This window comes from Rhizomicrobium sp., assembly GCA_037200385.1.
Lineage (GTDB): Bacteria > Pseudomonadota > Alphaproteobacteria > Micropepsales > Micropepsaceae > Rhizomicrobium.
Genome location: JBBCGL010000001.1, coordinates 4,694,871 through 4,925,556, shown reverse-complemented (window position 1 = coordinate 4,925,556; position 230,686 = coordinate 4,694,871). Strand labels below are relative to the sequence as shown.

Sequence of the window (230,686 nt, the reverse complement as noted above, 5' to 3'; positions counted from 1 at the left end):
TGCTGCGCGCGCAAGGCGACGATGCGTTCCGCCAGCAAGGGCTTGATGGCCAGCCATTTCTCGGCGAGTTCCCGGCCCAGCAGGATCTCGACGGGCGGCGCCGCGACGCTGCCGGACTTTTGCTCCGCGCCGGCGGCCGGCTTGTCGAACAGGCTCTGCGCCTCGGCGGCGGCCTTCTTGCGCCGCGCCGCGAAGAAGGCGGCGACCGCGATCAGCACCACAATCGCCATGGGCCATTTCGGCATGCCCGGCAGGGCGAGCAACAGCAGCAGCGTCGCCAGCACGACGAGCGGGACCTTGGGGACCGAGGACAGCTGGCTGAACACCTCGGTGCTCAATTGCCGATCGGCCGAGGACCGCGTGACGATGATGCCGGTCGCGACCGAGATGATCAGGGCGGGAACCTGCGTCACGATGCCGTCGCCGATGGTGAGCAGCGTGAAGGTCGAGAGCGCGTCGCTCCACTCCATGTTCATCTGCACCACGCCGACGATCCAGCCCGCGATGATGTCGATCAGCAGGATGATGATGCCGGCGATCGCGTCGCCCTTCACGAACTTGCTGGCGCCGTCCATCGCGCCGTAGAACGCCGCCTCCTTCTCGAGATCCTTGCGGCGGCGCTTGGCCTCGTTCTGGTCGATCAGGCCCATATTGAGGTCGGCGTCGATGCTCATCTGCTGGCCGGGCACCGAATCGAGGACGAAGCGCGCCGCGACCTCGGAAACGCGCTGGGCGCCCGCGGTGACGACCACGTATTGCACCACGATCAGGATGAAGAACACGACGAGGCCGATGACGAAGTTCCCCTGCACCGCGAAAGTCCCGACCGATCCGATCACCTCGCCGGCGTTGGCGGCGGTGAGGATCAGGCGCGTCGCCGAGACGTTCAGCGCCAGGCGGAACAGGGTCGCGATGAGCAGGAGCGACGGGAAGGTCGAGAACTCGACCGGCCGCGCGACATAGAAGGTCAGCAGCAGGATCGTGAGGCCGAACGCGAAATTGATGACGATCAGAAGATCGATCAGCATCGGCGGTATCGGCGCAAAGAGGATCAGGAGGATCGCGATCACGCCCACCACGAGCGCGAGATCGCGGTTTTTGCCCAGAAGATTACCCAACATGGTGATGCTCGGCGCTCCCCTCGTCCGCCTTCTGCCGCAGGCCGTTATAGACATCCGCCACGGCGCGGAAGCAATGTTCGGGAATTGCGGCGTTCAGTCTCGCGCTGCGGAACAGTTCGCGGGCCAGCGCCCGGTCGGGAACCACCGGGACATTATAGATGAACGCCAGCCGCTTCAGGCGCTGGGCGAACTGGTTGGTTCCGATCGAGACGACGATCGGCGCCGCCATGAGCCGCCGGTCGTAGCGCAGGGCCAGCGCGATATGTTCCGGATTGGTGATCAGGACGTCCGCCCCCCGGACGGCGCGCACGCTTTGGCTCTGCCGCGCGAATTCCGCATGCAACTGCTTGCGCTTCTGCTTCAGCCGCGGATCGCCTTCCCGCTCGCGCGCTTCGCGGCGTATGTCGCGCCGGCTCATGCGCATGCGCTTGAGAAAGTCGCGGCGCACGATGAGCTGGTCGATCGTGGCGAAGAACAGCGCGACCAGGAGGAAGGAACCGAGCAACCGGGTTCCCGTACTTGCCAGCGTCCACAGCAAGGTCCGGCCGTCGGTGATCGCCCCGACATCGGTGCGCAATGCGCCGCGGATCACGAGGTAGCCGACCGTGGTGTATGTGCAGAGTTTCGCGATGTTCTTCGCCGTTTCGATCAGGAGACGGACGGAGAAGAGGCGCTTCAGGCCCTTGGCGGGATTGAGCCGGCTGAAGTCCGGCCGCATCGGCTCGGCGGAGAAGACGGGCCCCGTCTGGATGACCTCGAACACCGCCACGACGGCGAAGATCACGGCCGCCATGAAGGCCAGCGGCTTCGCGACGGCGGAGAACAGCAGATCGATCGCGAAGAAAATCGCCGATGGTCCGTCGGCCAGCGCGCCCATGCCCACCCAGGCGCCGCGCACCGCGCTCGCGATGTCGGAACCGAGTTGCTGGCCGGCGATCCAGAAGAATCCGAGAAAGGCCGCGAGCCCCGTCAAAAAGCCGAGATCGGCGCCGCGCGCGACCGTGCCCTTCTCGCGGGCGCGCGCGAGCTTGAACGTCGTGGGCAGTTCCGAGCGGTCCTGCTCGCCCTCCTCCATCAGACGAGCCTGGGCAGGCTGTCGAGCAGCACCGCGGTGAGCCGCAGGAACAGCGCGCCGGCGACGCCGAACGAGGCCGGCAGCGCGAGAAACAGGACGATCGTCTTGACCTGGAATCCCAGGATCAGCACGTTCATCTGCGGGATCGTGCGCGACATCAGCGCGATCGCGAGATCGACAAGGAACAGCACGAGGATCGCGCCGCCCGCAACGCCGAAGGCAATGAGCATCACCATGGAGATGAAGGCGGCCAGCCGATCGAGCGAGCCCGGCAGCGTCCAGCCGCCCAGCGGGACCGCGCGCAACGATGCGGCAAGCACGCGCAACAGGCCGATATGCCCGCCGGCGGCAAAAAAGACGCCCCCCATCGCATAGGCGAACAGGCTGCCGACCAGCGGCGTCTGCTGCTGGGAGGTGGGATCGACGAGCACGGCGAAGCCATACCCCGATTGGATGTCGATCGTGCGGCCGGCGAGATAGAGCGCGCCGAACACCAGATGGAAGGCCAGCAGGAAGAGCGAGCCGAGCAGAAGTTCCCGCACCGCTGCGACAACGATGCCATGGAGGCTCATATCGGCGAGCGCCGTCTCGGCCGGATAGGCCGAAACCAGGCAGATCGAAAGCCCGAGCCCCAGCAGCATCAGGAACAGCCGTGGCATGCGAACCAGCGAAAACGGCGGCGCCAGCGCGAAAACCGGCGCGATCCGCAGACCCAGGAGAAGGCAGGACACGATCCAATCGGTCAGCACGGTCACGCGCGGGTTCTCAGTTCAGGTCGGGAATGATGGCGATCATCTGCAGCGCGAACAGCGTTATGCGATGGATCATCCACGGCCCCAGCAGGATGAGCACGATGGCGGAAACGAGGAGCTTGGGAACATAGCTCAACGTCATTTCCTGAAGCTGCGTCGCGACCTGCAGCACGCTGATCAACAGGCCCGTCGCCAGCGCCGCGATCAGCACCGGACCTGCCACGACCATGCTGTTCCACAAAAGCTCATTCATGAGCCCCAGTGCCCAATCCCCTTCCAACGCAGCCCCCGCGGTCCGGACATGTCGAGTTCGAAGAGCATTAGACACGGTGTGGTGGCAACGGCAATGACGCTAAACCCAAGGCCTGTGGAAAATATCCCCCCACCGGTCGCGACGGGCGATCTTCGCGACAATCCGGAATCGCTTTCCAATAGCCCGATCCGATGCCACCATCACGTCATGAAGATCGCAATTCTCGACGACTATGCTCGAGCGGCGTTGCGGCTTGCGGACTGGTCCGAAGCCGCCGCGCAGGCCGAGATCGTGGCTTTCGATCGCCATCTGACGCCCGAGGAGATGCCGGATGCTCTGGCGAGCTTCGAGGTGATCTGCACGGTGCGCGAGCGCAGCACGATCCCGGCCGGCACGCTGTCGCGGCTGCCGAAGCTTCGGCTGATCACGGTCACGGACAGCCGGGTCCGATCCGTCGATTTCGCGGCGGCCGCGGCACGCGGCGTCGTGGTGAGCGAGGCCCGACCGCCGGGCGAGACGCCGCCCCCCAGTCACGCCGCGGCGGAATTCACCTGGGGATTGCTGCTGGCGCTGGTGCGGCATATCCCGGCCGAGGCGGCAAGCCTTCGCGCCGGCCACTGGCAATCGTCGCTGGGCCTGTCGCTCGCCGGCCGGACGCTCGGCTTGGTGGGGTTCGGCCGCATCGGGCGGCGGATGGCCCGCTATGCGGCAGCCTTCGGCATGGATGTCCTGGCCTGGAGCCAGAATCTCAGCGCGGCGGATGCGGAGGCCGGCGGCGCCAGGTTGGTCGAGAAACGCGAGCTGTTCGGCGCCAGCGACATCGTCAGCGTCCATTATCTGCTGAGCGCGCGGAGCCGGGGCATTGTCGGACGGAGCGACATCGCGGCAATGAAGCCCTCCGCCTATCTGATCAACACCTCCCGCGGCCCCCTGGTCGACGAAGACGCGCTTGTCGCGGCGCTGCGCGAGAAGGCGATCGCCGGCGCGGCGCTGGACGTGTTCAACCAGGAGCCCCTGCCGAAGGATCACCCCCTGCTCGCGCTCGACAATGTCGTGCTGACGCCGCATCTGGGCTTCGTCACCGAGGACGCGATGCGGCGCTTCTATCAGGGCATGGCGTTCGCGGTGGCAGCCTATCTGCGCGGCGAGCCGGTCAACCTGTTGCCGGCGACCTAGCAGGCTGTTGAAGAAGTCTTTTGCCGACGGGCGATGAAGGGGATGTCGTCGCCGTTTTGGAGGGAGATTTCGCCTTCGAGGGAGTCGTCGGTTTTGATCTCGGCCCATCCCTCGCCGGAAGCTTCGTCCATTTCGTCGTTTCCTGACCATTCGAACTCGATGGCATCGCTTGCGCAGGCGCCCTGGAAGGAACCGGTGAGGCAATCCAGGGCGAACTCGCCCCCATCCTTATCGAACAGGATGTAGGAGCCCGGCCCGGCCATGTCATATCCCGGCGTCTCGACGACGCGCCATTTGCCCTTCAGCGTCATGCCGGCACCGCCAGGAGTTTGGGCAGGCGGATGAGGTTGTAGGCGGACAAGGCCATGACGAAGGTGGCATTGACACGCGCCAGCCCACGGACCTTGACCTTGGCCAAGCCGGCCGATGCCTTGATCCAACCGAACACCTCTTCGATGCGCTTGCGGCAGACTTGGCTCACGGCATAACCGCAATGGCGCAGCGTCCGGTTGTCGATGGCCGTCTTGCGCGGCTTGCCGGTCTTGCTCAAATGCCCATCGATGGCGACGTGCGGCGTGATCGCGCGCGCCCTAAGCGCCTCGACGAAGGCCTCCACGTCATAGGCCTTGTCGGCGCCTAGCGTGATCCGCCGTCGTCGCCGGGGACGATGGCGATCCACCAGCGTCAGCGCTTGGTCCCGTTCGGCCATGCCGTTGGCTTGGCTCGCCTGGCCTAAGACCGCCAGGCCGTGGCGGTTCTCCATCAGCGCATGCCCCATGTAGCAGAGCTTGGCCGGCTGGCCATCGCCCTTCTTGTAGAGCTTGGCCTCAGGATCGGTCGTGCTCTCATGGGTCTCGTTGGAGCGTTTCTCCTTGTGGAAGCTGCGCTCGGCGTTGCGGCCCGGACCATCCTGGTCGTTGTCGGCGCCGTCCTTCCTGCGGAAGCTCTTGAGCGAAGCCCACGCCTCGATCAGCGTCCCATCCACCGAGAAGTGCTCGCTCGACAGAAGCCGCTTCACTCGAGGCTGAGCCAGGATCGCGTTCAGGAACTTGGCCGCGATGTCACCTTGAAGCAGCCGATCCCGGTTCTTCGAGAACACCGAGTGGTCCCATGCCGGATCATCCACCCCAAGCCCGACGAACCAGCGGAACAGAAGGTCAAACTCTATCCGTTCCATCAGCAGCCGCTCCGAGCACACACCGTAGAACGCCTGCAACAGCGTCGCCCGCAACAGCTTCTCCGGCGCGATCGAGGGACGGCCAAAGTCCGTGTAGAGCTCGTCGAAGTCCTTCGACAGATCCATCAACGCCGCGTTCGCAATTTCCCGGATCACCCGCAGAGGATGGTCATGGCGAACCCGGGACTCCAAATCCACGTAACTGAACAGCGCCCCGGACCGCTCGTCGCTTCCACGCATCGTCCATCCCTCGGCCGACCCGCCCAAAGGGAATCACGATCCCAAACGCGCCGCCAGAGACTTCTTCAACAGCCTGATAGGCCTGTACGCAATAAAAATAGGTGTCATGGCCGTGCCGGCGGTCGCACCGCAGATCAGAGACCGCGCGAGCGCAGGATGTTCAGCAGATTTTCCGCGATGATGCCGCGATCGGTGTTGAACACGTCCAGCAGCTTCTCCCGATCCCGGCGGCGCAAGGCCTCGAGCAGATGCCGGTCCGTCGAGCCGCCCTTCGGCCGCGTGCTGGGATGCTGCGTCGCGGCCAGCAGGGACCGATAGCGGTCCGCCAGCGACCAGAGCCGGAGCGCCTCGCTCACGAGGAATTTCTCCTTGGACAGGTCGAAGACCGCCTGGCGGAAGCGGCGATGGTGGATCGCCCATTCCGCGCGCTGCCCCGTCGCCTGCAGCCGCTCGATCTCGTCGACGGCCTTTTCGAACGCCGCGAGCGCGGCCTTGTCCGGCCATTCGATGGTGGAGAGGACTTCGCCCTCGACCAGGCGGCGGATGTGATAGAGCTGACGTGCTTCGTCGCTGGAGACCGAGGCGACGAAGAAGCCCCGGTTCTGGTCGTGCATCACCAGGCTTTCCGCGGCCAGCAGCTTGAGCGCCTCGCGCACCGGGACGCGGCTGACGCCGAACTGCTCCGCGAGCTCCGCCTGCCGCAGATGCACCCCCGGCGCGAGCGCGCCCTTGGTGATCATCTCGCGGATCTTCTCGACGATCTCCGAGGGGATGTTCTCTCTGGGACCGCCAACGCTATCTACGGCCGGGCTCGCCATGGCTGCCTGTGCGCTCCGTTTGGCATCATACATAGCGCTTAGATAAGATGCGTATAAACAATTAGCTAGCGATATGCTGTCAAAGACAACTTGCCGGCCCGTATTTGCTGGAAAATCGCGGCGATTTCAACGGAAAATCTCGCCGGCCGCCAAGACAAGCCGCAGCGCGGCCGGCGCGTCGCCGCCGCCCGCACCGCGCGCGTGCCTGTCTGCAGCCTAGCCGAGCCGGCTGAACACCCGGCGCGCATTGCCGCCGAACACGTCGGCGCGCGCCGCCGGCGTCAGCCAGTCCATGCCGTCGATCAAAGGCTTCAGGTCGTCGAACGGACGGCCGGTCGACGGATCGACGGCCGAGCCGACACCGGGAACCTCGGTGCCGAACATGACGCGGTCCGACCCGACGGTGCGGATCAGGTATTCCAGCGCCTCGCGGGAGTAGAGCACGCTGTCATAGTACATGTGGCGCATGCTCTCGTCGAAGGTCTCGACCACCGGCTTGGACTGGACCAGTCCGAGATGCGGCGGATGCAGCAGCCGCCCCGCGCGCCAGCGGCCGATCTGGTACGGCACCGAACCGCCGCCATGGCTCACCACGATCTTCAGCTTGGGGAAATCGTTGAAGACCCGCGAATTGGCCAATGCCCAGCATGCGATCGAATGCTCGGTGATCATATGATGGCTGTAGGATTCCTTCTCCGTGCAGCGGCAGCTGGCGGCATGGATGAGCGCCGGACAATCCAAAGCCACCAGCTTCTCGTAGAGCGGATACCAGTATTCGTTCCCCAGATTGGGAGTCGGTTCGCCGGCACCTTCACCCGGATCCGGGTTCAGGACGCAGCCGACGAACCCCAGATCGTTGATGCAACGATCCAGTTCTTCGAACGTGTTGGTGGGGCTCACGCCGTAATTCTGCGGAATGCCCGCGACGCCGCGGAAGACGCCGGGAAACAGCCGGCAGAGCTGCGCGATGATGTCGTTGTTGGCCCTTATCCAGGCATGGACGATCTTCTCCGGCTTCTCGGAATGCATCTGATGGAACGGGCGCGGCGAGATCAATTGCATGGTCGTGCCGACGCGCTTGAGCGTGTCGACGTGCTTCTGCGAGGCCTTGAGCACGATCTCGTCGGGCAGCTGCAGTCCGCCCAGGCCGTGCGCCCCGCGCCCCGCATGCAACAGCGATTTGTACTGATAGAATTCCGGTGGGGCCGAGGCGTGCCCATGAATGTCGATAATGTCCATGATCCGTCCGATGGTACGTATAGTTGCTATAAAAAAGTGAATACTATATTGGATGCGTTGTCAAACTTCGGGTGCCGAATTGTGCGCCTCGGGCTGCATTTTCGCGGTGCGGAGCGCGCCCGGGTTGACCAGCCGGTCAGGCGGATGCATCCCGGACCGCATCGCCCAGCACGCGCTTCAGGCCGGCGGACAACGGTCCGTTTCCGGCATAGGTCACGATCTCATCGAGCTGGGCGAGATTGGAAATGCCGACCAACGCCGTGGAAACGTTCTTGTCGAACAGGGCGAACCGCGTGGCGGCTTCCTTGAGGCTGAGGCCGGCGGCCTGCAATTCGGTGCGCAGCGATTGATTCCGAAGGAAGCGCGAAAGCAGAACCGGGTCGCGATACGACGTCGTTTCGCCGCCATCCACGAGCGCGCCGCCCTCCAAAATCCGCAAGGCCACGATCCCCATGTTCCGGTCTGCCGCCGCCAAGCCGATCTGCGCATAATCCGGCGCCACCGCGGCCGGCACGTTCGCGAAGGCGGATGGGTTCAGCGCGCTGTAGTTGACGAGCACGCCGTCGAAAAGCCCGCTCTCGACGACGTCTTTGGCAGCCGGCATTTCGCCGCCGAAGGCACAGCAGCCGATGGCGGCGATCGTTCCCGAGCGCTTCAGCGATTGCAGCGCCTCGGCGACGGGGCCGAGCACGTCGTCCACACGCAGCAAGGCGCCGACACCGATATTGGGCCGCGCCGCGCGCTCCCGTCCGACCCGATTGTGCAGGTGCACGATGGCGACGCGATCCCGCCGCAGCCGTTTCAGGCTTTCTTCGACGGAGCGCAATACGGCGCCGTGGAGATCGCCGAAATCGTCTTCCGACAGCACGACCTTGGTGGCGATATCGACCGGCGCGTCCAACGCCGCGAGCGTCTCGCCGAGATTGGTTTCGGAAAGGCCATGGCCGTAGACGGGAGCGGTGTCGAAAAGCGTGATGCCGTGCCGCACCGCCCGCGCGACGACCTCGCAACGCTCCTTGAAGCTTCCATCGACCATCAAGCCGCCCGTCGGACCGCAGCCGAACCCGACTTCGGAAATCCGCAGCCCGCTGATGCCGAACGGCCGCAATGTCAGCTTGTTTTGCATCGCAGTGTCACCTGGCGCCGCCTGAAGAACGTGCGAGCCCGGGCCGCCTTTGCGCAGCCCGGACTCGGCCGTCGACCCTTCTACAGATTTGCCTCGACCGAGACACCGAACGTGGCAGGCGCGCCGGGCGTCCCCAGATCGCCCGAGGACGATGCGAGGTAGGAATAATATTGGGTGCCGGTGATGTTCTTGCCCCAGACCCGGACATCGTATTTTTCGCCGGGCAGCGTCCACGTCAACGACGCGTTCAGAAGGCCGTAAGGCTGTTGAGTCAGGCGATCGTCGGGCTGAAAGTAGAACGCACTGGTGTAGTTGTATCCCACATCGGCGGTGAGTGTTCCCATCTGCAGCTGCCATGTGTAGTTCGCGCCGACATCGAACGCCACGTCGGGCGAACGGACCATCGTGTTGCCGCTCGCGTCGATGGTGCAGGTGGTGTTGGCGCCGGTGGGCGTGCCGGTGGTATGCGGGAACGGCGTGCAGGAGGCCGGCGACGGAATCTGCGCCGGCGCGTTGGGGAAGCTGTCGTACTTCGCATGCAGCAGTTCGATGTTGCCGCGCAGCATCAAGCCGTCGAGGGGTTCGTACAACACCTGTCCGTCCATGCCGTACATCGTCGCTTTCGCGGCGTTGAACAGGATCGAACCGCCGCCGCCGAGACGCGTCACCAACTGGATGTTGTTGTAGTTGTAGTAGAAGCCCGAGAGGTTGAGCTGCAGATGGTTGTCGAGCAGGTTCGACTTGACGCCCGCTTCGTAGGAATCGAGTACCTCCGGCCTGGCCGGCGGATTGGTCGGCGCCGTCAGGTTGAAGCGGCCGCTCTTGAACCCTTCATTGGCGGAGACGAACAGCATGATATTGTCGGTAAGCTGATGATCGAGGGACGCGCGCCAGGTCCAATGCGCCCAGCCCTTGTCGAGCTTGGTCACGTTGAACGTACCGCCGTTCGGCGTGATCTGATCGCCGAAGAACTCGCGGTTGTCTTCGGTGTAGCGGATGCCGCCGGTCAGGTTCGTGTCCTTGAGGATCGTATAGGTCGCCTGTGCGTAGGCGGCATAGGACTGCGTCGTCTGCAGGCCGTTGATGAAATTGGTGCCGCCGACGCTGTTGAAGTTGCTGCCGTACTGCCGGATGGTCGAGGAGTCGTGCAGGTTCTGGTAGAAGACGCCGGCGATCCAGCTCAGGTCGCCGCCCTCGAGCGACTGCAGCTGCAGCTCTTCGCTGTATTGCTGGTTCCGGTAGCCCTGGAAGGTATGGAAGACGTCGCTGGCGCCGGAATCGAGATCCTCGTGGATCACGGTGTGGTTGTTGCGCACGGCCGACAGGCTGACGAGCCTCGCCCAGGAAAAATCGTGCTCGACCTTGCCGCTCCAGCCGCCGCCGACATAGGTGTTGAACGGCTGGAAGTTCGCGTCGATGTTGTAGAAATTTCCGGTGTTCGGCGTGAGGCCGTTGGTGAACGCGCCGGGAATGGGCTGGCGGCCCGCGCTCAGCGACGTCCAGATCGAGCTGTAATCCTCCGAGAGCGTGATGGTGGTGCTTGAATCGAGCGTGAGGACCTGCTTGGAGCGCACCGCGGTGTTGGAGCTGCGGTAGATATCCTGGCCGTTGAAGATGTTGCGGCCCCAACCGTCGGCCTGGTCGTGATAGGTGACGGCGATGTCCGCCACCAGATTGTCGGTGATGGCGCCGGTGAGGTAGCCCTGCGCGTCCTGGGTGCTGAAATTGCCATAGCCGACGCTGCCCTCGAAATGCGTATCGGCGGTCGGCGTCTTCGTGATGATCTGGATGAGGCCGCCCGTCGCGTTGCGACCGAACAGCGTGCCTTGCGGTCCCTTCAGCACTTCGATGTGGTCCACATTGTTGAAGGCGAACAGCGTCGCGGGCAGATCGGCGATGTAAATCCCGTCGACATAGGTGGCGACGCTGGATTCGGTGCTCGAACTCACATCGTCGGTGCCGACGCCGCGCAGATAGAAGACCGGATTACCGAACTGCGGGGTTATGACCAGGCCGGGCGCGATGGCCGGAAGATCCATCGTCGACGTCACGCCCTGTATCTTGGCGTCGTCCGCGCTGATCGCGTTGATCGTGATCGGCACCTTCTGGCTGTCTTCGGAGCGCCGCTGCGCCGAAACGACGATGGTCTCGATGCCGCCGGCCGCATCCTGGGCCCAGGCCGCGGCGGGCGTTGCGGCGGCGACGGCCAATGGCAGCAGCGCCAGGCGATGGGCGTATCTCGGACGCTTTGCGGGCGTGTGGTCGATGCGGCGTTTCATGCGTTTCCCCTGTATTTTTTTAACCGCCGAGCGCCTTTGTGACGCCCGGATTGCATTTCCATGTCGTATACTAAAAGTGAATACTATTTTTTTGTTCCCTGTCAAGCAAGCTGCCGCTCCGGCATGCGAATGCCGGCATGCGTTGCATATCGGCATCGAAGGACGCCGGTGGCGCAGCCTGTCGGGTCCGCTGGAGCGGGAAGGATGCGTCGGAGAAGAGGGAGTCGCCATCGCGCGGCCACGACACGTTCATACGCACTCCGAACATCGCAACGCGACCGGCACATGCCGCCGGTCAGGCCATGCGAACCCGGCAATCGCTACGCACCGGGCCTTACCTTGGAGCGACCGCTACCGCGCGGCCGCCGTCATGTCGGTGTATTTCCGGGTTCCCTCGACGCCGTCGACATCGCGCGGCAGCGTGACCTCGGCGGAACGCACGCGATACGACGCCGGCCGCTGTGCTTCCGGCGGCTCGCTTCCGTGCGCCAGCGCCTTGGCGGCCTCGAGCAGCTTCTTGCGCATCATCACGATCGCGGTGTCGGACGACGTCAGACGCTCCTTGGTGCGGTCCGCGATGGGCCCGCCGCCCTGGTCGGAGGTCACGGCATAGTCCTGCACGGGGACCGACTTGATGCCGGAGAAATTGCCGTACTTCTGGAGTTGCCGGTCGATCAGGTAGTTGTTCGAGCGGTTGGCGACGGTCTGGAACGTGCCCGGGATCATCTCCGGAAACAGCAGTCCGTCCCGGACGGTCTTCATGTCGTCTTCGGTCAGCGGCTTGTCGTAGCGCGCATAGATGCGGAAATGAATGGAGGTCTCGTCGTCCATCGGAACGCGGATGTTGGTGATGAAGGGGCGTTCGGCGGCATGCGCGACCAGCGTGGTGTAAGGCATCAGCCACTGGTTGACCCGCCACGAATAGTTCTCGGGCCCGGCCTCGCGGCGCGCCGCCAGCACGATGCCGTAATCGGTGTTCTTCACCGTCCAGCGCGGCGCCTTGTCCGCGAAGACGTTCGCGCTCTGCCCTTTGAACAGCGGCTTCTCGTCGAGCCGCTTGTGGAGGAATCCGACATGGCTGGAATCGATGTCGCCCTCCATCGACTGGATCCAATTGGTCGGGATCACGATCTTCTCGACATAGCGGTGGCTCTCCGGCAGGTCGAACAGCTCGGCCTCGGGCAGCTTGGGGCACAGCTCCGGCGGGCCCATGTAACACCAGACCACGCCGCTGCGCTCGACCGCGGCATAGGCCGTCGTCTTGATGTTGTCCTTGATCATCTCGCCGTTCGAGACGTTCGGAAGGTCGACGCAGTTGCCGTTGCGGTCGAATTTCCAGCCGTGATAGGCGCAGCGCAGGCCGCACGCCTCGTTCCGGCCCCAGAACAGATGGGCGCGGCGATGGGGGCAATAGGCGTCGAGGATGCCGATCCGGCCTTCGCTGTCGCGGAACGCGACGAGCTGCTCGCCGAGCAGGGTCAGCCGCACCGGCGCGCAATCGGGCTCCGGCAGTTCCGACGAAAGCATCGCCGGCGTCCAGAAGCGGCGCAGCAGCTTGCCCATGCCCGTCTCGGGGCCGGACCGGACGATGAGTTCGTTGTCTTCTCTGTTCAACATCTATCACCTCGCTTGGGGCTCCGGCGCGAAGCCGGTCTGCGCGGCTAACCGCGGTTCAACGATACTTTGCGCGTCTCTTCCGCAAGAAGGACTGCACCGATTCCGATGAGGCAGAACACGGTGAGCGGCAGCAGCACGCTCACCAGAATGCCTTGCTTCGCGTTGAGCAGGCTTGCCGCGAGGAAGGGCAACAGCCCGCCGATCGCCGAGCCCGCCTGCTTGCCCAGCGCCGAACCGCTGAAGCGCAGCCGCGTGTCCTTGAACAGTTCCGAATAGAAGCTGACCTCCATCGCGCCGATGCCGCCGGTCAGCACACCGCTTGCGAGCGCGAAGCCCATGGCCGAGACGAAGAGATTCCCCGAGGGCAGCAGAATGAAGTATTCGACGGGGCCGTAGAAGATCGCGATCACGAAGCAGCCCGCCAGCACGGTTCGGCGGCCGATGCGGTCGCCGAGATAGCCGGCCAGCGGCGTCGTGAACTGGTGCATGATCCCGCCGGCCAGCACGCCGAGCAGCATCGCGGAGCGGTCGAGGTGCAGCGTCGCGACGGTGTAGGAAAAGCCGAAGGTGCTGAGCAGGTAGATGCAGGCGAGCGCCGCCGCGGCACAGACCACGACGATGAACAGCGCCCTGCTCTCATGGCGGAAGACTTCGGCGATCGGCAGCCTGGCCGGCGGCGCCTTGGCGATCGCGGCGAGATAGATCGGCGATTCGTCCACGCTGCGCCGCATATAGAGTGCGACGCCGATGACCACCGCGCTGGCCAGATAGGGGATGCGCCAGCCCCAGCTCAGCATGTCCGCCACGGGCAGCCTGCTGACCAGCAGGCTGGAGGAGGACGAGAGGATCACCGCGGAAGCGGCACCGCTCCACACCAGGGCGGCGAAGAATCCCCTTCGCTCGGCCGGCGAGCTTTCCAGCGCGAGCAACGGTCCGCCGCTCGACTCGCCGCCGACCGCGACGCCTTGCGCGAAGCGCAGCACCATCATCAGGACCGGCGCCGCAAGCCCGATCTGCGCATAAGTCGGACACAGCCCCATGAGGATCGCCGATACGCCCATCAGCATGAGCGCCATGATCATCATGGGCTTGCGGCCGATGCGGTCGCCGAAATAGCCGAACAGGAGGGCGCCGATGGGGCGCGCGACGAAGCCCACGGCGAAGAGCCCCATCACGGCGACGAGGCCCGCCTCGGACGACATCTTGGGGAAGAAGATTTTGTCGAAGACCGCCGTTCCGAGATAGGTGTAGATCCCGAAATCGTACCACTCGATCATATTGCCGAGATAGCAAGACCAGATCAGGCGCCGTCGCTTCGCAAGATCCTCTGCCGAGATCGCTTCAGCCATTTCCTCTCGTTCCCGCCCGCCGCTCTTTTTGATTCGAGGCTGGGCTACTTTTCGGTCGCCGATTGCGCAGCGTACCGACATCCAGAATACGCCCGGCGCCTTGGCGTTCGTCCACTCCTCCGTCGAGGCGGGCGAACCGGCCCAGCCGTCCGGGACGGCGGCGCCAAACCGGCAACGGCTTACTTTCTGCTATACCAAATTGAATACTATCTGAGATGAACTGTCAACGCGTCCGGTTCTCACGCGATCAGGAGCGCGGCTTCCTCGGGTAGCGCGCTCCAGCTCGTGCAATCGCTGTCGCGACCGACATAGAACTGGATCTTCTGGCCCGCGGGATCGCCGAGATAAAGACAGCGGCGCGTGGGATGATCGATCTCGAACAACGGCTGCAGGCCCCGCGCCGCCAGCGCCGCCTTGCCGCGTTCGAGATCCTGATCGTCCCGCAGCTCGACGCCGAAATGATGCAGGCCGGGCGCCCGGCCTTCGCGTTCGCGAAAAAGAGCCAGCGTCTCTTCGCCCAGCGATCCGCCGAGAACGACGAAGCTGCCGTCGGGATCGCCCGCCAGCACGCGCAGTCCTGCCAGCCTTGTATAGTGCTCGATCATCGCGGCGTGATTGCGGGTCACCAGCACGGCGTGGCTGACACGCTTGGGCTGGAAAGCCGCCCCGGTCAGCCGGGTGATCGGCGGGTCCACCGGATAGTACGATTCCGTGATCGGCTCGGTGGCACCGGGTATCCAGGGCCGCCCGCCGGTTGTGACGGCGCCGGAGCGCGCGGCGCGCCAGTCTTCGACGACGTCGGCATAGACCTCGAACCGGTTGCCGTCGGGATCGGTGCCATAGGCGCTGTTCGTGACGTCGGCGGAGATCGTGTAGTCGAACGCGAACCCGGCCTCCTTGCTCGCGTTGATGCCGTCCACCAGCGCTTTCTCGCTCTCCAGCTCCAGCGAGAAATGATGCAATCCGGGAACATGTCCCGCGCCCCGCGGTCCCGACAGGTCCATGAACGCCACGTCGTGATAGGTGTTTCCGTTGGTCATGAAGATCGCGCGGATGGATTCGCGGCGATAGGCTTCGTCGAAGCCGACGACGTCGCGATAGAAGGCGGCGACGTCCGCCACGCCATTGACCCAGAAATTGACGTGCCCGATCCGGCGCGGCGCGAAAATTCCGCCCTGCCCCTTGCGCGCTTCGGCTTTCGGCATCGGTCGTCTCCCTGTCCGCCGGGTTTGCGACCCGTTTCTCGAAAAATCATATACACTTTTGTAGGCAATCCTGTAAAGAGTTTAGGCCGCACGCCGGCCGGCATGCGTGATCGCCGCGCCAAAAGGGCCAGAAGGATATGTCCGCGGAATTCGTCTCACGGCTGCGCCGGTTCGACGCCTGCACGATCTCCGACGCGATGGACCGGCTGGGGATAGCCGGCGTCGCGAGCGGCCTTCCCCGCGCATCGGGCGACGGCCGCATTGCCGGGCGCGCCGTCACGCTGAAAGTCGGCGTCGGTGCGCCGCAGCCGGGGGCGCCGCGCCATCTGGGCACCGCCGCCATCGAGAGCGCCGGCCCCGACGACGTGATCGTCGTCGAGCAGCACTCCGGGATCGAGGCGGGATGCTGGGGCGGCCTGCTGACGCTGGGCGCCAGCGTGCGCGGCATCGCCGGCGTCGTCGCGGACGGGCCGGTGCGCGACATCGACGAAGCGCGCGGCCTCGGCTTCGCCATCTACGCTGCGCGCTTCACTGCCCGCACGGCCCGCGGCCGCGTGGTCGAGCTCGGCACCAATGTCCCGATCACCTGCCGCGGCGTGCGCGTCGAGGCCGGGGACTATGTCGTGGCCGACGACAGCGCCGTCGTGTTCATCCCGGCGGCGCAGATCGCGGCGACGCTCGATGCCGCCGACGCCATCGCGGCGCGCGAAGCGGCGATGGCGCGCGCCATTGCGGCGGGCACGCCGATCTCCGCCGTGATGGACGGCAGCTATGAACAGATGTTGAAAAAGGACTGAGCGTGACCGACCTTGCGCTGGCGCGTGCGCGCGCCCTCGACACCGCCACATTGTCCGATGCGCTCGACAAGCTCGGCATCGTCGGCCAATGCCACCGCATCGCGCCGCGCAGCACCGCCTTCAAGGCGGCGGGGCGCGCCTTCACCGTCCTTTACGGACCCGCGGCCAAGCCGGCGGGCACGGTCGGCGACTTCATCGACGACGTTCCGGACGGCGCGATGATCGTGCTCGACAATGGCGGGCGCGAAGACGTGACGGTCTGGGGCGACATCATGACCGAGGTCGCGCGCCGCCGCGGCATCGCCGGCACCGTCATCGACGGCATCAACCGCGACGTGCATCTGTGCCTGGAGCTCGGCTATCCGGTGTTCAGCCGCGCCAACTGGATGCGCACCGGCAAGGATCGCGTCCAGGTCGAGGGCGTCAACGTTCCCGTCACCATCGGCGGCGCCCGCGTTGCGCCGGGCGACATCGTCAAGGGCGACGCCGACGGCGTGGTCGTCCTGCCGCGCGCGCATGAAGAAGCCATCCTGGCCGCCGCCGAGGAGATCGCCCGGTCCGAGGAAGCGATCCGCGCGCTCTGCCGCGCCGGCAAAAGCCTGGCCGAGGCGCGCCGCGAACACGGCTATCACCGCCTGCAGAGCCGGAGCGAACCGTGAGCGGCCGCTTCGATCCGAGCCGGACCACGCGCACCGACTTTCCGCGCGTGGCATCTCACCTCGTACAAAAAGCCCTTGGTCTGCCCACCGCCACGCTGCACGAAGCGGGCGGCCGCATCGGCGCCCTGCCCTGCGCCATCAAGCCGATCGCCGCCGGCATGCGCCTCGCCGGGCCTGCCTTCACCGTGCACTCGCCGGGCGGCGACAATCTGTGGCTCCATCGCGCCATCGTCGCAGCGCAGGCGGGCGACGTGCTGGTGGTGCATGCCGACGATGCCTACGAATACGGCTACTGGGGCGAGATCATGGCCACGGCGGCGCAGGCGCGCGGCATCGCGGGCCTGGTCATCGACGGCGGCGTGCGCGACGCGGCCTTGCTGGAAGAGATGAACTTTCCGGCGTTTTCCCGCACGGTTTGCATCCGCGGCACGGCGAAGGATTTCACCGCACGCGGCTTCCTCGGCCATCCGCTGCGCCTCGGCGACGCCGACATCCAGCCGGGCGACCTGATCGTCGGCGACCGCGACGGCGTCGTCGCGATCCCGCGCGCGCGAGCCGACGAGATCATCCTCGCCGCGCAGAACCGCGAAGCGAAGGAAGCCGAGATCCTGCAAAGGCTGCTGGCCGGCGAGACGACGATGGGCATCTACGATCTCGGCGTCTGACGACAAGAAAAACTGGAGGAAAGCCATGGCCACCGACGCACCCAAGCCGAAGGATCTGTTCCTGATCGAGTTCCTGGCGCGCGATCCCGCGGCACCGGACCTCGCCAAGGCGCTCGCAGCGTTGCGCCGCGATCCGGCGCTCGCCATCGCGGGTTTCAAGGCTGTTCAGTCCCTATCGGAGCCACGCGTGACCCTTTATCTGGACGGCGTGCCGTTTGTCGCCCGCACCCGGGTCGTCGCCCGCGCGCGGGAGCATCTCTCGCAGCTGGCGGACGGCGATATCGAAGTCAGCCGGCTCTCGGCGCAGAACATGCTGGCCGGCGCATCTTACGGCGCGGCGGCAAGCCACCATCTCGTCGTGCGCACGAACGTCCCCGACGGCGCGGGCCACGAGCTCGAACGCTGGTATGATGAGGAGCATCTGATCGGCCTGGCGGCGGTGCCCGGCTGCACCCTCGCCCAGCGGCTTATCAGCCTCGACGCCCTGCCGCGCTACTATGCCTGCTACGATATCGTCTCGCCCGACGTCATCGCGACCCCGACATGGCTCAAGGTGCGCGAGACCGAGTGGAGCAGCCATGTGCGCCCGACCTTCCGCGACACCCGCCGCATCGTGTCGCGCCGCATCGACCAGGAGACCGCGTCTTGAGCGGCGCCCTGCCGCAAGGCGCCTGCGACACGCATTGCCATGTCTTCGGGCCGCAGTCGCGCTTCTCCTACGCGCCGAACCGCACCTACACCCCGGACGAGGCGCCGCGCGAAGCACTCTTCGCGTTGCACCGCGCCCATGGCTTCGATCGCGCGGTCATCGTCCAGCCGGCGGTCCACGGCTTCGACAACCGCGTCACGCTCGACGCGATCGCGGCCTCCGGGAACGCCTATCGCGGCGTGGCACTGGTGCCCGAGGACGTCACGCCCGCCGCACTCGAAGCGCTGCATGCCGGCGGCATGCGCGGCGTGCGCTTCAACTTTCTCAGCCATATCGCGCTGCCGCCGCCGGAGCGCACCGTGCGGCGCGTTGCCGAGCTGGTCGCGCCGCTCGGCTGGCACATCGTGCTGCATCTCACGCCGCCGGACCTGGCCACCGCCTGGAATTATCTGAAACCGCTTGCGCTTCCCTTCATCGTCGATCACATGGCGCGGATCAGCACCGCCGACGGCCTCGACCAGCCCGGCTTCCGCCTGCTGCTCGACATGGCGACCGATGCGCGCTGCTGGGTGAAGATCTCCGGCGCCGACCGCGCCTCGGCCGCCGGCGCGCCGTTCGACGACGCATTGCCGTTCTGCCGCGCCCTGCTCGAAGCCGCGCCGGAGCGGATCCTGTGGGGCACCGATTGGCCGCATCCCAACATCAAGGGATCCGTGCCGCGGGAATCCGACCTGCTGTCGCTGCTGCGCAAGGCGGCGCCGGAGCCGGCGCTGCTGCGCCGCGTGCTGGTCGACAATCCGAACCGTCTCTATCGCTTCGACGTCGCGCTTTAGCGCGTGCGATCGCTCTGTTTTGTATTGCAATATAGAATACAATCCTGATAAGCGACTAGCCCTACCAGGATGAGGAATTTGCCATGACCCGTTTTCCCGTGATCGCGCCCGAGACCTACACCGACGAGCAGAGGCGCGTCGTCGGGAATCTCGTCTCCAGCCCGCGCGCCGCGGTCCGCGGCCCGTTCCCGGCCCTGCTCCATCTGCCGGTGCTTGCCGACGCGGTGCAGAACCTCGGCACCTATCTGCGCTTCGAGGTCTCGCTGCCGCCCGCGCTCAAGGAGTTCACGATCCTGATCACCGGCCGCTTCTGGGGCGCGCAATACGAGTGGTATGCGCACCGCGCCCTGGCCCTCGAAGCCGGCCTCGATCCCGCCATCGCCGACCAGCTCGCACAGGGCAAGCATCCCAAGGGCCTATCCGAAGACCAGGAGGCGGTCTACGCGTTCTGCAGCGAGCTCCATCTCAAGCATGAGGTCAGCGACGCGACCTTCGCCCGCGCGGAAGCCAGGTTCGGCCGGCGCGGCGTGCTCGAGCTGATCGGGATCTCCGGCTACTACACGCTGGTCTCGATGGTGCTCAACACCGCCCGCGTCGCGCTGCCGCCCGATGGCGTGCCGCTGCAGCCGATCGAAAAGCTCGAGTCCTGATCCGCGGCGGCGAAGCCGCCATGGATAGAACGGACGTCATCGTCGTCGGTGCCGGGGTCATAGGCTTGGCCGTGGCGCGCGCCCTCGCCCTGGCGGGGCGCGAGGTCGTGATCCTGGAACGCGAGCGCCGGTTCGGAACCGGCGTCAGCTCCCGGAACAGTGAAGTCATCCATGCCGGCATCTATTACCCGCGCGGCTCGCTCAAGGCCGCGTTCTGCCGGGATGGCCGTTCGCGGCTCTACAGCTACTGCGATAGCCACAAGGTCCCTTATGACCGGTGCGGCAAGCTCATTGTCGCCGAAGCCGGTTCTCCCGCCGGCGCACTCGATGCGCTTCACGCACTCGCAGCGGCCAACGGCGTCGAAGATATCGCACGATTGTCGGCGCGGGAGGCAACCAGGCTCGAGCCGGAGCTGGTATGCGGCAGCGCCCTGCTGTCGCCATCGACCGGCATCATCGACAGCCACGCCTATATGCTGTCCCTGCTCGGCGACGCGCAAGAGCATGGCGCGGTCATCGCCTATGACAGCAAGATCGTGCGCCTCGTGCCCGAAACGGACGGCGTGACGGCACAAATCGCGGGCTCGGCGCTCAAGGCTCGTGTCGTGATCAATGCGGCAGGTCTCGACGCGACGGCCGTCGCGCGCACCATCGACGGTTTGGATTCCGCCGCGATCCCGGAAACCTTTTTCGCCAAGGGCTGCTATTTCACGCTGTCCGGGCGCTGCCCCTTTCGCCGCCTGATCTATCCGTTGCCGGACGAAGCGGGACTTGGGGTCCATCTCACGCTCGATCTGGCGGGCCGGGCGAAATTCGGGCCCGACGTCGAATGGATCGACAGCATCGACTACGACGTGCCGCCGGCCCGCGCCAGCTCGTTCTACGCGGCCGTCCGGCGCTATTGGCCGGGGCTGCCCGACGGCGCACTCGTCCCGGGCTATGCCGGCATCCGTCCCAAGATCGCCGGTCCCGGCGCCGCGGCGGCGGATTTCCGGATCGCGGACGGACGCGCGCATGGCGCGCCGGGCGTCATCAACCTTTTCGGCATCGAGTCGCCGGGCCTGACCGCGTCGCTCGCGATCGCCGACCATGTCGAGCGCCTTACACGGACGATCTTCGATGCGTGACCTCGGGACGTACGATTACATCGTGGTGGGCGCGGGCTCGGCCGGCTGCGTCCTCGCCAACCGGCTCAGCGCCGACGGCCGGCACAGCGTGCTGCTCGTCGAGGCCGGCGGCTCGGACAACAGGCTCTGGATCCGCATTCCGCTGGGCTATGGCAAGCTCTTCGCGGATCCGGCCGTGAACTGGCTCTACCAGACCGTTCCGCAGCGCGCGTTGAACGGCCGCCGGATCGCCCAGCCGCGCGGCAAGGTGCTGGGCGGGAGCAGTTCGATCAACGGCCTGCTCTATATCCGCGGCCAGCGGCAGGATTTCGACGCCTGGCGCGACGGCGGCGCGACCGGCTGGGGATTCGACGACGTCCTGCCCTATTTCCGGAAGGCGGAAGACCAGCAGCGCGGCGCCGACGCGTTTCACGCGACGGGCGGCCCGTTGCCCGTATCGGACCAGACCGAACCGCATCCGCTTTGCGACGCCTTCATCGCGGCCGCGGCGGCAGCCGGACACCCCGTCAACCGCGACTTCAACGGCGCGGCACAGGAAGGGGCCGGATATTACCAGACGACGTCGCGCCGCGGCCTTCGCGTCAGCGCCGCGACTGCTTATCTGCGGCAGGCGCGACGGCGGTCCAATCTGCGCATCCTCACGCACGCGAACGCCACGCGCCTCGTCATCGAGAACAACAAGGCCCGCGCCGTCGAACTGAACGTCAGGGGCGAACGCGCGCGGGCCGATGTGCGCGGCGAGGTCGTGGTCGCGGCCGGGGCGATCGGCACGCCGCACTTGCTGCAGCTCTCCGGCATCGGGCCGGCCTCCCTGCTGCGCTCGCACGGGGTCGATGTCATCCGGGACCTGCCGGTCGGCGAAGGCTGCCAGGATCATCTGCAGATGCGCGCGGTGTATCGCAGCACCAAAGCGTTCACCCTCAACGACGACATGCTGCGCCTGCACCGCCGGCTGTGGATCGCGGCCCGCTTCGCCTTCCTGCGCAAGGGGCCGCTGACCGTCAGCGCGGGATATGCCGGCGGCTTCTTCCGCTCGCGCACCGATCTCGACCGGCCCGACATGCAGGTCCACTTCATCAATTTCTCCACCGACAAGATGGGCACGAGCCTGCACCCCTATTCGGGCTTCACCGCGTCGTCGTGCCAGCTGCGGCCGACCAGCCGGGGGACCGTGCGGATAACCTCGCCCGATCCCAAGGCGGCACCCGCCATCGATCCGAACTATCTCGGTACGGAGGACGATCGCGTCGCCACCGTCGAGGGATTCAAGGCTCTCCGCGCGATCATGGCCTGCGAGCCGGTCCGCGCCTTCGTGGCGGCGGAGATGGAGCCTGGCCCGCACATCGCCACCGATGCGGAGCTGCTCGCCTATTGCCGCGAGCGCAGCAGCTCGCTGTATCATCCGAGCTGCACGGCCCAGATGGGCACGGGCGCGAACGCCGTCGTCGATCCACGGCTGCGCGTCCGCGGCATCGAAGGCCTCCGGATTGCCGATGCATCGGTCATGCCGGCGCTGGTCTCCGGCAATTGCCATGCCGCCATCGTGATGATCGGCGAAAAGGCCTCGGATATGATACGCGCCGACGCCGGAATACAGTCGCCGGGCCGCTGAACGCGTCGGCACGACCCATCCAGAAAGGGGATCGAACATGACCACCCAGGCCGAAGGCCGCGATCCGCGTCTTCTCTTCGATCTTACGAGCAAGGTGGCGCTGATCACCGGCGGCAATCGCGGACTTGGCTTGGCGATTGCCGAGGGGCTTGCCGGCTTCGGGGCCAAGATCGTCATTGCCGCGCGAGACCAGGCGGCCGCCGAAGACAGCCTGGCGACGCTGCGGACGAGCGGAGCCGATTGCATCTTCGTCAAGACCGAGGTCGAGGGCGCGGACTCGCGGCAGCACTGTATCGAAGCGGCTGTGGACCGGTTCGGGCGGCTGGACATTCTCGTGAACAATGCGGGGATCAGCATCCGCAAACCGCCCGAAGAACTGTCGCTCGACGAATGGCACAAGGTGATCGAGGTGAACCTGACGGCGCCGTTTGCGCTCGCGACCGCGGCCTATCCGGCGCTCAAGAAATCCGGCGGCGGAAAGATCATCAATATCGGCTCGCTGTACTCGACATTCGGCGCCCCGCTTGTCGCGCCCTATGCCGCGAGCAAGGGCGGCATCGTGCAGCTGACCCGCTCCCTCGCCACCGCCTGGGCCAAGGACAACATCCAGGTGAACGCGCTTCTCCCCGGATGGCACGACACCGAATTGACCGCCCGCGCCCGCACCGACGTGGCGGGCCTCAACGAGAAGGTCCTGAGCCGGACGCCGGCGGGACGATGGGGAACGCCCGCGGATATCCGCGGCGCCGCGATCTTCCTTGCCAGCCCGGCGTCGGACTTCGTGACCGGCGCCTCGCTGGTGGTCGATGGCGGGTTTTCCGTGCAGGGCTGAGAAAGATCGGCCTTTCTCTCCCGGAGATTGCGCCGTCGGAGCATGGCGCGACGAAGCCGCCGGCGCGCCCTGCGCGCCGGGAGGCTCCCCATTGAACGCTAGTTGTGCTCCCAGCCGTCGCCGCCATCGCGATCATGATGCCAATCGTGATACGCCGCGCCGTGGTCGTCGCGATAGCCGCGCATGTCCGCGTCGCTGTTCCAAGCGTGCCACTGGTGGCCATTGTCCCAGTAGCCGTCGCTGTAGCCGAAGCGCACCACGCTATAGTCCATCGAGCTGCGATCGCTCATATGGCGATCCATGTCGCGGTCGTGGTCACGGTCCATCATGCAGCCTCCAGCGATCGTCGTGCCGGCCAGCGCGACCAGCAGCACTGCGTTCTTGAACAAACTTTTCATATGCCGTTCCTCCTTGCGCCGCGCTCTTTCGCAAGCGGCGCGGCTTGGTTGAGATCCCGTTCGGGTGGGCGTGACGCCACGGACCGCGGCGTCGTATGGCTAACGCGCGGCGGACGAATGTGACCACGCAGCGCATGCGGTTATCGCTCGCGCCCTCGCGAAGCCGGGAGACAACGCCAAGCGAGACGAATTGGCCTCCATCGCAGTTTGGTCATCACAACCGATGACAAGGGCGAAAAATGACCGGAAAGACATCAGAACGCGATTTCGCGGCGGCGGATGGGATGCCGCTGCCCACGCATGTGGAAGAGGCGATCCAGGCAATCGCCGCGATGCACGCCGCCCATCGGGAGGAAGCATCGTGGCTTGATCGATCGATCGACAGGGTCACCGCGGCCGTCGCAAAGGCGAATTTCCTGTTCGGCGTCGCCGCGGTGCTCGTATTGTGGGTGCTCGCCAACGCCCTGTCGCAGCGGGCCGGCTTCGGGGCTTTCGACGCATGGCCGTTTCCGCTGCTTGCGCTCTGCGTCTCCTGCGCCGCGCTTTTCATCGCGATTCTCATTCTGGCCAGTCAAAGGCGGGCCGATCGTCTGGCAAACCTTCGCGAACAGATGACGCTCGAAACCGTGCTGCTGAACACGCAGAAGGCGTCGAAGCTCATCGACCTGATGGAGGAATTCCGGCGCGACAGCCCCAACGTCAAAGACCGGGTGGACCTGGAAGCCATGGAAATGGCCGGCATGCCCGACCATGAGACCGTGCTGAATGCCATCCAGGAAATAAACGACAATCTGCCTGCGGAAAGGTGACTTGGCGGAAATTGAGGCTTACCGGGGCAGATCGAAGACCCGGAATCGCGAATTGTGCCGCAGAGGCACTGCACCCAAAGCGTGCGCCGCGCGTTCAATACCCATGGAACATTCCCTCTCGGCGATCGCGCCGCAGCCCAAGCGCGGACGCTACGGCAAGTCGGCCGCCGACGGTGTGGTCGTCCTGATCGTCGAAAACGAAGTGCTTATCCGCCTGAACGCCGTCCAAATGGTGGAGGACGCCGGATACATCGCATTGGAGGCCTCCAACGCCGACGACGCGATCGCGATCCTGAAGCAACGCCGGGATATCGGCGCCGTGTTCACGGACGTCTCCATGTCCGGCTGCAAGAGCGGATTGCAGCTGGCGCACGCCGTACGCCGGCGCTGGCCGCCCATCCACCTGATCGTCACGTCGGGGCTTCCTGCCGAGGATGAGGTGCCGCCCGGCTCTCATTTCATCCGCAAGCCGTACGAAAATGCGCGCGTCGTTGCACTCTTGCACAAACTTTTCGGTGGCACCTGACATGCCCTGAATGTCGAAAAGGCGGCAAGCACACCGCAGCAGACGCCAACAGGACGCAGTACCTTTCGTACCAACCGCTACCGGGAATGGCTTTCGCTCCGCGAGTCTCCGGTTCCAAAAAGGGGTAGCCATGGCTCCCCATACGCCGCCGCATTCCGATATCGCGCTCGATCTTGCGCTAGCGGTCATTGCGTCTTCCGACGCGCCGCTGCTGCTCTTGAACAGCGCGCTCACCGTCGTCGCCGCGAGCAGGTCGTTCTGCCGCGTGTTCCAGATCGATCCCGCCGCGGTGCAGGGCCGTGCGCTCGCGGAGCTCGGCGCGGGCGAATGGAACATATTGCAACTCTCGGCGCTGCTTCGCGCGACCGCTTCGGGTTACGCCGAGGTGCAGGACTATGAAATGGATCTCAAGCGCGAAGGCCGCGACGATCGCAGCCTGATCATCAATGCCCACAAGCTCGACTACACCGGCGGCACCGATGCACGGTTGATCCTGGCCGTCTCGGACGTCACCGACGCGCGGACGGCCGAAAAACTCCGGAACGACCTGCTGCGGGACAAGGACGCCCTGCTGAAGGACAAAGCGGTTCTGCTCCAGGAATTGCAGCATCGCGTCGCCAATTCCCTCCAGATCATCGCGAGCGTCCTGATGCAAAGCGCGCGCAAGGTGCAGTCGGAGGAAACCCGGACGCATCTGTTCGATGCGCACCAGCGCGTCATGTCGGTCGCCGCGCTGCAACAGCATCTAGCCGCCTCGACCGCCGGCGACGTCACCCTGCGTCCCTATCTCACCGTTCTTTGCGAGAGCATCGGCGCATCGATGATCCGCGATCACAGCAAGCTGTCGCTCGAGGTGGATGTCGACGACAGCACCACCAGTGCCGACGTCTCCGTAAGCCTGGGACTGATCGTGACGGAGCTGGTGATCAATGCTCTCAAGCATGCCTTCCCGAACGACAGCAGCGGCAGGATCAAGGTCGACTATAATTCCCATGGGCCTAATTGGACTCTGTCGGTCAGCGACACCGGCGTCGGCATGCCCAAGAATGCTGTGAACCCGAAACCCGGCCTGGGCACGAATATCGTCCAGGCGCTTGCGGGCCAGTTGCAGGCCACGATCAAGGTAGCGGAAGCGCATCCCGGCACGATGGTCTCCATCGTCCACAGCCAGATAGCGGCCGTCCAGAGCGCCGCCGCTATGCCCGGAGGACACGCGATCTAGAGTCCGTTGCTTTCAAGTTGGTGCAAGGTCATGTGGGCAAGCTCCCAGTGAAACTCGAAAACGGGCCGCGGCGGATGCCGTCATGAAGATGACCGGCGGCCGGGGCGTCGATACCGCCATCGAAGCCGTAGGCATCCCCGCCACGTTCGAGCTGTGCGAAAAGATCGTCGCGCCGGGCGGCACCATCGCCAATATCGGCGTGCACGGGAAGAAAGTCGATCTTCACCTGGAAAGCCTGTGGGATCGCAACATCGCGATCACGACGCGGCTGGTTGGCACCGTCTCCATACCGATGCCGTTCAAGGCCGTCCTGTCCGACAAGATCGATCCCAAGCGCCCGATCACGCACCGCTTCGCGCTCGACCATATCCTCGATGCCTACGATACTTTCGAGCGCGCCGCCGAAACCAAGGCCCTCAAGGTGATCATTGAGGCATAGCAATGGCGGACGCTTCGGTGCCTGCTAAGCTGGCGGTCGCGCTGGCCAAAAAAGGAACGAAAATGCCGCACCATCATCCGAAACCATGTACCGGCACTCGCCCGCGCCTCATGGGCGTGGAGACGGTCGATCACCCCGCGAAGGGCGAAATCCCCGACTTTGCGCGAAAGTTTTTCATGGCCAAGGGCCGCACCGCGCCGCAATACAACAGGTCTGCTTGAGATGACGACGCCTGGCCCGCTGTCTGCCGATCTCATCGGGAAAATGCACGCCTACTGGCGCGCGGCAAACTATCTGTCCGTCGGTCAGGTTTACCTGAAGGACAATCCCCTTCTCGAGGTCCCCCTCACGCTCGAGCATATCAAGCCGCGTTTGCTGGGGCATTGGGGAACGACGCCGGGATTGAATTTCCTGTATGTCCACCTGAACCGGCTGATCCAGCAGAACAACCTGAACATGATGTATGTCATCGGACCCGGCCATGGCGGGCCCGGCATCGTGGCGAACACCTATCTGGAAGGCTCCTATACCGAGCGCTATCCCGCCATCGAGCGCAGCCGCAACGGATTGCACCGCCTGTTTCGCCAGTTCTCCTGGCCCTACGGCATTCCCAGCCATGTCTCGCCGGAGACGCCCGGATCGATCCATGAAGGCGGCGAGCTGGGCTATTCGCTCACGCACGCCTATGGCGCGGCCTTCGACAATCCCGATCTGATCGTCGCCTGCGTCGTCGGCGACGGCGAAGCCGAAACGGGCGCGCTGGCCGCGAGCTGGCATTCCAACAAATTCCTGAATCCGGCGCGCGACGGCGCCGTGCTGCCGATCCTCCACCTCAACGGCTTCAAGATCGCCAACCCGACCGTGCTCGCGCGGATCAGCCGCGAAGAATTGACCCAGTTGTTCCAAGGTTACGGTTACGAGCCCCATTTCGTCGAAGGCAGCGATCCTGCCGTGATGCACCAGGCGCTTGCCGGCGTGCTGGATCAGGTGCTGCGCCGGATCCGCGAGATTCAGAAAGCCGCGCGGGCGGCCGGCAGGGACAAGGCGCCGGAGCGCCCGCGCTGGCCCATGATCGTCCTTCGCACGCCCAAAGGCTGGACAGGCCCCAAATTCGTCGACGGCAAACCGGTGGAAGGCACATGGCGCGCGCATCAGGTGCCGATCGCGAACTTCGAAAATCCCGAACATCTCAAGCAGCTCGAAGACTGGATGCTGAGCTACAAGCCGCGCGAGCTGTTCGACAAAAACGGCAAATTCCGCGAGGAGTTGGCCGCCCTCGCGCCGACCGGGCATCGCCGCATGGGCTCCAACCCGCACGCCAATGGCGGCGAACTCCTGACCCCCTTGTCGATGCCGCATTTCCACGACTATGCGGTAACGGTGTCCGAGCCCGGCACTGTCCACGCAGAAGCGACGCGCGTGCTCGGGACGTTCCTGCGCGATGTCATGAAGCTCAATCTCGGATCGCAGAATTTCCGCCTGTTCGGACCGGACGAGACGGCATCGAACAGGCTGGAAGCGGTCTACCAGGTGTCCGGCAAGGAATGGATGGCGGCGGTCGAAGACGTCGATATCGACCTAAGCACCGATGGCCGCGTCATGGAGGTTCTGAGCGAACATCTGTGCGAAGGCTGGCTCGAAGGCTATCTGCTCACGGGCCGCCACGGCCTCTTCTCCTGCTACGAAGCCTTCATCCACGTCGTCGATTCGATGTTCAACCAGCACGCCAAATGGCTGAAGGTCAGCCGGACCATCCCCTGGCGCAAGCCGATCGCGTCCCTGAACTATCTGCTCACCTCGCATGTCTGGCGGCAGGATCACAACGGCTTCTCCCACCAGGACCCCGGCTTCATCGACCATGTCGCCAACAAGAAATCCGACGTCGTGCGCATCTACCTGCCGCCCGACGCGAACTGCCTTCTCTCCGTCGCCGATCACTGCCTGCGCAGCCGCAACTACATCAACTTGATCGTTGCCGGCAAACAGCCCGAATGGCAGTGGCTCGACATCGAGGCGGCGACCCGCCATTGCGCCGCCGGTGCCGGCATCTGGCATTGGGCGGGCAATGACGGCGGCGACCCCGACGTGGTCATGGCTTGCGCCGGCGACATCCCGACCCTGGAGACCCTCGCCGCCGTCACGCTGCTGCGGACCCATTATCCCGATATCCGGATCCGCGTCGTCAATATCGTGGACCTGATGGTCCTGCAGCCACAGTCGGAGCATCCGCACGGGATGCAAGACCAGGATTTCGACGAGCTGTTCACGCGCGACAAGCCGGTGATCTTCGCGTTTCACGGCTATCCGGCGGTGATCCACAAGCTCACCTATCGGCGGCACAACCACCACAACATCCATGTCCGCGGCTACCGGGAAGAAGGCACGACCACGACGCCGTTCGACATGGTCGTGCTGAACAACCTGGACCGCTTCCAGCTCGCGCTCGATGCGACCAGCCGCATCCCGCGATTCGGCCATCGGGTCGCGAAGGCGACGGAATTCTATTGGGCCGCGATGGAGCGTCACAAGCTCTACATCAGCGAACATGGCGACGACATGCCGGAGGTTCGCGACTGGCGATGGAAGGTCTAGCGCGATGACGGAGTCCCGCGGCGAGACGATCGTCCTCACGCTGAACAGCGGTTCGTCCTCGCTCAAATTCGGCCTTTATCGCGCCGCCGCTTCACACACCGAAGTCCTTTTGACGGGAGAAGCCGATTTCGCCGGTGAAACCACCGGACGATTCCACGCGCAGGACGTGCGCGGCAACCCGCTATCCGCAGGCGGGACGTTCGTCCGCGACTTGCGCGACGCGGTCAGCCAAATCGAGCGGCTCCTAGCCGGCTCCGACCTGCCGCCTCCCGCGACTATCGGGCATCGGATCGTGCATGGTGGACCGAGGCTTCGCCGCCATCGCATCGTCGACAACGACGTATTGCGGCAGCTCGAAGCGGCCATTCCGTTCGCGCCGCTTCATCTTCCGTCCGCGCTGACGATCCTGCGATCGGCGCGCGAGCATTTTGCGGGCATCCCCCAAGTGGCGTGCTTCGACACGACCTTTCATGCCGATATGCCGGATGTCGCACGCATCCTTCCGCTCCCCAGGTCATTGCACGCGGAAGGCATCCAGCGCTACGGCTTCCACGGCCTTTCCTGCGAATCCATTCTGCATCAGCTTGGTGCCCCTCTGCCGGATCGCATCGTGATCGCCCATCTCGGCAACGGCGCCAGCGTGACGGCGGTCAAAGGCGGCAAGTCCATCGACACCAGCATGGGATTGACCCCGACCGGCGGCGTGATCATGGGAACGCGCAGCGGCGATCTCGATCCCGGCGTGCTGGTCTACCTGGCGCGGGAGAAGACGATGGATGCCGCAATGCTGGAGGATCTGGTCGACCGCCGCTCCGGGCTTCTCGGCATATCCGGAGTCGGCAGCGACATGCGCCGGCTGCGCCAAAGCGCGCCGTCGAACCCGGACGCGCAGCTCGCGATCGACATGTTCTGCCGTTCCGTGCGCAAGCAGATTGCGGCGATGCTCGCCGTGCTGGAAGGCGTCGACCTGATCGTATTCACCGGGGGCATCGGCGAAAACGACGAACAGGTCCGTGCCTCGATCTGCAGCGGCCTTGCCTGGGCCGGCATCGGTCTCGACGACGCACGAAACCGCGCCGCCGACAATCCCATCGGCGATCCCAAATCGCCCTGCAAAGTGCTTGTTCTACCGTCCCGCGAGGACGAGCAGATCGTCCGCCATAGCTGGACTCTGCTTTCACAGGCCAAATCCTGATGGCAGAAGCACCCCTTGGCCTGACCACCGACGCGGCGCACCGGCGCCTCGCGAAGGACGGTCCGAACGCGATCGTCGACGTGACGCAGCATCCAGTGCTGCGGGCCGTGCAAAAGCTTTGGGCGCCCGTGCCCTGGATGCTCGAAGCCGCGATCCTGCTGCAGCTCGTGCTCGGAGACTACGTCGAGGCCGGCGTGGTCGCGCTCCTGCTCGTGTTCAACGCCGGCCTGGGATTCTTCCAGGAAGGCCGCGCGCAAGCGACCCTGGATGCGCTCAAGTCGCGTCTGGCGCTCATCGCGTCGGTCCGGCGGGATGGCCATTGGACGACCGTGCCGGCCGCCGATCTGGTGGCGGGTGACGTCGTGAAGCTTTCCTTGGGCACAGTGGTGGTCGCGGACGTCCAGCTTGTCGACGGATCGATCCTGCTCGACCAATCCATGCTCACCGGCGAATCCATACCGGCGGAAGTCGGAGCAGGCGCCCTGGCCTATGCCGGCGCGCTCGTGCGGCGCGGCGAGGCCGTCGGGCAAGTGACTGCGACAGGCGAGCGCACCAAATTCGGCCGCACGGCGGAGCTCGTCCGCACGGCAAAGGTCGAAAGCTCGCAGCAGAAGATCGTCATGGGCGTGGTCCGCAACCTTGCCCTGTTCAACGGCGCCGCCACGGTCCTGCTTGCCGTCTATGCGTATTTTCTGTCGCTGCCGGACGCGGAGATCATCGCGCTCGTCCTGGTGGGGCTTCTTTCGTCGATCCCCGTTGCGCTGCCGTCCATGTTCACGCTGGCGGCGGCAGTGGGCGCGCGCTCGCTGGCGGCGCAAGGCGTGCTGCCCACGAGCCTTTCGGCGGTCGACGAAGCCGCCGGCGTCGACATCCTGTGCTCGGACAAGACAGGCACGCTGACGCGCAACGAACTCGCCGTGATGTCCATCCGCCCGATGCCGGGCTTCGACGAGGCGCATGTGCTGGCCCTCGCGGCTTTGGCGAGTTCGGATGGCGGGCAGGACCCGGTCGATGCCGCCATCCGCGGCGCGGCTGCGCACAAACCCGTCGGCGATGCACCCAAGCTGGTGACGTTCGTGCCGTTCGATCCCTCGCTGAAGCGCTCCGAAGCGACCGTGCTCCAGGCGGACGGCGGCACGACGAAAATCGCCAAAGGCGCATTCGCGGTCATCTCGGACCTGGCGCATTCCCCAGCCGGTGCAGCACCGATCGCCGCCGAACTGGAGGCAAAAGGTTTCCGGGTTCTGGCCGTCGCCGCCGGGCCGCCGGACAAATCGGCGCTGGTGGGCTTCATCGCACTCAGCGATCCGCCGCGCGAAGACTCCGCGGCGCTCGTCTCGGAGTTGTCCGGCCTGGGCGTTCGGACCGTCATGGTGACGGGGGATTCCGGAACAACGGCGCAGGTCGTGGCCGGAATGGTCGGGATCGCCGGACAGGTTTGGGCGACGACACCCTTGCCGAAAGATCTCAAGGCCGAAACCTATGCGATTTTCGCGAGCGTGCTGCCGGAGGACAAGTACAGTCTCGTCAAGGCCTTGCAGAAGGACGGGCACATCGTCGGCATGTGCGGCGACGGCGCGAACGACGCGCCCGCGCTGCGCCAGGCGCAGATGGGGATCGCAGTCTCCACCGCAACCGACGTCGCGAAATCCGCCGCCGGGATCGTGCTCACAAAGCCCGGACTTGCCGGCATCGTCGCCGCGATCAAGGAAGGGCGCACGACCTTCCAGCGCATCCTCACCTACACGCTGCGATCGGTTACGCACAAGGTCGTGCAGGTGCTGTTCCTGGGCGCCGGCCTCATCATCACGGGCCACGCCATCCTGACGCCGATGCTCATGGTGCTGATGATGATCACCGGCGACTTTCTGTCGATGACCTCGTCGACCGATAATGTGCGACCGTCTCCGAAACCCAATATCTGGCATATCCGCAACCTGACGGTCGTCGGCATCGTCCTGGGGCTCGCCGATCTGATGTTCTGCGTCGCCTGTCTGGCAGCCGGGAAATTCGCGATCGGCCTCGATACCGAAACGTTGCGCACGATGGCCGTGGTCACGCTGGTGTTCAGCGGCCAGGCCGTGTTCTACGTGTCGCGCGAGAGGCAGCACATCTGGAGTTCGCGCCCGGGACGATGGCTCATTGTTTCGTCGATCGTTGATCTGTCGATCTTCAGTGTCCTGTCCTCAAACGGTATCCTGATGGCAACGCTGCCGGTCGCCATCGTGGCAGCCCTGTTCGCTGCCGCCGCCGCGTTTGCCTTTGTCCTGGATGCCGCGAAGCTCGCCTTGTTCCGACGATTGGCGGTCTCGTGACCCGATGCCGACGGGCCTGGCCGGGAAAGGACCCGCGGTCCCGGTCAAATCCCTTGCGGGAAGCTTGCGCAGGACCGGGCCATGCCGGATGTTCGGGCAGGTCAATCAGGGCCATTGGCGCAAGGGACTGGACAGTCGGATGGGCGATCCCGGGCGGATGAACCAAGGCCCCGCGTTCGACGCGGGGTTCCGGGCGCAATTGCTGGAATTGTTCCTGTGGCGCCGGGATGTGCGCCACTTCAAGTGCGATCCGCTGGAACAGCATGTCCTCGACCGTCTCGTCGAGACGGCATGCCGCGCACCTTCTGTGGGCCTTAGCGAGCCTTGGCGGTTCGTCATGGTGGCCGATGCCGCGCGCCGGCGCGCCATCCGGGACTGCTTCGCGGAATGCAACGCCGAGGCGCTGAGCGCGCAATCGGCCGACAGGGCCGGCGACTATGCACGGCTGAAGCTGGCGGGACTGGACGACGCGCCGGGCCATATCGCGGTCTTCGCCGATCGGTCCACCGTACAGGGCCATGGTCTCGGACGATACACGATGCCCGAAACGATCGAATATTCCGTGGTCTTGGCGATCCACACCCTTTGGCTTGCAGCGCGCGCCGAAGGCGTCGGTGTCGGCTGGGTATCGATCCTCGAGCCGTCGCGCGTGGCGGCGATCCTGGATGTGCCCATACAATGGATTTTTGTCGGCTATCTCTGTGTCGGGTATCCGCAGGAAGAACACGATAGGCCGGCGTTGGAGCGCGAAGGGTGGGAACGGCGCGGCCTGCCAAGCGCGGCAATCGTAAGGCGATAGCCGGAGCGCTTGACCTTCCGAGCCGGAGTCGAAATAACAGGGGCCTTGAGTTCCGGTTCTCTGGCGCGATCCAGAGCTAAGAGGGAATTCGGTATGCCGGCCTGGTCGCCGGCTATTCCGAGGCTGCCCCCGCAACTGTGAGCGGCGAGTTCTTTGCGAAAACGTCACTGATGCCCTGCATCGGGAAGACGGCAACGGACAGCGACCCGCGAGCCAGGAGACCTGCCGGTCCTTTGAACAGACGTTCGGGCGGGGTGTCCCGGGAGTTGGTTGTGGTCCGCTTCGTCGAAGCCCGCCCAATCCGCATCCGCACTCCGGCCCGCGAGAGCGCGGTATGGCAGGCGGACACACGATCAACTGGATTTGGATCCGGCACGCGCCCGCGACGCTGCATGGCCGTTTCTGCGGCCATAGCGATCCCGCGCTCGACGATGGCAATGTGCGCGGATATCGCGCTGTCGCGCGCACGCTGCCAAAGGATTGCCTGACGTTCAGCAGCCCGCTCCTCCGAGCACGGCAAACGCTCGAACGGCTTGTTGGCGCCGGGTTCTCGCCCGGCAGCATCGTGTCGTCGGCCGAGATCACCGAGCAGAATTTCGGCTCCCTGGACGGCAAGCCCTACGCCGACGTCGAGCTGCCGCAAGACGCAAACGCGCTTGCCGCATGGCGCCCGGAGCACGGCGAGAGCTTCACGGACGTTTGCGCGCGCGTAAGCCGATTTGTCGCCGAGATCCGGCTTGGTCGGCCGGAGAACGTCTGTCTTGTGTCGCATGCGGGCGCCATTCGCGCCGCGCTCACCCTCGCGCACGGGCTTTCGCCGGCGGAGGGTCTCGCCCTCCCCGTAGCGCCGCTGTCTTTGACGCATCTGTCGCTGTCGCAAGACGGCGATTGGGACATCCTCACCTCCAACCGAATCCTTGAAGGGGCCTAGCGCCATGACACAGACAGGCAAGCTTTCGGCACGCAAGATCCCGGCCACCGTCATCACCGGGTTTCTGGGCGCAGGAAAGACGACGCTGATCCGCAATCTGCTCGAGAACAGTTCGGGGCGGCGCTACGCGCTCATCATCAACGAATTCGGCGACGTCGGCGTCGATGGGAAGATATTGAAGGAGTGCGGCGTCGAAAGCTGCGGCGAGGACGACATCGTCGAACTCGCCAATGGCTGCATCTGCTGCACGGTCGCCGACGACTTCCTGCCGACGATGGCCAAGCTGCTCGATCGCGACGTGCCGCCCGATCACATCATCATCGAGACCTCGGGCCTCGCGCTGCCCAAACCGCTGGTGAAGGCGTTCAACTGGCCCGAGGTTCGCACGCGAGTCACGGTCGACGGCGTGGTGACGCTGATCGACGTCGATGCGGTGAGCCAGGGGCGGTTCGCGATGGACGAAGACGCCGTGGCGCAGCAGCGGGCCGACGACGCATCGGTCGACCACGACAACCCACTCGAAGAACTGTTCGAAGACCAGTTGCAATGCGCCGATCTGGTGCTGCTCACCAAGACCGATCTCGTGACGGGGGCCAGGCTCGACGAGATCGAGGTGGACCTCAAGGGCCGGGTGCGCGACGGCGTGCGCTTCGTCCGCATCGCGCATGGCGCCGTCGATACCGGGGTCCTGCTTGGCGTGAATGCGGGCGCCGAGGACAGCATCGACGCGCGCTGGTCGCATCACGACACCGAGGCCGATCACGACCACGACGATTTCGAGAGCTTCGTCTTCAAGGGGCCGGAGCTGCGCAACGTCGATGCCCTGATCGCCGGCATCAAGCAGACCATGAAACTGCACGACATCCTGCGCCTGAAGGGCTTCGCGGCCGTCGCCGGCAAGCCCATGCGCCTGGTGATCCAGGCCGTCGGCCCGCGGATCGAGCACTATTTCGACCGCGCCTGGACCGCGGGCGAGACCCGCTACACCCAGCTGGTCGTGATCGGCGAAAAAGGCCTGGCGCAAACGGCCATCGCCGACGAGCTTACCGCCGCGATCGGCTGATGCATCTTCTGGCAACACAGGCCGGGACGATCGACGACGGCTCGGAAGCCGTCGACCTCGGCCAAGCGCCCGGCGACATCGTGTTGCTGACCGCTGCGGATACGGAGCTGTCGTGCCTGGCACAGGCGCGCGCCTCGCTACCCCCGGAAGCGCCGAGCCTGAGGCTGGCCAATTTCCTGCGGCTGCAGCATCCGCTTTCGGTCGATCTGTATGTCGAGCAGGTGGTCGCCAATGCGAAACTGGTGGTGATCCGGCTGCTGGGCGGCTCGGGCTATTGGCGCTATGGGCTCGCCGAAGTCGAGGCCGCCTGCCGCGCGAACGCGATTCCCTTTATCATCGTGCCGGGCGACGACAAGCCAGATCCCGAACTGCGGCGCGCCTCGACGGTGACGGACGAGCAATTCCAAACGATCTGGTCCTATCTCGCCTTTGGCGGCATCGGGAACGCCGGACAATTCCTGCGATATGCGGCGGAGCTGATTGGACGCGAGCCCGATCCCGACATTCGCGCGCCGCGTCTCGTGCCCAATGCCGGCCTCTATTGGCCCGGGCTTTCGGATCCGACCCTCGAAGAGATCCAGGCGCATTGGCCCGAACACGGCCCCGTCGCGCCGATCCTGTTCTATCGCGCCTTGCAGCAGTCCGGCGCGCTGGCGCCGGTCGACGCCCTGATCGCGGCGCTTGCCGCCAAGGGTATGTCGCCGCTGCCGATCTACGTGCAGAGCCTGAAGGATCCCCTATCCGTTTCGGTCGTGCACGAGCTTCTGGCACGGACCGCGCCCGACGTGATCCTGAACTGCACGTCCTTCGCGACATCCATTCCCGGTGAAGACCGGACGCCCTCGGTCCTGGAGGCGGCCGACTGCCCCGTCCTTCAGGTGGTGTTCGCCAGCACGAGCGCGGAACGGTGGCATGAGTCTGCGAGAGGTCTGCCGGCGCGCGACGTGGCGATGAACGTCGCGCTGCCCGAGGTTGACGGGCGGATCTTAAGCCGTGCCGTCGCGTTCAAGGCGGAAGCCTCATTCGACGCGCTCACCCAATGCCCTATCGTGACGCACGACCCGGTTCCCGACAGGATCGCCTTCGTCGCCGCGCAGGCCGAGGCGTGGTGCCGGTTGCGCAAAGCGAGGCCGGAAGACCGGCGCGTGGCCATCGTGCTTGCCAATTATCCCAACCGCGACGGACGCCTGGGCAACGGCGTCGGCCTCGACACGCCGGCGAGTGCGATCGGGGTGCTGAAGAGCTTGCGCGCGGCGGGCTATGCCGTCGGCGCGTTGCCGGCCGATGCGCAGGCTTTGATGAACCTGGTTGCCCAGGGACCCACCAATGCACTGCAAGGCCGCGAAAGGCGCGCAGGCGGCGTCGCCTATCCGCTGGCCGACTACGAACGGTTTTTCGCGACACTGCCGCAGTCCGTCCGGGACGCGGTCACGACACGCTGGGGAGCGCCGCAAGACGATCCCTTCATTGCCGCGGCAGACGGCGACCTGGATTTCCGACTGTCGATCATGCTGTTCGGGTCCGTCGCGCTCGCCGTGCAGCCGGCGCGCGGCTACAACATCGATCCGTTGGGCTCCTATCACGATCCCGCGCTCGTCCCGCCGCACAACTACCTCGCCTTCTATGCGTGGCTGCGGCGCGATTTCGACGCGCATGCCGTCGTGCACATGGGCAAGCATGGCAATCTGGAATGGTTGCCCGGAAAGTCCGTTGCGCTTTCGCGGGATTGCTTTCCGGAAGTCGCGCTGGGGCCTCTGCCCCATCTCTATCCCTTCATCGTCAACGACCCGGGCGAGGGAACGCAGGCCAAGCGCCGCGCCAGCGCGGTGATTATCGATCACCTGACGCCACCGCTCACGCGAGCGGAGAGCTACGGACCGCTGCGAGATCTCGAAGTGCTCGTCGACGAGTATTACGAAGCAGCCAGCCTCGACGCGCGGCGGCTGCCGAATCTCAAGCGCCGCATTCTCGATCTGGCCGTGACATCGGGGCTCGACAAGGATTGCGGCATCACCGACCCCACCGACGAAGACCTGTCCATCGCGGCGCTCGACAATTATCTGTGCGAACTGAAGGAGCTGCAAATCCGCGATGGCTTGCACATCTTCGGCGAAGCACCGCGCGACCGGCAATTGACCGATCTGCTGGTCGCCCTGGTCCGCGTTCGCCGCGGTTCGGAAAAAGGGCGCGACGCCTCGATCCTGCAAGCGCTCGCCAGCGATCTCGCTCTTGGTGCCTTCGATCCCCTGGCTTGCAAGATGGGCGAGCCGTGGACGGGAGCGAAACCGACGGCCCTGACGACGGTATCCGACGATACGTGGCGCACCAACGGCGATACCGTCGAGCGGCTCGAGCGCATGGCGCAGCAATTCGTCGGAGGCCTCGAACCGCCCAAGAGCTGGGCCGCAACGCGCGCGGTTCTCGCCTATGTCGAAGCCGAGCTCAGACCCGACCTTCTGAGCTGTGGCGCCAACGAGTTGCGCGCGCTCGAACGCGGGCTGGGTGGACGGTTTGTCGCGCCCGGCCCATCGGGTGCGCCGACGCGGGGACGGCCGGACGTCCTTCCGACAGGGCGGAATTTCTATTCGCTCGATCCGCGCGCCGTGCCGACACAGACCGCTTGGCAGCTCGGCTGGCAGTCTGCGCAGTTGCTGGTCGAGGACTACCGGCAGCGCCACGGCGAGTTTCCGCTCGCAATGGCGATCTCCGCCTGGGGGACTTCGAACATGCGCACCGGCGGCGACGACATCGCGCAAGCACTGGCATTGATCGGCGTCCGGCCGAGCTGGGATTCGACGGCCGGGCGCGTAACGGGCTTCGAGGTGTTGCCGCCGGCCAAGCTGGGACGGCCGCGCGTGGACGTCACGTTCCGCATATCGGGCTTTTTCCGCGACGCCTTTCCCAGCCAGATCGATCTGTTCGACTCTGCGGTGCGCGCCGTCATGGCGCTCGACGAGTCCGATGAGGACAATCCGCTCGCCCTGCGCTTCCGCGAGGACGCGGCGCGGCTGCGTGCGGCCGGCCTGGCCGAGTCGGACGCCGCACGGCGCGCGGGCGCGCGCATCTTCGGCTCGAAGCCCGGCGCTTACGGCGCGGGCCTCCAAGCCATGATCGACGAGCGGCTCTGGAAAACGAAGGGCGACCTGGCCGAAGCCTATCTGAGCTGGGGCGGGTACAGCTACGGCTCGGCCAGCGACGGTGAAGCCGATCACACGCTGCTGCGCGAGCGGCTGACGCGGATCGATGCCGTGGTCCAGAACCAGGATAACCGCGAGCACGACCTGCTGGACTCGGACGACTACTATCAATTCGAAGGCGGCATCGCGAACGCCGTAGCCCATCTCAAGGGTCATGAGCCGACGATCTACCATAACGATCATTCGCGGCCCGACACCCCGCGCGTGCGCACGCTGGAGGACGAGCTGGCGCGCATCGTCCGGGGCCGCGCGGCCAATCCCAAATGGATCGCGGGCGTCATGCGGCACGGTTACAAGGGTGCATTCGAGATCGCCGCCACTGTCGATTATCTGTTCGCGTTCTCGGCGACGACGAATGCGGTGCGGGACCACCACTTCGACCTGCTGTTCGCGGCCTATGTCGACGACACTTCCGTCGAGGCCTTCATGCGCGAGAACAATCCCGCGGCGCTTCGCGAATTGGCCGAACGGTTCCTGGAAGCGCTGGATCGCGGCCTGTGGAAGCCAAGGCGCAACACCATTCGCGAGCACCTCGAACGCCTCATTGCCGGAGCTAGATCATGACCGAAGATACCCGCGACGCGGACGTGGAACGCCACAACGAGAAGATGCGCAAGCACAAGGCGGCGCGCGACAAGATCATGGCGACCAAGACGGTCGAAAAAGGCCTGGTGATCGTCCACACCGGCAAGGGCAAGGGCAAGACGACGGCCGCGATGGGCATGGTCTGCCGCGCCATCGGGCACGGGCAGCGCATCGCGATCATCCAGTTCATCAAGGGCGCCTGGGCCACCGGCGAGAAGGTCGTGTTCGACGCCTTCCCGGACCAGGTGACGATGCGCGCCATGGGCGAAGGCTTCACCTGGGATACGCAGGACAAGGCACGTGACATCGAGATGGCGCGCCTCGCCTGGGACATGGCGAAATCCTATATCGCCGACCCGGCCTACAAGATGGTCCTATGCGACGAACTCAATATCGCGCTCCGCTACGACTACGTGCCGTTGGACGATGTGGTTGCGACGCTGAAAAACAAGCCCATCGACAAGCATGTCATCATTACCGGCCGGAACGCGAAGGACGAGCTCATCGAGATCGCCGATCTCGTGACCGAGATGACTCTGCTCAAGCACCCGTTCAAGAGCGGCGTGAAGGCGCAGGAAGGCATAGAGTTCTAGCGCAAGAGCATCAATCTCCGAGGCCATCATCCTTCCCGATCAAGGCAGAGGGCCAGCCGATGCGAACCAGGAGACCGTCCGGGCCTGCGATCCCGCATTCGTAGATGCCCCACTCGCGGTGACGCAGTATTCCGCCGGGGCGGATGATCAGGTCGTCGACCCGTGCAGCGATGGCGTCCACGTCGGGCGTGCGGATGAAAACGCCGAACGGGTTGGTCTCAGGGACGCTCCAGGGGCCGGTTCCCGCTTGCGTAAGATGCACTTCGCAATCCCAGCCGGTCAAAATATAGTAGTTGCCATCGCCGCCCGTGCGGGCGAACCCCAGGCGCTCCCAGAACGGGAGGGCACCGGGCAGATCGTTGCACGGTACGATGGCAAAGGCGCCGACGGTGGCAGGTATGGGCATCGTTTGCTCCAACAGTTATTGCCCGCTGCGGGCTTCCGCATCTCCGCCAGGGACTCTTTGCCACAACGACGCAGACGGAATCAGAGCCTTCCGATCCGCCGCCCGGCCTGCTGCTCGGTCAGCCAGCCGAAGCCCAGGCCGATCGACAGCCAGATCACGGCCTGCAAGCCGAGAGCCGCGACCCGGAAGCGCCATAACGTGGCCGCCGGAAAGCCGGTCGGCACTTCGTTGACGTCCGGAAGAAGGATCATCGCGAGAGCGAGCGCTGCCACCAGCACCGCACCGCCGGCGATGCCGCCGTTCCATGCGCCAAGCGTCCGCGACAGCTTGCGCGCGACGAAGACGGAAAAAGACGTCGCGGCTATCGATATCACGAGAAAGCCGAAATAGAGCGCCGTCCTGTGGCCGATCGTGTCGGGATTGCCGATGGCGGGAGGATTGGCCGGATATTTGAGATCGGGAAACACGACCAGCGCCAGGAACGCCGCCAAGGCGAGCAACGCCGCCAAGGTGCGCGGACCGAAAGCGCCCATACGGCCGAGGAGAAATGCGAAGACCAATGCGAACAAGCCACCCAAGGCTGTACCGAAGACGATCACGCCGGCGAAGAGGCCCCAAGTGCTTTGGACCTCGCGGGTGATGAGAACCGGTTCCGGCGCTTCGCCGCGCGTCTGGGCCATGTGTGATTCGAAGCCGATGGCGACATCGACTTGCGGTTCACCGAATGCCTTCGCGAACCCGAACGCCAGGAGGCCTGCGAACAGACCGACCAGCATGCCCCGCAGCAGGAGCGCGCCAACCATGGTTCGACCTGTCTAGTGGCAGGGGAAGCCGAGCAAATGCCGGGCGTCATGCACGAATTCGTGCACATACATGCCGCCGACGAGCGAGGTCGCGCCTTCTTCGGCGCCGACGAAATAGATCGCCAGCAGCAGCAGCAAGCCGACCAGGATCGCCCAAGGGACGATCTCGCCGACCGGAATGGCCGGGATCGAAACCGGTTCCGCCGCAGGATAAAAAGCCGTGTCGGACATGTCGCCTCCTGGGATTTCGCGTCCCGATCGATTGCGCATCGAAGAGAGGTCTGGCTCTCGGCTCGAACTTGCCGATTACAGCGGCGCGACCGCGCCGGATTTGCACCGGCTTCCCACTTCGTTGCAGTGCGGCCACCTTGAATGGACCCGCTCTACCTGTCAACGCGCCGAGCCATCAGCCGCCCGATATGGCGCAATCCCAGATAGACGCCTGTCGCAGCGACCGATGAAGCGCCGGTCAGCAGCACGAGCATCATGACGTCCCATCCAGGACGCGTGCGCATCGCGGCCGTGAAATCGAGCCTGTGCAGGCCTTGAAACAGCCAGCGATAGCCGCGATCCGCTGCGCCGAACGCCGCGACCGGTTCGCCGGACACCGGGTCGATGTAGAAGCGATCGCCGTTCGCGGCGATCAGCCGCAACACCGGCAAGCTTGGTCCCGTGCCGTCCTGGGCAAAGTGATAGTCGTCGCCGTCCGGCACAAGGCTCGGCCGCGCGGCGGGCGCATGCAAGATGGCGTGCGCGATGAATGCGATATCCGCTTGCGTAAGTGGCGCGCGTTGCCCTGCCGCGTCCAGCCGCCGGCGACGTCCGTCACGGCCCGTTGCGATCAGATAGAGCTTTCCGTTCAGCGGCGCCGACGCCAGCGAAACGATATCCGCGGCGCGCTCCGTGTTCGAAGCCGCGCGGAGCGCCGCTCCGATCCGGGCAAATGTCGCCGGCGGACCGCGCAGCGCACCGGTGTCGGGGCGGTTGTCACCTTCGAGAAGGCCCCAGGGATTCATGGAAAGAAGACCGCTTACGATCCAGCTCAGGAGGAACACGCCGAAGAGCAATCCGGGCAGGTGATGCCACAACGCGAATCCGCGATAGGGCGACCAACGCCCGACCCCACGCGCGACCCACCATTGCCGGATGCCGATATAGAGGCCCGTCGCGACCAGGAAGCTGCCAAGCAGGGACGTCCAGATAACCACCTGACCCCACAGCAGAGGATCGGCACGCAGCCGCGTGAAGTAGAGCCAATGCGGCACGGCGCCCAGATAGTTCCAGAAGCGCTGCGAGGCGGTGACGCGCTGCACGACCTTGCCGGTCGCACTGGAGACGTAGAGGCGGGTGCCGGCCTTGTCGTTCAGGCTGAACTTGTACAGCGGCCGGTCGTGGCGAAACCCGCCCGAGACGGTCCACTGGTCGCTGCCGATCGTTTCCAGCGTCATCCGGGTCGCCGCAAGCGAATTGCCCCGGGCGAAGCGCTCGGCGCTCGCGCGCGCGTCGGCCGGCGTGATGCCGCCGGCCTCGTGACCGGTGCGCAGATCGACCAGCGTCTTGCCGCCATAGAGCAACAGGCGGCCGTGGATCATCTCCACCGAGAAGGACGGCGGGCCGCCGCCGGACGGCACGATACAGCACTGGCCGAGGTCCAGCCGCTGGAGACCTGCCTGGCGCGCCGCCCCGGACAGCGAGGGGTACGGCACATACATCATCACGATGCCGGAAAGGCACCACATCAGCATCAGCAGACCGAGCCCGATGCCGATGTAGCGGTGGATGGCGAAAATCCACCGCAGAGCGATGCGCATGGCCGTACCGTCTCCCGCCGCCGCCTATTGAAGCGAGAATGTGTAGTTGAAATAGAGCGTGCGCGGCATGCCCCGATCGTGAACGACATACGAGTCGCCCGTCACATCGTCGGTACCGCGACCCAGATGTGCTGCGTAGGCTTCATCGAACGCGTTGTCGAGGTTGAGCCCGATCCGGTGCCGGTGCTCGTCGTCCAGGAACACCCGCGTGCCGATATCGAGCACCGTGTAGTCGCCGTATCCGATGCGCCCGACACCGCCGCCAATCGTGTCTTGCAGGTCGCCGACATGCTGCAGCGTCAGGCTGGCGCCGAACGGCAGGTCCTGCGGATGATAGTCGAGGCCGAGCTTGAACACGGTTTCCGGAATCCGATTGAACTGTGCCGAAGAGCCGGTCTCGCGCGCCGCGGCATAGGTGAAGTCGGCGGTGCCCGACAGGTCATCGCGGATCGGCGCGGAGGCATAGGCCTCGAATCCGCGCGTGATCACCTTGCCGTCGACATTGCCGAACACATCCTGGTCCGTCGCCGGATCGAAGGTGGCGTAGTCGATGAGATCCTTGATCTCGCGATAGAAGCCCGTGACGTGCCAGTCCACGGGCACACCCAGGTCGAAATGGCCGCCAACCGATCCGTTGAAGCCGATGCTGCGCTCGGGCCGCAGACCGGGGTTGCCCCTCTCGTCGTCGGGATCGTTGGCAAACAGCTCCTCCGCGGTCGGAAGCCGGAAGCTGGTGCCGGCCATGCCCTTCACATAGAGCATGTCCGAGACGTCGTATTGACCGCTGACATTCCAGACAAAAGCGGATTCGCCCACGCTGGGCATGTTGTAGCGGACGCCCACCGCCAGATGCGCGTTCGGGATCAGGTCGGCCGCCTCGATCTGCCCGAACACCGCGTGCGCCTCTTCCGATTGCGGGGCGATCACCAGCACCGCGTCGTTGCCGTTGTAGTTCTGATAGTCATATCCGACGACCGAGCTGAGCCCGGGCAGCAGGCCGATTTTCGCCATCGCGTTGACGCCGCGGTCGACATAGCCCCAGTGGTCATGATCGTCCTCGATGTCGAGACCGCCGGCCGGATCGTTGTCGAACTCGGTGTAGTGCGAAATCCACCAGTGATAGTAACCCTTGACGAACAGCTGCACATCGTCGCTGGGCGCGTAGTCGATCTTGGCCGTGACCAGATCCTCGCTGCGCTGGTTGAACGCCGTGTTGACGTCCTGTGGCGACGGATATTCGAGATGCGCGATGTTCTTCTCGTAGGACGCGGTGAACGTGAGATCGTCCGTCGCGGCAAACTGGTATTTGCCGCCGCCGCTGAACACGTGATAGCCCCGCATGCGCAACGTCTCGCTCGGCTGAAATTCGCCCTCGGGAATGGGACGGAAGCCGGGCGATATGTCCGCCGAGCCGTAGACCACGAACTTGCTGCGGCCGAAGCCGTCGCGGAAATAGCCATCGGCATGCGCGCCATAATTGGTGTCGCCGCCGATCGTGACGGCGCCGTCCGGCGTGCTGCTGAAGGACTTGGTGATGATGTTCACCGCGCCCGCCACCGCCTGGGTGCCGTAGAACAGGGACTCGCCGCCCTGGATGACCTCGATGCGCTCCACCATGCTGGCGGGGATGGAATCCAGCGGCGTCGTGCCGGCGTAAAGCCGGTTGTCGATGCGCACGCCGTCGACCAGCCACAGCACGTCCGCGGTGCGCGAGCCCAGCAGCGAGACGTCGACATAGTCGAAAGGACCGTGCTGGGACGAGATATAGAGGCCTGGCGCCTCGGCAGCCAGCGTCTGCGAGATATCGACATAGCTGCCGTTCTTGATGGCTTTCGCGGCGATCACGTCGACCTGCGTACCATTCCGCGAAAGGAGCTGGGGAATCTCGTTCTCCAGGCTGCCCGTCACCACGACGGTTTCGACCGCGTTCGCATCCGCCCCTAAAGCAGCGGTCAGAGGTAGGGCGGTCAGCCCGGCAAGCAAAGGCAAGAACAATTTGCGCATGACATTCTCCTGGTCGGGATCCAGGAGCCGGCACGCGGAAGCGTACGGTCTTCAAATGATGCAGAACTCAACCGAGGCCCCGCGACGACGACTCCAATATGTCGTCGCGACGGTTTCCCCCGCAGCCCCCAGCGCACCCCGGCCGGAAACAGGACGACGGCGCGAGGCAGGTCTCCTGGCTCCCGGGTCTTTGCGATCGCCCGCCTTCCCGAGACCCGTGTCCCAGTGGCATGTCGGACGATCGCTCGCCGGTTACAGTTGCGGGGGCAGCCGCGGTTTCGAACCGCGTTCCCTTTTGATCTCTTGCGAGAACCTTGCGCGTATTCCAGAACATATCGAAGATGCCGCCGCGGTCAATGCGGCGCGAACGATTGTCGAACGCCGACCTTGCATCGGTTGATCATGACCAGCCACCTCACTCTCATCTGTCACGCGGCGACTGCAGCCCAACGCCTTGGTGCCTTTCCGCGCGATGATGGGATCGAGCCCGGTCCGGCGAAGAATCTCGATGCGCTGCGATCAATCGCTACGACGGCCGGCACCGTGCTCTGCGCACCGGAGCGGCGAGCGCTGGAGACGGCCGGGCTGCTCGGTTTGCAGGTCGCCACCACGGATACGCTTCGCGACTGCGACCTGGGCAACTGGCGCGGGCGCCATTTGAAGGACATCCAGAGGGACGACCCCAATGGCACAGTGCTGTGGCTGTCGGAGCCCGGCGCCAAGCCGCACGGCGGCGAATCCTTGACGGAGCTTTTCGAACGTGTCGATGCCTGGCTGGAGACATTGCCCGCCGCGGGACACATAGTCGCTGTCACGCACGCGTCCGTCATGCGTGCCGCCGTCCTTCACGCTCTTCGCGCGCCCGCCGACGCCTTCTGGCGGCTGGACGTCGAGCCGCTTTCGACGATCGACATGCGCCACAACGGCCGCTTTTGGTCGTTGCGGTCGTTCGGCCGGTAGATCGCGGCAGCGGACCTCAGTGCGCGTTGTGCAGTTCGGCCGAGAGGCGCTCGACGGCAGCGGGATAGGAGGGGCCGCCGCAGACCGTCAGTGTGTCGGGAATGTAGAGACGACGCGGCTTGCCCTGGATTGCCGCAAGAGCCGGGTTGCTCAGCAACATCGCACCCCAGTCGCGGATATGGCTTTGATCGTTGGTGAAGATGATGTAGTTCGGCCGCGCCGCCACGATCGCTTCGAGATCGACATGCGCCAACTGCGCATCGTGGAGACGCCCCGCCAGGTTTTGCAGCCCGACTCTGCGCATCATCTCGTCCATCAGCGTATCGGTGCCGGTGACGTAACCCTGGCGCTGATAATACACGGCGACCGGCGGCGGATTGGACGGCAGCGGCCGCACTTTGGCCAGCCGCGCCCGCGTCGATGCGATCAGGGCCTCGCCGCGCGCGGGATAGCCCACCGCCCCGGCGATCAGCCGCGTCTGCTTCACGATATCGTCGAAGTTGCGCGCCACCGTCACATCCAGCGTCCTGAAGCCGAAGCGCTTCAACAACGCGCGCGTCTGAAGCCGGCGTGACGGGCTGCCCAGGATGAGATCGGGCTGCAGCGGCATGATGGCCTCGGCAGTGCTTTTCACGACGGGATAGCTCTGCGCCCGCGCGGCATAGAACGAGAGGGTTTTGTCGCGCGCGTAGTCGGACAGCCCCGCGATCTGCTCCTTATCGGCCAAGACCATCAGATATTGGTCCGCGCACATGTTGATCGAGACGATTCGGTGCGGACGGGCCAGCGCATTGCCGTCAAAGGCAATCGCCATGGCCATCAAGACGCCGGCAAAGCGCACGAATGCAGCGATTGAGATGGCCCGATCCTCGCGTTCTGCGCCGATCTTGCCTCCGGCTCCCGTTGACAGCAAGGTGGCGCCCGCATGCCCGACCCATCCAAATCCGCTCGCGATCACGGCGCCGTGCTGATCGGCGTGCTCGCCGTCCTGGCCTGCGCCGCCGGACTCGCATCCATTTCGTTCGGCAGCGCGCATATTCCGATCGCACATGTGGTCGGAGGTTTTTTCGGCCTGGCCGATCCGGTCACCAACGCCATCATCGGCGACATAAGGCTCCCGCGCGCGCTGCTCGGCCTCCTGGTCGGCGGGATTCTCGGCATGTCCGGCGCGGCGCTTCAGGGCTATCTGCGCAATCCGCTGGCGGAGCCGTCGACGCTGGGGCTCTCGAACAGCGCCGCACTTGGCGCCGCGATCGCGCTCTATTTCGGCTTTGCGGCGGACTATGAGTGGTCGCTGCCGCTGTTCGCCATTGTCGGAACGCTCATCGCGATGTTCGTCCTGATCGCCCTGTCGCGCGTGGCGGAAGGCGCGCTGGCCCTCATCCTCGGCGGCATCGCGGTCGGCACGCTGGCGGGCGCCGCGATCTCCCTGGCGTTGAATCTTTCCACCAATCCCTTCGCCGCCATGGAGCTGACCTTCTGGCTGCTCGGATCGGTCGAAGACCGCAGCATGCAGCATGTGCTCCTCGTGCTGCCGTTCGCGGCCTTGAGCGTCGCGTTGCTGATGTGGGACCGCAAGGCGCTGGACGCACTGACCCTCGGCGAGGAAGCGGCCCAGTCGCTCGGTTTCGATCTGCGGTTTGTCCAGCTGCGCCTGATGGTCGCCATTGCGCTCGGCGTCGGTGCGGCGGTCGCCGTCTGCGGCTCGATCGCCTTCGTCGGCCTTGTCGTTCCGCATGCGATGCGAACCTGGACGGGATCGCAGCCTTCGAAGCTCCTGCTGCCGTCGGCGCTCGCGGGCGCCATCCTCCTGACGGCGGCAGATATCCTGGTTCGGCTCATTCCGACGACAAACGAGCTGAAACTTGGCGTCGTCACCGCATTCCTGGGTGCGCCCTTCTTCCTGCACCTGCTGTTCAAGGCGCGCCGGACCTGGTGAGCGCGCTTGCGCGGCCGAGCGCGCTTGGCTAGCGTCCGTCCCGATGGTCCCCGCAAGGGGTCAAATGGGAATGCAGTGCGCGCCCACCTCGCGAGAGTTAAGCGCAAATCTGCGGCTGTACCCGCAACTGTCATTGGGGAGCCCCGTCGCCATAGCCACTGAAGCGCAAGCTTTGGGAAGGCGCGACACGGGCCGCGATCCAAGAGCCAGGAGACCTGCCATCGAAGTCGCCCGTCCTTCGGCCGGTGTTTTGCCGAAAGAGCGGTCCTCCGTAGAGGCGACATGTTGAGCGGACGGGGGCTTCGTCGTCTCCACCGCCGGTGTTGGTCCGGGCGTTCGTGCCCACGGTTGGAGACGTTTCATGAACTTGCGCAGCTTTGGCGCACGGGCAGCATTTCTGGCTGCTGCCGTGCTTTGCATGACGATGCCGGCATTCGCCGACAGCGAATTGCCGGAAACCGTCGTGGTCAGCGCCACGCGCACGCCGACCGATCTGTCGAAGATCGGCTCGTCGATCTCCGTGATCACCGCGAAGGACATACAGGATCAGCAGACCGTCTTCGTGACGGACGTCCTGCAAACCATACCCGGCGTCGTGGTCACCCAAGCCGGTCCGCGCGGCGAGGACTCGAACGTCCAATTGCGCGGCGCGCCGAACGAAGGCACGTTCGTCCTGATCGACGGCGTTGAAGTCTCTGATCCGAGCCGAACCCAGACGGCGTTCGATTTCTCGCAGCTAACGACACAGGGCATCGACCGCATCGAGATTTTGCGTGGCTCGCAGAGCGTTCTGTACGGCGGCGATGCCGTCGGCGGCGTTATCAGCATCACGACGAAGCGGGGATCGGGCGATCTCGACGGCCTCGTCTATGGCGAGGGTGGCAGCTACGGCACCTACCTGTTCGGCGGCAGCGCACGCGGCGGGCTGGACGGCGACCGCATCGGCTACAACGTCAATGTTCAATATCTCGGGACTGACGGTTTCTCGGCCGCGGACAGCAACCAGCCGGGCAACACCGAAGCCGATCGCTATCACAACATTTCGACCAATGGGCGATTCGACTATGCGGTGAGCGACGACGTCGATCTCAAGGCGGTCTATCGCTATGCGGGCGGGTTGGTGAACTACGATGCCTGCGGCGGCCCGTTCTGCGACCAGAGCAATATCGGAGATCATTTCCATCAATACTCCGGTCGCGTGTCTTCGGAATTCCGGCTGTTCGACGGCAGGTTCACCGGCGAAGTCGGCGCCGCCTTCGCGCGCGACGACCGCACCAATTTCGACAATGGCGGCTCGGACTACTTCGATATCGGCGAGCGCGAACAGTTCGACTTCAAGGGCGCCGTGAACTTCGACCCGGACAACATCCTGGTCTTCGGCGCGGAGACCAAGCGCGACTTCTCGCACACCGACTCCGACCCGAAAACCGAATCGAACCGCAACACCGGTTACTACGCCGAGTATCAGACCGGCTTGTTCGACGCGTTGTACGCGACCCTGGGCGTCCGTCTGGACGACAATGAGCGCTTCGGCGCCTTCACGACCTATCGTGGAACGTTGGCCTACGACATTGCTTCCACACACACCAAGCTCAAGGGCAGCTATTCGACCGGCTTCCGCGCCCCCAGCCTGTTCGAGCTTTTCGGCGTCTGCTGCGGCGATCCGATGCTGGGAAATCCCGCGCTCAAGCCGCAGACCAGCCGAAGCTGGGATGTCGGCGTGGAGCAACAACTGCTCGATGACGAGCTCAAGCTCGGCGTGACCTATTTCCGGCTCGATGCCAGCAACATCATCCAGTTCGGCGGCGCGTTCGGCACGTCGGAGCCCAACTACTTCAATGTCCCCGGCACGAGCATATCGGACGGCATCGAAACGTCCCTCGACTGGCGTCCGTCGGCGCAGCTCTCGTTCGACGTCGCCTACACCTACAACAATGCGGAAGACGCCACCGGAACGAGGCTGACCGAAAGGCCGCGCCACCTGCTCAACCTGAACGCCAACTACGCATTCCTGGACGACCGCGCGAACGCCAATCTCGATCTGCGCTATGTGAGCGACACGGCAGACAGCGATTTCAGCGCGTTCCCATCGACGACGGTCAATCTCGGAAGCTATGTCGTGGTCAATCTTGGCCTCAGCTATCGCCTGTTCGAGCAGACCGAGATATACGGCCGTGTCGAAAACCTCTTTGACCAGAAGTACGAAACGGAGTTCGGCTATGGCACGGCCGGCCAGAGCTTCTATTTCGGCGTCCGGCAGAAAGTCTGAGGCGGAAGGCCATGACCGACCTGAAGGTCGACGATCTCAAGGTTTGCCTGGGCGGGAAGACGATCCTGGACGGCATCAAACTCGACCTGTCGTCGGGTGGGCTGGTCGGCTTGATCGGGCCCAACGGCGCGGGAAAATCGACGTTGGTGCGGACGCTGGCTTGCCTGATAGCGCCGGAGCGAGGAACCATTGCGTTGGACGGCGTCGACATCGCGACGATCGACCGGCGCACGCTCGCGCGAAAGGTGGCCTATCTTCCACAAGGGCACACACTGCACTGGCCGCTGCGTGCCGATCACGTGGTGGCGCTGGGCCGGTTGCCGCACCTCTCCAGATTTGCGTCCGCGTCGGAAGATGACGCGCGCGCCGTCGCGAGCGCCATGCGCCGTGCCGACGTCGCGCCCTTTGCCGACCGCATCGTCACCACCTTGTCCGGGGGGGAACGAGCGCGGATCATGATCGCGCGGGCATTGGCAGTGGAGGCCCCCGTGCTGCTCGCCGACGAACCCGTGGCGTCGCTCGATCCCTATCACCAATTGCATGTCATGGAGCTGCTGCGCGATCTCGCGCGGGATGGGAAGCTGGTCATTGCCGTGCTTCACGACCTGCTTCTGGCGGCGCGTTTCTGCGACATGCTCGTCATGCTGAACGGTGGGCGGCTGGTCGCGGAGGGCGATGCGGCGACGGTGCTGTCTCCGGCGAACCTGGATCGGACCTACGGCGTCGAGGGTGTATACGGCCGCGAGCAGGACGAACAATTCGTTCTGGCCTGGCGCCGGCTTCTGCGAGCGGAAGCCACGGAGCGCCACGCCCATGCTTAGGAAGACCGAAGCCCGAGCCAGCATCGTCGTCTGCAGCACCTGCCGGTTCTCGCAAGACGCGCGCGAAGACGCGGACGGCCGTCGTGGCGGTGCTCTGCTCGTGCAAGAGCTGAAACGCGTAGCCGGCGACGTCGTGATCGAGGAAATGGCCTGCCTGTTCGGCTGCTCGCGTCATTGCACGATTCACCTAAGGGCGCCCGGCAAGATCGGCTATGTCCTCGGCGATTTCCGGCCGCGTGCGAGCGACGCAGAGGCCATCCTCGCCTTCTTCCGTCTCTACCGGGAGAGCGAATTCGGCGTGGTGCCATACGCGCAATGGCCCGAAGGCGTGAAGGGGCATTTCCTCGTTCGCTTTCCGCCGCAAGGCTACACGGCGCAACCCGATGACTGAGACCCGCCCCGCTCCGCCCGTCCTGCCGCACGGGGGATCCGGCTGCGATTTCCTCGACGCCTACTATCCCAACGCGCCTCAGCCCTGGCTCGATCTCTCCACGGGCATCAATCCATGGCCGTACCCGCACCAGCCGGTCAGCGATGCCGCTTGGCACAGGCTCCCATCGCCCAGCCTCAATCGCGAATGCGCGGAGGCGACGGCAAGCTATCTCGGCGTCGCGCCGCAGAACATCGCGCTTCTTCCGGGATCGCAGTCGGCCATCTCGCTTCTGCCGACGCTCTTCAAGCCCACATCGGTCTCCATCCTGGATCCGACATACGGCGAGCACCGGCCCTCCTGGGAGCTCGCTGGACATAAGGTGCGCGATGTAGACGCCGACTTGATTGCGGCAGAGGACACGGACATCCTCCTGCTCACAAATCCAAACAACCCGAATGGCCGTTTCTGGACAGGGGACGAAATCCAACGCCTCGCGGCGGCGCGATCGCGCAAAGGCCAATGGCTGATCGTCGACGAAGCTTTCGCCGACGTGATGCCGTCGACGAGTGCGGCGGCGCTCTGTGCCCGGAATCGAACGATCGTGCTGCGATCCTTCGGCAAGTTCTTCGGCCTGGCTGGATTGCGGCTTGGTGTGGTTGTCGCCCAAGAGACATTCGCGCGGCGCCTGGAGGCGCTCATCGGTCCATGGGCGGTCTCAGGTCCGGCACTCGAGGTCGGCGCACGGGCCTATCGCGATGTCGCTTGGCACACCGATACGCGCGAGCGGCTCGCGAGCGCCGCATCCCGCCTGAAAGGCCTTTTGACACGGCACGGCCTGACCTATGTCGGCGGCACGGACCTCTTTCTCCTATTCGGGCATCCGCGCGCGGCAGAACTTTTTCACGCGCTCTGCACGCACGGCCTCTATGTTCGGCGGTTCGCGGCCCATCCGAACTGGCTGCGCTTCGGCCTGCTGCCCGACGATGCCGCGCATGCCAGACTGGATGCCGCATTGTTGGCTTGGACGGCCCCGGCATGACCGCGCGCGTCCTCATGTGCCAGGGTACAGGATCCGACGTGGGCAAATCGGTCCTCGTCGCCGGGCTTTGCCGCCTGTTCCGCAATCGCGGGTTCAAGGTGGCGCCGTTCAAGCCGCAGAACATGTCCAACAATTCCGCGGTGACCGAGGACGGCGGCGAGATCGGGCGCGCGCAAGCCTTGCAGTCGCGTGCGGCGGGGCTGAACCCCAGCATCCACATGAACCCGGTCCTGCTGAAGCCGGAGGCCGATCACACATCGCAACTCGTCCTGCAGGGCCGCGTCGCCGGGCGCTTGAACGCCCGCAACTGGCACGACAAGCGCGAGCGGCTGCTGCCCGCCATCGGCGAGAGCTTCACGCATATGGCGGAGAGCTGCGATCTGCTGATCGTGGAGGGCGCCGGCAGCGCGGCGGAAACCAACCTGCGCGCCAGCGACGTGGCCAATATGGGCTTTGCCGAGGCCTTCGGCGTCCCCGTCGTCCTGATCGGCGATATCGACCGCGGTGGCGTCATCGCAAGCCTCGTGGGCACGCATCAGGTATTGGCCCCGCCGGATCGCGCGCGCATCCGCGGCTTCCTGGTCAACAAGTTTCGCGGCGATATCTCGCTCTTCGCGCCGGGAATGCAGGATGTTACCCGTCATACCGGCTGGACTTCGCTGGGCATCGTCCCCTGGCTGACGGCCGCCGCGCGGCTTCCGGCGGAAGATGCCGTGCCGCTGCAAGGCGGCTCGCGTAGCCACGCGGACGCCAAAATCCGCATCGCGGTGCCGATGCTGGCGCACATCGCCAATTTCGACGATCTCGATCCCTTGCGGGCCGAACCCGGCGTCTCCGTCGCGTTCGTCCCGCCGGGTCAGCCCATTCCCATGGGCGTCGATGCCATCATCCTGCCCGGCACGAAGTCGACGCTGAGCGATCTGGCGATGCTGCGCGAACAGGGCTGGGACATCGACATCCGCGCCAACGCAAGGGCCGGCGCGCGCATCCTGGGCTTGTGCGGCGGGTATCAGATGCTGGGCCGGGCCGTGCGCGATCCCGGTGGGTCGGATGGCGCCGTCGCGGAAGCACCCGGTCTCGCGTTGCTCGACGCTGAAACGGAGATGGCGGCAGAGAAAGCCGTGCGCCGGTGCACGGGACGAGCACCAGGCTATGATGCAGACGTGGAGGGCTACGAAATCCACATGGGCCGGACCACGGGCGCCGATTGCGCCCGACCCATGGTGCAAATCGAAGGCCGCGACGACGGCGCCGTATCGGCCGACGGCCGCATCGAAGGCACCTATCTTCATGGGCTGTTCGGTTCAGATGCGTTTCGGCGGGCCTGGCTCACATCCATCGACCCGCGACTGTCAAAACCCTTTGCCTTCGATGCGTCCGTCGATGCCGCGCTGGACGAGATCGCGGCCGTCCTGGCTGATACGTTGGATATCGAGACCTTGTTGTCGTTTGCCGAGCACCCCGGATGGTCGCCCACAACCTGATCGTCATGTCCGCCGCGCTGGCGCTGGACGCCTGCATCGGCGATCCGGCATGGCTTTACAAGCGCATACCCCATCCCGTGGCGTGGATGGGGAACCTGCTGGTGCTGCTGGACCGTGCCCTCAACCGGCGGCCGGCGTCACCGGGCTTCGGCATCGTGGCCGGCGCGCTCACCCTCATGGTTCTGTTGGCGCTGTCTGGAGCCGTGGCTTGGGCACTCGATCATGTCTTGTCACGCTCCTGGACAGGCATGGCCGTCTTGGCGCTGCTCGCCAGCACACTTCTGGCGCAGCGAAGCCTCTACGACCACGCCCATGCCGTAGCCATGCCGTTACGGGCCGACGATATCGAGGGCGCGCGGACCGCGCTCGGCCAGATCGTCGGGCGCGACGTCCGAAGCCTCGATCACAGCGCGATCTGCCGCGCCGCCATCGAAAGCCTTTTCGAGAATCTCTCCGATGGCGTGGTGGCGCCACTGTTCTGGGGTTGCCTCTTGGGCTTTCCGGGACTGGTTCTCTACAAGGCCATCAACACGGCCGACTCGATGATAGGACACAGAACGCCGAAGCATCTCTATTTCGGCCGCGTCTCCGCGCGTATCGATGACCTGGTCAATCTGGTACCGGCGCGCCTCACCGGACTGCTCGTCGCGCTCGCCGGGATGTCGGCAAGGGCCTTGCGCGTGATGGCCACCGAAGCGCGCCATCACAGGTCCCCGAATGCGGGCTGGCCGGAAGCCGCGATCGCCGGCGTTCTCGATATCCGCCTGTCGGGACCGCGTGCCTATCACGGCGAGATAACGAACGAACCGTGGATCCACGGCGAAGGCAGCCTGCCCCTTGTCGCGGACCTGGACCGGGGCTTGCAGATCATGCTGCGCGCCTGTGCCATCCTGTTCGTTCTCGTGCTGGCCGCGGCGCTTTATTTCAGTTTCAACGGAAGGCCGGCGACCATCAGCTCGACATGGCTGACCGCCGTCGCCATCGATTGATTGAGGCGGCCCTGGGCATCGCGAAAGGACCGCGCGAGCGCATTGTCCGGCACGATGCCAAGTCCGACTTCGTTCGAGATGAATACCGTCGTCGCGGCCAGCCCGAAGACCGTCTCGATCAGGCATCGAGTCTCGTCTTCGACGGACCGGCCCGCCTCGAGCAGGTTGGAAAGCCACAGCGTCAGGCAGTCGACCATGATGCCGCGCGCGGGGCCGTCGGCAGCTCGCAGCGTTGCGGCCAAGTCCAGCGGCGCCTCCACCGTCGACCATGACGGTCCGCGTTCGGCGCGATGCAGCGCGATGCGCCGGCGCATCTCGTCATCGCGCGCTTCCGCAGTCGCGATATAGGTGCTGCGCGCAAACGCACCCGCGATGCCAAGCCCCCGACGGGTTTTGCCCGACCGCGCGCCGCCGAAAATGAGCCAGCTCGTGCCCATCACATCCATCCCGCACTTGCCGCAACGAGCGCGGCCGCTTCCCCGATCAGCGCACAGGCGCCCAGGACGTCGCCGGTGAATCCTCCGAGCTGCCGATGAGCCACACCGGTAACAAGCAACGACGCCAACAGTACGCCGAGGATCACGGGCGCGGCTTGCCAGCGAAGAACTGGCACAGCAATCGCCAGAGCGCCCAAGGCGGCAACCAGCGCGGCGATGGCGGGTGGCGACGCCGCTTGGACCCCCAATCCGTCTGGACGCGCCGGCGCCAGCAGGCGCAACGGAACGACAATGCCAGCCCGCGACAGCGCCCCTGCGGCGATCCAGACCGTCATGACGGTCGCCGGCGCCGCGAGGGTCGCGAGCGCCGCCCAGCGCACAAGAAACGACAGAATGAGTGCCGTGGCGCCGTAGGTGCCTATGCGGCTGTCGCGCATGACTTCGAGCTTGTGGGCGCGGTCACGGCCGCCGCCTATTCCGTCAAAGAAGTCTGCCAAGCCGTCTTCGTGAAAACTGCCCGTAACCAGGACATTGACGACCAGAGCGAGGGCCGCACAAAGCAGCGGTGATAGCCGAGCCAGCGCCGCGACCTGGAAGGCCAGGCCGGAAACCGCACCTACGACTGCCCCCGCGAGCGGATATGTCCAGACGGAGCGGCGCAGCGTCGCGCCGGACCGCAACGGCCACCGGCCCATCGGCAATCGCGTCAGCGTCGTCATGCCCAACCGGATGTCGTCCAGGCGCGCGGGAAGAAAGGCGGTCATAAGGCTTACCGGGCGTCCTTGTTCGACACGCCGGCCTGGGCGAACGTCGCCATGCCATTGTGCGTCGCGACGGCGGCCCGGACAACCGCGGTGGCGAGCGCCGCGCCGCTGCCTTCACCCAGCCGCATGCCGAGATCGAGCAAGGGCGTGAGGCCGAATATCTCCAACAACCGCGTATGCCCCCGCTCGGCGGAGCGATGGCCGGCCAGGCAGTGCTCCAAGATCTTCGGATTCGCGGCGAAGAGCGGCGCGACGGCGGCGCAGGCGACAAATCCGTCCAGGACCACCGGGATGCGATGACGCCGGGCGGCACAAACCGCGCCGGCGATGGCGCAGAGCTCGCGGCCGCCGACATGCCGGAAGATGTCCATTGCCGAACGAGACTCGGCATCCAACCGGGCAATGGCGCGATCGATGATTTGCGCCTTGCGCGCGACGCCGGCCGCGTCCAGTCCCGTTCCGGCACCCGCCCAATCCGCGCCGGAACCGCCAAGCGCGGCAGCACAAAGCGCTGCGGCGACGGTCGTATTGCCGATTCCCATCTCGCCGACCACGACGATGTCCGCGTTCTTGTCGACCGCGCTCGCGCCGGCGTTCAAGGCGGCCAGGACGTCCTCCCCGGTCATCGCCTCTTCGACACTGAGATCGCCCGTGAGCCGCTCCAATTCGAGGGGATGGACCGAAAGCCGTAGGCCGAATTCCCTGGCGAGCGTGCTGATGGCGGCGCCGCCATTGCGAAAATTCTCAACCATCTGCGCGGTGACATCCGATGGGTAGGGAGAAATGCCCTGCCGCGTTACGCCGTGGTTTCCAGCAAACAGGACGACTTGAATATTTTCGGCCTTGATGGACGGCTTCTGCCAGCCGGACAGGAATATCGCGATGTCTTCCAGGCGACCCAGCGAACCGGGCGGTTTGGTGAGCTGTTGCTGCCGCGCCGATGCTTCCGCTCGGGCGCCGCCATCGGCCTCGGACAGCCTATCGAGGAATGCTGCCAATGAACTCGAAGTGTCGAACATCATTTACTATCCTTCTCCGGCACCGAACCGGCTCCAATCGTGGCGGCGGCGCGCCATTGCGCCATGCTATCAGGCGTCGCAGCGAGTTTGGCGATCGTCGACGATCGCACCGATCATCATTGCGGATATATCTTTGATCTCATAAACTTACCTTCGGGCGACTCGGCAACTCCCAGCGCCGCAGGCCTCGTCGAAGGTTCCGGAGACCGAATGCCTAGGCGCGCCGCCGAGATCAAGCTTGCAACGCTTGAACATGACACCTTGCAAGGCCGCGCTTATGACGAGCTGCGCAATGCCCTGATGACGGGCACGATGCTGCCCGGGCATGTGCTGTCCTACCGCAGCCTGGCGAAGGCCTTGGGCACCAGTCCCATGCCGGTGCGGGACGCCGTGAGGCGCCTGATCACCGAACGCGCGCTCGAGGCCCGGCCCAATCGAACCATCGCCGTCCCGAAGCTGACCCGCGAACAGGTCGAGGAGATCTACAAGATCCGCATCACGCTCGAGGGGCTCGCCGCGGAGGAAGCTGCGAAGGCCATCACCGATGGCGACATCGCGGAATTGCGGGCATTCGAAGAGGCCATGGAAGCCGCGCAGCGCACCGGCAATGTGCGCAAATATGTCGACCAGAACTGGCGGTTCCACTTCAAGATCTACGGGCTGGCACGGATGCCGCAGCTCACGGAGCTGATCGAGTCGCTGTGGCTCCAGATCGGGCCGATGATCAACAGGCAGCTTGCCGCGTTCGACCATCACCAGGCCGCGATCAAGGCGCTGGTGCGCCGCGACGGCGCGGCGACCCGCGCCGCCGTCGTCATGGACCTCACCGAAGCGCGCAACAACCTGCTGCGCCGGATGGAGGCGGAAGCGACCGAGCCGGCCGCGCCCCGCCGCGCTGCGACCCGCCGCGCCTGAACCTGCTTCTTTCCGGCGCATGCCGTCCGCGTTGAACGGCACTTGCCGACGTGATATGTGAGATCACAGATCACATATCTATACAGGCGGGACGTGGTTTCAGCCAGACGCAGGCGCGTGGGGATCATCGGCTATGGCGGCGTCGGCCGGCTCCACTGCGAAGCCTATGCGAAATCCGTCCTGACGGAGATCGTCGCCATCGCGGAGCCCGATCCGGAGCGGCGCGCCCTCGCGGCGGCGGCCCTCCCCGTTCCCGTCTATGCCGATGCCGAAGAGATGCTGCGCCAAACGCGGCTGGATATCGCCTGCGTCCTCGCGCCCGCCGCATTGCATCTCGCGCTCGTGAGGTTGTGCGCCAGGGCCGGCGTCCATGTGCTGTGCGAGAAGCCGCTCGCGACCACGGTGGAGGACGCCGCCGAGATCAGCCGGGTCTGTGCCGCCGCCGGCGTCGCGCTGTTCTACGGCTCGTCCTATCGCTTCCTCGCACCGGTGCGCGAAGCGCGCGCACGCATCGCGGCCGGTGCGATCGGCGACGTCACCATGATCCGCGAGCAGGAGATCGGCGGTGCGGGCATCGAGGCCCGCGTGACGCTGCCGCCGGCGCACTATCCCGCCGGCACGCCGGGCGGCAGTCCGATGGGCCTGGTCGATCACGGCATCCATCTGCTCGATGTGCTGCCCTGGCTGCTGCAAAGCCCGATCGCCAGCGTGTTCGGTCGGGGAAACCTCTCCGGCGCTGCGCTGCGGCCGGAATATGCGGTACTCACCTTCGCCAATGGCTGCACGGCATCGCTGCTCTACGACGAGGCGACATTCCACACCGACCTGCCGGCGGAAGGCGCGTTCAGCTGGGGATCGTCGTGGGATGCGAGCGGCTATCGACCCGGCGGCGGCTGGGTGCCGCATCCGGGCGCCATCCACCTCCACGGCACCAGAGGCGCCTTGCGGGTCTTTCACTACGCCAACACGCTGATCCAGTTCGATGCTGACGGACCGCGCCAGATCGCGCTCAGCGGCCCGGCGGCGCCGTACCATTTCGCCGCGCAGATCGACGCTTTCGCGCAAGACCTCAATGACGGCGCTCCGGCGCGTGTCTCGGCGGGCGACGCGATGCGTGCCTTGCAGGTGCTTGCCGCCATCTACCGCAGCGCCCGCGAACGCCGCGTGATCGATCTCTGAGAAGACGAAGGGCGGCACGGACCTTCCCGCGCCGCCCTTTCGGTTCAGTAGCTGGCCGACAGCGTCAGGCCGAAGGTCCGCGGCTGGATCGGGATGGCCTCGAACGGCACGTTCTGTCCGGCGACCGCCCGGAGCGCACCGCCGCTGTAATAGGCGCGGGTGTCGGAGACGTTTCGTATGTAGGCGTTCAGCGAATATTTGTCCCACACCAAGCCGGCGCGCAGATCGGCGGTGGTGTAGTCGGGCAGCGTGCGCAACGGATTGAGCGCATTCTGCGACTGACCGACGTCCCGGTCGCTGGAATATTTCAGGCTGATGCCGAGATCTGCACCGAGCGAGTCGGAGATCGTCCAGCCGTAGTCGATATCGCCCGCGAGGTCCCAGACCGGCACCGCCGGCAGCCTGTCGCCCTTGGCGTAGCCCGCGACGAGGGCATCGGTCGTCAGATGCGCGTCGGTATAGGAGCCCCGCGCGCCGAAGCGCCAGTGCTCGTCGGGGGTATAGCCGATATTGAGCTCCGCGCCGCGGCTCACCGCGCCGCCGCCGTTGGATTCGACGTTGAAGCCGGCGATCAGCGTGGGAAGCTGGATGTCCTTCCAGTCGACATAGAACAGGTCGGCATCGATCGAGAGCGTGTTGTCGAGCCACAGGCCCTTTGTGCCGACCTCGTAGTTCGTGACCGTGTCGGAGTCGTAGCTCGACGGCACGCTGGCGGCGAGCGCGCTCGGCGTCAGGTTGGTGGGGCCGCCCGGACGGTAGCCGCTCGCGACGCGGGCATAGACCATCTTGTTCTCGCCATAGGTCCACTTGCCCGAGACGCTGTAGGTCAGCACGCTCTCGCTCGAATTGCGCGCCGGTCCCGGCGGCGGATAGGTCTCAGGCGTCGTCGGATGGGCCGGATCGATCAGCAGGCCCGTCGCCGTCGTAACGGAATACTGGTCGTTCTGCGCCCAGCGCAGGCCGCCGGAGAGCTCGACATCGTCCAATATGGAATAGCGCACGTCGCCGAACACGGCCTTCTCCTCATACGTCGCGTGCGAGAACGCCGTCGAGAGGGGACCGAACACCGACGGCATCAGCACGAAGGTCGCTGGATTGTAGGCGTCGACTCCGGTCGCGATGTCGAGTGTCTCGCTGGTGTAGAAGCCGCCGATCCGCCAGTTGAACCGCCCGCTGCCGTCCGATTCCAGGCGAAGCTCCTGGCTGAACTTGTTCGAGCGGAAATCCTGCGGCGCCAGCACATCCGCGGCGGGCAGCGCACCGCCGGAATAGAGCGCGGTGATAAAGCCGTAGGCCGGCGTGACGTCGAACGAGAAGGCCGACCGGATCATGCCGTAGCCGGTCGCCGAGACCAGCGACACACCGCCCAGATCCCACTTCGCCGTACCGGAGAACAGCTGGTATTTGTTGTGGAAGAAGTCCGGCGCGACCCGGCCGTTGGTGAGATCGCCGTGGATCGGCTGCAGCGTGTTGGGATCGAGATCGACCTCGCCGGTCGCTTCCGCCGTCGTGTCCTGGAAGAAGGCGTTGACGCGGATCTCGACATTGCTCGCCGGATAGAAGCCGAGCGAGATGCGGCCGCCCGCCGAATGGTCCGTGTTGACGTTGCTGCGATGATCGACCGGATCGTCGATGTAGCCCGGATCGTCGCGATAGAAGCCCGAGGCGCGGACCGCGAGCACGTCGTCGATCAGCGGGATGTTGACCGCGCCGCGCACGTCGCCGCCGCCGGCGCCGTCGTCGACGTCCTTGAAGCCGGCGCTCAGCGAGGCGCTGAAGGCGTTCGGATCCGGCGCGTTGGTCACGTATTTGATCAGGCCGCCCAGCGTGCTGGCGCCGTAGAGCGTGCCCTGGGGACCCTTCAGGATTTCGATGCGCGAAATGTCGGCAGGGTCGAGGTCCGGCTGCAGGCTGCTCGAGCCCGACGGGCTGGAGGTGCCGAAGGGCACGTCGTCGACCACGATGCCGACGGTGGGACTGGTCTGCTGCGAGCCGGACGTGATGCCGCGCAGGATGATCTGGTTGAAGCCCGTCGCGCCGCGCGACGCGACCGACAAGCCGGGCACGGTGCTGGTGAGATCGACCAGCGAGGAGAAGTCGCGCTCTTTGAGCTGGTCGGCACTGACGACGGCGATGGCGCTCGGCACGTTCAGAACGGTGTCGGGGCGCTTCTCGGCGGTCACCACGACCGTCTCGATGCCGCCCGGCGCCGCCGCCGCATCGGCCGCCCAGGCCTGCCCGAGGCCGCAGGCAACCAGCGCGGTGGATGCCAGCGCCAAGGCTCTCAAATCCGGCTTACGCCCGGTACGCAGTGTGGTCATTGGAATTCGCCCCTCTCCGATTATGTGATCTGATATCACAGTGTAACAAGCGGCGCAACATTCCATGTCGGATCGGTTAAGGCGTCGGATTGCCGGGGGATCGGCTAGGTGGCCGGCCAGGCACGCCGCAATGAGGCCTGTGGGTCGAACGCGATTTCGTCGTTCTCGCCATAGAGCTTGGTGGCGCGATTCCGCGTGCCGTAGCCAGCCCAATCGCAACGCCCGGTGCGCGCGAAACCCGCCAGGTCCCGCCGCATACGGCGCGACAGCGCGAGCTCGGCCCGCGAGGGATCGCGGCCGAACAGGAAGGGCTGCAGCGGGGATGCCGCCATGGTGCCGAACCAGAACGGCAGATCGGTCGCGTGGGTGCTCACCCCGCCCGCCGCCTGCGAGGGCGCGGGCAGCGTGAACTGGTACATCCAGGTGGGCGCGCGCTGTGCCTCGGCGACGCGGATCGCGGGCAAGCGGTAGTAGCGGTCGCTGCGGATATGACCGGCGATCTGGGCATCGTCGTGTCCGGGAAAGTAATGCGTATAGGCCTGCCAGATTCGTTGCGCCCTATCCTCACCATAAGCCGCGGCGAGCGACCGGAGCGCAGCCTCGCGCGCGTGCATCGCGTCGAGCCATCCGATCGCGGCGCGGAACGGCGTGTAACCGAGCTCGTCCGCCGTCGTGCCGATCAGCATGGGCAGCGGCGCGATGCGCCCCGCCAGCGCCATCCGGAACGGATCCTCCGCCAACACGACGCCGTCGAGGCGCGGGCCGAAAACGATCCCCTCTTCGATCTGCCGGCCCGCAGCGTTCTGCCGGCTTTCGAGCAGCGCCTGTTGGGCGGCGAGAAGCCGGTCCAGCGGCAGGGCCTGCAGCGCCGCCACATCGGTTTCGGCCACGCCGGCGAAGGCGCAGAACGCCCGCGCCAGCGCCGCCTGCTCGGCCGGCGGCGAGGCGGTGAATTCGCTGCCGCTCTGCGGCGCCGCTTTATGGAAGAGGCCCGCCGCCTGCGGCGCCGTCATCAACGCGACGATCGACCAGCCGCCGGCGGAATAGCCGAACAGGGTCACGTTGCGCGGATCGCCGCCGAACCGCGCAATGTTCGCCCGAACCCATTGCAGCGCCGCGACCTGATCGAGCAGACCGAGATTGCTCGGCCCCTGCCCGCCGGGGCGGAACGGCGGAAAGCCGAGCACACCGAGACGATAATTCACCGTCACGACCACGACGTCCTCGTCGCGCGCGAGTTGCGAGCCGTCCTGCGTCGCGCCCGAGCCGGTGCCGGAGACGAAGGCGCCGGCATGGAGATAGACCAGGACGGGCCGCCGGCCGCGATCGGCACTGGGCGTGAAGACGTTGAGGTTCAGGCAGTCTTCGGATGCGGGCGGCAGTCTCGAGAGACCGAGCTCCGGTGCGTTCTGCGGCGCGATCGGTCCGGCAGCCTCGGCCATGCGCACGCCTTCCCACGCCGCGGGCGGCCGCGGCGGTTGGAAGCGGTTGGCACCGGCGGTGGAGGCCGCGAAGGGAATGCCGCGAAACACCAGGATTCCGCGGTCATCCGGCGCGCCGCGCACCTTTCCGCAAACGGTGCGGACAACCGGCTCGCGTGGCCCGAACACACCCATCGCTCAAGGTGCCGGCAGCGCGCCGATCTCGATCTCGGCATTGCGCTGGAGGAGAAGCTGGCCCGAATTCTCCGCCGCCTGCTTGCGCGAGATCGGGAAATTCCAGATCAGCCAGGCGCTGATCAGCTGGAACGGCAGCGCACCATAGATCGTCAGCACCCGCAGCAGCTGCAGCGAGAAAGGCGTGTTGGTCCCCGTCGCGGAAAATCCCGCGAATTCGAGAAGCGGAAACACCACGATGAAGGGAAGCGCCGCGGCGAATTGGGTCACGATGTTGTTCGCAGAGATATAGGTCCCCGCCCGCTCGCGGCCGCTCACCAGCGAGCCGTAGTCGATGGCCGTGGCCTGGATCGCCGAGGCGAGCACCAGCGTGCCGGAGAACAACACCGCGCCGATCGCCTGGATGATGAGATAGGCGCCCGCGGCGCCCGGCGGCAGCCAGGAATAGGCACCGGCCCGGAACAACGAGGCGAGGACGATGGAGATCGCGATGACCTTGTGCAACTCGATCCGCTTCGACAGCCAGACCCAGAGCGGCGCCGCTGCGACGGTCATGACACCCTGGACCAGCAGCGCGACGCCGAAGACCTGTTCGATCCGGAGAATCTTCGAGAGGAAGAACAGGTTCAGCGCCTGATCGGTGAAGATCGCGAAATTGATCACCGCATAAGCGACAGCGAGGCGGCCGAAGGCGCGGTTGCGGATCAGCGCGTCCCAGAAATCGCGCATGATCTCAAGCAGGCTGAACCGCGGCACGACCTCCTGCGGCGGAACCTTGTCGGGCACGACGAACAGCAGCGCCGCCAGCGCAGGCGGCGTCAGCACGACCAGCGTGCCCAGGATGATCAGCATGGTCTCGCGGCTCGCCGCCGCAAAGCCGAACGCCTTGGCGGCCAGCGGACAAAGGCCAGCGAACACCAGCGCCGCCATCATCACCGCTTCGCGCAGGCCCAGCATGCGGGCGCGGCCGTACGGCGTCGCCGGCACCTCGGCGCCGAGCGCGTAGTATGGGATCATGACCAGGCTCGACCCCGTGTAGAAGACGAAGAGCGCGATGCCGAGATAAAGCGCCGAGCCATGCGTCACAGGCGGCGCGAAGACGAGCCACAGTCCTACGGCCAGCAGCGGCATACCCGCGATCATCCAGGGCTTGCGGCGGCCAAACCGCGTCTGCGTGCGATCCGAAAGTACGCCGAGGATCGGATTGAGGATCAGGTCGTAGATCCGGAACGCCCCGACCACGCCGCCCACCACGGCGAGCGAAACGCCCATGACCTGCGAATAGAAGGCAGGCAGCAGCAGGCTGAAGGGCGGGATCATCAGCCCGGCGGGCAGCGCATAGCCGGCATAGCCGATCGTGATGCCCCAGCCGGGCTTCACCGTCGCCACCGCGTCCTCCTGCGGATCGTCCGCCATGCAACACCTATTGTGATTTGTGATATCAGTGCACGCGCGCGCCGGACGGTCAAGGCGTCCAAGGCGCGCAAGGCAGGCGCACGAAAGATATCTGTCCCGCGCCGCGCGCGATCGTCCAATCCGCGTCGCCCTCGGGCGGCAGGCGTTCGAAGATTCCGTCATCCGCACCCGCCAGCGAGACGCGCAGGCGATGGCCCGCCTTGATCACCACTGACAGCGGCAGCAGCGGGAAGCACAGCGTCGCGAACTCGCCCGGCACGAGCGGCGTCGCGTCGGCCCGCAGGAAGCTGCGGTTCGGACCCGGCCGGACATAGCGCGCCGGCGCATCGCTGACCGCGCGGTGCAGCGCGCGCAATCCGCCTTCGGTCAGATAGGTGACGCGGCCGTTGGGCGCGACCTCCGCGAGATAGACGATGAAATTTCCGTCCGTCCGGTTCGAAGCGACCTGCAGCGTCGCGAGGGGTGTGCCGGTGATCTCCAGCGCGCCGGACAGCGGCGCCGATGTATAGGTCTTCAAGACCGCGTCGGCGGCGCGGCGGTCGCGATAGTCGACGTCGCGGCCGAGCTGGGTGGTCCAGCGATTCGCCTTGCCGCTGCTGGCGGCGAAATCGACATGGTAGGAGTCGTGGCCGGTCGCGCCCGGCGCATCCGACAAACAATCCTCCGCGTCGAAGTACCAGTCGCGCACCGCGAGTCCCACGGGCGGCCAAACCTGCGTCGCGCGCCAGCAACCGGCGCCCAAGGTGAAATATTCGATCGATTTGCGCGCCGGCAACGGTTCGCCGGCCAGCCGGGCATGGAAGAAGGCGGCGATCTCGCGGATTTGCGACGGCCGGTCGGGTACCGGCGGCGTGTCGACCGGCGTGTAGGGGCTGGCATCCTGCATCGCGCCGTGGTTCCACGCCCCGATCTTGATCCGCATCGGCATGTCGAGCGTATGGAAGCGCGCGAGAACGCCAGCCGCGGTACCGGCATCGAGCCAACTCGCCCAATGGAAGGCCGGACGCGCGCCCGCGACGATCTCCGCAGCCGCATCGCAAAGATCGACCGCGCGGTCGCCGTTGGCGGCCGGCTTGCCGCCGTCGTCGCGGAACACGATGCGGGCGAAGCGCTCGGCAAGACCGTTCTGGTTGCCGTGCTCCGCGATGGCGGCGCGGAACAGCGTTCCATCGTCGCCGTCCACCGCCGCGGCCGCGATCTTCGAACGCTCGGCCGCTTCGCGGTCCGACGCGCTGACCTCCAGCGTCTCGCCGCGATCCAGCGTCGCGGTCATCTCAGCCCAGGCGAGCGCGAAGGCGACATCGGGCATACCGCCCGGAAACAGCAGGTGCTCGTACAGGTCGAAATCGGTGAAGCGCGGCGCGACCGCGACCAGGGCGGGGTGATTGTTGATCAGCGCAGCCTCGCAGGCATTGCCGAGATAGGAGACACCGGTGCTCACGATGCGGCCGTCGGACCAGGGCTGCGCCACGATCCAGTCGAAGATCTCGCCATAATCGCGGATCTCCTCGCGCCCCTTCTCGACAAGGCGGCGCCCGAAGGACGCGCCGGTGCCGCGGACGTCGACCGACACGACCACGAAGCCCTCCCGCATGAAGGCCAGCGACTCGCTGAACGGGATGGCGAGGATTCCGGCCCTGGTCGCCCGTCCGTAGCGGGTGAACACGGCCAGCGCGGGGCGCTTGCCGGTGAATCCCGCCGGCATCAGGACCGAGACCGCAAGGCGCACGCCGTCGCGCATGGGCACATAGAGTGAGCGGCAATCGAAGGCCTCGGCGGTTTCAGGCATCGCGGACGTCCCGGTGAGACCGCCGATTTGACGGTGGCGGTCGGTACTGCGATCTGATATCACATATCACCATTGGAAGCGAAATCCGTCTGGAGAATCTCGTGCGGCAAGCCCGGAAAGTCATCATCACCTGCGCCGTTACCGGCTCCGTCCACACGCCGTCCATGTCGCCGCACCTGCCGGTGACGCCCGACGAGATCGTGCAGCAGTCCGTCGAGGCCGCCCAGGCCGGCGCCTCCATCATCCACCTGCATGCCCGCGATCCCGGGGACGGCCGGCCGACGCCGGACCCCGAAGTGTTCGCCGCCTTCCTGCCGCGCATCAAGCAGCAGACCGACGCGGTCATCAACATCACGACCGGCGGCAGCAACGGCATGACGCCGGAGGACCGGCTCGCCGCCGCCAACCGCTTCTCGCCCGAGATCGCCTCGCTCAACATGGGCACGATGAATTTCGACTATGGCCAGGCCGCGATCCGGGTCGCCGATTGGCGCCACGCCTGGGAGGCGGAATACGTCGCCTCGTCGGGCGAGCGCATCGCCCACAACACGCCCAATTTCATCGGCCGCGTCATCCGCGAGCTCGGCGACGGCCACGGCACCCGCTTCGAGTTCGAATGCTACGACGTCGGCCATCTCTATATGCTGGCGCATTTCGCGGAAGCGGGCGTGGTCAAGCCGCCCTTCTTCATCCAATGCATCTTCGGCATCCTGGGCGGCATCGGGCCGCATGTCGCCAACCTGATCTACATGGTCAACGTGGCGGACAAGCTGTTCGGCGACCAGTATTATCTGTCGGTGATCGGCGCCGGACGGCATCAGATGAACATCGCCGCGGTCAGTCTCGCCATGGGCGGAAATGTCCGCGTCGGACTGGAGGACAGCCTGTATCTCGGCAAGGGCCGGCTGGCGCAATCGAACGCCGAACAGGTCGCCAAGGTCCGGCGGCTGGCCGAGGAACTGTCACTCGAGATCGCGACCCCCGAAGAGGCGCGCGAGATGCTGGGCCTCAAGGGCGGCGGAGCCGTCGCCTTTTGAGCCGCGTCTTCGACTTTGCGGTCATCGGCGCGGGGATGGCGGGAGCCTCGCTTGCCGCCGAGCTTGCACGCGAAGGCACGGTTCTTCTGGTCGAGCGGGAGGATGCGCCGGGGCGGCACACCACGGGTCGTTCCGCCGCGCTTTACTCTCCGTCGTACGGCAACGCCGCGATCCGCGCGCTGACGCTCGCCAGCCGCCCGTTCTTCGACGTGCCGCCGGATGGATTTGCCCAATACCCCCTGCTCTCTCTGCGCGGCTGCCTCCATATCGCGCGCCCCGACCAGATGGGGGCGCTGGCGGCGACCATCCGTGAGGCCAAAGCCTCGGGAGTCGCCATCGCGGCGATCTCGCCGGACCGGGCCTGGACGCTCTGTCCGATGCTGCGGCCGGACTACGTCGCCGGTGCAGCGCTGGAACCGGACGCCGCGGATATCGACGTCGCGGCCCTGCATGATGGCTATTTGCGCAGCGCCAAGGCGCATGGCGGCGTCCTCCATCTGAACGCCGAGGTGATCGCGCTCGAACAGGGCGGAGGTTTCTGGAGCCTGCGGTTCGCCGACGGATCGCGCGCGATCGCGGCCGTGGTCGTCAACGCCGCCGGAGCGTGGGCCGACGTCGTCGCGACCCGCGCCGGCGTCGAGGGCATCGGGTTGCGGCCGCTCCGGCGCACCGTGATCATCCTCGATCCACCACCCGGCCTGGAGATCGCGGCGATGCCTTTCGTGCTCGATGCGGACGAAGCCTTCTACTTCAAGCCGGAGAGCGGCCGCCTTCTCGCCTCGCCGGCCGACGAGACGCCCAGCGAACCGTGCGACGCGATGCCGGAGGAAATGGATATCGCGATCTGCGTCGACCGCATCCAACAGGCGGCCGACATCGAGGTGCGCCGCGTGCGGCGGAGCTGGGCCGGCTTGCGCAGCTTCGTCGCGGACCGCACGCCCGTGATCGGCTTCGATCCTGCCGCGCCGGGCTTCTTCTGGTTCGCAGGCCAGGGCGGTTACGGAATCCAGACCGCGCCCGCTGCCGCGAAGCTGGGCGCGGCACTAGCGGCTGGCAAGCCCGTGCCGCGCGAGTTGACGGCTTGCGGCGTTTCGGCTGCGCCCTTCGCGGCCGAACGCCTGCGCCCCTGATCACTTAAGCCTCGCCCAAGCCGAGCGGATCTGCGACGCGTGGCCAGAAATTCCCGTCGCGCTTCGTATAGGGTATTGCGGCGAAGTCCGGCGCGATGGCGCCGGGCGAAGCGACATAGATCACGCGCGCCGCATGCGGCGCGAAGGCGGCATGGAAGTGCTGCGTCGACTTCACGATCACGGCGCGCCGCGCGAAGGGATCGAGCCCGAGATTGGTGAAAGCATCCACCGAGAAGACCTGCTCGCGCACCGAGGTGAGCACGATGTCGATGCCGTGCGCCTCGACCCAGGCGGAACGGCCCAGGGAAATCGTGTCGCCGCTGAGGCCGGTCTGGCTGTGCGTCTCCGACACGGCACGCACGGTCACCGTCAGGTCGACCGGATCGCCCGACATCGGCCCCATCTTGCCGCCGACGCGAAGATCGAAGGTCGCGCCGACTCCGGCCTCATGGGCGAGCGCGGCAGCGATGGGGTCCCACAGGCAGCCGATGGCGACGCTACGCAGACCCCGCGCCAGACAGGCCCGCAACAGGAAGGTGCTGTCGCTCGGCGCGCCGCCGCCGGCATTGTCGGCGACGTCGGCCAGCACGGTGCAGTCGTTCCCCGTCACGCGGCCGAGCGCGTCGTCGATCGCAAGCGTGACGGGCCTTGTCTGCTCACGCAGGCGATAGATCGTCTCGCCCAACCGCCGCGCCACCGCGTCGGCCTTTGCGCGGTCGCCATCGGCGATCACCCAGAGCCTGGCACCGACATCGGCGACGTCGCCCCAGGCGAAGCCGTGTCCGAACGAGACCGAAAGGATTCCGTCCCGCCCTTCGGCCGCCTGCATCTGCGCCACGAAGCGCTTCATCGGCTCCTCCGTGGTCCGCCACATGCTGACCATCCGACAGTCGAACACGCCAGTGACGGGCCGCACCTGCCCGCGTGCCGCGTCGCGGCATAGCGCGTAGAGCTCGCGCCCGCGCGCAACTTCATCTGTATGCGGATATTCCTTGAAGCAGATCAGTGCATCCGCCGCCGTCAGCATCGCGTCCGTCACATGGCAATGCAGGTCGAGCTCGGCGCCGATGATCGTCTTCGGCCCGGTCAGCGCGCGGATGCGCGTAAGCAGATCGCCCTCGCAATCGTCGCAGCCTTGCGCGACCATCGCGCCATGCAGGTTGAGGAGCACGATGTCGAGCGGCAGCGCCGCGGCGACCTGCGCCACGATCTCGTCACGCAGCGCTTCGTAGACCGCGCCCAAGGTGCGCCCAGCCGGCTGCGCGCCGGCCGCGGTGCCTTCCAACACCGTCATGCCGTCCGTCTCGGCCAGCCCGCGCCATTCCGCCAGCAGAACGCCGATCCCGGTGTCGGGATGGCGCGAGGCATCGCCGCGCCGGAGCCCACCCGATTGGAACGCCGCCCAGCCGGTCGGCATCGGTGAGAAGGTGTTGGTCTCCGTCGCCAACATCGCCATGAAAAGACGCATACACCTGCTCCGTGACCTGTCCGCCGATTGACCGCCTGCGCGTTATAACGATATATGTGATCACAATACACGGATACCTGCGATGGTCACACGATGAGCGAATCCTCCGCCGCGGCGCACTCCAATGCGAGCCGCTATCCCGACGACAATTCGCGCTCGGCAGCGCTCCATCGCCGCGCCCGCGGCGTGCTGCCGTCCGGCAACTCGCGCGCCACGGTATTCTTCAAACCCTATCCGGTCTACGCCGTGAGCGGCACCGGTTGTCGCGTGACCGACGTCGACGGAGTCGAGCGCATCGACTTCATCAACAACTACTCCTCGCTCATCCACGGCCACAATCCGCCGCCGGTCCGCGACGCGGTGCTGGCGCAACTGGGCCGGCTGACCGCCGTCGGCCTTCCGACCGAAAGCGAGATCGATCTCGCCGAACTGCTGGTGACCCGCCTGGCGGGCGTCGATCAGGTGCGGTTCGCCAATTCGGGCACCGAGGCGGTGATGCTCGCGATCAAAGCGGCGCGCGCCTATACCGGGCGGCCGAAGATCGCCAAGGTCGAAGGCGCCTATCACGGCGGCTACGACTTCGCGGAGGTCAGCCAGGCCGCGCTGCCGGACAGCTGGGGACCGGCCGACAAGCCGGCCAGCGTCGCCAATTATCACGGCCAGCCCCAATCGGTGCTCGATGAGGTCATCGTGCTGCCGTGGAACGACATCGCCGCGTCGCGCGCGCTGCTGGAAGCCCATGCCGGCGCGCTGGCCGGTGTGCTGATCGATCCCCTGCCCTCGCGTGTCGGCTTCGTGCCCATCGATCCGGGGTATCTCACGATGCTGCGCGAGGTCTGCGCCCGGATCGGTGCGCTGATCATCCTCGACGAGGTCTACAATCTGCGTCTCAGCTATCACGGCGCGCAGGGCAAGCTCGGCTTCGCGCCGGACCTGACGGCGCTGGGCAAGATCATCGGCGGCGGCTTCCCGGTCGGCGCGGTCGGCGGCAGCCAAGCGGTGATGTCGGTCTTCAATTTCGACGAGGGCCGGCCGCGCGTTTCCCATGGCGGGACCTACAACGCCAATCCCGTGACCATGGTCGCGGGCCTGAAGACCATGCAGATGCTGACGCCCGGCGAATTCGCACGGCTTGGGAAATTGGGCCGCCGTCTGCGCGACGGCTTGCGCGCCGCGCTGCGCGACACCGGCCGCACGGGCCAGGTGATGGGCGACGAGTCCTTCGCCCTGCTCTCCCTGAGCGATCACCCGATCCGCAACTACCGCGACCTGGTCTATGCGGCTCAGTTCGGCGGCGAGCAGGCGAAGATCCATGCCTTCCTGATGAATGCCGGAATCCTGACCTCGCCCAGCCTTCTCTTCACGCTCTCAACCCCAATGGGCGAGGCGGAGGTCGATCACCTGCTGGAGCAGGTGCGCACGGCGCTGCGGAGTCTCTAGATGACCGATCGCGGCGGATTGATGCGCCGCGAGGCCAGCCGTCTGCTGCTCGTCGACATGCAGGAGAGGCTCGTCCCTGCGATCGCGGGCTACGACGCGGTGGAGCGCAACTGCCTGCGCCTCCTGCAGGCATGCCGGATTCTTGAGATACCGGTGACTGTCAGCGAGCAATACCCGGCCGGCCTCGGACCGACCGTTCCACCGCTCGCAGCGGCCGCCGGCGACGCGCCGCGCTTCGAGAAGCTCGAATTCTCCTGCCTGCGCGACACCGCGCTCGCGGCGCACCTGGCGGCCGATGCGCGCGACATCGTCTTGTGCGGGCTCGAGGCGCATGTCTGCGTGCTTCAGACCGCATTCGACCTGTTGGCGCGCGGCCGGCGCTGCTTTGTCGTCGCCGATGCGGTCGGGTCGCGCACGGAAGACAACAAGCAGGCAGGGCTCCGGCGGCTGGAGCAGGCCGGCGCGCAGATCGTGACGACCGAGATGGCGCTGTTCGAATGGCTGGAACGCGCCGGCACGCCGGCGTTCAAAGAGGTGTCGCGCCTGATCCGCAAGGCCGCGGCAATTCTCCGACCGCCGGATCGATCCAATTGGTGTTGACGCGGCCGAGCGCCGGCGCGATGCGGCCCAGGCCGCGATTGTGGGCTTCGAAACCCACCATCGCGCGCTCCGCCGTGCTCATCTCCGCATAGACGTCGTCCAGCAGCGAGAGCGCGATGTTCTCCTGTTGCCGGATGTAAGGCTGGCAGTAATAGGAGAACAGCGCCGGTCGCGGCACGTCCGTCCTGTTGGCGCCAGCGCCGTGCCAGAGCCGTCCATCGAAGATCAGCGCCGATCCGGCCGGCGCTTCGGCGATCACGGGCTCGACCTCGGACTGGACCAGGTTCGCAACGCCTGCCGCGTCCTTCTCGATCCGGATCGACGGCGGCTCCCACAGATGCGAGCCAGGCACGACGCGGGTCGCGCCGTTGTCGCGCGTGAAATCGACCAGCATCCACACGACGTTGCCGACCATCGGGAGCGGCGTGCGGAACGGCACGAATTGCTGGTCGCTGTGCAGCACCTGCGCCACGCCGCCGCGCTTCATGATCATCGCGCTCAGGCTGGAGAGCAGCGTGCGCCCACCCATCATCGGCAGCACCACTTCGGCGATGGCGGGATGGTGGAGGAGCTCGCGGAAGACACGGCCCTTGTTGAGCAAGTTGCTTAGCCGCTGGTTGGGCGCGGGATCCGGACCGCCGCGCGTCGCCGGCATGCCCGTCAGGTCGTCGCCGAAATAATAGGCCACGCCGGCCTCGCGCTCGGCGGCCGCCTGTTCGGCCACCCGCTGCTTCAGCCGCGCCAACAGATCGGCGTCGAGCGCGCCGAGCAGGATGCCATAGCCGCACTCGGCGATGTCGCGGCGGAGCTGCGCGAAGCTGCCTGTCGGTTCGGGCCGGCGCGACGCCGCCCTGTCAAGCGATGCGCTCACGGTATCAGGCCCTCCCACACCGCGCGGGTGCTGCCCTGCGGATCGCGTGCGGCGCCGCCCGGAAGCCCGAAGATCATCGTCTCGCGCATGCCCGTGCGATAGGCTGGCCAGCCCGGATCGCCGCTGCGCATGAAGGCGCCCAGGGCGTCGCGCATCTTCCGCGAAAGCGCGAGCTCGGCCTCGGTCGCGTCACCGCCCAGGAAGAATCCGGCATAGCGCGGCTCTCGCAGCGTCCCGAACCAGAACGGCAGGTCGAGTGCGTGATGCGCATTGGGATAGTACGGCCCGCGGCCGCGATAGGTGAAAGTGTAGGTGAAGGCATCGGCCTGTGCGGTCGGCGCTTCTGCAAGGCGTAGCGCCGGGATGCGGTAATCCTTGTCGGTGGCGATGAGGCCCGACAACTCGCTTTCCGACGCGGCGGGATAGGCTTCTGCATAGACGCGCCAGATCCGCTCAGCCGCCGCCGCGTCAAACAGCCTGGCGAGGCCTGCCAGCGTCGCCGCCCGGGTCGAAAGCTGCGCCGCCGTCGGGTTGGCCGCGAGCTGCAACGGCGTGACGACCAGCTCTTCTGCCGTCGCGCCGGTCAGAAGCGGCCATGTCCGGCGGAGCGCCGCCATCTCGTTCGCGGGATCGCCGGTGAACAGGATGCCGTCGACATTCGGCATGAACGGCCAGCGCAATTGCTCGACCGTGTCGACCGCGGACATCGCCGCTTGGCGAACCTGCCACTGCGCCTTCAGCAGCGCCGCGACCGGCGCCGCCGCGAGTTTGTCCATATCTTCGGGACCGAGATCCAGGGCCGTGAGGATCGCGCGCGTGTAGCGCGCCTGCCGCTCTGGCTCGAGTGCGACCAACGTCTGCAGGCTCATCGGTGCGGCCTTGGCGAACAGGCCGCGGGCCTGCGGCACAAGGCCGAGCATGGCGGAGATCATCGCGCCGGCAGACTGGCCCGATTGCGTGACGTTGTCCGGATCGCCGCCGAACGCGGCGATGTTGGCCCGCAACCATTGCAGCGCCGCGACGCAGTCGAGAAGCCCGAGATTGTTGGAGACGCTCGCGCCCCGTACCTGGAACGGTGGCCAGCCGAGGACGCCGAGGCGATAGTTCACGCTCACGACCACGATGTTCTGCTCGCGCGCCAGCGTGCTGCCGTCGTAAAGCGAGAGCGCGCCCGTGCCGGTCACGAAGGCGCCACCATGGAACCAGACGAGGACGGGATGCGGACCTGGAGCCTGTGGTGCCCAGATCGACAGGTTGAGACAGTCTTCGTCCTGCGCGAACGCCAGATAGGCACCTACGCCGTCATCGTCATTCTGCGGGCAGATGGGACCTGCCGCGACGGCCAAGCGGTCTCCGGACCACGCGGCGGGCGGCTTTGGCGCGCAAAACCGCAAGGCCGCAGACACGCGCCCGTAAGGCACGCCGCGAAAAACGCGGACACCGTTTTCCACGCCGCCCTGCAACGTCCCTTGTGCGGTGCGCACTATCAGGCTGCTGGCGGTACCCATCGGCTCCTCTGTGATTTGTGATCACACGTAGCCGTTACGGAAATTCCTGTCAACGCTTGCGGCGTCGCCGAAACACGCGCGTCGCCGCCGATGGCGGCAAAACGGCGCGCGCTCCAACGCTGCGCCCCGTTGGGTGAGGCCGAATTGTGCAGGTTGATAGAGCGCAGCGTCCGCGCCGGGCTTTGCTCCGAGACTGACGGCCTCGGGAGCATTCCGACACTTACCTGCTTGATGGAGACCATTTTGGCGCGGTGTACAGACCCTTTTGGCGCGAGGCGCCGAACAGCAATGCCGGCGGTCCCGAGGCGCCCCGGGCGTTGAACATCGTGCTGAGATGAACACCGCCCGTCATGCCGTTGCAACGCATCCGGCCGGGCATGCCGCATTCGAGATATTCCTCCTCGTGACCCGGCTCCGCCTGCATGCCCATCAAGACGTTGCCGAAGCCGTCTATGTCGATGTCGAAGGCGCCGAACTTTTCCGTCTCGATGCGGCAGCGCGCGCCGCGCGTCGAGATGCCGTCGAGCTCGACGTTAAAGCTGATATCGCGCATCACGGGACGGTCGATCTCGCCGTCCTTGATCACGAAGCCCGTATTGAAGCGCTTGGCGCTGCGGGACACGGTTTCGCAGGCGCAGATGACGAAATCCTTGCCGAAGGAGCCGACCAGCCAGAACAGGTTCGCCAGCGCCGCCGCCGGATCGCTATGATCGCGCACGCCCCAGGAATGATCGCGATAGGCAAAGCCTTTTATCTTCCAGTCGCGGTCGCCGAGCCGCACCGTTCCGGCGACCAGCCCCGCGACTTCGGTATGGCTGGCAGCGAATTTGGCGCGGAAGTCGTTGTGCAGGCCCGATAGCGCCCAGGTATCGTATTGGGGATGGATGTCGGTGACATGCAGCGCGATATCGCAGTCGTCGTCATGGGCGGTCCACAGGCTGCGGCCCTGCTCGAATTCCGCCCGCAGGAACTTGTCGATCTGAAAGCCGTTCTGAAAGCGGTCGGAGGCCGTGATGGGAATGTTCGGCCGCGACCGGTTGAAACAGCGGCCGCCGCTGCTGACGATGCCGAAGGTGCAAATGCCCAAGGCGCGATTGGGCTGGTGCCCGATGCGGAAAAATCCGCCGATGGATTGGGTGACGTCCTGCCAGGTCAGCACGACGCTTTCCTGCCATAGCATCTCGGGACCAGGCTTGTGAGGCCATTCGTCCTGCACGGGAAGTTCGATGATCTCCATACTCAACCCTCTCGCGGCATGAACCGCCCGAGGCGGTCTTTGGTGTTGTTCCAGTACATTTCCTCGACATGCTGCATGTCGGGCGGCAGGCGGCTGAAGCCCATCGCCTGATAGACGCCGAGCCGCCATTCGCCCCACAGCCGGCAAAATTCCCAGTCGCGAAAGCTGCCGCGCTCAGCCTTGTATGCCGCGATGACGTCGTCGTCGGAGGGCACGCCCGCCATGGGCTTCATCAACAAGAGGAAGTGCGCCATGCCGGCCAGGCAATAGGCGAGATCCGCCTCGCCCAGGCCGAGATGGCACAGCTCCCAATCCAGCAAAGCAGCGACTTCGCTGCCGCGGAACATCAGATTGCTGAGATTGGGATCGCCATGCGCGATCTCGGGTTCGCGGTCCTTGGGCGCATGCGCGAACAGATAATCGCGCACGCCCAACAATTCGCCGCGCACGCCGTCGTAGAACGCGCGCCGGTCGCCGCCGAAGCCGGCGGGAATGGCGTGCATGAGTTCCTTGCTGTCCCAGTCTATCGCGCGGGCAATAAAGTCCGCGCCTGTACCGCGCCGGCCGAGGAAGTCCAGCGGCAGCGTCTTCGGATCGAGCTGGTGTAGCCGGGCGAAGGTGCGCACGCTTTCCAGGATCATCTGGCGGCGCTGTTCCGGCGGCGCATCGACCAGCGGCCCTTCGGCAAAGGGCTGGCCGCCGGGCGCGGGCGCGTCGACGCGCTCCATGAAAAGCCCCGGCAGGCCGGCGATCTCGCCCGCCGCATCCAGCCAAAGGACCTTCGGAACGGGGACCGGCGTCTTCCGCAACGCCTTCATCACCCGGAATTGCGCCACAAGATCGTATTGAAAGAAGAACGTGCCGCCGAGATCATAGCGGAACACCAGCTTGCGGCAGACTTCGGCGTGATCCTCGGCCGTTATATAAGCATCGACGAGCTGCGTGCCGCTCGACGCGCCCGACCGACGGCGCTTGTCGTCGAATTCCAGACGGATGAGCTTGCCGCCCAGATCGTCCTGTTTGCGCAGGAAATCCGCGACACGCTCCGGAGAGACGGCGACGGATGCTTGCGTCCGTCCAGTCATGCTCCGGATGACCGAGAGCGCATCGTCGTCGCTGCTGGCCATATCCATCGCTCGCGTCAGTTGAAGAAGTAATCGATGGTCGCGCCGAACTGCGCCGGCGGCGCGGCAAGCGCCAGCTTGTCGATCTGGCCGGCAACCAGACCGCCGTTGAAATACTGGTCGTTGAGGATATTGCTGCCCCAGACGGAGCCACGCCAATGCCCATCGGCGGTCGTGTATCCGAGGTTGAAGTCGACCGTAGCAAAGGACTTGGCGCTGAAAGCACCACCGGTGCCGACGATGTTTTCCGCGTCGAAATAATATCCGCTGTTCAGGCCGGCGGTCACCGCAAGATCGAGGGAGCCGTCGGTGACGAAAGGAAGCTTGATCTGCGGCCCGATGCTGAGCGACCAGTCGGGCGCGCCGGCCAGCCGCTTGCCCGCCGTGGCGAGGGTCACGAAGCCCGGTACCGCGACATTGTCCTTGTAGCGGGAATCGAGAAGCAGTCCGTTGAGATTGAGCGTCGCCCAATCGGTCAACACCGCCGAGCCTTCGAAATCGACGCCGTCGACATGGGCGCCCGTGCCGTTGACGAGAAAGCTCGCGGCCAGCGGCGAAGACGTCACCTGCAGATGGATGTTGGTGTAGAGGTAATGGAACGCCGCGACATTCAGCCGGAGCCGGTCGTCGATATCCCATTTGGCGCCGATCTCGTAGGATGTAATCTTCTCCGGCTGGACACCGGGGCTGGTCTCGTTGGTCGCGTTCAACGTTCCGGCCTTGAAGCCCGTCGAGACGCCGGCATAGAGCAGAATATCTTCGCGCTGATAGTTCGCCCGGGCCGTATAGGTCCAGGCATTGCTGCTGATGTGATTCTGGAACGTGCCGAAGCCGGGCTCGTCCCGCAGCGTGAAGGTGTCGGTCGTATAGCGCGCGCCGCCGGTGAAGCTGAGGCCGTCGGCAATGAAGTCGAGCGGTGCGGTGGCCTGTGCGAACACCGCGAACGACCGCGACGTGAAGCGATTGAGCGCGCTCTGGACGTTGAAGCCGAACAGGTCGCCGGTCAGGTCCGTCAGGCCCTTTTCGTCGAGATAATTTGCGCCGAGCAGCCATTGAATGGGCCCGCCGGTCGAGGACAGCTGCAGATCCTCCTGAAAATTCTGGGCCGGGAAGTCGCCGGAGAAACCGACGCTGCCGGCATTGAAGCCGGCGGGATAGCTGGCCGGATTGGCGCCGATCACTTCGGTCGCGGACTTGCTGGTGTTCGAGGTGAAGGATGCGTTGGAAACGAGATCGGCGAATCCGAGATTGTAGTCGACGCGCAGGACCCCGGTAGCGATCTGCGTCGCGTCGAAATCGCCTTGCCGGCCCGTGACCCGAAGCGCGTTCGCGGCGAAGCCGTTCGCTTCGTTGTCGTAGACGGTGCCGAAGCGGTTCGAGAATTGCAGTCCACCGGCCATGGCTTCGGCCGCGGCGCCCGGCACGCCGAAAGCGCCCAGCAAGCCGGCATAGTAGGCCTGTGTGCCGTTGAGCGGCGTCGCCGGATCGGCGGGCAGTCCAAGCGAGGCCAGCGTGGCGTTGTTCACATAGTCCTTCAGGCCGACCGGCTGGATGCCCATCGCCGTGCGATCATTCTGGAAATAATAGGAGCCGCGCAGCACGACGCTCAACCGGCCATTGGGCGCGAAGGTCAGTTCGCCATCCATCGAATAATAATTGCGGCTGTTGAGATCCTGTCCATTGGTGCCGAAGCCGGGTGGATTGAGATTTTCGACGAAGCCGGCGCGGTAACGTTCCGAAGCGCCGAGCGTGAACGCGAAGTTCTCGTCGATGCCGCCGGAAATCCGTCCTGTCACGCCATGTTCGTCGTAGCTGCCATAGCCCGCCGACAGATGCGCCTCGATCGGGTCGCCGGGCTGCGCCGTGTGGCTGGTGATGACGATGGCGCCGCCCGTGGCGTTGCGACCATACAAGGTCCCTTGCGGGCCCTTCAGGACCTGGATGCTGTCGATATCGTCGAGGTCGAACACGCCGCTCGACAACCGGGTGACATAAACGCCATCCACATAGGTGGCGACGCTGGCATAGTAGCCCGACCCTTGCGTCGTCGCGCCGACGCCGCGGATATAGGGGTTCACGTTGCTGCCCGCATCCTGGACCACGAGCGACGGCGTGATCTTCTGAAGATCCACAAGGTTTTCGATATGCGAATCGCTGAGGTTCTTCGGCGACAGCACCTGCACCGCGACCGGCGTCTGTTGCAGGTTTTCGGCGCGCCGTTCGGCAGTCACGGTGACGGTCTCGATGGTCGTGGCGCCTCCGGCATCCTGCGCCCATGCGGGATGGCTGCAGGATGCGAAGATCGCCGCCAAGGCAGAACCGGCGAGCAGCTGTGCATTTTTCATTTTTTCCCCCTGTTGGACCACGCTTGTGCGAGTCCTATTTTTGTTCACGCGACGCTTTATTCGGCGGCCAGCCGATTTTCGGGATTGCGATCGCAGACAGACAGATAACGGCCGGGCGTAGCGCCCGATCGCACATCCCGCTCGAACGTCACTTCGCCGTTGACGATGACCCAGCGATAGCCGCCGGCCCTGGCGCGCCTGCGCCAATCGCCGTTCGGCATGTCGTTCACCACCTCATAGACAGACCGATCGAAAAAGAGTTCGTCGAGGTCGTAGACGACGATATCCGCCGCCATGCCCTCCAGCAGCGCGCCGCGATCCTTGATCCCCAGGACACGGGCCGGCTGGTAGGAATAGCCGTAATGCATCCGCTCGAGGTCGATGAGCCCGCTCTCGCGCACCAGCCAGATCAGCAGGTCGGTCGTCCAGCAGCCACCGCTCCAGATCTTGGTATGGGCACCGCCGTCCGAGGAGCCCGCCAGGACATGCGGATGGGAGATCAGTTCCGCGATCTTCGCGGGATCCTGCGCCGCGATCTGCGGCGTCTTGAGGACCAGGGCAAAATCGGATGCCAAGGCGAGGTCGAGATAGATGTCGCTGACCGGCTTGTTCTCGCCGGCGGCGATGTCGCCCAACGAGCGGCCGATATATTTTTCGCTATCCGGCGGGCTGTCGCCCATGGTCACGACGATGTAACGCTCCAACCCGCCGGCGGTCGCTTCGAACATCACGGGGTCGTAGGTCTGGCGAAAGCGATCGCGATAGGCCGGCGAGCGCAACAGCGCGCGCTTGGCTTCGATCGTCGCCGTCGCCGTGAGCTCGCGGTGCGCCGCCAGCGCATCCATGGCGCAACCCGGCGAATTCCAGAAATCGACTTCATTCCAGCTGCGGTTGACGACGGTGGCGGCATACATCAGCACGCCCTGGCGGTTGACTTTGGTCAGCCAGGCCATGCTCTTGCGATGCAGATCCGGCGTGTAGTCGCTGGTCGAAAAGACATTGTGGAGGATCGGGCGATCCGAGGCCTCGCCGAGCCGGATGCTGACCTCGCTGTCGCCGACCGGCCCGATTTGCGAGATCACCTGGATGATGCCGTCACCCCGGCGGCGGAAGATGCCGACGAGCGCGCACAGATCGTCGATATGCATCACGTCCGTCGGCATCGGCGTGCCGTCGATATCGACATGGTTGTTCACCGTCCCCATGGACGACACCGAAAGGCCGCAAGCGCCGGCATCCATCGCTTCCGCAATGAGATCCTGCATTGCGGCGATTTCGCCAGGCGTCGGCCGGCGCGTCTTGGCGGCCTCGACGCCCATCACATAGATCATCAGCGGGTTGAGCGGCATGAACATCATGGCGTTGACCGCTTTGGGCGTGCGCTTCAGCGAGGCGATCAGTTCGGGGAAGGTCTGCCAGTCCCAGGGCAGTCCCGATTTCAGCTGCGCCGCCGGAATCTGCTCGGTCGTCTGCATCATCAGCATGGTGCGCTCGCGGTCTCTCGCATGGCAGGGCGCGAAACCGAAGCCGCAATTGCCCATCGCCACGGTGGTGATGCCGTTCTCACCGGCATTGGAGCATGCCGGATCCCAGAAGATCTGGCCGTCGTAATGGGTGTGGGTGTCGATGAATCCCGGCGCCACGATAAGGCCGGCGGCATCGATCCTGCGGTCCGCGGCGGCGCCGGAGAGGCGACCGATCTGCGCGATCCTGCCACCCCGGATTCCGATATCGCCTTTGAAGCGCGGAAATCCGGTGCCGTCGATGACGGTGCCGTTGGCGAGGATCAAATCGAAGCGATCCATGTGTCTCATCCCGATATGTGCTCTGATGGCACTTGGCACAGTTATTGTGCCTTGTGCCAAAACTTGACGGAAATTCTCGCGCTTGTCAAACAGCTGTGCCGCATCGCCCGCAACGCCGGAATGTGGCAGTGCTTTCAGGTGCGCCCGGCATTCATCGGGCGGTGAACGATTGGTCTCTCCGCACCGGAACGACGCATGAAAAAAAGGAAAAAGCCGAGCGCAGAGCCTTCGGGCCGCAACGCCGAGATCGTCGAGGCGGCGGTCCGCTGCATTCGCCGCCTCGGTGCCGGCAAGACCTCCGTCGAGGACATTGCGTCGGAAGCCGGCGTCAGCCGCCGCACGCTTTATCGGCTCTATCCGAATCGGCGGGCCATCATGCGGGCCGTCATTTTTCACAGGCTGGAGAAGATCGCCGCCGCCATCCAGGAGCGGATGCGCAACTGCGCCACGTTCGAGGATTGCGTCGTCGCCGGCTCCATCGAGACCATCAAGATCGCCAACAAGGACGATGTCTATCATTCGATCTTCGAGGAGGATCGCACCCTGATCCTGAACAATCCGGCCTACCGCACGGGCACCCAGGTCGAGCCGCTGTTTCTCAGCACCTGGTCCGTCGTGTTCGATCGGGGGCGGAAGGAAGGAAAAATCCGAAAGGGGCTAAGCAACCACGAGCTGGCCGATTGGCTGATGAACATCCATCAGATGCTCGAATGGCGAGAGGATCTCAACGAGGACGAACAAGCCGTGCTCCTGCGCACCTTCGTCCTTCCCTCTCTCAAATATGGCGGACTATAGCCGAATGCGACATGGCCCTGCACCGAACTCGTATCGACGATCGCGCCGCTCGTCTGCTGCTTCAGGAATTGCCGGATTTCGAGTTTCATGCATGGCCAAATACCCCGGAGCCGCGCAGGAATTGAGCTTCATGCCTTCCTCGGCGGTTCTCTAGCCCGGCACCGGCACAAACTTCCGGGCGGGCGGATTGCTCGCCATGTCGTGGTCGTGCATCGCGAGTTCGTGCACGCGCTCCTTCAGCTCATCGAGATGGCTATTGTAGAGCCCGCGCGGCGTCGTATCGTGCTTTCGGCACAGGAACGCCGCCACCGCGACGGCGATGCCGTGCTGCGCACCGTTGCCCATCAGCTTCGTCGACGAGCCGGCGACATGGGTGACGCTGATATGTTTGCCCGCCATCATCAGGTTGTCGACGTTGGCGGAATACAGGCAGCGGAATGGAATCTCGTACGACTCGGAATCCCGCATGTCGAAGATCCAGTCCTTGAGACGGAAATCGTATTTGCCTTCCCCCGGCGCCCACGCGCAGTGGATGCAGAACGATCCATCATTGGCGATCAGCGTGTCGTCGAACCGCCTGTGCTCCCGGATATCGTTCTCGTTGAGGATGTAGTCGCCCTTGTAGCGCCTGAACTCACCCTGCGCCGCGACAAACGCTACCCATTCCAGTTCGAGCCCGGCATAGGCCTCCGGCTCCAGCCGCTTCACGTTCGAGAACGTGCCGTAGAGCGCCGTGATCAGGTGATCGCGGATGCGCTCGCCTTCCTTGTAGGGGTCGAGCCACTGGCCGTATTCCCAGAAATGGGTCGCCGGAAAGGTGTCGTTGGCGTTGCCGAAGCGGAACGCCGGCGTAGCCGGATTGTCGCCGGCTTTCGGACCGGGGCCGTTTTCCAGACCGGGTTTCATCAGTTGGCCGCTCAGGTTGGCGTAGTCCTTCGACACCGCGGTCGCCCATGGCACGTCGGGAAACGCCACCGGGTGATCCGCCATCCGTGTACGGAAGAACACGGTGTTGCCGTGATGCATGTAGTCGGCGACCTCGGGCGCATAGCCCTCGTTGAACTCCGAGCGCGCCTCGCGGCCGAACAGCGTCTCCGCGCCCGCCAGCACGCCGAGCATCGCGGTGCCGGTGGTATCGATGAACATCGCGCCCGTGAAGCGCCGCTCGATGCCGCCCCGCGCCTGGACCGCATCGACCGAGACGATCCGGCTCCCGTCGGTGGCGGCTCCCACGATCCGATGCTCCAGGAACACCGTGGCGGTCGGCTCGGCTTCCAGCAGCGACAACGCGGCGATGTCGCCGTCTTCAGCCCGTTGCGACAGCTCGCGCAGCAGCGCTCCCTGTGTGCCGCGCGGCATCAGGCCGATTTCCCTGCTCGCGTTTCCGCCCAGCACCGGGCGGTCATGGATCAGCGCCACACGCTGGCCGAGGCGCGCGGAGGCCAGCGCCGCGGCGCAGCCCGATATCCCGCCGCCGACCACCACGACGTCGTAGTCGCCAGCGTCGATCGGCTCATCCGGCAATCCGCGGAGCGCCCTGCGCCACGCGCGGCTGGCGTCATTGACGTCGTTGGGCGGCACGCTCCCGTCGGCGCTGAAATAGATCGCATCGCAGCGGCCGTCGAAACCGGTGAGGTCGTGCAGCGCCAGCCGCAGATCGCCCCGAGGCAGCGAGATCTTGCCGGCCGACTGCCATGACCAGTCCCGACCGTTCGTGCCGAACTCCGTTGCGAGCGTCATGCCGTCGATCGAGAGCGTAAAGCGCCCCGGATGATGCGACGGTACCCAGTCCTTCGCACGCGCCCACACCTCATATTCGCCGGCATGGGCGACAGAGATCACGGTCGTCGCGTCCGCAACCGGCCGGCCAAGTCCGTGCGCCAGCAGGTACGGCGATCCCATCTGCGTCTCGAACTGCGAGTCGAGCACCCAGCCGCCGTAGTTCTCGAAGTCCTCCGCCTCGACCAGGATGCCCGAAGGGATGGTGCTGCGTGCTTCGCTCATTGCCCCAACTCCTTGTGGAAATCCATCAGCGACCAATCCGCGACGGCCTGCGCGTGCGCGCCTACCATCAGTCCTTCGATCCGCGAACCTTCCGCGAGCAGCACCGGCTTCAGCGCGCGATAGAGCCGCGCGTAGTTGTAGAACGGCACGCTCGGCCACAGGTGATGCATCAGATGCAGGTTCTGCTGGAGCAGCATGAAGGTGCCGCCGAACCACAGGCTGATGCGCGTGTTGTGATAGCGCTCCGTCCGGTCGAATGGATGATGCGGCAACCACTGGAAGAAGATATTGAGGATCAGGATGCCCAGCCGTGTCGGCAGGAACCACAAGCACAGCCAGTCGACGAAATGGCCGGTGGCGACCGCGGCGAACAGGAGCGCGATCGTAAACAGCGTAACGGCGGACACCTGTGCGATCTCGGCAGAGCTGAGGATACTGCCGATCCGCTTGTAGCGCTCCGTGCCGATGAAGCGCAGGAAGAACATTGGCCATAGCGACATGGCCACCATGACGGCCCACTTTGCCAGCAACTGTGCAAAAGAGCCCTTCACCGCGATGTCGGGATCGCGCTCGGTGTTGGTGAAGGAATGATGCAGGATGTGCGTGCGCTGAAGCGCGGGCCAGCCGGCGCCCATGCCCAACGAACCGATCCAACCCACCACCATGTTGATCCAGGCGAGGCTGCGCGGGCTGCTCACCACATTGCCGTGGATGGATTCGTGCACCAGCGTGTAGTGGGCGTAGGACACCAGCGCCAGGATCGGCGTGCAGATCCATAGGGGCAACACATCGGTCAGGCCCAGCCAGACGACAGCCAGAAACGTCGACGGCAGCGCGACAGCCAGCGCCAAGGTGGGCCATGCGATTGCGGGCGCAAGATCGCGCGCAATCTGCTTTTCCTGCGCATGCGAAATCCCGCAGGCCGCTCGTGCCGCCTTCGCGTCAAGCACGGCCATGCCGACCCGCCCCGCGCTCTCCAATCTGCCTTCGACAACCGCATCCATGTGGGCAAACTCTGCTTGTGATTTACATACATTCATGTACGTATGTATCATAATAGCCAAGCCGCCGGAGGTCCGCAACTGAATGTCCGCAAAAGAAAAGCACACTCAGGTCGAGCGGAGCACCGCCATGCGGGCGCGCCTGATCGCAGCGACCAAGGCGTCGCTCATGGAATGCGGCTACGGCCGAACCACGGCGGTTGAAGTATGCGCCCGCGCCGGTGTCACGCGCGGGGCGCTGTTCCATCAGTTCTCCGGGCTATCCGCGCTCTTCGCGGCGACGCTGGAGGAGGTCTGCACCGACATCGGCAAGCGCTCGCGCGAGGCCGCGGAGCATAGCGATCCGCGCCATGCAACAGTGGCCTATATCGAGACGGCCTGGGCAGGTTTCGGCCATCCCGATTTCAAGATCGTCATCGAGGTGTGGCTAGCTGCGCGCAACGATCCATCGCTCCGCAAGGAACTCGATCCGGTCATCGAGCGCTTCCGCCGCGCCGCCACGCCACAATTCAATGCCGCTTTGGCGGCCAAGGTGGGACGCGGCGCGGAGGATGTCGCGTTCTATCGCCTGGTCCTCGAAGCGATGATCGGGATGGCGCTTGGCCGCTCGGTTGCGCCTGGCTCAAAGCCGATGGGCCACGAGGACGACGTGATATCCCTGCTGAAACAGCTTGCCCACGCGCGCGCGAAGCGATGATATTGCGGCTCTTCCCGGCCTCGGCGCCGCGTTGTCAGAGCATCGACAGGCATCCATGACGCCGATAAGTCAAGGTGGGACCGAAGGCGCCTGCGGATCTTGCTGGCCGCGAGCGATCAAAGACGGCGATACCGGTCGGTGCCGGAAGCGCGATTGCGATGCCAGTCAGGCGCTGCTTCGCGCCCAGCCCGAAATCGCGTAGCGGTAGCGGGGACAATCGGGAGCAATTCGCGTGACCAGGTGCGGCGTGGGCACTGCGAACAGAAGCAGCTGGTTGTAGCTTGGAAATGCGCCGGCAGCGAACGGCTCATCGGACTGCGGAAAGAGCGTGAAGCCGCCCCAGTCCGGATTCCAGGCCCGCGTCATTCCCAGCACGAACGCAACCCTGCGAACACCGCGCGGCTCCCCCGGCTTCGTTCCATCCATATGCAGATTGAGGTGGTGTCCCGCGCCAAATCGCGTCGCGTGGCCGTCGGCACCGGAGAGATCGGTGCGCCCGGTCACGCGCGAAATGAGGTCGACGAACTCGCCGGAGGTCAGGAAATCCACAAGGCCGCAATCGTCGCGGCGGGACGGGCCTTCGTCGAACAGCAATATACTATCATAATGGAAGCTCAGTCGGGGCGGCGCCTGACATTGGCGATCAACGCCCTCCGGCGGCACCAAGGCCGCCGGGCATCCGACGGTCGTCCAGCGCGGCTGGCGCACAAGCCAGCCGACCAGCAATTCGGCGGCCGCAGGTTCCAGAAAATCGCGAATGATGACCCGGCCCCGCCGGCGAAACGCATCGCAGAGCAGGTTCAGCTCGGCTTCGGTACGAGCCGCCAGATCAAGCATTCGCACACGCCGGCGACGGCTTCGCGGCAATGCTCGAGCAGCGTCCGCTAGGCATGCGCGAGCATGCTTGTGTCGATCTCGTCCAGAGCGCTCGCCAGGGGCCTGAAAATGCCCAAGCCCACGTCGGTCAGCCCCGTGGTATGGTCGAGCGGCTCGCGAAGGGACTTCGAACAGTCCATCGCCCATTTGAAGTTGTGCCTGCACTCGTAGCGGCCCCGCCGGAACGCTTCGGCATAGAACAACGCCATGTTTGCCGCCGCGTGGAACGCCAGAAGAACGCGATCGATCGGCCGCTCTCTTCGCGCGAGAACCGAATAGTAGAGTGAACTGTCGTTGCCGTTGGCCAACGGGAACGCCAAGCTCAGCAGGTTCAGATACTGGTGGGACGCCTCGTGGATGAACGAATCGGCGACGCGGAATTTGTGCTCAAAGAGCGTTGGCGCCACCGAAAACCCCATTGAAACCATGCCGGGGCGGCTGGGCCAGCTGCTCGACGTATAGACCGGGTCGCCTTCTTCGCGCCAGCAATCGAGCATTTGCACCATCTTTATGGCGTGGCCGACCCAGCGAACATAGTCCGGACCCATCTGTTCGATCGTCGCCAGGGCGCTGGAGAGAATTTCGGCGTGCCGCGCGATGCCGGCCGGTCCCACGGCGCGCCCGTGGCTGAGCAGCGGCACCTGCGATGTCATCTCCTCGCCCGTCTTGAAGCCGTTCACATAGATGCCGATCTCATCCGATGCGAGCAAATAGGGATCGCATATCCGCGGCGACTCCGTGCCCATCCGCTGCCACAACGCACCCGTCCTGACGAAACGGAGCGAGAGCGGTGCGCTGCCGCCGAACAGGTCGATCTCCGCGACGTCGCGCGAAATCCGCGCGCGCATGGAACCGCCGCCGACGAACAACGTCCCACCGAACAGCATCTCGGCATCCTCGCCGATCTCGTAAGACCATGTGACGTCGTCGATCTGCGCCGCGGACAAGGCCAGCGCAAGCTGCGCGCTCGCCGCCTCGATCTTTCCCTCGCGGTGCAGATGCAGGACAAATCCGAGTTCCGGCATCCAGACATCGGCATCTTCAAGCCGAGCCAGCAGCGGCTCCAGCACCGATGAAAGAAACGCGTCGTGATTCGGCCAGCGCGCGTTTCGCGCCTTGCGGACCCTGCCGAAAATCGTGCGCAACAGCGCCTGGCGCATCACGGTGCAATCTTGCGTTCCCAGCAGAGAGGGGCAAGAGAACGACATTCCGAACTCTTCCGTACCCGCGGCCCTGTTCAACATGCGTCGGCTCCCGTCTTTTCCTGGTCGACAAATCTGCCTTGGTCGCGTCTGCGGAGCATCTCGCTCCTCGGCAGTCCGTTCGCGACCAGATATTCGGCGGCGTCCGAATAGAGACGCCTGAGGGCGGAACAGTAGACGGAGGGGTTGCGGAAGCCGTTGGCCTCGCTGAACCTGTTCCACGGGCGCCCGCCGCCACACATGCCCCACCATTCGCACTGGCGGCATTTCTCCGCCGGATCCGTCCGCGCTTTTTCGAGTTCCGTCCAAATCGGTCCGGACGTCAGGTCCGTCAGCGAATGCTGAGGCAGCCGGTATCCCGCCTCGCGGAATCGCGGCGAAATCGTGCGTATGACATCTTCGGGACCCAAGGCGCCGTTGGACGAGACCGTGATCAAGTTGCGGACGTCGTCAGCGAACCTGTGCTGAAACGAAGCGGCGCTGTCGAGGAGAAGCGCACCCAGCATGGATCGGATGTGGCGGACGCGAATCTTGAAGTCGCCGTCCCGCGTCCATTCCTCGAAGACCGCAGCGAGGTAGCGTTCGAGCTTTTCGACATGGTTGCCGGCCGGCACCGTATCCCAGGTGTAGTCGGGGAATATGAATCCCATGCTGCGCGACTTCAGCTCATCGACAAAATGCCGATAGACCGCGCGACCATCCTGCTCCGGATCGATCACGCACAGAAGGCCCGGCAGGGCGATGCGGCGATCGGCATGCGCCGCCTGCAGCAGTTCCCAGCCCCGTCGCGCGTCGGCGTAGGAGCCCTTGCCGTTTTTCTTGAAACGATGCCGATCGTTCTCGGCTTGCGGCCCATCGAAGCTGACGCCGAGATGGATGTCGAATTGCGCGAAAATATCGATCCAGTCCGCGTCGATGAGCGTCCCATTCGTCTGCACGACCAGCTCGATCCGCAACCCCTCGTCTTCGAGGCCCTTCAGCTTCGAACACACCTCGCGGAAGCGCGCTTTCTTGAGCAGCAACGGCTCCCCGCCGTGCAGCCCGATGCGCACCGTGCGCACGCCATGCTCGCTTGCGGCGGACCGGATGAAGGCGCAAAGGTCGTCGACCAGCGCCGGACGTATGATCGGCGGGTGATCTCGATGCGTCTCGTCGCCGTGAAAGAAGAAATAACAATAGTCGCAGACGAGATTGCAGCGCTCGGAGACTTTCAGAATGACGCCGAGGTTCTCGCGGATATATTGATCCATGTCGCGCTCGCCGCAAGGGCTGACCGGCCGTGAGGCCGGTCAGCCGGAGACCTCCGACTACTGCGGAAGCGAATGATGATGCGACTGATGACCCGCAGCGACCTCGTCGAGATCGGCATCGATCAGTTCCGCGATCACGTCGACTTTCTTTTCGTCGACCTTTTCCACTTTCTCTGGAGTTGGCATATTCGTCATCTGACTCTTCCTTCTTCGTGGAGGCAGGATTTCGACACGCCGAACGGAACAGATCAATACGACCAAGATACAGCCACATTCATACTAGAACGAATATCATAGCCTTAAATCATTATTGCCTGCATATTTTAGTTCGTCTTTCGTGACGGCTCCGAAAAGGGCCTCTGTCTTTGAGTGGATCTCCGCAAAAGCGACCCTACAGCCTTTTCCGGGAACAGGCCGTGGAGCGGCGACAGAGGCGCCTGGCCGGCGAGGTGATCATCGTTCACCCGCCATGGCAGCGACTTTTGCTCCTGACGGTCGCTGTGTTGGCCGTCGCCGCGATCACGGCGTCCACGGCCGTCGGTTGGGAGAGGCGAATAGAGCTCCATACCACCGGGCCCGCGACGATCCGGACTCTTTCGGGAACCGCCGTTCTGACCGTCGTCGTCGCCGCGGCTCCGCAAAAGTTGCGGCAACAGATCGATCGGGGACGGCGGTTTGCCATCGAAGCTTGGGGCGGACGATGTCCCGGCCCGCACACGCTGACGATTGTGGGCTATCGTACGCTGCCTCGGGCGCCGCAAACCTCCACGGCGCTCGCACTGGACATGGCGGCCGACGACCCCTCCATTGTGCAGCGCATTCGGGCGTGTCAACCGCAACGTTTCGCCCTCGACATCGGACGGCTCTCCTTCGCGCATCTGCTCGTCAGTTCGCTGCAGCGGCGCGCAGATGATTGACGCCAAATGGATCGGCGCGTGGCGCCCAAAGCGGACGCCTTTGATACGGCAAAGCACGGCGTCGGAGTGCGGCCTTGCCTGCCTTGCCATGATCTTGGCGCATCATGGCGCGCCGGTGGATCTCCATGAACTGCGTCTCGACTTCGCGGTTTCGCGAAGGGGCATGAATCTGCGCCAACTCATCACCATGGCGTCCCGGCTGAATTTCGGCGCCCGCGCAGTCCGACTGGAGCCCGAGTCGCTGGAGCATTTGCGGCTGCCGGCCATGCTGCATTGGGAGCTGAACCACTTTGTCGTGATTTCCCGGGTCGGACGGCGGGGCGGCTATATACTGGATCCCGCCAGCGGCGCGCGCTGGATGACCAGGCGCGACATCTCGGAAAAATTCACCGGAGTCGGGATCGAGTTCATCCCCACCGCCGTCTTCGCCACCAGGAAGAAGACCGCCCGCTTCGGCTTGTTCGACATGTGGCAGCGTTCCCGGGGCTTGGCGTCGGCCATGACCACCACGCTCGCGCTGTCGATCCTCCTGCAGGCCTGTCTTCTCCTCACCCCATTGATCATGCAGATCATCGTCGACACCATCGTGCCCTGGCGCGACTTCTCGCTGCTCTGGCTTACGGTCTGTTGTTTCGCGGCGATCGGCCTCGGCTCGGTGCTGGTGGAAACGCTGCGGTCGCATTACCTCCTCGAACTGGGACAGAGACTCAACAGCCAGATGGGCTTGAATCTGGTCACCCATCTGCTCAAGCTGCCGGTGTCGTATTTCCACGAGCGGGACGCGGGCCAGATCATCTCCCGCGTCAGTTCCACGTTTCAGATCCGCCAGACGGTGACAGACGATCTCATGTCGTCGGCAGTCGACATGTTCGTCATCGCCATCGCGCTCGCGGTCCTGGTCGCCTACAACATATGGTTCGCGGCGATCGCACTCGGTGCCGTGGCGTTCTATGCCGCGGTGCGGGCGCTGAGCTTCCAGACGCTCAAAGGTCTCTCCGAGGAGGTGGTCGTCGCGGAATCGCGCGAAACGACGCAATTCCTGGAAAGCATCGTGAACATCGACGCGATCAAACTGTTCTCGGCCCAGGATATGCGCAGGGCCGTCTGGCAAAACGACAATGCGAAACTGATGAACGCCACCCATCGGCTCGAGTCGGCGAAAATCGCAATCCGATCGCTGAGCAAGGCGCTCGTGGCGAGCGAAAACATCGCCATCATCTTCCTCTGCGCGCTGGCCGCCATGCACCAGACGATGACGCTGGGCATGGTGTTCTCGTTCCTGCTCTATCACCAATACTTCCGCGACCGGTCGTTCGAGATCGTCGACCGGGTTTCGCAGCTTGGAACGCTGTCGCTTCACGTCGATCGCATCGCCGACATAGCTCTGACGGCGCCGGAGCAGCTGCATTCGGTCCGTGCCGCGCCTGTGCCGATCGGTTCCATCGAAATCAGGGACATGACGTTCGCCTATTCCAATACCGACAAGGACGTGTTGCGCAACATCAATCTCGAGATAGCGGCGGGCGAGTTCGTGGCGATCGTGGGGCCATCCGGAGCGGGCAAGAGCACGTTGGCCAAAGTTCTCCTCGGCCTGCACCAGCCCAAGGCCGGCGACGTGTTGATCAACGGCGAGCCGATCCTCGGGTTCGGCCTCGACAGATATCGCAGCCGCGTCGGAATCGTCGCGCAGGAAGCGAAGCTGTTCTCCGGCTCGCTGGCGGAGAACATCAGCTTCTTCGATCCGACGACCGACCAGGACAGGGTGCAGCAATGCGCGCGGTACGCCAACATTCACGACGAAATCGTGGAAATGCCGATGAAATACGACAGCGTCGTGGGCGACGTCGGCAACATATTGTCGGTCGGCCAGAAGCAGAGAGTCCTTCTCGCCCGGGCGCTCTATCGAAACCCGGATCTGCTCGTTCTGGACGAGGGAACGGCGAATTTGGACTCCGAGAATGAAACCAAGATCGCGGACTTCATCGAGTCCCTGAGCATTACGCGCGTGGTCATCGCGCACCGCCCCGAACTCGTGCGCCGCGCGCATGTCGTTTATGAATTGCGCGACGGCGAGCTTCGGCGGTTGGGCGCCAGGACAGGAACGAACGAAGGACGCCACTCCGGCCAGCTTGCCGATGCCTCATGACAGGTTGGCGGAGCCCGTAGCGATCCGGTTTCGAACATGTACGGCCGCGGTCCGGTTCGGGACATTCAGCGAGCGCAGAATGGCCGAAACATGCAGCCGAACCGTATTGGCGGAAATGTGCAGGGTGTGCGCAATTTCGGCATTGGTGCTTCCGGACTCGATGAGATTAAGGACCTGCAGCTGACGGGACGTGAGAGCCGCGCGCCGCTTTGGACGACCACGGGACATCGGCATCGCGGCCGGCGCATGCCGCTCCTGCGGAATCTCATCGATGCAACCCGCCAATGCCTGATGCAGTATCGAATAGAGCGCCGGCAATGATGCGACTTTGTCGAGGCGTGCGCTGAAATGCGGCTTCAGATCGTCCGCAAGTGCGATCGCTGGATTCTCCAGCGCAATCAGCTGCGACTGCATTCCGAGCCGGTCCCGCAATTTCTTTATTCTTCGCATCGATAGGTTGGACGCTTCGAGAAAGAAGATGCAGCCGCCCGAGAACACCGGCTGTGCATCGAAATCCCGAAGATCGACGAGGCGCAGCGGTTGAATCGGACAGTTCAGGATGCCCCGGATCAGTACGACCAGAGCATCGACGAAAAAACTATCCAGATCGCAGATGACGATATTTTCCATGTCGCGACGACCGAGTTTCGCTATAGCCCGATGTTCAATCACCGGCATCCGCCGACGACATACGCAAACGTTCCACAATACGCTTACGCGACATTTTGGTGTTGTGTAATTAACTTCGAACGAACTCTTACATTTTCATCGTTATTCTCTTTGTAACATGTAGACTCCACTTTGTGAACCTTGGGAGATGTCTCGCAGTGGGCGAAGTCACCGATCCGGCAATACTGTCTTTTGCTGCTGTCGGAGACCTGATATACACGCGCTCTATTTGCCGTAACCCCTCCCGACAACTTGCGGATGTCATGGCACTGGTTGACGGCGCCGATGTTTCTTTTGGAAACTTTGAGACGACGATCATCGACAGAGATCGTTTTGTCGGCACACCGCAGGCAGAGTCCGGCGGGTCCTGGTTATTCTCCGATCCCGATGTCGCAGCAGATTTGAAACATTTCGGCTTCGATCTGCTCAGCCATGCAAACAATCACGCCATGGACTGGGGGGCCGAAGCGCTTCTCGCGACCGCCGAACATTTGAGACGCGCCGGACTGACCGTGGCAGGGTCCGGCGAGACGCTGTCGGCGGCGCGGCAGCCACGGTATTGCGACTCGGCGAACGGCCGGATCGGACTGGTCTGCGCATCGTCGAGTTTTCCGCGCAGCGCGCGCGCAGCAGATCCGGTCGGCCGCGTTCCGGGCCGGCCGGGCATCAATCCGTATCGCGCGATGCGCATGGTCGTCCTTTCGCCCGAGAACTTGGCGGTGCTGGCGAGAATCAGGAACTCGCAGCGGCGCCCCGAAGACCGCGCCGACTATGAGAACGGACTATCGTTTCTCGGCAACGAATACCTGCCCAGCGACGCGGTCGGCGACGGCGTCGCCTTTACGTTCCGCACCAACGAACAGGACAAGCAGGCGATTCTTGCCGCGCTGCGCCAAGCCAGGCAGAACAGCGACTTCGTCGTGTTCTCGCTTCACAACCACCAGCCCGGCTTCAGCAACCGGCAACCGCCGGCGTTCCTGACCGATATATCAAGGCAGGCCGTCGAAGCCGGTGCCGATGCGGTGGTCGTTCATGGATCGCATGAAGTCGGTCCCATAGAGATCCATCGCGGCAGGCCCATATTCTACTCGCTCGGCGACTTCGTCTTCGAAGGCCACATGATGAGCGAATTTCCGGCCGACCTCTACGAGACCTTCGGTCTTCCGCTCGATACGCCTCCCGACGCCATATCGCGCAAGCATGACGAGACCTATTTCCGCAATCCGGACGACTACAAATCGATTCTCGCGCTGAGCCGGTTTGGACGCGACGGCGTCGACGAAATCGACATTCATCCCATAGACCTAAACGTCGACGGTCAAGCCACGGCAAAGGGGCTGCCGCGGCTGGCGCACGGCGCGCTCGCGCGTGAAATCCTGGAATCGCTCAAGGCCCTGTCGGAGCCCTTCGGAACGACCGTGACGGTATCGGGCGATACGGCGCGCATCTCTATTCGCTGACGCGCCGCCGGAGCGTTCGAGAAGAACTGCCCGACGGCAGTAGCCGCCACCGGATGACACTGCGCCGACACGCGAGCGAGATGCTATTCGTGGCGCAAGGCCAGGATCGGGTCGGCACGAGCCACCTGCACCGCCTGGACCGCGACCGTCAGCCAGGCGATCGCCAGCGCGACGGCGCCTGACGCCAGGAAGTATGCCGGCGTCAGCGCGATGCGATAGGCGAAGCTCTCGAGCCAACCCGTCAAGAAATACCAGGCGACCGGCCATGCGAGCAGATTGGCGGCGAGCACGGGCATCGAGAACTGCGAAAGCAGCAACCAGACGATGTCGCCGGTGCGTGCTCCGAACACTTTGCGCACGCCGATCTCCTTCGTGCGGCGCTCGGCGGTGAATGCCGCCAAACCCAGGAGCCCCAGGCACGCTATCAATATCGCGACAACGACGAAGAGCGCGAACATCTCGCCCTCCTTTTCATCCGTCTGGAACAGGCGATCGAACATGCTGCCGAGAAAATGGCGCCGGATGGCGGTACCGGGCGCAAATCCGCGCCAGCCCTCGTCGATCGCCGCCAAAGCCGCAGGGACCGCGCCGCCCCTGACGCGCACCGACATCGCCTGGATATGAGTTGGGTTGAAATAAAATACGATCGGACCGGGACGGCTGCGCGCGCCGTCCATCTTAAGATCGTCCAACACGCCGACGATCGTCATGCGGTCGCCGTCCTGGATAATGGTACGACCGAGCGCCTGCTGGGGAGAAAACCCGAAGAGCCGCGCGGCGGCTGCGGTTATCACCACGTTCGATCCGAAGAGATGCTGCTCGTCGGTGCTCGCGTCCTGACCGCGCTTCCGGGACAGCGTTCGGCCCGCCAGCAATTTCATGCCGTAAACCTCGGGGAAATCGGGTGCGGCGTCGATCGTTCGCGCCAAATGATTCTGTTCCGATCCGGCGACGGTGAAGTTGCTGATCGTCACGTCATGCTCGAACGGCACGGGTCCGGACTGGGTCACGCCGAGTATCGCCGGATTCTGCAGCAATGTGCGGGCAAAGTCGTCTCGCGCCGACGGACTCAAATTGTTCGCTCCCGTCACGACAACGAGATTGTCGCGGTCGAAGCCGAGGTCGATCTGCCGCGCATAGCGAAGTTGGGTGAAGATGACGAGAGCGGCGATTCCCAGCCCGATGGAGATCGCGAACTGGAAAATGACGAGCGTCATGCGCAGCGAACCGGTGCCCGACTGAAGAGCGCTGGACATCCGCAGCGAAGCCGCAGGCCGGATGGCCGACAGCACGAGCGCGGGATAGATGCCCCCCAAGAGCCCCGCCGCCGTGGCCACGGCAACGATCAGCAGCGTAAGCGGCCAATCCGACAGATAGTGAAGCGCCAGCGGCAAGCCGACGAATTCGTCATAGAGAGGCGTGAGAACCTCGACGACGACGAAGGCCAGTATAAGTGCCACAAATGCGGTCAGGACGGATTCGCCGAGGAACTGCACGATCAGCTGACGTCGATCCGCGCCCAATACCTTTCGCAGCGACACTTCGCGCGCCCGCGTCGTCGCCCGCGCGGTCGCGAGATTCGTGAAGTTGAAGCACGCAATCAGCAAGATCAGCGCGGCGATCGTCGCAAAGCCATATATCCGCGTCCAGCTTCCCGCGGCCTTCATGCCGCCGTAATTGTCGGTGGTGAGGTGCGCGTCTTCGAACCGCGTGAGATGTATCTGCAGCGCCTCGCTGCCCGGCAAGTTCAAGTTCATCTCCTTGCGGGTGTCGATGCTGCGATCCAGGATCGGCTTGAGCTTCCGCAGCACGATCGCCGGGTCGGCCTGCGGCTGCAGATCGACAAAGGCTTCGCCGTCGACGTTCAGCCACGCATCCTTCTCCGAGAGCGGCAATTTGTCGGCATGGGAGTTGTTCGGAATGATGGCATCCGCGACCAATTGCGTGTTGTGCGGAAGATCCCGCATTACGCCGGTCACGGTCATGGGATGGGCGCCGTCCAGCACGACCGTCTTTCCGATCGCGTCGGAATGGCCGAAATATTTTTCGGCAAGCGCCTGCGAGAGGACGATCGAGTCCGGCCTGGCCAACACCGTCGACGGGTCGGAGGCAATGAGCGGCAGGCGAATCACACCGAAGAACGACGGATCGACGACATCGACATATTCGGCGAACAAGCGGTCGCCGACCTTTATCGTCATGCGTTCGACAATGAGATGCGTTTGCGCCCTGACTTCTGGAATATGCGCGAGCATCGCCGGCGTGATCGGAAACGGCACGGTCGCCCCCCGCTCCAGCCCTCGGCCGGGGAAGTAGAAGGACGCCTCGACCCGGTAGAGATTGTCGGTCCCAGGCAGCCAGGCATCGTAGGAAAGTTCATCGCGCAGGAACAGGAGAATGAAAATCGCACAGCTAAGACCGATGGTCAGTCCAGCCAAATTGATGAAGCTGTAATACTTGTTTCGAAGTACGTGACGAAGCGTCGTGAGAAGGTAGTTGCGATACATCGCGCGATCCTTCAGGCGGCTCGTATGACTCGTTCCGCCACGATTGCACCGTCCAGCAGGTCGACGATGCGATGCGCGCATTCGGCATGGGAATGCGAGTGCGTGACCATGATGATGGTCGTGCCCGCCTCGTTCAGTTCGCCGAGGAGCTGCATCACGTCCTCGCCGTTCGCGGTGTCGAGATTGCCGGTCGGCTCGTCGGCGAGAATCAGCTTCGGTCGCGCGACCACGGCGCGCGCAACGGCGACGCGCTGCTGCTGGCCGCCGGAAAGCTGCTTGGGCATATGGCGCGCGCGATGGCCGATCTTCACGCGTTCCAGCGCCGCGTTCACGCGGGCTTTTCGTTCCGCCGAAGAAACGTTGCGGTGATAGAGCAGCGCGAGCTCCACGTTCTCGAAGACGTTCAGCTCGTCGATCAGATTGAAGCTTTGGAATATGAAGCCTATCGCGGTCTTCCTGATTTGGGTGAGCTGCGACTCGCTGCGCTGCGCGATCTGCTCGCCGTCGAACACGTACTCGCCGCTCGTCGGCGTATCCAACATGCCGACGATATTCAGAAATGTGGACTTTCCGCATCCGGACGGCCCCATGACGGCGAGGAATTCCTGCGCCCGCACATGCAGATCGACATCGCGCAGAGCCGTCGTCTCCACCTCAGTCGTGCGGTAAACCTTGTTGAGGTTCCTAAGCGTGATCATCGCCCCTCCTGGTCCGAACCGTCGCGAGGCGCTCCGGCAAGCTCGACGCGATCTACAGTCTGAAATCCCTGATAGCTCGAAACAATCACGCGATCGCCCGGCTTCAAGCCGTCGAGCACCTCGACATTTTCCAGATTTCGACGGCCAAGCCGCAGGCTGCGCCGTCCGGCCGATCCACCGTCGGGATCGACGACGAAAGCCCAATTACCGCCCGTGTCCTGATAGAATGGGCCGTTCGGCAGCATCGTCGCCACGGTCTTGCCGCCGAGCTCCAGCTTGAGGTCGATGGTCTGGCCATTGTGGATGCCGACCGGCGCGCCGGCGACGAACAGCAGGTCGGCTTTGAATGTGCCGTTGGCGACCTTCGGGTAGATTTTGTCGACCCTCGCCCGATAGTCGCGGCCGTCGACGGCGAACACCGCCTCCTGGCCGCGCGCGATCTGGCCCAGATAGAATTCGTCCACCTGAGCGGTGAGCTTGAAGCGCGCCAGGGAGTCGACTTGGCCCAAGACCGTACCCTGGGGCTTCGACTGGCCGATCTGCGCGTCGAGCGCGGTCAACTGTCCGTCTACGGGCGCGCGGATGGTCAGCGCCGCCAGGCTCGCGCGGGAAGCGACGATGTCGGCGTCGAGGTCGGACAGCGTTCGTTTCAGCTGAGCGCGTTGCGCTTCGCGCAGCTTTTGCTGAACGGCGTGGGAGGCGGTCGTCGCGGCATGCACCTTGACCTCGTAGGCATACTTGTCCTGGTCCTGCAGATAGGTGGCCAGCGCGATCGCATGCGCGTCGTTGAGGATCCTGTCGCGCGCGAGAGTCCCCTTCAATGTCTGGAGCTGGTACTCGATGTCGAGGATGTCCGCTTCGTATCTGAAGCGCGTCTGCTCGAGCTGCAGTTCGGTGTTCCGCAGATCGCTGATCTGCCGTGCCGTTTCGGCCTCGCGCGACGCAACCATCTGCTCCAGCGCGGAATTGGACAGCACGATCAGCGGCTGGCCCGCTTTCACGACGGCACCGTCTTCAATCAATACCGCTTTGACCGTGCCACCCTGGTCGGCGGTCAAGTAGGACGTGGCGTATGGCGCGACGACGGCGCGCAATGCAATGAAATCCTCGAACGGCCCCCGGGTCACGCGTCCCACGGTGATCTGGTCGGCCGACACGCGATAGACATTGCCGCCGGCCCCCATCAACAGCCATGCGGCCATGCCCACGACCACTGCGGGCACGGCGGCATACGGCATGAGTTTTCGCCAGGCCGGCGGACGGCTGAGGCGGCGGTCCATGCCGGATTCCGGCGGTCGGGCATCGGCTTCGACATGGCGCAGACCAAGACGATCGCCCCATTCGAGAGCAAGTTTCTTTCCCCGCGCGTTCAGTTCATCTATGATTGCCATGTCGGACGTTTGGCAAGTCTTGTGCCAGCATAAGATATCCAATATTCGCGCTGGATACTGACAATATACTTGGTCACGACTGTCCGCCAGCGTACAGTTTGTCCGAACGCTGTCCGGGTTCGAACGCCGTGGTGAGCCCAACACCCCTCAACCCCGCGCGCATCCTGGTTGTCGACGACGAGCAGGATGTGCTGGTCGCCGCGCGACTTCTGCTCAAACGGCACTTTGCAACCGTCGAAGTCTCATGCGACACGTCAAGAATCGTCGATGCCGCCCGTCGCGCCGAATTCGACGTCCTTCTGCTCGACATGAACTTCGCGCGCAGCGCTGATACTGGCGCCGAAGGCCTCGATTGGCTTTCCAAAGTCCTGGCCGTCGATCCTCAGGCTGTGGTCGTACTCATAACCGCGCATGGGGATGTCGATCTTGCGGTGCGCGCCATGAAGCGCGGCGCCGCGGATTTCGTACTGAAGCCGTGGGAAAACGGCCGTCTGGTCGCCACCTTGACGGCGGCGGCAAACCTGCACGGCACCAGAGTCGAGGCGGCGGAAATCCGCGACTGGCACAAGGGACTGATATCCGCTTTCAGCACCGACAGCACACTGCTCGGTACGTCGCCCGGGATACGCCATGTCATGGACATAATAGAGCGGGCCGCGCCGTCCGAGGCCAACGTGCTGATATTGGGGGAGAACGGCACGGGAAAAGAGCTGGTCGCGAGAGAGATCCACCGCCGATCGAAGCGCCGTGCCGAGGCGTTCGTGCGTATCGACCTCGGCGCAATCCCGGCAGCGCTGTTCGAATCCGAACTCTTTGGTCATCGGCGCGGTGCCTTCACCGGCGCCAGGGAAGACCGCATCGGCCGCTTCCGTGCGGCGACCGGGGGCACGCTCTTTCTGGATGAGATCGGCAATGTGCCGCTGGATTTGCAAGGCAAGCTGCTGACGGCGCTCGAGCGCCGGGAAATCGTGCCCGTCGGGGGCGAACGCGCCGAGCACATCGACGTAAGGCTTGTGTTCGCCACCAACCAAACGCGCGCGCTCTTGGCGGACGAGGCCAAGTTCCGGCAGGACCTCTATTATCGGATCAATACGGTCGAGATCGAGCTCCCTCCTCTGCGCCAACGAAGACAAGACATTCCCCTGCTGGTGGAGCATTTCCTGGATCTCTACTGCACGAAGTACAATGTGGCGCGCAAACGGGTCGATGCCGCGACGCTGGACGAGCTCACGGGCTATGACTGGCCCGGCAACGTGCGGGCCCTGCGTCACGCCATGGAACGTGCCGTTATCCTGAGCGACCGCGAGCAGATCGCCGTCGAAGACTTCGCGCTCGGCAATTCCCGCATCGCGGGCGACGATCGCCGCAGCGAACCGCTGAGCCTCGACGCCATGGAACGCACGGCGATTTCGCGGACCCTGGCCGGCTGCGGCGGCAATGTCAGCCGCGCGGCCCAGGCGCTCGGCCTGACCCGGGCCTCGCTATACAGGCGCATGGAGAAATATGGCCTATAGCCGTTTTGCCGTACAGGTCAGCGTCCGCATCGTCGCGCTCGCGTTGACGATCGCCGTGCTGCTCTGGGTATTCGCGAACACGCGCATGTACGTCACGATCGGCGTCATCCTCGGGCTTGCGATCTTCGAAGTGGCGGCGCTCGTCCGCTTTGTGACGCGCGCCAACGACGAGGTCGTGCGTCTGCTGGACGCGGTTGCCTTCGATGACGGCACACAAAGCTTTTCCGACGACGTGAGCACGCGGGGAGAACTGGCACGTGCGCTGAATCGGGTCATCGGCCAGCTGAGGTCGAGCCGCAGTGAATTGGACGGCCGCGTCCGCTATCTGCAAGCGGTACTCGCGCATGCGCCGGTCGCTCTGATCGCGGTGAATTCGCAGGGCCGCGTCCAACTGCTCAACCCCGCCGCAAGGAGACTATTCGGCGGCCCGATCGCGACCGTCGCGGATTTCGCGAGTCATGGCGACGAATTTGCCGCTGGGATGTCGGCCGTCAATGCCTCGGGCGGCGCACTGCTGCGCATGGAATGCGGGCCTTTGACCCAGCATCTCAAGGTAGCGATGACGGATCTGGTCATCCTGGGCAGCAAGCAGACGATATACTCGCTGCAGAACATTTCCGAAGAATTGAGCGCGCAGGAAATGACGGCCTGGCAGACCGTCATGCGAACCATGGCACACGAGGTCATGAACTCGCTGACTCCGATCTCTTCGCTTTCAGCCACCGCGCGCGAATCGGTGGACATCGCGCGGGGAACGCTCTCGCAAGAGCATCCGGCGCTTCCGGCTCTCCACGACGCGGCGGAGGCCTTGGAGACCGTCTCCAGGCGCAGCGCGGGATTGCTGCACTTCGTCCAGGGTCATCGCCGTCTGACTCAAAAGCTCGTGGCTCGCACCGATCTGTTGCTGGTACGGCGCACCTTCGCACGGTTGCAACGGCTTCTCGCCGCGGACCTTGCCGCCCGCCGGATCGACTTCACGGCGCGGGTGGAGCCCGAGATGCTGGAAATGCGCGCAGACGCCGAGCTTCTCGATCAAGCGCTGATCAACATGATCCGCAATGCGATCGATGCCGTGTCCTGCCGACCGACGGGCCGGATCGATCTTCATGCCAGCCGCGGAGCCGACGGCCGCGTTCGAATCGACGTTTCCGACAATGGGCCGGGTGTTCCACCTGGTCTGCGCGAGAAGATCTTCGTTCCGTTTTTTACGACCAAGCCGGAGGGAAGCGGCATCGGTCTGACTTTGATACGCCAGGTGGCGGCAGCGCATGGCGGTTCCTTCGATCTGCGCGAAACACCCGAGGGCGGAGCCCAGTTCAGCTTGCTCCTCTGAAGGCGGCAACCTTGCGCCGAGGGGGCGAACGCCGGACAGGTGACCGGCATCCGTGTCCCGTGGAGCCGCTTTCCACCGATCGACTGCGGCAATATGTGGGGGCTGAGGCTCGTGCCCGTCGCCGTGACAATCGCCGAGCCCGGCTCGACTTTGTCGAGCCGCTCAAAGCCGAGTCGCGCCTCTTCCGCGTGGTTGGGCAAGCGCGTGAGCGACGATGCAGCGTAGGCAGTCGAATGGCGCTGGCGAGGGTCTTGCGCGGCGTACGCGGATTGTACTGATGGCGGTGAACGGGTTTGAGAACCAGGTCATCGCGAAACGGCTTGGGATATCCAGCGGCACAAGTTTCTCGACGACCTCATCGCAAAAGGCGTCGTCACACGCGCCTGAACCGTGCCGTGCCTCAATTCATCTTCAAACGGATGCCGGCCAGCACGGTGAACGGCGTTTCCAGCTCCGGCGCCGAGGTCCCCGCGTTGTTCGCGATGTGCCGTTCGTCGAACAGATTCTCGATCTGCAGGTAAGGCTCGGCGTTCTCGCTGATCGGGTAGGACGCGCTCAGGCCGAAGACGAACTGCGATCCGACGGGCAGCTTGTGGTCGTTGTCGGACCAGGAATCGGAACGCCAGAACATGTTGCCGGCCAGGGTCCAGCCGCTGCTGCCCGTATAGATGAGCGCCAGCGAGCCGACATGCCGCGGCACGCCGCCGAGCTGCTTGCCGATGCTGGCCGGGTCAGCCGGATTCTTGATGACGATGGACTTGGCATAGGCGTAGCCGAGCCTTGCGTCGAGGCCGTCCAGCGGAGTCCAGTCGAGCTGCGCTTCCACGCCTTGGGCATGCGCGGTGCCGGCGTTGATGGCGAAGGTTCCGAAGGTGTAGCCGGGCGGCAACTCGGCATGCGTCAGCGGCCGCGTGGCCAGCAGGTCGTTCACCACGTTGTAGTAATAGGTCACCTGTCCGTGCAGCTCCGGCAGGTTGATGTCGAAGCCCGCCTCGCCGCCCGACAGGGTCTCCGGCTTGAGGTTGGGGTTGCTCTTGACGCTGGTGAAGCCGTTCGAGAACGAGCGGTAGAGGCTGTTGATCGGCGGTGCGTGGAACGCCTGATATCCCGCGGCGCGCAACGAGAGAACCGGCGTGAGGTCGTAGCGGACCGAGAGGCGCGGATCGAAGCTCGACGCGCTGGTGGACGGGACGACGCCCGCGCCTCCCGGCGAGCCGTCGAAGCCGCCATAGTTCTCGAAATACTGGTACCGCGCGCTGCCGAGGACATCGAGGCCGCTCAGCGGCACGACCTCGGCCTGCGCGAAGACGCCGGCGAAACGCTGGCTGCCCAGGGCGCGGTCGGTGCGGGTCACCGCGCCCGAGCCGGAGGTGGCGAATATCAGGCCGGTGTCCTTGCCGTGCAGTCCCTGGTAATCGACGCCCAGCGATACGAGCTTCAGCCAGTCGGTGCCCGGCATCGCCCAGACGAGCGAGCCGCCATCGGTCGTCGCGGGCGTGAAGTGGCGGTTCTGGACGAACTGGTCGACGCCGGTCACGCCGCCGGCCGGCGTGCCGGCATTGTCGATGCGCAGGAAGCTATAGACATGGAAGAACGTGCCGGTGAGGTTCGAGGCGCCGAAATCCTTCACCAGATCGCCGGACAGGGTCCAGTTCTCCTGGCCCGCCGTGTTCGCCGTCTGGTGCAGCATCTCGCTCGTCTCGTGATAGGCGGCGCGGACATGGCCCGACAGCGTCGGATCGGCGGTGAAATCGGCGGTCGCCTGGACGTTGCCGGCCTGGAACCGGTTGTTCACGGTCAACGGCACGCGGGAGGCCGGCGCCGTCGCGTTGTAGCCGTCGGTCCGCAGCGTGCCCGCGTCGAGGCCGATCCTCAGATCGTCGGACACCGCCAGCGCCGCGTAGCCATTGGCGCGCAGCGTGCCGTAGCCGCCGCCCGCAGCGTCGAGGCTGAACGTGTCGCGGTCGGGGACGCGCGTGACGACGTCGATGACGCCGCCCATCGCGTAATTGCCCCAGAGCGTCGCGCCGCCGCCGCGCACGACCTCGACGCGGCTCACATCCGCCACCGGAATCTGGTTCCACTGGACATAGCCGAAGAACGGATCGTTGAGCGGCACGCCGTCGAGCAGCACCAGCGCCCGGCTGCCGCCCAGGCCGCGCATCGAAACCGTGTCGGAGGTCGGGAAGATTTCGTAGGAGGCCATCGCCGGCAGGTTGACCGACGGCGTCTGGCGGAGCAGGCCGTCGAGCGATTTGACCGGCGTCGCCAGGACGTCCGCCACACTCAGGACGCTGACGCTCTCCGGAACGTCCGTAGCGCGTATGGGGGCGCGCGTCGCCGAGACGACGACGGTTTCGGTCCCATTCGAGGCAGCGGTGTCCGCATGCGCGGCGCTCGCGGCCGCCGCGGTAAGGACGGCGGCGGCGCACGCTGCCGCGATGAAATTAGCCATGGCCCCCAAATAGTTCCTTACGAGAGATTCACGAAGAACGACCCCCTCGCGCCATCTATGTTGACACGATACGCTGACGCGTTAGGCGCACGCAAACACGGCGACGCAAAAGATCATGCCGGCGGGGATTTCGGCGCGGTCCGTGGGATGCGCGCCACAGGCCGAATGGCCGGAACTCGCTTTACCACTCCGCGATGAGGCTTTTCACAAACCGCAGCGTGTTGACACGCCCTCCCGTCGCCCCTACTCCGAGACGAAATGCCGCGAGACATCGATCTTGGGTGACATCCCGCCGACAGAGAACAAGAACTCGCTCGCATCGCGGATTCTGGCGCGCGCTGCGGCACAGCCACATGCCGTTGCGGTCGATGACGGCGAGACGGCAGTTACCTTCGACCAGCTGATCGCACAGGCGAGCGCGCTGGCCGAGAGCCTGGCCGGGCTCGCGGAGCCGATCGGAATCCTGCTGCCGCCCTCGACCCAATACATCGTCGCCATCGTCGCGATGCTGCTGGCGGGCAAGACCTATGTCCCGATGGACAGCAGCTTTCCGCAGACGCGCAACCTGCGCATCGTGAGTCACTCGGGCATGACGGGCGTGGTCGTCAATGCTGCGACGGCCGGGATTGCGCAGGCGCTCGATCCGTCGGTCCGGCCGATCACCATCCCGCCGCCGGCGCCGGGACAAGCGCCGTATGAGCCCGCCGCCGTGGCAGCTGACAGGATCGTGGCCATTTTCTACACCTCGGGCAGCACGGGCGAGCCGAAGGGCGTCTGCCACGGCGAATCCGGTCTTGCCTTCGACGTGGAGTATTATATCGCGTTCACCGGTCTTGGCCCCGGCGATTGCCATTCGCTGCTGATCTCTCCTGCCATGAGCAGTTCGAACCGCGACATCTTCGGTCCGCTGCTGACTGGCGCCGGTCTCGCCATCGCCGATCTGAAGCGCCTCGGGCTTTCGGCGGGGCTGCGCTGTCTTCACCGCCGGAACGTCACCTTCTTCCATGCGGTCCCGAGCGTGTTCCGCGCGCTGTTCGGCGGTGCGGAAGCGAATGCCGGCGCGGCCGGCAAAATCCGGGTCTTGCGGGTGAGTGGAGACCGCGTGCTGCCCCGCGATGTGGAGATTTATCGCAAGGTGTTTCCCCGTACCTGCCGCTTCACCACCGGGGTCGGAACGACGGAGACGCGCCCTTACACGGGTTGGTTCATCGATCACGACACGCCGCTCGAACGCCCTCTCGTGCCCGTCGGCTTTGCTCTGCCGGGCCAGCATCTCATGCTGGTCGCCGAAAGCGGCGCGGCCGTGGCGCCCGGAGAGGTGGGCGAAGTCGTCGTCGCAAGCCCGGGACTCTCGCCGGGCTATTGGCGCAACGAGGCGCTGACGAAAGCGCGCTTCGCCCCGTCGGCGAGCCACCCCGGCATGACCGAATATCGTACGGGCGATTTCGGCCGCTGGCTGCCGGACGGAATGCTCGAATTCATCGGTCGCCGCGACCGGCAGATAAAGGTCAGCGGCAACACCGTGAACCTGGGTGAGATCGAGGCTGTCATCGGCGCACTTCCAACGATCGCCGAGACGGCCGTGATCGCGCGCACAACCGGCGCCGAGACGGCGCCCATCGCCTATTGCGTCTACGCGGCGGGGCCCGATCCTACCGAAGAGGTCCGTGCCTGGTGCGCCGCACATCTTCCGCCTGCCTTTCGCCCCGCCGAGATCGTTCCGGTGGAGGTGTTGCCCAAACTGGCCTCGGAAAAGGTCGACTTGGTCGCGCTGGAACGCCTGGACGGCGAGCGCGTCCGCAGCGCCACGGCGGCCGCAGCTGCCGCACGGGCCGGCCTGAAGGCCGACATCGTCGGACAGGCGTGGAGCGAGCTCTTCGGCGCGGACACATATCTTCGCGATTTGCCATTCGAGGCGGCGGGCGGCAATTCCCTGCAAGGCATGCGGCTGCTGCTGGCGATCGAGCGGCGCCTCGACCGCCATCTGCCCAACACCCTGCTCGACGCGGCGACGCGGCCGAGCGAGCTCGCGGCACGGCTGACCGCGCTCGGCGATGCGGCGATGGTGGGCGGCACGGCGGCCGGGCGGCCGACGCTGATCCTGTTTCCGGGGCTTTTCGGCGCGGATTTCACGATGACCCGTTTTGCCCGCCGGCTCGGGGAGCATTTCAACGTCGTGCTGATGGATTATCGCCACGCCGGAGCGGACCTGCTGGGCCCGGCGGACAGCGAACATACTTTTGCGGAATTCGAGAGCGCCTTCGAAGCAGCCGGGCGCCCGGCGCGGCTTTGGGTGATGGGCAACTCCTTCGGTTGCCGCATCGCGGTCGAGGCCGCGCGGCGATTCGTGGCGCGCGGAATCCCGGTCGAGTTCGTGGCCGTGATCGACGGTCCGACGGAGGACGCCATCGCGACCCGCAACAGCCGGAGGGCGGCAACCGGCGGACTCCGTCTGCCGTTTGACGACCGCCTCGCGCTCATCGGCGGGCGGCGCGCCTTCGTGGTCAACCACATCGCGCGGTTCATTGCGAACAGGCTGGTCACATACGGGATGCATGCGCGGATCCACACGCTCTCCGCGTTCCTGTCGCGCGTGGGATTGGAGGACGCTTCGCTCGACGCGCGGCGGGTGGCGATCGCGCGGGCGCGCAGCCGCGCGTTCAAGGATGTCCTGTCGGGGCCGCTGCCGATGCCGCTGACGCTGTTCGTCAGCACGGCGCCCTACAGCCTGTCGCAATACATTCCGGACCTGGGCTGGACGAAGTGGTGTTCGGCGCTTCGCATCATCGCGCTGCCGGGAAACCACATCGAAATCGTATCGGAGCCGGCATCGACGCGGATCGTCGATGCGCTGGTCGACGCGGACCGGGCACTGAGCGACCGCGCGGCGTAGGGATGCGACGGTCGGTAGCTGTCGGCGAGCGGTTGTCGATTTGGCTGGAACAAAACACACTTGTCATCCCGGCCGAGCGTAGCGAGAGCCGGGACCCATCGAGCGCGATACACGATGGGTCCGTCCGCACGCTGCCGCTACGGACCGGCGCGATGCTGACGCATCGCTTGGCCGGGATGACATGGTTTATCGAGTACGGACTCTAGTTATTCCCGCCTTCGACATGACGGATGAAGCGCGAGACGGCGAGGCCGCGCAGGAGCTTGTGCCGGTAGGCCGCGACGTCCGCCATGCCTCGCGGCCCATCTTCGGGGATCGTTTCGGCCAAGCGCTGCAATTCGTCGAGGTCGAGAAGGCGCGCGCCCAAGCTGCTGCTGCGCATCCGGTCGAGCTCGCCCAGCGCTTCGGCCCGGCTGTCCCGCAGGTTCTGCAGCCAACCCACGCCTTGAAGTCCTCTGAACTGCGCCGCCAGCACCGCGTCCGGCAAGGCGCCGCGCATCAGGCGGCGGGCGAGGCGGCGGGTCTCGCCGCGTCGGAAGAACTGGTCCAGTGGAATCCCGAGGCAGAACTCGGTGAAGCGTAAGTCGGCGGTCGGATCGCGCAGCTCGAACCCGAAGCGCGCAAGGGTGGCGAGATTGATGGTGCCCGGGTCGCCATAGGCGATCATCCGCGCCCGCGGCCCGCGCCCATTGCGCGCCCGGTGCCAGGCACTGAGCGCGGGCGCGGTCTTCTCGTCGAGGCCCTGCTCTTCTATATAGCGCGGCGACATCGGCGAGCGGTCTTCGAGCGCGAGCGTGCGCCGCCCGAAGCGCTGCATCACATCCGTCCTGAGCGCGGACGGCAGCGAATAGGCCAGCGCCAACCGCAGCCGCGGCCAGGGCGCGCCGGCCATGAAGCGGATCACTTCCGCGCCCCAACTCGGCAATCGTCCCGCCATCAGCAGCGCGCCGAACCGCTCGAGACCGTCATAGCTGAGCGTGATGTTGCCGGCTTCGCCCGTGAGCATGACGCGGATGCCGCGCGCCTGCGCCTGCTGCGAAATCTCGTCGGCCCAGGCCTGGTTGCACGGATTGCGCACCGGCTCGTCCATCGCCATCAGATTGCGCGCGATCGGATCGAGCGACGAGACATGCGGATAAGCGACGCGGACATGATCGATATTGCCGAACATCGCGGCGGTTTGCGCGGCGAGCGGACCTTCATCCGAGATCCGGTCCTTGCCCAGGGGCGCGGGTGCGTCGGGCTGGGGCACCGCCGTGAATGCCGTCAGGCGCTGGCCGCGCGCGGCCAGCAAGCGCGCCGCCGTCACCGTGACCGCGGAGCTGTCGAGACCGGCGCTGAGATGGCTGCCCACCGGTCCCGTCGTGCGCAGGCAGGACGCGACCGCACGGTCGAACAGCGCGGCGGCATGCTCGAGATAATCGGCATCCTTGGCGTAGCGCACCGGTGCCACATGCTCGGGTGCCCAATAGCGCGCCGTCTTGGCGGTGGTGCGGCCCAGCGTCAGGGCGGTGCCTGGCGCCAGGCGCTCGATCCCTTCGTAGAAGCTGAGGCCGCCGAACGGGTTGTCGGCGCCCGCCGACGGCAGGAAGGCGAGATAGGCGCCGAGCAGCCGCTCGTTCAGCGCGCGCGGAATGTCCGGCAGGGCGAACAGGCCCTTCGGCATCGATGCGACGGCGATGAAATCGTGCCCGCGATGATAGAAGAGCGGCCGGCGGCCGAGCGGATCGCGGGCGCAGAAGACGCGTTGCGCGCGGGCGTCCCAAACGACGAAGGCGAATTCGCCGGCCAGCCGCGACACGCAGGCGTCGCCCCAGCGTTCCCAGGCGCGCGCCAGCAGCCCGCCGTCGGACAGGACGGCCGCATCCGACGCCGACAGGCCGAGGCTGGAGACGAGATCGTCGCGATTGTCGAGCCGCGCATCGGCCGCGACGACCGCGGTGCCCTCCGCGACAAGCGTCGGCTGGCGGTCGAACGCGTCTTCCGGCACGGCGCGATGGAGCGCATGGCCGAGCGCGACCAGACCGCCCGACCACGCCGACTGGCGGTGCGTGCCGTAGATCCGGAGCGAGGACAGCATCCGCTCGGCGTCGGGCCTTGCGTCGCGCGCGCCGCCCCAGCGCCACAACAGGCAAATCGCGCTCATGCAGCGTGTTTGCGCAGTTGGCGTGTCAGCAACCACGCAGAAGTGAATCCCAGGACTGGAAATACGGCCATCGCACCGAAGAGCATCGCGGTCGGCAAATGCCTGCCGATCAGGAACCCGCCCAGCAGCGGCCCCACGGTCGAGCCGATCCGCCCGATACCTTGCGCCCAACTCGCGCCGGAGGCGCGAATCTGCGTAGGATAAAGGGTCGCCGACAAGGCGCCGAGGCTCTGCTGTACGCCGAGGATGCCGAACCCCGCCGCAAGAACGGCCGCACTCCGCGCGTTCGCGGCGAGCCCGCCCACCAGAAGCAGCGTGGCCGCTGAAAGCGCCAGGCCGCCGAGCACCACACGCCACGGGCCGACGCGATCGGCGACGCTTCCCATCGTCACCGTCCCGATGATTCCGCCGACCTGGAACAGCGTGCTGGCGCGGATCGCGGCCGCCTGGCTGAGGCCGGTGCCGGCCAGCAGGCTGGGCAGCCAGAACGTCATGAAGTTGAGCACCAGCAGATTGAAGAAGAACGCCAGCCACAGCAGCAGCGTCAGGACCGCGCGCCGTTCCGTGAAGAGCCCGAGGACGAGATTGGTGCCGCTCGCCTTGTCGGCCTCGCCGATCCGCACCGCCGAAGGATCGAATTTGCGCAGGATCGCGTCGCGCCGGACCGCGCTCTGCGGCCGCGAGGCCAGGTAGCGCAGCGACTCCGGCAGCCACAGCGCGATCGCACCCGCGATCAGCAGGGTCGCGGCGGCGCCGGCCTCGAAGATCGACGCCCACCCCCAGCGCGCCAGAACCAGCGACGACAAAAGGCCGCCGAGCACCGCGCCGAGGGCAAATCCGCTGGCCATGATGGTGACCATCGCGGCGCGGTTGCGCACCGGCGACCATTCGTTGGCGATCACCAGCGTCGTCGGCATGAGCGCGCCCAGCGGAAGACCCGTGGCGAAGCGAACGGCGACGAGCTCGCCGATATTGTGCACCCAGGCCGTCAGCAGCATGAGGGAAGCGGCCATGAGCAGGCAAAGGACGACGAGGGTCTTGCGACCGACAAGGTCGCCCAGCGGCCCGATGAGCAGGCTTCCGACCAGGGTGCCGAACGCGCTCGCCGCGAACACCGGGCCGAGCGAGGCGCGCGCGACGTGCCACAGGCCCGTGAGCGCGGGCGCGGCGAAGGCGGAGGCCTGGTTGTCGAAGCCGTCGACCATCAGCGCCAGGAAGCATAGGACGACGATCCCGAGCTGAAACGCGCCGAACGGCTTGGCGTCGATAATCGCGGCGACGGAGGGGGCGGCCGGGTCCGCGATCATCGGGGTGTCTGCCATCGTCCGCCGTCCCATCCGCCTGTTGCCGCCGGCTAACATGTTGCATTCGGCGATGAAATGTCTAGCGATCGCGGCAACGGCACGGCTCCACCTGCGCTTCGGACACCGGACATCTGCGCCGTGACGTCCGGGCCGCCCGTCCCCGAAGGATCGGTGGCGCTGAGGGGGCCGTTCTCGACATAGGCATAGCGGTTGAGCGACTGGCTGCCGAACGGGTTCGGCACGATGCCGTCGGGGCTGAGGAAGCGGGCGATGGTCGGGTCGTAGAGCCGCGCATTGGCACGGAGCCCAGGTGATCACTCACGAAGTAGATCCAGCTCGCCCCGCTGCTGCACGGCGCGGCACCGCTGGAGGAGCGCTCGCCCACCGGCGCGCCGTCGACGCTCAGGTAGTCGTGCCAGGTGGTGACGGCGCCCGCGACGACCTTCTCGCTCCCCATGCCGGAGACCGGGTCGTTCAGGTAAGTCGTGCTGGCGCTCGGCGTCCCGCTGCAGGCCGCGGCGGCGTAGCTGTCCATCCGCAGCCGGTTGTGCTCGGAATCATAGGCGAGACAGTCCGCCGTGCCGCCCTGCGCGATGGAGCGCGTCCGGTTGAAGCTGCTGTAGGCGATGCTGCGCCCCGCGCCGCCGGTCAGGTTGCCGTTGGCGTACCCCTACAGTCACTTGTATTCGTCAATGGAACGTTCGCACCCGATGCTGACGGCTAAATTGTGTATCGGCTTACGCTTTGGATTCGACCAATAGATATGGGGCTCGGTCTGCATGCCGGAGAGAAATGCACACGCCCCGTCGCGCGGCAATACGCACATGACGCGCCTCACCCCGGCTTCATATCCCGTGACGAGAAGTGTCTCTGGTTTGATGCTGTTAGGAACATTCTGCGAGCAACGGTAGGAATGGGCAAATCCAAGAAATACGTTGTACTCCTTCGGCGTCAGAACCGTCAGTTGATCCGGTCCTCTTCTGCTGAACGCCCGTGGCGATATCCAGATAATCGGCCTAGCGGGTTGGATAGTGTTTCCGATAACCCGGAGGCGCACCCAATGCGCTACTTCTGGGCCCGGCGGAGTTCCTGGCAAAAGTGTACCGAACTGCGCGTCCGCAAACGTTTGTGCTGCACCCAATATCAGCACGGTGAGGACCCAAGAAAGCCGATAGGCGCCTACCATCAATATCCAATTTCGGACGAGATGTGATGCGCGGCTTCGATAGCTGACATTTCCCTGCGCAATGCAGTTTCTGCCAGTGGTCAAAGAACTGGGTGACAAAATCCAAGGCGGTTGCTGAAGCCGGGCAGCCTGCACCGGCCCCGCTGCCGGCAGATTAAATTCGCCGACAAGTTTAAGGAGTGCGCCTAGGAGCATCGCTCGGGAAAGGAGAAGTTTCATAAGCCTTCAAAACCTTCGACGCACAACGATCAACTACAATAATAAACAATGGGGTGTCTAATACATCGATACGGCCTTGCCCAAAGATTAGCTGAACGGTATCCGCTTTCTCCAAAATTCCTGGCTTTCCTACTTCATACATTGTGTAGCGCTCGCCATAGGCTTTCTTTAGCTCGGGGACCACGAGCTTGTCGATTACGCCTTGATCGTAACTGAACGAACAAAATCTTCCGCTTGTCTGGACTGTAGAGACGCAACTACACAAACATAAACTCAATGCCAAAAATAATAGTCGCGGAGCCAAATACATAATTCGATCCACCAAATTGGATGTACTATTGCAGTGGGTGCGCCAGGTAATCAATCTGATTGTGGGTTGACCCATCCATCGACCATATGACACCGGGCACATTGTATCTCAGTGACCGGTTGAGATTGGCTTCGGAAGGCAAATCGGAGCCGGGTTGTCCAATTGGATGGGGATGCCACTCGAACAACAGAGTGCCCTTGGACGGGTCTGGATTGGGTGCATTCATGCAAGACACCGCTGCTGCGCTGCAAACAGCAGGCGTCCCCTCATATGGCTCGATTTGTATCGATCCATCCGATTCCCGGTAAACCTGTATACCACCCGTCTCACGGCCAACAGCAACGCTCTGACTATAGATTGAGTTCGCGGCATTGGTGAAACCTTCGCTAGCGGTTATCGCGTCGATTGCCTGCTTTTGTGAGGGGGGCACGGAAGTCGAATTTGGATCGATTCCAGCAGCTCTGATGTGGGCATTGTACTGCTGGTATGTTTCTTCCATGTCGCTACTATTGGTGTATGCCGCCGCCTCGGTGTTCTCGCCCTGCGAGTTTCCTCCGATCCCTGCGCCTGGGGATGTGTCGTAGACCTGTGCATCCATGCCGTTGAGGGCCTGGATGAGGGCCTTGACCTGATTGGCGGCCTGGTGCGCCGCGTCTTCGTCGCTGGCGTTGATCATGCTGGCATGCAGCCATTGGGCGGTTTGAGCCGCGAGCTCGCGCTGACGATAGCGATCGTAAAGATATGCGAGCGTTCCGATCATTCCACCACTGGCCATGCTGCCGTGGCCGCTGTCAGGTATGGGCGGCCCGTGTTGGAGGGGTCCCCCGTCGTCATCGCTGACGATCGGCGGTGGCCTGACGATGACGATCTCGCCGTTCCCCGAAGGATCGGTGGCGCTGAGGGGGCCGTTCTCGACATAGGCGTAGCGGTTGAGCGACTGGCTGCCGAACGGGTTCGGCACGATCCCGTCGGGGCTCAGGAAGCGGGCGATGGTGGGGTCGTAGAGCCGCGCATTGGCGTTGACCTGGCAGACGCTGTCCAACATCTCGTGCCCGGTATAGCCGCGGCTGGTGACCGCGGTGATCGTGCAGCCCGGATTGTCGCTGCCGTCGGCGTTGCGCCGCCGGCCCCAGGCGTCGTAGCTCAGCCGCTGGGCCACCGCGCCGGAACCATCGGTGATCACCGCGATGGAGCCCAGGTGGTCGCTCACGAAGTAGAGCCAGCTCGCCCCGCTGCTGCACGGCGCGGCACCGGAGCAGGAGCGCTCGCCCACCAGCGCGCCGTCGACGGTCAGATAGTCGTGCCAGGTGGTGACGGCGCCGGCGACGACCTTCTCGCTCCCCATGCCGGAGACCGGGTCGTTCAGGTAAGTCGTGCTGGCGCTCGGCGTCCCGCTGCAGGCCGCGGCCGCGTAGCTGTCCATCCGCAGCCGGTTGTGCTCAGTGTCATAGGCGAGGCAGTCCGCCGTGCCGCCCTGCGCGATGGAACGGGTCCGGTTGAAGCTGCTGTAGGCGATGCTGCGCCCCGCGCCGCCGGTCAGGTTGCCGTTGGCATCGTAGCTATAGCTCGGATTGGCCACGCCGTTGACCGTGCCGGCGATCGCCGACACCGCATGCGGCCGCACCGAGCCGGGGCCGGGCGTGGGGTAGGCATAGGTCCCGACATCCGACTTGGCGGTGATGTTGCCCACCGCGTCATAGGACACCGATTTGCTCACGATGCCGGCGCCCGCGGCGGTGCAGGCGGCCGGCGTGCTCGCCGCCGTGGCCGAGGCGGTGAGCCGGTTCAGCGCGTCGTAGCAGAACTTCTCGAACACGGCCTGGCCGGTGTCCGAGCGGGAGGTCAGGTTGCCCAGCGTGTCGTAAGCGTAGTCGAACGCCGCTCCTCAAGCGTGCGTCAATGAAGAAGCAACTGACCTTTGGTTTCAAAAATTCGGTCGGCGGCTTCAATGCTCCGCTGCATAAGATCGGGCGTTGCAGCTAGGCCCATATGTCCGGTGGCGGTCTGATAAAGGTATTTGACCAAGTCATCTCTGGAAAAATTCGGCTCGCCCATCATGACATAAACCTTGGCAGCATAGGCCCGATACTCGTCCTCGGCTCCCACTATGTCACGCACTCCGATGGGGTCCCAGTAGCGCAGAAGAAGGTTGTTCAAGGCCGAGCGAATCTCGCGGGATTGATATTTGTTCTTTCCGCTTGTCATGCTCTACGGCTTTCGCGGCGTAGTTATGACGGTCACCACCGTACCGTCTTGCTCTGTAATCACCGTAATCCCGTTTTCTGACCTAGTATACATCAATCGATTGTTATAAGTATCAGCCTCATCCCCATTTAAAATGGCATCCTCGACAACAGAAGGCGTTACGCCACGTCCTTGCATTTGATCCAAATCAGCCGTCAGAACACAGCGGTGACGATGTTTCAGATGCGTTGATGGAGCAAAAATCACGCGACCGATGCGCAGATTCAGAGCGGGATTCGTGTCGGCCGACGTGCAAAAGCAGCGTCGATACCTGTCAGCCCTGCCGTCGATTGATCGTCTGGAACATGAGTTCGATGGCCTTCTCGACGCTGATCGTGAAGATGCCACCCTTCGCATCCTGCCATTGTTTGTAGCCGCTCTCGAAGCTCGGAGCTGGCGACACACCCGTTGCAATAAGCCGGTCCACCGACGCCGCGAGCGCAGTTTTGTCGAACGGAATGTGCGCGATCTGTGTCACGCCGCCCGCACCGGGATTACCTTGCGGGATCGGTATATCCACTATCGAGACGTTGACGGAGACTCTGTCTCGCCACGGCTCCACGCGGCCGATGATGACCTTCGCCGTCGTCGGCGAAGCCGATTTTATCGACCACTCTTGGCCTGGCGCGAAGTCTGGAATCGGTGCGCTGGCGGTCTCAGCACGCACGGTGAGGGCGACAATCAACGCCGTGACCGCCAAAAATGAGAACGCAATTCGTTGGACAACCACCATCGTCACTCCTCTTAGATCACGGAGTAGACACTGGGATCGATGTCTTTGATCTTCGCCCCGACGAAGAGATCGCCGAACTGCGCCGTGGTCTTTTCGTCACTGAACAGACTCGGTGCAACCTTCTCCAGCTCACGCACAAAGTTCTTCGCCGACGCTCCGAATGACGTGCAAAAACCGACATAGCTCCCGCTCACGCGCGCCGATCCGCTGCGCTGCCGCAACTGAGGAATCTCTTTGTGCTCGATCAAAATTAGATCGCTTTCGACCGTGAAGACCGTCCGCGCCTCGCGGAACATCTGCTGATAGGGTGCTGACCGCGTGAAGATCGGCACAATTTTCAAAGTCTGTCTGATCGCATGAAAGACCTCCAACAAAGGCACTTCAACGAGCACGATTTTGCCGTCATCGGCTGCGATCTCCATCTCTCCTTGAAGCGAGTAGTTCGTGATGTCCATCATGGGCAACTGGCGAGCGTCCTTGCCGTCGAGCGCACCCAAGCTCGATATTTTGTAAGAGATTTGGAAGCTGCCGCTGCTCATATCAAAATCCACCAGCGCGCGGGAACATGTTGGTCACCGTTCGAACATCGACCGTGAGCACGCCAAGATTGATGGTCGTGCTCGTAGAATAGACGACATATCGGTTGGTCGCACCGGCGAACATATCGGTTCCAGCTCCCGGAGCCTGCGATATGTAGGCGAACGCCCAAAAATCTCGCGCGCGGACGCGTCGATCTTGCGCCGCAATCAACCTGCCGACCGCATAAAAGCGATACGCTCGAAGCATCGATGCCGCGTTGAACTCAATGCGATTTAGAGGTTGGATTCGTATCGACAAACACACCGAACAGCTATGCACGGCGTCGGTTGACGGCTTCGAACATAAGCTCGATCACCTGCGCGACACTGATCGTGAAGACGTCCGCTTTAACGTCAGATCGCCATTGTTCGTAGCCGCCCTCAAAGCCACTAGCAGGCTCTGTGTCCGTATTCAGAAGCTGATCCACCGATGCCGCGAGTGCTGATCTTTCGAGCGGTACGTGATCTATGCTCGTTATCCCGCCTGCTCCAGGTATGCCCTGTGGAATCGGTATATCAATGATCGATACATGGACAACGACCTTGTCCTTCCACGATTCAATGCGCCCGATCACGACCTTCGCCTTCGTCGGAGATGCCGATTTGATCGACCACTCTTGCCCTGGTGCGAAGTCGGGCTGAGCCGATGCACTTGTAGCTCCAGCGCGTGCAGCGGCGATAAAAATCAGCGCTATCGCCGCGAAGATCGGAGCCTTTCTGAACAGCGTTGCGGCGTGTCTCGCGATACAATCACCCATCGATTTCAAGCTGCACTTCGATATCCTGGCCGCGTGAAGCGCGATAATCCTGGCGTGCTTGCGCGAGGTATTTACTCGCCAATTCGACTTCCGTCTGCACCTCAGTAGGCACCTTGCCGATACCCTTCACCCTAACAATGTAGGGCGGCTCTATTGCATTAACTCCACCGTAAATCATGGAGTCGATCAGCGCATCAACGCTCTGGCCGTGCCATCTCGGTGCACCGAGCGCAGCAAGAAGCGCATCGTAAAAGTCCGTCGCTGCCGCCCAATTTGCCCCGTCCAGTTCAATTACCTGCATAGATTTCTCTTTAACGACATCGACATCCAGCCAACCCGTCAGTGAACTGGGTAGAAGCTGTTGTAGTGCGTGTTCGTATAGTACATCTGGAGCGAACTGCTATCGACGATCAATCGCGTGTCGCCTCTAAAGCTTCCCATCTGCACATCGAGAGACACATAAGCGCCCGGCGGTAACACAGCGCCGGTCTGCTTTGATGGGAAGTTCATATACGGATGTGGATTCAATGCTGCGAGGTCTTGTGCAGTCCCATTTTTAACGATGCTCACTGTCCTTTGCAGCGCTGCCGCTTCTATCGGCGTCAGCATTGGCTTGTTCAATCCCTTCGGATCGAGCGGATCAGTGACGCCATTCGGTAATGGTATTCCCACTACATGAGCACCGAATCCAGATTTCGACGCAATGTCCTCAGGCCCAACACCGCCGTAATAGACGCCGTTGTTGAGCCCACCATTTGTGTCATCTCCTTCAGGCGTAACAACGACGGTCTCCACGCCGTTGCTATCCAGCCTGCTCGGCCCGCCCTGATCGGCTGGGCCCGTGATCGCCACGCTCGCCGCGGCCTCGGTGTTCTCGCCCTGCGCGTTTCCTCCGATCCCCGCGCCGGCGGAGGTGTCGTACATCTGCGCGTCCATGCCGCCGAGCGATTGCATGGCGGATTTGACCTGGTTGGCGGCCTGGTGCGCGGCGTCCGCGTCGGCGGCGTTGATCAGGCTGGCATGTAGCCATTGGGCGTTGACCGCCGCCATCTCGAGCTGGCGGTAGTGGTTGTAGAGCCCCGCCAGCATGGCCATCCCGCCGCCGCCGCCGGCCGCGCTGCCGCCGCCCCCACCCTTGGGGCCGTCGCCGCCATTGTCGACCGGCGGATGCGTGCCCGGGACGATGACGAGCTCGTTCCCCGAAGGATCGGTGGCGCTGAGGGGGCCGTTCTCGACATAGGCGTAGCGGTTGAGCGACTGGCTGCCGAACGGGTTCGGCACGATCCCGTCGGGGCTCAGGAAGCGGGCGATGGTGGGGTCGTAGAGCCGCGCATTGGCGTTGACCTGGCAGACGCTGTCCAACATCTCGTGCCCGGTATAGCCGCGGCTGGTGACCGCGGTGATCGTGCAGCCCGGATTGTCGCTGCCGTCGGCGTTGCGCCGCCGGCCCCAGGCGTCGTAGCTCAGCCGCTGGGCCACCGCGCCGGAACCATCGGTGATCACCGCGATGGAGCCCAGGTGGTCGCTCACGAAGTAGAGCCAGCTCGCCCCGCTGCTGCACGGCGCGGCACCGGAGCAGGAGCGCTCGCCCACCAGCGCGCCGTCGACGGTCAGATAGTCGTGCCAGGTGGTGACGGCGCCGGCGACGACCTTCTCGCTCCCCATGCCGGAGACCGGGTCGTTCAGGTAAGTCGTGCTGGCGCTCGGCGTCCCGCTGCAGGCCGCGGCCGCGTAGCTGTCCATCCGCAGCCGGTTGTGCTCAGTGTCATAGGCGAGGCAGTCCGCCGTGCCGCCCTGCGCGATGGAACGGGTCCGGTTGAAGCTGCTGTAGGCGATGCTGCGCCCCGCGCCGCCGGTCAGGTTGCCGTTGGCATCGTAGCTATAGCTCGGATTGGCCACGCCGTTGACCGTGCCGGCGATCGCCGACACCGCATGCGGCCGCACCGAGCTCGGGCCGGGGGTGGGGTAGGCATAGGTCCCGACATCCGACTTGGCGGTGATGTTGCCCACCGCGTCATAGGACACCGACTTGCTCACGATGCCGGCGCCCGCGGCGGTGCAGGCGGCCGGCGTGCTCGCCGCCGTGGCCGAGGCGGTGAGCCGGTTCAGCGCGTCGTAGCAGAACTTCTCGAACACGGCCTGGCCGGTGTCCGAGCGGGAGGTCAGGTTGCCCAGCGTGTCGTAAGCGTAGTCGAACGCCGCAACCGCGCCGCCCGTGCCCGCGCGCACCGCGGTCAGCGCCCCGGTGTTGGGATCGAAGGTCTGCGTCGTGGCGACCCCGTTGCCCGCGGTCTGCAGCGTCGCGTTCAGTTCGGCGTCGCGGCTGTTGACGGTCCACAGCACCGCGCCCGATGCATCGTCCTTGACCTGCGAGAGATAGCCCAGCGCGGTGTAGGCGTTGCGGCGCACGAACCCGGAGGGATAGGCCACCGTCGCGGGGCGGCCGTCGGAATCGTAGGCGGTGGTGTAGACGTAAGTATTGCTGCCGATGACCAGGGTCATGGTCGTCGGCCGGCCCAAAGCGTCGTAGGCGAAGCTGCGGTCGGAGGCCACACTGGCACAGCCCGCGGCGGTGCAGGTCTGGGCGTCGACCGGCCGCCCGATATTGTGGCTCGCCGCCGAGCTGCCATAGGCCCAGGCGCTGTAGAGGCCCGCCTCCGTGCGGCTGAGCGGCCGCCCCAGGACGTCGTAGGTCAGCGTGGTGGTCTGCGACTTGGCGTCGGTCTGGCTCGTGAGCTCGCCCAGCACGTCGTAGACATAGCTCCACGATCCCATGTCGGGATCGGACGACGCGGTCTTGTTGCCGCGCAGGTCGTAGGTGTTGCTGGTGACGTTGCCCACCGAGTCCGTGACCGTCAGCAGGCTGCCATAGGCGTCGTAGACATAGCCGGTGGCATGGCCCGCGGCGTCGGTGACGCTGGCGTTGAGGCCTTGCGCGTTGCGGGTGATCGACGTGGTCTGGCTGAGATTGTTGGTGGCGGACACGGTCAGGCCGTGGAAGGCGAAACTCGCATGGCTGCCGTCCGGAAAGGTGGTCTGCGTCACGCGGCCCAGATCGTCATAGACGTTGACGGTCCATTTCGGCGTGCCGCCGGAGACGAAATAGGGCCGGCTGGTCTGATGCACGAAGCCGTTGGCGTCGTAGGTCCTGGCGGTGCGGATCCAGGCGCCGCTGAAGCCTTGCGCATCGGTGGCGATCACGCGGCCCAGGCTGTCGTAATAGACGATGCCGGCCGGGCCGTTCTGGGTGCCGCCGGAATTCTGCGGCGTCGCCTGCGCGACATAGGCGCCGTTCGCCGGGCAGGCGAAGGCGCCGCCATTGACGCCCGCGCAATAGGCATAGGAGAGCGCCGTCTTGGTGCCGTCGGGGCGCGTCTCCAGCGTGCGGCGGCCGAAACTGTCGTAGCTCCAGCCGGTCGTGATGCCGTTCGGGTCGGTGTGGCTCGTCGGCTGGGCGAAGCCGGGGTCGTAAGCCGTGCTGTCGGATTGCGACAGCGCATTGGTGGTCGAAGTGGCGAATTCGCCCCGTGCGTCATAGCCCACATGGGAGACGCGGGTGGCGATGCCCGAACCGCTCACCGTCGACTGGATGCGGTTGCCATAGGCGTCATAGGTGTAGTCGGTGTAGAGCCGGTAGGCCGCGTTGCCCGGCTCGATCACCTCCTCGGTCAGCAGGCCGGTCGCCGCATCGTAGGTGAATCCGGAGGTCCGCGTGATGGTCGACGCGCCCACGACGCTGGTGACGCTGATATTCGTCAGCCGTCCGAGGAACCAGTGGACCGCATCGTTGCTGTAGGTGTTGGTGGTGGTCTTGGATGAGCCGTCCGACACGGCGACTGCGACCGTCAGGGCATTGCCATACGTGTCGTACGTGTAGTTCGTGGTCGTGGTCGGCAGGGTCGAGCCGTCGAGATCGTGGCCGGACACCACGCTCTGGCTCAGGAAGACGAAATTGCGCGTGCCGCCCAGATTCGTCGCGCCGAAGGTGTTGGACACCGTGCTCAGCGTCGTCGCGCCATGCACCAGCGTCGACGAGGACACCTCTCCGGTATAGGGGAAGTCGGTGCGGAAATTGAGGGTCTTGACCGTGCCGTCCTGCAGGTTGGTCTCGACCATCTGCGAGAAGCCGAGAATGCCGCGGCCCGACAGATCGCTCTTCAGACCCGAATAGGCATAGGTGTGGGCATAGGTCCCGCCCATGCCGTTGGCGGCATCCACCCGCGAGACGACATAGCGCGCGTCGACCACATCCTGCGCCGGATAGGCCGCGCCGCTCCCTTTGGTGTAGATCGTTCCATGATTGAGGCGGTCGTAAGTGATCGTCGTCGTGGCGCCGACGCCGTTGGAGATCGCCGTGATCAGCTCCGGCACGTAGCCGAAGGTGTAAATCGTGTCGAAGCCGCTGTTCGTGTTGATCCACAGATCCGTCGCGCCGTCATTGTTCCAGTCGGCGCCGTAACCGCCGGATGACGCCCAGGCCAGCGGGATCGTCGCGGCCAGCGTGAAGCCGGTGCCGGTCGAGAGATAGATCGATGCCGATGTGGCAGTGACCGGAACGACGGCGAGATCGGTCTTGCCATCGCCATCGAAATCGCCCGGGACAATGGTAACCAGGCCGCCCCACGCCGCCGGCGTCGGAAAGGCTGTCGTGACCATGCCGGTGCCGGTCGACAGGGTCATCGTGCCGGGGCCGGACGGTGAGAGTATCAAGGCATCGGTCTTCCCGTCGCCGTTGAAATCTCCGTAGGTAGGGTTGATGCTACTGCCGCCCCCGGCCGCCTGTGCAACGGCGGGCGCGCAGGAATAGCTGATAATCCAGTCCTGGTTCACGTCGTCACAGCCGTCGCCGTCGAAATCGTGAACGAAAATCGGATCGACGTCATTGAGACTGGGAAAGGGTGGGCCGGCGGTGAACCCGCCTACGCCGTCGCCGAAATTCGGCGTGAAAATCACGGTGCTCGGCGTCTCGCTTATGTAATCCGCGCGGCCGTCACCATTGAAATCGCCGAACCCGAAAAGCGGGTGCCGCACACCGCCGATGATACCGATGCTTCCGAGATGTCCGGCCCGGTCGTTCAGAAGCAGCGCATGAGGATTTTTGGGGAGCCAGTGGCCCGCGCTATAAAGCGGAAGAGCGGCGTCGGCGAAACCGTCGCCATCGATGTCGATGGCCGCCGTGATGTCGAGACAGGCGGGACCGCTATAGCCCGGGCCGCCGCCCAGCGGCGTCGCCATCGTCATGCCGGTGGCGAAGGTCCCTGCCTGCGAGCCGAAATTCACCGTGCCGCCGGTCGGGCATAGCGGCACGAACGACGTTCCATCATAGGCCAGGCTGAAGACCGCGTCGGTCAGGCCGTCGCCGTTGAAATCGCCCGGCACGATCGCCAGGCCCATGCTGTTCGCCCCGGCGGAGGCCGACGACACCGTGAGCGTGCCCGTGCCGCCCTGCCAGGTGAAGCTCGTTGGCGCCAGGCAAGCGCCGCTCGCGTCGCATTGCGTCAGCGACGTCAATCGGCTGTGCGTCAGAGACGTGCCGGCGCGATAACCGAGGCGATAATCGACGACGAGATTCGCGCCGGCATAGGCCTTGACGTTCGTCAGCAGCACCGTCGTCTGGATCAGCGATCCCGCCTGGTAGGTCGGCACGACGTCGGCACGGCTAGTGTTGTAGGTGAACTGCACCGAATTGTAGGGGCTCAGGCCGGCCGCCGCATTGCCCGTGTAGTCGATCCGCGTCGGATAGGCTTGGCCGTTCGTGGCATCGTTCGTGTAGGTGACGCTGTAGTAGTTGCCTTTGGCATCGAGCACCTTGTCGACCGCCCAGACGCGCGCCGTCGCTTTGCCGACGGCCAGGACGCGCGAGTCGGCGGTATTGCCGAATTCCAGGACCTGTCCGGCTTTGGTATGGACTTCGAACCACGCCGGCCCGTTGCCGGCGGTGCCATGCGCGATGACGCGCGAAAAGCTCTCGATCTCGGTGCGATATTCGCTGCCATCAGCCCCGTAGGTTCCGCTGATCAGCACCAGATGCTGGCCGTTCATGCAGAAGCGGTCGTTGGAGTCGTAGTTGACGCCGCCATGGATACCGTCCTGGGCGACCGTGCGCGGACAGCGGCCGATCGCGGATAGTCCGCTGAGCGCCCATCCCTTCCCGACGATGCCGTCGCCCGCCTGACTGGAATAATTGAGCGAGAGGGCCGGCATCATGCCGGCAGTGCCGGGCGTCACCATCAAGGGGAGCGAATATGTTGCCGCGCCCATCGGATCGACGCTGAACGTGCCCGGCACGGTCATCAGCGGCGGCACATCGGTCGCCATTGCACGGTCGGTCCAGGCAACCAAGCACAAAAGAAGTGTAAACATCGCGAGGAAGCGATCGCGCCAAAGCGACGGTCGCGCTTCGGCGCCACTCAAGGGTGTTGTTCGAACAAGAGCGTAGAAGAGTGTCTTGATCGTCAAAACTGAACGAACGCGACGTTCTGAGCAACGAAGCAAGGCAGCCCCCCGGGATCTGACAAGATCACGCTCGAACTTACGCCACCCGCGAGCGCAATCACTCTGCCGGGACGTGCCGGAGACGTCAACGCGACAGCCTGCGCGCGACCCGCATACACATCGACCATGCCCGCAACGTCTTGCCGGACGGCCTCCGCGGCAGGCGCTGCGTCGACGCATCGCAAGCTTTGACGCGCTCAAGGATTTGCTCGTCGGGCGCGTGACCGTGCGCCTGGCACATTCGCGCGCGCGAGGCTTGGTGCGGTTCGTCGCCACCGCGCTCGCCCGCGCCGGGCTCGGCGATGCGGCCGTCGATACGATCCTGATGGCGCGCAAGGTGGCAGCCGAAGCGGCGTTCAAGACCCTGCCCTCCGGTCCCTTGGCTCTGCTGGTCACCGTGTTCACGACCACGGGAGAGACCAGCGAGTCGCGCTACGCGCCCGATCTGGGCTGGAGCGAATTCTGCCGTGACCTCGCCGTGACGCCGATCCCGGGTAGCGGCCGCGACATCCTGCACGGCGTCGGCGCCGATGCCGTTCTTGCCGCACTGACAGACCTCGAAACCCGGTTGCGTTCCCCGCACCCGGCACCGGATAAAAGCGGACCATGACGGCGCTCACCATCGATCAGTTCGTCGACACCAGGCGGTTCGGCGGCTTCCATCTGCGGATCCTGGTGATCTGCCTCCTGGTGCAGTTCGTCGACGGTTTCGACATGCGGGCGATGTCGCTGGTGGCACCGGCGCTGGTGAAACATTGGCACATCCCGCGCGAGGCGTTCGGACCGGTGTTCAGCGCGGCGGCGACCGGTGTCCTGCTGGCGACTCTTGCCGCGGGCCCGCTGGCCGACCGGATGGGTCGCAAGCTGCTGACGGTCGGAGCGCTCCTGATGGCCGCGGTGCTGATGGCCGCGACCGCTTTCGTGCATTCCATCACGGCGCTGATGGCCCTGCGCTTCGCGGCCGGGCTTCCGCTCGGCACGCTGGTGCCGGTGATGGTGGTGCTGGCGAGCGAATGGTCGCCGCAATGCCACCGCGCTGCGATGGTGCTCACGATGTGCGGCGGGTACTCGCTGGGCTCGGTTTTGAGCCCGCTGATCGCATCGGGTCCATGGCTTCGGCTGGCGCTCGGTGTTCTATGCGGGCGGTGTGGCGAGCGCGCTGTTGGGCGGCATCGCGGCGACCTTCGTGGTGGGCAGCGCATCGGACCGCGTCGGCCCATGGCGCGTGCTGAGCGGACTGCTCGTATTCGGCGTGGTGTTCATGGCGCTGATCGGTCTGTCGGGCGCAGCGGCCGGTGTGCTGATCGCGACCGTCCTGCAGGCCGGGTTCTGCATGATCGGCGCGCATCACCTGATGACCGTGCTGGCGGCGACACTCTATCCGACCGCGATGCGCGCGACGGGCACGAGCTGGGCCGTCGCGATCGGCCGTATCGGCTCGATCGTCGGACCGTTGATCGGCGGCACGCTAATCGGCTGGCATTGGCCGTTGCCGGTGCTGTTCGCAGCGATGGCGGTGTTCGCGGTCGGAGCGGGCATCGCTGCCCTGTTTCTGGCGCGCGCGAACCCCATGCGAAAAGGGCAAGTGGGCGAGGCGTGACACACCGTCGTGCCTCAAGGACGCGGCGCGGGAAAACGATGCTTCCTGCCGTTCGCGACACACGGAGCAAAAAGCACTTCAACATCCAGCCTGTATTTGCGCAGACGAATAACACATGATGGAGGATTGTTCGCAATGGTTCGTCCTATGTTCGCTGCCCCGCCCGGAGCTTGAGTGTTCGACACGTTGATGAGCCGCAATTGGCTAGGCCTCGCCATATCCGCAGCCGTTCTGCTCGTCGGCGTCGGGTTGATCCTGGCGGCCGCGCTTATCCCCAGCGATATCGTGCGCCTGGCCGACCAATTGCTCGGAGCGGTCGCCGTCGTTTTGGCGGTTATCTTATTGGGTGCATCGCTCCGGCACTTGATGCTGGTGTCCCATTACGCGCGCAAATTCCCGCCGCCTGGGCGCTTGATCGATGTGGGCGGTTACCGGATGCATTACGTCGCCGCTGGCGAAGGTACGCCGACCGTCATCTGGATTCCGGGCAGCCATTCGCAAGGACTGGCTCTCAACCATCTCCACAAGCGGACCGCCGAATTCACACGCTCCCTCATCTTCGATCGTCCGTCGAGCGGCTGGAGCGATATCGGTCCGTTCCCGCGAACGGTACTGAGCGAGGCCAGGGAGCTGGAGACGCTCCTCCGGAGGGCTGGCGAGAGGCCTCCCTTCGTCGTCGGCGCACATTCCTTCGGCGGCGCCTTGGCGACGACCTTCGCGGAGCTTTTTCCGGAGCAGGTTGCAGGGCTGGTCCTGATCGACATCACGACCGCCGACGCCACGGTCTATGGCAACTCGCTTCAACGCGGCCCGCCGAAAGTGCCCGGGCTCGGCATGAAGACGATATTGGGCGCCGCCTTCGGCCTGCACTGGACGGCGCTGAAGCAAGGGTTCGAGAACGACAAGGCGTCTTACGACAGCCTGGCGGATGTCGCAGGGCCGCTCTTGAGCAACGCCGCGCAGCCGAGATCGCCCGTCGCGTTCCGCTCCGCGCTTCAGGCGCTCTGGCGCGAGCCGCTCGGGACGGCACGGGGACAGCATGTGCTGAGCGACATTCCGATATTCGCGATCATTCCGCCCGACCTGCCCTTTCCCACCGTCGAGTCGGTGCGGGCACTGGTGCCGCATGTCTCGGAATACGTCGCGCGCGGCTATATCCGCAATTACCGAACGGCGCAGGAAAGCGTGGCGCTGCTGTCGCGACGCGGCGAAATCCGCTGGGCACCGCCCAACTCGACGCATGCGGTGCCGTATGAGGCGCCAGACTTCATCATGAAGCAGATGGCGGACATGGTCGCGCTGGTCCGCAGCGAGGCGGAGAAAAGACGCGAAAAAGCTCACGTCGAAAGCGCGGGCACTTCATAGGTCCAGCCATACGGGTCCGGCGCGCGACCTTCCTGAATATCGAGCAGCGCCGTTTTCAGCCGGCTTGCGACGGGGCCTGGGCCGCCGGCGAGATCGTAAGCCGCCCCGTCGTCTTCTACGAACCGCTCGATCCCCAGAACGGTGACGGCCGTGCCGCAGGCGAAAGCTTCAGACGCCGAGCCTTGCCGAATGTCCTGCAGCACATCGTCCAACGCGATCTGCCGTTCGAAAACCTCGAGGCCCATATCGCCCGCCAGCTGGACGATGCTCTCCCGCGTGACGCCGGGAAGAATGGTATCGGTCAAGGCCGGCGTGTGGAGCGCGCCGTCGATCACGAAGAATATGTTCATGCCGGACAGCTCCTCGACGAAGCTGTGCGTGCCCGCATCGAGCCACAGGCTCGTCGACAGGTTCCGTTCGGCCGCGCGGGCGTTCGAAAGCAGCGCCGCCGCGTAGTTGCCGCCGATCTTGACCGCGCCGGTCCCGCCGGGCATGGCACGCGCCGACCGGCGCTCGATCAGCACCCGCATCGGCGCCGCCTGATAGGCACCCGCAGGGCTCGCGAGGACCACGAAGAGATACCTCTTCGACGGCGACGCTATGCCGAGGCTGGAATCGGTATCGATGACAAGTGGCCGCAGATATAGCGACTCTCCCGGCGCACCGGGAATGAACGGCGCAACGATGCCGGCCAGGGCGCCGACGCCTTCGAAGAAAACCTCGCGCGGCAAGGCCGGCGCGGTCAATCGCGCCAAGGAGCGGTTCAACCGCTCCCAGTTCCGTTCGGGCCGGAAGAGATGCGGTCGCTTTTGCGAGCGGCGATAGGCTTTCAACCCTTCGAAGGCCTCGACGCCGTAATGCAGGACCCGCGACGCGGGATCGATCTCCAGCGCGCGGTAGGGGCCCAGATGGCCGCTTTGCCAGCGTCCGTCGCGGAATTCGGCGGTGTACATCGCCGGCACCTTCGTCTCGCCGAAGCTCAGCAACGGCGGAAGCGCAAACTTCGCCAGATGTTTGTGTACGGCCGAATCAATTTGCATATCGATCTCGTGGTTACGGCAGCAGCACAACCATTTGGTCGATGGCGCCAAAGAGCGACGCGCCGCGTTCGTCCCTCATCTCTATTCTCACACGATCGCCGGCGCCAAGGAATGGCGTTCTCGCGATGCCGCCGTCGAGTTGTTCCAGCACGCGCCGTTCCGCGATGCAGCAGGAGCCGGCCGAGCGGTCGTTGTTCGAGACGGTCCCTGCGCCGATGATCGTACCGGCGCACAGCGCGCGCGTCTTTGCCGCATATGCGATCAGAGTGGGAAAGTCGAAAGTCATGTCGACGCCTGCGTTGGGGCTGCCGAAGATTTCGCCATTGCGCCAGACCATGACCGGCAGGCTCACCTTATATCCGTTCCAGGCATCCGCCATCTCGTCGGGCGTCAGCGCCACCGGCGCGAAGGCGCTGGACGGCTTGCCGTGCAGAAAGCCGAAGCCTTTCGCGATCTCGTCGGGAATCAGGCCCCGCAGCGAAACGTCGTTGACCAGCGTGATCAGGCGGATGCACGCGGCCGCCGCTTCGCGCGTCGCGCCCATGGGCACGTCGTCGACCATGACCGCGATCTCCGCTTCGAAATCGGCGCCCCAACTTCCGTCTTTCGCGACGGGAATGGGATCGCGAGGACCGAGGAGCGTGTCGGAGCCGCCCTGATACATGATCGGCTGCGTCCAGAACGACGGCGGCATCGGAACGCCGCGCGCCTTGCGCACCAATTCGATGTGCCGCACATAGGCGCTGCCGTCGAGCCATTGATAGGCACGTGGCAGCGGCGCCGCGAAGTCCTCAGGCACGACTCCGAATGCATGCGCAGCTTCGCCGTCGTTCAACGCGTCGTAAATCGCCGCGAGATCCGTCGACACCGTGCTCCAGGAATCGAGCGCTTCCTGCAGCGTGCGCGCGACATCCGGCACGGCAACAGCGCGCGAAAGGTCCCGGCTGACGACCACCAGCGTACCGTCGCGCCCGCCCCTTTTCAGCGTTCCGAGCTTCATGGATCCTACAGCGCGGTGGCGACCGGCAACGGCGATCTTCGGCGCGCCGGACCGAACCGGTCCCCGTCGGGCCGCGCCCCGGCGGTGCGGCGCACACGCCGCGCGACCGGCACGTCCCCGCCGTCTCGCGCGCTCGCATCCGCCATGGCCATGTGCGCCGTGCATACCGACACGGCGCAAGCCATGTGCTTCTCGGCGGTGCTGACGGAGATATCCAACTCCGACGCAATTTCCTTGAAGGAGAGATGCTCCAACCGGCGGAGCGTAAAGACTTGGCGCCGCCGGCGCGACAATCCCTCGATCGCGGCAGCCACACAGACAAGCTCTTGCTTGGCGATCATCGCCTGCTCCGCCGAAGACATCTCATCGCACGCATTGACGTCCACCAGATCGTAGCGCCCGTCGATCGGCGATTTCTTGGAGCGGCGGAGATGATCGATCGCAAGATTGCGCGCGACCGACATGAGGAAAGAGTCCGGACGCTCGATACCCGTCACGTCCTCGACCGCGCAAAACCGCGCATAGGTTTCGTGAAGCAGGTCTTCCGCATCGCTTTGCGACCGCACCAGGGACTTGAGAAATCGGAGCAGCCTGGGCGCCGTTTGGCGATAGACGACTTCGATCAGCCGGTTGCGGCCGGGTGCGTGCGATACCGTCGCCGCACCGCTTGCGCAGGTGCTCGACGCCGTATTTGCAATCCCCACTTCGATGCCCATCACAAAACTATAGCGCTGGACAGCATGTTTGCAATATGAAATATTTTCATTTTGTAAGTTGTAGAAACTATCGGGCAGCGGGATGAATGCGGCAATCGAACGCAAAGTAGAACTCGTGCAGCTGCGGCGGCCCTATCTGTTGTTTCTGGGTGATGCGCCCGACGCCCTGTCGGTGAAGACGGCAAGGGGCATTGCGGTATGGCGGCCGGACGACTGCCTGGGACAATTGCGACTCGCCGGCTGCGCGGCAGATGTCGGCCTTGCAGATGTCGGCCTCGAACAAGCAGCCGAGCAAGGCGCGAAAACACTCGTCATCGGCGTGGCGGCAAGGGGCGGCCGTATCCCGCCGTCATGGGCGCCGACCCTATTGCGCGCGCTGGAGTTGAAGTTCGATATCGCGTCGGGTCTGCACGAGCGGCTTGTGGACGTCGACGGCTTGGAACGAGCCGCGCACGCGGCAGGCCTGCGCCTGACCGATGTGCGCCATCCCGAAGGCCCGTTCGAGATCGCCAGCGGCAAACCCCGCAGCGGCAAACGCATGCTCACGGTCGGGACCGATTGTTCGGCCGGAAAGATGTTCACGGCGCTGGCGGTGGAACGGGAGATGCGCAAGCGCGGGCTCGACGTGGATTTCCGCGCCACCGGTCAAACCGGAATCCTCATCGCGGGAAGCGGCATCTGTCTCGATGGCGTGATCAGCGATTTCGTCGCCGGCGCGGCGGAGGCGCTGTCGCCGGCGAACAACCCCGATCATTGGGACGTCATCGAGGGCCAGGCATCGGTGCTGCATCCGAGCTATGGCGGCGTGACGCTGGGCCTCGTCCACGGCAGCCAGCCGGACAAGATGGTCCTGTGCCATCCGGCGACGCGGCAACACATGCGCGGCCTGGGGCAGAGGCCGCTGCCGGACCTGGGCGATTGCATGGCCGCGCATGAAGCGGCGGCGCGGCTGACAAATCCAGGGGCTAAGGTCGTGGGGCTGTCGTTGAACACGCAGGATCTGCCGGAGCGCGACATGCATGCGCTGCTCGCGGCGCTGGAACACCAATACGGCTTGCCGGCAGCCGATCCGATGCGCACGGGCGTCGCCCGTCTGGTCGACGCGCTCCTCGATGACTGACGGAATCAAGAGAGGTCTCTTCGCCATCGCGGTCACGCCATTCGATGCGGGCGGCGCGATCGACTGCGAAAGCATTCCAAGGCTTTACGATTTCTACGTCGGCCATGGCGCGACAGCGATCATCGGCCTCGGCATCATGGGCGAGGCGCATCGCCTGACCACCGACGAAGCGCTGCGGGTCGGACGGGCGTTTCTCAAGGCCGCGAGAGGCGTGCCGACGTATTTCGGCGTGTCGAACCCCGCGCCGCACGCCAGCGCCCTGCTTGCAAAATCGCTTATGGCCGACGGCGCGGCCGGTGTCATGCTTGCGCCGCTGGTCGGACAAAGAAGCGCAGCCCAAGTCCGCAACTATCTTGAAACGGTCATCGGGATGATGGGCGACGACGTGCCGGTCGTCCTGCAGGACTATCCGCAGGAAACGGACACATGGCTGTCGGCCACGGACATCGCCGGGCTGATCGATACATTTCCCTCCCTATGCGCTCTCAAGCATGAGGAATGCCCGGGCCTCGCGAAACTGTCGTCTCTGCGCGGCGACGAGCATTCGCGGCGCGTCCGGGAATTTCCGATATTCGCTGGGAACGGCGCTATCCTCCTGCCGCAGGAGTTGGCACGCGGCGCCGACGGCGCGATGACCGGATATTCCTTCCCGGAAGTGATCGCACAAACCTGCGCGCTCGCCGCCGAAGGCCGGATCGATGCCGCCGAAGATCGCTTCGACCGCCATCTTCCGCTCATTCGCTACGAGCATCAGCCGCGCTTCGGTCTCGCCGTGCGAAAATACATTCTCCAGCGGCGCGGCGCGATTGCGGGTGCGCATGTCCGGGTGCCGGGCTATCGCCTTGACGCGACCGACATCGCGGAGATCGAGCGGCTCATCGAACGCGTCACCCGCTGACTTCACGAAAGACCTTACGCAATGTCGCCAAGGCTTCTGTACCTAAACAATGCCCTGACGGACGGGGTTCCCGAAAAGCTCGACGAGCATTTCCGGTCGCTGGGCCTGCAGACCGATGTGTTCTGGGCGGCCGGAGATCGCTTTCCGGACGCGATCGACGGCTACGACGCGCTGTTCCTGTCGCCCAGCCCCACCGCGCCTTGGGAAAGGCTCGACTGGGTCGGCCGCGAGATCGCGCTCATCCGGAATGCCGCCGCGCGCGACATTCCGATGCTGGGCATTTGCTTCGGCAGCCAGATATTGGCCTTTGCGCTTTGCGGACCGGATGCCGTGTTCCGGCGCGCAGACTTCGAGACCGGCTATGTTCCGATCCGGACCACGCCGGCATGGGCGAACGATCCCCTGGCACGCGGCATGCCGGCGGAATTTCCGTTGTTCTCGTGGCACCACGACGAGGTGCGCGCCTCTCATCCGGACATGCGCATTCTCGGCGCCAGTCCATCTTGTGCGAACCATATCTGGAAACATGTCGGACATTCCGCTTGGGGCGTTCAGGGTCATCCGGAAGCGGGCGGGCCGCATGCGCGCGAATGGTTCGCCGCGAACAATGCGGATCTCGTGCGCAGCGGCGCGCCGCTATCGCGAATGCATGCAGCCGGCTTTCCGCAAACCGCCGATGCGATGAAGATGTTCGCAAACTTCGCAGCCTTCGTATCGGGACACCGATAGCTGCGCTTAGCCCCACAGCGAAGATTGCGGAAGCGAGACGCAGCCATCTTGCAGCGACAGACCGTTGGGACGGTCGCTCTTGAGCAGGAACGGGCCGTCCAGATCCGCGAACTCGGCGAGCTGGGCCGCGACGACCACGGGCGCCAGGCCCAGCGACGAACCAACCCGGCAACCGACCATGATCCGAAAGCCGCGCTGCTTGGCATCACTGATCAGTGCGAGGGCTTCGCTCAGGCCGCCGCATTTCTCGAGCTTCACATTGATGAACGCGTAGCGGCCGGCGATCCGGGCAAGCGACGCGCGATCGGTGCAGCTCTCGTCGGCGCAGAGCGGGACGGGCGAACGAAAATCAAGCAGGGCATCGTCGGCGCCGACAGGCAAGGGCTGCTCGATCAGCTCCACGCCCAGCGCGGCAAACGGCGCCACTATCGCCTTTAGGACATCGAACGACCAGGCTTCGTTGGCATCGACGATCAGACGCTTGCCGGGCGCCGCGGCGCGAACGGCGCGGACACGCTCCAGATCGCCCGGCGCGCCGAGCTTGAGCTTGAGGACATGAAATCCGGCGGCCGCATGCGCCGCATCGGCCATCGCCGCCGGATCGCCGAGACTGAGGGTGAAAGCACTTTCGCGCGGCCGCGGCTCCGCGATACCGATCGTCTCCCATACCGTGCGGCCCGAACGCTTGGCCTCGAGATCCCAGAACGCGCTGTCGACCACGCTGCGCGCGGCACCCTTTGGCAGGATCGTGGCAATCTCGTCCCGGCTGACCGCCGCTTCGATAGGGCGACGCGCGGCATGGATCGACGCGAGCACCCCATCCGCCGTCTCGCCGAACCGTGCTGAGGGCGACGCTTCGCCGCGGCCGCAAATCGCGCCCTGCCGCAATTCAACGACCACTACGTCCTGGATATCGATCGCGCCGCGTGAAATCACGAACGGTCGCATCAGCGGGAAGGATTGCTTTTGAACGGTCAACTGCAAGGCATCGCTCTCCGACCTGCGGTCTCAGATCGAGCGGATCATGCCGCCGTCGATACGTAAGACCGCTCCGGTGACATAGGACGCCTTCTCGCTGGCGAGGAATGCCCCGACGGCTGCAAATTCTTCAGGTGTGCCGTAGCGGCCAACCGGAATATTCGCGCGCGACTGCGCACGGACATCCTCGACGGCCCTGCCCGAGCGCGCCGCTTCGGCGTTGTCCAAAGCGTCCACCCGGCTTGTATGGATACGGCCCGGCGCCAGGCCGTTGATCGTCACGCCGTCCAGCGCGACCTCCGCGGCAAGCGTTTTTGCCCATCCCACAAGCGACAACCGCAACGCGTTCGACACCGCAAGATTGGGAATGGGCTGCACCACGCCGGAGGAAAGGACGATCAATATCCGTCCGAACTTGCGCCGCCGCATACCAGGAAGAGCGGCTCTGGCGAGCCGCATCGGAGCCAGAACCATGCTCTCGAAAGCCGAGCGCCAGGCAGCGTTTTCGACAGCCGCCGCGGTGCCAGGCGCCGGGCCGCCGCCGTTCAGCACGAGTACGTCCACCTCGTTCACCGACGCGCTCAGGGCATCGACGTCTTCGCCGCGCGACAGGTCGACGACCTGGTGATCCACAGTCACACCGCAGCGGCCTATGTCATTGGCCGCCTGCGCCAGCGCGGCGCGATCGCGCCCGACAATGCGCAAGCGCGCGCCTTCTTCGGCGAGCGCTTGCGCGATCGCACGGCCCAGACCGCGGCTACCGCCCAGGACCAGAGCGCTCTTGCCTGCCAATCCGAGATCCATGAACGCGTATCCTCATTGCGGCAGGCCCGTCGCCGACATCATGGAAGACGAACGCGGCGCCGTTCTCCGCTATGCTGCTAGAGGCTCTTGGCGATCTGCGTGCCCCGCAGCTCGCCATGAAGAACGTCCTCCGTCATATGGCGCCAACGGCGGACCGCGATGGTCTCGAACAAGCCGGCTTGCGCGTAAGGTTCCTCGGTGATGAATTTCACCGCCGCGTCCCGGTCGGGAAGATCGACGATCACGACAAGTCCCGTGGAGCGCCTGTCGTCTTCGAGCAGCAACGGCCCGCCGAAAAACGTGAACGGCAGCGCATCGATCATGTATTGCAGATGCTTCGGCCGGAAGGGAAAGCGCAGGAGATCGCCGTCCGGCTTGTAGGTGCAGATGATCGCGAACAGCATAGCCATCTCCTTCGACGCGCGGTCGCAGTCCGCGACCGGCGGAGCGTTCGGTGTTACCACGCGGTATTACCGGCACCCATGTTTTCACGGATTTTTCGTTTCTCGTTGATATATTTTCATTCGGATAGTAATTTCTTCGGCGTGGGTTGCGTTTTGATCTGGAGAACTCGATGGGTGCGCCCGTAGATCGTGAATCGGAAGACGGCATCTTCCCGGTGCGGGAGAACCCGATGGGCACGGACGGCCTCGCTTTCATGGAGTTCAGCGCCACCGATCCCACCGCGCTCGCGGTGTTGTTTGCCGAACTCGGCTTCGTCAAGATCGCCGATCATGTGTCGCGCCCGGTCTCGCTGTGGAGGCAACGTGACATCTCGTTCATCTTGAACGGCGATCCCCAGACTCATGGCGGTCGCTTTGCCGCGGTGCACGGCCCGTGCGTATCGGCCATCGCGTTCAAGGTGAGCGATGCCGGAAGCGCACTCGCGCGAGCACTCGCTATGGATGCATCCGCCTATGCCGGCGACGCGCCGAAGACGGTCGACGCGCCGGCACTGGAGGGGATCGGCGGAAGTCTTCTGTACCTGATCGATCCGAAGATCGAAGAAACGCTGCAGGCGCACGCGTTCCGCAGCACCGGCATCGCTGCTCCGCGTCCGGGGGCGCTGTTCTCCGCCGTGGATCACCTGACGCACAATGTGCGCGCTGGCGGCCTCGAGACGTGGATGAGCTTCTACAAGCGCCTGTTCGGCTTCCGCGAGATCTTCTATCTCGACGCGCGCGGCGCGAGTACGGGCTTCCGCACCTATGCGCTAATGAGCCCCTGCGACAAGATCTGCATTCCGATCAACGAACCCTCCGACCCGAAATCGCAGATTCAGGAATTCATCGACCTCTACAAGGGCGAAGGCGTGCAGCACATCGCGCTGGCCGCCACGGACATTTGCGCCAGCGTGGAACGCGTCGCGAACAGCGGCATCTCCTTCATGGGCGTACCGAAGAGCTATTACGACGCCGTGGAGGACCGGTTGCCGTCGCATGGCGAGGATCTGGAACGCCTGAAGCGCAACAGCATCCTGATCGACGGCGAACGCAATGCGAAGACGGGCGACTGGGACCTTCTGCTCCAGATATTCTCCAAGAACCTGATCGGGCCCATCTTCCTCGAGTTCATCCAGCGCAAGGGCAATCGGGGCTTCGGCGAAGGCAATGCGCGTGCGCTGTTCGAAGCCATCGAGCGCGACCAGATCGAGCGCGGCGTCGTATCCGCCGCTTAGTCCGCGGCCGGCCAGGCCCTGCCCTCGCGCGCGGCGCGTTGCTCGATCCGCCGTCTGATGCTCGCCTGGCGGCGCGCGTCGAGCGGATAAACCCACGCAAAGGCAGCCGCGATCGCCGACAGAACGCCGGGCACGCCGCCGAAGGCGAGCATCAAGCCCATGGCCTCCCAATGCCCGTTGGCGCCCTTGGGATCGTAGTGAAAGAGCCCCAGCACGAAAAAGGCGAGGCTGGCGCCGATCGCGGACTCGATCTTCGACAGCAGGATGAGGAACGAGAAATAATTGCCGGCCCGGTTCACGCCCGATTTCAGGAGATCGTAGTCGATGACGTCGGACAGCATCGCAGCCGGCACGACCAGCGCCGAACCGGACATGAAGCCGTTCACCACCGTCAGGACCATGAACGGCACGAAAGCCGCCGCGCCGGGCCTGATCGCGAAGATAAGGAACAGCGCGACCGCCGTGATCGCCATCGAGACCGCCCACGGCCGGTGCTTGCCGAACCGATAGGTCAGCTTCAGCCAGACCGGCACCGAAGCGATCTGGGCGAGCACGCCGGCCGCGAGGAAGATCGAGATGCTGGCGCCCAGATGCAGATAGTTGTCGACCACCATCAGCGACAGCGCGCCGGTCGCACCGTTCGCGAGCCCGTTCAGCGTCATCGTGACGATGACGTTCCAGAGCGGGCCGTTGGTGCGAAGGGCATGGACGAGCCCTTTCAGCGAACCTTCCTGCGTCTCCACGGGCTTGCCGGCGGGCGCCATCCAGATGGCGAAGGCCATGGCCACGGGCATCGAGATCACGATCGCCCAGGCGAAAAGATCGAGAGTCTTTCCGTTGATCGCCGTGGTGCCGGTGAGAGGCGATAGCAGAAACGGTCCCAGTGCGAAGCCGATGGCGCCCACGCCGCCGATGAGATTCCGTATGGCGAAGATCCGCGATCGCTCGTGGTAAGCGCCGCTCAGCTCGCTTGTCCAGGCGTTGTAGGGGATGAAGATCATCGACCACGCGAGATAGCCGATCAGCGACCAGACCAGGAAATAGCCCGTCCCCGCCGATGCCGGCGGCACGAAAAGGTTGTGCGCGCAAGCCATGGCGATCAACGCGCCTCCGATCATCCATGGCTTGCGCCGGCCGAGGCGCGAACGGGTGCGATCGGAGAGATAGCCGATCAGCGGGTCGGTCACCGCATCGAACACGCGTGCGAAGAGAAGGACCGACGCCATCGCCGTCACGGTGATCGCGGTGTGCGACGAATAGTAGGTCGGCAGGATGCCGTTCAGCGGACCGGAGAGCAAAACGGTCGGGATTGTGGGAAGGGCGAACACGATCAGAGAGAGCAGCGAAAGCCGCCCGCTGTTCCTCTTTTCGGAGGCAGCGGACGTCTTCGAAGGAACGGCAGGCTGTTCTACATTCGCCAAGGTCAAAGACACCGGTTCCGTCTCTTATAGTATCCTTGCCGAGCGTCGTCAGCCGCCTTTCCGGCGAACCGCGTCAGTGATTGTACCGTAACGTGATCCCGATCGTGCGCGGCCGGTTCTCATAAAAGTTTCCGAACGTGTCGTTCCGCAGGATCGCGCGTGCATCGAAGGCGTTGTGGACGAAGATATCGGCGCTCCATCTGCCTTCGAACAGGCCGGCGCTGAAATCCGCCAGCGTGTAGGACGGCTGGTTGACGTCACCCGGGAAGTTCGCGTTGAGGATGGAGGCCCAGCTCTTGCCGACCACCTGCACATCGCCGCGCACCCGGCCCGTCAGGTCGTTCCAAAGCGGGAACGTGTATTCCGCGGAAGCATAGCCCTTCCACCGCGGAACATAGGGCAACCAATTGCCCGCCGGCGCGATGAGGCCATCGTCGTTGTAGAGCTTGGTCAGCACGGCGTCGGTATAGCTGCCGTTGATCGAGATGCTGAGGCGTTCGATCGGTCGCAGATCGATCTCGAGCTCGGCGCCTTCGCTCTTCGCGTGGCCGCCATTGTCGATGTACCCGATGGTCTGCGGCGGGCTCGGGTCGTTGTAGACCTGCATGTCATGCCAGTCGATATGATACAGAGCGCCGATCAGATCGACCCTGCCGTCGAGCCAACTCGTCTTGGCGCCCAGCTCGAAATTCTCGGTCGTGTCGGGCTGATAGGTCAGCGGCGCGCCAGGATCGACACCGAGGTTGGCTCCTCCCGAGCGGAAGCCGTCCGCATAGGTGAAATACACCATCGCGGTGTCGTCGAACTTGTAGGTCACCGTACCTTTCTTGATCAGCTTGTCGCTCTTGACCGTGCCCGTCAGGCCGTTGCCGTTCGACACGCCGCCGACATCGACCGTCTCGTCGAACCAGCGGAGCCCGACCGTCAGCGCGAGATGGTCGGTGACGTCGTACGTGCCTTCGCCATAGACGGCGTAATGCTCCACTTTCTGCGTCGCGAGCGAATTCAAGAAAATGCCGCCGGGAATGAACGGAACGGCGTTCGACGGAAGAATAAACACATTCGTCGTGCCTGCGACCGAACTGTTGAGGTAGTAGGCGCCGACCGTCCATCGAAACGGGCCATCGCCCTCCGACACCAGGCGCACTTCGCCATTGTAATCGCGCGTCGTCTCGCCGAGGTCCGCTCCGCCGCCGGTTATTGTGCCCGTCGGCAATCCGAAAGCGAATGTATAGGCGGCGATCGTTCCGTTGGAGAACGGTTGGAACGTGGTGAAGTCGCGGTTGGAATAGGCGGCGACGGCGGTCAACGCGGCCCAGTGCAGATCGTAGTTCGCTGTCAGGCTGTAGAGCTGCGAGCCGTCCGTATAGGGCGAGAACTGACCGAGCGTCGAGACGCCGCGCGTCGCCAGGTCTGCCAGGTTGTTCGCATCGGTATGAAGCCAGTCGTTCTCGTAGAGGAAGGTGAAGGACAGATCGTCCGTGGGCGCGAACTTCGCTTCCGTGCGCAGCGTGTTCGCCCGATAGCGGTTGACGTTCTTGCCGAGATACGGGTCGTCGATCCAGCCGTCGTAGTCGCTGGTGGTGCCGGCGACGCGGATCGCGAACTTGTCCTCGACGACGGGCACATTGATCATGCCGTCGAGATCGTAGTTGCCGCCGCCGCCGGCGGTGCCGCTGCCGGTGACCTCACCGCCATAGCCGAAGTTCTCGAGATCCGGCTGCTTGGTGATGACACGGATGTTGCCGCCCATGGAGCCACCGCCATAGAGGGTCCCCTGCGGTCCGCGCAGGACTTCGATGCGGTCCACGTCGAACGTCTTCGGGTCCGGCTGGTTGTTTCCGCTGGTGTCGCGCGAGGTGATCGGTGTGTCATTCAGGTAATAGCCGATCGTCGAGACGCCTTCCGCGTCGGAGATGCCGCGGATGGTGATCGTCGTCTGCCCCGGCCCGAGCGTCGTGAACTGGACGTTGGGAACGGCACCGACATAGTCGGCGAACGATTTGGCATCCATCGCCTTCAGATCGCGGTCCGTCAGCGCCGTTACGCTTTGCGAAACGTCCATCAGGCGCTCTTCGCGGTGCGCCGCGGTCACGACGACCGTTTCGATGGTACCGCCTTGATAATCGCTCGGCTTGGTGGTGCCGGCTGTTTCGGATTGCGCATTCGCGGATGCCGAAAGCGCGATAAGGATGGATGCGCCGACCGACGCCTTCAATACGCTGAGCCGCTTGCGGGCGGCGGACGACACGGCAGACTGTTTCATGGAAGCCCCCTTCATCGGGCACCGGCAGCCAGCCATCCCTTCAGCCAGTTACGCAGCACCGTCACACACATACACACGTCTCTAGTGTGACGGTTCGACCGACAGAAACCACCAGTGTCCGGAGCGATACACGTTCGCCGGACGCCACGCCGCCGCCGCATGTCAAATGAGCCTCCCCTCCTGGCGTAAAAATGGGCCTTTCGCACAACACATCGCCATCCGAAGGCAGATGGCCAATACGTGCTTACGGCGCGTCATGTCGCTGGAAGCGGCGCCAGTCGACACCATCGGCCAGAATCTCCTCCGCACGCAGAAGGACCTTCCGGCTGGCGGCAAGCAAAGAACGCCGCTCTTCCTTGGATAGGGTCTCCAGCAGTGCAGCCTCGATGGCCTTCGCCAGCGGTGCGATCTGCCGATAGGCGGCCTGCCCTTTGCGGGTCAAGCGCAAGACAATCCGCCGCCGGTCCTCCGCGTCCATCCGCCGGCTGACGAGCCCGCTGGCGACGAGCTGATCGACGGCCCGCGTGATCTGGACGTGGTTCATCGCGGTTTGCTCGGCAAGTCCCCTGGCCGAAAGAGGGGCATGCTGCGCCAGGTTCGCCATGATGCGCCAACCCGTAACAGAGAGCTCGTAGCGGTTGCCGTACATGCTTTCGAGGCAGGCGCTGACGCGGTTCGCGATGACCGAGCAATGGAACGGAAACCAGTTCCTGAGGTCGAGGAGCGCTTCGGCGTCGGCCACACCGTCGGGTGCATCCTCGTCGGCGCCGTCGTCCGATTCGACGACGAGACGCGGCTGTGCGCTATGCCTGGCGTTCAACGCGAGACCCTCCGACGAAACCACGGCGCACGATCTTTCGAATCGAGCGCGGCCGTTATGCAGGCCGACCATAGGATAATTTCGAATATTTTCATATTGCAGATAAACACCCGGCATTCACTCCCAGCGCCGGCCATGCGCCTCGAACGGCGTCGCGTCGATAGGCCAGACCGGGCGGCTGATCCGCTTGAACGGCAGGCCGCCGAAATCCAAGCCGGTGCATCCCGGTGAATCGACATAAACGATCTCCGCCGCGAATTTGGCGAAATGCTCGTGGAAATGCTGCTGCGATTTCACGACGAGCAATTTCTTCCGCAGCGGATCGATGCCCAGCGCGGTGAAACATTCGCTCGTGAATGTCTGTCGCCGCCTGGTGCTCAACACGATCTGGATGCCGGCGGCTTCGATCGCGGCGGCCGGTCCGAAATTGACGGCAGGGCCCAGTTCGCTCTGCATGGCACGCTCCGCAAGCGCGACGATGGTGGCGTCCAGATCGACGGGATCGCCGCCCAGCGCGGACACCTTGCCGCCGATCCGCAGCGGAATGCGCCGCCCGATGCCGGCGTCGAAGGCCATCTGCACGGCGACCGGATCCCAGATCATCGCGATGGCGGCATCGGTCACGCCCCGCTCGAGCATCGCGCGCAAAATGTGGGTCGCATCGCCGGGAGCACCGCCGCCCGGATTGTCGATCATGTCGGCCAGCACGGTCGGGCGCCCGGTGTTTTTCAGCGCTCGGGACAGCGCCGCGTCGATGGACATGCGAGGCGCCCAGATATCCCGCCGCATCGCGAACAGGCGTTGCGCGAGATCGTCCGCGAGGCGCTGGGCTTTCGCCATGTCGTCATCGGTCACCACGATCACGGTTCCACCGGCATCCGGAGTGTCCGCCCAGGGAAAGCCATGGCCGACGGAAATCGAAAGAATTCCGTCCTTGCCCTCCATCGTCATGATCTCGTCGACGAAGCTTCGCATGGGCTGCAGCGTCGTCGGGAAGCTGCCGAACATGGGAACGCGCGCGAATGCCATCGCAGGCTTGCATTCGTGCCGCACGGTCTTCTCCATCAGCACCATGAGGTCGACGGCACGCAAGCCGAAGTCGACATGCGGGTATTCCTTGCATGCCACGATGACGTCGGCGTTAGCGATCATGCGAGCCGTGACGTTGCCATGAAGATCGATCTCCACGCCGATCGGAACGCCCGATCCCACCATCGCGCGGACGTCCTCCAGCACCTCGCCCTCGCAGTCGTCGCACCCTTCCGCGACCTGGGCCCCATGCAGGAACATGACGACCATATCGACGGGCATGGCCGCCTTCAGGTTGCTGGCGATCTCCTCGCGCAGGAGCCGATAGTCCTCCGCCGGCGTCGGACGGCTCGGCTGCGCCACAGCCGCCAACCCGACGACCACATCGTGGCCGCGGCGCGCGGCGACGGCGCCGAGCATATTGCTGTCCTTGAAACGCAACATCGCATCGGCGCCTTCGCCGGTCGAAGGCAGATAGAGAAAGCTGTCGCGATAGCTCGCCAGCGACGTCGGGATCGGCGAGACGGCGCTGGTCTCGTGCGACATGTGAACGCAATACACTCTCATGATGGACGTCCTGGGTGGAGATTGGAGACGCGAAGACGGCAGGAGATAGACGAACGATCCAGCGAAACGCGCCAGTCGTCGCGGGACACGCGAATCCAGGCCTCGCAATAGCGGCTCGGCGGCGGATTTCCGTCCATACAAGGGGGAAAGCGCCATCGCAGGCTGCCGAAGCGCCACCGATGCACCTCGTCCCCGGGGCGGGAGATGAGCATGCAAGAAAGCGATTTGAAGTCCGCATCCGGAGGCGATGCGTTTCCCCATGGCGATTTCGTGTCCGGGTTCGGCGGCCACTTCGCCACCGAGGCGTTGCCCGGCGCTTTGCCCGAAGGCCAGAACAGCCCGCAACACCATCCGCTTGGGCTTTACGCCGAGCAGCTGTCCGGCACCGGCTTCACCGCGCCGCGCGCCGAGAACCGGCGATCCTGGCTTTATCGCATCCAGCCGTCCGCGTCTCACGATCCGTTTCGCCCGCTCGCGCGTCCTGGCGCACCGCATGGCAGTGCGTTCGACGACGCCGCGCCATCTCCCAACCGCCTGCGATGGGATCCGCCTCCCCTGCCCCAGGAGCCGACGGACTTCATCGATGGGTTGATGACGATCGCCGGCAACGGCGATGTCGCGCAGATGTCCGGGATCGCCGTCCACCTCTATGCCGCCAATACGTCGATGACGGATCGCGTCTTCTTCAACGCCGACGGCGAGCTTCTCCTGATCCCGCGCCAGGGCCGCATGCGCATCGTCACGGAACTCGGCGTTCTCCATCTGAGACCCGGCACGATCGGCGTCATACCGCGGGGCGTGCGGTTTCAGGTGCAGTTGAAGGACGATTTTGCGACCGGCTATGTCTGCGAGAATTACGGCCAACTCCTGCGGCTGCCGGAGCTAGGTCCGATCGGATCGAACGGTCTTGCCAATTCGCGCGACGTCCTCACGCCCGTGGCCGCGTATGACGCACAGGACCGGCCCATGGAAATCGTTCAGAAATTCCAGGGCACGCTCTGGACGACCACGCTGAAACATTCGCCGTTCGACGTCGTGGCGTGGCACGGCAATTACGCGCCCTATCAATATGACTTGTCGCGATTCAACACCATCGGGTCCATCAGTTACGATCATCCCGATCCCTCCATCTACACGGTGTTGACGTCGCCGGGCGAGATACCGGGCACGGCAAATCTCGACTTCGCGATCTTCCCGCCGCGCTGGGCGGTGGCGGAGCACACCTTCCGGCCGCCCTGGTTCCATCGCAACGTGATGAGCGAGTTCGTCGGGCTGATCCATGGTGCCTATGACGCGAAGGCGGACGGCTTCGTCCCGGGTGCCTGCAGCCTACACAACTGCATGGCGGCGCACGGGCCCGACGTCGCGAGCCACAACACGGCGATCGCGGACCCGCTCCTGCCGCGCAAGATCGCGGACACGATGGCGTTCGTCATCGAGACGCGCTGGGTCCTGCGCCCGACACGGCTCGCCATGGCGTCGCCGCAGCTTCAGAAATCCTATGACGCGTGCTGGGACGGCTTTCCGTCGACATTCCGCGATCGCTGACCGGTCACTCCCAGAGAACGCCATCGAGCTCGAACGGCGTCGCATCCAGGGGCCATGCGGGCCGCCAGAGACGATCGTTTTTCTGCGTTCCCGGTTGCGCGTGATTGGCGTACAGGATGATCGGCGCCAAGGATCGAAATCCCGCATGGAAATGGTGGTTGGATTTGACTCCGATCACATTGTAGTCGGCCGGCTCGAGTCCTGCAGCCCTGAAGCAGGATGGATCGAGAACCTGCTGGCGCTTTGAAACCAGCAGGATATCGGTCTGTCCTACGCGGATCGTACAGGCCGGACCGAGGTCCTCCCGGCCGGCAAACGATGTCTGCACCAGACCCGCATGATGGTCGACGATCGTCGCGTCGACGTCCAGCGGCGGACCCGACCGAGGGCCCGCCTTGCCGCCGATGCGCAACGGCGTTCGCCTGCCGGCTTCGACCATCTTCGCCAGGACGATCGCGCCGGGATCGCAGAGCATCCCGAACAGCGACCTGCCGAGGTTCGCCGCCAGCATTGCCTGCAACAGCCACGTCGCATCGCCTGCGCCGCCGCCGCCCGGATTGTCCGAGCCTTCGGCGATGACAACCGGCCGGCTCCCGACGTTTTCGGCGACTTGGATCGCCTCCTCGATGGAGAGAGGCTTGTTCACGATCTCGTTGCGCACGGCGAATAGGCGCCTGGCGATGCGTTCGGCCTCGCTTTTGGCATGCTCCCGGCTCAGTTCTGAAACCACGATGACGCCGGCACCGCGCGATACATTGGCGGCCGCGAAGCCATGCATGAACGAGAACGACAAGATTCCGTTGGTGCCCTGCGCGGCGACCAGATCCCGAAGAATTGAGCGTAACGGCTCGCGTGTCGTGAAGAACATCCCCGTCATGGGGATGGGGACCAACGCCTGATATGGCCGCAATTCTCCGGAGACGGCCCGTTCCAGAAGCCCCACGAGATGCTCCGCGCGATCCGCCACATCGGTGTGGGGATATTCGATCCCACCAACGAGCACGTCGGTGAGATCGACGAGTCCCGGCCCGACATTGCCATGCAGGTCGAGAAAGACGCCGACCGGCACACGGTCGCCGACCAGCGCTCGCACATCGCGCACGATGTCGCTCTCGCAATCGTCGACGCCTTCGGCAACCTGCGCGCCGTGCAGCGACAACACGATCATGCCGACGGGCAACGCCCTGGCCAGATTGTCCAGCAGTTCGCGCTTGAGGAAATCATAGTCCTTGCGGGGCGTCGGCCGGCTTGGCTGAGCCACCGCGATCAGTCCGACCACGACTTCGTGCCCACGATCGCGAAGGATGGTGAACAGGTTCCGCCGCGATTGAACGGCCGCGAGGCGCGCTTCGCCGCCGGGTTCCGACGGCAGATAGAGGAAATCCTCGCGATAGCTCGACAGCGCCGTGGGTATCGATGACGAAACATCCGTCTCGTGGACGAAATGCGCGGCAAATACCTTCACCCGCCGACCCTCTTCATGGCTCTGGCCCCCGCGAACAGGAATTGCGGCACACCGGAATCGTCGAACGCCAGAAACACGATGCTTTGCGGCGGCCTTCCCGTCCCCACTTCCACGAACACGCTCGTCGAACACGGCCTCAGCCGAAAGACCTGTGCCGGGTCCGGCGACGTCAGCGCACCCGATACCGGATCGAGGCCATAAGCGCGGCAAACAAGCTCTTCGCCATCCACCACCACATCCACACGAGCGAAATACCGCTCGTAGCGGCCGGCATACGCTCCGAGATCGAACGAGCGCGCGACGGGCATCGGCGGTTTCGGAAAGTCGACACCGACGAGTTCTTGAAAAAGCCCTGCCGCGACGGCGCGGACGAAGGCACCGCCATCGCTGGCATTGCAGAGCAGCGCGATCGCGACCTGGCGCTCGGGAAACACACGGAACAGGCTGAGTGTGCCGGCGATCGAGCCGTCATGGCCATACTGGGACACGCCGTTCCATCGCATCAACATCCAGCCCAGCCCCCAGTGATCGGCGAAATATCCGCCGGGGACCGGAACCTGCGGCACCTGCATGGCGAGAATCGTATCGTCGCGAAGAACGGTCGTGCCGCCCAAGAGATGCACACGGGCGAACCGTATGAGATCTTCGGCCGTGCCGATGACGGTCGAGCCGGCTGGTCCGCTGGATCGCGTGCTTTTGACCGCCGGGCGCAATTCGCCACCGTCTCGGTCATAGCCCGCGGCAGCGTCGAGCGCGGCGGCCTCCACCGTCCGGGATGCGGATCGGTCCATGCCCGCCGGCCCGAACAGGCGATCCCTCAGCAGGTCGTCCCAAACACTCTGTTCGACGACCTCGCAGATTCGGCCGAGAACCGCGTAGCCCGCATTGCAGTAGGAGTAGAAGCGGCCCGGCTCATAAAGCGTCGGCACATTGCGAAGCGCCGTCACATAGCGCGCCAGCGCATCGTCGCCGTCCCCGACATCAATGAAGAAATCGCCCTTGATGCCGCTCGTATGCGCGAGCAGATGGCGCACAGTTATCCCGTGCGATGGTCCCGCGAGCCGAAAGTCAGGCAGATAGCGCTGCACCGGAGCATCGAGATCGATGCGGCCGCGTTCGACCGACTGCATGACCAGCGTCGCCGTCATGGCTTTCGTCGTGGAGCCGATTGGGAACGATGTCTGCTTGGTGACATTGCAGCCCGTTTCGATGTCGGCAACGCCGGCGGCAGCGAGATATACCTTGTCGCCGGTCAGCACCGCGAGCGATGCGCCGGGAACCTTGTGCCGCCGCATCTCCGCGGCCAATCGCGCCCCGAGATCGTCCATCCAAGCCGATTGCACCGCTACCTCTTGATCTAATCGGAGTTCGAGCGGCCAAGGCCCTAATGAAAGACGAATGGGCGCAAAATCTCCTCCATGACTCACTCCATTTATACCTCTCAACGCTTTCTGCTCTGGCGTCCTGCCCGCATCATCGCCCAACCCCGTACCGCTTCCCGGATCGTTCCCGACGCATGAGTACCAATCGAGATCGAGGCCATATAGGGAAAACATTTCGCACCGGCGTGTGAAGGGCCGGAGTTTTCGGGAAGCGGGCTGTTACGGGCTGATATCCGCTCAACTTTGCTCTCGTTGCAGAACTCGGCACGGAGCGACCGCCGCGAATCGCCGATCAAAGACCAAGTTGTCGCTTGGCCAGAATATTGCGCTGGATTTCGTTCGATCCCGCATAGATCGAGCCGGCGCGATCATTGAAATAGCGCAACGCAAACGCGGCGGCGGCCGGCGCTGCCGCCGGAGGCGTCATAGCGGAAACCGCCCAGGGCGTGTTGCCGCCCGGCGTGGTCAGACCAGGCTGATAAGGCATCGCGCCATAGCCGCTCGCTTCGAGCGCAAGTTCCGTGAGCCGCTGGCTGAGCTCCGTGCCGAGCATCTTGAGCATCGACGAATTTGTGCCCGGCGAGCCCGTCCGCACGCAAAGATCGCGCCATTCGAGGGCACGCAGCGCCGACAGATCGATGCGCGCTGCGGCGAGACGCGCGACGAACGCGGTGTCGTTCACGCCCACCTCCCTGGCGAAGACAGCAATCCGGTCGAGTCGCGCCGCGTATTCGGGCGACCCGAGCTGCCCGCCGCGCTCGAATTCCATCAGGTATTTCGCCACAGTCCAGCCCTTGCCGGGCGTGCCCACGACATTGTCCAACGGCACTCGCACGTCGCGGAAGATCACTTCGTTCTGGATGTGCTCGCCGGTGAGGAACACGATGGGCTTCACCTCGATGCCGCTTGAACGCATGTCGACCAGTAGGAAGGTGATGCCGTCTTGCGCCCGCGAACCGGGCGTGCTGCGCACCAGCGCATACATCCAATCCGCCTCATGGGCGTGCGAGGTCCAGATCTTGCTGCCGTTGCAGACGAGATCGCCGCCATCCGCCTCGGCGCGCAGGGACAGCGCGGCGAGGTCGGAACCCGCGCCCGGCTCGGAATAGCCCTGGCACCAATAGTCTTCGCCGGAAATCATGCGCGGCAGGAAGCGCCGCTTCTGTTCCGGCGTGCCGAAGGCGATAAGCACCGCGCCGCACATGACGACGCTGAGCGAAAGGAAGGGCGGCGCCCCGGCGCGCGCTTTTTCCTCGGCAAAAATGAAGTGCTGCGCCGGCGACCAGTCGCAGCCGCCATGCTCGGGCGCCCAGGCCGGGGCGCCCCAGCCCTTCTCATGAAGCGTCCGCTGCCAATGGGTCATCACGTCCCGCCTGGCATAGACGCTCGTCATCAGTCCGGCCGCCGCGCGCATCTCGTCCGGGATGCGAGCGTCGAAATGGCTTCGCACCGCATCGCGGAACGCCCGCTCGTCTTCGGGAACCCGCGTCGGCAAGTTACTTCACCCACACGCCGGGCGCGTTGGTGCGATAACCGAGGGTCCGGTACATCGCGTCGACCAGCGACTGGCCGCGCTCGTCCAGCCAGACGCCGACGCCCAGCCGGTTCATCGTGTAGCCGGCGGCCAGGCCCTCCTCACGGTCGAGCATCCCGAAGCTGCCGCCGGCGCCGACATGGCCGAACGCCTTTTCGCCGACGATAAAGGACTTGATCGTGCCCAGCGGCAGCGCGCGGTTGTCCATCGACTTCATGAAGCCGAGCGCGAACCGCGTCGGCACCAGCAGGATCGGATCGCGCGTCGAGACCATGGAGGTCTGGCTCATCCGCGCGACGTGATCGCGCGAGATCAAGGTCCCGGCGTCGAGCGCGGCGTAGACTCTGGCGAGACCGCGCGCATTGCCGATGCCGCCCGCCCCACCGAACACCGCGGCATGATGCGCCCGCGTGTTCACGATGCAATCGCCGCTCGCCGCGTCGATCGCCGCGAGCGACCAGCCGCCCGAATTGGTGAAGACCAGCGCCGAGTCGGACTGCGGATTCTCCTGCACATTGGTGTAGACCTCGATCACCGGCTCGCCCGGCGCCGGAAAGGTCGGGATCACCTTCGAGACCCGACCCTCCTCGCTTTCGGGCAAGCCGATCCAGATATCCGCGCCGGCCGGCTCCGCGATCGTCTCGCGGAAGACATCGCCCAGCCCGCGCCCCGAGACGCGGCGCACCAATTCGCCGACCGTCCAGCCGAAATTCAGCGCATGATAGCCGTTGCGCAGGCCTGGTTGCCAGAACGGCCGCTCCGCCGCAATGCGCCCGACCATGTAATCCCAGTCGAGATGCGCGTCCTGCTTCAGCGGTTCGTGGAATCCCGGCACGCCGGCGCTGTGATTGAGCATCATCGCGACGGTGGTCGCTTCCTTGCCGTTCTGCGCGTATTCCGGCCAGTAGCGCGATACCGGCGCGTCGAGATCGAGCAGCCCGCGATCGATCAGCCAATGCGCCGCCGCCGCCACCATGCCCTTGGTCGCGGAGAAGAAGACCACGAGATCGTCGGCGCCGAACACGCGCGTCCGCGTCTGGTCGAACCAGCCGCCCGCAAGATCGACGACCGTCTCGCCGCGGTGGACGACACAGACGCTCGCGCCCAGCTCAGCACGCGCGGCGAAGTTCTCTTCGAACGCGTCACGGACCCGTTCCCAGCCCTTGGCGCAATAGCCAGCGACGGCTGGCGATGTCGAGGCGGCGGTCATGCTTCTCAGAGGCTTGAGCCCTCGCGCAGCTTCAGTTCCCCGGTCTTGCCGGACTGGTAGTCGAGCACGGCCTGGAAGTCCTCGATCCGCGCCGAAGCCACCACGCTGTTGTCCCTGGCGAGGACCTCCCAGATCAGGCCGTTCACTGCGACCATGTGCAGATGGACGATCGTGCCTTCGGGACCGCCCTGCTCGATATGGAAGTGGTCGCCTTCGCTATAGGCCAGGAATCCCGGCGGACGCTCCTGGACGAGCTTCCACTTTCCATCTTCGTATTTGAAGTTGTTGTGCTGGCCTTCGAGCACCATCGTGTCGGTCGGCCCGACATGGCGGTGCGGCCGGCAGCGTACGCCGGCATCCTGTTTGAACAGGATATCGACCGTCTGCCGCGCCTGGTTGACGCCCAGCACCCAATAGGTCAGCCCGTCCGAAGGATGGCTGCCGTCGGGATTCGCCTCGGCCAGATGGCCGAACGGCATCCAACGGATGTTGCTGTCGTCGATCCGCAAAGCCGGACGCGGGCTGGGCTCCCTCCGGACGGTCTGGTTCTCGGCCATCATGTCGTTTGTCCTTTCTGCTGTTCCTGGATGATCTCGAGATCGCGATCGAAGCCGTCGGCGAGCCAGTTCCGGATGATGTCCATGTAGTTGAACGGACCGCCGCCATAAAGGCCGTCGAAGAAGCGCGAGCCGGTGCCTTCCATATTGAAGTTGCCGGGCGTGCATTCCTGGAAATAGGCACCGCGGGCGATCGCCTTGTCCTTCATCTCGCGCTGCCAGGCCTCCTCGGCCTCCGCCGTCACGTCGACGGCGCGGATCTGGCGGTCGAGGCAGCGCTTGACGATGGCGGCGATGTGCTTCGCCTGCTCGCCGTGCAGGAAAGGGATGTTGTTGGTGATCGAGGACTGCGCGCCTCCGACCAGGAAATAGTTCGGGAAGTTGTGCGCCATGATCCCATGCAGCGAACGCGGCCCATCGGCCCATTTCTGCGTCAGCGTCGTGCCGTCGCGGCCATAGGCCTCGAAGCTGCCGCGGCGCGTATAGGCCGTGCTGAACTCGAATCCGGTGGCGAAGATGATGCAGTCGACCGGGTACTCCTCGCCGTTCGCCACGATGCTGGTTTCGGTGATGCGCTCGACGCCCCGGCCCGCGGTGTCCACCAGCGTGACGTCCGGACGGTTGAACGCGTCCAGATATTCGTCGTGGAAGCAGGGTCGCTTGCAAAGCTGGTTGTAATAGGGCTTCAGCGCCTCGGCGCAGGCCGGATCCTTGACGATCGCGTCCACGCGCGCGCGGACCTGCTCCATCTTCTTGAAGTCGGCCAGCTGGCGCAGCTCTTCCGCGTTCATCGCCGAATTGCCGGAGCCGTCGCTTTTCGCCAGCGAGAAGACCGTCGTGTAGATCTCGGTCCAGCCGTCGCCGACGAGATTCTCCTCCTGGGGATAGCCCGCGATGATACGATCGAAATTCTCCATCCGGCGCCTCTGCCATCCCGGGGTCAGCGCCTCGACCCATTGCGGATCCGTCGGCCGGTCGTCGCGCACGTCGATCGATGAAGGCGTGCGCTGGAACACATAGAGGTGCTTGGCTGTTCCCGCGAGCGCGGGCACGACCTGCACGGCCGTGGCGCCGGTGCCGATGATCGCGACGCGCTTGTCGCCGAGCTTGGTCAGCTTGCTGTCCGGACTGCCGCCGGTATAGCCGTAGTCCCATCGGCTGGTGTGGAAGGTGTGGCCTTTGAAGGTCGTGATGCCGGGAATGCCGGGCAGCTTGGGGCGATTCAACGGTCCCTGACTCATGACCACGAAGCGCGCCGTCATCTCGTCGCCGAAATTGGTCGAAAGCACCCAGCGCGCGCGCCGCTCGTCCCAGCGCATCTCCTTCAGCTCGGTCTGGAAGCAGGCGTCCTTGTAGAGGTCGAAATATTTTCCGATCCGCCGCGCATGCGCATAGATTTCCGCGCCGCGCGCGAATCTGCGCGACGGCATGTAGCCCGTCTCCTCCAGCAGAGGCAGATAGATATAGGCCTCGACGTCGCAAGCTGCACCCGGATAACGATTCCAGTACCACGTCCCGCCGAAATCGCCGGCCTTGTCGATGATGCGGATATCCTTGACGCCTGCCTCGCGCAGACGCGCCGCTGCAAGCAGGCCGCCGAAGCCGCCGCCCACGACGACGACCTCCATGTCGTCCTTGATCGGCGCGCGCGTGAAGCCCGGCTCGACATAAGGGTCCTCGACGAAATGGGAGAATGTGCCGGTCACCTCGATATATTGCTCGATGCCGTCCGGACGCAGGCGCTTGTCGCGTTCGGCGCGGTATTTTTCGCGCAGTTTTTCCGGATCGAAATCGAACGCGATTTTCTTCGCTAGCGCTTGGGACATTCAACCGATCTCCTGACTGCCGCACCACCGGGGGTGGGGGCTGAACGCAAAAAACTCACGCGCGGCGCTCCGGCCAGACACGCACCACGCTGCCATCGCGGTCCGCCGAGACGTAGACCGTCCCGTCGCCGCCGCAGGCGATACCGGCGAACGGCAGGATGGGACCGGGCATGAGCCCCGCGATCCCCGGCAACGCATGCGGCGCGATGCCCGCGGCACTGCCGACCGGCAGGTTCGCCGCGACAATGTCATGCCGCCGCGTGTCCAGGTCCAGGCGATGCAGCGCGTGCGCGCCGCGGTCCAGGACGTAGAGCGAGCGGCCGCAAAGCGCCAATCCATGGGGCTCGACCAAACCGTTGAGCACCGTGCCCACTGTCCCCTTTTCGACATGCCCGACTGAGCCCGAGCGCGCGTCGGCGACGAAATACGAACCGTCGGAATCGACGGCGAGACCTGTCGGCCGGCCGAGCCCGCGCGCGACCGTCTTGACGCCTGATGCGGTCAGCTCGAGCAGCCGGCCGTCCTCATAATCGCAGGCCGCGGCGGCGCCCGCGCCAAGCGCCACGACGCCCATGATCTGCCCCAGCTCCGAACCCAGGATCTTCAATTCACGATCGGGCGTGTAAGCCGAGACGGTGCCGGTGCTGTTGGCGGTGATGAAGACATCGTCCCCCGCCGCCGCGACGTTGCGCAAAATGCCGGGAAAGTATGCATCCGTGATGTATTGCGACACACGCTCGATTGCCCCGTTCGGTCCCAGCCGGGCGAGGCTGACGGAGTCGGCGACATAGACCGCGCCGTCCGGCGCGACCGTGAGGCCGAACGGCCCGATGAAGCCCGGCGCCACAATCTCGCGCGCATCCGCATCGCCCTCGAGCTCGTAAACGCCGCCGTCGACGAAATGCGAGACGAAGATGCGCCCGGCCTTGTCTATCGCGAAATTGTCGGCACCGCAGCGCGTGGCGCCGATGCGCTTCAGGGCGCGCGATTGCAAATCGATACGCGTGATCTCCCCGGTCAGCGACGACACGGCGTAGAGATCGTTGCGGTCGTCGAATTTCACCGCGGACGGCCGGACGACGCCCGTCACGAAGGTCTCCGCCGGGCCGCCCTCGACCGGCACGCGGATGATCGAGTCGTTCAGCACGGAGGGCGAATAGAGATAGCCGTCGGGACCGAGCGACAGCGCGTTGGGCCATTGAACCTCGTCCGCGATCAGCCGCGGCGCCGAGCCGTCCAGGAAAACCTCCCACATGCGGCCGCCGGCGCGGAACTCGTCCACGAAGATGCGGTCGCCGCTCACTGTGATGCCGTTGACCGATGGCATCCCGTCCGCCAGAACCTTCGTCGTGCCGTCCGCCATCAGCGCGCCGACACGGCCCTCCATGATCTCAGTCGCGAAGATGTTTCCGCGGCTGTCGAAGGCGAGATCGTCGGGCTGGTGGATCGCGCCGTTCACGGGGCTCACCACCGTGACTTCGCCGGTGGCCGTGTCGAGGGCGCTGATCCGGCTGCCCATCATCTCGGCGACGTGCAGCCGGCCGTCGGGACCGAACTGCATGCCGTTGGAGCCCATGAAGCGGCCCGGCGCGACGCAATACGCAACCTGCCAGCCTTCCGCGGCGCGCATGGGCGGCACCGTCGATCCAAGGCGGCTGATCGGCATGAGGCGTCTTTGCTCCCGGTCTTGTGCGCCTGAAGGCGTCTTGTCCGAAATCTTCGCACGCTCCCGGAAGCGCGGTCAATACTTTCGTCCATCCGTTTCGTACTACGATTATGACATCCGTGTCCCTCGTCTGCGGAAATCGAGTGCCGTCCAAGGCGCCAACCCGCCCGCGGCATAGAGCGCTCGGCGCCAGGAAGGTGCGTTGCATCGCTGTTTCGGTGCCATCGCAAGCCGGCGAAGGCGGGCCGGCGACGTTTGACAACAAAAAGTCTTCATGCAAAATCGTAGGACATTATAAGGGCCAAAACGGCCTGCCAGGGAAACGCTTCCGGACGGGGACCATCATGAGAAATCGACATTCTGCCGCCTTGCTTGCCGGCTCGGCGATCTGCGCATTGCTCTCGACCACGGATTCGCGCGCCGCGGATGCCGCCGAAAGCTCCACGACTGTCCAGGTCGAGACGGTCGTCGTCACCGCGCAGCGCCGCGCGGAACGTTCGGTCGATACGCCGATCTCGGTCTATGTGGCCAGCGGAGACCAGTTGCACGACCGCGGCGCCACGAATTTCCAGGACCTCCAGAACTACGTTCCGGGCGTCCACATGGATCAGAACGGCCTCGCCTTCCAGCCTACGATCCGCGGCGTGGGAAGTGCGATCTCGGGGCCTGGCGATTCCGCCAATGTCGCGACCTATGTCGACGGCTTCTATCGTCCGAGCATGAATTCCAACAACATGCAGTTCGACGACGTCGCGTCCATCCAGGTGCTCAAGGGCCCGCAGGGAACGTTGTTCGGCCGCAACGCGACCGGCGGCGCCTTCCTGGTCACGACCAACCAGCCATCCTTCGATTTCGGCGCGACGGCGCGGCTCGGCTATGGCAGCGACAACACGCTCAACGCCAGCGGCTTCGTGACCGGCGGCCTGTCCGACACGGTCGCGGCCAGCCTCTCGGCCTATGGTTCGCGCAGCGACGGTTCGGTGACGAACATCGTTACCGGAAAGGAGCAGGCGCGCTACACGAACTGGGGCGTGCGGTCCAAGCTGCTCTATCAGCCCGACGGGGACCTGACATTCACGCTCGCTTACGAGCATACCCAGATCGACGATCCCACCTTCATCGCCTTCAATGCCTATCACGGGTGGACCGCTGGCGTTTTCGATCCGACCGCGGTCGTGACGCAGAAACGCGGCGAGACGTCGCTCGACGGCCTTCCGGTCACCAAGGTGCAGAACGACGGTCTCTATCTCAAAGGCGTCTATGACATGGGCTGGGCAACGCTGACGTCCTACACCAGCGGCGCGCATGAGCGCGTGTTCAACCAGCTCGACATGGATTCCTCTTCCAGCCCGCTCGAGCTGGTGAACTGGCATATCACCGAGGACACGATCACCCAGGAGTTCGATCTGGCATCGGAAGGCGAAGGCCCGTTCAAATGGGTCGCCGGCCTTTACTATTACAACGACAGCGACGTCTACACGGACTTCGACGTCGCCGTCGGCGGCGGAGCCCCGTTCGTCGCGTTCGCAAATGCGGGACAGCGCGCCAACTCGGTCGCCGCCTTCGTCGACGGCACCTACAATGTCTGGGACAACCTCTATCTGACGCTGGGTGCGCGCTACAGCTACGACCGCATCGCGGAGAACTTCATCCTCGGCGCGGTCCCGCCGAGTCAGAGCTATTCGCACGACTTCAACAGCTTCACCCCGCGCGCCGTGCTGCGCTATCAGCTGACACCGGACTCGAACGTCTACTTATCCTACAGCCAGGGCTACAAGTCGGGCGTCTATAATGTATTCGGCGCCGCCACCACGCCGGTGAAGCCCGAGACCATTTCCGCCTTCGAGCTGGGCTACAAGGTCACGTCGTCGGACTGGGATTTCGAGACGTCGGCCTACTACTACAATTACAAAAATCTGCAGATCAACACCTATGTCGCGTTCACCTCGCAGCTCGTGAACGCCGCGAACTCCCAGATCTACGGTCTCGACGCGAACCTGACCGGGAGGCTCACCGACGATCTGACGTTGAACGCATCGGCCGCCTACACGCACGCGCGCTACACCAATTTCCCGGACGATCCGAGCTACACCTGGGATCCGGCAAGCGGCGTGGTGATCGGGACGATCGTCGGCGACGGCCTGGCGATGCAGCGCGTGCCCGAGTTCCAGATGAACATCGGGCTCGACTACCATCATCCGCTGTTCGGCGGCGTGATGAACCTGCAAGGCAATTACGGCTACCAGACCAAGGTCTATTTCGATCCCGCCGACGTCACGCAGCAGCCGGCCTATGGCGTGCTGAACCTGCGCGCGTCGTGGACCGACGCCGACGGACGCTGGCAGTATTCGGTGTTCGGAAACAACGTGACGGACGAGGCCTATATCACCCAGGTCCTGCCGGTCGCCTTTGCCTTCAACCAGAGCTGGGCCTCGCCTGCCGTCTTCGGCGCGGAAGTCCGGCTCCGGTATTGAGCGGCTGGGGAGGCTGCGCGTTTCGGCCTCCCCTTCTGCCCATAATTGCAGGGCGAAGCCGTCCTACCAAATCGCCTTGGCGTCTTGTCCGTTTTCGGCCGCTGCGATATAGCTGGGCGCACGAATCCCGTATCAACGTGCTCGGCGGCACAGCCTCGATTTCAGGTGGTCGCGATAAGGCGAACAGAAACGATGGTCACGGCCGCTCTGCCTGCAAAAGCCCGCAAAAAAGCCAAGCACACTCTCGAACGACGCAACCATCAGGCCCCGCGCCCGGAGGCACAGCCGGTCCGCGAAACCTCGGCGCACAGTTCGTTCGAGAAGGTCTATCGCGGCATCCTGCGCGGCCTTTACGAAGGGCAGTTCGTTCCTGGACAGCGGCTCGTCGAACCCGACCTCATGGAGCAATTCCATGTCGGCCGCGGCACCATTCGCGAGGTGCTGAACCGGCTTTCTTCCGCCGGGATCGTGACGCTCATCCGCCACCGCGGCGCCGCCGTGCGTATCCTGTCGCGCAGCGAGGTCTGCCAGCTGCTCGACGTCGTCGAGATCCTGTTCGGGCTCGCGGCGCGGCGGACGACCGAGAACTTCGCGACCGAGCCCGCGGTCGGCAAGACGCTGAACGATGCCTGCGATGCCATGCAGCAGTTCGAGACCAGGGACGATTTCATCGGCTTCGAGACGGCGCGCGAGAACTTCTACCGCACCGTCATGCATCTGAGCGGCAACTACGAGCTGACCAGGCTGTTCCCCACCATGCAGGTGCACATCATGCGCACCCAGCTTCGTCGCTTCGACTATGCGGCCGATGCACTGCAGTTCGGAGACTACCGCGCGATCACCCGCGCCATCCTGTCGGGCGACGTCGAGCGCGCCGACGAGATCGCGCGCGCCCATGTGCGCCACACCACCGACCGCATCAAGCGGCTTCCCGACCGCGCCTTCGGCCGCGAAAGCCAGAGCGACGCGCCGTAGAACCCGCCGTCATGTCCTCGCCGAGGCGGCGATCTTCGAGAACGGCACGTCTTTGTCGGCGCGGATGTCCGGCGGCAGGCCGAGCACCCGCTCGGCGATGATATTGCGCAGGATCTCGTCGGAGCCGCCCTCGATGCGGGTCGCCGGAGCGCGCATCAGCATTGCCTGGAAGCGTCCCATGGCGGGCGCCTGCGCGGGATCGCACAAGAGGCCGCACTCGCCCTGGAGATCGAGCGCGAATTTCGCGATCTCCTGCATCGTCGTACCCGCGACCAGCTTGCCGATCGAGCTCTCGGGTCCGGGCTCCTCGCCCTTGGAAAGCTGGGAGATGCCGCGCAGCGCGGTGTAACGCAAGCCGCTGGCCCGCACCGCGAACTGCGCCAGGCGCGACTGCACATGGCGCTCGTCGGCGGCCACGCCCGAAGCCGTCGGAAGCTCGCAGCAATAGGCGAACAGCTCCTCGAAGCCGGTCTGCATGCTGGCGCCGACCGAAAGGCGCTCGTTCATCAGCGTCGTCAGCGCGACGCGCCAACCCTCGCCGACGCCGCCGAGGCGCTGAGCGTCGGGAATGCGCACATCGCTGAAATAAACTTCGTTGAACACCGACTGCTCGTTCATCTGGCGGATCGGCCGCACCTCGATTCCGGGCGAATCCATCCGCACGAAGAACATCGTCAGGCCCTTGTGCTTGAGGGCATCGGGATCGCTGCGCGCCAGCAGCAGGCCCCAGCGCGCATGCTGCGCCTCGCTCGTCCAGATCTTCTGGCCGTTGACGACCCATTCCGCGCCGTGCTTTTCGGCACGGGTTCTGAGTCCTGCCAGATCGGAGCCGGCGGCGGGTTCGGAAAAGAGCTGACACCAGATCTCCTCGCCCGACGCGAGCGGCGGCAGGCGTGCCCGCTTCTGCTCCTCTGTCGCATACGCCATGAGGGTGGGGCCGCACATGCCGTGGCCGACAAGGAACATTTGCGAGAGCCGGGCATAGACGCCCTCTTCCTGCTGCCAGATCGCGCGCTGGATCGGCGTGGCGTCACGGCCGCCATAGGCGCGGGGCCAGTTCACGCAGGCCCAGCCCGCGTCGAACTTCGTCTTCTGCCAACCCTGCTGAAGCAGGACCGGATCATGGCCGGGGATTTCGGTATAGCCGAAGGTCGCGCGTTCGAGGGTATCGCGGAATTGCGCCGGCGCATGGGAAACGAGCCAGGCGCGCGCCTCGGCGCGAAACCGCGCATCCTCCGGTGTGTCGTCGAAATCCATGCCGGCGATCCTTCAGGCGGCGTTGCGCCGGCGCATGCGCCGGACGAGCTCCGCTTCCCAATGCATCTGGCTGCCCAGGGACAGCGCGAGCGCATTGGAGCGGCGGTAAAACAGATGACAGTCGAATTCCCAGGTGAATCCCATGCCGCCATGGACCTGGATATTGTTCGTCGCGCAGAGCTGAAACGCTTGCGTCGCGCTGACCCGCGCGGCCGCTGCGGCGACGGGCAGATCGGCGGCGCCGGCCGTGAGAGCCCAGGCGGCGTAATAGGCGTTCGAGCGCGCCAGCGTCGCCGCGACATACATGTCCGCCAGCATGTGCTTGATCGCCTGGAACGAGCCGATCGGCCGGCCGAACGCCATGCGCTCCAGGGCATAGTCACGCGCCATTTCGAGCGCGCGATCCGCCCCGCCGATCTGCTCGAATGCGGTCAGAACCGCAGCGCGGTCCATGATCGCGGAAAGGATCGAAAGCCCTTCGCCTGCCCCGCCCAGCCGCTCGGCAGTGACGCCGTCGAAATCGAGGCTCGCATAGCGGCGCGACGGATCGATCGTCTTGACCGGCGTCCGCGCTGCACCGTCGAGCGCGGCGATGAAAAGCGAGATCGCCCCGCCCGGCTCGCGCGCGGCCACCACGGCGAAATCGGCAACGCCGCCATCGGCGACCGCGTCCTTGTGGCCGTACAGTCGGCCGTCCGCGACGTGCGCCGCGATCCGCGCCGGCACCATTTCACCGATCCCCTCGACATAGGCGAGTGTTCCGATCGCGCCCCCCGATGCGATCAAGGGCAGGTGGCGCGCCTTCTGTGTTTCGCTGCCGGCCAGCTTGAGGAATTCCGCGAAGAGATACAGGCTTGAACACGCTGGAACCGGCGCCAGGCTGCGGCCAAGTTCCTCCGCGATCAGGCAGAGCTCGAGATAGCCCAGGCCGGCACCGCCATGCGCTTCCTCGATCGCGGCTCCGACAAAGCCGAGCTTCGCAAGATCAATCCAGAGCGCCCTGTCGCTACCCGCGCCAGTTTCCAGCGCGGCTCTTACCCGCGTGAACGGACACTCCTTTTCGAGGAAGCGGCGCACCGCCGTCTGCAATTGCCTCTGCTCGCTCGAGAAATCGAAATCCATCGTCTCAAAGCTCGCCGATAAGTCGATTTGTTCGCGCCATGATCGCTGCGTCGGGCGCGGTGCCGAACACGGCAGGCCGCTTCTCGCGGAAGCCCGCCATGGCCTCGCGAAAATCGGCCGATGCGCGCAGCAGGTTCATGCCTTCGGACTCGAGCGCATGCGCCGCTTCGGGTCCGCTGGCGGCGAGCATCGACCACATCGCGCGACGGCTGACGGCGAGGGAGGTGGGCGAGGTGGACGTGACGAGAACGCGCGCCGCCTCGCGCGCCCGTGCGATCAGCTTGTCCCCTGCGACCACCTCGGCGAGCAGGCCCGCGTCGGCGGCCTCGCGCGCCGTGACCATCCGCCCCGAAAGTCCCCAATCCATCGCCCTGGTGATGCCAACCACGCGCGGAAGGAACCACGTCGAGCACGCTTCCGGCATCAACCCGCGCCGCGTGAAGATGAAGCAGAAATACGCGTCCTCCGAGGCGAAGCGCATGTCCATGGGGAGGACCAGCGTGCTTCCGAAGCCAACCGCCGCGCCGTTGACGGCGGCGATGATCGGCTTGCTGGAACGGAACATCTTGAGCGCAATCATCCCGCCGAAATCGCGTTCGCCCGCACCGTTGGAGGCGGCGAGCGCCTGGTGCTCGAAACCGCCGGGCGCGGCCGAGATGTCGGTGCCCGCCGAGAACGCTCTGCCGCTTCCGGTGACGATGATCGCGCCGACGCCGGGATGCTCGTCGGCCATGACCAAGGCGCGCAGGAACGCGTTCAGCATCGGATAGGAGAAGGCGTTGAGGACAAGCGGCCGGTCGAACGTGATGGTGAGGATGCGCTCCGAAAGGTCGCACCGGATGCCGTCGCCGCAGAGTTCGGACATCTCGGTGCTCATGCGGCGCCCCGCATCGATGATGCCGTCGTACCCCACAGATAGCCGCCATCGACGTCGATGATCGTGCCGGTAACATATTGCGCGGCCGGGGACGCAAGATAAGCGACGGCCTCGGCGATGTCGTCCACGCTGCCCAGCCGGCCGAGCGGCACCTCGTCCCGCAGCCGCTTCGCAGAACGCTCGTCAGGCCATAGGCGTTTGACGCCTTCGGTGCCGTCGATCGGACCGGGCGAGACCGCATTGACGCGGATGCCGCGCGCGGCCCACTCCAGCGCGAGCACGCGGGTGAGCATGTTCACGCCCGCTTTCGCGGCGCAGGCGTGGACCTGCTGCACGAAGGGGCGCGCGCCCTGCGGTGCCGTGATGGCGATCAGCGACGCGCCCGGCGTGCGCAACGATCCGAGCGCCGCGCGATAGACATTGAACGTGCCGACGAGGTCGATGTCGACCACGGTGCGGAAGCCGTTCGAGGACAGATCGGCCGCGGGCGAAAGGAAATTTCCCGCCGCGCCCGAAACGACGATGTCGATCGCGCCGAACGCGGTCTTCGCCGCGTCCACCGCATGCGCGATCTGGTCATAATTGCGCACGTCGGCGGCCAGCCCAAGGGCGTCGAGACCTTCGGCGCGCAACGACTGCGCCGCGGTTTCGATGCGTTCTGCGCTGCGGCTGAGCAGGCCGACTCGGGCGCCAAGCCGCGCCAGATGCCGCGCAACGGCGAAGTTGATGCCGCCCGAGGCGCCGGCGACGAAAGCGACCTTGTCGCGGAAATCGTGCGTCATCGGTCCGACATCCATGCGCCGGACTCATTCGAGCGATAGCCGAGCAGCTTGTACGTCGTATCGACCAGCGATTGACCGCGCGCGTTCAAAAGGATGCCGGGGCCCATGCGGTTCATCGCGTAGCCGAACGAGAGGCCGCAATCGGGATCGGCGAAGCCCAAGCTCCCTCCGGCGCCGACATGGCCGAAGGCGCGGTCGCCCAGGATGACGGATTCGATCGCGCCGAGCGGGCGATGCCGGTTGTCCATCGACTTCATGTAGCCCAGCGCATAGCGCGTCGGCATCATCAGGATGGGATCGCGCGACGCGGCCATCGAGACCCGGCTCATGCGCCAGACATGGTCCGCGCTCATCAACGATCCGCCGCCATTTGCAAGTGGATCGTAGAGCTGCGCCAGACCGCGGCCATTGGCGATGCCGCCCGAGCCGCCGATCTCCGCCGCATGCGCCAGGCGCGTGTCCGGAACGTAGCGGCCGCTCTCCTTGTCGAGGCGCGCGGGCTCGTAGCCGCCCGCGTTCAGCACCGCGCGCGCGAAATCCGTCGCGGGATTTTCGAGCAAGGAACGCTGCAAGTCGGTCAGGAGCGGATCGCCGCGCAACGGCACGTGCGGAACGAAGCGCGCGACGCGATCCTCCAGCTCTTCGGGCAGACCGATCCAGAAATCCAGGCCCAGGGGCCCCGCGATCTCGTCACGGAAGAAGGTTCCGAGCGATTTTCCCGACACCCGCCGGACAAGCTCGCCGACCGTCCAGCCGATGGTGAGCATGTGGTAACCGCAGCGCGTGCCCGGTTCCCAGAACGCCGGCTCATCCTCGATGCGGCGGACCATGTAGTCCCAATCCGCGAAGCCGCCGGGCTTGACCCGTTCGCGGAAGCCCGGAACGCCGACGCTGTGGTTGAGCGTCATCGCGACGGTGGCATTCTGCTTTCCGTTCTTGGCGAATTCCGGCCAGTAGGCCGCGACGGGCGCGTTGAGATCGAGCTGTCCCCGGCTCGCAAGCACATGGGCGCAGGTCGCGGTTGCGCCCTTCGTCGCCGAGAAAACCACGACGACGCTGTCCTCGGTCCACGGCTTCTCGTCGACCGCCGAGGCGAGGCCGCCCCAGACATCGATGTACGTCTCGCCCCGCACCTTCACGCACAGGCTTGCCCCCAGCTCGCCGCGGCTTCGAAAATTCTCGCGGAAGGCGGAGAGCAGCGGGAGCCAGTCCTGGTGGCAATAGCCTTCGACGACGCCCCGTTCGATCTCTTCGCGCAGGAAAGGCCCCGTCAACCCGCAATTCCTTCCGCTGCCAGCAATGCCATCATCGTCCTACAATATCGAAGTGCAATACCTTGGCAACCTCAAGCCGCCAGGAATGTCTCCACGGCGTCGAGGAAGACGCTTTCGGTCTCGATCATGGGAAGGTGGCCAGCGCCCGCGATCCGCCTGGCCTCGGCGTGCGGCAGCGCCCTGCGCCAGACCGCATCATAGGCGGGCGGCACGAGGCCGTCCTGCGCACCGCCGAGCAGCAGCGTCGGCGCCTTGAGATAAGGCAGCCGCCGCGAAAGCCCCTTGTCGGGGATCGGCCACATCAGCTTGCTTGCCGCGCCCAAATTGGTCGTGCGGTATTCGCCCGGCGAGCCGTGCTCGGCGGCATCGAACGCCATCGGCTCGCTCTGCGCGCGCGCGGGATCGGCCCACTTCGCCTGCGCCAGGACGTTCGGCCGCATTACGAAGGGATCGGGCAAGGGCTGGCTGTCCTCCCACAGGCCGTAGGGCGAAACGAGCACCAGCCTGCGCACGTACTGCGGCGCGAGGATCGCCAGTTCCGCGGCCAGCATCCCACCGAGCGAATGGCCGATTATGTCGACCGGACCATGGCCCAGGCCCTCGACGAAAGCGCGGTAGTAGAGCGTCAGGTCGTGGATGTCGCGGACGTGTTCAAGGCCCGTCGACGACCCGTAGCCGGGCTGCTCCGGCGCCGCGACCGCATGGCGTTCCGCAAGCTTCGCAAGGAACGGCGCGGCACCCGGATGGCACTCGAAGCCGTGCAAATAAAGAAGCGGCGATCCGCTCCCGCCGGTCCAGCAGCGGACATCGAAAGCGCCGGTCCTGACGCGGCTCTGTTTCATTGTGTGGCCTCCTTGCGCGCCCGGGCCGCGACCCGCTGCTGGCTGACCTGCGGGGTCCAGTGATCCGGCTGATCCGCCCACAGGCTTCGCAGGTGGGGAATGACCTGGGTGCCGAAGAGATGCGTGTTCTCGGCTGCGACCTCCTCGGCGAGATCGCCCATGTGGAGGCAACCGATGAGCTGGCCGATGCGCAGATCCGTCGCCAGTGCGTGGATGCGCTGGCGCACGCGCTCCGGCGTGCCGGCGATGATGTAGCCCTTCTCGTCGTATTCCCAGAAGCTCATCTCGCCGCGGGCGGCGCGCGCGCGATCTTCCGGCTTGAGCCCGCCGCTGGACTTCACATGGGCCGCCATCGCCTGCTGTGAGCGCACCGTCGTGTAGCCGGGCGGCGCGACGAAGCCGGGATCGACGATGTTGTTGCGGTAGAAATAGCGCACCGCCTCGTAATACTTCTCCTCCGCTTCCTTCTCGGTCGCGGCGCAGCACACGAGCTGGGTGAAGGCCATGCGGTGCGGGTTCATGTCGCCGCCCTTCTTGGCGACGTAGTCCCAATAGGCGTCGACCATCGGCTTGGCCGAATGCAGGCCCGAGAAGGACAAGTGTCCGTAGCAATAGTTCTCGTCCAGCACGAGATCCCAGGTCTCGAGGCTGCCGCTGCCCGGCACCCAGATCGGCGGCCGCTTCTGGATCGGCTTGGGCAGCACGTTCACATAGCGCAGCTGATGATACTTGCCGTTCGTGGAGAACGGCTCGGTCTCTTCCCAGGCGCGCAGGATGAGCTTTCGCGCCTCGTGGAAGCGCTCGCGCAGCTCGACCGGCGGGTTGCCATAAGCGAACACCGAATCCATCGGGGTGCCGAAGACGAAGCCGGCGATCACCCGGCCGCCCGAAAGGCAATCCAGATAAGCGATCTCCTCGGCGACGCGCGTCGGCGGATTATAGAGCGCCAGCGAATCGCCGATGATGAGGATCGCCGCGTTCTCGGTGGTTGCGGCGAGGCTCGCGGCGAGCAGGTTGGGCGACGGCGTCAGCGCGAAGGCGGTCTGGTGATGCTCGTTCACCGCCAGACCGTCGAAGCCGTCGCGATCCGCCTGCTGCATCAGGCGGATGAACATGCGGTAGATCTCGCCGACCTTCGTGGAGTCGAGAAGCGATGCCGGGGTGTTCACCCAGGTCGGCACGCGCCGCTCGGTGAGGTCCTTGGGCAGGCCCGGATAGGTCACTTCGGCGAACCAGTGGAATTTCATGGCATGCTCCTAGTTCACCCGCCGCTCGGCGCCGGCCCAATAAGGCTCGCGCAATTGGCGGTGGAGGATTTTTCCGCTCGCATTGCGCGGAAGGCTGTCGACGAAGTCCACGCTCTTGGGCGCCTTGAAGTGGGCGATGCGCGCGCGGGCGAAGGCGATGATGTCGTCGGCCTTCGGGGCCGTGCCGGGCTTGGCAACGACGATGGCCTTGACCTCTTCGCCCCATGTGCCGCTGGGCACCCCGATGATCGCGACGTCGGCGACGTCGGGATGGCCGAACACCGCACTCTCCACCTCGGCTGGATAGATGTTCTCGCCGCCGGAGATAATCATGTCCTTCACGCGGTCGTGGATGTAGACGTAGCCGCCCTCGTCCAGATATCCGGCGTCGCCGGTCCGGAGCCAGCCCTCGGCGTCGAGGGTCGCCGCGGTTGCCTCGGGCATCTTCCAATAGCCCGCCATGTTGCCGGGCCAGCGCACCACGATCTCTCCGGTCGTGCGCGGCGGGAGGATCCGGCCCGACGCGTCATGGATGACGATCTCGGCGCCGGGCAGCGCCTTGCCGGCGGAGCGCATCCGCGCATTGCCGTTCAGGTCGTGGTCGCCGGGTGGCAGGGCCGCAAACATCCCCGTCGTCTCCGTCATGCCATAAGCCTGCGCGAAGCCGCATCCGAAGACCTCGACGGCTTCGCGCAAAAGATCCAGCGGGATGGGCGAGGCGCCGTAGACGATGTGGCTCAGCCGCGAATAGTCGGTCTGCCGCGCGCGCGGATCCTGCAGCACGATGCGCATCGCGGACGGGACGAGGAACAGCTTGCTGATGCGTTCCCTGACGATGAAGTCGAGCACCGCGTTGACGTCGAACTCCGCGGCGATGACGCATTTGGCGCCGTGCAGGACGGTGGAGAGCGCATAGCCGCTGCCGCCGATATGCGAGACCGGCATCGCGACGAGGCAGATGTCCTGCGGCGTCCAGCGGTTCCAGTCGAGGTCGGCGCGTTTCATCAGCCGAAACGTTTCGATAAGGTTGTAATGCGTGAGCATCGCGCCCTTGGGCCGGCCCGTGGTGCCGGAGGTATAAAGCTGGATCGCGACGTCGCCGGGCGCGGGCGCGGGACCGCCGTCTTCGTCCGCCTGGGCATCGCGCCAGCGCGCATAGCCCGGCCAATCGCCGAAGTCCTCCTCCATGCACACGACTTTCGACACGTTCGGCACCAGCGCGCGCGCCTCGGCGACCATGGCCGCGAATTCGCGGCCGACGAAGAGGATTCGCGTCTCGGAATCGTTGACGATATGGGCGACCTCGGGCACCGCCAGCCGCCAGCCGATCGGCGACATCACCGCGCCGGCTTTCGCGGCGCCCAGGAAGAGCTCGAAATAATGGTCGCTGTTCTTGCCCAGATAGCAGACGCGGTCGCCGGGTTTCACGCCTTCGGCGCGCAGGCCGTTCGCCACGCGGTTGGTATGGCGCTCGAATTCGCGCCACGACGTGTCGCGCCCGCCGAACGTGAACGCGACATCGGCCGGCCTCTCCCGCGCGTGCATCCGCACCGCGTCGCCCAATGTGCGCCAAGCTTCTTCCGCGCGCAAAACGACCTCCCCTGACCTGTCCGGCGGCTTTTGCCGCTTCTGTCGAGCTTGGGCGGCCGCGCGGGCCACCCTTGCCGTCTGCTCTAGCACACCCGCCGGTGTTGTCAAATTTTGTAGGACGAAACCGTCCTAATATCTGCAAACCTCAATTGCCGGCCTCGATCCCGGTCAGGCTGGGCATGCCGGAATGCGCCCAGAGTCCGCCGTCAACCACATAGAACGCCCCGGTCACGAACGACGCCTCGTCCGAGGCGAGGAACAGCGCGACATTCGCGACCTCGTCGGGGAGGCCGAGCCGCCCCATCGGGATCGCGCGCTTGATCGGATCCATGACCTGCGGACGGCGCGCTTCCATCTTGCGCAGGATCGGCGTGCCGATCGGCCCCGGGCAGACCGCATTGCAGCGAATGTTCTTTTGCGCGTATTCGATCGCGAAGACGCGCGTCATGTTCACAACGCCCGCTTTGGCGGCATTGTAGGGGCCGAGGCCGTAATCGCCCGCCAGCGCCGAGACCGACGCCGTGTTGACGATCGACCCGCCACCGCTTTTCAGCATCTCGGCGACCGCGAGTTTGGATGCGTACCAATAGGATGTGAGGCCCGCGGCGATGGAGCGCTGCCAGTCGGCGAGCGATATCTCGCCGATGCGTCCCGATACCGAGGTCTGCGCATTGTTGTGAAGAATGTCGATGCGGCCGAATTCCTTGGCCGCAAATGCGATCATGTTCTCGATGCTGGCGGTGTCGAGGATGTCCGCTTTCACGAAGGATGCACGGCCGCCGGCCTGCGCGATCGCGGCGGCGACCCGGCGCCCGTTCTCCTCGTCGATGTCGGCAACCACGACCGCGGCGCCTTCGCGGCCGAAGCGTATCGCCGTGGCTTCGCCGATACCGGAAGCCGCACCCGTGATCAGGGCCGTCTTGTCCTTAAGCCGCATCGTTTCCTCCAGAATGTCCTACAATATCGCCGGGCGTGACAGAAAGAAAGCATGCGGATGCGCTGACAGCAAGTTGGCTGGCTGCGGGGCAACGCTTGCAGGTCGTCCGGCGTCTTGGGTGTCGGACTCGGCATCTTGGTTCGACGCTCGAGCACAAAACTCCGACCTCCGGCTGTCTTCGGTTTGCGCGCCGGGAAACAATCAGGAGGACGCTTCCGACGCTCCCAACTGCCGCGCGTAACCGTCGGCGACGAGGCGGGCCATTAGATCGAACAGCGTGTTGGGATCCGCGCGGCGCAACTGCGCTGCTAGCGCCTCGCCGCCCTCGGCCAGCAACAACTCGCGTTCGCCCGCGCGCAACGCGTCGAGAATACGCCGCGCCGCATCTTCCGGCGCCATGCCGTTATCGATCGCCGCGTCGCTGAAGCCCCGGGGCTTGGCGTCGGCGCCCAGCGCATTCCTCGATACCTCGGTGCGCACCGATCCCGGCGCCACGACCAGTACCTTCACGCCCAGATGTGCCGTCTCCGCCCGCACGCTGTCGTGATAACCGATAAGGCCGTGCTTGGCGGCGCTGTAGGCGCTACGCAGCGGCGAGCCGACGATGCCGGCGATGCTCGATATCGCCACGATATGCCCGCCGCCGGACGAGACCATGCGCGGCAGAAGCGCCTGAGTGAGCGCGATCGGCGCGAGAAGATCGACGTCGACGATCCTTTGGTACACCGCGAACGCGGTCTCCACGGCGAGCGAGCGCTGGGAGATGCCGGCGTTGTTGACGAGGCCGAAGATGCCTCCGCCCTCGTCCCGCGCCCAGCTCCAAGCGTCATCCGCGATCGCCGGGATGCGCCCGAACTCGGTCGCATCGAACGGCAACACAAGCGAAGCGTTGCGCATTCGCTTGGACGCCGCACCGAGTGCTTCCTTGTTGCGCCCCGACAATATCAGCCGCGCTCCTGCTTCGTCCAAGGCGACGGCAAGCGCCGTGCCGATGCCGGACGACGCGCCCGTGACCCACCAAACTTTGCCTTCGAACATCCCGTTTCCCTCGTCTTGCCTCTAGCCTGCGAGGCTGGCGCCCGCGTCCGGCGCCACCAACCTTTGCCGCAAAGCCTTGTTGTCGATACGGCTGCGCAGCATGTCTTTGTTGCGGCCATCGACACGGATATGGCCGTCCTCAAATGGTATCACCCGGTCACCGGCGAGGAACGCGATTTCGTGGAAGCGGCGGTAGGTCCAGCTTTCCGTCGGCCGGAACGGCGCGAAAACCAGGAAGACGCGGTTCGGCGTCTCCGCCGCGCGCAAGCGCAGCAGCCACGGCACATCATGGCCGGTGAAGGGATGGAGCTTGCCGGGCTTCAGGGCGGCGGGCGCGACCATGGCGTCTCGTCAAAGCGTGTTGGCGGCGATGGCGTCGTGCAGCGAATGGCCTTCGAACGGCGAGCGTGACGGATCGCCCTCGAGCTTGATCGCGCCTTCGCTCACGCCTTTGGCCACCAGCGCATCAAACTCCGGACCGGCGGGAAGCCGGCTCAGCCGGTACCCGAGCGCGTAGGGAAACGCTACCCGCACATCGGCCGAGCGATCGGGCAGCGCAAGCGGCAAGACGACGGCATGGCCAGCGGTCACCTCGAGACGTAAGCCGATCCAGGGCGGACGACGCGCGCTCTCGGGATCGGTCACCCACTCGGCGAGCGAAAAATTCAGCGCGGCTTTCGGCTTGGCGCTGGCGTCGAGCAGCTTTTGCGCCTGCTCGCGGAACATCGCCAGCCATGCTTCGGTGAAATACTCGGCCGCCATCCTATGCTCCACTGCCGCGTCGTCATGTGCACTACAGCGTGCGCGACATTGTGTTCAAAGGACGGGAGCGATCATTTCCCAGCGGACTTAAGAGCTCACGCGTGACGGCGATGCTTGCCGTCGAAGGATTTGAGCAGCGTCCTGCGTACCTCGGACGGAGAGTCGCCGAACCATGTGCGGCAGGCGCGCCGCAGGCAGCGCGAATCCGACAAGCCGAGATCGGAAGCGATCTCATGCGTTGTGCGCTCCGTCGACAGCAGCATCTCGGCGGTGTCGCGCTTGATCGCGCCGGCGATGCCGCGGAAGCTGCGGTCGCTTTCGGCAAGGCGCCGGCGCAGCGTAGCCACGCTCATGCCCAGACGACGGGCGATCTCCGCCTGTCCCGCAGGCTTGTCGATGAGGTTGCGGCGAACGCGCTCGGCGATGTCATCGCCTTCGGCCGGCGGCACGGCAGGCCGCGCGTGCCATTCTTCAAGCAGCCTGCGGAATTCACGGTAGGAACCATCGAGCCAACCGGCGGCGTCGCGCTCCAGGAAGGGCGCCTGCGCGTCCGCTTCATCGTAGGCCACGAGAAAGCCTTCTTCTCGCGTCTGCACGCGGCACGCGTACATGGAAAGGCACGAGCCATAAGGCGCCAGGTGCGCGGAGAATTCCGCCTGCGGCGCATGCAGCGGCCGGCCCATCGTCCAGCGCAGCACGCAGTGCAGCACCATGGCGAAACCGTCGGTATAGGCCTCGCGCGCGATCGAAAACGGCGCGCGGGACAGGCCCGAGAGATACAGCTTGCCGCGGACCGCCCGCGTCTCGAGCTGCATGTCGGTATTCATCACGCGCGCAAACCGGACCATGCGCGCGAGCCCGTCCGCCAGGTTGCGACCATGCAGCATCGCGTCGCACATCAGCTCGAAATTGCCCAGCGGCGCGCCGGGCTGTGCCACGCCGTGGCTCTCGTCACCCAGCGCCTTCACATGCGCGGCCAGCATCTTCCAGGTGGCGGCGAAATCGAGCGTGCGAGGCGCGCCCCTTCCGGCGCGACTGCCGAAGTCCCGATACGCCGCTTCGGCCGCGTCGCCACCGATCAGCGTGGCGATGAAATCGAGCGGAAACCCGCCTTCCGGAAAGCTTCCGCGCGCCGTATGACCCAGCATCGTGCCTCTATCGACCGTATTTTCCCCGGTAAAGTCTAGCAAAGCCGCGCCGTTCCCAAAAGCGCGCATGGCGCTCAAGCCGACTCCCGCAGGAAAAAAGCCGCTTCGCGCAGCGACGCATGCGCTTCCGGCAGCACATCGAGGAAGACTTGCCAGCCATGCGGCATCTCCGGCCACACGCTCAACACGCAGCGCACGCCGAGGTCGACGAGCCTGCCCGTGAACCGGCGCGCGCCCTCCAGAAAAAACTCGTCGCCACTCACTTGAATCAACGTCGGCGGGAACTGCGCGAGGATCTGCCGCGGCGTCTGCATGGGGCAGATGAGCGGATCGGTCGGCGCCACCGCGCCCATCGTGTAGACGGGAATATTGCTCTGGTTGATTTCGGTGTTGATCAGCGGATCGTGCGTGCCGTCATAGTCGCTCGGCGCGGCGTCGAGATACGGCGTCAGAAGCGCGATGCGCTTCGGCAGCGGCTTTGCGTCCATGATCGATCTCGTGCATACGGCCGTGACCAAAGCTGCACCGGACGAATCGCCACTCAGATGGATCGTCGCTGCAGGTGACGGGCCTTTGGGTCCGTTGTCGCGCGCCCACAGATAGGCGCTCGCGCAATCGTCCAGAGCGGCGGGATAAGAGTGCTCCGGCGCGAGGCGGTAATCCACCAGCAGCACCGGACAATGGGCGCGCTTGGCAAGCGTCGCGGCGATGCCGCGATGGCTGCGCACGCTGCCCGACATCCAGCCACCGCCATGGAGATGCACGATGCGCGTATCGTCCGGCGCGCCGTCCGGGACGAGATACTCGGCCGGTGCGCCGCCTGCGTCGACCGGAATGATAGTGACGCCTTCGAGGGCTTTCTTCTGGTCGGAGGCGCCATAATCGTCGACGAACCGGCGCACGACGCGCACCCGCTCCAGCGGATCGGCATCGTCGGGCAGCCTCAGGCTCTGCAGATGCGCATAAGCAAAGGCCACGTCGTCGCGCATCGTCCAGCCGGGTCGTCGCCATGCCATGTTCAGAACTCGTAGCGCAAGCCGACGCCGAAACGGCGCGGCGGGTTGAGATTGACCAACCGCGACGAGCCGAGCAGCGGCGAATTGACGGTCATGGAGTTGATCGTCGTCTCGTCGGTCAGGTTGCGGACATAGGCATACGCGCGCCAGGAGCCCTTTTGCGGCGTCAGCGTGGCGGACAGGTCCACCGTCCCGTAGGCGCCCTGTTCCTCGTCGGCGTAATTGAATTCGGAGAAGTAATACTTGTCCCGCCAGGCATAGTCGGCGCGCAGCGAAGTACGGAAATCCGTACCGATAAGGAATGAATACTCGGCGCCGAAATGGAACTGGAACTTCGACACCATCGGCAGCTGGTTGCCCGAGACGTCGACCATCGGCAGGCCATGGCGCAAGTCGGGCGTCGAGAATTGCGTATACGTCGCATCGTTATAGCCGAGGGAGCCATCGAGGGTGAGATCCGGAAAAGGCTTGAGAATGCCTTCGGCCTCGAGGCCGCCGATGCGCGCGCGCGCGGCATTCGACAGGATCGCCGTAAGATAGCCGACCTCGAAGACCTGAAGATCGCGGTAATCGTTGATGAAGGCCGCGACGTTCAGCTGGGCGCGGTCGTCCCAGAAATTCGACTTCAGGCCCAGTTCCGCGTTGTCCACGGTCTCGGGCTTGGCTGGATCGGTGAAGCCGCCCACCGCGATCGCACCCGACTTGAAGCCGCGCGAGAGACTGGCATAGAGCAGAACAGCGTCGTTCGCCTGATAGTCGAGGCCGAGCTTTCCCGATGGGCTGGACCAGGTCTTCCTGTTGTCGTCCGCGAGGCCCGCGCCGTTGAAGATCTGAAACTCATGCATCGTCTTCGCGTCGACGGTGTAGCGCAAGCCGCCGGAAAGCGTCAGCTTGTCGTTCAGCCGGTAATGGGCGTCGATATAGCCGGCCCAGGAATTGGTCTTGACGAACCCGCCCAGCGAGAAGTCGAGCGGAAACGGGACGTCGAGCGGCTGTCCCGGTGCGACATAGCCGAGCGGGATGTCGCCGAGGAAGGTCTGCAGCCGGTTCTGCTCGAAGTAGACGTAGGTGACGCCCGCGATCCAGTTGAAGGCCGCGTTGGGATCGGAGGCGATACGGGCGTCGGCGTTGAATTCCACGCCCGCGGTCTTGAGGCCGGTGATGGCTTGTGATGCCTCGGTGCCGTCCTGGTCGTAGATCTGGCCCAGATGGCTATTGTGGTAGCTGCCGATCACCGTCAGCGTGTAGCCTCCAAGCGGCTGGTCGTATTGCGCGACGACGGATTCCACGTCGCGCTTGAAGTTGGAGAGCTGGCTCTTGACGGTCCGCGGATCGTCGCTCGGCACGGCGCCGTAGAGCAGCTCGGCGGGAAGGTTGGGTTCGTCGAGCGTCTTTTCCGCGGGACCATTCTCGTCTTCGTGATAGTAGCCACCGATCAGCCGCAGCGTACCGCCGCCCGCGCCGACCGGAATCAGCAATTGTCCGCGCACAGCTTGGCTGTCCATGTCGTCCAGGCGGTCGGGCGCACCGGGCGTTCCTGCGAGTGCGTTCCGGGTAAAGCCGGCCGACGAGCGCACCTGATAGGACAGGCGCGCGAGCACGTCGCCGCCGATCGGCCCGGAGATATAGCCGTCGCTCTGGATTTGCCCGAAGTCGCCCGCTTCGACACCGATGGCGGCGGAGAAATCCTCGGTCGGCGCGGCGGAGATGACGTTCACGGCGCCGCCCGTGGCATTGCGCCCGTAGAGCGAGCCTTGCGGCCCGCGCAGCACCTCGATGCGCGCGACGTCGAAGAAGGCGACGTTGGTGGCCCATTGGTCGGATACATAGGCCCCGTCATCATAGAAAGCGACGCCGGGATCGGCGCCCGGCGTGAGCAGCGTGTTCCCGATGCCGCGGATGTAGATCTGAGACGCACCGACATTGCTGGTGAACGATACGTTGGGCACATTGACGGCGAGATCGTTGAGGCTCGTCTGCCCGCGTTCTGCGAGCCGGCCAGCGTCCAGCGCGGTGATCGCGTCCGCGGTGCGCTGGAGATTGGTGGTGCGCTTTTCGGCCGTAACCACGACCGTCTCGATCTGGCCGCTCTGTTCGGCGAAGGCCGGTCCTGCAAGCGTCACCGACGCCAGAAGGCCGGCCCAAAACGCGCGCCTGCGCGCGCCGTGCACGAAGCCCCTCATGCTACTCCCCGACAGTTTTTATATTTCGTTGTCGAAACGCTAGCTGTGGGAGCCACAAGCGCAAAGGACGACGGCGTTCAATCCGGGGCGGACGTTTTCGCTCACGTCGCGGCCGGCTGTTCCGGGGATCGATATCGCGCCGGCCGTGGTCATCCCGTCGAACATGCCCTCCGGCATCATGGGCATCTGCGAAGAGACTCTATCGTTTGAGCCCGCGCTTTCCGACGGATGTCATTCGTCACGCACGCTCAGCCCGCGCATCCGTCGGCGGCGCGACCTCGTCCGCCACGAGGTACTGCAGCACGCGTTTTTCCAGCACCAGCAGCGCACTTGCGTGGTTGGTGCGCATGACGAGCCCGTCGGCGAGCGGCCTGGCGGCCTCGTGCACGGCGCCGGCCAGGCGCAGGAATTCCGCTCGCGCCCGCCCGCCTGTGCCATGCAGTGCGCAGAGCTGGCGCCAGTCGCGCACGAAGCTTTCCAGCAGCACGGCGAACCGCGCGGCGCGCGCCCTGACGTCGGCAGTATCCGTGGCGATCGCCAATTCGGTGCGCAGATCGTCGACCAGCAACTGCACTTCGGCGGCAGGCATCACGGCCACGCGCTGGTCGGTCTCGGTGAGCAGTTCCGGACGGCTCCCGGGGTCCCAGGTTACCGTCCGCCATTGCTCGCGCGGCGGCGCCTGCCCGCAGGCGAACTGCCAGAACGCCGCCGTGCCGGTGGTGTCCGCAACGAGATGGATGCGTTCCGCGCTGGCCTTGTTCTCCACATGATGCCGGCGCCAGTTGTCGAAGATCCAGGCTTCGCCCGCGGCCATATGCACGGATTGCCCGTCGCAATGGAAGCGCACCTTCGGCTGCGTGAAGATCGGGATGTGCAGCCGCACCCGCGTATACCAGTGGTAATTGATATCGGCATGCTCGGGCACGCCCGTGCCCGGCTCCAGGCGCATCAGCCGCGAGCGGCTCCATACCACGCCGAAGCCCGCGAGGACCTGGCACAGGTAAGGCATGGAAGCGAGCCAGCGCGTGGGCAGCATCCGCCCGTTGTGGGAATCCGTCTCGATCCCACCGGCGCTGATCAGCCGCGCCGCGCTGTTGCCGGGCACGCGGTCCGGGTGCGGCGCCCACGCCTCGGCCGGCAACGCTGCGACCTCAGCCTGCAGGCGCTCCACCTCGAAGAGCACGGGGAGCTGGAAGAAGGGACGCGACAGTCGCATGGCGATCAGGTCCTGTAGCCGGTCAAGGCGTCTCCCAGCATGTCCCGCAGCGGCGCAAGCCAGGACTCGTAGTGCCGCCATTGCTCCAGGCCCTCCCGGCCGATGGGCCGGCGCACCTGCTCGGAACTGGGCGTGCGCACGCTGCGCTTCGTCTCGTGGAAAGCGAGGCACGCCGGCTCGAAGGGCAATCCGCAATGCTCCAGCAGGCGGCGCACGCTGCCGTCGAGATTTTCGACCACGTCTTCGTACTGCACCCTCAGCACGCGTCCCGGCAGCACCTCGTCCCAGTGCCGCATGAGGCCCAGATAGGCACGATAGTGGCGGGCGATAGGATCGACGCCGTAGGTGAATTCCTGGTTGGTGGTGCCGAACAGCTGTTTGAGGTTGCTGAAGCAGCAGGCCATGGGTTCGCGCCGCACATCGATGATGGTCGATCGCGGCAGTATCAGGTGGATCAGGCCGATATGCCAGAAATTGTTCGGCATCTTGTCGATGAAGAATGGCTTGCCCAGCCTGCGATAGGTGCGGGTTTCGGCCAGGAAGCGCTCACCGAGCAAGCGGGCCTCCTTGGCCGTCAGACGCGCCAATGCCTCGGGTTGCAGCGGCAAGCCGCAATCCGGGTCGCGACCGCAGAGCTCGCCTGCGTAGCGATCGATTTCGGTCAGTTCCTGCGTGCCCTCGAAGCGGGAATGGGAGGCCAAGATCTGCTCGACGAGGGTCGAGCCCGAACGCGGCAGCCCCAGGATGAATATCGGCGCCGGATCGTCCGCGCCCCAGCCCGCGCGCGCGGCGAAGAATTCGGCGGTGAATACCTGCTTCAGTTGGACGACACAGGATTCCGCGACCTGCGGGCGATAGCGGCCGGCGGCACGCCGCAGCGCATTGCCTTTGCTGTAATACGCCCAGGAGGATGCGTAATCGCCCCGGTCCTCCAGCGCTTTGCCCAAGGCGAAACACAGGTAGATGCGGTCCATGTCCTGGATGGTGGCTTGCGATTCCGCGGCGCGCAGCCGCGCGATTTCATCGTCGGTGAAGCGATAGGTCTTGAGGTTGGCGAGGCCGAACCAGGCGACGCCGTAGTCGGGCCGCGCCGCGAGCGAGGCGCGATAATCCGCAATGGCTTCCCGGCTCCGTCCCGTGATCTTGAGGGCGTTCGCCCGCCACAGACGCAGGTCGGCGACTTCCGTTCCTGAGGGATGTTGGCCGGACAACAGCCTCTCATAGAGATCGATCACCTTCTCGTGGTCGCCCAGGCCGACGCAGGCCGCGCCATACAGTTTGAGGTATTCGCGGTTGTCCGGCTCGTGCCTGAGCAAGTGCTCGGCCTCCTGCCGCGCCTCAAGGTGCTTCTGCCGCTGCAAGAGCATCATGGCGTGGTCGAGGCGCGCCGCGTGGTAGTCGGGCGCGCGCGCGAGCACCGATGTCAGCAACGCTTCGGCCTCATCGAGCGCGCCCTGCTCCTGGCGGATGCGCGCCAGCAGGCGCAGGGCGCCCACATTGTCGCCATCCTTGCGCAGGTAATCCCGGATGACCTCCTCCGCCGGCGCCAGGTCGCCGTCGGCGAACAGGCTGTTCGCCACCACGACCTCCCGCGGTAGCTGTTTTAGTATGGCCAGATGCCGCGCCGCCATGGCCGCCTGGGCGGCGTCGCCCACCACGCGATAAAGCTGTTCCAGCATGTCCCAGCTTGCCGGCAGCGTCGGATTGAGACGCACTGCTTCGCGCAGCGCGTCGATGGCCGCCGGCGCATCGCGAAGCAGGACATGGCAGTGGCCGCGCTCCTGATACAGGCGGCTGAACCGGGGATGCAGCACCTGCAGCCGCGCGAGCAGGGCCAACGCTTCCGGAATGCGCTGGCGGGAGCGCAGGCTGCTGGCCTCCCGCAACAGGGCGTCGCGATCACTGGAACCGGCGGGAGAGTTCACCGTGCCGCACCGGCAAGCAACAGCGGCTCCAGCCAATTCGGTTCCGGCTGGTCGGCGTCGTAGTATTCGAAGATCAGATGGATGCGGTCGGTGTCGCCGCCATTGCGCACCCAGTGCGGGCCCAGATTGTTGACCTCCACCGCCTCGCCCGGCGGAAAATGATGTTCGCTGCCGCCGAAGAAGCACACCACGCCGGCATTGCTCGACACCGGCACGTGAATCTTGTGCGGCCACTTCGCCGCGGGTTGGTCGTCGATATGCGGGCGGATCACCGCACCGGGCGGCATATTCGCGAGCATCACCCGCGGAAACGCCCCGCGGGCATAATCGTAGCCGCGGACGGCCTGCGCCAGCACCGGCTCCAGCAAACCGCGCCATCGGGGCCAGGCTTCGCGATCATAGGACCTGCGCCAGTCGCGGGGGCTGTCGAGGAAACGGAAAACGATGTGGCGGGTTTCGTCCAGCACCCCGAACCGGTTCGGCTTGCTGGCGTTCTCCGCGTTCCAGACCTCGTCGGGGATCGCCAGCACGGCCGCACGCAAGGCCGCGATGTCGACCGGACCGAGCTTGCGGACGGTTGTGGTCTTGCGCGGGTTGGCGGCGAGTTCGAGAGGGCTCATCGCAAGTCTTCGAAGGTGTAACCGAACAATTCCAGATCCTGAGCGTAGCGCGCGGCGACGCCGTCGATCAGGGGCCGGTCGTAGTAATGGCGATAGTCCCAGTGCCGGCTGCCGTTGACGCGGTCGAGCGGGCGGGAGGGAATGCCGATACGCGCGCAGATCGCATCATATGAGCCCTGCATCTCCTCGACGCGGCCGATCGTGTCGGTCAACAGGGTCTTGCCGTCCTCGTCCACCAGCAACGAAGCTTGCGGCTGGAACAGGATATGATGTTCCGGCGGCTCGTCGAAAAGGAAGTGGCGCATCACGTCCCGCGGCCGCTGCCGGAAGACGTCGCCGCCACGCAGCCTGAAGGCACAGTACGACACGAAACGGTCGAACGGGTTGCGCACGAAGGCGAATTTGAGATAGCCGCCGAAGGCGTCCGCGCCGAGATATGGACGCACCTGCCGCAGAGACAGGTGGCCATGCTCGATCGCCGCCAGGTCGTCCCACGGAAAGCGTTTGTTGACGAACAGCCCCACCTGTTCGACGTCCCCGTCGCTCAGTTGCTCGCGCAGCGCCTGCCGCACGGAATGGGTGCCGGTCTTGGGCACTGCAGCGAAGATGAAACGGTGGCGATGGGAAACAATCACATTTCAGGACATCCGGAAAAGACGCCCCCCTCCCGGGGAGGGGGGCGCACGGTTTGCGTACGCGGCCGTCTCAGAACTTGTAGCTGACCCCGCCCATGTAAGTCGTGCCGCTCTGGGTCTGGGTGTAGAGATAATGGCTCTGGCCGAAGAACTCCGTCTCCTTCTCGTTCGTCAGATTGATCGCATCCAGCGTGAACTGGAGCTTCTCGGTGATGTTGTAGGAGGCCGCGGCGTCCACATAGGTGGTCCCCTCGAAACCGCGCGTGCTGGCGCTTATGACGGAGGAGGAATCCCGCCCCGTGTAATAGGCACTGCGGTGGTTCAATGAGGCGCGGACGCTCCATATGGGGGTTTCGTAGTAGAGCGTGGCATTGTAGCTGGTCGGCGAAATGCCGGTGATCGCCTGGTCCGCGTCCACATAGGTAAAGTTCACCACCGCGCCCAAATCGTCGAAGGGCGCCGGCAGGAAAAAGAACTGGCTCTGCGCGGCCAGTTCCACGCCGGTCAGCTTTTTCGTGCCCGGGATGTTGATCGGCATCGAGAATTCCTTGACGATCGAGTTGGCCGTCGCCCCCGCAATCGTGCCGAACGGCACGCCCGTCTGGCTGAAGGGGATGTTCTCGAGGGTCTCCGAGCCGATGAAGTTCTTCAGATACTTCTGGAACACCGTCGCCGAAAGCATGCCCACCTTGCCGAAATAATACTCCGCCGCCAGGTCCACCGTGGAGTCGAGGAATGGCTTGAGGGCGGGATTGCCGCGGGACGCTTCGATCTGGCCGGCGTCGTTCAGTGACGCACTGCCCTCGGCCGCCAGCGAACTCAGCGTCGGGCGGTTCAGGTTCTGCGTGGCGGAGAAGCGCACCAGCATGTCCGGCGTCAGCTCCAGCACGGTATTCAGGGCCGGCAGCACGCCCGAATAGTGGCCTTTCACGTCCGCCGTGCCGAGATAGGCATAGCTGTCGCCCTGGATCCAGCCGGTGCTGCGGGTGTCGGTTTCGTAGCCACGCAGGCCGATATTGCCGCGGAAGCGCTTGCCGAAGAGTTGGTCGTCCCAATCCACCTGCACGTACTCGGAAGCAGTGCCTTCCCTGACGTTGTACACCTGCTCGATGTCCTGGATCTGACCGCCCGTCCCGTCGGGTTTGGGTCCGAGCCGGTGGTACTCGTCATACTTCGCAAAGGCCTTGGCGAAATCGCCGACCAGCCACGATCCGGAGCTGTTCGTGAACACCGAGGTGATGTCGGCGACGGACGTGCCCTGCGTCTCGCCATTGGTTCCGTTGACGTTGCCGTCATAGTAATAGTTTGAGCCGTTGTTCGAGAAGCTGTGATAGGCCACCCCCGCGCGCAGCGTCCAGTTGTCGTTCAGCTTGTAGTGCAGGTTCAGGACGCCCTCTTTCAGCTCCGATCCATTGTTGAAGGCACGATAGTAGAAGTCGTCCATCGCGTAATTGCTGGGGTCGGTCGTATCCCAGCCCGGATATTGGAACGAAGCCGACTGGCCGTTGGCGCCGTAATTGGCGACCAGGTTGCCCTCGGCGCGCATGTAGAGCTTGTCGTCATAAGGAGTGTCGTAGGTCGATTTCTCATAGCCGACATGCCCATCGATCGAGAGGTCGTCGGACACGTCCCACTTGCCGGTCAGGGCCACCTGGTTGAATTCGGATTCGTTCAGTTCCCGGCGGTGCTCGCTACCGAAGGTCGAGTTGGTGACGTCGATGTCGGTGACGTAATCGTTTGCGTCCCACACGAGGTTGTTGATGACCGACGGCTTCTGGAAGATGGCGGGCCAGGGCGCGCCGGCCGCGGTGTCGAACGCCCAGGAGGCCGTCCCGGACGCGAGCGGCCGCGAAGCGAGGTGATACTCGTCGCGGTGGGTGGTGAAATCGCTGTGCAACACATCGAGCGTCAGCAGCGCGTTGTCCACCGGCTTCCACTGCAGCGCGCCCGTCACGCCGAGGCGGTCCTGTTTCGCGTCCCAGGACGAGATGCGGTTGCCGTCCGGGATATACAGACCGCCGGCCAGGAACTTGGCCTGCGCGGCGGCGGTCAGATGGGAGATGTCCAGGCCCGCAGCGACCAGGTTCTGCGCGTCGTCCGGGCTGATCTGGTCGTAGTTGTAATTGTCGTGGCCCTCCTCCGTGGTCTTGCGGTGGCCATAGGCGATCGAAACCGCTACGCCGAACGTGTCGTTCCAATTATAGCTGAACAACGCAGCCACGCGCGGCTGCACATCCCCGGTATATTGGTTGCTGCCCACCTTGAACGACACCGCACCCTTGAAGCCGTCCTCATAGTCGAAGGGCTTGCCGGTAAACAGGCCGACCGTGCCGGCCATGCCGCCCTCGTTCTGGGCCGCCTGGAAGGTCTTTTCGACCACCGCCTTCGAGAACAGCTCCGAGGCGAAGATGTTGAAATCGAAGGCGCGGTCGCGCGAACGCTGGCCGCGGGCATCCAACGCGGAGTCGTCGTTGCCCAGCACTTCCATGCCGTTGAGCTGCACGCGGGTGAAATCCGGGCCGAGGCCTTGCAGAGAGATTTCCCGGCCCTCGCCCGCCTCGCGGGTGATCGCGACGCCCGGCAGGCGCTGCAACGACTCGGCCAGGTTCAGTTCCGGAAACTTCGCCATGTCTTCGGCGACGATCACGTCTTCCTGGATTGCCGCATCCTTCTTGATGCCGCGCGCGTCGCTCAGCGACTTCGCGTAGCCGTTGACGATCACCGTCTCGATTTGGTCGCCGTCACCGGATGCCTGTTGCGCGAGGGCAACCGAAGGACTGGCGCCGGCGGCCAGCGCCGCGACGGAGGCCAGCAAAAAGCTCTTGAGGCCCGGGCGCGTGGTCCGAGCGAGATATTGCTTCGACATGATTACCCCATCCAACTGATATGAACCCAGCCGCTTGATCGAGCGGCCGTCAGAAATTCACACTGACGTCCCCGCCTGGTTACGCAGTGTTTTGTCCTGACCCATCGCGATTATGGTTCTGGCCCATTGCATCCGTGTGACATAGTGTGGGAATTAAATTGGCAACATGTGAGTTTCGTGTGGATTTGGCCTTACCGGAGAGGTTCCGGGATAAAAAGCGTCCCAAGGTTTCCGCGCGCAACCGCGACCAAACGAAGAGATAAGCGAAGAGCGGCCTCACGATGAGCAGTTCGACTTCAAGTACGAAGCAGTTGAGCCAGGGCGCTCGGCTCGCGGCGATCCTCCAATTGCTGGAAGAGAAGGCCTTTTGGGCTGTCTCGGAGCTTGCGGACCGTTTCGAGGTTTCCGAGGAGACCATCCGCCGCGATGCGCGCCATCTTGAGCAGAGCGGTGTCATCCAGAAAATGCATGGCGGCATCTCGGCGACCAGCAACAAGATCGAGGCGCCCTATCGGATCCGCTTTCGGGAAAATGTCGCGGCGAAGCAGCGCATGGCCCATACGGCCGCGGCGCTGGTGAGCGAGGGGATGACGCTGCTGCTCGATTCGGGAACGAGTTGCCATTGGTTGGCACGCAGCCTCGCGCATGTGCAAAACCTCACAATCGTGACCAACAGCATCGAGATCGCCCACGAAATCCTCGGCAACCCGGGGCAGCGGCTGCTGCTTGCGGGCGGGCCGGTCAATCAAATCCACCATGCCGCGTTCGGCCCGGAAGCGAGCGCCTTTTGCCGTCGCTTCGCACCCGATCTCACGGTCCTCTCGATGAGCGCGGTCGACGCGGAGCGGGGCTTTCTCGATTTCGATGCCGACGAGGCCGCGTTCAAGCAAACCCTGCTCGAACGGGCGCGGCGCGTCGTCGTGCTTGCCGACCATACGAAATTCGCCAAGTCCGGCTTCATCCTGGTCGCGTCCTTCTCCGATGTGCAGGATCTGGTGACGGATCGGGAGCCGCCGGCGAGCACCATGCAGGCCGCCGCGCTTTCGGGCACGAGGCTTCATTTCAACGGGGACACGCCCGGCGATCATCACAAGGGCAACGCCGATTTGGGCTAGATTTGGATCGCGCGGCGGGGCTTCTCGCGCGATCGGCTCTTCGGGCGTCCCGGAAATCCGGGATACCGACGTCACCCTTCCGAAGCGCTATCAATGACCTGTGACAGCACCAGCGGCCGATAGGCGCCCAAGCCTTCGATCTCGACACCGGCTACCTTGCCCATCTCGTCGTAACGACGCAGGCGAATGGCGTCGGCGGCCTCTGGACGGTTCAGGAACGCCTCCGCCTCGGCCGCGGTCATCGGCCCGCCCTGCAAGGCCAGGCTCTGCAACGAGGCCGGGCTGAGAAGCTCGATATAGCCAGGCTCGAACGCCGCCAGATAGCGTTTCGCGTCCACGTGCCGGTGGACCGGCTCGGTAACCGCCGGCCCAAAAGCTTTGGCCAGATAGCCGGCGCCGATCTTTTCGTGCTGGCTTTCCAGGCCGCGATCGGCCGCGTCTTCTCCCAGACGCTGCAACAGATGCCCGACGTCATGCAGCAGGGCCGCCGTAATCAGCGCCGGCGAGGCGCCGTCGAGCTTGGCGCGATGCGCCGTCTGCAGCGCATGGTCCAATTGGCTGACCCCCTCGCCATAGTGGCGCTGGCCCCGCTCGGCGAACAAATCAAACAGCCGGTCGACGAAGCGCTCGGCGAAGGCGGTGGCGGTCACGAGGAATCCATCGATCAACACTGCAATCCGACTATACCAGGCAACGGAACATCTGATGACCGCAGCGGGAGACCTAAAGTCGCATCAGGCCGATGCCCGGATCGGTCCGGCTGGCGCTCCCCGTCTCGGCGTGGCCGGCGAAACGTCGGAGGAAATCGGGAAGGCCTCCGGCGGAGACCGTCAGGCTGTACCAGTGGTCGCTCGCCGCCAGGTTCCAAACGATCTGCGTGGATTGGCCAGGTCCGGCGACGGTCGTGCGCCGGCGGAATTCTCCGCCCGCGAGCGGATACGATTCCTCCATCGCGACCTCGACCTCATGGCGCGTGGCACCGGGGTTGGCGACGTTCAGAACGACGTCGCCCCCGGCCGTTTCGGTCAGGGTGGCAGAGAGCTCCTGATCGCTCCGACCCGCGAAACGCCGATAGAAGCCGTTCGGGCCGTGGACGATCAGGTCATAGGTCTCCAGAGGCATCACCCCGTTCCAGTGACCGGCCGCATAGCGTTCGCCGGCGCCCAGGGTGAAGCGCCAAGGGCCTGCGGAATCGGTGGCATCGAACACCTGGAACACCGCTCCCGTCCTGCCGGTGTTGGCCAAGTCGATCCACAGCCGCCCCCGCTCGACACGGGCGTCGGCGGAAAGCCGGTAGGGCAAAGGGCGTGACGGCCGCCGGCCGTCATCCTGGCGAGACGGGGCCTGCTGCGCCGGTATCTTAAGGCTCGGCGAGGCCAGGGACCGGGCGACCCTTTGCATGTAATCGGCGGTGTCCGGCAGGGCCAGGCTCGTCCCGTCGCGGTTGGGCGACGTGAAATCGAAGGCCGACGTCAGGTCGCCGCACACCGCGCGCCGCCAATCGCTGATGTTCAGTTCTCTCACCCCGAAGCGTTTCTCGATGAACCGCAGGGTCGAAGTGTGGTCGAAGACTTCCGAGCAGACGAACCCGCCGCGGCTCCACGGCGACACGACGATCGCCGGCACCCGGATGCCGAGCCCGAGCGGGTAGCGGCCGCGATTGGCGACCCCGATGGCGCCCCGATAGTCCTTGGCTTCACCTTCGGTCGAAACGGTGCTGAACCCTTCCGCCTCGGCGAGCGGCGGCATGGGGGGGAGCATATGGTCGTAGAAGCCCCCCGCTTCGTCATAGTTGACGATGAAGACCGTCTTGGCGAACACCTCGGGATGTTCGACCAGGGCATCGATCAGCTTGGCGCAGACATGCTCGCCCTTGGACGGCACGGCCATCGGATGCTCGGACAGGTCCGCCGCGGTGACGATCCAGGACACTTGCGGCAACCGGCCGGCGGCGATGTCGGCGCGGAACGCCTCCACCAGCTGCTCGCCGTCCGAACGCGTGCGATCCCCTCCCGGCTTGTGCTCCGACACCCATGAGCGGCCGCGCTCATATAGCGCCGAATCCTTAGCGCACGGCCGGAACGGCTTGAACACGGACAGGATGTTATCGCCGAAATTGTCGTATTCCTGGTAGACCTTCCACGAAATCCCCGCCGCCTGCAGCCGCTCCGCATAGGTTGTCCATTCGTGCGGACCCTGCGCCATGGGGCGGTCCTCGGCCATGTCGGCGCTCGGGGTCTCGTCCTCCCCGTAGTTGCTCATCTCCGGATCGCCGCCGACCTGGCCGCCGCCGTTGCACCCAGTCCACAGATGCAGCCGGTTCGGGTAGGTCTGGGTCAGGGTCGAGCAATGATAGGCGTCGCAAAGGGTGAAGGCGCTCGCCAAGGCGTAGTAATAAGGTAGGTCCGAACCCCGGTAGTACGCCATCCGCTTGTGGAGTTCGCCGGTGTGCCCCCAGCGGTCGTAGCGGCCGCCATGGACGATCGTGGTGTTCTCCTGATGGCTCTGCTCTGCGCCGTCGACGACATAGGCGTTCGTTGTCCGCGCATCGCCGTGGAAGGGCATGACGTAGCCGTCCGGATGCTCGCCGCTGGGCTGGCGCCAGACCGCAGCGCCGCCGGGCAGGCGCAGGGGGCGCGGATCGCCGAACCCGCGCACGCCGCGAAACGCTCCGAAATAATGATCGAACGAACGGTTCTCCTGCATGTAGATCACCACATGCTCGACATCCATGATCGAACCGCTGGTGCTGTGGGCGGGGATGGCCATCGCCTTGGCGATGCCTGCCGGCAGAGCGCTGAGCCCGACGCCGGCGGCTAGGCCGCCTCCGATCCGTTGCAGGAAATCGCGCCGATCGGTCCGCATGACATTCTCCCACCAGGTGTTTTGGACTACACCAAAATCGGCGATGGTTTCGTGACCGCCGCGAGAACCGAACCCGCCCCACGCCCCATGTGTCTTCTATCGATTGGTTAGTACACCGCCTTCGCCAGGGCGGCCGCCTCGGCGCGGCAGGCTGCAGCGTCGGGCGCCGAGGCGCTCGCGCGGATCGTCGCCATCTCGGCGCGGGCGGCTTCGAGATCGGCGCGAAACGCGGCGGAGCCGTGCAGGGCTGCGGTCGTTGCGGCGCCGGCCAACCATCCCGCCTCGACCGCGCTCAGGCTGTGCGCACCGCAGATCAGCCGGCTTTCGCCGAAGGCGCGCCCCCGCGCCAGGATCTGGGTCGCCCGGTCCGGCGCGAGCTCCGCGAGGATCAGCGCCTCCATCCACCCGCTCGCCGCATGGCCGGACGGATAGTCGCCGTTGGCGGCGAGAGCGGCCGTCCTGGCCTGGCAGATCGGCGCCGCCGAGCCGATATAGGGCCGCGGCACGCGATAGAATCGCTTGACCGGATCGACCACCCCGGAGGTTCCGGCCCGGTCGAGGAGGCGCGCCAAGGCCGGCGCCGTCCGGGGAGTCAGCTTGACGCCCAAGGCACAGGCGAAGTGTTCGAAGGGCCCGGTGTCGACGTCGGACGTCGCCACCTTCCATCGCGGCGAGCCCCGCAGCCGGCGCGTCGCCGCGAACACCTTACGGTCCGCAATGGCGACCGGACTGCGCGGCGCCGGCGGCGGCGGCAGGATGCGCACGCCGTCGGGCGTGGCCTCCGGCGACAGATAGGCGCTACTCGCCGACAGGACGAAACTGGCCATAAGCGCGGCCACCGTCTTCCACATGCCAGCTTTCCCCGTCACCCAACCATAATTTCAATGGCCTAGACTACAGAAGTGCGACGCGCGGATGACGAATGACGAATCGAATACGGCATTGGCTTGCGCGCCGCACCGATGGCCTTTGCGACGTGATCTTGGCCTGGACAAAATCGACGCCGTTCCCGTGACGACGCGTCGCTCATCACAATCGATCGGAAAGACCAGCATGGTAACGATGCAGGATCGTCGCAGCTTCATCCGCGCCATGATGGCGACGGCGGGCGCGGCCGCGGCCTACACCCCCGCCATCGCCCGCGCCCTGGAGATCCCCGCCGATCGCCGGACGGGCACGTTGATGGACGTCGGCCATGTCGTCATCCTCACGCAGGAGAACCGCTCCTTCGACCACTATTTCGGCACGATGCGCGGCGTCAGGGGCTTTGGTGACCGCTTCGCCATCCCCGCCCCGCCGCTTCCTGCCGCGCCGGATCGCACCGTCCTCGTCCAGCCCAACGAGCATCCGGGGGCCGAGCCGGCGCTGATCGCCCCGTTCCGGCTCGATACCTCCGTGGATTTCCGCCTCTATCGCCCGCTCGGCACGCCCCACGGCTTCGTCGACAGCCAAGCGGCGTGGGACAATGGACGGATGGGTGCATGGCCGCGCTCCAAGCACAATCACGCGATGGCGCATTTCACGCGCACAGACCTGCCGTTCCAATACGGCCTCGCCGAGGCCTTCACCCTGTGCGACGCCTATCACTGCGCCATGCATCTGTGCACCAATCCCAACCGACTCTACATCTGGACCGGCACGCACGATCCGTTGGCCCGGAGCAACAGCCCTGCCATCGATAACGGCTATGACAGCCTGGAGGCCGATCCGCTCCACCATGGCGGCTATCTCTGGACGACCTATCCCGAGCGCCTGATGGCAGCCGGAATCGGTTTCCAGATCTATCAAGACATGGCCGACAATTTCACCGACAATCCCCTGGTCGGCTTCCAGCGCTATCGCCGCGCGCATGGCGCGTCCGCAGCCGCCGCCGCCCTCCTCGCACGCCGGACGATGACGACCCGCTCTCTCGACGAACTCAGGCAGGACGTGGTGGCCGGGCGGCTGCCGGAAGTTTCATGGATCGTTGCGCCCGCGGCCCTGTCGGAGCATCCGAGCGTTTCCACGCCGCTTCAGGGTGCGGACTACGCGGCCAGAGTGCTGGGTGCGCTCACCGCCAATCCGCAGGTCTGGGCGCGCACGGTGCTGCTCATCAATTTCGATGAGAACGACGGCCTGTTCGACCATGTCCCCCCCGCCGGCCCCGCCGGCACGCGTGTCGGGACGCACGGTCGGCGCCACGAGCATTCCGGCGGAAGACGAATATCATGTCCATCCTCAAGCAGCCGATGACGCGATCTATCTGGACCGGCCCTACGGCCTTGGCATGCGCGTGCCGCTCTACGTGGTATCGCCATGGAGCAAGGGTGGGCATGTCGCGTCCGAGGTCTTCGACCACACGAGCATCCTGCGCTTCCTCGAAGCCCGCTTCGGTGTCCATGAGCCGAATATCAGCGCCTGGCGGCGCGCCGTGTGCGGCGACCTGACGTCCTGCTTCGATTTCGGCGCGCCCGATACGACCCTCTTCATAGCGACGCTTCCGGCCACCGCTTCCCTGTCCGACCGCGCGGCCCGCCTGGAGGAAATCCAGCCGCCGCTTCCGGATCATGCGCTCACCCCTGTGCAGGAAACCGGTCTGCGACGGCGGCGCGCGACACCCTATCGCCTCGACGCCCGGTTGCGTGCCCTGGGCACCGATAGCATCTTGTCGCTCGCCAACCATTCGGCCGAGCGCGCGGCCGTTTTCCACGTCTATGACGTCGCGAAACTGGACGAGGTTCCCGCCCGCTATACGGTGGGCGCGGGCCGGGAAATGACTCACACGCTGCCCGCCTCCGGCGAGGTCACGGATATCTTTGTTCTCGGACCCAACGGCTTTCATCGACGCTTGACCGGGAGGAGCGACATCTTCTCGGTCAACGTCGAGGGCGATGCCGCTTCCTCGCTCCGCATCGAAAATCTCACATCGATGCCCCAGTCCATCGCAATGACGGACCGGGCTTATGGCGGCGCTCCCGATGTGATCGGGCTGGCAGGCGGAGAAGCGCGCAGCATTCCGCTGAACCTCACGGACAGCCACGGCTGGTACGACCGGCAATTCGTGGCGGGAGGACAGGCCTGGCGCGTGGCGGGCCATGTCGAGAATGGAAAGGCGTCCTATTCGGATCCGGCCGCTGGCGGACCCGGCCCCCTCCGGCTGACCTCCTCAGCCTAGATGTTTGGTCCGGCATTGGGTGGAGAGGATCGAGCGTGAATCGTTCTGGCTCCATTGTGCGGAGCTTGCAGATTTGCTCGTAAGGGTGAGGCCTTTGAGGGTCTTCAGCCGCCGGGCGAAGTCGCAGCGCTGACCAAGTCGGCGAGATGACTTCGAAGCTGGGCCGCACAGGCACAAACCCGACCTCCAGTTCGGGCCGAAATCAGGTCTCCGATCCGGAGACGGAGACCGGCGGCGGCGCGGCGCAAAAATTCCCCGATCTGCGAGTTTGCGCCACAAGGCCGGAGACCGGGCATGCGCGCATGCCGCCGGCAGACGCGGAGGGGCTGTCGCACATTGCGGCTCTTACCCGATGCTGTGGGGCGCGAATGCTCCGCTGATCGCACTGGCGAGCGCGCGCAATTCGCCGATGCGAACCGCGGCGCGGTCGGCAGATGACGCCGCCGCTTTGCCTTTCTGCACTGCTGCAGTAGCGGTCAGGCCTTACGCAATATGGGTTGGCTGAGCCGGCGTGCCCGGCGCAGCCCTGCGTCGAGCGGCTGAGCGAGCGGCCGAAGCGCCTTCGCGAACGGCAGGATGCCGTATACCTTGGGATCCTCCGTCCGATCGAACAGCGGCGTGTAATCGGCGGCGTAGTAGAGCGCGTGCGCTTCCGGCTGTCGGAAGCCGGTGGTGAGGAACACGCGGTCATAGCCACGCTCCCGTGCGCGGATTTCCAGCTCGTCGAGAACCTTGCGGCCGAGGCCCTGCCGCCGCAGGTCGGTGTGCGTCCAGATGCGCTTGAACTCGGCGGTATAGGCGTCGAATCGCTTGAAGGCGCCGCCGGCGATGGCGACGCCGTCGCGCAAGAGCAGGATGAAGGCACCGTACGGCGGCAGGAACACACTCGTGGGCGTGCGCGTCATCTCCGACGTCGCTTCGCCGGGGAAATCGGCGCCGTAGCGCGAGTCGTATTCGAAGTAGAGCGCCTCCATCAGCGGGCGGGCGCGCTCGTCTTCGGGCGAGGTATGGACGAAGACGTCGCTCATGCCACGCCTGTCGTCCGATAGCGGCTCTCGCGGAACGGCAGGCCGAGATGATCGCGCAAGGTCCGCCCGGCGAGCGTACGGCTGTAGACGCCCTGCTCTTCCAGCAGCGGGATAACGTGCGCCACGAAATCGTCCAGGCCTTCGGCGATCACCGGAAAGCCCAGGATGAAGCCGTCGGCGGCATCGGCGTCGATCCAGCGGACGATCTCGCCGGCGACAGATTCCGGCGTGCCGACGAACCGCGTGCGCGGCGTCGTGGTGGTGAGCGCCACCTCGCGTAGGGTCTGTCCTTTCTCGCGCGCGTTCGCCTTGATGCGATCCGTCGTCGATTGGAAATTGTTCTTGCCGATGTCGCCAAGCTCTGGGAACGGCGCGTCGAGCGGATAGGCGGTGAAGTCGTGATGGTCAAAAAAGCGGCCGAGATAGGCCAGCGCCTCGTCGATATTCACGAGATCGCGGATCGCGCGGTATTTCTCCTCCGCCTCGTCTTCGGTGCGGCCGACGACCGGGCCGATACCCGGGAAGACCTTGATGTGATCCGCCGCGCGGCCCTGCGCGACGGCGCTCTCCTTCAGTCGTCCATATAATGCCTGCGCCTCGTCGAGCCGGCCGGCGGAGGTGAATACGCCGTCGGCATGGCGGCCGGCGAGCGCAATGCCAGGCTCCGACGCGCCGGCCTGGAAGACCACCGGCTGACCCTGCGCCGAGCGGCCGGCGTTTAGAGGCCCCTCCACCGAGAAGAAGCGGCCTTCATGGCCGAGACGGTGCAGTTTGGCGGGATCGAAGAAGCGGCCCGTCTGCTTGTCGCGCACGAAGGCGTCGTCGTCCCAGGAATCCCACAGGCCCTTCACGACGTCGAGATACTCGCTCGCGATTTCGTAGCGCAGCGCGTGATCGGGATGCGTCTTGCCGTAATTGCGGCCCGAGCCTTCCAGCGGCGAGGTCACCGCGTTCCATCCGGCGCGGCCGCCGCTGATCAGATCGATGGAGGCCAGCTGGCGCGCGACGGTGAACGGGTCGCTGTAAGAGGTCGAGATCGTGCCGACGACGCCGAGCTTGCGCGTCGCCACTGCCAGCGCCGACAAGATGGTGACCGGCTCGAACCGGTTGAGGAAATGCGGCACCGACTTCTCGTTGATGAAAAGCCCGTCGGCCACGAAGGCAAAGGCGATGCCGTTGGCCTCCGCCTTGCGCGCCGTGCGCACGAAGAAGTCGAAATTCACGCTGGCGTCGGCCGGGCTGCTGGGATGGCGCCACGAGTTCATATGCGCGCCGGCGCCCTGGAGCATGATGCCGAAATTGATCTGCCGCTTGGCCATGGCGATATCCTTCAGACCGGAGCCGGCGCAGCGCCGATGCGCGCGCCCAGAAGCTCGATCGTTTTTTGCCGCGCGTCGGCCGGCACCGGCGGCGTCTCGATCACAAACTCCTCTACGCCAAAGCGTTGCCGAAGCAAATCCAGCTCGCGATGCACCTGTTCGGACGTGCCGGCGAGCACGTTCGGCTTCGTATCGATAACCTCATAGTCGCTCGTGCCGGCCTGGCGCGCATATTCGGCAGCCTGCTCGCGGTTGCCCAGATTGACGCTGTGGCCGGTGGCGAAGCGCACCTTCACGCCGCCGAGCCCTTCGACCCGCGCCTCGGCCTCGCCTTTCGCTTCGGCGGCAAGCACCAGGACGCTCAGCAAAGGCGTGCCGCGGCCGCCATGGCGTGCGAAGGCCGCAAGGCTTTGCTCCGTCAGCGCGGGATCGCCGTTCATATGGCCGGCGAACACGAAGCCCCAGCCACGCTCAGCGGCGAGGATCGCACTGTCGATGCTGCCGCCCAACAAGAAACGCTCCGGTGGTGCCGGTGGAATCGGGGAGGCCACGGCCTGCGCCGGTGCGCCGCGCTCGAAGCAACGAGCAAGATAACCGTCGAGCTCCGTCACCTGTTCATCGAAGCTCGGCCAGCGCGGCACGTCGCGACCGGCCTGCAGAGCTTTGGTAGAATAGGGAAAGCCACCGGGCGCCTTCCCGATGCCGAGATCGACGCGACCCGGCGCGAGCGCCGCCAACGTGTTGAAGGTTTCGGCGACCTTATAAGCGCTGTAGTGCTGCAGCATGATGCCGCCGGAGCCGACGCGGATGCGCGACGTCTTGCCCAGGATGTGCGCGATCAGCACCTCGGGCACCGCGCTGGCGAACCCTTGCATCCCATGATGCTCGGCTAGCCAGAAGCGGTGATAGCCCAGCCGTTCGGCGGTTTGCGCGAGACGCACCGTCCGCGCCAGCGCCGTGGCCGCGCCCTCGCCCTTCTGCAGCGGACTCTTGTCCAGGAGACTGAGCAGCACGTCCCATCCCGTTCCAGGCCGGCAGGCGGCCGTCGGTCATAAAACAATAGCAACCAGATAGAGTAAAGCGAGGGTTTACCTGACAGCCCTGCCTGCGCGATGTTAGAACCTTGGCGAATGCCCAAATATGCAGGTGACATGGCCACGCTTTCCCTTTCCCGCGCGCGCTTCTCCAGCGCCGGTCCTATCGCCGCGCGCGCGATCAGTCCCGTGCTCATCGTGCTGGCGTGGCAAGCTGCCTCGTCCGCCGGGCTGATCCCGGAGCGCACATTGGCGTCGCCATTGCATGTATTGGGCACCTTTGGGATGTTGATCGCCGACGGCGAGTTGGTGAACAACCTGCTGGTCTCGCTGCGCCGCGCGATGGAAGGGCTCGCGATCGGCACGATCCTCGGCACGGTGTTCGCCCTGATTGCCGGCCTGTCGAAGCGCGGCGAGGCGGCGATCGACGCGCCGCTGCAGATCGTGCGCGCCGTGCCGTTCCTGGCGCTCGTGCCGCTGTTCATCCTGTGGTTCGGGATCGGCGAGACGCCGAAGATCGCGCTCGTCGCGCTGGGCACGGTCTATCCGATCTATCTCAATCTTTATGCGGGCATCCGAGGCATCGACAAGAAGCTCCTGGAGGCTGGGCGCGCCTTCGGCCTGAACCGTTGGCAGATCCTGCGCCATGTCGTGCTGCCGGGCGCCCTGCCCGCCTTCCTCATCGGGCTTCGCTACGCGATGGGCATCTCGTGGCTGAGCCTGGTGGTCGCCGAGCAGATCAACGCCTCGAGCGGCATCGGCTATCTGATCATGACGGCGCGCGATTTCATGCGGACCGACATCATCGTGGTGGGGCTCATGGTCTATGGCCTGCTCGGCCTCCTCACCGACGTGATCATCCGCGCGCTGGAGCACTATGCGCTGGCGTGGCGCCCCTCGATCCTGAAGGACTGACCATGACGTCCGACAATGCCGCACCGGACGCGTCGCGCGTGACCGTCCGCCACCTGACGCGCCGCTTCGGCGCAGTGAAGGTGCTGGACGGCCTCGACTTCGACATCGCACCGGGCGAGTTCGTCGCCCTTCTCGGCCGCAGCGGATCGGGCAAGACGACGTTCCTGCGCACGCTGGCCGGGCTCGATCCGGTGACCGAAGGCGAGATCGTCGTGCCGCCGACCCGCGCGGTGGTGTTCCAGGAGCCGCGGCTGCTGCCGTGGAAAAAAGTATGGGAAAACGTGGCTCTTGGCCTGAATGGTCCCGACTCGCGCAGCCGCGCCGTGAAGGCATTGGGCGAAGTGGGATTGGCGCATCGCCTCGACGCCTGGCCGGGCACGCTGTCCGGCGGGGAGGCGCAACGCGCAGCGCTGGCCCGCGCGCTGGTGCGTGAGCCGAAGCTGCTTCTGCTTGATGAGCCGTTTGCGGCGCTGGACGCGCTGACGCGGATCAAGATGCACGAGCTGGTCTCGGCGCTGTGGGCGGCGCACCGGCCGAGCGTTCTACTGGTCACCCACGACGTCGATGAGGCGTTGCTGCTGGCCAACCGCGTGCTGGTGCTCGGCGAGGGCCGCATCATCAAGACGATCACGATCTCCGAACCGCAGCCGCGCGACCGCGCCATGGTGGGCTTCTCGCACATGCGCGCCGAGTTGCTCGAAGCGCTCGGCGTCGAGGTGCATCCGGCGGCGCGTGCCGCGAATCACTAGCGCCAGCCGGTATTCGCGATCGCGTCCGCGACGTGGATCGGCTTCGGGATGATGCCGAGCCGCGCGAAGTCGTCGGCGACCTGCTGCTGGCGGGCCGCGATGTCGGGGCTCACCGGCACGACGCCGAATTCGGCGCGTCCTATGGCGACCCGCAGGATGGGAAGCTCGAGACCGCTGACATGGGAGAGAAGCTCGCTCGCCGCTTCGCGGTTGGAAGCGATCCAGCCGCTGACCTCGCGCAGTTCATCGAGGATTCCGCGGACCACGGGACCTTGCGCGGCCGTGAAGGTCCTGCCTGCGAGGAAGAAGGATGCGCTACGAACGAACGGCTCGGCGTCCGCCAGCACGATCGCATCGGCGTCGCGCACGGCTTCCGCATAATAAGGATCCCAGATGAACCAGGCATCGATGCTGCCGCGCACGAACGCGGCGCGTGCGTCGGATGGCGCGAGATAGGCCGGGCTCACATCGTCGAGCGTCAGGCCGGCGGACTGGAGCGCGCGAACGGCGAAGTAATGCGCGCTCGATCCACGGGTGAAGGCGATCTTCTTGCCCTTGAGCGCAGCAACGCTCGCGACCGGCGAACCCTTCGGCAGCAGGATCGCCGAGCTGTGCCCGGTGGTCGGCACGGCGGCGACGTAGACGAGGTCCGATCCCGCCGCCTGCGCGAAGATCGGTGGCGTGTCGCCAGTCGCGCCGAAATCGATGCCGCCCGCGTTCAACGCTTCCAGCAGCGGCGGGCCGGAGGGGAATTCCGCCCACTCAATCTTGTTGACGCCGAGCGGCCCCAAACGTGCTTCCAGGCGCTTCTGGGTCTTGGCGACGACCAGCGCACCATCCTTTTGATAACCGATGCGAACGACGCCATTCGGCTTGCCTTGATCCTGGCTGCATCCCGCGAGCACGAGGGCCGCGCCGGCAGCGGCACCGCCCAACATCGCGCGGCGCGATGGCCGCTCATAGGTTTCGACCGTCATGATCAGGCTCTCGCGCGCTCGGGCGTCGCGGCTGGAAAGAAGCGGTTCTCGGGCCGCGGCAGGCCGAGATTCTCGCGCAAGGTCTTGCCTTCGTATTCGCGGCGGAAGATGCCGCGACGCTGCAGTTCCGGCACCACGAGGTCGACGAAGTCGTCGAGACCGCTGGGCACATACAGCCACCACGCGGTATGGATTCCGACAGGGCGCATGAAAGCCCCGAGCTTCAACTGGCCGCTGCTCATTCGACGCTCCATTACACCTGAGCCGATATCCTATCGGTCAGAGGATATATCTATTAAGTCAATATACATTCCAGTTTGAACCACGCAACGTAGCGGTCTGGTCATCCGCGGCGACGGCGCCGTGGCGCTTGCCTGAGCGCTCGCCAAGCGGGCCGGCCCGCGTCTATCCACACGATCCTGGGCACCAGTCGCGCGCCCGGACTTGGCGTCGCCTATGCGACACGCATGGCGCCGCGTGCCGGCGCCAAGATCGCGGCCGCTATCCGCGATGGCCGCGTCACGCGGAGCGGCGAACTCGCAGTCCTAGGCATTTCCCCCGGACTTTAGTCTACGGCAGCAGCCTGAATGTTCCCGATCTCGCCCGACGGCACGCCAGCCTCTTGTAATCCTCTAAGTCTATCGAATAAATATACATTAGGCGGCCCTTCCGCCAGATGGAGCTTGGTATGCGCGGTACAGGCGGCTGGATGAACCCACTGATCGGATTGGCCGTGTTTGCGGTCGCGGCCATGACCATGCCGTCATCTGCCGCTCCGGTCTCCCCGCAGTCGCTTGCGAACGTCACCTTGGCGATCGGCGATCCGATAACGCAGAAAGCCCTGGAGCTGTCCGGCGAAATCGACCATCTGCCGTTCAAGGTGCAATGGGCCAATATCAGCGGCGGCCCGCAGACCATCGAAGCCTTCCGCGCGCATGCGCTTGACCTGGGCGCGGTCGCGGACATCCCTGCCATTCACGCGACCTGGACCGGGCTACCGGTCAAGATCGTGGCGGTTCAGTTCCGGCAAGACCCCATCCACCATGCCGTGTACGGGCTGGGCATCGCGCCCGGTGCGAACATCAACAAGCTCGCCGACCTGCGCGGCAAAAAGATCGCCTATAGCCCGGGCCAGGCGCAGGGCGCGCTGGTGCTGCGCATCTTGCAGAAGGCAGGCCTGCGCAAACAGGACGTCACGCTCGTGGAATTGCCCAGCACCGGTGACGTTTATCCCAACGCGATCGCCAGCCGTCTGGTCGATGCCGCACCAATCGGCCGGGCCGCCGCATTGCGTTACCTGCGCAACTACGGGCGCGACGGCGCGAAGGTCATCGATCACGGTCTGCGCGACGATCCACTCTATCTCTACGCGCCTGTTTCCGTGTTGCAGGATCCCGCGAAGGCAGCCGCGATCCGTGTCTATGTCGAAGCGTGGGCGCGCGCATACCGTTGGATACACCTTCATCCCGACGCGTGGGTCGCGGGTTACTACGTCAAGCAGCAAGGCCTCTCGCCGGAAGACGGGCACAAATTGGTCATAGGCGCCGGAAATCCCGATGTGCCGGCCAACTGGAACGATGCCATCGCACGTCAGCAACAGACGATCGATCTGCTTGCCAAGGAAACCGGAAAGCCCCGGCTCAACGCGGCGGAGCTCTTTGATCGCCGGTTCGAGAATGTCGCCGCCCACGCCATCGCCACGAAATGAGGGGCGGATGAACGCGCCGATCACCCAACTTATCCATACGCAACTCGACGCGGTTTACTCCGCCGATGCTGTGGCGCCTCCATCGGCGGCCGTACCGCGGCGTCGTTGGCGCCTCGGTCCCGGCCGCGCGATCCCCTATGGTCGCGCCATCGGCCCAATTCTGCTTCTGCTGTTATGGTTCGGCGCGTCGGCGCTCGGCTTGATCGATCCACGAATTCTGCCTGCACCCTGGACGGTTGTGCAGGCGGCGCTTGACCTGATCTCCGATGGGCGTTTGCAGGACAATCTCGAGACCTCGGCAATTCGAGCGGGGCAAGGATTTGCCTATGGTGTTTTAGGCGGTGTCGTGGTCGCGCTGCTCGCAGGGCTCACGCGGTTCGGTGAGTACACCCTGGATGGCCTCGTAGAGGTTAAGCGCGCCATCCCAACGCTCGCCCTGATTCCCCTGCTGATGCTGTGGCTCGGCATCGGCGAGACGATGAAAGTGACGATCATCGCGCTCGGCGTATTCGCGCCGGTTTACATCAACACCTTCGCCGGCCTGCGCGGAATCGACAGCAAGTATGTCGAGCTGGCCGAGACATTGAAGGTGAGCCACTGGTCGTTCCTGCGCCACGTAGTGCTACCCGGCGCTCTGCCCGGCTTCCTGCTCGGCCTGCGCTTTGGCGTGAACGCGGCGTGGCTCACGCTGGTCGTCGTCGAGCAACTGAACGCGACGAGCGGCATCGGCTACATGATCGATCTGGCGCGTACCTACGGCCAGACCGAAATCGTGCTTGTCGGCATCTGCGTTTATGCCCTCCTCGGCCTCACCTCGGACGGCATCGTTCGTCTCATCCAGAGAAGGGTCCTGTCATGGCGACGCACGCTGGCGGATTGAGCGCACCGGTGTCGGTGCGCGTGCGCAACCTCGTTCGGCGCTTCGGCGGCCGTACGGTTCTCGACGGTCTCAGCCTCGACATCCGCAAGGGAGAGTTCGTGGCGTTGCTGGGCCGAAGCGGCTCGGGCAAAAGTACCTTGCTGCGCGCGCTCGCCGACATCGACCAAGGTGTAGAGGGAACTGGCACGCTTGATGTTCCTGCCCGCCTTTCCGTGGTTTTCCAGGACGCGCGGCTCCTGCCGTGGCGGCGGGTCCTGGACAACGTGGTATTTGGACTTGGCGGACAAGCTGCGCAACAAAACGGACGTGCTGCGCTCGCTGAAGTCGAGCTCACCGGACGCGAGCAAGCGTGGCCCGGCGAGTTGTCTGGCGGCGAACAACAGCGCGTTGCCCTGGCGCGTTCCCTGGTGCGCGAGCCCGAGTTGCTTCTTGCAGACGAGCCGTTCGGTGCGCTTGACGCCCTGACGCGTATCCGCATGCACGACTTGCTGCGCAAGCTGTGTGCCCGTCACCAGCCGGCGGTCTTGCTGGTGACGCACGACGTTGACGAGGCCATTACGCTGGCCGACCGAATTGTGGTGCTGGAAAACGGGCGGATCAGTCTCGATCATAACGTCGAGCTACCCGAGGAACGGCTGGCTCGGGAGGACAGGATCGCAACGATCCGTACGCGCCTACTTTCCGAACTTGGCGTGCGCGAGAAGCAGGACGCTTTCGCGTGATCTTCTCGCGTTTCTTCCTACATGGAGGTCGCAATGACCGGTTCAAAGCGGCAACTCGTACTCAATCTCTTCATCTATCCCGGTGGGCATCACGAGGCCGCCTGGCGCCACCCGGACTCCGAAACCGATAGCATCTTGGACATCAATTATTATCAAGCGCTGGCCCAGCGTGCCGAGGCTGCGAAGTTCGACAGCATTTTCTTCGCCGACGGGCCGGCACTGGCCGATAACATCAAATACGCGGCGCGCTTCCGTTTCGAGCCGATCACCTGGCTGTCCGCCATCGCGGTTGCAACCAAACGTATCGGGCTGATCGCGACGGCGTCGACCACCTATAGCGAGCCGTACAATCTGGCACGCCTCTTCGTGACGCTCGATCACATCAGCCACGGACGCGCCGGCTGGAACATCGTGACGACGTCCGCCGCACAGGCGGCGCAAAACTTCGGGCTGCCCGAGCACCCCGTGCATGCCGACCGCTATGAGCGGGCGCGCGAATATGTCGATGTCGTCACCAAGCTATGGGATAGCTGGGAGGACGGCGCGCTCGTCGCCGACCGCGCCAGCGGCGTCTATGTGGACACAGACAAGGTCCACACCATCGATCACGTCGGCAAGCATTTGCGCGTGCGCGGACCGTTGAACACGCCGCGCGGACCGCAGGGTCGACCGGTTTATGTCCAGGCCGGATCGTCGGAGGACGGCCGTTCCTTCGCGGCCCAATACGCCGAGGCGATCTTCACCGCACATCAGACGATCGAGAATGCCCAATCCTTCTATACCGACATCAAAAAGCGGGCTGCCGATCTCGGCCGCGATCCGCGGCAACTCAAGATCCTGCCCGGCATCAGTCCCTTCATCGGATCGACGCAGGCCGAAGCCGATCGGCTGCACGAAGAGTTCAACGACCTGACGCAGCCCGCTTATTCGATCGAACAATTGCGCCGCCTGTTGGGCCAGGATTTCAGCGGCTATGATCTCGACGGCCCTTTCCCGCGCGAGCGCCTCAACCTGACCGGCGAGCTTGCGGTCGGCAGCCGCTCCAACGTCGTGCTCGACATCATCCGGCGCGAGAATCCGACGATAAGGCAGTTGCTGCACAAGCTTGCCGGTGCCCGAGGCCATTGGGTCATCACGGGCACGCCCGAGAAGATCGCGGACGCCATCCAGGCGTGGTTCGAGAATGGTGCCGCCGACGGCTTCAATGTGATGCCGCCATGGCTGTCAGGCGGCTTCGACATTTTCGCAGAACAGGTTCTGCCGATCCTGCGCAAGCGCGGGCTGTTCCGCGAGGACTATACGGGCAGCACCCTGCGCGAGCATTACGGGCTGGACCGCCCGGAGAGCCAGTACGCGCACCGACTGCGCGCTTCGGCCTGAATAAGGAAAATCGACATGGATTACCGCTCTCTCGGCCAGCATGGCGTGAAGGTTTCGCCGCTCTGCCTTGGGACGATGATGTTCGGCGGGCAGACCGACGAAGCCACCGCACGCCAGATCACCGACCGTGCGTTCGCGCAGGGCGTGAATTTCCTCGACACGGCCGACGTCTATAACGACGGCCGCTCCGAAGAGGTCGTGGGACGGGCGATCGCCGCGAACCGCGACAGATGGGTGGTCGCGACCAAATTCGCCGGCGGGCGCGGCACGGGCCCGAACGACAGCGGCGCCTCGCGCAAATACATCGTGAAGGCGGTCGAGGCGAGCCTGAAGCGGCTCGGCACAGACTACATCGACCTACTCTACATCCATCGCGAGGACCGCACGACGCCGGTGGCGGAGTCGGTGGGCGCGCTCGGCGATCTCATCCGCGCCGGCAAGATTCGCTATTACGGCATCTCGAACCATCGCGCCTGGAAGGTCGCGGAATTCAGCCATGTGGCGGATGCGCTCGGCGTGCCGCGTCCCGCCGCGAGCCAGCCCTGCTACAACCTGGCCAACCGCCAGCCGGAGGTCGAGCATCTGACGGCCTGTGCGCATTACGGCGTCGGCGTCGTACCCTACAGCCCGCTGGCACGCGGCGTTCTGACCGCCAAATATGATCCCAACCAGCCGCCACCGGCCGATACGCGTGCCGGCCGGAACGATGTGCGCCTTCACCAGACGGAGTGGCGCGCGGAGTCGCTCGACCTGGCGCAGGAGATCGGCCGACACGCCAAGGAGCATGACATCACGGCCGGGCAATTCGCGCTCGCCTGGGTGTTGCACAATCGGCTGGTAACATCCGCCATTGTGGGACCGCGCACCTTGGCACAGTGGGAAGACTATGTACCGGCCCTGAACTATCGCTTCACAGACGATGACGAAGCGCTGGTAGACCGTCTGGTCGCCACCGGTCACCCCTCCACACCGGGATACAACGACCCTGGCCACCCTTATCTCGGGCGGTTGCCGCGAAGCGCTTAGGAGCTCAGCGCAGCTACTGTCGATTTTCCGGATCACGGCTACGGTTCGGAGCTCGCCATTGTGGCATCAGAATTTTGCCCTCAACGTAATGCCGTACCTCGCCGGCGGGTTGTAGGAAACGGTCTGGCCGAGATAGGCCGTGACGCCCGCGCCTGACGGTGCTGCCAACAGCGCTTGTGAGGCGATATTTCTCGCATCGAGAGCATTGTTGGCAAAGATGGAAACATCATATCTGCCTTCGTCCAGCAGCACGCCCGCCCGCAGATTGAGGTTGGATTGCCCCGGCACCTGCGTATAGATCGACTGGGTTACGCCCGTACTGTAATCGCTTGTGTAGGAATACTGCGCATAGCTGTAAAATTCTGCATCCGGCCCGATCTGAAAATCCCAGGACGGGGTCACTGCCAAGGACAGCTTGGGCGAAAAGGGTGCCACCTGTCCCGTGGCGTTGACGGTCGACACGCCGTTGTAGCTCAATTCCGCCGGGGCGGGCAGCGAAGGCGCCTTCTGATAAATGGCATCGTTGTAGGCTCCATCAAAGGTCACCCCAACTCCATCCCCCAGAACAGCCGTCGCGTCCCACTCGATGCCGCGAGCGCGGATATTGCCGGCATTGGTGGCGCCTCTGTACGTGGTGCCATTGGGCAGCAGATAGGAGATGGACGTCTGGAAGCCGTAGAGAACCTCGTTATAAGCCGTGATATTGAGAACCAGGCGATCATCAAACAGTTCGGATTTGACGCCGATTTCGTAGTTGTCCGTGGTCGTGGGATTGACGGCCACCTGCGAAGCGATGGCCGAGCCATTGTTGAGATCCAGACCGCCGGCCTGAAATCCGTTACTGAAAGCGACATAGGCCAATATGTCGGGCGTGATTTTGTACGACAGGCTGGCTGAGCCGGAAACATTGCCGGACGATGTCGACGCGTTGAGAGGATAACCTGAGGTCGCGGCGCCAGCCGGGTAGCCGGGCGTCGAGTAAACGACACCCGGATTCCTGAAGACCGCGCCGATTGCGTTGTAGAACGTGTTCAGCTGGGCGTTCGTCACGCCGGCGGGAAGGGTCTGGGGTAGACGACTTGTATCGACCGGGCTTCCGCCGCTCTTGCGGTCATAGGTGTACCGTAGCCCGCCGGTCAGATCGAATTGATCGTCGATATGCCAGGTTGCCTGGCCATACACGGCCGCATCCTGATTCTGCACCGTTGTATTTTCGATGATCTGCGCGCCAGTCAGCTGCGAGGCGAAAGAAATCGGAATGGGTGCAAAGGTGGCAGAAACAGGAGTGCCGATCACGGCTTTATAGGCATCGTACCAGGGAATCACATCGGCGCCGAACTGGTGGATTTGGTAGTGATCATTGAGCTTGGAATACCAGAGGAAAATGCCAGTCTGCCACTCGATAGAACCGCCGCTGTTGGAGGCTAGGCGCACTTCCTCGCTGAACTGATCGTCGCGGCTGATCGCCTCGTTATCATAGATATCGAGCGGCGAGGCGTCGCTGTCCTGCGGCGGATGGAAATCCCACATGCGCCAGGCACTGATCGAGGTCAGGGTTGCCCAATCGAGATTGTAATCGGCCGTGATCGACACTCCGCCGTTCGTCGTGCGCGTGCGGTTATTATTGTTGGTGATGTCGACATAGGGATTGACCGCCGGAACCCAGTTCTGCACCCCGCCATAGCTTCTCAAGTTGGCCAGCGCCGTCAAGGCATTCGTGACGGTTGTCCGTTGTGCGGCCGTCGTGTTGATTCCCCAGTTGCCGGGGCCGAAAAGCGTCGTGATTCCGCCGCCGGAGCTGAAGCCGGCTGAGCTGTCGTTCTCGACTATCAGATCGCCGGTGATATTGATGCTCAGTTTGTCGTTGGGCGTGATGAGGAATTGCTGACGAAGGCCCCAGCGTCCCGTGCCCCCCGTCACAGTCTGGTTGCTGGCGGTCGGGGCATAAATGCCTTCCTGCGTTGCCGCATTCTTAAAGCTGACCTTGAAGGGCGTGGGCAACCAGCCGTCGGCGCTGGTGCCATAGATCACGGTGCGATAGGCGATATCGTCGGTGATCGGACCCGTGAGGACCGCCTTGCCCTGGAAGAAACTGTAATTGCCGGCCGACACCTCGAAAGATTCGCTGGGCGTGAAACTGGGCTTGTTGGTGGTGATGTTCAGCGCGCCGGCCGCGGCATTGCGTCCGAACAATGTGCCCTGTGGGCCACGCAATACTTCGAAGCTGCCGACATCGACCAGATCCTGCAGCACCTGCCCGGGGCGGGCCTGATAGACGCCGTCGATATAGACGCCGATCGCGTTGTCGAGACCGTCGGCGGCGGTGGGCGCATAGCCGATACCGCGGATCAACACCGAGAAATTGCGCGGATTGCCGCCCGTCGAGTTCAAGCCCGGAGTCTGGGCGATGAGGCTCTGCAAGTCGATGGTGCCTTTACGTTCCAGCGTCTTGCCGCTGATCGCCTGCAGCGATACCGGAACGTCCTGACTGTTTTCCGCGCGGCGTCGCGCGGTCACGACGACGGTCTCAACTGCCTGGTTGCCGGACGGCAACGATAGGTTCGCGGCAACTTGCGTAGTGTCCGCTGCAGCAATTCGGATCGTGCCATTCGACCCATCGGCCGCCCAGGCAACGGATGGTACGGCCAAAACCGCGGTGGTCCCGAGCAGAACCCGGAGAAAAACGGAACGCATCATCATTGCCCCTCTACGGTAACGCTGGTGCGAAGGTATGGGCGGGCCGTGGCGAACAAGCGTGGCAGCCGGCTCAAGCCGCCGCGCGCATAGTGCTCGCGATGGCCATCGCCATGGCATCGGCAAGCGCCAACGCCGCTTCTACTTGAGCCTACAAATCCCGCGCCGCATCCCCGCACAAATTCATACTCTAGTAAACCGGTATATATTGAACGGTATCGAGTCAATGGGCTTGGCGTTTCCGTCTGTTGTAGGAAGCGTTGCGACCATGCGAGATCAAGCGGAAATGCGCCATGTACAAGGCCGCCATGCCAACCATCGAAGGACCTCGTCCGAGGATGCGTCGTCGACAACGCGTGGCGTTACTATATCGATTTGATATAGTATATCTCGTCTAAGAGCCGCCTGAACCTGGCGGGTCGGCGCGTTTATTCTCCCATGGGCCATGATGCGTAAAACCAATCGCCGCGATCTTCTCAAAGCCGGCATGCTGGGTGCCGTGGTCCCAGTGGCCGCTCGCGCAGAGAACTTCATCACCCCCGCCATGACGACGCCAGCGCAGCCGGGCGCTCCTTATGGCGCGCCGGCTCCGCAGGAATCGGACGTGAAACGGCTGGCCACACCCCTCGCGCCGCAGATTTCGCCCGGCACCGCCTCGTCCCGCACGCCCTTGCACAAGCTGGACGGCATCATCACGCCGAGCGGGCTGCATTATGAGCGGCACCATGCTGGCGTGCCGCAGATCGACCCCACCACACATCGGCTTCTTCTGCACGGGCTGGTCGAGCAGCCGCTGGAATTTTCGATTGCGGCACTGCTGCGCTATCCTCGCGTCAGCCGCATTGCTTTCCTGGAATGCGGCGGTAACAGCGGCGCCAACGCCGCCGCGGTGCCCCCGCAGACCTCGGTGGACCTGATCCACGGACTGGTCTCCTGCAGTGAATGGACCGGCGTTCCGGTAAAGGTGTTGCTCGATGAAGCCGGTGTTCGGCCCGATGCCGCCTGGATCGTGGCCGAAGGCGGCGACGCGGCTTCCATGGCACGCAGCCTGCCGCTTAGACCGGTCTATGAGCATGGCCTGCTGGCATTGTACCAGAACGGCGAGCGCCTGCGTCCCGAACAGGGTTATCCCGTGCGGCTTTTCATGCCGGGCTGGGAAGGCAATCTGAACATCAAGTGGCTGCAGCGCCTGAAGCTGGTGAAAGAACCGGTCTTCACCCGCGAGGAGACTTCAAAGTACACCCAGCTTCAACCGGATGGTACCGCCCGGCAGTTCGATTTCATCATGCCGGTCAAATCGGTGATCGTGACCCCATCGGTCGGAATGGCGCTCAAGCCCGGCTATCAGCAGATCACCGGCCTCGCCTGGTCCGGCCATGGCGCCATACGCAGCGTCGAGATCACGACGGATGGCGCGCGGCATTGGCGGAAGGCCGAACTGTCCGGCCCGATCCTGCCGCAATGCCTCACGCGTTTCCGCTTGGATTGGGCGTGGGACGGCGCGCCTGCCCTGCTGCAAAGCCGGGCCGTCGACAGCGCCGGCCATCATCAGCCGAGTCACGCGGCATGGGTGGCACGGTTCGCGCCCGGCCAGAGCTACCACTACAACGCCGTCCAAAGCTGGCGGGTCGAAGCCGATGGCAAGGTCCACAACGTCTATGCGTAGTCTGATCCCCGCCCTGCTCCTGGCCCTCTTCTGCGGCATAGCCCTCGCCGCGCCGCCGCGTCCGCACCTGGGGGAGCCCGCCAACCCCGGCCGCATGGCGGCCTGGGACATTCTACCGGGCCGCGACGGCGGCAACCTGCCGCCGGGCCATGGCAGCGTTCGCGAAGGGCAAGCCATTTTCGCGGCGCGCTGTGCCATGTGCCATGGCGAAGAAGGCGTGGGCAAACCCGCGGATCGCCTGACTGGCGGCATCGGCTCGCTGACGACGCCCCATCCGCTGCGCACCGTCGCCAGCTACTGGCCCTATGCCACAACCTTGTTCGGCTATATCCGCGTCGCCATGCCGATCAATCAGCCGCGCAGCCTGAATGCCAACGAGGCGTATGCGCTATGCGCTTACATCCTGTCCGTGGACAAGATCGTGGCCCGCGATGCGGTGCTTGGCCCGGCCAATCTTGCGGCCGTGAAAATGCCCAACCGCGGCGGCTTCCGCGCCGTCTGGCCCCGCACGCGCTGAGTTATTGCATTCACCGCAGCTCGAAGCCGAGATTGGCCAGTGCCTCACGCATGCGGTCGCGCCCCGCCAGCGACTTCACGCTTTTCAGCCGCGGGATGGTTCGGCCCAGCCAGCCGATCACGTCGATATTCTGCTCGCGCTGGAAATCGCTCATCTGGACGTCGTAGTGCAGCACCGCCTCGGGCTGCGGAGTCTTGTCATACTGTTCGCGATGCAACACCGCCCGCTGCGGCAAGCGCGGCTTAACGGCGTTGGACACCGCCGGGTCGGGATAGCCGACAGCCATGCCGAACACCGGCATCACGCGCGGGGGCAGTCCGAGCTCGGCAGCCACCTGTTCCGGCTTGTTGCGAATGGCGCCGACATAAACGGCGCCGAGGTCCAGCGATTCCAGCGCCACCACCGCGTTCTGCGCCGCCAGTGCCGCGTCGATGATGCCGATGAACAGCGTCTCGAGGTAATCGATCGCTTCCAGCTTGATCTGACGCTCGGCTGCCACGCGCTCGTTGCGCGATAGATCCGCCAGCCAGACCAGGAACAGAGGCGCCTGACGGATGAAAGCCTGATTCCCGGCCAGTACGCTCAGCCGTACTTTGCGGTCCGGGTCTTCCACTGCCACCACGCTCCAGGTCTGCAGGTTGGAAGAACTGGCGGCGGACTGTGCTGCGGCCACCAGTGTCTCCACCAATCCCGGCGGCAGCGGGGTAGAAGCGAAATCGCGCACGGAGCGGTGATCGACCAGGCCCGCAACAACATCGTTCCAGGGGCCGACGACAGGACCGCTTGGGTCGCGGTTGCGCGCCCACAGCAAGGACTCGGTAGCCTCGTGTGCAGTCATCGCCGTCAGTCGCGCAACAGGGGAAGCAACTGGTCGCCCTGTCGCTTGATCTCGTTCAAATAGGGCGTGTCGGACAGCACGAAATATGAAATGCCCAGGTCGCGGTACTTCTTCAATGAACGCGCGACATCCGCCGCCGAGCCGACCAACCAGGTTGTACCGGCGCCGCCGCCGCCGAACTTGCCCGGTGCGGTGTAGAGATTGTCGTCCAGCACATCGCCCTGCGCCTGCAGGTTCAGCAGCCGCTGCTGGCCCACCGCGACCGAGCGGCGGTGATAATCGAGGCCGCCCTCCGCCTTCTTGGCCATTTCGGCGATCCTTGCTTCCGCATCGGCCCAAGCCTGCTCGGTGGTGTCGCGGACGAAGGTGGTGATGCGCAAGCCGAATTCCAGCGGCGGCAAATCGCGGTCCAACTGCTTGCTTAACGTCTTGAGGCGCTCGATGCGCCCGCGCACGCCATCCAGCGGCTCACCCCAGAAGAGTTGGACATCGGCTTCGGTCGCCGACACCTGTTCGGCCGCATCCGACGCGCCGCCGAAGTAAAGCCTGGGGTGCTTGCGCTCTCCCCGCGCAGCAAGGCGTGGCTGTACGGTCGAGCCGGTCACCTGGAAATGCTCGCCCGAGAAGGTGACATTCTCTTCGGTCCAGAGCCGGCGGACCAGCCGCATAAACTCCTTTGTGCGGGCATAGCGCTGTGCTTGGTCGCCTTCGGTATCGCCATAGGCCGCCAGGTTGTCCTGGCCGGAAACAATGTTGATACGCACCCGGCCGCCGGAAAGGTGATCGAGGGTGGCAGCGGCCGAGGCAAAGTTGGCAGGCCTCCAATATCCCGGACGGATGGCAATCAAGGGTTCGAAACTTGTCGTCCGCGCGGTAAGTGCGGTCGCAACGGTAAAGGTGTCAGGCCGTCCCCAACCGGCGCCGATCAGCGCGCCTTTCCAGCCATGATCCTCCAGCGCCCTGGCGTGGCTCGTGAGGGTATCCAGGCTGTTATGGCTGTCGCCGGCAGAATCGCCGCGATGTCCAGGCGTGATTTGATTGGGAATGTACCAGAGGAACTCCGCCGCGCTACTCATGGCGGTACGTTTCCGGTGTCGAAACCAATGGCATGTGATGGCTGCCCACGTTGTCTCTTCGCCGCCGAACGCTAGCACCCAAATGGCCTATACACTACCAATTTGATAGACATGATATGTATTGTCACACTATCATGTGCGGTGCCGGGTGGGCACTGTTCCGCCGTGGACGTTAGAAACTGCCAAGTTGGGGATGCGCCATGGCTCAACGCGATATCGCGCCTAACAATTCGTCCACGACGGCCAAGCGTGTGTCGTCGGCGTACGTGCCGCCGCTTCAGCGAACGCAAGGCCAGCAGCCGCCGATCGCCGCGAATGGCGGCCTCTCCTATGTGTCGCTGGAACGCGATGGCGACGCAGGCACGACGGCGGCGTTCAATGACGCGCTCAACGAGATCGCCACGGGCGAGGTTCAACGTGTCATCGACACGATCGCAAATGCGCCTCCGGGGCCTATCGAGACCAAATGGGGCCTCGGATTTCGCAGTTACGACGCGTGTCTCGATTACATTCGCGCCAAGGGCATCAAGGCGCCGGACGGCGGTCTAGCGCTGCCCTTGCCCTACTCGGTCCATGAGCGGCCGAACTACTCGGTTGTTTCGTCCAACGCCGTATGGCGCGATCCAGAGCGCGCCGGCACGGCGATGCTTCTGCGTAAGAACGAGAAGGACAGTGGGCGGCTGTCTTTGTACTTCCCGCAGACGATGCGTGACGCGCGGCGCATCGGTGAATACTATCCGGGGCTCTCACCCACTAGCCCGGAATGCATGGACCGGCTTGGCGTGTCCCTGGCGCACCTCGAATCCAAATGCACCAACTTTTACGATTCGGCGGAGGTAGAGCGCGTGTTCTATCCCGAGATCGAGAAACTGCTTCTTGAGTTCTTCCCCGGCGCGACCGATGTGCTGGTCTATAATCACGACGTCTTCGACAAGGACTACACGGGCGACCGAACGGAGGATCAGGAGAAAAAGAATCCGGGCGTGAACGCAGGTTATGCCAACCTCGTGCACAACGATCTGAACGATAACAGCGGCCGCGTGCGCTGTCGCGAGCTGCTTACCAAGAACCTGCGTAACTTCGGACGCGAGATGCAGTACACCAATGAGGAGGCCGACAGGAAGATGTCGCGCCGCTTCATGTCGATCAATCTCGCCAAGCCGATGGAGACGGTCGAGCAATTTCCGTTCGTGCTCTGCGCCTGGCCCTCCTTCGCCGACCAGCCTTACATCACCAACTACCGAATCTACGACGACCGCGTCGGCGAGACCACGCGCTTCACCTACAGGCCCGACCATGAGTGGTATTGGTTCCCGCAGCAGAAGCCCAACGAGGTCTCGATCCTCAAATGCTACGACTCGGTCACCGACGGCTCCGTCTCACGGTGGTCCTTCCATACGGCTTGTGTCGACCCGACCGCACCCGCGAATGCAAGATGCCGTAAGAACGTCGTGGTGCGGTCGTACGTGTTCTTCTGAAGCGGCGACTACGAGGATATATTTCTAGCGAGCGTTTCACCGAACGGCCGAGGCAGGCGGTGAGCGGACCCAGAGCCCTAAATTCCGGAAAGCTCAGGGAGAAGTGATCTGTCGGGCAATTTCGGGCATGACCACGTCCAGAAGTGCCAAGCAGTCCCGATACCCCTGCAGTCCAAATTCATAGGGATCGGGAATGCCGCCGCTCTCCGCGTTGGCAACAAGAATGGTTTTCGATGCATCGCCGATAGCGGCGCGGACATTCTCGGCCTCATCCGGGCCGGCGCAGATGATCCAAGAGTACTGACTGAGATCAAGTTCGCCGATATGACGCCTCGTGTGGCCGGTCAGGTCGATACCACGCTCGTTCATGCACAGGATGGACCTCTGGTTCGCGCCAAGTCCCGCCCCCTCCCTGCGAACGCCAGCACTCTCGACCTGAAAGGCCCCGCCTAGGTGCTGTTGCAGAACAGCCTGCATCATCGGGCTGCGGCTGCTATTGGCCAGACAGACGCACAAGACCTTTTCCATCAACGAATTTCGCTCCAACAGCGGACGTCGTCAATGTCCAAGACGGGTCGGTAGCGGTCAAAAGAGGCAGTGTTTCTGCCGAGTGGTACGGCGCGCCAAAAACAGGGGATGTGAGGGGCAATCTTCCCTGTTATCTGAATTTCTCTCCCTGGTATCGCACCGCGTCTTCCCTGTTTTTTCGAGGGCGATATCAGGTGCAAAGTCGAACAGGTGCCCGTGGAATGGGGCTTTCCCGACACGCTGGCGCACCAAACTTGCGCTCAACAGAGATTCTTCCCTGTTTTTGTCCCTGATATTCTTGCTTGTCGGGAGCACAGTTCGATCGACCCAACCCGCCCAGGCACGAACTCCGACCTCCAGTTCGGGCCGAAGTGGAGGTCTCCGACCTGGAGATGGAGACCGGCGGCGGGATGGCGCAAAAATTCCCCGAACTTTGAGTCTCCGCCACAGGACCGGAGACCGGGCACACGCCCAATGCCGCCGCAATCGGCGTCGTTCGCGCCGGCGAATGGAGGTTCGGAGTTTTATCGAAATGGAATGGTACAGGGCACCAACTGCTTCGAACTCTGCTCGTCACGGACCCCACATTTGGAGCAGGAGCGCTTCCTTCATCCAGGAGCGGGCAGGGGTCCGACTCTTGTCATTGCAGCATCATTGGCTGTCAGCCCGCACATCCCACGCCACCAGCTCCGATGCGATCCTTTGCGATCGACATCCTTGCGCGCCGGACGCAGGGCATTCCCGAAAGTTTCGCAATCAGAAAGCGGGCCTTCGCCGGCTCCAAACCCGGAAATTCCGCGACAAAGAGGGATTTGCCCGCGGACCGTGAGCGCAGCGTAAGCGCCGCCGGCACAAGACCGGCGACGGTAAAGATCTGCAACACCCGCGCGAGCGTTCCAGGCTCCGCACTGAGGCTCACGAAAATTTTGGCACTCTGCGGCTTGAAAAGGCGCGATCCCATCAAAACACACTATCGAACTGTAAAAACAGTCTTTTGGCTTTCTTGCCCCAATTCCCAATTTACGTGCATGACAATGCGGCAAATAACCGAATTTGGGGTTCGTTCATGCTCAGTAGGCTCGACGCCATTGCCCTTGAGCAGCTCGATGTGCCGCAGCACGATTGCTCGCCCTCCGCAGCCGAACTGGCGGACAGAGTCGGGCTGTCGCAGTCGCCCTGTTAGCGGCGTGTCCAAAGGCTCAAGGACGAGTGCTACATGAGGCACGAGATCGCGATCCTCGATCGCGAGAAGTCCGGTCTCAATGCCCAAATTTTCGCGCGGGTCAAACTGTCCGCGCATGGACGAACCCATCTCGCCGAGTTCTCGAAGGCCGTGCAATCGTTCCCCGAAGTTTTGGAATGCTATGTCATGCTGGGCGAAATCGATGTCCTCCTGCGTATCGTCACGGCCGACGTCAACGCCTATGAGAGGTTTTTCTTCGAACGACTGTCCCCCCCCCCGGCGTACAGGAGATCAACTCGACCGTTGCGCTGTCCGAAATCAAGGCTTCGAGCGCATTGCCCTTGGCCGGATACAAGCCGACGTCTGCAAAACGGCAGCCGCGGCGGAGGGCGAAACCGCAACCGAACGCCAGCCGCCCCGGGGTTGTCCGCGGCGCCCGTTACCCTGATGGCCTCCGAGCCCAGCTCAGAAGGCGACATTTGAGGCGCCTTTCAGATCCAGCATGGCGCGCGCTTCCGCCGGCGTGGCAATCTGGTGGCCGAGCTCTTCCAAAATGCGACGGATCTTTGCGACCTGCTGGGCGTTGCTCTCCGCGAGCTGGCCGCGGCCGATATACAGACTGTCTTCGAGGCCGACGCGCACGCAGCCTCCCATTGTTGCGCACAATGTCAGGAACGGCATCTGGTGTTTGCCGACGGCTATGCACGAGAGGAAGTAGTCCTCACCGAACAATTTATCAGCGGTCTGGCGCATGTGCATGAGATGGTCGGGATCGGCACCGATCCCGCCCAGCACGCCGAGGATGCACTGAATGAGAAAAGGCGGCTTCAGCAGCTTTCGATCGACAAAATGGGCCAACGTATGGAGGTGTCCCACGTCATAGCACTCGAACTCGAACCGAGTGCCGTACGCTTCGCCGACCTCATGAATCACGCGTTCGATCATCGCGAAAGTGTTGGGATAGATCATGTCCGCCGTCGCTTCCAGATACGGCTTCTCCCAGTCGTGTTTCCAGGCATCGTATTTCTTGGCGAGATCGAAGATCCCGAAATTCATCGAGCCCATGTTCAGCGAGACCAGTTCCGGCTTGGCACGGTGTGCCGGCGCAAGCCGCTGTTCCAGCGTCATCCCAAGTCCGCCGCCGGTGGTGATATTCAGGACCGCGTCCGTCGCTTGCTTTATGCGTGGAAGAAACCGCATGTACAGGGCTTCATCCTGCGATGGGCGGCCGTCTTTCGGTTCGCGCGCATGCAGATGGATGATGGCTGCGCCCGCCTCCGCGGCGGCAACCGACTGTGCGACGATCTCGTCAGCGGTGACCGGAAGATATTCCGACATCGTTGGCGTGTGAACCGAACCGGTAACGGCACAGGTTATGATCACTTTTCCAGCGGTTCTCACAATCATTCTCCAGTTCGGAGCGCCGATCGCGCGCCCCTGCGGCTCGCCCTCGGCACGAATATTCGAGGATCGAGCTCGCAGCGGGACGTCGCGTGGCGCAAGCACGTTGCGGTCATCCGATACCGGCGATATTAGTCAACACTGACTGTTTGTGCAACAGACCGCATCGGCGTCACACGCTGCTTCGCCTGATGCAACAAAGTGCGACCGCCGCCCGTTCGACTCGAAAATGGACGATCGCTTGGCGTACGAACGGCATCCGCGCCGCCGGCGCGTATCGCGATCGGAGTCTGCAAGCGGCCGGCAATCAAATCCGATTTGGATTCAATATCGGTTGCAGGCGCTGGAGAAGCCGACCGCGCCGCGCTTTTGCCTCCACGATCTCCGCAGGGGACACCTTGCTGTCTCTAAAATCCGCTATGCGCTTGATTGTGTCGTCCTCCAAAGCGAAAGGCTGCCGCAGCTCCTCCATCAGGGGCCAAAGCACCGGGATTGCCTTCGACAGATAGTCGGCAAAAGAGCCCGATCCATTGAGGTGAAGCGTTTCGAACGGACCACTGGTCGCCCAACGCAATCCCAAACCGTCCCGTATCGCCAGGTCGATGTCCGCAGGATCGACGATGTCTTCCTGCACCAACCATAGCGCCTCAGCCAAGACGGCGAGCTGCAGGCGATTGGTGGCAAAGCCGGACACGTCGCGCTTGAGTGCGATTACCGTCTGCCCGAGCTGCTGAAGGAAGTCCCGCGCGCTCTGCACGGTTTCCGCGCTCGTTTCCGCGCCCGGCACGATCTCCACCAACGGAATAAGATGGGGAGGATTGAGCGGATGGGCGACAAGGCACCGGTCGCTCGCAGCGCTGCCTTCCGCTATGTCCCCGCAACGAAAAGTCGAGGTCGAACTCAGGAACAACCCGCTTGGACTGCCGCACGTTTCGAACATCGCCAGCACCGATCGCTTGACCGACAAGTCCTCGGCGACGGCTTCGAGAACCACGGCGGCATCGAGCATTGCCTCCCCGATCGTATCGACAACCCGTATGCGCTCTTGTGCGCCCAGCGCGACGCTTTGGGAACCGGTCGCCGACAACGTCTCGACGATCCGCTCCCGCGCCGAAAGCGCCGCACCGCGGTCGGCATCATAGACCCGGACATCGTGACCCTTCGTGGCGCAAAGCGCGGCCCAATTTCGGCCGATGACACCGGCGCCGATGCATGCGACTGTCGTCATCGTGATTTGACCTTTCTTGCGTTGCCGTTCGGCTTGGCGATCGCCCCGGCGGCATGTTGCGCGACACAATCTTCAATGAGATGTGCCAAGGTCGGACCGATCGCCTCCCATATCTGGCGGCTCACCGCGGCGCCGCGCACGATCGACATCAGCGACAATCCACGCATCACATCCAAGGCCGCCTCGAGAAGGTCTCTAAGGCGAGCGTTCTTCATCGCTTCGGCGCCGTAGAAGTCCTCGAACGTCTTGCTGAGGACGATGGCCGTCTCGGCGCTGGAATTCTTGCAGGCCTGGCGGATCTTCTTATCCGTGCGCGCGGCGTTGAAGAATTCGAGCTGCACGAAGAACAAATCGCCGTAGGCCGTCCGATAGATCAAATTCAATAGCCGCTGACTTCGATCTCCCGAAGCCAGTCCGGATGCCGCCCTTTCGATCTCCCGCACGCGCATGGTCCGAAGATACGAAATGGCGCTGACCATCGTTTCTTCCAGCGTCGCGAAATGATGCAAATAGGTTCCACGCCCGACCCCCGAGCGACGAACGATCTCGGCTGTCGTCGTTCTCGAATATCCAACCTCCAGCAGACTGTCGATCGTCGCCATCATCAGCCTGAGCCGCGTCTCGACGCTGCGCGCCTGCTGGGGAATTCGCGGTTCGGTCCGCTTCCTGTTCGCCTTGATGCTTGCCGCTGAGCTTGCCAACGTTTTTCTCCCATTCTTGCCTGGCGCCGGCCAAGAACTGTGCAGACAACAAACCTGTAAGTTAGATATACGTCGAACAAACGGGAGGGTTGCCCGGCCGGCTCCCGAAGGAGCAGGGACCGAAGCGGCTGCCGCTGTCTCTTGGCCAATAGGGCGGCATCACCCCCAGCCCCATCACGATTTGGAACGATAATCATAGGATAGGGCCGTAAGCAATAGAAACAGTCTGCGCAGACCCATTTGCAGCTGCACACAGCGTCAGCCCTTCCCGCTATTCTTGTGCTGCCGGAAGCGTGTCGATCTCCAAGATCGGCGGCGCGACGCCGAGCAACTCATCTTCGTCGAAGAGCGTCGGAAACAGGATTCCGTCGCCGGTTGCGCGCGCACCCGCCGCATTCAAAGCGACGCCTGCATCGTCGCGTCGACCATTCAGCAATCGCCAGAAGCTGGTCGGCTTGGCGCCGAACACCGTCAGCTGCGGTTGGCGTTGTCCGTAGACCAAAGCCATCCGGCCGCCCGCTCCGCTCGGGCGGCAGAACATATTCCGAAGCGTCGTGAAGCTGGCGTCGTCGGCACGAAATATGATCCCGCCGACCGGCACATCCTCTTCCTCCGTCCGGGCGACAAAGACGCTTCCCAGTGTTGCCGGAGATTCCGCATCCAATTCGGCGATGCGCAGAGCGGCGCTTCGAAGGGCGCGCACGAAACCGGCCATCTCCGCCGTTTCAAGCGCCGCGTCGCCGGCCAGACTTCGCAACACGCTTCCCTCTTCGGCCAGGGACGTCATTACAATATAGAAGACAAGTGCTTCCCGGGACGTCCTCGCCGCTCGACCATCAAATCGTGCAATCGCGTCCAGCAAAGCGTCCCCGGCCGCGTCGGTTCCGCCCCCTGCCCGCTTGCATGCCGTCCGCGCGGCGGCGATTCGCCCTTTCCAGAGCGGGACATCGGGCCAAAGCTCGTCGTGAAGAATCTTCAGCGCGGAATTGAGATCGTGCTTCGAACTCGCCGCGAGAAGATGACGCAATCTCTTGCTGCGCCATAGATCGAGTCCCGGTGCGTCGCCGAAGACCTCTTTCGCGTACATCGATGGGTCGACATTCTGGGCGTCAAACATCACATCCGCCGAGCCGTTGCAATTCTGCACGAACCCGGCGCTCGGATTGACGATGTGGACTTGCGATCCGAACGGGTGAAACCCCGCCCAACGGCCACGCTCGCATTCCGCGGGAACCACCATTGTCCCATCATAGGGAGGGTTCCTCTTGGGAATTCGGCCGGGCTTGGCGAACAGAGCCATGCCGTCGGCCGTGCCGATGATCAGGTTGGTCGCCGGAAGATCGAGGCTTTCGAGAATTCCAAGAACACTTTGCCGATCGGACGCTTCCTGGAGGCGGAACATGAGCGCGTCGGTCGCTCCGGCGCGATGCATGTAGGGCGTACAGACGGCATAGGCTTCGCCGTTCGCCTCGGCCACGATCGGCGATCGAACCTCGTTGAGAACGGCATGGCGGATGCGATTTGATATCGAGGCGTCGGTCCCGTCTGCGGCGGAGCGATCCACATCGCCTGCGGATTCGTCAACCGCTTCGCCCGGACCAGCGGGCGCGCCGTCGAGGCGAATCGAATAGCAATCGGAGACGCGATTGCCGCCATCGGTCCAGCCCCAGGCGGTGAAAGGAGAATGCCCCTTCAACAGCCAAGGCAGGCCGATCACCGTCGTTCCCGCCGCCTTGAACGCGGCGCAATCGATCCGAAATGCCGTCATTCGGCCGACGCCGTGAAACTGCGCGTGACTGTCGGTCACGTGGATGAGTGAACCGTCGGCGGTCCGCTCCGGCATGATCACCCAGGCGTTGGACGATCCCATCAAATCCATATCCAGGATATCCAGCACGCTGGCCCCTCTGACGGCTGCGACGCCGTGCCGACCCAGGGCGGAAAGGGCGGAGTGTGTCGCAAAGAACCACAGGAAAGCGCGCGAGAGCGCCAGGGGAAACCACGGCTGTAACGGAGGTGCCCATTCCGGCCAGGATTGCGGCTTGGCGGCAGCATAGGCACCGATACCGTCGCTGAAGGCGCATAAGGCGTCCTGCCAGACCTTGTCGAGCCGATCGAACCCGAGCCGCGCCTCTTCCGCGTGGTTCCACAGCGCGACATGGAAATCCGACAACGCGGCATCGCGGATTCCCAATTCGAAAATCCGATCCGGCGGCAATCGCGCCGTATCCCCGATCGCCCAGGCGTAGCGTGCCATCATTTCGGGCAGCCAGTCCTCCGCCAGGGCGTAACCCAGGCCGAAATGTCCGTCGACTCGCGTCGCGGCATAGACGTGCGGCACCCCGTTCGGGTCCCGGATGATCTTCGCCTTGCCGATATTGCGATCAAGCATTTCGCCTACGCCCCTGGCGTCGGGCTATAGAACGTCACGAAGACGAGGAAGCGGACCACATCCAGGAAATCATCGCTGCGATAGACAACCGATGTCGCGCCGGTGCGCTCGCAGATCGGAAGCAACGAAAGCACCTCGGCCGTGAGATGCTGACGAAACGTTATTTCGAGCTCGAACGGTCCCGGCACGACGAAGGGCTTGACGTTCCCGCGATCCTCGATCGCCCGCGCGGCACCTTCGCGCAGCAAGGCATAAGCCTTTTCCGGCAACACGGTCTCGACGCTTTGATAGGAGACCGCCCGCTTCACCGCTACGCCGTGGACATTGCCGAGCAGCGCCTGCGCGTTGGCGACATACTGGTCGTCGCCCGAAACCATGAGAACCGGAATTCCGAAACAGCCGGCGGTCGCCGCGCTGATGAGGGTCTCGGAGCATTCGCGCCCGTTCAGTCGAACGCCCGCGATGAGCCTGCCGAATATGGTGTGCGACAGCACGCCGTTCGCCTCGGTTGCGGAGCTGTGGTAGCCGATCAGGAACGCACCGTCGAACGACCCGCGCTGAATGCCCTCCATCATCAGCAGCTCGCGCGGCCAGCTGCGCACGACGGAGACATTTTCCGGAAGTTCGTCCAGCAGAAGATTCATTCCGTTGCCGTGACCATCAGCCAAAACGAGCTCGGTTGCGCCGCTGGAAAGGGCCGCCTCGCACACCGACCGCGCCGAGCGGGTCATCCAGGCTCTCGCCTTCTCATATTCATGGCCTCCCGGAGCACCTTGAACATGGCTGGTCACGCCGACGATCCCCTCGATGTCGCACGAAACGTAGAACCTCATGGAACGACCTCGAAGGAATTGAGGCCCGCTGATCGCTCCAGCCATCGCCGGATTGTCAACTGCCGCGCCTGGGTCAGCGGAAACCACCAGATCAGGCACGCGCTGATCAGCTGGAGCAGGATCGGAATGGCGCCGACGCCCAACTTCAATCCGAGAATCGCAGAGGTCGTCAGGGGTTGGGAACGGCTGAGATCCAATCCGAAGAAGCCGACGATGGTCAGGGCCAAGCCGGCGCCGATCCCGCTGTTGAATTTGACCACAAGCGTAACAAGCGAGGAGACGGACCCCGCTTTCATCTTGCCGCTTCGGAGCGTCTCGTAATCGATGATGTCACCCATCATCGCGCCGGGGCAAACCAACAAACAGCCCATCGCGATCGACATCACCGTATAGACCGCGACGAATTGAATGGCCGCGTGAGCCGACGGCTGGATCATGATGATTGCAACAGTGCAGATCGACGTCGCTATCGTTCCAATCGCCCATGCGCGCTCGCGGCCGAACCGTCGGACCAGCTCTATCCACAGCGGGATCGAGAACAGATTGGCGAACAGCGAAAGGAGCAGGATGATCGAATACCAGCTCGCGATCCCGAGATATTTATCCATGTACAGATATCCCAAAGCGGCCTGCATTCCCGAAGCGGTCCCGGACAAGATGAAGGTCGCCAGGAAGTTCTGAAGCGGTTTGTTGGCCACGACGACCGCGAGGGCCTGCAGTGGATTTTCCATCGCCCGATCGGTCGGCACGCCGGTGTGAGGCGTGAATATCATCGCCACCGCCACGCTGAGGGGGAGCAGGATGAGCGTCACCCAGCCCACGGCATTCAGAAAATGCTGGTCGAAATGAGGAACGCCCGACGCGGCGGCATATGGAATAAGCGCGAAGATGATGCTGCCCAGCATCTGAAAGGCAGAGCGATACCCCTGGATCAGGGAACGGCGATTGTAGTCCCGCGTGATTTCCGCCGCCCAGGCGGCATAGGGAATTTCCAATACCGTCCAGGCCAGGAACAGGAAGAACATCGCCGAAGCGTAGTACACGATGCCGGGCGTGACGGGCGGCAGGTAGAGCAAAAACGCGGCCATGCAGCTCACAGCGGCGCCGCCGATGATCCAGGGCTTGCGCGCTCCCAGACGGCTGCGGGTCAAATCCGACAGATATCCGATGACCGGATCGCACACCGCGTCCAATATCCGGCAAAGGAAAAATACAAATCCGATCTGGATCAGCGGGATCGAAAACTGCTTGGCATAGATCACCGGCACGATCGTCGCGATGGGATAGTTCATGATCGCCATCGGAATGGACGGCAGCGCAAACGCCGCCACGACGGGATCGATGAAGCGAGCAACTCCCTTTCCGATCATATGGCGTTGTTTCCGTCTTCCGAATTTGCGCGAAATTCGCCCAAGGGGCTGAATCGAACGGCCTCCGCGTCGCCGACGTCTACGCTCCACGGGTTTTCCCCGCCTCTGAACGTAAACACGGGAGAATACAGCGGGCGAGCCAGCAAACGCCCCATTTCGTCACGAACAACCGTGGAGTTGTACGTCGGCGCATCGTCGAACGTCAGGCGAACATCCGAACCGGATTCCTCGACCCGCAGCAGGCCGTTTTCCGGATGCCGGTAAATTCCCGGGATCAGCGCTCCCCGGGCCGATGAGACGCTCGTGGGATAGACGGCATCCGGTGTCGGAAACTCCGATCCCAGCGCCACCGTCTCGCGACGCGGCAAATCGGCGCCCGTGAGCCAGGCCACAATGTCTTCCGACACGTTCATCGGGAAATACGAGAACAAATTGCAAAGCACCGCAACGGCGATCCCGAATTGGGGCACGAGAATGATATTGGATGCGTATCCAAAATCTCCGCCCGCATGACGGACGATCCGCAGCCCCTTGTCGACGACCGTCTGCCAACCCAGGCAATAGGCCTTCAGACCCTCTGTGGACGCAATACCGGCAACGTCGTCGCCGCGCGGCGTGGCCACGATATGGGCCCGTTGCATTTCCGCGATGTCTTCAGGCCGCAAGCCCGCCAGGCTGAGCTCGGGCTCCATCGCTAGCTGGCATCGCAGCCAGGGGATGAGATCCGAGGCGGTCAGCCACAGCTGGCCGGCCCCGATATATTGTTCGTGGGTGGCGAGCCCGATATCGGCAACCGCCTCGTCGATCACCATATGGCCCGAGGCAAGACGCGACCGATGTGCCGATGCGGCGATGCCGCCGATTGCGCCCTCCATGCCCAACGGCTGAAATATCTGCCGCGCGAGAGACGCCAGGAAATCGCCGCCGTCTATGCGCCCCAGCGCGGCGGCCGCAGCCGAATGCCCAAGATTGAAATATTGGTATTCGGTTCGAAACTCCCGCTCCTGCCTCACATGGCGGACGCGATCGAACAGGTCGAAAACGGTCATCTGCGGTCGAGCGCCGAAACCCGTGATTCCCGATTTCGACAAGCCGATTCGATTCGAGCACAGATCCCGGATCGTGACCTGCCCGGTATACCAGCGCTCGCCCAGATCGAATTCCGGCAGGATCTGGTCGATCCTTGTCTCCCAGTCGAGGCGTCCAGCGGCGACCTCCCGGCCCGCCAGCGCCGAGGTGAACGCCTTGCTGCATGAGGCGATATTGAAAGCGGTCCGGGGCCCGACCTCTCCACCCGCATCGAGCGAGGAGACGCCGCCGCATTTGACGTAAGACATGCCCCGCGACAGCGCAACGACGGCATAACCGGGAACGCCGAACCCGCGGGCGCTATCCTCGACGTGACGCACCAGGGCCGCGGCCAGGTCGCTCAACGGCTTGGGAGGATTAGACATGATCATTCTCGCCCTGATTCCATCAAGTCCGGTTACCGAAATTCCGCGAATTGTGGCTGAGCGGGGACCGCGGCACGTACGCCCAGGGCCGAACCCCGCGGCCATTTCGATTGCGCCCAATCCGAGCGACGATGCGATGGAACGTAGGCAAAATTTCCCGTGAGCGCAATAATAATTAGTCCAACCTGACTATTAATGATCCGCTGCCAGCCAAAAACGCCCCATGCTGGCCGTTTGGGCGTTGATAGCGGAAGCTTGTCGACTAGATGATATCCATGGTAGTAGACTAGTCACACTAGACTATTTATCTCCACGTCGCGAATTTTCGAATGCGGGAGGAGGCTTTCGTTCTCCGTACCCGCTCCATGCGAGGTTGCGTTCATGCTCGATATGCCGGCCTGCTTTTCCCCGACTGCCGATGTGGCGACGGCGCGGTTTCTGGAGGCGGCGGGACGCGCCGGAGCCGATATCGAGACGTTCGAACTGGATTTGCTCAGCCCCGACAAGAACGGCTGCGTCTGCGTGACCGCCGCGCTGGGGCCTTCGGCGTCGGAAAAGGCGCTCGTGACGGTGTCCGGCGTGCACGGCGACGAGGGGTTGCCCGGCGCGGCCATCCAGCTCTCGCTCGTCGAGGAACAGCCCGCTGTCTTCCAATCCGCGCAAATTCGGACCGTGCATGTCCATTTGATAAATCCTTGGGGCACGGCATGGGATCACCATGCCGACCACGAAAACATCGATGTCTTCCGAAATTTCGTATACCCCCCGGAGCAGCGTTTCGAGAATCCCGGCTACGATGCGTTGGTCGATCAGATCAACCCGGTCGAATGGACAGGCCCGCTGCGCGACGATGCGAACAGGCGGCTCGCGGCCTTTGTGGAGCGCCATGGCCCTGAAGAGCTGCAAAAGATCATGCGCCTCGGGCAAAGTGCGCACCCCTTGGGTCTCACCTATCACGGCGATCACCCGTCCTGGTCGCGCGGAGTCCTGGCGAAGACGGCCGCTCGCCATCTTCGTCATGCGACGCGGATCCTCAGCATGGATATCCACACCGGCTTCGGCCGCTATGGCCAGGGAACGCCAGTTTCATATGACAATCCCGCCTCTCCGCAATTCGCGGCGCTGACGGAACTGTTCGGCGAGCTCTATTATCCCGGGGCCTTTCCGCTCATTCCCAGTCATCCTCGATCGGCTCTGCATCTGCTGCAGGAGCTTCTTCCGCAGAGCGAACATCTGACCTACGCGCTGGAGTTCGGCACGCTCGATACCGCCGCCATGATGGATGAGCTCCGCCTCGGAAACTGGCTCTTCGGTCAGGGGAAGCTGGACACCGCTGACGGTGCCGCGCATCGCCAGCGCATCCGCGCGTTTTTCTGCCCCGACGACCCCGCATGGAGGCGCATGGTCGTCTCGAAAGGGCGGGCGGACGCGGAACGGTGCGTCGACTGGCTGTGCGTGCAGTCCGGAAGCGGCGCGCCAAGTTCGCCGGCCACGGAAACGTAGAGTCTGCAGTCGACAACGAAGCCGGAGACGGGTTCCATGGCGGTAAACGCATCTCCAGCCCTGCTGAACGGGAGCGGCGGGCTGCCGCTTGGCCGGTTGCTGGCCTATCACGCGGCGCGCGATCCACGCCGGCCGGCCTTGGTCATCGGCGACGAAACCATCAGTCGCGAACAGCTAGAGGCGCAGGCCAATCGCAGAGCGAGGATGCTGGCCGCGGATGGTGTGAAGGCCGGCGATCTCGTGACGATCGCATTGCCGAACGGCCTGGAATTCTACGAGACGACCTTTGCGCTTTGGAAGCTCGGCGCCATTCCGAATGTCGTATCGCACAAACTTCCCGCGACGGAATTCTCCACTCTTTTGGCCGTTGCGCAGCCGAAAATGGTGATCGGCGCGAACCTCCATGACCTGGCGGGGCACAAGGCTGTGCGCGGCGGCCGCTGGCTCGACGAGAGCCTGTCCGCCGAGGAATTGCCGGAGGTGATTTCAACGCATTGGAAGGCGATGGCCAGCGGCGGCTCAACCGGCCAGCCGAAGATCATCGTCGATCATATGCCGGGATTGTGGGACCCCAAGGTCACGGTATTCGGTCAGCGTCTCGACGACGTGCTGCTCAATCCCGGCCCGCTGTACCACAATGCGCCGTTCGTGGGCATGCATTACGGGCTCTTCACGGGTGCCACGGTCGTCGAGATGGGCCGGTTCGACGCCGAACGGGCCTTGGCGCTCGTTGAGGATCGCAAGGTCGGCTGGGTCAATTTCGTCCCGACGATGATGCACCGGATCTGGCGCCTGGGAAGCGATGTTCGCGCGCGCTTCGATCTCGCGTCCCTGCACACCGTCTTCCACATGGCCGCGCCTTGCCCGACCTGGTTGAAGCAGGCGTGGATCGATTGGCTCGGCCCGGAGAGGATATTCGAGCTGTATGCCGGAACGGAACGCCAGGGCACGACCCTCATCAGCGGAACGGAATGGCTGGAGCGCCAGGGCTCCGTCGGCAAGCCGCAGCCCGGTTCGCGAATTCGCGTTCTTGACGACGCCGGCCGCGATTGCCGCCCCGGCGAAACCGGCGAGATTTACTTCCTCCCCGACGCCGGCCGAGGGACGACGTATCACTATATCGGTGCGGCGCCCAAGACGCTCGGCGATTGGGAATCCTTGGGCGATCTCGGCTATTTCGACGAAGCCGGCTATCTCTACCTTTCGGACAGGCGCACCGACCTCATCCTCTCCGGCGGCGCCAACATCTATCCGGCGGAGGTCGAAGCCGCGCTCGGCAGTCATCCCAAAGTCAATTCGGTCATCGTGATCGGATTGCGGGATGCCGAATGGGGCCAGCGTGTCCACGCCATCGTCGAGCTCGAGCGCGGCGTGAGCCTGCAGGCGGACGATCTGTTGAATCATGCCTCGGCTCATCTTGCCCGCTACAAGCTTCCGAAGACATTCGAATTCGTCGATTTTCCGCTTCGCGACGATGCCGGAAAAGCACGACGGAATGCCCTCCGGGACGAACGTGCCGCGCGCCTTCCGAGTTCCTAGTTTGCCCCCGTTCATTTCAGCGGAAAATTGCCATGAGAACCACGAGCCTTTTCGCTGTGAGCCTGCTCCTCGGCCTGACGATGCTTGAAGCGGAGCAACCGACGGCCGCTGCCGCGCAGCCGCTGTCGCCGCAGTTCGTCAAGGCGCTTCAGGATGCCGACGCGTGTCGTCCGAACGTGGAGTGCAAGCTCACGGCCGAAATGTCCGCCACCTTGGTGGGGATGTTCCGCTACACCGGCGTTTGCCGTGCAGACGAGACCTGTGACGTCACGCTCGACAGGTTCGAAAAGCTGGAAGCCATCATCAAGAAAACCGAGCAGTGGACCCCGGTGCCGCCCAAAGTATCGCCCGGCACCGTCCAAGGCGCGCCGCCTTCGGACGCCATCGTGCTGTTCGACGGCCGAAATCTCGACGGCTGGATCAGCGCAAACGATCATATGCCAGCCCATTGGCCGGTTCAGGGCGGTGTCCTCACGGTCGGCAAAGCCCAGGGCAACATCGAGACCAAGCGGCATTTCAAGGACTACCAGCTCCACATCGAATGGCGCATTCCGAAGGACGTCGAAGGCAAGGGCCAGGCGCGCGGAAATAGTGGGGTCTTCCTGGCTTCGACCGGCCCCTACGACGCGGGCTATGAAATTCAGATTTTGGACTCCTGGAACAATCCGACCTACGTCAATGGCGAAGCCGCGAGCCTCTATAAGGAGTCGGCGCCGCTGGTGAACGCCGCGCGCCCCCCCGGCGCGTGGCAGTCCTATGACGTGGTGTGGACGGCGCCGCGATTCGACGGCAAGGGATCGCTCAAGAGCCCGGCTTACGTCACCCTCTTTCACAACGGCGTGCTTGTGCAGAACCACGTGGCGCTCCAAGGCGAGACCTCCTTCCTCTACAGGCCTTCCTATCGCCCGTACGACCGTGCCGCGATAAAGCTGCAGGCCCATCCCGATTCCTCCCGCCCCCTGAGCTTCCGGAATATCTGGGTGCGCGAGATACCATGATGCCGGAGGAGAAAACCGTGACGGAAGAACTCTGGGATGCCATCGTCGTCGGCGCCGGCGCCGGCGGCGGGATGAGCGCCTATGTCTTGGCGCAAGCCGGACTGCGGGTGCTGCTCCTGGAGGCCGGGCGCGACTACAAGCCCGAGCGGGAAACGCCCATGTTCGACCTGCCGGAAAAGGCGCCGCTGTTCGGCGCGTCCACGCCGGACAAGCCCTTCGGCTATTACGACGCGACGGTCGGCGGCGGATGGGACGTTCCGGGCGAGCCCTATACGCTCGCGCCGGGCTCGGCCTTTCGCTGGTATCGCGCCCGCATGCTGGGCGGGCGCACCAATCACTGGGGACGCATATCGCTGCGCATGGGACCGTATGATTTCAACGGCCGCAGCCGGGACGGCCATGGTGCGGACTGGCCCATCAGCTATGACGATCTGGCGCCCTGGTACGATCGGGTGGAAAAACTGATCGGGCTTTGCGGCGGCCAGGAGGATCTGGAAAACGCTCCCAGCTCGCCCTCGGCCCAGCCTGCTCCGCCGATGCGCCCCTACGAGTATCTGATAAAGCGCGCGCTCGACGGCATGAACATCCCGACCGCCGCGATCCGCTCGGCGATCTTGACGCAACCTTTGGGCGATCGCCCGGCCTGTCTGTATGCGACGTATTGTTACCGGGGCTGCTCCATCCGCGCGAATTTCCAAAGCACCACCGTGCTTCTTCCACCGGCGGTCGCCACCGGCAATCTCGAGATACGCACCAATTCCTTCGTTCACAAAGTTCTGGTCGGGCAAGAGGGCCGCGCGACCGGCGTCGCCATCATCGACCGCAAGACCGGGCAACGCTACACCGCGCGCGCCAAGGCGGTTGTTCTGGCGGCGAGCGCCTGCGAAAGCGCACGCATCCTTCTCAATTCCAGAGATGCGCGCCACCCCGCGGGCCTGGCCAACGAGTCGGGCCAGGTGGGACGCAATCTGATGGATAGCGTCATCGCCTATGGCGTCGCGCAGGTGCCCGCCCTCGAGGGGCTTCCGCCGCGCAACGACGACGGGATTTCCAGCGCGCATATCTATGCGCCCTGGTGGGGCCACGCACAGCAGACCCGCGGCGAGCTGGATTTCCCGCGCGGCTACCACATCGATGTGTCCGGAGGCCGGTTCATGCCGGCCATGGCCTTCGCCGGGATCGTCGATATCTGCGATGCGCCGCATGGCCGGGAGCTGCGCGAGGAGATGCGGCGCAAGTTCGGCACCATCATCACGTTCTCCGGGAACGGCGAAATGCTGCCCAATGACGATTGCTATTGCGACCTCGATCCGACCGTCACGGACGACTGGGGCGTGCCGGTGCCGCGCTTCCACTGGAAATGGGGTGACAGCGAAATCCGGCAAGCCTCCCATATGCGCAAGACGTTCCTCGAGATCATGCGGCGCCTCGGCGGCAACGTGCTCGTGGGCGGCGATACCGACGGCGTAAAGGCGATCACGCGCGGCGGCGAGGCCATCCACGAGACCGGAACGACACGCATGGGCCGTTCGCCGCGCGATTCGGTCGTCAACGCCCATGGTCAGACATGGAGCGTGGACAATCTGTTCGTCATGGACGGCGGCGTCTTCGCCTCCAGCTCCGACAAGAATCCGACATTGACGATCCTGGCACTGAGCTGGCGCAGCAGCGACTATCTCGTGCGCAAATTCAAGGCGGGGGAACTATGAGCGCGTCCGATCCCATTCGTCTCAGCAGGCGGACGACGCTGGCCTGGTTCGGTGCGGCCGCGGCGCTGTCCGGTTTCCCGCCGATGCGTGCGGCGTTGGCGGCCGCCGAGCCGCAGGCGAGCGTAAAGGGATATGGCCGCGATCCCGATCTGCTCAATCCTTTCACCCCCTGGCCACGCACCATGACGCCCGACCAGTTGAGAGGCGCGGCCACCCTGGCGGATCTTATTCTGCCGCCGGTGGATGGCTTTCCCGCGCCGAGCGCGGTCGGCATCGCCGATTTCATCGACGAGTGGGTGAGCGCGCCCTACCCCGATCAATTGCAGGACCGTGCGGTGATCGTTCCGGGGCTCGACCGGTTGAATGAGCGCTCCCGGCGGCAAGGGCGGAAAGCGTTCTGGGAAGCCGGCAAGGAGATGCAGCGCGAACTGCTTGCCGATCTCGCTGCGCCGCCGGCGCCGGGCATGTCGCCTCTGGCCGCGATGCAGCAATACCTCGAGCCCGCCACGCCGGCATCGAAACAGACGTCGGCCCAAACCGACCCGACGCCCGCGCAGAAATATCAATTCTTTCTGCGCTTCCGCAGCATCACGGTCAGCGCCTATTACAGCATGGAGCGGAATTTCCCCGAGATCGGCTATATCGGCAACGTCGCCAGGGAGAGCTATCCGCCGATGACGGAAGAGGAAATTGCCTTCGTCGAACGCGCGGCTATCAAGCTGGGGCTTTGATGCGCCCCTCGGTTTGGCGATAGATGAATCTCATGCTCCGGCAGGACGGAAGAGCTCGGACAGCAAATCGGCGAGCTTCTTGAACTGCTCGATATCGTTATAGAGATGCGCCGAAATACGCAGGATGTAGGGCGGTTCGGGCGAAAACCACGTGCTTACGCCCCTTTCCCGGAACCAGGTCCGAAGGTCGGTGCCGATCCGCGCCATCGCACCCTCGTCGAATGCCGGTAGCGGGACTGAAGCCATTGATCCGACCATCGAGTCGGGACACGGTATTTTGCTGCCCAGCGCCTTGAGCGCAAGCGTCCGCGCCTCGAGCGCCAGCGCCCGGTTTCGGGCCATGATCTCCTGCCAACCGCCCGGCAGAAGCCCCCCGACATACGCAATGGCTTCAGGGACGCAGAGCGACGCGGTCGGGTCGCACGTGCCCGTCCAATTGAACTCGGGGTGCAATCCGCGGCCATAGCCATGGCTGATGACCGTGGGATGCAGACCGGCGTGGCGGTCTCGCCGCACATGAAGGAAGGCGGCGCCCTTGGGCGCGCAGAGCCACTTATGCGCGTTGCCCGTGTAGTAGGCCGCGCCGATCTTGGAAAGCGAAAGCGGTATCATCCCCGGCGCGTGGGCGCCGTCCACCAGCACATCGATACCGCGGCTTTGTATTTCCCCGACCAGGCGCGCAATCGGAAGGATCACCGATGTCGTGCTCGTCACGTGGTCGAGGAGAACGATACGCGTCCGCGTCGTTATCTTCACCAGGACCGCTTCGACGATTTCGTCGTCGCCGCTCACGGGGAACGGCAAGTCGGCCACGACCACCCGGGCGCCGCTGCGATCCGCCACGAAATCGACGGCCTTTCGGCAATACGTAACGTCCGTCGCCAGGATCTCGTCGCCCGGCTCGAACCGGAGGGATCGCAGCACCGCGTTCACGCCGGTCGAGGCGTTCGGCACGAAGACCAGACCCTCCGCATCCGCTCCGACAAATTCGGCGACGGCGTCCCTGGCGCCGTTGAGACGGCCGAGCAGAGTTCGCGTGAAGAACTCCATCGGCTCCAGCTCCATCTCTTCGCGGAGCAGCGTCTGTGCTTTCAGCACCGCGGTCGGACAGGCGCCGAACGATCCGTGATTCAGGAATTCCACGGCCGGATCGAGGCCCCAGTGCTGACGGAACTCCGTGGTCACGGCAATCTCTTCCGCTTCGAAGGCCGGATCCGAAGATGCATTCCGGACCGGTGACGCGGACGCATCGCGTCTTCGAAGCCCCCGCTCGCATGACTCCCAAACGCGCGACTGACGGCATGCACCATACGCGCTAGAATTTCGCCGACAGAGATACGCCGATCGTGCGGCCGATATTGTAAGTCGCGAGCTGTGCTCCCAGCGCATTGAACTGCGGGTTCACGTCGGTCACCTGGTTCGTCAGGTTCTTGCCCCAAACCGCGACCTCATAATTCGACTCGAAGTCCCACGCGAGCCTGGCATTGAGCTGCGAGAGGCTTTTGACGAGGAAGACAGGGCTTTCCCCCGCATCCGCGTTGACCTTGTCCCGGTAGGTGTATTCGACGCGCGCCTTCGCCTCCCCATAGGGCATGGGAACGCTATATTCCGCCGCCGCATTGAAGGTCCATCGCGGAGCGTTCGGCAAGCTGTTGCCATTGTAGTTGACCCCCGGCCCCCCGGCGTTCAGATACGTCAGGAACACCGCATCCGAATATCCGACGCCTGCGGTAAGAAGCATCCGGTCGATCGGGATTACGGTGACGTTGAGCTCCGTGCCCGTCAGTTGGGCCGCGCCCGCATTTGTCACCTGCGTGAAGGTCTGGAAAATCTGCTGCACCTGCATGTCTTTGTATTTTTCGTAGTAGACGGACTGATCGACGCGCAGGCGATGGTCGAAGAACTCCGCCTTCAGGCCGACTTCATAATTGACCACATGCTCGGGTCCGAAGGATAATTGCGGCGTGACAGGCGATGCGGCGGGGAACGATGCGTTGAAGCCGCCCGCTTTGAACCCGCTCGATATCTTCGCGTACAGATTTACGTCTTCGTTGAGATGATAGGTGACGCTTCCGGCCGGCGTGAAGGCTGAATCGGTTTGTGAATTTCCGAACGGGTTGAAGTCCGGTATTCCAAGGATCGCAATTCCCTTCTGAGAGTAGGTCAGATTTTTCGTCTCATATGTCTCACGTGCGCCGACGGAGATCGTGACATCCGGAAGAATGTCATAGTCGATCTGCCCGAACGCGGCATAGGCATTGGTGACAATACCGGTCTTTACAACTTCCATGCTCCCGAGGGGCAACGGGTAGGCCGGGCCCACAAGAACATGTTCGACGCTGTTCAGGCTTTCGTTGATATAATACAGCCCGAACACATATCTCAACGACGATGCGCTATCTGAGGTTACCCGGAATTCCTGGGTGACTTCCTTGTCGGCACGCGTGAAGTCGGACGTCAGGAACGCAAATGCACTGTTGTCGAGATCTGCCTCATATCCGCCTTTTGTGGACCTGACACCGGTAAGCGACGTCAGCGTAACGTCGCTGGGCAGCTTGTACTCGACGTTGAGGGTCAACCCCTCCAAGGTCCGATTCAAAGTGTCCGGCCCGTCTATGTCCACGGTGCTTTTGCTGGCCGTGTATCCCGGAGCAGCGGGGTCCGTCACCCGCCCATAGGCGAGAGATCCATCCTGATGGAAATAGTCGGCGCCCAGGTCCACCGTCAGTGACGGAATCGGCGTCCACCTGACTTGCGTCCTGACGGAATCCGAATCGTAACCGCCGAATTTCCTGTCGTCGTGCAGGTTGGTTATATATCCGTTCATGCCCGAATGAGAGGCAACCACCCGCATGTCCAATTCGTCGGACACAAGCGGGATATTGAGCATGCCGGCGATCTTTGCACGGGAGTAGGTGCCGTCTTCGGCGTAAAGCTGCCCGCCCCATTCGTCGGTGGGCTTGGCCATGGTGAGAAGGATCGCGCCGGCCGTGACATTTCGCCCAAACAGGGTGCCTTGCGGCCCGAGCAGGACTTCCAGGCCCTGAACGCCATCCAGGTCCAAATCGACGCCCGCGGTCCCGTCCATATATATGCCGTCCACGTATACGGCGAGGGGCGACTCGAATCCGGTATTCGATTGCGCGCTCGTAATTCCGCGGACGTTGACATTCGGATTGGTCCAGTCGTTCGAACCGGTAAACGCAAGGTTCGGCACGTCGAACTGCAAGTCCCGGATCGACGATGCACCGCGATCCTTGATATCCCGTTCGCTGAACGCCGTCATCGAGATCGGCACGTCTTGCAGGTTCTCCGGACGCCGTTGCGCCGTAACCACGATCGTTTCGATTTGCGCCGTGTTTGCGGCAGGTGATTGCTGATCGGTGGCGACGCTCGTCTGAGCGAATGTCGCAGTGCCCGAAAAGACCAAGGCACCCGCAACGCCCGTGATGGCTCCCGCCCGTGGCAAACGCATCATTACACACCCCCGCTGATAACAATTCCCCACGTCCGACCCGATTTGACCGTCACCTAGAACGGCATCCGGCCACCCACGCGGCACCATGACGGAACCATGGCAGAAGCAAATCGGAAACGCAACATATTAGTCTGCTCAGACTGCTTTTGGATCGACGCCGCTCGGAACGGTATGATTTAACTGACGGCGGGATGTGCATTTTCCTGCACATGCATGGACGGACCAGTCTATTTGGACGGTAACTGGAAGGATTGGCGCGCCGCCGTTCCTGGCACGTCAAACAGCGCGCACTCACAGTCCATAGCGCGGGCCGGACAGAGCGCGGGCACCTTCCAATGCCGAGCGATAGGCAAAGAGGCCCGGCATGCCGCCGGTCATGACGAACAATACGGCCTCGCCGGGTTTGTATCGGCCGCGGCGAATATCGTGCAGCAATCCCCCAAAGGCCTTGCCGCCATAGACGGGATCGAGCAGCAGACCTTCTTTGCGGGCCAGTAGGCGCACCGCGTCGACCATCCCGCGTGTGGGTATGCCGTAGCCCTCGCCGCGATGCTCGCCATCCACCAGGATATCGGTCTCATCGAGCGCGACTTCCGAACCCATCAGCGCCGCGGTATCGCGCGCCATGACGAGCGTGTTCGCGCGGGTCTTATCCGCCGGATGATAGACGGCGTATGATGCGACGAAGGAAGCGCCCTTCGGTGTCAGCGCGAAACGGGCTGCGAGCCCCGCATGCGTCCCGCTGCTGCCGTTGGCCAAGACGACCCGCGAGAATTCTATACCGAGCGCCGATGATTGCGCCTCGATCTCCAGGGCGCAGTCGGCATAGCCGAGGCAGCCGACGGCGTTCGATCCGCCGGTCGGTATGAAATAGACCTTGCGACCCTCGCGCCCGAGCGTCGCGGAACGTTCGGCTGCAAACGACCCCACATCGGCATCGCCGGGCAGATCGTGCACATACGCGCCGAACAAATCGTCGAGCAGGACATTGCCGTTGTGTAGGTAATCGTCGTCGCCGATCGGCACCACGCGCGGCAGGACAAGTTCGCAGGAGAATCCCGCCCGCGCCGAGGCCGCCGCCGTCAGCCGCGCGTGGTTGGATTGCCGCCCCCCAACCGTGAGGATCGTGTCGGCGCCTTGCGTTCTCGCCTCGCCCAGCAGAAATTCCAGCTTGCGCAATTTGTTGCCGCCGCCGCCAAGGGACGTGAAATCGTCGCGCTTGACGAAAACGCGGACACCGCCGAGATCCGTACCCAGCCGCTGCAGTTCCTGGATCGGGGTCGGACCGTCGAGCAGGCGCAGACGGGCAAAGCGCGAAAAGTCGAAAGGCATCCAGAGCTGCTTTCTCTTTACCTGGAACCGTTCGGCATCGCGCGACGCTCCGGCCCGAAATCGCAGGCGCCGCCGGCCGAGCCGATACGCCGGACATCATAACAGGAAATCGGTCGTGCGCAACCAATTAGTCTGTATTGACTATTTTGTAGCGAATGATCTTTTTGGTGCTTGCGAACCTCCCGGAAGCATGCCGGTGAGTTCGCAATCGCGATTTCGCGTGGAAGGAAGGCGCAAGTGTCGAACATCGAAACGATCGGAACGCCCAATGGAGAAATCGCAATTTACGGCAGCTGCGATCCGCGCTACCGGAAATTGTACGATGCCTTCGCCGAGAATTTTCACAGCCTCAATGAGTTGGGTGCCGCCGTAGCCCTCTACAAGGACGGAGAAAAGCTTGTCGATTTGTGGGGCGGCTACATGGACGTCGACCGCAAGCGCGCCTGGACCGAACATTCCATCGTGAGCATGGCGTCGGTCGTCAAGGGAATGATGGCGCTCGGCGTTCATATGCTCGCGGATCAAGGCAAGCTCGACTACGACGCGCCTGTGGCCGACTATTGGCCCGAATTCGCGCAGAACGGAAAGGGACTCGTGACCGTCCGCCAGGCGATCAGCCATCATGCGGCGATACATTTCATCGACGCCGCACAACCCGGCGACTATCACCGTTGGGATCGCATGGTCGCGGCTGTGGCGAAGCAGAGATCCGAATGGGCGCCGGGCACACGCGGCGTCTACCACACGACGTCCTTCATATTCATCCTTGGAAAGCTCATTGCGGCGGCAACCGGAGAGATGCCCTGGGATTGGTTCCGCCGCGAGGTCACCGAAAAGTTGGGCGTCGAATACAATCTGCGCTGCACGGAGACGGACGTCGCCAATTTCGGTCCCGATATCGACACGGCGCACTTCGTCGCCGGGGCCCGGATGCCACAGGAGGTGATACGCCGCTTCTTTGCCGGCATGGGCGATCCGGCCACGACGCTTTCGCCCGAAGAGCGAAAGCGATTGCCTTTTCAAGCCACCGCGGGCAACGCTCGTGGCGTCGCCCGTCTCTTTTCGTTCTGCGCCATGGATGGCGCGCTGGACGGCATCCGGATATTTTCGCCCGAGACGATCGATCTCATGACGCAGGTGCAATGGTACGCGCCATGCCCGGTATGGGGCACTCCGATGCGCACGGCTATGGGTCTTCTATTGAACGATCCGGACTTCTTCTACATCGGTCCAAACCGCAACGCGTTCGGCACCGCGGGCGCCGGCGGAAGCTTCGGATTTGCCGATCGCGAAAACCGGATAAGCATGAGTTACGCGCTCAATCGCTGGTGGCCGGCGCTTGCGCTCGGCGACCGCGCGCGACGCCTCGTCGACGCCGCTTACGCGTCGATTTAAACCGGCTACATGCGGCTGTCACCTGCGCTCATCGGCTTTATACCCGCTCCAGGATCATGGCGCTCGCCCGAGCTGAAATCGCCGGCGCCGTCTGAATGCCGTAGCCGCCCTGGCCGACGAGCCAGAAGAACCCTTCGGCTTCCTCGTCGAATGCGAAATACGGCACCCCGTCGGGGGTAAAGGTCCGAAGGCCGGCCCACCGCCGCCGAATGCTCCGTACCGTGAGGGTCGTCGCTTCCTCGATGCGATAGGCGATGGTGGCGACATCGATCTCCTCGGGCTGCGCGTCGCAGGGCTCGCTTGGCGTTTCGTCCGCGGGCGATGCCAAAAGAAGACCGGCTTCCGGCTTGAAATAGAATTCGCCGGCAACGTCGTTCACGAACGGCAAGGCGGAAACGTTCACGTCGCCGGGCGCCTCGAACACAATCGCGGTGCGCCTTTTCGGCGTCAATCCGCGATCGCCGAGGCCCGCCAAGGCGCCGATCCTTCCGGCCCAGGCTCCCGCGGCATTGACCAGCACTGGCGCACAAAAGCGGGAATCCCGGGTCGTGGCGCACCAGAGGCCCTGGCTGTACGCAAGGCCCAAGACCTCCTGCCCCGTGACCGTCTCGGTCCCGCCGCGCACGGCCGTCTTCCGCAACCCTTCGAAGAACGCTCCGACATCGATATCCATGGCGTTCGGCTCTTCGGCAAATTCCGCAAAGAGATCCGCGCGCAATATCGGCACGCGGGACTGCGCGTCCGCGCGCGACAGCCAATGCACGACGCCGGGATTTTCCCTCAGAAGCGTATGCATCTGAGACACGCCCTCGGCGCGGGCGACGAACACGGCACCGCGCGGCGAAACGAGCGGGACGTCCGCGAAGCCCTTCGGCGGCGCCTGAAAGAAGGCGAGGCTCTCTTTCGTCCAGCGGCGAACGGGTTCGGCGCCGTAGGACTCGACCAAAATCGCCGCAGAGCGGCCACTCGTATGCAGGGACAGCACCGGCTCGCGCTCGAGCAGGATCACGCGCTTGCGCCCAGCCAGAGCCGCGGCAAGAGACACCCCGGCGATGCCGCCGCCGATGATGAGAATGTCCGCGGTCTTCATCTCAAGATACCAAATAAGGCGCCGTCCGGCGCGATCGATGTGTGGACCGAACCCGGATTG

At 64.5% G+C, this 230,686-nt stretch carries 194 protein-coding genes, 2 pseudogenes and 4 riboswitches (1 of these 200 running past the window's edge); of the genes and pseudogenes, 77 read left to right on the top strand and 119 right to left on the bottom strand.

What is annotated here, in order from left to right; genetic code table 11:
- The 4 genes in view from WDM91_23560 to WDM91_23545 are tightly spaced (at most 10 nt apart) and all read right to left on the bottom strand, a layout consistent with a single transcriptional unit that may run on beyond the window.
- Nucleotides 1-1,121 carry the 5' portion of a flagellar biosynthesis protein FlhA gene (locus tag WDM91_23560; GenBank protein ID MEI9997592.1) on the bottom strand. 913 nt of this gene lie to the left of the window's left edge, so 1,121 of the gene's 2,034 nt are visible here — the first part of the coding sequence; the start codon lies at nucleotides 1,119-1,121; the stop codon falls past the left edge of the window.
- Nucleotides 1,111-2,196, bottom strand: a complete 1,086-nt coding sequence (locus WDM91_23555; GenBank protein MEI9997591.1) for an EscU/YscU/HrcU family type III secretion system export apparatus switch protein — start codon at nucleotides 2,194-2,196, stop codon at nucleotides 1,111-1,113. The genes WDM91_23560 and WDM91_23555 overlap by 11 nt, the downstream gene beginning before the upstream one ends.
- Nucleotides 2,196-2,951 carry a flagellar biosynthetic protein FliR gene (locus WDM91_23550; GenBank protein ID MEI9997590.1) on the bottom strand — a complete coding sequence of 252 codons (756 nt, stop codon included), beginning with the start codon at nucleotides 2,949-2,951 and terminating at the stop codon, nucleotides 2,196-2,198. Before WDM91_23550 ends, WDM91_23555 begins: the two co-directional genes overlap by 1 nt.
- A gap of 10 nt (nucleotides 2,952-2,961) precedes the next feature.
- The gene (locus tag WDM91_23545; protein MEI9997589.1) at nucleotides 2,962-3,201 is read right to left on the bottom strand and encodes a flagellar biosynthetic protein FliQ; all 240 of its coding nucleotides are present in this window, start codon (nucleotides 3,199-3,201) and stop codon (nucleotides 2,962-2,964) included.
- Between the two features lie 207 nt (nucleotides 3,202-3,408).
- Here WDM91_23545 and WDM91_23540 point away from each other — a divergent pair, with 207 nt between their 5' ends.
- Nucleotides 3,409-4,377, top strand: coding sequence for a D-2-hydroxyacid dehydrogenase family protein (locus WDM91_23540; GenBank protein MEI9997588.1), 969 nt, complete (start codon nucleotides 3,409-3,411; stop codon nucleotides 4,375-4,377).
- On the opposite strand, the gene WDM91_23535 is transcribed toward WDM91_23540, so the two are convergent.
- From WDM91_23535 to WDM91_23495, 9 genes are all read right to left on the bottom strand, one after another.
- Nucleotides 4,374-4,688: a hypothetical protein gene (locus tag WDM91_23535; protein ID MEI9997587.1), complete on the bottom strand. Its 315-nt coding sequence runs from the start codon at nucleotides 4,686-4,688 to the stop codon at nucleotides 4,374-4,376. The two genes, WDM91_23540 and WDM91_23535, sit on opposite strands and share 4 nt — an antisense overlap.
- Nucleotides 4,685-5,794: an IS5 family transposase gene (locus WDM91_23530; protein MEI9997586.1), complete on the bottom strand. Its 1,110-nt coding sequence runs from the start codon at nucleotides 5,792-5,794 to the stop codon at nucleotides 4,685-4,687. Before WDM91_23530 ends, WDM91_23535 begins: the two co-directional genes overlap by 4 nt.
- A 134-nt stretch (nucleotides 5,795-5,928) precedes the next feature.
- The gene (locus tag WDM91_23525) at nucleotides 5,929-6,612 is read right to left on the bottom strand and encodes a GntR family transcriptional regulator (protein ID MEI9997585.1); all 684 of its coding nucleotides are present in this window, start codon (nucleotides 6,610-6,612) and stop codon (nucleotides 5,929-5,931) included.
- A gap of 216 nt (nucleotides 6,613-6,828) precedes the next feature.
- Nucleotides 6,829-7,851: an amidohydrolase family protein gene (locus WDM91_23520; GenBank protein MEI9997584.1), complete on the bottom strand. Its 1,023-nt coding sequence runs from the start codon at nucleotides 7,849-7,851 to the stop codon at nucleotides 6,829-6,831.
- A 136-nt stretch (nucleotides 7,852-7,987) separates the two neighbouring features.
- Nucleotides 7,988-8,977, bottom strand: coding sequence for an aldo/keto reductase (locus WDM91_23515; protein MEI9997583.1), 990 nt, complete (start codon nucleotides 8,975-8,977; stop codon nucleotides 7,988-7,990).
- An 80-nt stretch (nucleotides 8,978-9,057) separates the two neighbouring features.
- The gene (locus WDM91_23510; GenBank protein ID MEI9997582.1) at nucleotides 9,058-11,256 is read right to left on the bottom strand and encodes a TonB-dependent receptor; all 2,199 of its coding nucleotides are present in this window, start codon (nucleotides 11,254-11,256) and stop codon (nucleotides 9,058-9,060) included.
- 351 nt (nucleotides 11,257-11,607) lie between these two features.
- A complete protein-coding gene (locus WDM91_23505) occupies nucleotides 11,608-12,873 on the bottom strand; it encodes a Rieske 2Fe-2S domain-containing protein (protein ID MEI9997581.1) in 1,266 nt (421 codons plus the stop codon).
- A gap of 44 nt (nucleotides 12,874-12,917) precedes the next feature.
- On the bottom strand, nucleotides 12,918-14,222 hold the full coding sequence (locus WDM91_23500; protein MEI9997580.1) for an MFS transporter: 1,305 nt from the start codon (nucleotides 14,220-14,222) through the stop codon (nucleotides 12,918-12,920).
- 239 nt (nucleotides 14,223-14,461) lie between these two features.
- Nucleotides 14,462-15,427 (bottom strand): VOC family protein, encoded by a 966-nt coding sequence (locus WDM91_23495; protein ID MEI9997579.1) that lies wholly within the window; start codon nucleotides 15,425-15,427, stop codon nucleotides 14,462-14,464.
- A 137-nt stretch (nucleotides 15,428-15,564) separates the two neighbouring features.
- Between WDM91_23495 and WDM91_23490 the strand changes: the two genes are divergently transcribed.
- From WDM91_23490 to WDM91_23450, 9 genes are all read left to right on the top strand, one after another.
- Nucleotides 15,565-16,224 carry an RraA family protein gene (locus WDM91_23490; GenBank protein MEI9997578.1) on the top strand — a complete coding sequence of 220 codons (660 nt, stop codon included), beginning with the start codon at nucleotides 15,565-15,567 and terminating at the stop codon, nucleotides 16,222-16,224.
- 2 nt (nucleotides 16,225-16,226) lie between these two features.
- Nucleotides 16,227-16,883, top strand: a complete 657-nt coding sequence (locus WDM91_23485) for an RraA family protein (GenBank protein ID MEI9997577.1) — start codon at nucleotides 16,227-16,229, stop codon at nucleotides 16,881-16,883.
- Nucleotides 16,880-17,548 carry a 4-carboxy-4-hydroxy-2-oxoadipate aldolase/oxaloacetate decarboxylase gene (locus tag WDM91_23480; protein ID MEI9997576.1) on the top strand — a complete coding sequence of 223 codons (669 nt, stop codon included), beginning with the start codon at nucleotides 16,880-16,882 and terminating at the stop codon, nucleotides 17,546-17,548. Before WDM91_23485 ends, WDM91_23480 begins: the two co-directional genes overlap by 4 nt.
- Nucleotides 17,549-17,573: 25 nt before the next feature.
- A complete protein-coding gene (locus tag WDM91_23475) occupies nucleotides 17,574-18,197 on the top strand; it encodes a hypothetical protein (GenBank protein ID MEI9997575.1) in 624 nt (207 codons plus the stop codon).
- A complete protein-coding gene (locus WDM91_23470) occupies nucleotides 18,194-19,030 on the top strand; it encodes an amidohydrolase family protein (GenBank protein ID MEI9997574.1) in 837 nt (278 codons plus the stop codon). The genes WDM91_23475 and WDM91_23470 overlap by 4 nt, the downstream gene beginning before the upstream one ends.
- Nucleotides 19,031-19,113: 83 nt before the next feature.
- Nucleotides 19,114-19,680, top strand: coding sequence for a hypothetical protein (locus tag WDM91_23465; protein ID MEI9997573.1), 567 nt, complete (start codon nucleotides 19,114-19,116; stop codon nucleotides 19,678-19,680).
- 20 nt (nucleotides 19,681-19,700) lie between these two features.
- Nucleotides 19,701-20,807, top strand: a complete 1,107-nt coding sequence (locus tag WDM91_23460; protein ID MEI9997572.1) for an NAD(P)/FAD-dependent oxidoreductase — start codon at nucleotides 19,701-19,703, stop codon at nucleotides 20,805-20,807.
- Entirely contained in the window at nucleotides 20,800-22,419 is a 1,620-nt protein-coding gene (locus WDM91_23455; protein MEI9997571.1) for a GMC family oxidoreductase N-terminal domain-containing protein, read from the top strand. Before WDM91_23460 ends, WDM91_23455 begins: the two co-directional genes overlap by 8 nt.
- 37 nt (nucleotides 22,420-22,456) lie before the next feature.
- Nucleotides 22,457-23,251 (top strand): glucose 1-dehydrogenase, encoded by a 795-nt coding sequence (locus WDM91_23450; GenBank protein MEI9997570.1) that lies wholly within the window; start codon nucleotides 22,457-22,459, stop codon nucleotides 23,249-23,251.
- A 98-nt stretch (nucleotides 23,252-23,349) separates the two neighbouring features.
- On the opposite strand, the gene WDM91_23445 is transcribed toward WDM91_23450, so the two are convergent.
- Nucleotides 23,350-23,649 carry a hypothetical protein gene (locus tag WDM91_23445; GenBank protein ID MEI9997569.1) on the bottom strand — a complete coding sequence of 100 codons (300 nt, stop codon included), beginning with the start codon at nucleotides 23,647-23,649 and terminating at the stop codon, nucleotides 23,350-23,352.
- Nucleotides 23,650-23,888: 239 nt separating this feature from the next.
- Between WDM91_23445 and WDM91_23440 the strand changes: the two genes are divergently transcribed.
- The 13 genes and pseudogenes from WDM91_23440 to cobO all read left to right on the top strand — a co-directional run bounded on the left by WDM91_23440 (nucleotide 23,889) and on the right by cobO (nucleotide 39,915).
- Nucleotides 23,889-24,458 (top strand): DUF1003 domain-containing protein, encoded by a 570-nt coding sequence (locus tag WDM91_23440; GenBank protein MEI9997568.1) that lies wholly within the window; start codon nucleotides 23,889-23,891, stop codon nucleotides 24,456-24,458.
- Nucleotides 24,459-24,561: 103 nt separating this feature from the next.
- Nucleotides 24,562-24,984 carry a response regulator gene (locus WDM91_23435; GenBank protein ID MEI9997567.1) on the top strand — a complete coding sequence of 141 codons (423 nt, stop codon included), beginning with the start codon at nucleotides 24,562-24,564 and terminating at the stop codon, nucleotides 24,982-24,984.
- A 130-nt stretch (nucleotides 24,985-25,114) separates the two neighbouring features.
- The gene (locus WDM91_23430) at nucleotides 25,115-26,206 is read left to right on the top strand and encodes a histidine kinase dimerization/phosphoacceptor domain -containing protein (GenBank protein MEI9997566.1); all 1,092 of its coding nucleotides are present in this window, start codon (nucleotides 25,115-25,117) and stop codon (nucleotides 26,204-26,206) included.
- 67 nt (nucleotides 26,207-26,273) lie between these two features.
- A pseudogene (locus tag WDM91_23425) lies at nucleotides 26,274-26,645 on the top strand (zinc-binding dehydrogenase).
- Between the two features lie 2 nt (nucleotides 26,646-26,647).
- The gene (locus WDM91_23420; GenBank protein ID MEI9997565.1) at nucleotides 26,648-26,866 is read left to right on the top strand and encodes a hypothetical protein; all 219 of its coding nucleotides are present in this window, start codon (nucleotides 26,648-26,650) and stop codon (nucleotides 26,864-26,866) included.
- Between the two features lies 1 nt (nucleotide 26,867).
- Nucleotides 26,868-29,237, top strand: a complete 2,370-nt coding sequence (locus WDM91_23415; GenBank protein ID MEI9997564.1) for a phosphoketolase family protein — start codon at nucleotides 26,868-26,870, stop codon at nucleotides 29,235-29,237.
- A 4-nt stretch (nucleotides 29,238-29,241) separates the two neighbouring features.
- Complete coding sequence (locus tag WDM91_23410; protein ID MEI9997563.1) at nucleotides 29,242-30,432, top strand: acetate/propionate family kinase; 1,191 nt, start codon at nucleotides 29,242-29,244, stop codon at nucleotides 30,430-30,432.
- Complete coding sequence (locus tag WDM91_23405; protein ID MEI9997562.1) at nucleotides 30,432-32,747, top strand: HAD-IC family P-type ATPase; 2,316 nt, start codon at nucleotides 30,432-30,434, stop codon at nucleotides 32,745-32,747. Before WDM91_23410 ends, WDM91_23405 begins: the two co-directional genes overlap by 1 nt.
- 139 nt (nucleotides 32,748-32,886) lie before the next feature.
- The gene (gene bluB, locus WDM91_23400) at nucleotides 32,887-33,546 is read left to right on the top strand and encodes a 5,6-dimethylbenzimidazole synthase (protein ID MEI9997561.1); all 660 of its coding nucleotides are present in this window, start codon (nucleotides 32,887-32,889) and stop codon (nucleotides 33,544-33,546) included.
- 36 nt (nucleotides 33,547-33,582) lie between these two features.
- Nucleotides 33,583-33,791, top strand: a riboswitch (cobalamin riboswitch).
- Nucleotides 33,792-33,880: 89 nt separating this feature from the next.
- Nucleotides 33,881-34,477 (top strand): histidine phosphatase family protein, encoded by a 597-nt coding sequence (locus tag WDM91_23395; protein MEI9997560.1) that lies wholly within the window; start codon nucleotides 33,881-33,883, stop codon nucleotides 34,475-34,477.
- Nucleotides 34,478-34,481: 4 nt separating this feature from the next.
- Nucleotides 34,482-35,540 (top strand): cobalamin biosynthesis protein CobW, encoded by a 1,059-nt coding sequence (gene cobW, locus WDM91_23390; protein ID MEI9997559.1) that lies wholly within the window; start codon nucleotides 34,482-34,484, stop codon nucleotides 35,538-35,540.
- The gene (gene cobN / locus WDM91_23385) at nucleotides 35,540-39,301 is read left to right on the top strand and encodes a cobaltochelatase subunit CobN (protein MEI9997558.1); all 3,762 of its coding nucleotides are present in this window, start codon (nucleotides 35,540-35,542) and stop codon (nucleotides 39,299-39,301) included. The genes cobW and cobN overlap by 1 nt, the downstream gene beginning before the upstream one ends.
- Nucleotides 39,298-39,915: a cob(I)yrinic acid a,c-diamide adenosyltransferase gene (gene cobO / locus WDM91_23380; protein ID MEI9997557.1), complete on the top strand. Its 618-nt coding sequence runs from the start codon at nucleotides 39,298-39,300 to the stop codon at nucleotides 39,913-39,915. The genes cobN and cobO overlap by 4 nt, the downstream gene beginning before the upstream one ends.
- Nucleotides 39,916-39,925: 10 nt before the next feature.
- Here the strand turns inward: cobO and WDM91_23375 are convergent, their stop codons facing one another.
- The 5 genes from WDM91_23375 to WDM91_23355 all read right to left on the bottom strand — a co-directional run bounded on the left by WDM91_23375 (nucleotide 39,926) and on the right by WDM91_23355 (nucleotide 44,939).
- Complete coding sequence (locus WDM91_23375) at nucleotides 39,926-40,321, bottom strand: hypothetical protein (GenBank protein MEI9997556.1); 396 nt, start codon at nucleotides 40,319-40,321, stop codon at nucleotides 39,926-39,928.
- A gap of 80 nt (nucleotides 40,322-40,401) precedes the next feature.
- Nucleotides 40,402-41,124, bottom strand: a complete 723-nt coding sequence (locus WDM91_23370; GenBank protein ID MEI9997555.1) for a CbtA family protein — start codon at nucleotides 41,122-41,124, stop codon at nucleotides 40,402-40,404.
- 12 nt (nucleotides 41,125-41,136) lie between these two features.
- Entirely contained in the window at nucleotides 41,137-41,355 is a 219-nt protein-coding gene (locus WDM91_23365; GenBank protein ID MEI9997554.1) for a CbtB-domain containing protein, read from the bottom strand.
- Between the two features lie 25 nt (nucleotides 41,356-41,380).
- Nucleotides 41,381-41,510, bottom strand: a riboswitch (cobalamin riboswitch).
- The gene (locus WDM91_23360) at nucleotides 41,508-42,935 is read right to left on the bottom strand and encodes a PepSY domain-containing protein (protein MEI9997553.1); all 1,428 of its coding nucleotides are present in this window, start codon (nucleotides 42,933-42,935) and stop codon (nucleotides 41,508-41,510) included. Its footprint overlaps the riboswitch before it by 3 nt.
- A gap of 24 nt (nucleotides 42,936-42,959) precedes the next feature.
- Nucleotides 42,960-44,939: a TonB-dependent receptor gene (locus tag WDM91_23355; GenBank protein MEI9997552.1), complete on the bottom strand. Its 1,980-nt coding sequence runs from the start codon at nucleotides 44,937-44,939 to the stop codon at nucleotides 42,960-42,962.
- 147 nt (nucleotides 44,940-45,086) lie between these two features.
- A riboswitch (cobalamin riboswitch) is annotated at nucleotides 45,087-45,271 on the bottom strand.
- A 70-nt stretch (nucleotides 45,272-45,341) separates the two neighbouring features.
- On the opposite strand from WDM91_23355, the gene WDM91_23350 reads away from it, so the two are divergent.
- Nucleotides 45,342-45,899 carry a histidine phosphatase family protein gene (locus WDM91_23350; protein MEI9997551.1) on the top strand — a complete coding sequence of 186 codons (558 nt, stop codon included), beginning with the start codon at nucleotides 45,342-45,344 and terminating at the stop codon, nucleotides 45,897-45,899.
- A gap of 16 nt (nucleotides 45,900-45,915) precedes the next feature.
- Here WDM91_23350 and WDM91_23345 read toward each other — a convergent pair whose 3' ends face one another.
- On the bottom strand, nucleotides 45,916-46,857 hold the full coding sequence (locus WDM91_23345) for an ABC transporter substrate-binding protein (GenBank protein ID MEI9997550.1): 942 nt from the start codon (nucleotides 46,855-46,857) through the stop codon (nucleotides 45,916-45,918).
- Between WDM91_23345 and WDM91_23340 the strand changes: the two genes are divergently transcribed.
- From WDM91_23340 to cbiB, 7 genes are all read left to right on the top strand, one after another.
- Nucleotides 46,825-47,838, top strand: a complete 1,014-nt coding sequence (locus WDM91_23340) for an iron ABC transporter permease (GenBank protein ID MEI9997549.1) — start codon at nucleotides 46,825-46,827, stop codon at nucleotides 47,836-47,838. The two genes, WDM91_23345 and WDM91_23340, sit on opposite strands and share 33 nt — an antisense overlap.
- Nucleotides 47,839-47,865: 27 nt before the next feature.
- Nucleotides 47,866-48,076, top strand: a riboswitch (cobalamin riboswitch).
- Between the two features lie 180 nt (nucleotides 48,077-48,256).
- Complete coding sequence (locus WDM91_23335; GenBank protein ID MEI9997548.1) at nucleotides 48,257-50,107, top strand: TonB-dependent receptor; 1,851 nt, start codon at nucleotides 48,257-48,259, stop codon at nucleotides 50,105-50,107.
- A gap of 11 nt (nucleotides 50,108-50,118) precedes the next feature.
- On the top strand, nucleotides 50,119-50,928 hold the full coding sequence (locus WDM91_23330; protein MEI9997547.1) for an ABC transporter ATP-binding protein: 810 nt from the start codon (nucleotides 50,119-50,121) through the stop codon (nucleotides 50,926-50,928).
- Nucleotides 50,921-51,319: a DUF1636 domain-containing protein gene (locus WDM91_23325; protein MEI9997546.1), complete on the top strand. Its 399-nt coding sequence runs from the start codon at nucleotides 50,921-50,923 to the stop codon at nucleotides 51,317-51,319. Before WDM91_23330 ends, WDM91_23325 begins: the two co-directional genes overlap by 8 nt.
- Nucleotides 51,312-52,340, top strand: a complete 1,029-nt coding sequence (gene cobD / locus WDM91_23320) for a threonine-phosphate decarboxylase CobD (protein ID MEI9997545.1) — start codon at nucleotides 51,312-51,314, stop codon at nucleotides 52,338-52,340. The genes WDM91_23325 and cobD overlap by 8 nt, the downstream gene beginning before the upstream one ends.
- A complete protein-coding gene (locus tag WDM91_23315) occupies nucleotides 52,337-53,824 on the top strand; it encodes a cobyric acid synthase (protein ID MEI9997544.1) in 1,488 nt (495 codons plus the stop codon). Before cobD ends, WDM91_23315 begins: the two co-directional genes overlap by 4 nt.
- Complete coding sequence (cbiB, locus tag WDM91_23310; GenBank protein ID MEI9997543.1) at nucleotides 53,806-54,813, top strand: adenosylcobinamide-phosphate synthase CbiB; 1,008 nt, start codon at nucleotides 53,806-53,808, stop codon at nucleotides 54,811-54,813. The genes WDM91_23315 and cbiB overlap by 19 nt, the downstream gene beginning before the upstream one ends.
- Here the strand turns inward: cbiB and cobU are convergent.
- The 3 genes from cobU to cobT are packed head-to-tail and all read right to left on the bottom strand — an operon-like array spanning nucleotide 54,744 to nucleotide 57,036.
- On the bottom strand, nucleotides 54,744-55,250 hold the full coding sequence (gene cobU, locus WDM91_23305; protein MEI9997542.1) for a bifunctional adenosylcobinamide kinase/adenosylcobinamide-phosphate guanylyltransferase: 507 nt from the start codon (nucleotides 55,248-55,250) through the stop codon (nucleotides 54,744-54,746). The two genes, cbiB and cobU, sit on opposite strands and share 70 nt — an antisense overlap.
- Nucleotides 55,250-56,014, bottom strand: coding sequence for an adenosylcobinamide-GDP ribazoletransferase (cobS, locus tag WDM91_23300; GenBank protein MEI9997541.1), 765 nt, complete (start codon nucleotides 56,012-56,014; stop codon nucleotides 55,250-55,252). Before cobS ends, cobU begins: the two co-directional genes overlap by 1 nt.
- A 5-nt stretch (nucleotides 56,015-56,019) precedes the next feature.
- Entirely contained in the window at nucleotides 56,020-57,036 is a 1,017-nt protein-coding gene (cobT, locus tag WDM91_23295; GenBank protein ID MEI9997540.1) for a nicotinate-nucleotide--dimethylbenzimidazole phosphoribosyltransferase, read from the bottom strand.
- Between the two features lie 207 nt (nucleotides 57,037-57,243).
- Between cobT and WDM91_23290 the strand changes: the two genes are divergently transcribed.
- A complete protein-coding gene (locus WDM91_23290) occupies nucleotides 57,244-57,948 on the top strand; it encodes a GntR family transcriptional regulator (GenBank protein MEI9997539.1) in 705 nt (234 codons plus the stop codon).
- A 117-nt stretch (nucleotides 57,949-58,065) separates the two neighbouring features.
- The gene (locus WDM91_23285) at nucleotides 58,066-59,127 is read left to right on the top strand and encodes a Gfo/Idh/MocA family oxidoreductase (GenBank protein MEI9997538.1); all 1,062 of its coding nucleotides are present in this window, start codon (nucleotides 58,066-58,068) and stop codon (nucleotides 59,125-59,127) included.
- Nucleotides 59,128-59,171: 44 nt separating this feature from the next.
- Here the strand turns inward: WDM91_23285 and WDM91_23280 are convergent, their stop codons facing one another.
- From WDM91_23280 to WDM91_23265, 4 genes are all read right to left on the bottom strand, one after another.
- Nucleotides 59,172-61,448, bottom strand: a complete 2,277-nt coding sequence (locus WDM91_23280; protein ID MEI9997537.1) for a TonB-dependent receptor — start codon at nucleotides 61,446-61,448, stop codon at nucleotides 59,172-59,174.
- 104 nt (nucleotides 61,449-61,552) lie between these two features.
- Nucleotides 61,553-63,064 (bottom strand): carboxylesterase family protein, encoded by a 1,512-nt coding sequence (locus WDM91_23275; protein ID MEI9997536.1) that lies wholly within the window; start codon nucleotides 63,062-63,064, stop codon nucleotides 61,553-61,555.
- A gap of 3 nt (nucleotides 63,065-63,067) precedes the next feature.
- Nucleotides 63,068-64,480: an MFS transporter gene (locus WDM91_23270; protein MEI9997535.1), complete on the bottom strand. Its 1,413-nt coding sequence runs from the start codon at nucleotides 64,478-64,480 to the stop codon at nucleotides 63,068-63,070.
- A gap of 49 nt (nucleotides 64,481-64,529) precedes the next feature.
- Complete coding sequence (locus tag WDM91_23265; protein MEI9997534.1) at nucleotides 64,530-66,269, bottom strand: CocE/NonD family hydrolase; 1,740 nt, start codon at nucleotides 66,267-66,269, stop codon at nucleotides 64,530-64,532.
- Between the two features lie 101 nt (nucleotides 66,270-66,370).
- Here WDM91_23265 and WDM91_23260 point away from each other — a divergent pair, with 101 nt between their 5' ends.
- The gene (locus WDM91_23260; GenBank protein MEI9997533.1) at nucleotides 66,371-67,306 is read left to right on the top strand and encodes a 3-keto-5-aminohexanoate cleavage protein; all 936 of its coding nucleotides are present in this window, start codon (nucleotides 66,371-66,373) and stop codon (nucleotides 67,304-67,306) included.
- Nucleotides 67,303-68,436, top strand: a complete 1,134-nt coding sequence (locus tag WDM91_23255) for an FAD-dependent oxidoreductase (GenBank protein MEI9997532.1) — start codon at nucleotides 67,303-67,305, stop codon at nucleotides 68,434-68,436. Before WDM91_23260 ends, WDM91_23255 begins: the two co-directional genes overlap by 4 nt.
- 4 nt (nucleotides 68,437-68,440) lie before the next feature.
- Here WDM91_23255 and WDM91_23250 read toward each other — a convergent pair whose 3' ends face one another.
- Nucleotides 68,441-69,904: a M81 family metallopeptidase gene (locus WDM91_23250; GenBank protein MEI9997531.1), complete on the bottom strand. Its 1,464-nt coding sequence runs from the start codon at nucleotides 69,902-69,904 to the stop codon at nucleotides 68,441-68,443.
- 93 nt (nucleotides 69,905-69,997) lie between these two features.
- Between WDM91_23250 and WDM91_23245 the strand changes: the two genes are divergently transcribed.
- Both WDM91_23245 and WDM91_23240 read left to right on the top strand, forming a co-directional pair.
- Nucleotides 69,998-71,344, top strand: a complete 1,347-nt coding sequence (locus tag WDM91_23245; protein MEI9997530.1) for an aspartate aminotransferase family protein — start codon at nucleotides 69,998-70,000, stop codon at nucleotides 71,342-71,344.
- Nucleotides 71,345-71,365: 21 nt separating this feature from the next.
- The gene (locus WDM91_23240) at nucleotides 71,366-71,944 is read left to right on the top strand and encodes a hydrolase (protein ID MEI9997529.1); all 579 of its coding nucleotides are present in this window, start codon (nucleotides 71,366-71,368) and stop codon (nucleotides 71,942-71,944) included.
- Here WDM91_23240 and WDM91_23235 read toward each other — a convergent pair.
- The 6 genes from WDM91_23235 to WDM91_23210 all read right to left on the bottom strand — a co-directional run bounded on the left by WDM91_23235 (nucleotide 71,871) and on the right by WDM91_23210 (nucleotide 80,834).
- Nucleotides 71,871-72,815 (bottom strand): phytanoyl-CoA dioxygenase family protein, encoded by a 945-nt coding sequence (locus WDM91_23235; protein MEI9997528.1) that lies wholly within the window; start codon nucleotides 72,813-72,815, stop codon nucleotides 71,871-71,873. The genes WDM91_23240 and WDM91_23235 overlap by 74 nt on opposite strands.
- On the bottom strand, nucleotides 72,812-74,323 hold the full coding sequence (locus tag WDM91_23230) for a carboxylesterase family protein (GenBank protein ID MEI9997527.1): 1,512 nt from the start codon (nucleotides 74,321-74,323) through the stop codon (nucleotides 72,812-72,814). The genes WDM91_23235 and WDM91_23230 overlap by 4 nt, the downstream gene beginning before the upstream one ends.
- Before the next feature lie 220 nt (nucleotides 74,324-74,543).
- Nucleotides 74,544-75,560 (bottom strand): hypothetical protein, encoded by a 1,017-nt coding sequence (locus WDM91_23225; protein ID MEI9997526.1) that lies wholly within the window; start codon nucleotides 75,558-75,560, stop codon nucleotides 74,544-74,546.
- 2 nt (nucleotides 75,561-75,562) lie between these two features.
- Nucleotides 75,563-76,687 (bottom strand): phosphotransferase family protein, encoded by a 1,125-nt coding sequence (locus tag WDM91_23220; GenBank protein MEI9997525.1) that lies wholly within the window; start codon nucleotides 76,685-76,687, stop codon nucleotides 75,563-75,565.
- A 14-nt stretch (nucleotides 76,688-76,701) separates the two neighbouring features.
- A complete protein-coding gene (locus WDM91_23215; protein MEI9997524.1) occupies nucleotides 76,702-79,029 on the bottom strand; it encodes a TonB-dependent receptor plug domain-containing protein in 2,328 nt (775 codons plus the stop codon).
- A gap of 56 nt (nucleotides 79,030-79,085) precedes the next feature.
- Nucleotides 79,086-80,834, bottom strand: coding sequence for an amidohydrolase family protein (locus tag WDM91_23210; GenBank protein ID MEI9997523.1), 1,749 nt, complete (start codon nucleotides 80,832-80,834; stop codon nucleotides 79,086-79,088).
- Nucleotides 80,835-81,029: 195 nt separating this feature from the next.
- Between WDM91_23210 and WDM91_23205 the strand changes: the two genes are divergently transcribed.
- The gene (locus tag WDM91_23205) at nucleotides 81,030-81,629 is read left to right on the top strand and encodes a TetR/AcrR family transcriptional regulator (protein MEI9997522.1); all 600 of its coding nucleotides are present in this window, start codon (nucleotides 81,030-81,032) and stop codon (nucleotides 81,627-81,629) included.
- Between the two features lie 150 nt (nucleotides 81,630-81,779).
- On the opposite strand, the gene WDM91_23200 is transcribed toward WDM91_23205, so the two are convergent.
- A complete protein-coding gene (locus WDM91_23200; protein ID MEI9997521.1) occupies nucleotides 81,780-83,633 on the bottom strand; it encodes an FAD-dependent oxidoreductase in 1,854 nt (617 codons plus the stop codon).
- A complete protein-coding gene (locus tag WDM91_23195) occupies nucleotides 83,630-84,637 on the bottom strand; it encodes a fatty acid desaturase (protein MEI9997520.1) in 1,008 nt (335 codons plus the stop codon). Before WDM91_23195 ends, WDM91_23200 begins: the two co-directional genes overlap by 4 nt.
- Nucleotides 84,638-84,719: 82 nt before the next feature.
- Between WDM91_23195 and WDM91_23190 the strand changes: the two genes are divergently transcribed.
- Nucleotides 84,720-85,331 (top strand): TetR/AcrR family transcriptional regulator, encoded by a 612-nt coding sequence (locus WDM91_23190; protein ID MEI9997519.1) that lies wholly within the window; start codon nucleotides 84,720-84,722, stop codon nucleotides 85,329-85,331.
- A gap of 165 nt (nucleotides 85,332-85,496) precedes the next feature.
- On the opposite strand, the gene WDM91_23185 is transcribed toward WDM91_23190, so the two are convergent.
- Genes WDM91_23185 through WDM91_23170 form a run of 4 tightly spaced genes read right to left on the bottom strand, consistent with a single transcriptional unit; the run spans nucleotide 85,497 to nucleotide 88,854 of the window.
- Entirely contained in the window at nucleotides 85,497-86,168 is a 672-nt protein-coding gene (locus WDM91_23185; GenBank protein MEI9997518.1) for a 2OG-Fe(II) oxygenase family protein, read from the bottom strand.
- Nucleotides 86,169-86,215: 47 nt separating this feature from the next.
- Nucleotides 86,216-87,415 carry an HEXXH motif-containing putative peptide modification protein gene (locus tag WDM91_23180; protein MEI9997517.1) on the bottom strand — a complete coding sequence of 400 codons (1,200 nt, stop codon included), beginning with the start codon at nucleotides 87,413-87,415 and terminating at the stop codon, nucleotides 86,216-86,218.
- 29 nt (nucleotides 87,416-87,444) lie between these two features.
- Entirely contained in the window at nucleotides 87,445-88,659 is a 1,215-nt protein-coding gene (locus tag WDM91_23175; protein MEI9997516.1) for a radical SAM protein, read from the bottom strand.
- 57 nt (nucleotides 88,660-88,716) lie between these two features.
- Complete coding sequence (locus WDM91_23170; GenBank protein MEI9997515.1) at nucleotides 88,717-88,854, bottom strand: hypothetical protein; 138 nt, start codon at nucleotides 88,852-88,854, stop codon at nucleotides 88,717-88,719.
- Nucleotides 88,855-89,075: 221 nt separating this feature from the next.
- Between WDM91_23170 and WDM91_23165 the strand changes: the two genes are divergently transcribed.
- Both WDM91_23165 and WDM91_23160 read left to right on the top strand, forming a co-directional pair.
- Nucleotides 89,076-89,576, top strand: coding sequence for a hypothetical protein (locus tag WDM91_23165; protein MEI9997514.1), 501 nt, complete (start codon nucleotides 89,076-89,078; stop codon nucleotides 89,574-89,576).
- Nucleotides 89,569-91,722 carry a peptidase domain-containing ABC transporter gene (locus WDM91_23160; protein MEI9997513.1) on the top strand — a complete coding sequence of 718 codons (2,154 nt, stop codon included), beginning with the start codon at nucleotides 89,569-89,571 and terminating at the stop codon, nucleotides 91,720-91,722. The genes WDM91_23165 and WDM91_23160 overlap by 8 nt, the downstream gene beginning before the upstream one ends.
- Here WDM91_23160 and WDM91_23155 read toward each other — a convergent pair.
- Nucleotides 91,717-92,352, bottom strand: a complete 636-nt coding sequence (locus WDM91_23155; GenBank protein ID MEI9997512.1) for a LuxR C-terminal-related transcriptional regulator — start codon at nucleotides 92,350-92,352, stop codon at nucleotides 91,717-91,719. The genes WDM91_23160 and WDM91_23155 overlap by 6 nt on opposite strands.
- Before the next feature lie 197 nt (nucleotides 92,353-92,549).
- Here WDM91_23155 and WDM91_23150 point away from each other — a divergent pair, with 197 nt between their 5' ends.
- Nucleotides 92,550-93,851, top strand: coding sequence for a CapA family protein (locus WDM91_23150; protein MEI9997511.1), 1,302 nt, complete (start codon nucleotides 92,550-92,552; stop codon nucleotides 93,849-93,851).
- A gap of 83 nt (nucleotides 93,852-93,934) precedes the next feature.
- On the opposite strand, the gene WDM91_23145 is transcribed toward WDM91_23150, so the two are convergent.
- From WDM91_23145 to WDM91_23135, 3 genes are read right to left on the bottom strand one after another with little or no spacing between them, the layout of a single operon-like run.
- The gene (locus tag WDM91_23145; protein MEI9997510.1) at nucleotides 93,935-96,358 is read right to left on the bottom strand and encodes an ABC transporter permease; all 2,424 of its coding nucleotides are present in this window, start codon (nucleotides 96,356-96,358) and stop codon (nucleotides 93,935-93,937) included.
- An 11-nt stretch (nucleotides 96,359-96,369) separates the two neighbouring features.
- Nucleotides 96,370-97,056, bottom strand: a complete 687-nt coding sequence (locus WDM91_23140) for an ABC transporter ATP-binding protein (protein MEI9997509.1) — start codon at nucleotides 97,054-97,056, stop codon at nucleotides 96,370-96,372.
- Nucleotides 97,053-98,336 carry an HlyD family efflux transporter periplasmic adaptor subunit gene (locus WDM91_23135; GenBank protein MEI9997508.1) on the bottom strand — a complete coding sequence of 428 codons (1,284 nt, stop codon included), beginning with the start codon at nucleotides 98,334-98,336 and terminating at the stop codon, nucleotides 97,053-97,055. Before WDM91_23135 ends, WDM91_23140 begins: the two co-directional genes overlap by 4 nt.
- Before the next feature lie 242 nt (nucleotides 98,337-98,578).
- Between WDM91_23135 and WDM91_23130 the strand changes: the two genes are divergently transcribed.
- Together WDM91_23130 and WDM91_23125 are read left to right on the top strand one after the other, a co-directional pair.
- Nucleotides 98,579-99,961: a sigma-54 dependent transcriptional regulator gene (locus tag WDM91_23130; protein MEI9997507.1), complete on the top strand. Its 1,383-nt coding sequence runs from the start codon at nucleotides 98,579-98,581 to the stop codon at nucleotides 99,959-99,961.
- Entirely contained in the window at nucleotides 99,951-101,294 is a 1,344-nt protein-coding gene (locus tag WDM91_23125) for an ATP-binding protein (GenBank protein ID MEI9997506.1), read from the top strand. The genes WDM91_23130 and WDM91_23125 overlap by 11 nt, the downstream gene beginning before the upstream one ends.
- 400 nt (nucleotides 101,295-101,694) lie before the next feature.
- Here WDM91_23125 and WDM91_23120 read toward each other — a convergent pair whose 3' ends face one another.
- The gene (locus tag WDM91_23120) at nucleotides 101,695-103,749 is read right to left on the bottom strand and encodes a TonB-dependent receptor (GenBank protein ID MEI9997505.1); all 2,055 of its coding nucleotides are present in this window, start codon (nucleotides 103,747-103,749) and stop codon (nucleotides 101,695-101,697) included.
- Nucleotides 103,750-104,026: 277 nt separating this feature from the next.
- Here WDM91_23120 and WDM91_23115 point away from each other — a divergent pair, with 277 nt between their 5' ends.
- Nucleotides 104,027-106,642, top strand: a complete 2,616-nt coding sequence (locus WDM91_23115) for an alpha/beta fold hydrolase (protein MEI9997504.1) — start codon at nucleotides 104,027-104,029, stop codon at nucleotides 106,640-106,642.
- Nucleotides 106,643-106,844: 202 nt separating this feature from the next.
- On the opposite strand, the gene WDM91_23110 is transcribed toward WDM91_23115, so the two are convergent.
- From WDM91_23110 to WDM91_23060, 11 genes are all read right to left on the bottom strand, one after another.
- Nucleotides 106,845-108,788: an asparagine synthase-related protein gene (locus tag WDM91_23110; protein ID MEI9997503.1), complete on the bottom strand. Its 1,944-nt coding sequence runs from the start codon at nucleotides 108,786-108,788 to the stop codon at nucleotides 106,845-106,847.
- Complete coding sequence (locus WDM91_23105) at nucleotides 108,785-110,110, bottom strand: MFS transporter (protein MEI9997502.1); 1,326 nt, start codon at nucleotides 110,108-110,110, stop codon at nucleotides 108,785-108,787. Before WDM91_23105 ends, WDM91_23110 begins: the two co-directional genes overlap by 4 nt.
- 658 nt (nucleotides 110,111-110,768) lie before the next feature.
- A complete protein-coding gene (locus WDM91_23100) occupies nucleotides 110,769-111,497 on the bottom strand; it encodes a hypothetical protein (GenBank protein MEI9997501.1) in 729 nt (242 codons plus the stop codon).
- A 335-nt stretch (nucleotides 111,498-111,832) separates the two neighbouring features.
- Complete coding sequence (locus WDM91_23095; GenBank protein ID MEI9997500.1) at nucleotides 111,833-113,623, bottom strand: RHS repeat-associated core domain-containing protein; 1,791 nt, start codon at nucleotides 113,621-113,623, stop codon at nucleotides 111,833-111,835.
- 80 nt (nucleotides 113,624-113,703) lie between these two features.
- On the bottom strand, nucleotides 113,704-114,012 hold the full coding sequence (locus WDM91_23090) for a hypothetical protein (protein MEI9997499.1): 309 nt from the start codon (nucleotides 114,010-114,012) through the stop codon (nucleotides 113,704-113,706).
- A gap of 313 nt (nucleotides 114,013-114,325) precedes the next feature.
- Nucleotides 114,326-114,784: a hypothetical protein gene (locus WDM91_23085; protein ID MEI9997498.1), complete on the bottom strand. Its 459-nt coding sequence runs from the start codon at nucleotides 114,782-114,784 to the stop codon at nucleotides 114,326-114,328.
- Nucleotides 114,785-114,795: 11 nt separating this feature from the next.
- Nucleotides 114,796-115,323 carry a hypothetical protein gene (locus tag WDM91_23080; protein MEI9997497.1) on the bottom strand — a complete coding sequence of 176 codons (528 nt, stop codon included), beginning with the start codon at nucleotides 115,321-115,323 and terminating at the stop codon, nucleotides 114,796-114,798.
- A 1-nt stretch (nucleotide 115,324) separates the two neighbouring features.
- Nucleotides 115,325-115,570 (bottom strand): hypothetical protein, encoded by a 246-nt coding sequence (locus WDM91_23075; GenBank protein MEI9997496.1) that lies wholly within the window; start codon nucleotides 115,568-115,570, stop codon nucleotides 115,325-115,327.
- A gap of 64 nt (nucleotides 115,571-115,634) precedes the next feature.
- Nucleotides 115,635-116,129, bottom strand: coding sequence for a hypothetical protein (locus WDM91_23070; GenBank protein ID MEI9997495.1), 495 nt, complete (start codon nucleotides 116,127-116,129; stop codon nucleotides 115,635-115,637).
- Complete coding sequence (locus WDM91_23065; protein ID MEI9997494.1) at nucleotides 116,113-116,421, bottom strand: barstar family protein; 309 nt, start codon at nucleotides 116,419-116,421, stop codon at nucleotides 116,113-116,115. The genes WDM91_23070 and WDM91_23065 overlap by 17 nt, the downstream gene beginning before the upstream one ends.
- 38 nt (nucleotides 116,422-116,459) lie before the next feature.
- Complete coding sequence (locus tag WDM91_23060) at nucleotides 116,460-122,438, bottom strand: FG-GAP-like repeat-containing protein (protein ID MEI9997493.1); 5,979 nt, start codon at nucleotides 122,436-122,438, stop codon at nucleotides 116,460-116,462.
- A 433-nt stretch (nucleotides 122,439-122,871) separates the two neighbouring features.
- Here WDM91_23060 and WDM91_23055 point away from each other — a divergent pair, with 433 nt between their 5' ends.
- Nucleotides 122,872-123,225 carry a hypothetical protein gene (locus WDM91_23055; protein MEI9997492.1) on the top strand — a complete coding sequence of 118 codons (354 nt, stop codon included), beginning with the start codon at nucleotides 122,872-122,874 and terminating at the stop codon, nucleotides 123,223-123,225.
- A 16-nt stretch (nucleotides 123,226-123,241) separates the two neighbouring features.
- On the opposite strand, the gene WDM91_23050 is transcribed toward WDM91_23055, so the two are convergent.
- Nucleotides 123,242-123,667, bottom strand: a complete 426-nt coding sequence (locus WDM91_23050) for a hypothetical protein (protein MEI9997491.1) — start codon at nucleotides 123,665-123,667, stop codon at nucleotides 123,242-123,244.
- A 77-nt stretch (nucleotides 123,668-123,744) separates the two neighbouring features.
- Between WDM91_23050 and WDM91_23045 the strand changes: the two genes are divergently transcribed.
- Together WDM91_23045 and WDM91_23040 are read left to right on the top strand one after the other, a co-directional pair.
- Nucleotides 123,745-124,215 carry an MFS transporter gene (locus WDM91_23045; GenBank protein MEI9997490.1) on the top strand — a complete coding sequence of 157 codons (471 nt, stop codon included), beginning with the start codon at nucleotides 123,745-123,747 and terminating at the stop codon, nucleotides 124,213-124,215.
- A 174-nt stretch (nucleotides 124,216-124,389) separates the two neighbouring features.
- Nucleotides 124,390-125,580, top strand: a complete 1,191-nt coding sequence (locus WDM91_23040; protein ID MEI9997489.1) for an alpha/beta hydrolase — start codon at nucleotides 124,390-124,392, stop codon at nucleotides 125,578-125,580.
- Here the strand turns inward: WDM91_23040 and WDM91_23035 are convergent.
- The 3 genes from WDM91_23035 to WDM91_23025 are packed head-to-tail and all read right to left on the bottom strand — an operon-like array spanning nucleotide 125,553 to nucleotide 128,441.
- A complete protein-coding gene (locus WDM91_23035; protein MEI9997488.1) occupies nucleotides 125,553-126,620 on the bottom strand; it encodes a branched-chain amino acid aminotransferase in 1,068 nt (355 codons plus the stop codon). The two genes, WDM91_23040 and WDM91_23035, sit on opposite strands and share 28 nt — an antisense overlap.
- A 13-nt stretch (nucleotides 126,621-126,633) precedes the next feature.
- Nucleotides 126,634-127,620, bottom strand: coding sequence for a fumarylacetoacetate hydrolase family protein (locus tag WDM91_23030; protein MEI9997487.1), 987 nt, complete (start codon nucleotides 127,618-127,620; stop codon nucleotides 126,634-126,636).
- Between the two features lie 5 nt (nucleotides 127,621-127,625).
- Complete coding sequence (locus WDM91_23025; protein MEI9997486.1) at nucleotides 127,626-128,441, bottom strand: sigma-70 family RNA polymerase sigma factor; 816 nt, start codon at nucleotides 128,439-128,441, stop codon at nucleotides 127,626-127,628.
- On the opposite strand from WDM91_23025, the gene dgcN reads away from it, so the two are divergent.
- From dgcN to WDM91_23010, 3 genes are read left to right on the top strand one after another with little or no spacing between them, the layout of a single operon-like run.
- Nucleotides 128,419-129,456: an N-acetyltransferase DgcN gene (gene dgcN, locus WDM91_23020; GenBank protein MEI9997485.1), complete on the top strand. Its 1,038-nt coding sequence runs from the start codon at nucleotides 128,419-128,421 to the stop codon at nucleotides 129,454-129,456. The genes WDM91_23025 and dgcN overlap by 23 nt on opposite strands.
- Nucleotides 129,449-130,354, top strand: coding sequence for a dihydrodipicolinate synthase family protein (locus tag WDM91_23015; protein MEI9997484.1), 906 nt, complete (start codon nucleotides 129,449-129,451; stop codon nucleotides 130,352-130,354). The genes dgcN and WDM91_23015 overlap by 8 nt, the downstream gene beginning before the upstream one ends.
- Nucleotides 130,355-130,375: 21 nt before the next feature.
- On the top strand, nucleotides 130,376-131,083 hold the full coding sequence (locus WDM91_23010; protein ID MEI9997483.1) for a type 1 glutamine amidotransferase: 708 nt from the start codon (nucleotides 130,376-130,378) through the stop codon (nucleotides 131,081-131,083).
- 6 nt (nucleotides 131,084-131,089) lie between these two features.
- On the opposite strand, the gene dgcA is transcribed toward WDM91_23010, so the two are convergent.
- The 3 genes from dgcA to WDM91_22995 form a co-directional block, all read right to left on the bottom strand.
- Entirely contained in the window at nucleotides 131,090-132,061 is a 972-nt protein-coding gene (dgcA, locus tag WDM91_23005) for an N-acetyl-D-Glu racemase DgcA (GenBank protein MEI9997482.1), read from the bottom strand.
- 30 nt (nucleotides 132,062-132,091) lie between these two features.
- The gene (locus WDM91_23000; GenBank protein MEI9997481.1) at nucleotides 132,092-132,865 is read right to left on the bottom strand and encodes an SDR family oxidoreductase; all 774 of its coding nucleotides are present in this window, start codon (nucleotides 132,863-132,865) and stop codon (nucleotides 132,092-132,094) included.
- A gap of 77 nt (nucleotides 132,866-132,942) precedes the next feature.
- Nucleotides 132,943-133,269, bottom strand: a complete 327-nt coding sequence (locus tag WDM91_22995; protein ID MEI9997480.1) for a YciI family protein — start codon at nucleotides 133,267-133,269, stop codon at nucleotides 132,943-132,945.
- Between the two features lie 170 nt (nucleotides 133,270-133,439).
- Here WDM91_22995 and hppD point away from each other — a divergent pair, with 170 nt between their 5' ends.
- Nucleotides 133,440-134,543: a 4-hydroxyphenylpyruvate dioxygenase gene (gene hppD / locus WDM91_22990; protein MEI9997479.1), complete on the top strand. Its 1,104-nt coding sequence runs from the start codon at nucleotides 133,440-133,442 to the stop codon at nucleotides 134,541-134,543.
- Here the strand turns inward: hppD and WDM91_22985 are convergent.
- The 4 genes from WDM91_22985 to WDM91_22970 form a co-directional block, all read right to left on the bottom strand.
- On the bottom strand, nucleotides 134,540-135,976 hold the full coding sequence (locus WDM91_22985) for an MFS transporter (GenBank protein ID MEI9997478.1): 1,437 nt from the start codon (nucleotides 135,974-135,976) through the stop codon (nucleotides 134,540-134,542). The genes hppD and WDM91_22985 overlap by 4 nt on opposite strands.
- Nucleotides 135,977-136,037: 61 nt before the next feature.
- Nucleotides 136,038-138,230 (bottom strand): TonB-dependent receptor, encoded by a 2,193-nt coding sequence (locus WDM91_22980; protein ID MEI9997477.1) that lies wholly within the window; start codon nucleotides 138,228-138,230, stop codon nucleotides 136,038-136,040.
- A 244-nt stretch (nucleotides 138,231-138,474) separates the two neighbouring features.
- Complete coding sequence (locus tag WDM91_22975; protein MEI9997476.1) at nucleotides 138,475-139,167, bottom strand: MarR family winged helix-turn-helix transcriptional regulator; 693 nt, start codon at nucleotides 139,165-139,167, stop codon at nucleotides 138,475-138,477.
- Nucleotides 139,168-140,646, bottom strand: a complete 1,479-nt coding sequence (locus WDM91_22970; protein MEI9997475.1) for a M81 family metallopeptidase — start codon at nucleotides 140,644-140,646, stop codon at nucleotides 139,168-139,170.
- Nucleotides 140,647-140,856: 210 nt separating this feature from the next.
- On the opposite strand from WDM91_22970, the gene hmgA reads away from it, so the two are divergent.
- Nucleotides 140,857-142,194: a homogentisate 1,2-dioxygenase gene (gene hmgA, locus WDM91_22965; protein MEI9997474.1), complete on the top strand. Its 1,338-nt coding sequence runs from the start codon at nucleotides 140,857-140,859 to the stop codon at nucleotides 142,192-142,194.
- A 4-nt stretch (nucleotides 142,195-142,198) separates the two neighbouring features.
- On the opposite strand, the gene WDM91_22960 is transcribed toward hmgA, so the two are convergent.
- The 7 genes from WDM91_22960 to WDM91_22930 all read right to left on the bottom strand — a co-directional run bounded on the left by WDM91_22960 (nucleotide 142,199) and on the right by WDM91_22930 (nucleotide 151,834).
- Nucleotides 142,199-143,659, bottom strand: coding sequence for a M81 family metallopeptidase (locus WDM91_22960; protein ID MEI9997473.1), 1,461 nt, complete (start codon nucleotides 143,657-143,659; stop codon nucleotides 142,199-142,201).
- Nucleotides 143,656-145,143 carry a serine hydrolase domain-containing protein gene (locus WDM91_22955; protein MEI9997472.1) on the bottom strand — a complete coding sequence of 496 codons (1,488 nt, stop codon included), beginning with the start codon at nucleotides 145,141-145,143 and terminating at the stop codon, nucleotides 143,656-143,658. Before WDM91_22955 ends, WDM91_22960 begins: the two co-directional genes overlap by 4 nt.
- Nucleotides 145,144-145,333: 190 nt before the next feature.
- Nucleotides 145,334-146,536, bottom strand: a complete 1,203-nt coding sequence (locus WDM91_22950; GenBank protein MEI9997471.1) for an acyl-CoA dehydrogenase family protein — start codon at nucleotides 146,534-146,536, stop codon at nucleotides 145,334-145,336.
- 1 nt (nucleotide 146,537) lies between these two features.
- The gene (locus WDM91_22945; protein ID MEI9997470.1) at nucleotides 146,538-147,785 is read right to left on the bottom strand and encodes a serine hydrolase domain-containing protein; all 1,248 of its coding nucleotides are present in this window, start codon (nucleotides 147,783-147,785) and stop codon (nucleotides 146,538-146,540) included.
- A gap of 5 nt (nucleotides 147,786-147,790) precedes the next feature.
- Entirely contained in the window at nucleotides 147,791-148,345 is a 555-nt protein-coding gene (locus WDM91_22940; protein MEI9997469.1) for a hypothetical protein, read from the bottom strand.
- Nucleotides 148,342-150,168 carry an NAD(P)/FAD-dependent oxidoreductase gene (locus WDM91_22935; protein MEI9997468.1) on the bottom strand — a complete coding sequence of 609 codons (1,827 nt, stop codon included), beginning with the start codon at nucleotides 150,166-150,168 and terminating at the stop codon, nucleotides 148,342-148,344. Before WDM91_22935 ends, WDM91_22940 begins: the two co-directional genes overlap by 4 nt.
- 55 nt (nucleotides 150,169-150,223) lie before the next feature.
- Nucleotides 150,224-151,834, bottom strand: a complete 1,611-nt coding sequence (locus WDM91_22930; protein ID MEI9997467.1) for a hypothetical protein — start codon at nucleotides 151,832-151,834, stop codon at nucleotides 150,224-150,226.
- Between the two features lie 344 nt (nucleotides 151,835-152,178).
- Here WDM91_22930 and WDM91_22925 point away from each other — a divergent pair, with 344 nt between their 5' ends.
- A complete protein-coding gene (locus tag WDM91_22925) occupies nucleotides 152,179-154,308 on the top strand; it encodes a TonB-dependent receptor (GenBank protein ID MEI9997466.1) in 2,130 nt (709 codons plus the stop codon).
- Between the two features lie 192 nt (nucleotides 154,309-154,500).
- Nucleotides 154,501-155,283, top strand: coding sequence for a GntR family transcriptional regulator (locus tag WDM91_22920; GenBank protein MEI9997465.1), 783 nt, complete (start codon nucleotides 154,501-154,503; stop codon nucleotides 155,281-155,283).
- Nucleotides 155,284-155,292: 9 nt separating this feature from the next.
- Here the strand turns inward: WDM91_22920 and WDM91_22915 are convergent, their stop codons facing one another.
- The 20 genes from WDM91_22915 to WDM91_22820 all read right to left on the bottom strand — a co-directional run bounded on the left by WDM91_22915 (nucleotide 155,293) and on the right by WDM91_22820 (nucleotide 178,620).
- Nucleotides 155,293-156,540, bottom strand: coding sequence for an acyl-CoA dehydrogenase family protein (locus tag WDM91_22915; protein ID MEI9997464.1), 1,248 nt, complete (start codon nucleotides 156,538-156,540; stop codon nucleotides 155,293-155,295).
- 12 nt (nucleotides 156,541-156,552) lie between these two features.
- Complete coding sequence (locus WDM91_22910; protein MEI9997463.1) at nucleotides 156,553-157,662, bottom strand: acyl-CoA dehydrogenase family protein; 1,110 nt, start codon at nucleotides 157,660-157,662, stop codon at nucleotides 156,553-156,555.
- A 4-nt stretch (nucleotides 157,663-157,666) separates the two neighbouring features.
- Nucleotides 157,667-158,539, bottom strand: coding sequence for an enoyl-CoA hydratase-related protein (locus tag WDM91_22905; GenBank protein MEI9997462.1), 873 nt, complete (start codon nucleotides 158,537-158,539; stop codon nucleotides 157,667-157,669).
- On the bottom strand, nucleotides 158,536-159,336 hold the full coding sequence (locus WDM91_22900) for an SDR family oxidoreductase (GenBank protein ID MEI9997461.1): 801 nt from the start codon (nucleotides 159,334-159,336) through the stop codon (nucleotides 158,536-158,538). The genes WDM91_22905 and WDM91_22900 overlap by 4 nt, the downstream gene beginning before the upstream one ends.
- Nucleotides 159,318-160,595: a serine hydrolase domain-containing protein gene (locus WDM91_22895; GenBank protein ID MEI9997460.1), complete on the bottom strand. Its 1,278-nt coding sequence runs from the start codon at nucleotides 160,593-160,595 to the stop codon at nucleotides 159,318-159,320. Before WDM91_22895 ends, WDM91_22900 begins: the two co-directional genes overlap by 19 nt.
- A gap of 71 nt (nucleotides 160,596-160,666) precedes the next feature.
- Nucleotides 160,667-161,437: an alpha/beta hydrolase gene (locus WDM91_22890; protein MEI9997459.1), complete on the bottom strand. Its 771-nt coding sequence runs from the start codon at nucleotides 161,435-161,437 to the stop codon at nucleotides 160,667-160,669.
- Nucleotides 161,434-162,684 carry an LLM class flavin-dependent oxidoreductase gene (locus tag WDM91_22885; GenBank protein ID MEI9997458.1) on the bottom strand — a complete coding sequence of 417 codons (1,251 nt, stop codon included), beginning with the start codon at nucleotides 162,682-162,684 and terminating at the stop codon, nucleotides 161,434-161,436. The genes WDM91_22890 and WDM91_22885 overlap by 4 nt, the downstream gene beginning before the upstream one ends.
- Nucleotides 162,685-162,693: 9 nt before the next feature.
- Nucleotides 162,694-164,274 carry a fatty acid--CoA ligase gene (locus WDM91_22880; protein MEI9997457.1) on the bottom strand — a complete coding sequence of 527 codons (1,581 nt, stop codon included), beginning with the start codon at nucleotides 164,272-164,274 and terminating at the stop codon, nucleotides 162,694-162,696.
- 145 nt (nucleotides 164,275-164,419) lie between these two features.
- Nucleotides 164,420-165,211, bottom strand: coding sequence for an SDR family NAD(P)-dependent oxidoreductase (locus WDM91_22875; protein MEI9997456.1), 792 nt, complete (start codon nucleotides 165,209-165,211; stop codon nucleotides 164,420-164,422).
- Between the two features lie 201 nt (nucleotides 165,212-165,412).
- Nucleotides 165,413-166,249, bottom strand: a complete 837-nt coding sequence (locus WDM91_22870; GenBank protein ID MEI9997455.1) for an SDR family NAD(P)-dependent oxidoreductase — start codon at nucleotides 166,247-166,249, stop codon at nucleotides 165,413-165,415.
- Nucleotides 166,250-166,270: 21 nt separating this feature from the next.
- Nucleotides 166,271-166,591 carry a hypothetical protein gene (locus WDM91_22865; protein ID MEI9997454.1) on the bottom strand — a complete coding sequence of 107 codons (321 nt, stop codon included), beginning with the start codon at nucleotides 166,589-166,591 and terminating at the stop codon, nucleotides 166,271-166,273.
- A 9-nt stretch (nucleotides 166,592-166,600) separates the two neighbouring features.
- Nucleotides 166,601-167,011, bottom strand: coding sequence for a hypothetical protein (locus WDM91_22860; protein MEI9997453.1), 411 nt, complete (start codon nucleotides 167,009-167,011; stop codon nucleotides 166,601-166,603).
- A 95-nt stretch (nucleotides 167,012-167,106) separates the two neighbouring features.
- Nucleotides 167,107-168,159: an AraC family transcriptional regulator ligand-binding domain-containing protein gene (locus WDM91_22855; GenBank protein ID MEI9997452.1), complete on the bottom strand. Its 1,053-nt coding sequence runs from the start codon at nucleotides 168,157-168,159 to the stop codon at nucleotides 167,107-167,109.
- Between the two features lie 74 nt (nucleotides 168,160-168,233).
- Entirely contained in the window at nucleotides 168,234-169,175 is a 942-nt protein-coding gene (locus WDM91_22850; GenBank protein ID MEI9997451.1) for an alpha/beta hydrolase, read from the bottom strand.
- 2 nt (nucleotides 169,176-169,177) lie between these two features.
- A complete protein-coding gene (locus tag WDM91_22845; protein MEI9997450.1) occupies nucleotides 169,178-171,358 on the bottom strand; it encodes a TonB-dependent receptor in 2,181 nt (726 codons plus the stop codon).
- A 238-nt stretch (nucleotides 171,359-171,596) separates the two neighbouring features.
- On the bottom strand, nucleotides 171,597-172,574 hold the full coding sequence (locus WDM91_22840; GenBank protein ID MEI9997449.1) for an aspartyl/asparaginyl beta-hydroxylase domain-containing protein: 978 nt from the start codon (nucleotides 172,572-172,574) through the stop codon (nucleotides 171,597-171,599).
- A gap of 5 nt (nucleotides 172,575-172,579) precedes the next feature.
- Entirely contained in the window at nucleotides 172,580-174,499 is a 1,920-nt protein-coding gene (locus tag WDM91_22835) for a sulfotransferase (GenBank protein ID MEI9997448.1), read from the bottom strand.
- A complete protein-coding gene (locus WDM91_22830) occupies nucleotides 174,496-175,119 on the bottom strand; it encodes an aspartyl/asparaginyl beta-hydroxylase domain-containing protein (GenBank protein ID MEI9997447.1) in 624 nt (207 codons plus the stop codon). Before WDM91_22830 ends, WDM91_22835 begins: the two co-directional genes overlap by 4 nt.
- The gene (locus WDM91_22825) at nucleotides 175,116-175,754 is read right to left on the bottom strand and encodes a sulfotransferase family 2 domain-containing protein (protein MEI9997446.1); all 639 of its coding nucleotides are present in this window, start codon (nucleotides 175,752-175,754) and stop codon (nucleotides 175,116-175,118) included. The genes WDM91_22830 and WDM91_22825 overlap by 4 nt, the downstream gene beginning before the upstream one ends.
- Nucleotides 175,755-175,824: 70 nt before the next feature.
- Nucleotides 175,825-178,620 carry a TonB-dependent receptor gene (locus WDM91_22820; protein MEI9997445.1) on the bottom strand — a complete coding sequence of 932 codons (2,796 nt, stop codon included), beginning with the start codon at nucleotides 178,618-178,620 and terminating at the stop codon, nucleotides 175,825-175,827.
- 281 nt (nucleotides 178,621-178,901) lie between these two features.
- Here WDM91_22820 and WDM91_22815 point away from each other — a divergent pair, with 281 nt between their 5' ends.
- On the top strand, nucleotides 178,902-179,735 hold the full coding sequence (locus WDM91_22815) for a DeoR/GlpR family DNA-binding transcription regulator (protein ID MEI9997444.1): 834 nt from the start codon (nucleotides 178,902-178,904) through the stop codon (nucleotides 179,733-179,735).
- A gap of 71 nt (nucleotides 179,736-179,806) precedes the next feature.
- Here WDM91_22815 and WDM91_22810 read toward each other — a convergent pair whose 3' ends face one another.
- The 3 genes from WDM91_22810 to WDM91_22800 all read right to left on the bottom strand — a co-directional run bounded on the left by WDM91_22810 (nucleotide 179,807) and on the right by WDM91_22800 (nucleotide 183,451).
- Nucleotides 179,807-180,403, bottom strand: a complete 597-nt coding sequence (locus WDM91_22810) for a phosphonate degradation HD-domain oxygenase (protein ID MEI9997443.1) — start codon at nucleotides 180,401-180,403, stop codon at nucleotides 179,807-179,809.
- A 55-nt stretch (nucleotides 180,404-180,458) separates the two neighbouring features.
- Nucleotides 180,459-182,600: a phospholipase C, phosphocholine-specific gene (locus WDM91_22805; protein MEI9997442.1), complete on the bottom strand. Its 2,142-nt coding sequence runs from the start codon at nucleotides 182,598-182,600 to the stop codon at nucleotides 180,459-180,461.
- Between the two features lie 107 nt (nucleotides 182,601-182,707).
- On the bottom strand, nucleotides 182,708-183,451 hold the full coding sequence (locus WDM91_22800; protein ID MEI9997441.1) for a phosphatase PAP2 family protein: 744 nt from the start codon (nucleotides 183,449-183,451) through the stop codon (nucleotides 182,708-182,710).
- A gap of 202 nt (nucleotides 183,452-183,653) precedes the next feature.
- On the opposite strand from WDM91_22800, the gene WDM91_22795 reads away from it, so the two are divergent.
- Together WDM91_22795 and WDM91_22790 are read left to right on the top strand one after the other, a co-directional pair.
- A complete protein-coding gene (locus tag WDM91_22795) occupies nucleotides 183,654-184,832 on the top strand; it encodes an alkaline phosphatase family protein (protein ID MEI9997440.1) in 1,179 nt (392 codons plus the stop codon).
- Nucleotides 184,726-185,754 (top strand): phospholipase domain-containing protein, encoded by a 1,029-nt coding sequence (locus WDM91_22790; protein ID MEI9997439.1) that lies wholly within the window; start codon nucleotides 184,726-184,728, stop codon nucleotides 185,752-185,754. The genes WDM91_22795 and WDM91_22790 overlap by 107 nt, the downstream gene beginning before the upstream one ends.
- Here WDM91_22790 and WDM91_22785 read toward each other — a convergent pair.
- The 4 genes and pseudogenes from WDM91_22785 to WDM91_22770 all read right to left on the bottom strand — a co-directional run bounded on the left by WDM91_22785 (nucleotide 185,753) and on the right by WDM91_22770 (nucleotide 189,114).
- Nucleotides 185,753-185,918, bottom strand: a pseudogene (locus WDM91_22785) (IS481 family transposase). The gene WDM91_22790 and the pseudogene WDM91_22785 overlap by 2 nt on opposite strands.
- Nucleotides 185,919-186,230: 312 nt before the next feature.
- The gene (locus WDM91_22780) at nucleotides 186,231-186,782 is read right to left on the bottom strand and encodes a GNAT family N-acetyltransferase (GenBank protein ID MEI9997438.1); all 552 of its coding nucleotides are present in this window, start codon (nucleotides 186,780-186,782) and stop codon (nucleotides 186,231-186,233) included.
- Nucleotides 186,779-188,101: an LLM class flavin-dependent oxidoreductase gene (locus tag WDM91_22775; protein ID MEI9997437.1), complete on the bottom strand. Its 1,323-nt coding sequence runs from the start codon at nucleotides 188,099-188,101 to the stop codon at nucleotides 186,779-186,781. The genes WDM91_22780 and WDM91_22775 overlap by 4 nt, the downstream gene beginning before the upstream one ends.
- 11 nt (nucleotides 188,102-188,112) lie before the next feature.
- Nucleotides 188,113-189,114 carry an MsnO8 family LLM class oxidoreductase gene (locus WDM91_22770; GenBank protein MEI9997436.1) on the bottom strand — a complete coding sequence of 334 codons (1,002 nt, stop codon included), beginning with the start codon at nucleotides 189,112-189,114 and terminating at the stop codon, nucleotides 188,113-188,115.
- A 138-nt stretch (nucleotides 189,115-189,252) separates the two neighbouring features.
- Between WDM91_22770 and WDM91_22765 the strand changes: the two genes are divergently transcribed.
- Together WDM91_22765 and WDM91_22760 are read left to right on the top strand one after the other, a co-directional pair.
- Nucleotides 189,253-190,050 carry an ABC transporter permease subunit gene (locus WDM91_22765; protein MEI9997435.1) on the top strand — a complete coding sequence of 266 codons (798 nt, stop codon included), beginning with the start codon at nucleotides 189,253-189,255 and terminating at the stop codon, nucleotides 190,048-190,050.
- Nucleotides 190,023-190,799 carry an ABC transporter ATP-binding protein gene (locus WDM91_22760; GenBank protein MEI9997434.1) on the top strand — a complete coding sequence of 259 codons (777 nt, stop codon included), beginning with the start codon at nucleotides 190,023-190,025 and terminating at the stop codon, nucleotides 190,797-190,799. Before WDM91_22765 ends, WDM91_22760 begins: the two co-directional genes overlap by 28 nt.
- Here WDM91_22760 and WDM91_22755 read toward each other — a convergent pair.
- Together WDM91_22755 and WDM91_22750 are read right to left on the bottom strand one after the other, a co-directional pair.
- Entirely contained in the window at nucleotides 190,796-191,776 is a 981-nt protein-coding gene (locus tag WDM91_22755) for an aliphatic sulfonate ABC transporter substrate-binding protein (GenBank protein MEI9997433.1), read from the bottom strand. The two genes, WDM91_22760 and WDM91_22755, sit on opposite strands and share 4 nt — an antisense overlap.
- 2 nt (nucleotides 191,777-191,778) lie before the next feature.
- Entirely contained in the window at nucleotides 191,779-192,018 is a 240-nt protein-coding gene (locus WDM91_22750; GenBank protein ID MEI9997432.1) for a hypothetical protein, read from the bottom strand.
- 446 nt (nucleotides 192,019-192,464) lie between these two features.
- On the opposite strand from WDM91_22750, the gene WDM91_22745 reads away from it, so the two are divergent.
- Genes WDM91_22745 through WDM91_22725 form a run of 5 tightly spaced genes read left to right on the top strand, consistent with a single transcriptional unit; the run spans nucleotide 192,465 to nucleotide 197,492 of the window.
- Nucleotides 192,465-193,484: an ABC transporter substrate-binding protein gene (locus tag WDM91_22745; GenBank protein MEI9997431.1), complete on the top strand. Its 1,020-nt coding sequence runs from the start codon at nucleotides 192,465-192,467 to the stop codon at nucleotides 193,482-193,484.
- A gap of 7 nt (nucleotides 193,485-193,491) precedes the next feature.
- Nucleotides 193,492-194,364 carry an ABC transporter permease gene (locus WDM91_22740; protein MEI9997430.1) on the top strand — a complete coding sequence of 291 codons (873 nt, stop codon included), beginning with the start codon at nucleotides 193,492-193,494 and terminating at the stop codon, nucleotides 194,362-194,364.
- A complete protein-coding gene (locus WDM91_22735) occupies nucleotides 194,340-195,086 on the top strand; it encodes an ABC transporter ATP-binding protein (protein ID MEI9997429.1) in 747 nt (248 codons plus the stop codon). Before WDM91_22740 ends, WDM91_22735 begins: the two co-directional genes overlap by 25 nt.
- A 33-nt stretch (nucleotides 195,087-195,119) precedes the next feature.
- Complete coding sequence (locus WDM91_22730; GenBank protein MEI9997428.1) at nucleotides 195,120-196,466, top strand: LLM class flavin-dependent oxidoreductase; 1,347 nt, start codon at nucleotides 195,120-195,122, stop codon at nucleotides 196,464-196,466.
- Between the two features lie 15 nt (nucleotides 196,467-196,481).
- Nucleotides 196,482-197,492: an aldo/keto reductase gene (locus WDM91_22725; protein ID MEI9997427.1), complete on the top strand. Its 1,011-nt coding sequence runs from the start codon at nucleotides 196,482-196,484 to the stop codon at nucleotides 197,490-197,492.
- 66 nt (nucleotides 197,493-197,558) lie between these two features.
- On the opposite strand, the gene WDM91_22720 is transcribed toward WDM91_22725, so the two are convergent.
- On the bottom strand, nucleotides 197,559-200,192 hold the full coding sequence (locus WDM91_22720; GenBank protein MEI9997426.1) for a TonB-dependent receptor: 2,634 nt from the start codon (nucleotides 200,190-200,192) through the stop codon (nucleotides 197,559-197,561).
- A 439-nt stretch (nucleotides 200,193-200,631) separates the two neighbouring features.
- Here WDM91_22720 and soxC point away from each other — a divergent pair, with 439 nt between their 5' ends.
- Both soxC and WDM91_22710 read left to right on the top strand, forming a co-directional pair.
- The gene (gene soxC / locus WDM91_22715) at nucleotides 200,632-201,852 is read left to right on the top strand and encodes a sulfite dehydrogenase (protein MEI9997425.1); all 1,221 of its coding nucleotides are present in this window, start codon (nucleotides 200,632-200,634) and stop codon (nucleotides 201,850-201,852) included.
- Nucleotides 201,853-201,946: 94 nt separating this feature from the next.
- Complete coding sequence (locus tag WDM91_22710) at nucleotides 201,947-202,369, top strand: cytochrome c (protein MEI9997424.1); 423 nt, start codon at nucleotides 201,947-201,949, stop codon at nucleotides 202,367-202,369.
- 10 nt (nucleotides 202,370-202,379) lie between these two features.
- On the opposite strand, the gene WDM91_22705 is transcribed toward WDM91_22710, so the two are convergent.
- Both WDM91_22705 and WDM91_22700 read right to left on the bottom strand, forming a co-directional pair.
- On the bottom strand, nucleotides 202,380-203,180 hold the full coding sequence (locus WDM91_22705) for an NADPH-dependent oxidoreductase (GenBank protein MEI9997423.1): 801 nt from the start codon (nucleotides 203,178-203,180) through the stop codon (nucleotides 202,380-202,382).
- Nucleotides 203,181-203,212: 32 nt separating this feature from the next.
- Nucleotides 203,213-204,283 (bottom strand): LLM class flavin-dependent oxidoreductase, encoded by a 1,071-nt coding sequence (locus tag WDM91_22700; protein MEI9997422.1) that lies wholly within the window; start codon nucleotides 204,281-204,283, stop codon nucleotides 203,213-203,215.
- 200 nt (nucleotides 204,284-204,483) lie between these two features.
- Here WDM91_22700 and WDM91_22695 point away from each other — a divergent pair, with 200 nt between their 5' ends.
- On the top strand, nucleotides 204,484-205,761 hold the full coding sequence (locus WDM91_22695; GenBank protein MEI9997421.1) for a CmcJ/NvfI family oxidoreductase: 1,278 nt from the start codon (nucleotides 204,484-204,486) through the stop codon (nucleotides 205,759-205,761).
- Nucleotides 205,762-205,854: 93 nt separating this feature from the next.
- Here WDM91_22695 and WDM91_22690 read toward each other — a convergent pair whose 3' ends face one another.
- Together WDM91_22690 and WDM91_22685 are read right to left on the bottom strand one after the other, a co-directional pair.
- Entirely contained in the window at nucleotides 205,855-206,289 is a 435-nt protein-coding gene (locus WDM91_22690; protein MEI9997420.1) for a low molecular weight phosphatase family protein, read from the bottom strand.
- A gap of 661 nt (nucleotides 206,290-206,950) precedes the next feature.
- Nucleotides 206,951-207,250 carry a hypothetical protein gene (locus WDM91_22685; GenBank protein ID MEI9997419.1) on the bottom strand — a complete coding sequence of 100 codons (300 nt, stop codon included), beginning with the start codon at nucleotides 207,248-207,250 and terminating at the stop codon, nucleotides 206,951-206,953.
- A gap of 105 nt (nucleotides 207,251-207,355) precedes the next feature.
- On the opposite strand from WDM91_22685, the gene WDM91_22680 reads away from it, so the two are divergent.
- Together WDM91_22680 and WDM91_22675 are read left to right on the top strand one after the other, a co-directional pair.
- Nucleotides 207,356-207,472, top strand: a complete 117-nt coding sequence (locus WDM91_22680) for an Lrp/AsnC family transcriptional regulator (protein ID MEI9997418.1) — start codon at nucleotides 207,356-207,358, stop codon at nucleotides 207,470-207,472.
- 33 nt (nucleotides 207,473-207,505) lie between these two features.
- Nucleotides 207,506-207,955 carry an Lrp/AsnC ligand binding domain-containing protein gene (locus WDM91_22675; protein ID MEI9997417.1) on the top strand — a complete coding sequence of 150 codons (450 nt, stop codon included), beginning with the start codon at nucleotides 207,506-207,508 and terminating at the stop codon, nucleotides 207,953-207,955.
- On the opposite strand, the gene WDM91_22670 is transcribed toward WDM91_22675, so the two are convergent.
- The 7 genes from WDM91_22670 to WDM91_22640 form a co-directional block, all read right to left on the bottom strand.
- Nucleotides 207,938-208,978 carry a 3-keto-5-aminohexanoate cleavage protein gene (locus tag WDM91_22670; protein MEI9997416.1) on the bottom strand — a complete coding sequence of 347 codons (1,041 nt, stop codon included), beginning with the start codon at nucleotides 208,976-208,978 and terminating at the stop codon, nucleotides 207,938-207,940. The two genes, WDM91_22675 and WDM91_22670, sit on opposite strands and share 18 nt — an antisense overlap.
- A 202-nt stretch (nucleotides 208,979-209,180) precedes the next feature.
- The gene (locus tag WDM91_22665) at nucleotides 209,181-210,101 is read right to left on the bottom strand and encodes a 3-hydroxyacyl-CoA dehydrogenase NAD-binding domain-containing protein (protein MEI9997415.1); all 921 of its coding nucleotides are present in this window, start codon (nucleotides 210,099-210,101) and stop codon (nucleotides 209,181-209,183) included.
- Nucleotides 210,098-210,802: a TetR/AcrR family transcriptional regulator gene (locus WDM91_22660; GenBank protein MEI9997414.1), complete on the bottom strand. Its 705-nt coding sequence runs from the start codon at nucleotides 210,800-210,802 to the stop codon at nucleotides 210,098-210,100. Before WDM91_22660 ends, WDM91_22665 begins: the two co-directional genes overlap by 4 nt.
- A gap of 271 nt (nucleotides 210,803-211,073) precedes the next feature.
- Nucleotides 211,074-213,194 (bottom strand): penicillin acylase family protein, encoded by a 2,121-nt coding sequence (locus WDM91_22655; protein ID MEI9997413.1) that lies wholly within the window; start codon nucleotides 213,192-213,194, stop codon nucleotides 211,074-211,076.
- 5 nt (nucleotides 213,195-213,199) lie between these two features.
- The gene (locus WDM91_22650; GenBank protein ID MEI9997412.1) at nucleotides 213,200-214,072 is read right to left on the bottom strand and encodes a M55 family metallopeptidase; all 873 of its coding nucleotides are present in this window, start codon (nucleotides 214,070-214,072) and stop codon (nucleotides 213,200-213,202) included.
- The gene (locus WDM91_22645) at nucleotides 214,024-215,397 is read right to left on the bottom strand and encodes an MFS transporter (GenBank protein ID MEI9997411.1); all 1,374 of its coding nucleotides are present in this window, start codon (nucleotides 215,395-215,397) and stop codon (nucleotides 214,024-214,026) included. Before WDM91_22645 ends, WDM91_22650 begins: the two co-directional genes overlap by 49 nt.
- The gene (locus tag WDM91_22640) at nucleotides 215,394-216,851 is read right to left on the bottom strand and encodes a serine hydrolase domain-containing protein (GenBank protein MEI9997410.1); all 1,458 of its coding nucleotides are present in this window, start codon (nucleotides 216,849-216,851) and stop codon (nucleotides 215,394-215,396) included. The genes WDM91_22645 and WDM91_22640 overlap by 4 nt, the downstream gene beginning before the upstream one ends.
- Before the next feature lie 381 nt (nucleotides 216,852-217,232).
- Here WDM91_22640 and WDM91_22635 point away from each other — a divergent pair, with 381 nt between their 5' ends.
- The 5 genes from WDM91_22635 to WDM91_22615 are packed head-to-tail and all read left to right on the top strand — an operon-like array spanning nucleotide 217,233 to nucleotide 223,331.
- The gene (locus WDM91_22635; protein ID MEI9997409.1) at nucleotides 217,233-218,354 is read left to right on the top strand and encodes a DUF2817 domain-containing protein; all 1,122 of its coding nucleotides are present in this window, start codon (nucleotides 217,233-217,235) and stop codon (nucleotides 218,352-218,354) included.
- Nucleotides 218,355-218,390: 36 nt separating this feature from the next.
- On the top strand, nucleotides 218,391-219,893 hold the full coding sequence (locus tag WDM91_22630) for an AMP-binding protein (GenBank protein ID MEI9997408.1): 1,503 nt from the start codon (nucleotides 218,391-218,393) through the stop codon (nucleotides 219,891-219,893).
- A 56-nt stretch (nucleotides 219,894-219,949) separates the two neighbouring features.
- Nucleotides 219,950-220,891 carry a DUF1080 domain-containing protein gene (locus tag WDM91_22625; protein ID MEI9997407.1) on the top strand — a complete coding sequence of 314 codons (942 nt, stop codon included), beginning with the start codon at nucleotides 219,950-219,952 and terminating at the stop codon, nucleotides 220,889-220,891.
- 17 nt (nucleotides 220,892-220,908) lie between these two features.
- Complete coding sequence (locus WDM91_22620) at nucleotides 220,909-222,600, top strand: GMC family oxidoreductase (GenBank protein ID MEI9997406.1); 1,692 nt, start codon at nucleotides 220,909-220,911, stop codon at nucleotides 222,598-222,600.
- Nucleotides 222,597-223,331, top strand: a complete 735-nt coding sequence (locus tag WDM91_22615) for a gluconate 2-dehydrogenase subunit 3 family protein (protein MEI9997405.1) — start codon at nucleotides 222,597-222,599, stop codon at nucleotides 223,329-223,331. The genes WDM91_22620 and WDM91_22615 overlap by 4 nt, the downstream gene beginning before the upstream one ends.
- A 30-nt stretch (nucleotides 223,332-223,361) precedes the next feature.
- Here WDM91_22615 and WDM91_22610 read toward each other — a convergent pair whose 3' ends face one another.
- From WDM91_22610 to WDM91_22600, 3 genes are all read right to left on the bottom strand, one after another.
- The gene (locus tag WDM91_22610; GenBank protein MEI9997404.1) at nucleotides 223,362-224,516 is read right to left on the bottom strand and encodes an aminotransferase class V-fold PLP-dependent enzyme; all 1,155 of its coding nucleotides are present in this window, start codon (nucleotides 224,514-224,516) and stop codon (nucleotides 223,362-223,364) included.
- Between the two features lie 130 nt (nucleotides 224,517-224,646).
- Nucleotides 224,647-226,809, bottom strand: coding sequence for a TonB-dependent receptor (locus WDM91_22605; GenBank protein MEI9997403.1), 2,163 nt, complete (start codon nucleotides 226,807-226,809; stop codon nucleotides 224,647-224,649).
- Nucleotides 226,810-227,100: 291 nt separating this feature from the next.
- Entirely contained in the window at nucleotides 227,101-228,066 is a 966-nt protein-coding gene (locus WDM91_22600) for a D-cysteine desulfhydrase family protein (protein MEI9997402.1), read from the bottom strand.
- Here WDM91_22600 and WDM91_22595 point away from each other — a divergent pair.
- Both WDM91_22595 and WDM91_22590 read left to right on the top strand, forming a co-directional pair.
- A complete protein-coding gene (locus tag WDM91_22595; GenBank protein MEI9997401.1) occupies nucleotides 227,947-228,243 on the top strand; it encodes a hypothetical protein in 297 nt (98 codons plus the stop codon). The two genes, WDM91_22600 and WDM91_22595, sit on opposite strands and share 120 nt — an antisense overlap.
- A 135-nt stretch (nucleotides 228,244-228,378) precedes the next feature.
- On the top strand, nucleotides 228,379-229,536 hold the full coding sequence (locus tag WDM91_22590) for a serine hydrolase domain-containing protein (protein MEI9997400.1): 1,158 nt from the start codon (nucleotides 228,379-228,381) through the stop codon (nucleotides 229,534-229,536).
- Nucleotides 229,537-229,573: 37 nt separating this feature from the next.
- Here WDM91_22590 and WDM91_22585 read toward each other — a convergent pair whose 3' ends face one another.
- The gene (locus WDM91_22585) at nucleotides 229,574-230,626 is read right to left on the bottom strand and encodes an FAD-binding oxidoreductase (GenBank protein ID MEI9997399.1); all 1,053 of its coding nucleotides are present in this window, start codon (nucleotides 230,624-230,626) and stop codon (nucleotides 229,574-229,576) included.
- Nucleotides 230,627-230,686: the final 60 nt, after the last annotated feature.

Excerpts from the sequence above, each read along its gene's own strand:
- WDM91_22930 (MEI9997467.1), bottom strand. The coding sequence starts at position 151,834 with ATGCCGATCAGCCGCCTTGGATCGACGGTGCCGCCCATGCGCGCCGCG.
- WDM91_22635 (MEI9997409.1), top strand. The coding sequence starts at position 217,233 with ATGCTCGATATGCCGGCCTGCTTTTCCCCGACTGCCGATGTGGCGACG.
- WDM91_23510 (MEI9997582.1), bottom strand. The coding sequence starts at position 11,256 with ATGAAACGCCGCATCGACCACACGCCCGCAAAGCGTCCGAGATACGCC.
- WDM91_22920 (MEI9997465.1), top strand. The coding sequence starts at position 154,501 with ATGGTCACGGCCGCTCTGCCTGCAAAAGCCCGCAAAAAAGCCAAGCAC.
- WDM91_23505 (MEI9997581.1), bottom strand. The coding sequence starts at position 12,873 with ATGTTGAACAGAGAAGACAACGAACTCATCGTCCGGTCCGGCCCCGAG.
- WDM91_23365 (MEI9997554.1), bottom strand. The coding sequence starts at position 41,355 with ATGTCCGACACGGCTTTTTATCCTGCGGCGGAACCGGTTTCGATCCCG.
- WDM91_23170 (MEI9997515.1), bottom strand. The coding sequence starts at position 88,854 with ATGACGAATATGCCAACTCCAGAGAAAGTGGAAAAGGTCGACGAAAAG.
- WDM91_23450 (MEI9997570.1), top strand. The coding sequence starts at position 22,457 with ATGACCACCCAGGCCGAAGGCCGCGATCCGCGTCTTCTCTTCGATCTT.
- WDM91_22615 (MEI9997405.1), top strand. The coding sequence starts at position 222,597 with ATGAGCGCGTCCGATCCCATTCGTCTCAGCAGGCGGACGACGCTGGCC.
- WDM91_22775 (MEI9997437.1), bottom strand. The coding sequence starts at position 188,101 with ATGGCCAAGCGGCAGATCAATTTCGGCATCATGCTCCAGGGCGCCGGC.
- cobS (MEI9997541.1), bottom strand. The coding sequence starts at position 56,014 with ATGACCGCCTTTCTTCCCGCGCGCCTGGACGACATCCGGTTGGGCATG.
- WDM91_22850 (MEI9997451.1), bottom strand. The coding sequence starts at position 169,175 with ATGGCATGGCGACGACCCGGCTGGACGATGCGCGACGACGTGGCCTTT.
- WDM91_22815 (MEI9997444.1), top strand. The coding sequence starts at position 178,902 with ATGAGCAGTTCGACTTCAAGTACGAAGCAGTTGAGCCAGGGCGCTCGG.
- WDM91_22585 (MEI9997399.1), bottom strand. The coding sequence starts at position 230,626 with ATGAAGACCGCGGACATTCTCATCATCGGCGGCGGCATCGCCGGGGTG.
- WDM91_23090 (MEI9997499.1), bottom strand. The coding sequence starts at position 114,012 with ATGACAAGCGGAAAGAACAAATATCAATCCCGCGAGATTCGCTCGGCC.
- WDM91_23265 (MEI9997534.1), bottom strand. The coding sequence starts at position 66,269 with ATGCCTGAAACCGCCGAGGCCTTCGATTGCCGCTCACTCTATGTGCCC.
- WDM91_23435 (MEI9997567.1), top strand. The coding sequence starts at position 24,562 with ATGGAACATTCCCTCTCGGCGATCGCGCCGCAGCCCAAGCGCGGACGC.
- WDM91_23415 (MEI9997564.1), top strand. The coding sequence starts at position 26,868 with ATGACGACGCCTGGCCCGCTGTCTGCCGATCTCATCGGGAAAATGCAC.
- WDM91_23330 (MEI9997547.1), top strand. The coding sequence starts at position 50,119 with ATGACCGACCTGAAGGTCGACGATCTCAAGGTTTGCCTGGGCGGGAAG.
- WDM91_23315 (MEI9997544.1), top strand. The coding sequence starts at position 52,337 with ATGACCGCGCGCGTCCTCATGTGCCAGGGTACAGGATCCGACGTGGGC.
- WDM91_23440 (MEI9997568.1), top strand. The coding sequence starts at position 23,889 with ATGACCGGAAAGACATCAGAACGCGATTTCGCGGCGGCGGATGGGATG.
- WDM91_23460 (MEI9997572.1), top strand. The coding sequence starts at position 19,701 with ATGGATAGAACGGACGTCATCGTCGTCGGTGCCGGGGTCATAGGCTTG.
- WDM91_22905 (MEI9997462.1), bottom strand. The coding sequence starts at position 158,539 with ATGAGCACCGAGATGTCCGAACTCTGCGGCGACGGCATCCGGTGCGAC.
- WDM91_23080 (MEI9997497.1), bottom strand. The coding sequence starts at position 115,323 with ATGAGCAGCGGCAGCTTCCAAATCTCTTACAAAATATCGAGCTTGGGT.
- WDM91_22630 (MEI9997408.1), top strand. The coding sequence starts at position 218,391 with ATGGCGGTAAACGCATCTCCAGCCCTGCTGAACGGGAGCGGCGGGCTG.
- WDM91_23245 (MEI9997530.1), top strand. The coding sequence starts at position 69,998 with ATGAGCGAATCCTCCGCCGCGGCGCACTCCAATGCGAGCCGCTATCCC.
- hppD (MEI9997479.1), top strand. The coding sequence starts at position 133,440 with ATGGGTGCGCCCGTAGATCGTGAATCGGAAGACGGCATCTTCCCGGTG.
- WDM91_22875 (MEI9997456.1), bottom strand. The coding sequence starts at position 165,211 with ATGCGGCTTAAGGACAAGACGGCCCTGATCACGGGTGCGGCTTCCGGT.
- WDM91_23230 (MEI9997527.1), bottom strand. The coding sequence starts at position 74,323 with ATGGGTACCGCCAGCAGCCTGATAGTGCGCACCGCACAAGGGACGTTG.
- WDM91_22935 (MEI9997468.1), bottom strand. The coding sequence starts at position 150,168 with ATGTCCCAAGCGCTAGCGAAGAAAATCGCGTTCGATTTCGATCCGGAA.
- WDM91_23085 (MEI9997498.1), bottom strand. The coding sequence starts at position 114,784 with ATGGTGGTTGTCCAACGAATTGCGTTCTCATTTTTGGCGGTCACGGCG.
- WDM91_23215 (MEI9997524.1), bottom strand. The coding sequence starts at position 79,029 with ATGAAAAATGCACAGCTGCTCGCCGGTTCTGCCTTGGCGGCGATCTTC.
- WDM91_23465 (MEI9997573.1), top strand. The coding sequence starts at position 19,114 with ATGACCCGTTTTCCCGTGATCGCGCCCGAGACCTACACCGACGAGCAG.
- WDM91_22650 (MEI9997412.1), bottom strand. The coding sequence starts at position 214,072 with ATGGCTGGAGCGATCAGCGGGCCTCAATTCCTTCGAGGTCGTTCCATG.
- WDM91_23370 (MEI9997555.1), bottom strand. The coding sequence starts at position 41,124 with ATGGTTGGCGCGCTCCTGCTGCGGGGCATGCTGGTCGGTCTGTTCGCA.
- WDM91_22995 (MEI9997480.1), bottom strand. The coding sequence starts at position 133,269 with ATGCTGTTCGCGATCATCTGCACCTACAAGCCGGACGGCGATCTCCTG.
- WDM91_22830 (MEI9997447.1), bottom strand. The coding sequence starts at position 175,119 with ATGAGCCCTCTCGAACTCGCCGCCAACCCGCGCAAGACCACAACCGTC.
- WDM91_22735 (MEI9997429.1), top strand. The coding sequence starts at position 194,340 with ATGGCGACGCACGCTGGCGGATTGAGCGCACCGGTGTCGGTGCGCGTG.
- WDM91_22755 (MEI9997433.1), bottom strand. The coding sequence starts at position 191,776 with ATGACGGTCGAAACCTATGAGCGGCCATCGCGCCGCGCGATGTTGGGC.
- WDM91_23430 (MEI9997566.1), top strand. The coding sequence starts at position 25,115 with ATGGCTCCCCATACGCCGCCGCATTCCGATATCGCGCTCGATCTTGCG.
- WDM91_22870 (MEI9997455.1), bottom strand. The coding sequence starts at position 166,249 with ATGTTCGAAGGCAAAGTTTGGTGGGTCACGGGCGCGTCGTCCGGCATC.
- WDM91_23145 (MEI9997510.1), bottom strand. The coding sequence starts at position 96,358 with ATGTATCGCAACTACCTTCTCACGACGCTTCGTCACGTACTTCGAAAC.
- soxC (MEI9997425.1), top strand. The coding sequence starts at position 200,632 with ATGATGCGTAAAACCAATCGCCGCGATCTTCTCAAAGCCGGCATGCTG.
- cobO (MEI9997557.1), top strand. The coding sequence starts at position 39,298 with ATGACCGAAGATACCCGCGACGCGGACGTGGAACGCCACAACGAGAAG.
- WDM91_22640 (MEI9997410.1), bottom strand. The coding sequence starts at position 216,851 with ATGTCTAATCCTCCCAAGCCGTTGAGCGACCTGGCCGCGGCCCTGGTG.
- WDM91_22890 (MEI9997459.1), bottom strand. The coding sequence starts at position 161,437 with ATGAAACAGAGCCGCGTCAGGACCGGCGCTTTCGATGTCCGCTGCTGG.
- cobD (MEI9997545.1), top strand. The coding sequence starts at position 51,312 with ATGACTGAGACCCGCCCCGCTCCGCCCGTCCTGCCGCACGGGGGATCC.
- WDM91_22820 (MEI9997445.1), bottom strand. The coding sequence starts at position 178,620 with ATGTCGAAGCAATATCTCGCTCGGACCACGCGCCCGGGCCTCAAGAGC.
- WDM91_23405 (MEI9997562.1), top strand. The coding sequence starts at position 30,432 with ATGGCAGAAGCACCCCTTGGCCTGACCACCGACGCGGCGCACCGGCGC.
- WDM91_22980 (MEI9997477.1), bottom strand. The coding sequence starts at position 138,230 with ATGAAACAGTCTGCCGTGTCGTCCGCCGCCCGCAAGCGGCTCAGCGTA.
- WDM91_23160 (MEI9997513.1), top strand. The coding sequence starts at position 89,569 with ATGATTGACGCCAAATGGATCGGCGCGTGGCGCCCAAAGCGGACGCCT.
- WDM91_23490 (MEI9997578.1), top strand. The coding sequence starts at position 15,565 with ATGTCCGCGGAATTCGTCTCACGGCTGCGCCGGTTCGACGCCTGCACG.
- WDM91_22645 (MEI9997411.1), bottom strand. The coding sequence starts at position 215,397 with ATGATCGGAAAGGGAGTTGCTCGCTTCATCGATCCCGTCGTGGCGGCG.
- WDM91_22740 (MEI9997430.1), top strand. The coding sequence starts at position 193,492 with ATGAACGCGCCGATCACCCAACTTATCCATACGCAACTCGACGCGGTT.
- cobT (MEI9997540.1), bottom strand. The coding sequence starts at position 57,036 with ATGATGTTCGACACTTCGAGTTCATTGGCAGCATTCCTCGATAGGCTG.
- WDM91_22845 (MEI9997450.1), bottom strand. The coding sequence starts at position 171,358 with ATGAGGGGCTTCGTGCACGGCGCGCGCAGGCGCGCGTTTTGGGCCGGC.
- WDM91_23100 (MEI9997501.1), bottom strand. The coding sequence starts at position 111,497 with ATGAAACTTCTCCTTTCCCGAGCGATGCTCCTAGGCGCACTCCTTAAA.
- WDM91_22665 (MEI9997415.1), bottom strand. The coding sequence starts at position 210,101 with ATGACGACAGTCGCATGCATCGGCGCCGGTGTCATCGGCCGAAATTGG.
- WDM91_23475 (MEI9997575.1), top strand. The coding sequence starts at position 17,574 with ATGGCCACCGACGCACCCAAGCCGAAGGATCTGTTCCTGATCGAGTTC.
- WDM91_23015 (MEI9997484.1), top strand. The coding sequence starts at position 129,449 with ATGACTGACGGAATCAAGAGAGGTCTCTTCGCCATCGCGGTCACGCCA.
- WDM91_22690 (MEI9997420.1), bottom strand. The coding sequence starts at position 206,289 with ATGGAAAAGGTCTTGTGCGTCTGTCTGGCCAATAGCAGCCGCAGCCCG.
- WDM91_22675 (MEI9997417.1), top strand. The coding sequence starts at position 207,506 with ATGAGGCACGAGATCGCGATCCTCGATCGCGAGAAGTCCGGTCTCAAT.
- WDM91_22730 (MEI9997428.1), top strand. The coding sequence starts at position 195,120 with ATGACCGGTTCAAAGCGGCAACTCGTACTCAATCTCTTCATCTATCCC.
- WDM91_23185 (MEI9997518.1), bottom strand. The coding sequence starts at position 86,168 with ATGCTTGATCTGGCGGCTCGTACCGAAGCCGAGCTGAACCTGCTCTGC.
- WDM91_23360 (MEI9997553.1), bottom strand. The coding sequence starts at position 42,935 with ATGCGCATCGCTCTGCGGTGGATTTTCGCCATCCACCGCTACATCGGC.
- WDM91_23350 (MEI9997551.1), top strand. The coding sequence starts at position 45,342 with ATGACCAGCCACCTCACTCTCATCTGTCACGCGGCGACTGCAGCCCAA.
- hmgA (MEI9997474.1), top strand. The coding sequence starts at position 140,857 with ATGCAAGAAAGCGATTTGAAGTCCGCATCCGGAGGCGATGCGTTTCCC.
- WDM91_23195 (MEI9997520.1), bottom strand. The coding sequence starts at position 84,637 with ATGGATGCGGTTGTCGAAGGCAGATTGGAGAGCGCGGGGCGGGTCGGC.
- WDM91_23280 (MEI9997537.1), bottom strand. The coding sequence starts at position 61,448 with ATGACCACACTGCGTACCGGGCGTAAGCCGGATTTGAGAGCCTTGGCG.
- WDM91_23110 (MEI9997503.1), bottom strand. The coding sequence starts at position 108,788 with ATGAGCGCGATTTGCCTGTTGTGGCGCTGGGGCGGCGCGCGCGACGCA.
- WDM91_22975 (MEI9997476.1), bottom strand. The coding sequence starts at position 139,167 with ATGCCGGGTGTTTATCTGCAATATGAAAATATTCGAAATTATCCTATG.
- WDM91_22720 (MEI9997426.1), bottom strand. The coding sequence starts at position 200,192 with ATGATGATGCGTTCCGTTTTTCTCCGGGTTCTGCTCGGGACCACCGCG.
- WDM91_23220 (MEI9997525.1), bottom strand. The coding sequence starts at position 76,687 with ATGGCCAGCAGCGACGACGATGCGCTCTCGGTCATCCGGAGCATGACT.
- WDM91_23225 (MEI9997526.1), bottom strand. The coding sequence starts at position 75,560 with ATGGAGATCATCGAACTTCCCGTGCAGGACGAATGGCCTCACAAGCCT.
- WDM91_22700 (MEI9997422.1), bottom strand. The coding sequence starts at position 204,283 with ATGAGTAGCGCGGCGGAGTTCCTCTGGTACATTCCCAATCAAATCACG.
- WDM91_22795 (MEI9997440.1), top strand. The coding sequence starts at position 183,654 with ATGGTAACGATGCAGGATCGTCGCAGCTTCATCCGCGCCATGATGGCG.
- WDM91_23035 (MEI9997488.1), bottom strand. The coding sequence starts at position 126,620 with ATGCAAATTGATTCGGCCGTACACAAACATCTGGCGAAGTTTGCGCTT.
- WDM91_22680 (MEI9997418.1), top strand. The coding sequence starts at position 207,356 with ATGCTCAGTAGGCTCGACGCCATTGCCCTTGAGCAGCTCGATGTGCCG.
- WDM91_23120 (MEI9997505.1), bottom strand. The coding sequence starts at position 103,749 with ATGGCTAATTTCATCGCGGCAGCGTGCGCCGCCGCCGTCCTTACCGCG.
- cobN (MEI9997558.1), top strand. The coding sequence starts at position 35,540 with ATGCATCTTCTGGCAACACAGGCCGGGACGATCGACGACGGCTCGGAA.
- WDM91_23105 (MEI9997502.1), bottom strand. The coding sequence starts at position 110,110 with ATGGCAGACACCCCGATGATCGCGGACCCGGCCGCCCCCTCCGTCGCC.
- WDM91_22655 (MEI9997413.1), bottom strand. The coding sequence starts at position 213,194 with ATGCTTGATCGCAATATCGGCAAGGCGAAGATCATCCGGGACCCGAAC.
- WDM91_23155 (MEI9997512.1), bottom strand. The coding sequence starts at position 92,352 with ATGGAAAATATCGTCATCTGCGATCTGGATAGTTTTTTCGTCGATGCT.
- cbiB (MEI9997543.1), top strand. The coding sequence starts at position 53,806 with ATGGTCGCCCACAACCTGATCGTCATGTCCGCCGCGCTGGCGCTGGAC.
- WDM91_23180 (MEI9997517.1), bottom strand. The coding sequence starts at position 87,415 with ATGTCGTTCTCTTGCCCCTCTCTGCTGGGAACGCAAGATTGCACCGTG.
- WDM91_23240 (MEI9997529.1), top strand. The coding sequence starts at position 71,366 with ATGCGCCGCGAGGCCAGCCGTCTGCTGCTCGTCGACATGCAGGAGAGG.
- WDM91_23000 (MEI9997481.1), bottom strand. The coding sequence starts at position 132,865 with ATGGATCTCGGATTGGCAGGCAAGAGCGCTCTGGTCCTGGGCGGTAGC.
- WDM91_22605 (MEI9997403.1), bottom strand. The coding sequence starts at position 226,809 with ATGATGCGTTTGCCACGGGCGGGAGCCATCACGGGCGTTGCGGGTGCC.
- WDM91_22915 (MEI9997464.1), bottom strand. The coding sequence starts at position 156,540 with ATGGATTTCGACGACACACCGGAGGATGCGCGGTTTCGCGCCGAGGCG.
- WDM91_23140 (MEI9997509.1), bottom strand. The coding sequence starts at position 97,056 with ATGATCACGCTTAGGAACCTCAACAAGGTTTACCGCACGACTGAGGTG.
- dgcN (MEI9997485.1), top strand. The coding sequence starts at position 128,419 with ATGAATGCGGCAATCGAACGCAAAGTAGAACTCGTGCAGCTGCGGCGG.
- WDM91_23540 (MEI9997588.1), top strand. The coding sequence starts at position 3,409 with ATGAAGATCGCAATTCTCGACGACTATGCTCGAGCGGCGTTGCGGCTT.
- bluB (MEI9997561.1), top strand. The coding sequence starts at position 32,887 with ATGGGCGATCCCGGGCGGATGAACCAAGGCCCCGCGTTCGACGCGGGG.
- WDM91_23325 (MEI9997546.1), top strand. The coding sequence starts at position 50,921 with ATGCTTAGGAAGACCGAAGCCCGAGCCAGCATCGTCGTCTGCAGCACC.
- WDM91_23060 (MEI9997493.1), bottom strand. The coding sequence starts at position 122,438 with ATGGCGACCGATGTGCCGCCGCTGATGACCGTGCCGGGCACGTTCAGC.
- WDM91_22860 (MEI9997453.1), bottom strand. The coding sequence starts at position 167,011 with ATGGCGGCCGAGTATTTCACCGAAGCATGGCTGGCGATGTTCCGCGAG.
- WDM91_23335 (MEI9997548.1), top strand. The coding sequence starts at position 48,257 with ATGACGATGCCGGCATTCGCCGACAGCGAATTGCCGGAAACCGTCGTG.
- WDM91_23355 (MEI9997552.1), bottom strand. The coding sequence starts at position 44,939 with ATGCGCAAATTGTTCTTGCCTTTGCTTGCCGGGCTGACCGCCCTACCT.
- WDM91_23175 (MEI9997516.1), bottom strand. The coding sequence starts at position 88,659 with ATGGATCAATATATCCGCGAGAACCTCGGCGTCATTCTGAAAGTCTCC.
- WDM91_22945 (MEI9997470.1), bottom strand. The coding sequence starts at position 147,785 with ATGACCGCCGCCTCGACATCGCCAGCCGTCGCTGGCTATTGCGCCAAG.
- WDM91_23445 (MEI9997569.1), bottom strand. The coding sequence starts at position 23,649 with ATGAAAAGTTTGTTCAAGAACGCAGTGCTGCTGGTCGCGCTGGCCGGC.
- WDM91_23200 (MEI9997521.1), bottom strand. The coding sequence starts at position 83,633 with ATGAGCGAAGCACGCAGCACCATCCCTTCGGGCATCCTGGTCGAGGCG.
- WDM91_23515 (MEI9997583.1), bottom strand. The coding sequence starts at position 8,977 with ATGCAAAACAAGCTGACATTGCGGCCGTTCGGCATCAGCGGGCTGCGG.
- WDM91_23495 (MEI9997579.1), bottom strand. The coding sequence starts at position 15,427 with ATGCCGAAAGCCGAAGCGCGCAAGGGGCAGGGCGGAATTTTCGCGCCG.
- WDM91_22900 (MEI9997461.1), bottom strand. The coding sequence starts at position 159,336 with ATGGATGTCGGACCGATGACGCACGATTTCCGCGACAAGGTCGCTTTC.
- WDM91_23205 (MEI9997522.1), top strand. The coding sequence starts at position 81,030 with ATGAAAAAAAGGAAAAAGCCGAGCGCAGAGCCTTCGGGCCGCAACGCC.
- cobU (MEI9997542.1), bottom strand. The coding sequence starts at position 55,250 with ATGGGCACGAGCTGGCTCATTTTCGGCGGCGCGCGGTCGGGCAAAACC.
- WDM91_23410 (MEI9997563.1), top strand. The coding sequence starts at position 29,242 with ATGACGGAGTCCCGCGGCGAGACGATCGTCCTCACGCTGAACAGCGGT.
- WDM91_23030 (MEI9997487.1), bottom strand. The coding sequence starts at position 127,620 with ATGAAGCTCGGAACGCTGAAAAGGGGCGGGCGCGACGGTACGCTGGTG.
- WDM91_23340 (MEI9997549.1), top strand. The coding sequence starts at position 46,825 with ATGCCCGACCCATCCAAATCCGCTCGCGATCACGGCGCCGTGCTGATC.
- WDM91_23250 (MEI9997531.1), bottom strand. The coding sequence starts at position 69,904 with ATGCGTCTTTTCATGGCGATGTTGGCGACGGAGACCAACACCTTCTCA.
- WDM91_23190 (MEI9997519.1), top strand. The coding sequence starts at position 84,720 with ATGTCCGCAAAAGAAAAGCACACTCAGGTCGAGCGGAGCACCGCCATG.
- WDM91_23455 (MEI9997571.1), top strand. The coding sequence starts at position 20,800 with ATGCGTGACCTCGGGACGTACGATTACATCGTGGTGGGCGCGGGCTCG.
- WDM91_22940 (MEI9997469.1), bottom strand. The coding sequence starts at position 148,345 with ATGATGGCCGAGAACCAGACCGTCCGGAGGGAGCCCAGCCCGCGTCCG.
- WDM91_22885 (MEI9997458.1), bottom strand. The coding sequence starts at position 162,684 with ATGAAATTCCACTGGTTCGCCGAAGTGACCTATCCGGGCCTGCCCAAG.
- WDM91_23075 (MEI9997496.1), bottom strand. The coding sequence starts at position 115,570 with ATGCTTCGAGCGTATCGCTTTTATGCGGTCGGCAGGTTGATTGCGGCG.
- WDM91_22925 (MEI9997466.1), top strand. The coding sequence starts at position 152,179 with ATGAGAAATCGACATTCTGCCGCCTTGCTTGCCGGCTCGGCGATCTGC.
- WDM91_22765 (MEI9997435.1), top strand. The coding sequence starts at position 189,253 with ATGGCCACGCTTTCCCTTTCCCGCGCGCGCTTCTCCAGCGCCGGTCCT.
- WDM91_22855 (MEI9997452.1), bottom strand. The coding sequence starts at position 168,159 with ATGCTGGGTCATACGGCGCGCGGAAGCTTTCCGGAAGGCGGGTTTCCG.
- WDM91_22725 (MEI9997427.1), top strand. The coding sequence starts at position 196,482 with ATGGATTACCGCTCTCTCGGCCAGCATGGCGTGAAGGTTTCGCCGCTC.
- WDM91_23125 (MEI9997506.1), top strand. The coding sequence starts at position 99,951 with ATGGCCTATAGCCGTTTTGCCGTACAGGTCAGCGTCCGCATCGTCGCG.
- WDM91_22865 (MEI9997454.1), bottom strand. The coding sequence starts at position 166,591 with ATGGTCGCGCCCGCCGCCCTGAAGCCCGGCAAGCTCCATCCCTTCACC.
- WDM91_23375 (MEI9997556.1), bottom strand. The coding sequence starts at position 40,321 with ATGCCCATACCTGCCACCGTCGGCGCCTTTGCCATCGTACCGTGCAAC.
- WDM91_22745 (MEI9997431.1), top strand. The coding sequence starts at position 192,465 with ATGCGCGGTACAGGCGGCTGGATGAACCCACTGATCGGATTGGCCGTG.
- WDM91_23395 (MEI9997560.1), top strand. The coding sequence starts at position 33,881 with ATGGCAGGCGGACACACGATCAACTGGATTTGGATCCGGCACGCGCCC.
- WDM91_23520 (MEI9997584.1), bottom strand. The coding sequence starts at position 7,851 with ATGGACATTATCGACATTCATGGGCACGCCTCGGCCCCACCGGAATTC.
- WDM91_22780 (MEI9997438.1), bottom strand. The coding sequence starts at position 186,782 with ATGAGCGACGTCTTCGTCCATACCTCGCCCGAAGACGAGCGCGCCCGC.
- WDM91_23275 (MEI9997536.1), bottom strand. The coding sequence starts at position 63,064 with ATGGGTGTGTTCGGGCCACGCGAGCCGGTTGTCCGCACCGTTTGCGGA.
- WDM91_23530 (MEI9997586.1), bottom strand. The coding sequence starts at position 5,794 with ATGCGTGGAAGCGACGAGCGGTCCGGGGCGCTGTTCAGTTACGTGGAT.
- WDM91_22695 (MEI9997421.1), top strand. The coding sequence starts at position 204,484 with ATGGCTCAACGCGATATCGCGCCTAACAATTCGTCCACGACGGCCAAG.
- WDM91_22685 (MEI9997419.1), bottom strand. The coding sequence starts at position 207,250 with ATGGGATCGCGCCTTTTCAAGCCGCAGAGTGCCAAAATTTTCGTGAGC.
- cobW (MEI9997559.1), top strand. The coding sequence starts at position 34,482 with ATGACACAGACAGGCAAGCTTTCGGCACGCAAGATCCCGGCCACCGTC.
- WDM91_23065 (MEI9997494.1), bottom strand. The coding sequence starts at position 116,421 with ATGCAGGTAATTGAACTGGACGGGGCAAATTGGGCGGCAGCGACGGAC.
- WDM91_23270 (MEI9997535.1), bottom strand. The coding sequence starts at position 64,480 with ATGGCGGACGATCCGCAGGAGGACGCGGTGGCGACGGTGAAGCCCGGC.
- WDM91_23525 (MEI9997585.1), bottom strand. The coding sequence starts at position 6,612 with ATGGCGAGCCCGGCCGTAGATAGCGTTGGCGGTCCCAGAGAGAACATC.
- WDM91_22790 (MEI9997439.1), top strand. The coding sequence starts at position 184,726 with ATGTCCCCCCCGCCGGCCCCGCCGGCACGCGTGTCGGGACGCACGGTC.
- WDM91_22805 (MEI9997442.1), bottom strand. The coding sequence starts at position 182,600 with ATGCGGACCGATCGGCGCGATTTCCTGCAACGGATCGGAGGCGGCCTA.
- WDM91_23010 (MEI9997483.1), top strand. The coding sequence starts at position 130,376 with ATGTCGCCAAGGCTTCTGTACCTAAACAATGCCCTGACGGACGGGGTT.
- WDM91_22750 (MEI9997432.1), bottom strand. The coding sequence starts at position 192,018 with ATGAGCAGCGGCCAGTTGAAGCTCGGGGCTTTCATGCGCCCTGTCGGA.
- WDM91_23535 (MEI9997587.1), bottom strand. The coding sequence starts at position 4,688 with ATGACGCTGAAGGGCAAATGGCGCGTCGTCGAGACGCCGGGATATGAC.
- WDM91_22840 (MEI9997449.1), bottom strand. The coding sequence starts at position 172,574 with ATGCGACTGTCGCGTCCCTTCTTCCAGCTCCCCGTGCTCTTCGAGGTG.
- WDM91_22910 (MEI9997463.1), bottom strand. The coding sequence starts at position 157,662 with ATGGATTTCGATTTCTCGAGCGAGCAGAGGCAATTGCAGACGGCGGTG.
- WDM91_23135 (MEI9997508.1), bottom strand. The coding sequence starts at position 98,336 with ATGGACCGCCGCCTCAGCCGTCCGCCGGCCTGGCGAAAACTCATGCCG.
- WDM91_23555 (MEI9997591.1), bottom strand. The coding sequence starts at position 2,196 with ATGGAGGAGGGCGAGCAGGACCGCTCGGAACTGCCCACGACGTTCAAG.
- WDM91_23290 (MEI9997539.1), top strand. The coding sequence starts at position 57,244 with ATGCCTAGGCGCGCCGCCGAGATCAAGCTTGCAACGCTTGAACATGAC.
- WDM91_23210 (MEI9997523.1), bottom strand. The coding sequence starts at position 80,834 with ATGGATCGCTTCGATTTGATCCTCGCCAACGGCACCGTCATCGACGGC.
- WDM91_23545 (MEI9997589.1), bottom strand. The coding sequence starts at position 3,201 with ATGAATGAGCTTTTGTGGAACAGCATGGTCGTGGCAGGTCCGGTGCTG.
- WDM91_22970 (MEI9997475.1), bottom strand. The coding sequence starts at position 140,646 with ATGAGAGTGTATTGCGTTCACATGTCGCACGAGACCAGCGCCGTCTCG.
- WDM91_23500 (MEI9997580.1), bottom strand. The coding sequence starts at position 14,222 with ATGGCTGAAGCGATCTCGGCAGAGGATCTTGCGAAGCGACGGCGCCTG.
- WDM91_22710 (MEI9997424.1), top strand. The coding sequence starts at position 201,947 with ATGGCGGCCTGGGACATTCTACCGGGCCGCGACGGCGGCAACCTGCCG.
- WDM91_23420 (MEI9997565.1), top strand. The coding sequence starts at position 26,648 with ATGGCGGACGCTTCGGTGCCTGCTAAGCTGGCGGTCGCGCTGGCCAAA.
- WDM91_22800 (MEI9997441.1), bottom strand. The coding sequence starts at position 183,451 with ATGTGGAAGACGGTGGCCGCGCTTATGGCCAGTTTCGTCCTGTCGGCG.